Below are 185,894 nucleotides of genomic sequence, written 5' to 3' on the forward strand. Positions count from 1 at the left end.
GTAGAAGTTACTTAACCACAATTGAGCAAACCAAACGCTACGTATTGCTATAGATAACGAAGATTAACAATCATATTAACCAAAAAGCCCCCCAGCGTGTTGCTGGGGGGCTTTTTCTTCTAACAAGGCAGCTTATTCAGCTACTACGTTAAAGCGAACTTGATGCTTAACTTCCTTGTGCAGGTTAATGGTAGCAGTGTATTCACCAACTGCCGTGGGCTCCTGGTCAAAGGAAATACGCTTGCGGTCCACCTCAATACCTTTAGCCTTCAAGGCCTCAGCGAGTTGAAGCGTAGTCACGCGACCGAAAATCTTACCGCTCTCACCTACTTTGGCGCGAATGTCGAATGCTACATCACCAATCTGGTTGGCAACACCCTGAGCTTCGGTTTTGATCTTTTCAGCTTTGTGAGCAGCTTGGCGTACGTTTTCAGCTACAATTTTCTTGTTGCTCTTATCGGCCAGAATAGCCAAACCCTGCGGGAGCAGGAAATTGCGACCATAACCAGGCTTCACCGTCACGATATCGTTCTTGTAGCCCAGGTTCTTTACGTCGTCTTTCAGAATTACTTCCATGATTTCTAAATTGTTGATTGTTAAACGGTTGATTGCTGATTGTTCATAGCTGCAAACAACAACCATTTAACAATCAGCAATTTAACCTTCAACAACTATCTATTTCAAAGAATCGGTTACGTAGGGCATGAGAGCCAAGTGACGGGCTTTGGCCACGGCCTGAGCTACTTTGCGCTGGAATTTGAGGCTAGTACCTGTAATACGGCGAGGCAATACACGACCCTGCTCATTCACAAACTTCAGAAGGAAGTTCGGATCTTTGTAGTCTACGTACTTGATACCGTTCTTCTTGAAGCGGCAATATTTCTTGCGGGTATCCTGCTTGTGGATCTTTTCGTTGGCGAGGCTCATATTCTTATTATTGGGCAACTGCTTCCGATTGCTTCTGTGCTTTCTGCTGATTCATTTCGCCATTGCGGCGGCGCTCGTTGTAGGCTACAGCGTGCTTATCAAGCACCGTAGTCAGAAAACGAATCACCCGCTCGTCGCGGCGAAAAGCTAGCTCAAGCTGGTCAACTATATTACCTGATCCAGTGAACTCAACTAGGTGATAATAACCAGTTGATTTCTTCTGAATTGGGTAAGCAAGCTTCTTGAGGCCCCAGTTTTCAGTGTTGATAATGTCGGCGCCATTTTCCTTAAGCACCTGCGAGAACTTCTCGATCGTCTCTTGCACCTGACCTTCGTTCAGCACGGGCGTCAGGAGAAAGACCGTCTCGTAATTTCTTACTTCCATTAGACGGGATGAAAAAATTAAAGTGAAAAACTAAATTAGGGGGCAAAGGTAGGCAAAAGTTGCCATATAAGTGCAGGTTAGTACCTAATTTTTAGCTGATGCATGAATAGTAATTTCTTTCCATACAGCTATATAGGAGTGCTATTCAAGTATTTTTGCATAAACTATACTTACTATAAAGTAACTAAAACCTTTCCTACGGAGTAGGGGTTGGGAAATAGGTATCAGTCGCCGCAGCATAAGTCCCCAGTTACTTAAGTACTTTCTCTGGTCGGCTGAGCACTAACACCTTATTAGTATAATGAGGTCATGGAGTGGGTTTTTGATGGGTTTTGCTGTGTTTTCCTTTCCCAAAAATTAGAAGTGTCGCTTTTGTTTCCTGCGATTCCCGACCTACATTTGTGGCCTTAAGGCACCCCTGCGTTTCTTTTCCCCAGTGATTTTGTGCTATGGATAGCATCCGACTTCGTTCCCTCCCCCATTTCTTTCTAGCTCTGTTTCTGACGTTTGCCTCCGTTGGCCGTGCTTCGGCACAAGACGTTGGCGATGCCCCAGCCGTGAGCCAAGAAGGCGTGGCTCCAGGAGCTGCTGCTCAAGCGGCACCTGCCGCCGCCGCCGGCTCCACCACTGGCGACCCTGCTGCTATTGCCGCCGGTGATGCTCTATACAAAGGTAACTGTGCGCAGTGCCACGCTATCAATGAAGTGGTCGTAGGGCCAGCATTGAAGGATGTACACAAGCGCCGGCCTATTTCGTGGTTGATTCCGTGGATTCGGAACTCCAGTAAAATGGTAGCTAGCGGCGATGAGTACGCTGTCAAAATCTTCAACCAATACCAAAAGCAGCAAATGCCCAGCTTCGCGCTGACGGATGCTGAAATCACCTCAATCGTTTCCTATATCGCTGCCGAGAGTGAGCGCCCATCACAGGCACTCGCTGGTGGAGTCACTGCTGAAAATGCTGGTCAGGTAGATGGTCAAGCCGGTGGAGACGGTACCGGTACAGGGGCTGGTCAATACGTAGACTTACTGCTGATCGTATTAGTAGTAGTGCTCATCGTCTTGGTTGTAACCCTAGTAATCATCGCCAACATTATGGGTGATGTTTTGAAGGGACGCAAAGACCTAGACGGTCGAGATGTAGAACTTCTGGAGCAGAAGTTTGACTTCAGCAAAATCTATAAGTCAAATTTAGTACGCGGGCTAGCTGTTGGGCTTTTCGTACTCGTAGTATTGTATGAGTCAGTGCAAGGAGTAATGGCTATCGGCTTGGATCAAGGTTATCAGCCAACCCAGCCTATCGCCTTCTCTCATAAGTTGCACGCTGGCGAAAACCAGATCAACTGTGCATACTGCCACACTAGCGTGTATAAAAGCAAGAGCGCTAATATTCCTTCGGCCAACATCTGTATGAACTGCCACTCGCAGATTAAAACAGAGTCGCCAGAAATTAAAAAAATATACCGTGCGATTGAGCGCAAGCAGCCCATTCAATGGGTGCGGGTGCACAACCTGCCAGACTTGGCTTACTTCAACCACGCTCAGCACACGCAAGTAGGCGGAATTGAATGCCAGACCTGCCATGGTCCAATTCAGAACATGGAGGTTGTATATCAGTACTCTCCGCTTACTATGGGATGGTGCATCAACTGCCACCGCGAGCAGCCGCTTAATACCAAAGGCAACGGCTACTATGATAACCTAGTGAAGTTGCATGAAGCTGGCAATCAAGGTGCCGCCTTCACAGTGTCTTCGAATGGTGGTACTGAGTGCTCAAAGTGTCATTACTAAGCCGCTAGCACATACAGAGTGTTAGAGCAATATTTCTAACACTCTACGAATTCAGTTCAAGACCTAACAATAAGCCTTACTTAGAGACTGTGCTGAGCCTCACTCAGATATCTAGTTCTCCGAGAATATAAGTCAAACAAAATGCAAGAGTCGCCTAAGTACTGGAAAGGAATCGAGGAACTGGAAAACTCGCCTGAGTTTGCAAAAAATGCATTCAGCGAATTCGCCGATTTCCTGCCGGTGAGCGAAAAAAATAGCTCGTCCGATGCTACTGTTACTCCGCGTCGTGATTTTTTGAAGTTAATGGGCTTTAGCCTCGCGGCAGCAACTTTAGCTAGCTGTGAAGCTCCTATTCACAAAGCCATACCTTATCTGAACAAACCTGAAGAAGTTGATCCAGGCATCGCCAATTTTTATGCCTCAACTTACTTCACTGGTTCAGACTATAACAGCGTTCTAGTAAAGACCCGTGATGGTCGTCCAATCAAGCTAGAGGGTAACCCTGAGTCGCCAGTGACGCGTGGTGGTCTGTCTGCTCGTGCGCAGGCCTCTGTTCTCAGTCTTTACGATAGCGCTCGTCTACAGCACTTTGCTATCAAAGGTCAACGGGCTGAAAAGGATCTTGTCGACCAAGAGATTCGCAGTAAGCTGGCAACTACGCGTGGCAAAATCGCTATCGTGTCGCCTACTATCATTAGCCCATCTACTAAGAGAGCTATTGCTGAATTTACGACGCGGTATCCTACCACGGAGCACGTGATGTACGATGCTCACTCACAATCTGCTCTGCTGCAAGCTAACGGAGGCATGCTTCCTGCTTTCGATTTTAGCCGCGCTAATGTGATTGTAAGCTTAGGAGCTGATTTCCTAGGAACTTGGATCTCGCCGGTAGAATATGCTCACCAGTATATTACTAACCGCAAAGTGTCAAGCGATAAGCGGACTATGTCGCGCCATTTTCAGTTTGAGCCCTACTTGTCGCTTACTGGCTCTAATGCCGACGTGAGAGTGCCGCTCAAACCCTCTGAGATGGGGCTTGCTGCTCTCGCACTTTATAATGAGGTAGTGGGTGGAGGAGCTGCTTCTTCTTACAATAACGCCCAATTAAAGAAAGCTGCGGCCGAGCTAAAAGCTAATCGCGGGAGCAGCTTGGTGGTGTCTGGTTCTAATGATGTCGCAGTTCAAACACTTGTAGCTGCCATTAACCAAGCACTTGGCAACGTAGGTACCACCGTAGATGTTGCAAATCCTTCCTTGCTCCGCCAAGGGGATGATGCTCGTATGATTCGGTTGGTAAATGACATGAACGCGGGTACTGTAGGTGCTGTGATATTCTATCATGCCAACCCCATTTATGATCATCCTTTAGCAGCTAAAGTAAAATCAGGTGTTGCCAAAGTTCCGCTGAGCATTTCGCTTAATGATCGGCTTGACGAAACAGGCAGCCTCTGTTATTACGCGGCTCCTGATCATCATTACCTGGAGTCTTGGAATGACTACGAGCCTAAGCGTGGCTCATTGAGCTTGGCTCAGCCTACAATTTCTCCATTGTTTGCTACTCGTCAGGCACAAGACAGTCTGCTGACTTGGGCCGGTAACCCTCAGAGCTATTACAATTTCCTGCGCGCCAACTGGCGTAGCATTCTAGGGGGCAATTTTCAACAAGGTTGGGATAAGGCTGTCCACGATGGTGTAGCTACCGGTACACTTTCACCAGCACCTCTTACCCCAGTGTCCGCCCCGATTGACGTTAACCAAGCCATTAACTCTATAACCCAATCACCAAAAGGAACTGGGATAGAGTTCTCTCTCTATGAGAAGGTAGGTATCGGTAATGGCTATGAAGCTAATAACCCTTGGCTGCAGGAACTACCTGATCCAGTATCGAAAGCTACTTGGGGCAACTATATAGCTGTGCCACGTGATATGGCTGTAGAGAATAAGTGGGAGCAAGGTGATGTACTAAAAGTTACGGCTAACGGTACATCAATTGAACTACCTATTCTTGTTCAGCCTGGTCAAGCTAAAGGGACAATCAGTGTTGCCGTTGGTTATGGTCGTGAGTTAGCTGGCAAGGTTGGTAGCAAGGTTGGAGCAAATGCTTACCCCTTAGCAACCGTTCGTGGTAATGCACTGCAATACAGCGGGACAGCTACCTTAGAGCAAACTGGGACTAAGTCACCCATTGCCCAAACACAGACTCACCATACGGTCATGGACCGTAAACCAGTTGTACAAGAGGCTACACTAGCACAGTATATCAAGAATCCGAAGGAGGTCACTGAGTACGATAAGATCGCAACCCCCGATGGTCTTGAGAAGCCTAACAAGGTTTCGTTATGGCAGGACTATGAGTATAAAAACCACCATTGGGGTATGGTCATTGACCTTAACTCATGTATTGGTTGCGGCTCATGCGTTATCGGATGTCAAGTAGAAAATAACGTAGCCGTAGTAGGTAAGCAGGAGGTAATCAACCGTCGCGAGATGCACTGGCTGCGTATTGACCGCTACTATAGTTCAGATACTACAAAAGAAGACTTTGCCGAAAAGGGTAAGCTAGATACCTATGCAGATATGGAAGATCCATCGGAAAACCCGAGTGTGATCTTCGAGCCTATGTTGTGTCAGCACTGTAACCACGCACCTTGTGAGACGGTTTGCCCAGTACTGGCTACTACTCACAGCAGTGAGGGGCTAAACCAAATGACATACAACCGTTGTGTAGGTACCCGTTATTGCGCTAATAACTGCCCATATAAGGTTCGTCGCTTCAACTGGTTCTCTTATTACAGCAACGAGAAGTTTGAGGACGTAAACAGCCATATGTTCACGGACCTTGGCCGCATGGTGCTCAACCCAGATGTAACTGTACGTGCCCGTGGGGTAATGGAAAAATGTAGCTTCTGTGTTCAGCGCATTCAATTGGCCAAATTGGAAGCCAAAAAGGAGGGACGGCGTCCGATTGATGGTGAAGTGGTAACGGCATGCGCCCAATCTTGCCCTACTCAAGCTATCATTTTTGGTGACCTACGAGATCCAAACTCACGAGTTTCTCAAGTCACTCGGCGAGAAGATGGTGAGCGCGGCTTCCATGTACTTGAAGCTATCAACGTACAGCCTAACATCACGTATCTAACTAAGATCCGCAATGTTGAGCCAGGTAAGAAATTAGTAGTTTAGAACAGCGAACGGAAAGGCTATTTGTTACTTGTAAATAGCCTCCAGCCACTCTTTTACATTTAAAATTATGCAGCACGTATCGCCAGTAAGAGAGCCGCTCGTAACGGGGGGCAAAACTTACCACGACATCACGCAAGACGTGTGCCGCCAGGTAGAGGCTAAGCCCAACATTCGGTGGATGGCAGCCCTGAGCGTAGCGCTCTTTTTCTTAGGCATTTTCTTCTATTCCGTATACCGTACCCTATGGTATGGCATCGGTGAGTGGGGCCTAAATAAAACAGTTGGCTGGGCTTGGGACATTACCAACTTCGTATGGTGGGTAGGTATCGGCCACGCTGGCACCCTTATTTCAGCTGTATTGCTGCTGTTTCGCCAGAAATGGCGTAGCTCCATCAACAGAGCTGCCGAGGCAATGACCATCTTCGCTGTAATATGCGCGGCTATGTTTCCTGTGTTACACATGGGCCGACCTTGGTTAGCTTATTGGGTTTTTCCTTTCCAGAACACATTCGGTTCGTTGTGGGTGAATTTTAACTCCCCTTTGTTATGGGACGTGTTTGCCATTTCAACTTACTTCTCTGTTTCGCTGGTATTTTGGTACATAGGTCTGATTCCTGATTTTGCAACTATTCGCGACCGAGCTAAAGGGCCAATTGCTAAGCGTGCTTATGCCCTATTGAGCTTTGGTTGGAAAGGTTCGGCGAAAGCTTGGTCACGTTATGAAACTGTATCGTTGATCCTAGCTGGCGTTGCCACCCCACTGGTACTTTCGGTGCATACCATTGTATCAATGGACTTTGCTACCTCTGTTGTTCCAGGTTGGCATACTACTATCTTCCCGCCATACTTCGTTGCAGGAGCTATTTTCTCTGGCTTCGCGATGGTATTGACTTTGATGCTCATCACTAGAGTAGTATTCAAGCTTGAGGATTACATTACATTAGAGCACATTGCTCTGATGAATAAGATCATGATGATTACCGGCTCCATTGTGGGTGTGGCATACATCACAGAGTTCTTTATCGCATGGTATTCTCAGGTTGAATTCGAACAATATGCGTTCATCAACCGCGCTACTGGACCTTACTGGTGGGCTTACGCTTCGATGATGACTTGCAACGTTATCACTCCTCAATTGGTGTGGATTCGTCGAATTCGCTACAGTATTCCAGCTACGTTCATCCTTTCAATAATTGTGAACATTGGTATGTGGTTCGAGCGCTTTGTAATCATCGTTACGTCCTTGCACCGCGATTATTTGCCCTCTAGCTGGGTAATGTTCTCTCCCTCCTGGATTGATATTGGGGTATATGTAGGAACACTTGGCTTGTTCTTTACCTTGTTCCTGCTCTTTGCCAAGTTCTTCCCCGTTGTGAACATGGCAGAGGTGAAGACTATCCTTAAGTATGGAGTTGACAATGGTCCTACCTATACTGGTCACCATGGCCACCAAGTGGTAGCACCAAGCCATCAGCCCGCTGCACCTGCCGTACCTGCTTCCGCTCCCGTAAACTATAATAAGCATGACTAAGCGCTTCGCCCTCGGCATCTTTGACGACGAGGACGTGCTATTGCACGCCATCGAAAACATCCGTGCCGCTGGGGTTAAGATTCACGATGTGTTCTCGCCCTATCCTGTACACGGCATTGATGATGCACTCGGTATCGAGCGCTCTCGCTTACCAATAGCAGCCTTCTTCTTTGGCTTGACTGGTCTTTCCTTCGCCCTTTGGATGCAGATCTATATGCTAGGCTTTGATTGGCCAATGATAATCGGTGGTAAGCCTCACATCGCATTACCAGCTTTTATTCCGGTAAGCTTTGAGATGACCGTATTATTCTGTGCCCATGGTATGGTAATCACATTCTTTACGATTAGCAAACTCTATCCAAGATGGAGAGTGCCTGTAATGGATGTACGAGCCACAGACGACAAATTTGTCATGGCTATTGAGCTAAAAGACGATGCTTCTGAACTGAGCCGTTTGACTCAGCTGCTGCGTGAAAACGGCGCTTCAGAAGTAAACGAAAAAGAAATGAGTCAGAAATAATGACGCACCTACTGAGAAAAAGTCTTCAGGCGTCGGCAACACTATTTGTAGCGGTACTCGCTATAAGCTGCGACCGCAAAGAGGTTCCTGCTATACAGTATGCCCCTGAAATGTATGAGCCTATACCGTATGAGGCCCTCAAGCAGAAGAACGTAAACTTAGTCAATCCAATGGGCACCAACCAGCGAGTTCCAGTAGTTGGAACGGTACCATTGGGCAAGCTTGACTACTACACACATATTCCAAAGGATAGTGTAGGCATTGCAGAACGTACTTTGCGTAATCCATATCCCTATACCAAAGCGAATCTTGAAGAGGGGAAAGCACTTTACACACGTGTTTGTGCTCACTGCCATGGAGAGGACGGAGGTGGTCAAGGCCCCGTTGGAGTTAAGTTTAAGGGTGTTCCTAACTATTCAGCCGGTGCTTACAAGACCATGAATGACGGCCATATCTATCACGTTATTCAATGGGGACGCAATAGAATGATGCCTCATGGATCCATTGTGAATCCAGAAGAGCGTTGGAAGATAGCGATGTATGTTCGCGTACTTCAGCGTGGTGAAGGTCCAGATGGTTTAGCTAAGCTGGTTGACATCAGTCAGGATTCATCACAAATGACGGATCGTACCAATCAAAGTCCGATACTCAAAGCTCAATCACGTAAAGCATCGGTAACTCCAGGTCAAGGCGGTACGGAGGCAAGAAACGGAACGGCGAACTAATATATATGGCAACTCTGACACATCAAGACAGTGTTACGGCTGAGAATCTTACAATTACGCCGAGCACTCGTAAGAAATTCTTTGCAATAATCGCGGCTGGGGTAGTTCTGTTAATAATCGGACTGGTCTTAGCAGCCTTAGGTATAGGATCGGAGCACCATGCTGCTGGTGGTCATGAGGCAGCTGGAACAGGTGCTGGTGCGTCAGCGGAGCATCATGAAGGAAGCCCAGTTTGGCTTAAGCGCGTGTTTGTGAGCTTGTGGCATAGCAATGTGTATTTTATCGGTATTGCAGTCATTGGTACCTTCTTCGTAGCTCTACAATATGTAGCTTATGCAGGTTGGTCAGTACTGATTAAGCGAATTGCCGAGGCTTTGAGCGCGTGGCTCCTCCCAGGGTCCATTATTATGGTTGTTGTGTTCTTTTTAGGTCGCCATGACCTTTTCCATTGGACACATGATGGCATTATGACTCCTGGTCATGAAAATTACGATGCAATAGTTGCCGGCAAGAGTGGCTTCTTAAATATGCCTTTTTACGTGATCCGTATGGTCGTGTATCTGGCCATATGGTGGTTCTTTTCTGAACGGCTTCGTAAACTATCACTTGAGGAAGATTTAAATGGTGGAACAGGATACTTTCATAAGAGTATCAATGTAGGAGCACTATTTCTCGTGCTATTTGCTGTTTCATCATCTATGGCTGCATGGGACTGGGTTATGTCAATTGACGTCCACTGGTTCAGCACTATGTTCGGATGGTATGTATTCGCTAGCTGGTGGGTGTCAGGCCTTGCAGCTGTGACGCTCGCAGCTATCTTCTTAAAGCAAGCCGGCTATCTGCGTTTTCTAAACTCAAATCACTTACATGATCTAGGTAAGTTCATGTTTGGCTTTAGTATTTTTTGGACCTATATCTGGTTTTCTCAGTTCATGCTGATATGGTATGCAAATCTTCCCGAAGAAGCGGTTTACTACAACCAGCGCTTAGGTGGCTTTAACAACCAATACACATGGATATTCTTCTTTAATCTGATCATCAACTTCGCATTTCCATTTCTAGTGCTGATGACGCGCGATGCGAAGCGTCAAATGATTATGCTGAAGATTGTTTGTATAGCCATTTTGATTGGTCATTGGTTTGACTTTTACTTAATGATTATGCCTGCAACTATGCAGGCAGAAAGCGGGTTTATCATAGAAATAGGTATTGCACTTATCTTCTTAGGCTCTTTCCTAATTCTATTCACAAAACGTCTGGCTCAAGCTTCTTTAGTGCCTGTACATCACCCGTTCTTGGACGAAAGCGTACACCACACGACTTAATTTGGATTTGAGTAAAGAGAGGGAAGGCTTTTAATTGTTTCCTCTTTGTCGCTCACATCTCTGTACTCACATCTACTCTTAAGTAATGATTGCTCTTGGTATTCTGCTGGTGTTAGTGTTACTGCTCGTCGTATTTGGCTTGCTGTTTCGCCTCCAGATTCTTACTTCTATTTTCTCTGGTAGCCTGACCCGTGAGATCGGTATGAGCAACCGTGTCAACGCTATCCTCATGATTGTTTTCATGGTGGTTGGTGGGGCTGCGTTTGCTTGGTCTTTCATCGATAGCTATCCTAAGATGAATCCTCCTATTGCATCGGTTCATGGCTATGCAATGGAAAGCTTGTTTTGGACCACCATGATTATTTTGGGTGTAGCATTTGTGCTCACTCACCTGATGTTGTTTATTTTCTCGTTTCGTTATCAGCATAAGGATGGCCGTCGGGCGTTTTTCTTTTCACATAACAACAAAATCGAGATTATTTGGACATTGATTCCAGCTATCGTGATGGCTAGTTTGGTATTCGCTGGCTGGAAAGAGTGGACTAAGATTACTGGCCCAGCTCCTAAGGATGCTATAGTATTGGAGGTAATGGGTAAGCAGTTCAACTGGTTGGTGCGTTATCCCGGTCGTGATCAGAAGCTAGGTGTTGTTAACTATCGTTTAATCGACGCCACTAATGAGTTTGGGTTCGATTTGAATGACCAGAACGCAATGGATGACTTTACAGTCAATGAAATCCACGTGCCTAAAGGGCATCCGGTTTTGTTGAAAATACGGTCACGTGATGTATTGCATGGTGTGTATATGCCAAACTTTCGGGTACAGATGTATGCGGTTCCTGGTATGCCCACTAAATTCTGGTTCACACCTACAAAGACAACTGATGAGATGCGTGCTCAGCTAGGTAATCCTAAATTCAACTATGAATTGGCTTGCTCGCAAATCTGTGGACGTGGACACTTTGCTATGAAAGCGACAATCGTTGTCGATGAGCCAGAGGATTATGTGGCTTGGTTTGCCCAGCAAAAATCTTTTTCAGAGCAGAACCCGGATGTCTTAGCTAGCTTCAAACAGAAGTCGGATAAACTGGTTAAAGATAAAGCTGCAGATGCCGCTGCTGTCTTGACACAGACTACCAAAGCTTCGCTCTAACTTACATCTTAACGCACGCTCCCCTGTATGGCTGCTAATATTCCTACGAACGCTCCAGTGCATGGAACGCCCACAGTGCCTCATATAGAGCACGATGAGCATCATGATGAGCATCACGATCAAAGTTTCTTGACAAAATATATTTTCAGTCAGGATCACAAGGTCATAGCTAAGCAATTTTTGATAACTGGTATTTTTTGGGCCATCATGGGTGGCGCATTATCCAGTTTGTTCCGAATTCAGTTAGGCTGGCCAGAATCAACCATGGCATGGTTGACTCCAGTGTTGGGCAAATGGGTAGAAGCCGGTAAACTGAATCCAGAATTCTACTTGGCTCTAGTAACTATGCACGGAACCATCATGGTATTCTTCGTGCTAACAGCTGGACTTAGTGGTACTTTCTCTAACTTTCTGATTCCCCTACAAGTCGGTGCCCGTGATATGGCATCAGGCTTTATGAACATGTTATCATACTGGTTCTTCTTTATCTCCAGTATAATCATGTTCACCTCAATTTTCATTGAGACTGGTCCCGCCTCCGCTGGGTGGACAATTTATCCTCCGTTGAGCGCATTGCCTCAGGCAATTCCTGGCTCTGGTGCTGGTATGACGCTATGGTTGGTAAGCATGGCTTTGTTCATTGTTTCCCAACTGTTGGGTGGTGTTAACTATATCACGACGGTTATTAACCTCAGAACGCGTGGTATGTCAATGGGCAAGCTACCACTGACAATTTGGTCGTTTTTCTTGACCGCTATACTCGGTCTTTTGGCATTTCCTGTGCTATTTTCTGCTGCTCTGCTGCTCATTTTTGATCGCAGCTTTGGCACGAGTTTCTTCTTGTCAGATATCTACATTGCCGGACAAGCTTTGAACAACACGGGTGGTAGCCCAATCTTGTTCCAGCACTTGTTCTGGTTCCTAGGTCACCCAGAGGTTTACATAGTTATCATGCCAGCGATGGGTATGGTATCTGAAATTCTTGCCACTAATTCACGTAAGCCAATTTTTGGTTACCGTGCGATGATTGGTTCACTGTTGGGTATCTCTTTGCTTTCCTTCGTGGTATGGGCGCACCATATGTTCGTGACGGGTATGAACCCATTCCTGGGGTCTGTCTTCATGTTCCTTACGCTTATTATTGCTGTTCCTTCCGGGGTAAAAGTATTTAACTGGCTAGCTACACTGTGGCGAGGTAATATTCGCTTCACTACAGCTATGCTCTTTTCTATCGGTTTTGTATCGCTGTTCATCTCTGGTGGTCTAACAGGTATTATCTTGGGTAATGCTGCTCTGGACATTCAGATGCACAATACATACTTTGTAGTTGCTCACTTTCACTTAGTAATGGGTAGCTCAGCTTTCTTCGGTCTATTTGCTGGTGTCTATCACTGGTTCCCAAAGATGTTTGGCCGCATGATGGATGAGAAGTTAGGTTATGTACACTTCTGGTTGACATTCATTGGTGTTTACCTAGTGTTCATGCCAATGCACTACATTGGCATTGCAGGCTTTCCACGTCGCTATTACGCTTGGACCGGTTTCGATAGCTTTAGCCAGTTTGCTGACCTGAATAAGTTTATTTCAGCCGCCGCAATTTTTGCTTTCTTCGGCCAATTCATATTCATTTTCAACTTCTTCTACAGTATCTGGCGTGGTCGTCGGGCTACCGAGAATCCTTGGAATTCGAATACACTGGAATGGACTACCCCAGTTGTCCCTGGTCATGGCAACTGGCCTGGCGCTATACCAGCAGTACACCGCTGGCCATATGATTACAGTAAGCCCGGTGCCGAGCAGGACTTCATTCCTCAAAATGTGCCTTATTCGCAAACTCAGTCATCAAACTTGCCTAACGAGCGTGAGATGGCGGAATAATTGCCCCCCAGCTTAAAAACGAAAACGAGCCGCTGTATTTACGGCGGCTCTTTTTTGTATAAAGGGAAATTCGCTGTCGCTCAGCCGACCCGAATTTCCCTTATTTATTTGGGCAAAAGCTGAGTTTTGTTTGTTATATAAACGAAGCACCTCACCATTTCAATAGTATCATGATTCCTGCTTTTGTGCGCCGTTTTCGCTTTGTTGGTATTCTAACGGTCGCTTCCGTTTATCTACTGATTTTGGTGGGGGGCATTGTAAGAAGTACAGGTTCAGGTATGGGATGTCCTGACTGGCCCAAGTGTTTTGGAACGTGGATACCACCTACCCATATCAGTCAATTGCCTGCTGACTACAAAGAAATATATACTGCACAGCGAGTTGCCAAAAATCAAAGATTAGCCGCCACACTTGAGCGCTTGGGCTTTAAGCAAGTGGCAGGCGATATCTTCGCTCATCCCACGCAGTATATAGAAACAGATTTCAATGTTACAAAGACTTGGATTGAGTACCTAAACAGGCTTCTGGGAGCTTTAATCGGTGTCTTTGTCTTTCTAACAGTTGTTTTCTCCTTTTCCTATTGGCACCGAGATCGAGCAGTTTTTTGGCTTGCTTTTGGGAGTTTCATATTGGTCGGAGTACAGGGATGGCTAGGCTCGTTGGTAGTATCAACTAACTTACTACCTGTGATGGTAACCATCCATATGGGGTTAGCACTAGTGATAGTTGGTATGCTACTTTATGCTGTTGATCGTTCTCAGCAATCAACTATAAGTGAGGAAAAGGTCGTTTTTTCGCCAATCATAGTCATATGGCTCTGGGCAACGGTGCTGCTCACCTTTAGCCAGATTGTCTTAGGTACCCAGGTACGCGAAGAAGTGGATATCGTGGCTTCTTCATTAAACTATGGGGAGCGGGGCAATTGGGTAGACCAACTGGGTAATGTTTTCAAAGTGCACCGAACGTTCTCCATTGTATTGCTGGTAGTTAACCTCTACGTGGCTTACAAACTGTACCAGTTGCCTTCAAGGAGGCTCCACCGATTGACCTCCATTGTACTTGGATTTCTTGGTTTGGAAATCCTAGCGGGAATTGTACTTGCCTATCTAGCAATACCAGCTGCTATACAACCAGTACACCTGACGATAGCAACATTACTGTTTGGGGGGCAATTTTTAGTCGTGGTTGCTTACCAGCGAATGGCAAAATCAGTAGCGCAGCCCACTTATCCGCGTGTTGTTGCGTAACTTTGCGGCCCCGTTTGACAAGGCTCAATCGGGTGTTTTGTAACCTTCTTTGATGACCAAGCTAAAAGCTTATTTTCAGTTACTTAAATTCCGGCTCTCAATTACAGTCGCTTTCTCTAGCGCCATTGGGTTTTTGCTGGGAGTACAAGAGCTAGACTGGGGTCGGGCTTTACTAGTAATGCTTGGTGGGCTGGCTGTTACCGGTTCGGCCAACACCATCAACCAGATTCATGAGCGTGACCTCGACAAGTTGATGAAGCGCACGGCGAAGCGCCCTTTACCAATGGGGATTCTGAGTATCTCAGAGGCTTGGGTGTTCGCGATTATTTTGGGTGGGGCAGGGTTAGGCCTATTAGCTTACTACTTTAATCCTCTAACAGCCGCACTTTCGTTCACCTCGTTGGTGCTGTATGGCTTCATTTATACACCGCTTAAAACAATTTCACCCATCTGTGTTTTTGTCGGAGCTATACCCGGTGGAATGCCTCCGCTGATTGGTTGGGTAGCTGCAACGGGCGTTTTGGGAGTAGAAGCCTGGGTGCTTTTTGGTATCCAGTTTATGTGGCAGTTTCCGCACTTTTGGGCCATTGCATGGGTTTTAGATGAGGACTATAAGCGGGCTGGTTTTAAGATGCTACCTACCCCAGGTGGCAAGGATTTGCGCACTGCTTTCCAGATAATGACCTACACATTGCTATTGATCCCGCTGAGCTTACTGCCTTTGCAGTTTGGTATGGCTGGCAAAGTATCGGCTATGATAGCGGTGGTGTGTGGGGTGTTATTCCTGATGCAGACTTTCTACCTCATGCGCACCTGCTCGAAAAAAGCCGCTATGAACATCATGTTCGGGTCTTTTTTATACCTGCCAATCGTTCAGATTGCGCTGGTGTTTGACAAACTATAACTGCTTTTGCTGTATGCACCCTTCTGAAACGCTTACCGACAAACAGACTGGTACTGGTCTGCACCCTTTAAGATTATTGCTTATTCTGCTTATCATCAGCATCCTGATGATGTTTGCGGGTTTTACCAGCGGCTACATTGTGCGCCGCGAAGAGGGCAACTGGCTAGAGTTCGACTTGCCTGCTGGCCTACTTTTCAATACCATAATTATTGCCATTAGCTCTGCAACTATGCAGTGGGCATGGTTTTCAGCACGCAAGGACAATCTGCGGCAGGTTAAAATTGGGATGCTTGTCACTCTAACCCTCGGAATTTTATTCCTAATTGGACAGTGGCAAGTATGGGCAGAGTTGGTGCAAAATAGAGTGTTCTTTGGGGGAGCAGATTCCAATCCTTCGGGTTCATTTACGTATGTACTAACTGGGGTTCATGGCTTTCACTTAATCACGGGATTGGTTTTCCTCGTAATAGTATTAGCTAAGAGCCTGCGCTATCAAGTGCATTCACGTCAAATGCTCGCCATCACGAACGGTACTATCTACTGGCACTTCTTGGGCGCGCTTTGGTTGTACTTGTATTTGTTCCTACTTTTGAACCACTGATTTCGTCCTTACCCGCTTTTTATGTCTACCACTTCCACGACGCAGACTCTATCTTCGCCAACCGGCACCGATCAGCCCCGCACTGGTACTTGGGATGGCGGTAATGAGCCCTTTAAGGCTAGCTACGGCAAGCTGATGATGTGGTTCTTCCTGCTATCGGATGCTTTTACCTTTGCTGCCTTTCTGACCACTTATGGTCTGATGCGCCATCGGCATTTGGCTTATACCGGCACTAGCGAGGCATTTGAGTTTTCGACTGCCTATTGGCCTATCCCGGATAAAGTATTCAATGCTTTCCCAGGTTTACATGGAGTTGATTTGCCACTAGGTTTCGTGGCTTTGATGACTATGATTCTCATTTTTAGCTCCGTAACAATGGTGCTAGCAGTTGAGGCAGGGCATCGAATGGACAAAAACGATGTGCAGAAGTGGTTACTATGGACAATTCTATTCGGCACCATCTTCGTGAGCTGCCAAGCTTGGGAATGGTCCCACTTTATTGCAGGTACCGACGAAGGCACCCTAATGGAGGATGGCACGCGCTTCTATGGTGCTAACCTGCAGCGCAACCAGTATGGACCAGTACTATTTGCTGACCTATTCTTTTTCATTACTGGCTTCCACGGTACGCACGTGTTCAGTGGCATTTGCTTACTTATCTGGTCTTTCATTGCTACAACCAATGGGACCTTCGAGAAGAGAGGCCATTATGAGATGGTAGAGAAGATTGGTCTGTACTGGCACTTTGTAGATTTGGTATGGGTGTTTGTATTTACCTTCTTCTACCTCGTTTAATAATTAAGGAGCAAAAAGCTCTCATAAAAACGATCTGCATTTGATCGTTGAGTTAAGATTTAAATTCAAAAGTTATGGCTCAACATAGCAACAACCAGCCACCACAGTTAGGTGAAATTCCAAAACCTAATACAGGTTGGATTTGGAAGACATTTTGGGTACTTGTAGGCATTACGGCACTTGAATTCGTATTCGTGTTCCTTATGGATGCGGGCACTTTGCGTAATACGATTTTTATCGTGCTCACTATTTTTAAGGCCTTTTTCATTGTGGCTGAGTTTATGCACCTAAAGCACGAAACTAAAGGCCTAATATGGTGCATCCTGATACCTATGGGGTTACTTATTTGGCTTCTAGTAGCCTTAGTTAGCGAAGGATCTTACTTAGGCGAAGCAGTACTGAACGCTCTTAATTAGCAAATGAGGCCCAAACAAACACTGTTTCTGGGCCTCATTCTATTGATGCCAGTACTGGCATTCCTATTCCTTAAGTCTTTCGGTAAAAACAGCTACGCGCTGCCTACTTACTTGCCTGACCGCGTTGACTCAACGCTGATAGGAGGAAAGTGGCAGCGCGATACTGTTTTTCATCAGTTACGCAATTACAGTTTCCCATCACAAGCCGGTCGCGCTATTAGCCATGCTGACCTAAAAGATGGCATGTACGTGGCTAGCTTTTTTCACACAACTTGCTCGGAAGGTTGTGCTCAAATGAACAACCAGTTGAAGCGCGTGCAGGAGAAATTTCGTAGTGATCCTCGTGTACGACTTGTATCATATACTGTAAATCCTACGCAAGATTCAGTTTCAGTATTAGAGTGCTACGCCGAACTATATGGAGCTATTGCGGGCAAATGGTTTTTCCTTACCGGTGACAAAATGCAGCTCAACCGGTTAATAACGGAAGAGTACCGTCTCCCCGCTCCCGTAGGCGAGGCACCAGCCATACAGCATAGTCAGCAGCTATTTTTAGTGGATCGTGAGCAGCGGGTACGGGGAATCTACGATGGTACAAAGGCGCGAGAGATCGACCGCCTGATTACTGAAATAACCGTGTTGCTTTACACCTATGACCACAACAACCAACCCCGTACTTGAGCCGGGCAGTTTCACTAAGTACAAGATCATTCTAGGAATATTAGCGGCGGTAGTGCCACTGTTGGTCGCTATCCTGTACTACTTCCCAGAGGCATTCCGAATTCCAGGTGCTGAGGTAAAATTCTTGCCAGCGCTCAATGCTGTACTCAATTCACTGACCGCCGTTTGCCTAGTATTGGGCTACTACTTCATTCGGCAGAAGCAAGTGGCTCGCCATCGGGCTATGATGGTCAGCGCTTTTGCGTTGGGGGCCATTTTTTTGGTTTCTTATGTCATTTACCATTCGCAACAAGCGTCCACACCGTTTGGCGGTGTAGGTACAATCCGTTATGTATACTTCTTCCTTTTGCTCAGCCACATTGCGCTGGCAATAGTGACGGTAGGCTTGGTATTGTTCACCCTATACTTTGCATTAACTGAGCAGTTCACGAAACACCGTAAAATAGCGCGTTGGACCTTTCCTGTCTGGCTTTACGTGTCCGTTACCGGTGTTATCGTTTACTTTATGATTTCGCCGTATTATACCTAGGCTAGAGAAACTTTGCTTTCTTAAAAGTGTTGAAATAGTATGAAAAAGGCAGCTGTTACTGGTTTATTTACCTTCCTCTTGGGTCTGTTACTGAGCGTTGCTCCCATATCGGCGCAAGCGCAGTGCTCTATGTGTAAAACCCAAGTAGAGTCGGCGCGCGGGGATAAGGAGGAGTACGACGCTTCTGGTCTGAATAAAGGCATTCTTATGCTTATGACAGTTCCATATGTACTGATGGGGATTGTTGGATTCATCTGGTATAGACACAGTCAGGCAAAGAGTAAGTAGGTTTGACTATTACAATTCCCTCACTATTCGTTGAAGTCCTTGCTTTCCAGTTTAATAGGAAATGCCGCCGAATGGCGGCATTTTTGTTAAACCCCTACTTCAAACCGTAGTGGTGCTTCGGCGCCCGTATTGTCTTTGAAATTATTTCGCTCCACCCCACTGGTTTTGCTTTTGGTCGCCACCTTATGCTTCGTGGGGGCCTACTTCAGCAATCGTTATGGTCAGGTACCAGAGGTATTACTGCGTGCCGAAACGGCGCGTCTGCAAAGCCTGGTTATCGAGGCCCAGCGCAAAGCCGAGCGTGAAGCCGATGAAGTAGCGGAGTATCTACAAGCCCAAGAGTTGAACTTCAGCAACTTAGTTGGCTTAACTTCTTATCCGTGCTTTGTATTCAAGGGCGAGAAGCTACTCTATTGGTCTGACCATGCTACGCGGCCAGAGGTAGCCAATGTGGGACAGAATTTCCGCGAAAAGCTCGTGGACATGCGCTTCGGTCAGTATCTGGCCTTACGGCGGCTCGTAGGGCCTTACACTCTTCTGACGTATATACCACTTGAAAAGCGCTATGGCATAAGTAACCGCTATTTGCGCGAAGGTTCGGAACAGGCTTTGTTTCGGGGGGCAAATGTGCGCTTGGTAGTGAATAATACCAATCCCCGGTTGCCGCGTTTATTCTCGGAAGAAGGTGATTATCTTTTTTCTATAGAAAGCTCCGCTCCAGACCCAATTACGGGTAAGTATCTGCCCGTTGCTTTATTGCTGCTGGGTGTGGGCTTTTATTTGGCCGGATGGCTGCAGTTAGCATTGCATCTCTTTTCGACGGGGCGCGTGTGGGCAGGAGTAGGGGCAGTTGTCATTCCGCTGGTGGCGCTCAGAGCAATGCTATTGTTTCTTGGGTTGCCATTCTCTTTAGTAGAGTTGCCCCTTTTCGACCCTCGTTTATACGCCGCTTCTTGGTTGTCACCATCACTGGGTGATTTGCTGATTAACGCCTGCCTGTTTGTTGCATTAGCATATTACGCCCTGCTCTTGTTCCGGCGGTTTGGAATAGTGCGTCGGGTGCGGCGCCTTCGTAGCATACCGTCCATGGTCATAGTGGGAACCGCGGTAGTATTCAGCTTTTATGGACTGTTACAGCTTCTATTCAATTTCTATTCGAATAGCTTCAACAACTCCCAGCTGGTTCTTGACGTGACCCAAAGCATCCAGGTGTCGGTGTTTAAGGCCTTATTATGTTTGGCCATAATACTACATACTGGCAGCTACTTAGTGGGCTTCTATATGCTGTCTCAGCTGTTTATGGCTGCGGTACGCCCGGCCACGCGTGGGGTTGGTATTGTGCTGCTCGGACTGGCAACTTTAGTGATTTTACCCCTTGGGCTCTCGCTTAGCCTCACAAACGGCACCTTACTCGGGCTCACGCTTTTCTTTTTCTTCCTCGTCCGACTTACAGGCTTACGGCAGGTATCATCCGTGGTACCCTATCAAATCTATTTGTTTGTTTTCTTAATGCTGGGGGTTAGCTCAGCAGTAGGTGCTTTGGCGCTATACGAGCATTTCGATCGGCAACTGGTATTGAACAAGCAGCGCATCGCTAGCAACTTGCTTGTGGACAATGATTTGCAGGGCGAATACTTACTGGCTGAGCGGTCGCGTCAGATGGCGGCCGACCCCTTGATTCAAACAATGCTGGCCCGGCCTTTTGCTAACCAAGATGTGGTGCGCCAGAAAATCATCAAGTATTACCTGCGTGACTATTTCGACAAATACGAAATCGCAGTTACGCTTTTTGATCCGGCCGGTCGCTCCCTCGATGGCAATGAGGATACGCTAACCCTGCCTCAACTGCGGAGACGACTATTGCGAACGGCCTTGTCAACGGATCACCCTGATCTCTACCTAATCCACAACAGCAACTCATTCAGCTCGCGGCGTTATGTAGCTTTTGTACCGGTTACTACCTCGGCGGGGGGCAATAGTACCGTGCTGCTAGAGCTTTCATTGAAAAAGCTAACGGCTTATAGCGTAGTACCCGAGCTCTTAGTCGATCAGAAGTTTTTTCAGCCAGGGTTAGGGTCAGATTTGAGCTATGCAGGTTATGAGAATGGCCGGCTGGTCTACAAGGAAGGCGATTTTGATTACGTCAACCATCTTACACCGGCTCAACGCCAGGATACGCGCTTATATAGCGTGGGTTTATCAGTTGATGGTTTCCATCATTTGGCGGTGCGTGGTGCCCAGCGCCGTACAGTAGTAGTGACCACGGCCACATATTCCTTCGATGATTGGCTGGCTAATTTTTCTTTTCTCTTCCTACTGCACACCTTCTTCGGGCTGTTGGTTCTTGCTGGCTACATGCTGTTTAAGGGCCAGTATTTCCAGGTGTTCCGGACAACGTTTAGCACCAAGATTCAGCTGTTTCTAAACTTTGGAATTTTGGTGCCCTTGCTTATCGTCAGTATTGCGACGGCTAGCCAGGTCACTTCTTCTTACCAGCGCGATTTGCGGCGCACCTACGAGCGGCGCGGCAAAACGGTGCAAGAGAACATCTTGAAAAATCGCGCTCTGCTAGCCGACTCATCGGGCACCACGGCACTAATCGATTTGGCCGAAAACGTCTCCGACCTGACAGAAACGGACCTGAACCTGTACGGGGCTGATGGGAATCTGCAAGTCAGTAGTCAGCCTTTGATTTTTGAGTCCGGGCTGCTGAGCAAGTTGATGAACCCGCGCGCCGTGGCCGAGCTATATGAAAATGGCCAGCCGCAGGTACTGCTCACCGAAACTGCTGGCTCCCTGTCCTTTAATACCTTGTACTTGCCGCTACGCGCAGCAGTGAGACCGGGGAGGCCGGATGTGGTAGTCGGCTACGTGGGTATTCCATTCTTTGATTCCGAAAAAGAGCTCGACAATAAGCTTATAGAGCTGGTTTGTACTATCCTGAACATCTTCACCGTGATGTTTATCATCTTCTTGGTGCTGACGTTTATAGCGTCGCGCATTCTGACGGCCCCGCTTAAAATCATCACGGAGAAGCTGAAGCAAACAACCCTCACCGGCCAGAATGAAATGCTGGCATATGATTCATTGGATGAAATTGGTCTGCTGGTGCGCGAATACAATGGGATGTTGCTTAAGCTGGAAGAAAGCAAGCAGGAGCTAGCCACTCAGGAAAAAGAAGCCGCTTGGCGCGAGATGGCGCGGCAGGTAGCCCACGAGATTAAGAATCCGCTTACGCCCATGAAGCTTTCATTGCAGTACCTGCAGAAAGCAATTGCTGAGCGCCGGCCGAACACAGAGGAATTGATTGGCAAGATCTCCCAAACGCTTATCACTCAGATTGATGTATTGAGCGATATTGCCACCTCGTTTTCTACCTTTACCAACCTGCCTGCCATGCGGCCGGAGCGACTCGATGTGTTGCCCATCTTGCGGCGGTGTGTGAGCTTGCACAAGGGCGGGGTAGGAGGAGGCAGCATTCGGTTGAAAGTGCCCCCCGATGTTAAATACGGAGGCTACGCCGTTTTTGCCGACGAAAACTTGCTAGTGCGTACCTTTAATAATCTGCTTATCAACGCGCTACAGTCGGTGCCGGAAGGCCGCAAACCCGACATCAACGTTACGATGGAGCGGGTCAGCGCTGACCGCATTGAGATTTGCATAGCAGATAACGGGGCCGGTATTCCGGAGGAAGTGCAGGATAAAGTGTTCGTACCCAACTTTACCACCAAAACGTCTGGATCGGGTATTGGCTTAGCAGTTGCTAGGAGAGGAATTGAAAGCGCTGGGGGGCAAATTTGGTTTGAAACCGAGGAAAACGTGGGTACAAAGTTTTGTATTGAATTGCCGCTGGCGCCGAAGTAGGGCCGGAGAGACCAAAACACCCACGCCCACGGAGCACCACCTCCACTAGAGCGGCACGAATCTGGCGCCGCCGCTCGTTGTGGTGCGAAAAAGCCCCCAGCCTGAAAAATAAGTAGCATGAGTAGCAGCTTTACGCAAATTCTTCCGCGTTTCAGCCTGCTGCTCACATTGTTGCTGCTGGCTCAGAGCGTTGCGGCGCAGCAAGCCGGCCCGCCCAGTACGCGCCGCTGCCGCTGGGTGAAGCTGGCGCCAACCCGCGACACTATTATCTTCACCCTCCCTGATACCCTGACTGTGGTGCCCTCCTCGGTGACAGCCGATGGTCGCTCAGTCAGCTACGATGCGCGTACCGATCAGTATCGCATCATCAGGCCCATGCGCCGCTTTCCCGCGCCTGACCCCGACCAGCCCGATATCGTGTTTCTGCCCACTGGCCCCGACTCGGTATTGGTGTGCTATCGGGTCTTGCCGCTCCGGCTGGCTGCGCCCAGCTACCGCCGGCCGCGCACGCTTATCGATAGCCTCAATTTTGCCCCCCGGTCGTTTAGCTACAATGACTTTGCGGTAAAAGAGCAGATCTTGGCTACGCCGGGTATCAACAAAACGGGCAGCCTAGCGCGCGGCATCTCCTTTGGCAATACGCAGAATGTGTTTGTTAATTCTGCCTTGAATTTGCAGCTCGAAGGCAAGCTTACCGATCAGATAAACCTAACAGCAGCTATTTCGGATCAGAACGTACCATTCCAACCGGAAGGGAATACCCAGCAACTCCAGGAGTTTGACCGCATTTACGTGACGCTCACTCACCCACGTTGGAGCCTGACGGCTGGCGACGTAGTACTCCGCAACCGTCCCGATTATTTTCTGCGCTTTTACAAAAATGTGCAGGGTGCGGCCGTGGAAGCCAAGCTAAGCCAGGGAGCAGGGCGGCGCAGCGTAACTACAGCCGCCGCCGGTGTGGCCAAAGGCAAGTTTGCCTCCATCGAGCTACCGCCCCTAGAAAACGTGCAGGGCCCTTATCGTTTGCGGGGCCCGAATGGCGAGCAGTTTATCATTGTGCTGGCCAATTCCGAGCGGGTGTACCTCGATGGTCGGCTAATGACGCGGGGGTTCGATTTTGATTATGTCATCGATTATAATCAGGCGGAAGTTACCTTTTCGCCCCAGCACCTGATCACCCGCAACTCCCGCATCCGGGTCGATTTTGAGTATTCGGATTTTAACTATGCTCGCTCGCTTTTTGACCTGAGTCATTACCAGGAATTGGGCCGGCTGAGTGTGCACCTGAACTATTACCGCGAATCCGATAACCCAGACAACTCGCCTAATCTGGTGTTGAACGAGACTGACCGCGAGCTGCTGCGGACCATTGGGGATAATGTGAGTCTCGCTACTACGCCCGGTGCCGACTCGGCCGCTTATGACCGCCGCCAGGTGCAATACCGCCGGGAGGTGCTCACCTTGCCCGACGGCACCCGCGTGCCCACCTTCGTATATACCACCGACTCCACGCGCGGCGTGTATAATGTGCGCTTTACTAGCGTGGGGCAGAGCGAAGGCGACTACATTCTGAGCACGAGCGCCGACAATATCAACGCCAATGGCCGCGTATTTCAGTACGTGGGAGGCGGACGGGGGAACTACCGGGCCGAGCGTCGCTTACCCACGCCTCTGCAAAAACAACTCGTGACGGCCGGAGCCAGCTACCGCCTCGACTCCACGGCTACGGTGTTCATAGATTTAGCTTCGTCGCAGTTGGATCTGAACCGTTTTTCGCCCCAGGCGGACCAGGGACGCACTTTTCGGGTGGGCTACGCTGTGCTGAATCGGCCCGTGAATGTGCCCTTTATGAAGCAGTATAAGTTGCGTAGTACTCTGGACTATGAGTACAGCAGTCAGCAGTTTGCCCCCATCGACCGCTACCGCGACATTGAGTTTGACCGCAACTGGAGTACCACCAGTACCGTGCAGGGCAATGCCGCCTTCCGGCCAGCCCGCGAGGACAATATTCTGAATTTCTCGGCTGGCTTAGTGAAGGATGATAAAAATGCATTTGCCTACCGTCTCAGTCGCCGTTACCGGGCGGGTGAAGTAAGCGGCTTGCAACACTGGCTGGATGGCGCTCAAAAGATTGGGGATGTGGAGTTGCGTGGGGGGCTTTTTTTGCTGAACTCCGAAGCCGGGTCGCGCCAGTCTAACTGGGCGCGGGGCGAAGTGACCGGCCGCTACGCGCGGGGGGCAATTATTCCGGGCTACGCGTATCGCTTTGATAAAAACCAGGTGTCGTTGCCGGATGGCACTGCACTTACTTCGGCCAATTACTTTGATGAGCATTCCGTGTTTGTGCAGAGCCGCGACAGTGCCACCACCCGCTTCCGTCTCGACTACACCTACCGCCGCGACCAAGCGCCCCTCGACGACGAGTTGCGCACCCGCGGCCGTGCCCAAACCTGGCAGGGCCTATTTGCGAGTCGCCTGGGTAAAAATCAGGACATCTCGCTGCTGCTCACCTACCGCGATCTGGCCGCCCGCGACAGTGCCCGCCAGCACACAGTGCTCGGCAAGCTCGACTGGAATGCTTCGTTTTTCAATAACCTGTTACGCTCGGAGCTGAGCTATAACGTGGCCACCGGCCGTGAGCTACGCCGCGATTATTCCTTTCTGCCGGTTCCCAATGGGCAGGGCACTCACTTCTATGCTGGCGATGCCAACGCTAACAACCGCCAAGACAAAGAGGAGTTCTTTGAAGCGCAAACGCCTGATGCCCAGTACCGCACGCACATCAAGGTGTTCCTGCCCACCGACGATTACATCATCGCCTTCACCAACCGCTTCAGTTACCGCCTCACCAGCGGCCTGCCCCGGCAGTGGCGCGATCAGCCGGGCCTCAAGGGCTTTGCGGCTCGCTTTACCAGTATCAGCACGGTGTCGTTGGACCGGCGCACCACCGAGCGCGACCTTAGCTCCCGCCTCAATCCATTTGCTTTCCAAACCGAAGATCAGTTCTTGCTTTCGCTAAATAAGCTGCTGCGCAATACGCTGTATTTCAATCGGTCTAATCCCATTTTTGGGGCTGAGTTTACGGTGCAGCAAACCCAGCAAAAGGCGTTGCTCACCCAGGGTACCGATATTCGCAATCTAGCGAGCCAGTCGGTGCTGCTGCGCCGCACGCTGGCTCAGTCATTTACGGGGCGGGTTAGTACTACGCGCAGCATTCGTGAAAACACGTCTAACTATCTGCAAACCCGTAATTTTCGAGTGCTGCTCTATGAGGTAGCTCCCGAAGTTAGTTACCAGCCCAGCCCGGCGCTGCGGTTTACTGGTACCTATTTGCGCTCCTCCAAGCGCAACACCTTCGCCGGCCCCGACGAAAACACGCGCGGTGTGTTCGACGAGTTGGGCGTAGAAACGCGTTTGAGCCAAGTGAGCAAGCGTACGCTCACAGCCGCCACGCGCTACGTACGTATCGGCTTTGAGGGCAACCAATCATCGCTGGTAGCGCTAGAAATCCTTAATGCACTGCGTCCGGGCAACAATATGACCTGGAACCTGAATGTGGAGCAGCGTCTGAGCAATGGCCTAAACGTGACAGTGGCCTACGACGGCCGCAAGCCCAACGGTCTGAGCGCCGTACATACCGGCCGAATGCAGGTGTCAGTGCTGTTTTAAGCATAAATTGGCTGCTTATTTACTTTCAATCAGCTTCCGAATACTAGCCACAACAGCTAACTCCGCTTGCCCGGCCGGTGCTTTCGCCATATCAAGCTGTTTGAGGGCCGCCGTTTGCCAAGCCGCAGACGGCGCTTGTCCCTTTTCGAATAGTCGCAAGCGCTCTAGCGCCAGCGCCGCGATAGCGCTGAGTTGGGCCGAAAGCGGGGCGTATTCTTGTAGGCTTGACTGGGCCATGAGCAAGGGCCGCACCAGTGCATCGTTGAGCTGCCACTGGCGCAGCGGCGTAGCCACGGCAACGGCGGCTACTTTGGCCTCAGCGGTTAGGCTAGGTGTTCCCTGGGGGACTTTTTGGCGCAGCCGCAATAGGTTTTCGACTGCCACACCAAATTCGCGAGCAGCGTCTGACTCAGCGGGGGCGGCATCTACCAAACGGTTTAGGGGCGTTTGGGTAGTGTAGGTCATGCCTTGAAAGTGCCGCTTATATTCCTTCACTGGCTCTAGCACACTGGCAAATGTACGCAGCGGTGCCACGTCGCGGCCGCCTGCCAGCTGTGTCAGAAGCTGCTCCGGCACCCGGCGATGCCGTAGGCCCAGCGTTTCCAAGAGCGTAGAAATGCCCCCCAGACGCCGGTACATATCCGGCACATCCGTAACCGTAATAGGTGACCAGAAGCGCTCGGCAATAGCTGCCGTGCGCGGCCAGATGCGGCTGTCAACAATAACTGAATCGGCGAACTCAGCCCACATGGTAGCCTCGCCACCCAGAATGCGCTGCTTTTCGGTGGCCGTGAGTGGCGCATCGGCGGGCAGTGGGTCGTTCAGGTAGTGAGAAGCGGCGCTGTAGTTTAGGTCGATATAGTAGCCGTTGGAAAGTATAGTGTTGTGGCCAGCTTTGGCGGCTTCGTAGAGGCCTTTACGACCGCGCCAGCTTTGGATGAGAGCATCAGTAGGCAAACCGGGACCAAGAATCTCGTCCCAGCCAATCATCTTCTTACCCCGCGCCGTTACCATTTGCAGAATGCGACGGTTGAAATATGTCTGGAGCGCGTGTTTGTCGGGCTGGCCTTTAGCGGTCATGAAGCCTTTTTCCTTCATAAATGCCACAATACGCGGATTGCGCCGCCACTGCCGTCCATCGTTTTCATCCCCGCCAATATGGAAATAAGGGTCCGGAAACAGAGCAGTCATTTCCCCGATTAAGGTATTGAGTAGCTCGTAGGTAGTTTCCCTTGTTGGGTCCATTGCAATGTTCAACACGCCCCAGCGTTGCGCAACGCCGTAGGTCGAGTCGTTGCTGGCCAGCACTGGGTAGGCAGCCAGCCAACTGGTGGCGTGGCCGGGCATATCAAACTCTGGAATAACGCGGATACCACGGGCGGCAGCATAGCGCAGCACTTCTCGCACCTGCGCTTGGGTATAATATTGACCCTCAGAACCAACTTCGTGAAGCCGAGGCAGCGTTTTGCTTTCCACTCGAAAGCCCTGATCATCAGATAAATGCCAATGAAACACGTTGAGCTTCACGGCGGCCATACCGTCGAGGTTGCGCTTGATGACGGCTACGGGCATAAAGTGTCGAGCCGCATCCATGAGCAAGCCGCGCCACACGAAGCGAGGCTGATCGGTGATGTCGACTTCTGGGAAATAGAAGTTCTTTTTTTCCTTGGTCAACAGTTGACGCAGGGTTTCGAGGCCGCGCAGGGCGCCTAGGCTAGTGGGGGCATCCAGGGCAATACCGGCCGGAGTTACGCGTAAGCTGTAGCGCTCCGCGTCGCCGGCCTCCATACGGCCTGTACGCCCGTAGCGAATGGTAAGGTCGGCGGCGCCGGAAGTGGTAAACTCGGGTGTCAGACGCTTATCACCAGTATGTTGTACCAGCCAAGTGCCTAACCGCTCGGCCGCAGTTCGCACCACTGAATCGGGTGTAGTCGGAGCATTCAGTTGAACGCGCCAGGTGTTTTTCAACGCAAAACGGCTAGCACCCCACTTGGCCTGGGCAGGCACAGGCATTAGATTACGCGTCTCCGTAATTGCTTGGGCGTAGCCGCTGTGGCTGAAAATAAGCAGGAAGAATAAGACGAGCGGGGGAAGAAAACGCTGAGGACGAAGCATAATGGGGCAGGGGCGAGTTGCCTCAAAATTACCAGGTTATTTCGTAGTCGGGTTGAGTGCCGTCCCAGATTATTGAGCCTAGGCAAGCAGCATAAGAACCAATTGACTGTTCCTGGGGGACAAATTCGTTTGAATAAACTTCTGCAAAATAGCTTATTGGCCGAAGTTGTCTAACTGAAAAAGCACGCTTTCCTCAACGGCTTCAGGACTAAAAGCACGATATCACAAGAGCCTTATATCAACCCTCGCGCCTTGAATTCTAGGTAGCGGTTCAAGGTATTTACTGTTAATTGATCAGGCGGCGTGAGTAGGGCGTGAATACCATAGCGCTGCAACTCCCGCACGATTTGGCGCTTTTCCTGAGCAAACTTCTCAGCAATGGTTTGATTGTAGACGTCCTCGGTCGTGGCAGCTGGTGTATCCAGAAACTGCCGTAGCTCGGTGTTTTCGAAGAAAATGACCAGCAGCAAATGATCTTTGGCCAAGCGCCGTAGGTAAGGCAACTGGCGCTGTAAGCCGCTCAGGGTTTCGAAATTAGTAAACAGTAGCAGCAGGCTACGCTGTCGAATGCGCGTCTTGACGTTGGTATAAAGCAACTCAAAGTCCGTTTCAAGGTACTTGGTGCGCTGCTTATACAGCACCTCTAGCAGCTTTAATAAATGCCCCCCACGCCGGTCGGCGGGCACAATGGCTCCAAGGCGGTCGGAAAACGTGACGAGGCCAGCCTTGTCGTGCTTGAGCATGGCAATGTTGCTCACTACTAGCGTGGCGTTAATGGCATAATCTAGCAGACTCAGGCCTTCGAAAGGCATCCGCATCACCCGGCCTTTATCAATCAGGCAGTACACCTGCTGGGCGCGCTCATCCTGAAAGTGGTTGACTACTAATGTATCGGGGCCGCCGGTAGCGCGGCGGGCTGAGGCTTTCCAGTTGATGCTGCGCGGGTCGTCGCCGGGCACGTAGGGCCGGATTTGCTCGAACTCCAAGCTGTGACCTACCCGCCGGATACGCTTCACGCCCACCTCACTGAGACGGTTGCTTAAAGCCAGAAGTTCGTACTGGCGCATCTGCAAAAACGACGGGTACACCGGCACTACCTGGTCCTGCCCGTAGCGAAATCGCCGCCTTACCAATCCCAGCGCCGAAGCCACAAACACGTTTACGGCCCCAAAATGATATTCTCCGCGCTTTACTGGTCGCAGCTGGTAGCGAATCACCTGGGTTTCACCCAAACGCAGCTTCACCCGAAACAGCACGTCGCGCCGCTGAAACTGGTGAGGTATCTCGTCAATCGTCTCGGTTCGTACAGTGAAGCGGTAGTGGTTTTCGAGGTAGATGGCTACCTCGTTGTCGCTGCCATTGGCCAGCTTGTCGCCCAGCACCCGCCGCCCGAATACATGGCCGCTGCCCATAGCTCCCGGCGCGTACAGCAACAGGCCATCGAGCAGCACTAAAGCTGTGAGGACAGACAGTGTCGCCTGAACCGGCAACAGCAGCACCGGAAGGAAAAACGCCACCACAAACCCAGTTATAATAACTGTTAGAGCTAAGAAGAAGCGCCGGGTGAGGTAGAGGTTTTTCAAGAATAAAGAACTAATAGTAAGTGAAATGTCATGCAGAGCGGAGCATCTCGCGTGTTTAGGGAGGTTAGTAATCCAGTGTCAGCACGCGAGATGCTTCGCTCCGCTCTGCATGACGGTTAATGATTAATTCTACCGTGGCACTTCAATTTGCTGCATAATCTGCTTAACTACTTCATCAGGCGTGCCGCCTTCCATTTCGCGTTCGGGGGTGAGCTGGATGCGGTGACGCAGGACGGGGGCAGCTAAAAACTGCACGTCTTCGGGCGTGATAAAGTCGCGGCCGCGTAGGGCAGCTAGGGCTTTTGCACCGTTGAGCAAAGCCAGGGAGGCGCGGGGCGAGGCGCCGAGATAAAGCGCTTTGTGGGCGCGGGTCTGGCCTACGAGGTGGGCAATATAGTCGAGCAGCTTGGGCTCCACGTGCTGCTGACGCACCTGCGCACGCAACTCGGCAATGTCGGCGGCGGTGAGAACGGGCTGCACTGCCTCTAGTGGCGTACCACCGAAGCCAGCATGGTGCCCCTGCAGAATGGCTATTTCCTCTTCTAGGCTAGGGTAGCCAACGCTCACTTTAAACAGAAAACGGTCGAGCTGAGCTTCGGGCAGGCGATAGGTGCCTTCCTGCTCGATGGGGTTTTGAGTGGCTAGCACCAAAAACGGCTCCTGCATAGGGTAGGTCACACCATCTTGGGTGATGTGGTGTTCTTCCATCACCTCAAACAGGGCCGCCTGCGTTTTGGCCGGGGCACGGTTTATTTCATCGATGAGCACGATGCTGGCGAAAATAGGACCGGGCCGAAACTCAAACTCAGCCTTATTGGGCCGAAAAACCGAAGTGCCCAGCACATCCGAGGGCATGAGGTCAGGGGTGAACTGGAGGCGGCTGAAGGGCACGTCGAGCGTGCGGGCCAGAAGCTTGGCCGTGAGGGTTTTGGCTACTCCTGGCATGCCTTCCAGCAACACGTGGCCATCAGCCAGCAAAGCCGTTAGCAGGAGCTCCACTACCGCGTGTTGCCCCACAATGACTTTGCTAAGCTCCCGCTTGACCGCCTCGGCGCTGGTACTCAGGTGGCTGAAGTCGCGACGGGGAGCAAAAACGGACGTCGGCTCAACTGGTGCAATAACCTCGGGGGGCAAATTGCCGGCCGGTGCGGCATCTGAGGTAGGCGTGGGAGCGAAGGATCCTGATTCCATGGTAAGAGAGGATAGAAACGGCTTTATACTAAAGCTATCTGGGTTCTGTGAAGGATAAGCAAATGACAAGTGATGAACTGTCTTGCAGTGTGGTAGCGAAGCATCTGGCGTGCAGCCGTTGCCAAACTAAACAGCGAAGCGAGCGAGTTGCTTTGCTGTGCTCTGCATGACGGTCTTTTGCTAGCTATCTACTCATTCGGCGAAAAGCACTGATTGCGTGGCTAAGCTGAAGAAGTTGTTGATCTGTGACTTGCGGGGCAGTGCGGGTAAAATTGATGAGGCGCAGAAGCTTGTTCAGTTCCTCGCGCGATACTCCCGATTTTTGGCTTAGCCGCTCCCGCAGCTGTTCATCGTTCATATCAAGCTCGGGCTCGTGAAAGCGGGTGCGCAGGTACTCCAAAAACAGGTTTATTTTCTTGTTAGCTAACCGCGTATGGTCGTTGCCTTGGCGATAAAGCCTTGCTACGGTGCGGGTAAAAAGCAGGGTAGTGTTCGGTAACGGCTTGAGTATGGGAATGATGCGCTGCCGACGCTTGGCTTCAAAGAAGATAAATAGCAGAGCCCCGATACAAGTCAAGTAGAAGGCTGCGCGTAGTGCTGGATACCGCAGTAGCACCTGCACCAGCGAATTGCCCCCCAGCCGACCTTGCTTCTGGTATTCATCCCACCAAGCCGGCCGCGACGCGGGCAAATACGAGAGGCTGGCAAAAGCAAAGTCGCTGGTCTGGGGCCGGAGCACATACACGTTGGAAAAAGCCACGGGCACCGAGCACAAGTAAAAATGCCCCCCGCCGTGCGGCAGGCGGACCAGCACCGGCCGCCGCTGCATGTCGGTAGCCAGCACCGTAGCCAACGGCGACAGACTATCAGCCAGAAAGCGCGTGGAAGCCAGCGCAGCCGGGTAGCGAAAGCGGCGGCTTGGTAGCGTGCCCGATGTTCGGAAGCGCAGCGTTACGGAGTCTGGCCGGAAGGCAACAGAGTCGGTGGTTGTGCCGCTGGCTTGGCTAAATCTAGGGCGAAAGTTCAGGGGCTCGAAGGTGTCGAAGTGGAGCGTGTCGCGCAGATCGCGGTCAAATTCTTCGGCAGCGATAAATACGTCGTTGCCGCGGGCAACAAAGCGTAACAGCGCGCTACAGTCTAGCGAGTCGAGTCGAAAATTTGGTTGGATGAAAAGATAAGAGCGCGCCGATTGGCTGGTGGTACTTAGCTCTGCTGAGTCTGCCTCGGCATCATAAAAGCGCTCCTCCCAAGCTTCTACTTGGTTTAGGATTGGTGTACGTATCGTTCGTATTGAGTCGTTGAGCAACTCCGGTAGCAGGTTGTAGAGAGCGTAGGTGCCGTAAGGGATCTTGTCGCGGTTAATAAAGGTGGGCGTGCGGTCGATGGGCTTGGGGCGGTAATAATCCACGACCACGTAGACCCCAAACAGCGCCACCAAACTTGCCAGATACAGTTGAAATCGGCGGTTTTTCATCAGGCGGCGCGCTGGCTGATCTGCGTGATTAAGGCTAGTTGGGCAGCGCGTACCTCGGTGTAGTGGGCCGGTGTGAGCGTCCACTCGCCGTACCAGGCGTACTCAAATTGGCTGGCCACAGTGGCAAATGCCGAGTGGAGTGGGCTGGGAGGCATTTCGGCCAAGTAGTCGGCGTTCGTTTTTTCGGGACGCCAATTCATCAGGCCGCGGTCGGTGAGGTGTTTGAGGACGCTTAGAAAACCCAGCCGCACGGCTAGGCGGTAATTGCCATTAGCTTCGGCGGCCGCCAAACGGGCCGCGAAATCTGGGGCGTGAATATTGTCAGGCTCGCTGGTATAAGCGAGACTCGCTTGGCGCGGCGCCCGCCCAAAGGCACCCGTCAGCTCTATTTGCAATAAGCGCAGCACCACTACAACAAAAGCCGCCAGGAAGCCACCATAGATAATATAGCGCCAGCCGTTGCGATAAGCGGGGGTCTTGAACCAACTGTCAAACCAACGCATCAAGCGCCGTATCCACGATTGACTAGTGCTCCTAACTGGAGCTTCCTCTTCGTACTGCAGCTCGCGTTGCCGGCGCAAGGCGCGCAAATGACTGGCCGCCGGCCGCCGCACAACTACGCCGCTGGAGGTCGTGTCGGGGGGCAAAACCTGGCTGGGTGCCGCCGACAGTGGCTCCAGGAGCAGCAGGCTCAGCAGCAACAAGAGAACACGAAGCGACAAGCGGTAGAAAGTAAGAGTAGCAAAACAAAAGCGCGGCAAAATTTGCCCCTCGGCCTAATATTCGCCTTCGTCGTCGGCGCGGTAGCGGTCGGGGGCGTATGGCTGAGTGGCCACGGAAGGCTGCCCGATGCGGCCAACCAACGTGCGTAAGCCTTCGCCTTCCTTGCGCTCTACGAGGTTAAAATATTGGAAAGCTAAAGCCAGGAACAGGAGCGGATACAGCATGATTAACGCCATAGAGCTCAGGGTGTTTGTCGCTACTACGAGTAAACTATTGGGTGGCGTCGAGTTAGGAGTAAGTAAAGTGGAAACGTTCAGGAAGGATTGGGGAATAAAAAATACAATTGACATCATCCCGATGATTATTCCCATCACCAAAATAAGCCCAAACGTAGACCACCATTTGCCCCAGATCAGATAAAAGCAGCGGCGCAGCGTGGCGAAAAAACCGAGCTCTTCCCGCACCCAAATGATGTGGAACAAGCTCAGCGCAAACATTACGTAGAAGAGACCTAGGTAGAATACAGGTGCCAGTACCGCAATGATAGGTCCCGTTATTTGCATCAAAAAGAATGAGCCTATCAGCGGCACACATGTGGCCACTAGCACAACTCCAAGGCCAAAAGTGGCTAATAGCGTACCCACAAAACGCCGCCGCACTACCGCCCAAACTTCCGAAACTTCTATCTCGGCAGACTGGTCAGTTCTGTTTAAGCAGAGTAATAAGTAGCCGTAGGTAGTGAGAATGAGCAACGTGAGAGTAAAAAAGCCCCCTACAAATGCCAGCAGGTATTCTGGACTACTCACAAAATCAGTTAACGGCCCTAAAGCGGAATTGCCTGACTGTTGGCTGGTCGTTATCTCACGCATGTAAAGCTGCATTCGCGATTGCATGAGGCCCGCACCAATTCCGCTGAGCAAGGCTGCTGGCAGCACGATATATAATAAGCACTTGCCAAATGGCCGGAAATGAACCCGTACAAAGTCAAAGGAGGCCTCGATTTTTTGGCCGAAGTCGCGCTCTTTCAGGAAATCGGCTGGCTGGGTAAAGGAAAGGCGGGGCATAATCGAAAAGATAAGAGTTAGCTAACACGGCCTGCTTGCCGATGCAACCACCACGGATACACCACAAAATAGCCCAGAATAAAGAAAAGAGAACCACCAATAATAAGTAGGCTTAGCGCCAAGGGCATCTCGGTATGACGCGTCACAAAGCCTTCCAAAAAACCGGCCACTACAAAAATCGGCACCAGGCCAATCGCCAGTTTCAGGCCGGTGCGGGCGCCGCGGCGGAAGGAGTCGGAGCGGGAATAGGTGCCCGGAAACAGCAGGCTGTTGCCCATCACAAAACCCGCGCCCCCAGCCAGCACAATGGCCGAAATTTCCAACGTACCGTGAATCCAGATAGTAAGCACAGACTGCGCGCCTACGCCCTGGGCAAAGAAAAAATACTGAAAAGCGCCCAGCATCACGCCATTGGCAAACAATGACCACGCCGCGCCAAAGGACAGCAAGGCACCCATAGCGAAGGTGCGCAGGGCCACGTAAATATTATTGATTGTGATGCCGATAAACATTTCCGTTTGGCCAGCACTCTTATACACCGCCATCGGGTCGCCGCGCCGGATGTTGTTAAGTGTTTGGTTAACGTATTGGTCACCCAAAATCACGCGCACAAATGTGTCGTCGTACGCCGCTGATAATGCCCCAACGGCTGAAGCAAGGCAAAAGAAAGCCAACGCCCACAGCAGCGGCCGGTACGACTGCGCTACCAATAAAGGCAGCTCGCGTAACCAGAAACGGCCAAAGCGGCCCGTATTCTCCCTTTTGTTTTTATATACGGCTTGGTGTAGCTTGCCCGTCAGCTCATTCAAGTACTGCGTGGTGGTAGAATCGGGGTAGAAGGTGCGAGCGTATGACAGGTCATCGGTCAGCTCCACGAAGCGGGCCGCTAGCTCGTCGGGGTCAGCGGCCGGCTGGGTGGCGTAGCGCTTCCACTTTTCGGTATTTTGCCGCAGAAAAACAGCTTCGCGCATACGGGATGGGGGGCAAAATAAGGGAACGATGAACCCGGCAGAAGGCGCCTGCGGGCGGCAGCGGGCACTCTGGCAAATATATTGATTATCACGCGGGAGCCGCGTTGGCTTACCCTTTTGTTTTGCACTTTAGTAGTATGCGCACCATTCAGATTCAAACACCCCAAAACGTGACGGTCGAGTACGAACTCGCCAGCGTCGGTGACCGCATCATCGCGACTATTCTTGATTATCTCGTGCTTTTTGTGTGGGGCGTAGTCTGGCTAGGTGTAGGGGCAATCTGGCTAAGGACAGCATCTATTTCGAAAGCTAACAGCAGCGTGGTGGTATTGTTAGTTGCTTTTCTAGTCGGGGTTCCGTGGGTCTTTTATCACTTACTGAGCGAGATATTCTTTAACGGGCAGAGCCTGGGCAAGCGAGCCCGCGACCTGAAGGTAATTCGGCTTGATGGCACCCAACCCAGCATCGGAGATTACCTGCTGCGCTGGCTTCTGCGTCTGATTGATTTTAGCCTGATGTCGGGAGCCGTAGCCGTTATTACCATTCTGATAAACGGTAAAGGCCAGCGTCTCGGCGATATAGCAGCCGGTACTACCGTCGTGCGCATTCGGCCCAGCACCAGCCTCGACGACACCATCATGCTGCCCGATGCACACTACCAAGTGGTATTTCCACAGGCTGCTAATCTGACCACCGAGGACGTGAAGCTTATTCGCCAGCTTTTTCAGCAAGGCGTGCGTCTCCAAAATTATCTGCTGATCAATGAAGTAGCTAACAAAGTGAAGGAGCTAACCGGCATCCAAACCGATTTGCAGGATGAGCCATTCCTGCGCACCCTGTTGCGCGATTATGCTCATGTGCAGAGTCAGGGAGGGTAAGGAGCAACAGCGTTGCTAACACTAGGGTCCCTGGACCCCACGCTTTGATTAACGGTTTTTAGCCAATACTCCTATACTAATCACTTGTTAGGAAAACCGTTTCCAGCAAATAGCATGTACTAGCATCGATTGCGAAATTGCCATAGACACAGTACTTCTAACTAAAAAAGCCCCCCAAACATATCTGGGGGGCTTTTTTAGTTAAGGAATATGAATGTTTTTACCCAGCCGCAATAGCTTTGCGCTTGCCCGTGCGAGGCGCACGCTCTTCTCCTTGGCTCAGCAAATCATCATCACGCTCGGACTTTTTGACTACCCAGCTAACTGAATACAAATCTTTGCGACGGTCGCGGAGGTTACGCACAGCACCGCTAGTATTCAGGTCCTTAAGTAAGTCTAGGTCGAGGTCAGCAATGAGGGTCATCTCCGTATTGGGAGTGGCCTCAGCTACGATGGCATCGTGAGGGAACGCAAAGTCGGAGGGACTGAATACAGCCGACTGCGAGTACTGAATGTCCATGTTCTCAACGCGGGGCAAGTTGCCTACCGAGCCGGTGATGGCCACGTAGCATTCGTTCTCGATGGCACGGGCCTGGGAGCAGAGCCGCACGCGCTGGTAGGCGTTCTTAGTGTCGGTCCAGAACGGCACGAAAAGGATTTTCATGCCTTCATCGGACAGCATGCGTGCTAGCTCGGGAAACTCGACGTCATAGCACACCAGGATACCGATTTTACCAAAGTCAGTATCAAAGCACTTGAGCTTGTCGCCGCCGCGCATACCCCAATAGCTAGCCTCGTCGGGGGTCACGTGCAGCTTGTACTGCTCGTCCATAGTGCCGTCGCGGCGGCAGAGGAAGGCCACGTTGTGTAGCTTGCCATCCTCATATACTGGCATGGAGCCCGCCACAATGTTGATGTTATAGCTTACCGCCAGCTCCATCATTTTGGCTTTGATAGGCTCGGTGAACGCTGCCATAGCGCGGATAGCTACTGAAGGTGAGTCCTCGTTAGTGAGAGCCATCAATGGAGCGTTGAAGAACTCCGGAAACATCACGCAGTCTGACTTGTAGCCGCTGACCGTGTCCACGAAGAACTCAATTTGCTGCAATAGATCTTCCAGACTGCGAGTGGCGCGCATTTGCCACTGTACAATGCCAATGCGCACGTTGCTCTTCTGATTACCGATGAGCTTTTCTTCCTCCTCGTAATACACATTTAACCATTCCAGCAGCGTAGCAAAGGCCTTCGACTCGGAATCGTAGGGCAAGTAGCCGCGGATGATTTTGCGAACGTGAAACTCGTTGGAAAGCTGGAAGGTCAGGATGGGGTCGGTGATTTCCTTGTTGCGCACCATTTCCACGTACTTAGCCGGCGTCATCTCGTCGGCATAGGCCGCGTAGCCCGGAATTCGCCCCCCAGCCACCATAGCACGAAGGTTCAGGTTCTCGCATAGCTCCTTGCGGGCATCGTACAAGCGACGGCCCAGGCGCAGAGAGCGATACTCAGGATCTACGAACACATCGACGCCGTAGAGTGTGTCGCCATCAGGGTTATGCGTGTCGAACTTACCGTTGCCCGTGATTTTGGCGTAGGTATGACGGTCGCCAAAGTCGCTGTACTGCACGATGATAGCTAGCGCTGCCGCTACCAAGGTGCCATTGTCCTCAATGCCAATTTGCCCCTCGGGGAATTTACGGATCAGAGCCGCGTACTCGTCCGCCGACCAAGCGCCTTCCATATTGGAATACACCTTGTCCATGATGCCTTTCACGGCTTTAAAGTCGGAGCGACGCAGCGTACGTAGTACCAGTTTATGGGCTGGTACGGCCGTAGGCGTCAGCAACTCCGCGATGGGAGTAGTGGGCTTATCGGATACTTTTTTGGCGTGACTACCACTTGTCTTGCCGTTTGAACTTGTTGCCATATGTACTAAGTCGTTTTAAACGAAATTTAAAGCAGAAGCATCGTCCAAGCCATTAACCTATTGGCAGAATGAAGCTTCCGTACTATATAAAGGTACTCCGCTTTACGATGCAAGGTTTATACAAACATCAGCTGAAGTGTAGAGACGACCTTTTACTACTTCCTGTAAGGACAGATAAAACGGCGCCTGCTCGCTACCCTGACGGCTTTTAAACCTGGTAAGCGGACGAAAGAGGAGTGTGGCAGGACCAAGCCGTCCTGAGCGTGATAACTCCTGAGGAAAAAGATTCGTTTCGGGGAATGAACATTCACCCTTAGCACTTCCGCCTTATGAACGCTGCCCGTCTTCTCTCTTTGTTGCTGCTGTCTGCGTCCTTCGCGGCGTGCACTTCCGACCCCTCTTCCTCCGACGCGCCCACTACGGCTCCCGACATATCAGCTAATGCTATTGATACAACCATGAACTCTCCCGTCAAAGCTCGAGTCGATTCGGCTAAGCCGGTGCGTCCTATCCCCGAGAATGTGCGCTCCCAGGAGTATTCTGCTCCCGCTCGTAAAACAGAAGGCAACCAATAAAAAAAGCCCCCCAGCAAGTGGCTTCTCCTTTTGGGAGGGCACTGCTGGGGGGCTTTTTTTACATACCTATAGCTTCATCTCCGGCACGTCGCCTTCGGGCACGACCAGCTTGCCAGCCGTGGCCGCCTGAATCTGCTCCACGCTCACGCCGGGCGCCCGCTCGCGCAGCACGAAGCCGTCGGGCGTAACGTCGATTACGGCCAGCTCCGTCACGATTTTCTTTACGCACCGCAGGCCCGTGATGGGCAGCGTGCAGTCAGTCAGTAATTTGCTGCTGCCATCCTTGGCTACGTGTTGCATGGCTACGATGATGTTCTTGGCCGAGGCCACCAAATCCATGGCGCCGCCCATGCCTTTCACCATCTTGCCCGGAATTTTCCAGTTGGCAATGTCGCCGCGCTCCGATACTTCCATGGCACCCAGAATGGTCAGGTCTACGTGCTCACCGCGAATCATGCCGAAGCTGTCGGCCGAGCTGAACAGGCTGGAGCCGGGCAGCGTGGTGACCGTTTGCTTGCCCGCGTTGATAAGGTCGGGGTCAACTTGGTCTTCGGTAGGAAAGGGGCCCATGCCGAGCAAGCCGTTTTCGGACTGCAATTCCACGTTGATGCCGGCCGGGATGTAATTGGCAACCAGGGTGGGAATACCAATGCCGAGGTTCACGTAGGAGCCGTCTTTTACTTCCTGGGCGATTCTTTTGGCGATGCCGTGTTTGTCAAGCATGATTGTCGGAACCACGAATGCGACGGGAGAAGTCGGATTACGCGGCTTATGTGGGTGGGAAATAGAAGAGTGGGATGCTTATTTAGCGCCGGCCGGAACCGACACCGCCGAGGATTTCTGGGTTTGGGTCAACGATTGGTAAACGGCAGCTTTGAATTTGTCGGCTAGGTCTCGGGCCGTGCCGCTGGGGTACTTTTGAGTATAAATCATGGCCACCAACTTCTGCTTGGGGTCAACCCAATACGTAGTGCCAAAAATGCCCCCCCATTCGTAGGAGCCTTCCGATGGACCAGGCTGCCTGGCCGCCGCGCCCTCGGCCGTGGTGATGCTGAAGCCCAGCCCGAACTTGTTGTTGCCTTGGCTTACCTCGCCCATCTGGTTTTGGGTGATGAGGGCCACCGTGGCGGGCTTGAGCAGGCGGCGGCCGTTGTAGGTGCCACCGTTCAGCACCATTTGCAGGAAAGCAGCATAATCATCGACGGTCGACGATAGGCCCGCCCCGCCCGAAAAGTAGGTGCCTGCTGCCTTAGGGTAATCTGGCGTCATACCGCCCTGGGCAGGCATAGGCACAGTTTTCTTATCGGCGTTCTCAGTATAGAGCTTGGCTAAGCGCGCTTGCTTTGCGGCTGGCAGATAGAAATATGTGTCGCGCATGCCCAACGGCTCAAAAAGGCGTGTACGCAGGTACTGGTCGAGCGACTGACCCGACAGCACCTCAATCAAGCGGCCCAGCACATCGATGCTTAGCCCGTAAGTGAACCGCTCGCCGGGCTGGTGCATGAGCGGCAGGGGCCCCAACGCATCCATGGACTTCGCCAAATTACCCCCCGGCGTACCGATGCCGCTAGGAATGCCCGCCTTAGCATAAATAGCCTTGGCCTCCTTACTGCCAATCACCGGGTAGCTGATGCCCGACGTGTGGGTAAACAACTGCCGGATAGTGATTTCGCTCTTCGCCGGCACCGTAGTGTACGTGGAATCCTTTTCATTAAAAGTTGCCAGCACTTTGGGGTTGGCGAAGGCCGGCAGATACTTCGAAATAGGGTCGTCGAGTTGAAACTTGCCTTCGTCATAAAGCAACATCAGGCCTACGCTGGCTATGGCTTTCGTTTGGGAAGCAATGCGCATAATGGCATCGGGCCGGAGCGGGGTTTTAGCCGCCATATCATCCATTCCAAAAGCCTTACGGTAAACAACTTTACCATCGCGCATCACCAAGGCAATAGTGCCAGGCACGCGGTTATCGGCCGTGTAATCCTGCAATAATTGGTCGATGCGCTGGAAGTTGGCGGGCTTCGGCGCCACCATCGCCTTGCTCGGGCGGGTGGTCCTTTTGGCCGGTGCCGCAACCTGAGCAAACGTGCCGAAGCTGCCCAGTGCCAACAACAGGATAAGCGAAGTCTTTTTCATAATACCGTTTAAAACTTCTGTCAAACGCTGATCAGCTGAGCTGAATCAGGACTTACGCACACTGCCAACTAAGCACGAGTACTAGCTGCGCACCGTACGCTGCTCAATGCGCTTTTCGTAATTCTTGCCTTCGAATATGCGCTGCACGAAGATGCCGGGCGTGTGAATTTGGTTGGGGTCAAGCTCGCCAGCGGGCACTAGCTCCTCTACTTCGGCTACGGTAATTTTTCCGGCCGTCGCCATCATGGGGTTGAAGTTGCGGGCCGTACCTTTGTAGATGAGGTTGCCGGCCGTATCGCCGCGCCAGGCTTTCACGAAGGCGTAATCGGCGGTGAGGCCGGTTTCGAGCAGGTACATCTTGCTTTTAAACTCCCGGCTTTCCTTGCCTTCGCCTACTTCGGTTCCGTAGCCGGCGGGCGTGTAAAATGCCGGAATACCAGCCCCGCCTGCCCGAATACGCTCGGCCAAGGTGCCCTGTGGAATCAGCTCTACCTCCAGCTCGCCCGACAACAGCTGACGCTCAAACTCAGCATTCTCCCCTACGTAGCTCGAAATCATCTTGCGCACCTGCTTGGTTTGCAACAGTAGCCCAATGCCGAAATCATCGACGCCGGCATTGTTGCTGATGCACGTAAGGTTTTTTACGCCGAGGCGGAGCAGCTCTTGAATAGAGTTTTCGGGGATGCCGCAAAGGCCGAAGCCGCCGAGCATAAGCGTCATGCCGTCGGTGATGCCGTGCAGGGCGGCTTGAGCGTCGGCTACAACTTTGTTTATCATGGTGTAGGGTGGGGTGGTTTGGGCCGGGAAGTTAAAACGATAATGCCTTTCCGCCTAAAGTGGCCGCCAATTAGCCCCCCACCAAATGCTGACGAGCGGCGTCGGCGTCCTTAGCTAGCTGCGCCTTGAGCTCGTCTAGGCTGCCAAACTTCTGCTCGTCGCGCAGGCGAGCTACCAGCTGTAAGGTCAATGGTTGATCATACAAATCGCCCGAAAAATCGAGGAGGTGCACTTCAATAGTTTGGGCTAAATCGCCCCCCACGGTGGGACGGACGCCAATATTAAGCATGCCTTCTTCCACGGCGCCGTCGGCGGTGGTGGCCAGCACGGCGTACACGCCGCGAGCCGGCACCAGCTTGGATGGCTCGGCCATCTGAAGGTTGGCGGTAGGAAAGCCCAGGGTGCGGCCGAGCTGCTGCCCGCGCATCACGGTGCCGGTGAGCGTGTACGGATAACCTAAATGGCGACTGGCTGTGGCAATATCGCCACTGAGCAAAGCGCGCCGAATGCGGGTGCTGCTTACGCCTACGGCGTCTACGTCTTCGCGCGGGATTTCTTCTACTTCAAGTCCATAGCGGTCGGCGTGCTGCCTTAAATACTCAAAGCCACCCTCCCGGTTTTTACCAAAACGATGATCGTAGCCAATGACTAGTTTCTTAGTGCCTACTGTTTTCAGCAATAGCTGCTGAATGTATTCCTCAGAAGTTAGTTGGGCGAATTCACGGGTGAAGGGCACGATGAGCAGGTAGTCAACGCCAAACTGCTCGAGGCGCTCAATGCGCTCTTCCAGGGTGGAAAGCAGCTGTAAATCGAGTGGCTCGGGGTGCGTGGGCGGCGGGTCCAGCACCATGCGAGGGTGAGGCCAGTATGTAATTACTACGGCCGGGCCACCGCTTTGCCGCGCTACTTCCAGCAGGCGATGCAGGATTTTCTGGTGCCCGACGTGTACGCCATCGAAGGTGCCGCTGGTCACGACGGCTTGACCTAGAAAAGGGAATTGCGCCGGGTCGCGAAAAACTTGCATCTGCTTGGGTGGCTAAATGAAGATAGATTTACTCCTGGGGGGCATTTTCGTCGGCTGCTTGAGCAGCGGCCGCGGTAGAGGCATCGTAGAAAGCTAAGCCGTGGCGCACGGGCCGGCGGCGCTCCGCGTCGGAGCGGGTGCGCGTTGGGCGCGCCGGGGAGCCTTCGGGGCGGGGTGGGGCTAGCGCTTGCACGGCCTCCATAGTCAGCGCATCGGCTAAGCTGTACTCTCCGATGCGCGTGCGGGTGAGCTGGGTAAGGTGGGCACCGCAGCTTAGGGCCGCGCCAAAATCGCGGGCGAGGCTGCGGACGTAGGTGCCTTTTGAGCACGTAATTCGAAAATCCACGTCGGGCAGGGCGATGCGCGTTATCTCAAACTCCCGGATAGTTACCTGCTTGCTCTTTATCTCGGCGGTGTCGCCGCGGCGGGCTACTTCGTAGGCGCGCTCCCCGTTGATTTTGACGGCCGAGAACAGCGGCGGAGTTTGCTCGATTAAGCCAACGAAAGGCACGGTGGCCGCTTGAATATCGGCTTCGGTCAGGTGAGTGAAAGAAAGCTCGGCATCGACGGCCGTTTCCAGGTCGAAGCTGGGCGTGGTTTGGCCGAGCCGAAAGGTGCCTGTGTACTCTTTTTCCTGGGCTTGAATGGAGTCAATCTCCTTGGTTTTCTTACCTGTGCAGAGAATAAGCAGGCCCGTAGCCAGTGGGTCGAGGGTGCCCGCGTGGCCAATTTTCTTGATGCGCAGCGTGTTTTTGACCTTGCGGACCACGTCAAACGAAGTCCAGGTCAGGGGCTTGTCAAGCAGCAAGACCTCGCCGGCCTCAAAATCAAATGCCTCTTGCTTCATATCAGTTGCAGATCAATGCCCAAGCCAATCATCAGCAGGATAATAATGCCTATGCCAATACGATAAAACCCAAACGAGCGAAACCCGAAGCGTGCCACGAACTTGACAAACGAGTTTACGGCCAGTAAGGCGACAATAAACGCTACCACGTTGCCAAAAGCTAGCACTTGTAAATCGCCGGACTGAATGGGGGTGATTTTGTAGGATTTATAGAGTTGATACGCGGTAATAACAAACATGGTAGGCACAGCCAGCAAAAAAGAGAAGTCGGCCGCTGAGCGTCGGTCGAAGCCCTGGGAAAGCCCCCCAATGATAGTAGCCGCTGAGCGCGACACGCCCGGAATGAGGGCAATGCACTGGAATAAGCCGATTTTGAATGCCTGCTTGATATTAGGCGTGGTTACCTGCTTGCGCGGGCCGTCAAACCATTTGTCGACAAAAACCAGAATAATGCCCCCCACGACCAGGGAAATGGCCACTACGGTTACGCTTTTCAGCAATTCCGTGATGACATCTTTTAATACGAAGCCCAGAATGCCGAAGGGAATAAAGGCAACGGCCAGCTTGACGTAAAAATCAAAGCTTTGCAGAAACCGCCGCCAGTATAATACTACGACCGACAGAATAGCCCCGAATTGGATGGAGGTGATATAAATCTCAGTGAATGGTGCCTGGCCTATGCCCAACAGATTGGCCACAATAATCATGTGGCCGGTGCTGGACACTGGCAAAAACTCCGTCAGACCCTCCACAACGGCGAGGATCAGCGCATGCCAATAATTCATCTACGAACGCTTGTAAGTGGGACGCTCTGCCAGGGTAGGGGCGGCAGGCGTAGGAGTAGCTGGGGTGGGCGTGCTGGTGGCTGATGTAGCCGTTTGCGTATCGGCCGGCGCCGAAATTTGCCCCCCAGGCTTTGCCATAATGGCAAAAAACTCGATAATGAAGCCAATAACCAGCAAGATTGGCCCAAGCGTAATTCCCAAAAATCCTAGGCCGTAATCGGCGGAGTCGAGGGTCATGGTGATAAAACCGGCCACTAATACGGCCAGCCCAATAAACATGAGCCGATAGTTGCGCGGCCCGAAGGCGAAGTGGGACGAAGAACGTTGTTCCATAGTTGAATGGCTAAATAAGCAGCTTTCCTAGCGAAGGAAGGCAAATGTAGGGTTCTAATACAAGTCGTCGAGCGACATGCCAAGATACTTACGTACGGCGCGGTAGGAGCTGAAGAAGCCGATAACGCAACCGAGCAGCACCATAAACACCATAAGAGCACCAATTAAGCGCTCATCGAGCAGTAAACGCAGTTCATCGACTTCCAGATAAGCGTACTGCTGCAAGGCCAGCAAAATCAGGGCCGCTAAGGTGCCGCTGACAAACCCCTGCCAAGTAGCGCGTCGCAGAAAGGGGCGTTGGATAAAGAAGGATGTGGCCCCTACCAACTGCATGCTGCGAATAAGAAAGCGTTGGGAAAATAGGGCCAGCTTAATGGTGTTATTGATAAGAACTGTAACAACCAGCGTAAGCACGACTGCAAAGCCCAGCAGGACCAGACTAAGCTTTCGTACATTCTGGTTGATGCTGGTAATCAGGCTTTGCACGTATTGCACCTCGTGCACCCCCGATTCGGCGCGCAATTCTTGTTCAATCTTGCGCAGGTTAAGCGAGTCGGCGTACTCCGAATTGATGCGAATGATATAAGCGTCGCGAAGGGGATTGTCGCCCAGAAACTGCTGAAAATCTTCGCCGGTTTGCTCAATGAACTGGCGGGCGCCTTCTTCCTTCGAGAGAAAGCGCACTTGAGGTTGGCGGTCTTTGTAGGCAATGTATGGCTTGCGCGAAAAGTCTTGCTGCAAGCGTAGGAGCTGAGCTTCGGGCAGGTCGCGGTCGAGGTAAACCTGCATTTCCAGGTTTTCCTTCACTAGGTTGGAGAGCTTGTGCGCGTGAATCAGCAGCAGCCCAAACAGCCCGATTACCAGCAGTGCCAGCGTGATACTAAACACGACCATCGTGTGCGGGTAACTACCCAGCTTTTTCTTACGAGTGGGCGAACGAGAAGGGGAAGCCATGCCGCAAAGGTAGGGTTAGCAATTAGCAATGAACACAAATAGCCGATTTGAATTCGAAAAAAGCCCCCCAAAGCATTGCTGGGGGGCTTTTTTCATAAGAACACAAAACGGCGGCGCGGGGCCTGTTTACGCATTTACATAATCGTCCTTGGATCATCGTCAACAATGAGTGATTCGCGCGCTTTACGGGCGGCATCGTCGCGGCGACGGACGCGCTTGCGGGCAAAAAGCTCCTGCAAGGAGTCGAACTGCTCAGTGTGCAATAAGCTGACGGCGGCGCGGGGCTGGTTGATGGTTTCCAGGTCGCGCGGGGAAGTCTGATAGCGCAAACGAGCCCGAAAACGACCGTCGGGCTGGAGATAATACTCCAGGCTGAGGTCGCCGAGCAGAGACGTTTGGGCCGTAGCATCAATATCGGAGCCGGGAACCGTGCCGAGGTTAGTAGTATTGCTAAAGCCACCCTCCCTAGTCACGCGCAGCCGGCCGTTTAGGAAGCTATAGCTCAAGCGCACCTGTAAGGCCCGCAACTGATCTTCGGAAAGGCCATTCAGGTTGAAGTCGATTTCCAGGTTCTGGTCGATCTGGGAGGTAAGCAAGCCGAGCTGAGTCGAGATAACCTGGCCTAAGCTGTTGCCTACCGTGTTATTGTTGCCACTCAACGAAAGCTGAGCGAAAGAACCGGGGGGCGAAAGCTGCTTGAAGACCAGCAGACTGAATACTTGGCGGTTAAGCTCCTGTTCGTCGTTGCGAAGTGAGTTGGTAAACGAAGCCAAGTCGCCCTCCAAAGCCGACGGCGCATCATTAAATTCCAACCCAAGACGAATAGCCGGCAACAACAACGGACCCGTCAGGTCCATAACGGCCGTAACGGGCACCACGGCACCGGCGCTGGGGGTAGAGGCACCCAGAACGGGGGCCAAGGAGGTGCGCTGAGTGTACGCGGCCGTCACATTCATTTGCCCATTAAGTGGGTCGCCATTCCAAGAGATAGTGCCACCGGGCCGTACCACAAACTCTTTGTTAATCAAGCCTTGGAGGGTGAAATTGTAGGCCCCACGCACAATTTCGATCTGGCCGTACATATTGAATTCGCCGCGGGTATCCACGTTCAGGCGCAGCTGCCCCACGGCCGTACCACGGATAACATCGCCGGTGCTTTCGTCAAGAATAATCTCGACGTAGGCATCTTCGGTCACCGTCAGGTTGAAGTTGAGCTGCAAACCCGACAAATCTACCCGGCCCGCCGCGGCCGCCACAATGGGCACGGTAGAAGTAGTATCGGTGGGCAGATTGCGGTTTACGAACTGAATGTAGCCGGCTTGTTGGGCTTTTGCCGCATTATCCAAGGGCAGCGATACGCGGGTGCCTGCCTCGCTCTTGGCTGTTACATTAACAGTCAGGTTGTTGGCAGGGCCAAAGACGCGTGCCTCGCCCGTACCATAAGCTCGGCCAAAGTACAGCTCGTTTTCTTTGCGCGTGGTATTAAGCAACTGCAACTTACGGAAGTCGGCACTGAGGTTTAGCACCATATCCTGAAACCCTTTATGCCTTATCTCTCCGTCGAGCGTGCCCGTATTGCCAAACACGTCGCGCAGGGTTACATCGCGGAGCATAATGCGGTCCTCGCGGAAGGAAATGCGGTCGGTGAAACGGTACGTGGTGCCCAGGTAAATAAACTTGAAACGGCCGTTACTCACGTCCACATCGCCCACCAGATTAGGGGCCGACAATGGGCCAGTTAGGCGCAAACGGCCCACGGCGGTACCGCGCATATTATCGAAAAGAGTAGCTAGCAGAGGCTCCGCAATTTTCACAGGAGCGCTGTCGAGTACTGCCGTCAAATCGAGCTGGCGCTCGGGCTCGCGGGGGGCTATTGTGCCGGTTACGGTGAGCACCCGCTGCTGGCTATTCATCACGTCGAGGTTCACGCCTAGGCGGCTCTTGGTGTTATCCCAGTCGCTGCTGCCGGTTACGTTGCCAATCAGGATGTTATCGAACTTGAGCGAGTCAACGGCCAGGGAGCTATTCACTACTAGCGCACCAAACACGCCGCTCACGGTGCCCTGCGCGTTGACCACGCCGGTTATGTTCTGCTTGGTAAGGGAGCTAAGCGTGGCTAACTCCATGTTTTGCACGCCAAGCTGCAAGATTTTAGCCGGGTCGGCCGATATAAAGCCTTGCGCGCTTACCTGCTGATTGCCGTTGGCCAAAGTCAAGCTGCGGATATCAATCTCTTTGCCTGCATTGGAAATAAGCACTACGTTTTCGGGCGCAATTGTCCAGTCTTGACCCAATAAATTAACTCCTGACTGCCGAAATACGATTTGGACAGCCTGGGGCAGAAAGGCCAAAGAGCCATTAATGGCCGCCCGATTAGTGCTGCCCGTTTGAGCCAGGAAAGTGGAAAAATTTATTTTATCCTGATCCCAAACTCCTTCCACGTAGAAGTTTTCGGTGGCGCCCAGGCCGGGCAACACTTGTTTTTCGGAAGTAATATTGGCTTGCGCCAGTACCTGCGGCTGATACGGGAGCTTAGAGGTATTCAACTCCAAAGCGGTATTTACCGCCCGGATGCTATCATAGCGCAAGCTATCAAACTGCCCGGCTAGCGTGAAAATAGAGGTGGAGCCGTTGCGAAAAGAGCCTTCCAGACGGGAAAAGTTTGATACCGTGAGTTTCGGCACAAACAACTGGAGTACCGGGTTAGCGTGCTTGAGATAGAGGTCCAAAGCAATGGCATACTCTGAAATTGCCCCCTGGCGCTTGCGCCGATAGTAGTCAGCAATGGCCGCATCGTTGCTTTCAAAGTTGAGCCGATACTCCGTAATCAGCGTTTCCACATCGCGGGCAACGGTAGTAAATTCGAAGTTGCCGTTAGCCGTCAAGTTTAGTACTTCGGAGCGCACAGCCAGGCGATGCTGCCCATTGGGCCGCTCACTCACCACGTCGAAAGTATCGATGGGGACGGTGCGGCCCGCGTAGGTCAGCTGGGTTTTGCGCAGGTTGATGCGGCCAATTAGGTCGTCGAGGCGCAGGCCCTGAAAGCGCAGATCGGCGGTGGTAGCGATAGTAATGGGCTGCTCTGTGAGGCCGAGGGCCCGGAGGTCGGCTCGGCGCACCACGGCCCGCAGGTCGAAGGCTTGGCGGCTTTTATTTAAGTCCACGCGTCCATCGGCCGAAACTTGCAGGGCGCGGTCGTTTACGGCCAGCTTGCCTTCGAAGGTTTCGCGGCTGAACTGCCCGTTGGTAGTGATGTTGCGGAAGCGGTAGCCGTTCAGCCAAATGCTCTGCACGGTGGCGTTGGCTCGCAAGCGTGCGCCGGTTGGGGTGAAACCGACGCCTTCTACCCGGCCGCTGAAAGCAATATCGCGCACGGTGCGTTGGTCGCCCAGAAACTTACCTAATTCAAAGCCCGTGGTTTTTACCTGCCCTTCATAAGTGGAGTAGCGCGGGTCGGTTTTGAACTTGATGTTTACATCTGATACCACGTTGCCGAGGGCCGTTTGGAATGCGCCGTTGGCTACGAAGTCATTATAAAAACCCAAAAATTGCCCCCTGAGCCTGACCGTGCCTAAGCGCTGCACGTAGGCCCAACCCTTAGCGGGCACGTACTTGCGGATATCGCGCCCGTCAATCACGGAGGGTTGCAGACGCATTTCCACGAAGCTTTCCTTCAGGTTAGGCAGCCCTTCCACGTTGATGTTGCCCACAATATGAGTGTTGCTACCGTAACGCACATCCAGATTGCGGGTCGTGAAGTTCTTGACGTAGCCCTTGGCTTCGCCCGAAAACACGACTGTTTCGTTCAGGTCGCGAAGCTGGGGGGCAAAATGGGCAATGTCGTCGGAGGTAAGCTTGGTGGTGCCCAGCCGCGCCGTAACGCGCACCGAATCATTGAAGTGCGTGAAGTTGAGAAAGCGCTTGTAGTCGAAGCGCACGTAATCTTTCAGATAGCTCTGGCCCACGCGCAGATCGGTGTTGGCAAACTCCCAAAACGTGGGCGTAAACGTCATGTTGGTATCAAGACGCTGCACACGGGTCTTAGATGGAGTTTCTACAGCGCGCAGGTCGCGGATGCGGGTGATGATGGTATCACCATGCATCTGAATACCCGAAAAATCAGCATAGATGCTATCGACCTGCATGTGGGCGTAGTCAATGCCGTATTTGACGCGGGGCTGGTTTTGGCGGTCGAGCACAAAGCGACCGTTGCGTAGGCCTAGGCTTTCAATTTGAAAATCAAAGGGCTGCTTCACTTTGGTAGTGTCGGTGGGGCCGACGAGGCGGCGCACCGCTGCCAAAAACTGACTTAGATTAGTAGAGTCGGGTGCACCAGCATACGTGACGAGGGCAAAACGCGGCTCATTGAGCACCAATTGACCTACGTGCAGGTGACGCGGATTCAGCAGCGAAAATAACTTGATATCGGCCTCTGCCCGCCCGATGTTAAATAACTCGCCCCCGCGCCGGTCCAGTACCTGCACATCCTGAAGTAGCACCCGCGAAAAGGGCCGAATATCGACTCGCCCTATGCTCACGCGCTGCCCGAGCTTATCGGTCAACATGATGGCCGCCCGCTGCGCTACCCGCGTCTGTACAGTCGGTATCCGCAAGGCCACCAGTACTATGCCCACGGCCAGCACCACGAGCAGGACCAGGCCTAGCAGAATTCGGAGCAGTACGGAGATAAAGCGAGGCACGGAGCGCTAACAGAAAGGATTGTAACAACGAAGATGCTGCTTTTCAGGCAACCGTTGGCTGGCGCCGAATATCATCTAGCAGAGGGCAAAAAATGCATCACCCACGCTAAAAACGCAACGATTAGGAAAAGCTGAACTAGAGTACGCGTCAGACCATTTGACGAGCTGAAGGTTTAGTCATTTAAACGACCTTTGTCAGGAAATATGCGACAGGGAGCAAAAGTAATACCCCTGGCCGGTTCATCTTGTAACGCTTGTACTTCCAGCCAACCGGCGTGAGCTGTTTGACAATCTGAAACTTATGGCATATCCTATTATTCTAGCCATCGAGTCATCCTGCGACGATACCTCGGCGGCCGTGCTGGCTGGGGGGCAAATTCGCTCCAACGTGGTGGCCACTCAGCGCGTGCACGAACAATACGGCGGCGTGGTGCCGGAGTTGGCCTCGCGCGCCCACCAGCAGCACCTGATTCCGGTGGTGCAAGAGGCGTTGCGCCAAGCCGGCGTCACCAAAGCGGAGCTCGACGCCGTGGCTTTCACCCAAGGGCCGGGCTTGCTGGGGTCGTTGCTGGTGGGCAGTATGTTCGCCAAAACATTTGCGCTGGCGCTGGGCAAGCCCCTGCTGGCCGTAAACCACATGCGGGCGCATATCCTGGCGCACTTTATCAATGAGCCGCGGCCTACGTTCCCCTTCCTCTGCCTGACGGTAAGCGGCGGCCACACGCAATTGGTGGTCGTAAAAAGCCCCTTAGACATGCAGGTAATCGGTCAAACCATCGACGACGCGGCCGGCGAAGCCTTCGACAAAACCGGCAAGCTGCTCGGTCTGCCGTATCCGGCCGGTCCGCACCTCGATAAGCTGGCCAGCACCGGCAATCCTACGCGTTTCCCGTTTCCAGTCGGCGCCATGCCCGGCTATGACTTTTCGTTCAGCGGCCTCAAAACGGCTGTGATGTACTTTCTGCGCCAGCAAACAGCTAAGAACCCCGAATTTATTCAGGAAAACTTGTCGGACCTGTGCGCCAGCATTCAATACACCATTATTCAAACCCTGCTCCGTCAGCTTCAGCGCGCCGCCGCCGATTTGGGCCTAACGCAAATAGCTTTGGCTGGCGGCGTGGCCGCCAACTCTGGTCTGCGCACCGCCTTACAGGATTTGGCCGTTGAAAAAGGCTGGGCCGTATTCATTCCCGAGTTTCAGTACTGCACCGACAACGCCGCCATGGTCGCTATGACGGCTCATTTTCAGTTTGAGGCCGGTGATTTTGCCCCCCAACTCGTCAGCCCGGACCCACGGCTGAAGCTGGGGTAATTAAGAAGGCGAAGCTATCCGTAGATACTGAATCTTGACTTCAATCAGGCGGTCATGCAGAGCGGAGCGAAGCATCTCGCGTATTTAGTAAGAGTAGTAATCCTGCGTCAGCGAGCAAAATGCTTCGCTGCACTCTGCATGACGTTCTGTTTTTATAAGGTCATTTTCATAAATACGCCGTTCTCTAATACCCAATGAAAAACCCTTTTCAACCAGGCGACACCAAAACGTACTCCTTCATCGTCACGGCCGCTGACTTCGCAACGATGGAAGGGCATACGGTGCACGAAGTGCTGAGCACGTTTGCGCTGGGGCGGGGAATGGAGTGGGCGGGGCGGCTATTTGTGCTGGAAATGCTGGAAGAAGGGGAGGAGGGCATCGGGACTATGCTGCACGTGGAGCACCACGCGCCAGCCTTCACGGGCGAAGCCGTCGAATTTCGCGCTACTTTTGCCGCCTTGGAAAATCGCGAATTGACTTGCGCCGTAGAAGTGCGGGTGGGCGAGCGGCTGGTTGCTACCGGCCGCACCGGGCAGCGCATCGTACGTAGCGAAAAGCTGGCGGCTCGTTTTGCCGCTATGCGTTCCACCCCAACATCTGCTTAATCGGCGCCTCACCGCGCTTTCTATTTATATGGCCAAAGAAAAAGACGCTCCGCGCAAAGTCAACATCGTCAACCGCCGGGCCAGCCACGAGTACGCTTTCCTGACCAAGTACGACGCGGGCATGATGCTACAAGGCACCGAAATAAAAAGCATCCGCGACGGCAACGTGAACATGCAGGATGGCTTCTGCATTTTCCACCCCGATGGCAGCCTTTGGGTGCACAACCTCTCCATTTCCAAGTACACCGAGGGCACCTACAACAACCACGAGCCCACCCGCGAGCGGAAGCTGCTGCTCACTAAGCGCGAATTGCGTCAGCTTGCCGATAAAAGCCAGGAGCAGGGCCTCACCATTATTCCCATCCGCTTATTTGTGAGCGACCGGGGTTTTGCCAAGCTCGAAATTGCGCTGGCCAAAGGCAAAAAGCTCTACGACAAGCGCGAAGACATCAAAGCCAAGGACCAGAAACGCGAGATGGACCGAGCGCGAGACTACTAGGTGAAATTGTGACGTATAGCTTGGTAGCTTCAACTGAAAGGCAGAGCTTCGCAGCATGAATAGGTAAGCACGTCAGAGTGAAAGCTGTTCATATTTCACCACTTCACAACTTCGCCATTTTGGAATATGGAATTTGCCCCCTGAGCGTGGTGCCAGTGCGGGCTGAGCCGAATGATCGGGCCGAAATTGTCACCCAACTCATCTTCGGCGAGTGTTATACCCTGCTGCTTATTCAAGGCAACTGGTGTCAGATCCGTATCGCCGCCGACCAGTATGTGGGCTGGATGGATGTGAAGCAGCACCAGCCCGTCACTAGTGCTTATTTTACTGAGTGGAGCGCGCACGCCCACCCGCGCAGCCTTGACGTGGTACAGATGGTAAGCGATGCTGATTCGCGCCAGCCGATTTCCTTGGGTGCTCGCCTGCCTTTTTTTGATGGCATGACGCTGCGCCTGGGCGAGCGTCAACTATTCTACAATGGCGCGGCCACCAACCCCACCACCAACGGTGACCCTGGCCGTAAGGCCGCGTTGCTCCAGAAGATGGGCCAAGTCTTTCTGAAAGCGCCTTACCTGTGGGGCGGTAAAACGCTGTTCGGTGTTGACTGCTCGGGCCTCATGCAGCAGCTCTATGGCTTAGTAGATATCCAACTGCCCCGCGATGCCCGCCAGCAGATCGACCACGGCCGTACCGTGCACTTCGTATCCCAAACTCAGCCCGGCGACTTGGCCTTTTTTGATAATGCCGAGGGAAATATCGTGCACGTGGGCATGCTTCTGGAAGACCAACAAATCCTCCACGCCAGCGGCGAAGTCCGCATCGACCCGCTTGACCATAACGGTATCTACAATCGTCAGCGCCAAAAATACTCTCACAAATTGCGTCTGATCAAGCGGTTACTGCCAGACTAAGCCGCCTTGTGATATAAAAAGGCCGTCATGCAGAGCACAGCGAAGCATCTTGCGTGCTGATGCTGGGTAACTAACCCTACTACCGCGAGCGAGATGCTTCGCTGTGCTCTGCATGACGGCCTACGATTTAAGATATACTAAGCAATTAAGTTGCTTGCACTCAGCTCAGAACGCGTCATTGCCTTGTAAGTCCAAAAAAAGCCTCCCACGGCCCTGAGCTAAAGGAAACTTAACTTCCCGGCTGTTGTTAATGCGCTTAGAATCACCTAGCTTTCGCTAACCCGATTCTCCCTGAGCGTATGGATCAAAAAGTGCTTGTCTTGAACGGTGACTACACCGCAATCACGCTGTGCAGCGTGCAAAAGGCTTTCGTGTTGCTTTTTTTGGATAAAGCAGAGATGATTGCGAAGTCCGATGGAACGTTGCGTTCCATCAGCCAAGCTTTCCCCAAGCCCAGCATTATCCGCTTGCAGCGTTACGTGCGCGTGCCTTACAAAGGCATTGCCCTGAGCCGCCATAACATTATGAAGCGCGACCATTTTGAGTGTCAATACTGCGGTTCGACCAAAAACCTGACCCTGGACCACGTGCTGCCCCGCTCCCGCGGCGGCGACTCGTCGTGGACTAACCTGCTTACGGCCTGCGCCCGCTGCAACCACGCTAAAGGCCACCGCACGCCCCACGAAGCGGGCTTCACAGTGCGGCAGCAGCCTAAGAAGCCGACCCTGGCCGGCTTCCTAAAACTCTCGGCCGGTACTATCGATCAGAACTGGCACGACTACCTGAATTAAGAAACCAAAGGGCGACAGATTCCAATCTGTCGCCCTTTTCTTTTGCTGCATGCGAGGAATTACCGCTCAGCTTTAAACTAACCATCGCTGGTTGAGGTTAGAGGCATACCTTTGCCCCCCGTTTCCACCCAACCTGCGTTCATGTCAGTTCCCAAGTTTGCGGCTTCCCGCTCTTTCCACACCGAGTTGAAGTCTCGGATCAACGCCTACTTCGAGGAAGCTGGCAAATCACAAACCGGCAACTCCGGGCTGTTCGTCAAGGCGATTGTTCTGACCACGGCTTTTGTGCTGGTGTATCTGCACCTGGTTTTTTTCACGCCCAGTGCCTTTCTCGGCATTCTGGAGTGTATTCTGCTGGGTGGTATCGGCGCGGCCATTGGCTTCAATGTCATGCACGACGGCGCCCATGGCAGCTTCAGTAAGTCGAAGTGGCTTAATCAGTTCGCGGCTTTCACGCTGAACGTGTTGGGGGGCAATAGCTTCATGTGGAATATGAAGCACAACCTCATTCACCACATGTACACCAACGTGGACGGCGTCGACGATGACCTCGACGTGCAGCCCTGGATGCGCATGAGTAGCACCCAGCCCCGCCGCAAGCTTCACCGCTTTCAGCATCTCTACTTCTGGTTTCTCTACGCCCTGCTCTACATCGCCTGGATTTTCTTCATGGACTACCAGAAGTATTTTAAAGGCAAAATCGGTGGCATGCCCATTAAGAAAATGACGGCCACTGACCAGTCGGTTTTCTGGGGCTTCAAGGTAATTCACCTCTTGTTATTCGTGGCCTTGCCTATTTACACCGCCGGCTTTGTGGCCTGGTTGGTAGGTTTTGTGGTGTTCGCGGCCGTAGCCGGCTTCACGCTCAGCTTGGTGTTCCAGTTGGCGCACACCGTAGAGCACGCCGCCTTCCCCATGCCCGACGAAATCACGAATAAGCTGGAAGATGAGTGGGCCATTCACCAGATTAAAACCACCGCCAACTTCGCTACCCATAATAAAGTTATCAGCTGGCTTGTGGGCGGCTTGAACTTCCAGGTAGAGCATCACTTGTTCCCGAAGATTTCGCACGTGCACTATCCCGCCATCAGCAAGATCATCAAGCAGATGTGCGAGGAGTTCGACATCACTTACAACGAGTACCCCAAGATGCGCTACGCCGTAGCCTCGCACGTATCGTACCTGCGGGAAATGGGCCGTAAGTAGAGTAGCAATTACATAAAAAAGCCCCCCAGAAACTTTCTGGGGGGCTTTTTTATGCTCTATCCAAACTCTAATAAGTTGTTTGGCTCTGGGCAGCAGCGCTGGATACCTGTCCTTGACCTTGGCCAATGAACTCCAGCAAGTCGCGGTTCAGCTTATCCTTTTCGGTGATAAATACGCCGTGCGGGCCGCCGCTGTATTCAATGTAGGAGGCGTGGGGCAGATATTGCTGCATCCGGGCGCCGCTGTTTTTGATTGGGACCGTCTGGTCGTCCTCGCCGTGAATAACTAGCGCGGGCACTTGTATAGTCTGCAAATCCTGGCGGAAATCGGTGCCGCCGAAAGCACGCACGCACTGCTCCGTAGCGCGGGGTGAGCCAAACTGCGCCAAGGCTTGTGTCCAATCAAGAGTAGCCTGGCTGACGGGGTGGCTTATGACGCCCACACCATAGAACTTCTTGCCAAACAAAGACAGGAAGTCAAAACGGTCTTTGTTGATATTCTCAATCATCTCATCGAACACCGACTTATCCACGCCGTCCGGGTTATCGTCAGTCTTAAGTAGATAAGGCGTCACGGCCGATACAAAAACGACCTTGCTCACACGAGCCCCACCGTGCCGGCTCATGTAGCGGGCCACCTCGCCGCCTCCCATCGAGAAGCCGACTAGCGTCACGTTATCCAGGTTTAACTCGTCGAGTACAGCCTTCAAGTCATCGGCGAAGGTGTCATAGTCGTAGCCGTCCCAAGGCTTATCAGAGTTGCCGAAGCCGCGGCGGCTGTAGGCAATTACGCGCAGGCCTTGCTTGGGCAGCTCGTTCAGCTGATATTCCCATGACTCGTAGCTCAATGGCCAGCCATGAATAAGCACCACGGGCGCGCCCTGGCCCAAATCAGTGTAGTGCAATTTGACAGGGTTGCCCTGAGTATCTGGTCCGGCTTTTATGTAACTCATGTTAGGAGGGGTTTTGGTGGTAGATATAGATGTGTTTCCGGTATCTACTCACTCCTTCTTTTCGGGGTTACAGGTAAGGATAGAGGGCTTTTTCTTGGTTTTGAGAGTTTAGGCTATGAAGTAGAAAAAGCGCCCGGTGAATAGGTCAGAATGATAGATAAAGAAATATTAATTAAAGCTCATTGCCATAGGTCTAGCCAATGGGAACTTATCGTTCGCGCACTGATATTGCTTAAGTATTAAGCCTGAACTTACCTCCTAATAGAAACAAATTCTATCAATAGGTTCTATTAAGCAACAACCTATATCTAATGGCTTTACACAAGGACTTATTTTCGAATAGATCAGAGGTGCAAAACGAGATAGAGCGAATACAGACGCTCTATGACCAAATGCAAGAGAGATTTGCCGTTCATTGCGCCGAAGTCAGACCTAATTCCTCATTCTGGAATAGAATTACATCTAGTAAAAGAGCTAAAGAGATTCCTCCCATCTGGTTAGAGGCAAAAACAGCTGTGGTAAGCGCAATTCAGAGTAGTAATCACGTTGAGTTGGCTTCTTTGTTAAACTTGCACGCCTTAAATAGTGCTATTGAAGCTGCCCGCCATGACGACCGTATTCTGGCTGGCCTTGCCGAAGAAGTTCGCACATTAGCGGAGGAGGCCCGAAGATTCGCCAGCGGGCAATAATATCTTCCTTTCTTCCTGTCAAATCCGTACCTTTGCCGCCCCGCCAGGGTGGCGGGTCTGGAGCCTCAGCTTCAGGGAGTTACTCATAACGCGTTCCGGTAGGTGGCCCTGAGCCGGACGTGTAGATAAGGGCCAAGCAAGTATTATGGCAGAAGTAGCAGATAACTTCGACTGGGACAACGTCGGAGCGACCGGCTTTGGTGGCAATTATAGCCCCGAGCAGCGCGCCGAGATGGAGAAAATGTACGGCGACACGCTGACCACCGTCCAGGAGGAAGAGGTAGTGAAGGGCACCGTAGTCGGCATCACCGACCGCGACGTGATCCTGAACATTGGCTTCAAATCCGACGGCCTCGTGCCCCTGTCCGAATTCCGTGACATGGTTGACCTGAAAATTGGTGACCAAGTAGAGGTATTCATCGAAGACCAGGAAGATTTGAACGGCCAGCTGATCCTTTCGCGCAAGAAGGCGAAGATCAAGCAGGCTTGGAAGTCGATTTACGACGCTCTGGAGTTCGATAACATCCTGGAGGGCGTAGTAAAGCGTCGGACCAAAGGTGGTCTGATCATGGAACTGGACGGCGTAGAAGCTTTCCTGCCCGGCTCGCAGATTGACGTGAAGCCCATCCGTGACTTCGACATTTATGTTGGTCGCCGCATGGAAGTGAAAGTGGTAAAAATCAACGCCGCTTTCGACAACGTAGTTGTTTCGCACAAAGTCCTGATTGAAAAGGACCTGGAGAAGCAGCGCGAAGCCATCCTGAACAACCTCGAAAAAGGTCAGATTCTGGAAGGTGTTATCAAGAACATGACAAACTTCGGTGTGTTCATCGACCTCGGCGGTGTCGACGGTCTGTTGCACATCACTGATATTTCGTGGGGCCGCATCGCTCATCCGAGCGAAGTATTGCAGCTTGATCAGAAACTCAACGTGGTTGTTCTTGACTTCGACGAAGCTAAGAAGCGTATCTCGTTGGGCCTGAAGCAGCTGACTCCTCACCCATGGGATTCGCTGCCCGCCGACATGGGCGTAGGCTCGAAAGTGAAAGGCCGTATCGTGAACGTAGCCGACTATGGCGCATTCATGGAAATCGTGCCCGGCGTAGAAGGCCTGATCCACGTTTCGGAGATGAGCTGGAGCCAGCACCTGCGCAACCCGCAGGACTTCATCAAGCAGGGCGACGTGGTAGAAGCACAGATTCTGACGCTAGACCGCGAAGACCGCAAGATGAGCTTGGGTATCAAGCAATTGAGCGAAGACCCATGGACTCGTGGCGACTTCGGCACCAAGTACGCAGTAGGTACCTCGCACAACGGTTTGGTGCGTAACCTGACTAACTTCGGCCTGTTCGTAGAACTGGAAGAGGGTGTTGACGGCCTAGTGCACGTGTCTGACTTGTCATGGACCAAGAAGATCAAGCACCCATCCGAAGTGGTGAAGGTAGGCGACCGTCTGGACGTACTGGTGTTGGAACTGGACGTTGCTAACCGTCGTTTGGCCCTTGGTCACAAGCAGTTGGAGGAAAACCCCTGGGATACGTTCCAGACGGTATTTACCCCCGGCTCGGTGCACAAAGCCACTATCACGGAGAAAAACGACCGTGGCGCGGTACTCGAGTTGCCTTACGGTATCGAAGGTTTCGCTTACCCCAAGTCGTTGGTGAAAGAAGATGGTTCGAACGCCGAGAACGGCGAGTCGCTCGACTTCCGCGTAGTTGAGTTCTCGAAGGATGATCGTCGTATCGTACTGTCGCACACTGCCGTCTTCAATCAGGCGCAGCAGGAAGAGGATAGCCGTGCTTCGAAGTTCGCGAAGAAGAAGCCAACTACTGGCCAAGCTGCCGGTGCCGCTCAAGGCGAAGGCAAACTAAGCGACCTCAAGAAGCCCGCAACGGCCGACAAGTCGACTCTTGGTGACCTAGATGCTCTGTCCGCTCTGCGTGACAAGATGATGGGCAACGAGCGCGACGCTGGTGTGCAAAAGCTGGAAGCTCAAGCTCCTAAGGCTCAAAAAGCCAAGGCTGACGAAGCCCCTGAAGCTGATGCCGCCGACGAAGCTCCTGCTGCTGGAGGTGGAATCCTGGCTGCCGTAACTGGTGCCGCTTCCGCTGCCATCGACAAAGTAACTGAAGTAGCTGGCGACGTAGTTGACACTGTAGCTGATTCGGCTGCTTTCGCAAAAGCGAAAGAAGTAGCTGGTGATGTTGTAGACAAAGCAAAAGACCTGCTGCCCGGCAACGATGATGCCGACAACGAGAACGAAGAGAAAGCCTAGATTTCCCTAGCTTCTGCATAAGAAAAGGCCCTGACGATAGTCAGGGCCTTTTTTGTGGGTGTTTGTTGGTAACTTAACCGTAACACTGCTACAAATCTACCGTGCACGCAACCAAGAGCTTAGACTAAGTGGCATCGAAAAAAGCCCCCCAGGTTTGGCGAAGGTCAGATAATGGCGTAAGTTTGCACCCTCATTACCCGGTGACGTGACCGAGTGGCTAGGTAGAGGTCTGCAAAACCTCCTACGGCGGTTCGAATCCGCCCGTCACCTCTTTTCCTGTTCCTGTTTTCTTTTGCTTATTGCCCCGGTTGATTAGCCCCAACCGGGGTTTTTGCTTTATACTCTAATCGAGTATTGATAACAATCACAAACTATTTTCACTATGCAATCTGAGCAAGTCATCGCGGTAGATAGTTTTAAGTGAACGTGTTGGCTGCAAGCTCGTCTGCAACGTTTTTATGCAAGCTTATCAGTGGCATTAGGGGCTTATTATCCCTACATTTCGTTTGTGCGTACAACTGTTTGCTTACGACTTCTTCTCTCCACTTCTTATGAAAATTACTGACCTCCGCACCATGCGCGGCCCGAGCTACTGGTCTGTCAAGCACCTGAAGCTTATTGTGATGAAAGTTGACCTGGAGGACCTGGCAGAGAAATGGTCCAACGCAGTTCCAGGCTTAGCAGGTCGCCTTACGAAGCTATTACCTGGTTTAGGACAGCCGTGCCCAGCCCCCGATGCATCAAAACAAGCATCAAAATATCCTCCGCTGACACTGGAGCAGCTTACCGATGGCGAGCCAATGTGCCATGTCATCCAGCACGTAGCGTTGGAGTTACAGCGTTTGGCGGGCATGCCGGTGTATTGGGGTAAATCATATCCTTCAGAGCACGAAGAAGGAGTTGAATACGTTGTGTTTTCTTATCAGGAGGAGCGTGCTGGCCGCGTAGCCGCTCGTGCCGCGGTGGAGATAGTGGACGCCTTATGTCGGAAAGAAAAGGTCGATATTAAGCCCATTATTACAGAGCTGCACAATATTCGGGAGGAAGAGTTCTTTGGGCCTAGCACATACAGTATAATTGCGGAAGCTGTTGCGCGCAATATCCCTTATATCCGCCTCAAGAATACGTCCGTTATTCAATTGGGCTACGGTGTAAACCAGAAGCGAATTCAAGCTACTACTTCTACCAACACCACGTTTTTTGCAGTAGACATTGCGGGTAATAAAAACCGCACAAAAGCAATGCTTGCCGATGCGGGTATTCCCGTACCCCGTGGTACAACGGTGTATTCACTCGATGAACTACGCACAGCCATTGAGGAGCTAGGGTTTCCTATCGTGACGAAGCCCTTAGACGGGAATCATGGCAAAGGGGCCAGTATTAACATCACAGATTGGAAGACAGCTCAAACTGGCTTTAAAGAGGCCCAAATATACTCCCGGGCTGTCATCGTGGAGCAATTCATAGAGGGCTTTGATCATCGCCTGCTAGTTGTAAATGGCCAGCTTGTGGCAGCAGCCAAACGCAAGCCCGCTTCTGTGCTAGGTGATGGAAAGAGCACAATTCAGGAGCTTATTGACCGGGTTAACCAGGACTCACGCCGCGGTGAAGGCCACGAAAAGGTTCTAACCAAAATAAGGGCCGATAAGCACACAATGGCCATTCTCAAAGCTCGCGACCTGACGTTGAAATCGGTGTTGCCGGAAGGAGAAGAGCTGTTTTTGAAAAGCACTGCCAACATCAGCACGGGTGGCACAGCTACTGATGTAACCGATATGGTACATCCTTACAATGTGCTACTAGCGGAGCGTGCCGCCGGTATTATTGGCCTCGACATATGCGGCATCGACCTGCTCACCTCCGATATTGCTATTCCGCTTAATGAATCCCGCGGGGCCGTAATTGAGGTGAACGCCGCGCCTGGATTCCGCATGCATATTTCACCTACTGAGGGCCTGCCCCGGAACGTAGCGGCTCCTGTGGTAGATATGTTGTTTCCACGGGGCACTCCTTCGCGTATTCCTATTATGGCCGTTACAGGTACTAATGGCAAAACTACCACTACCCGCATGTTAGCCCACATGGTAGCTGCGCAAGGCTACAAAGTAGGCTTTACGACTACCGATGGTATTTATATTCAGGGCAACCAGCTAGAGCAAGGCGACTGCACTGGGGGGCAAAGTACCGAGTTTGTGCTGCGCGACCCTACTGTAAATTATGCTGTGCTAGAAGTAGCACGGGGCGGTATGCTCCGCTCAGGCCTGGGATTTGACGTCTGTGATATCGCTATTGTGACCAACGTAGCCGCCGACCACTTAGGCATGCGCGATATCTATACGGTAGAAGAAATGGCAGCCGTAAAGGGTGTGTTGCCGCGCACGGTATGCAAAAGCGGCTGGGCTATTCTCAACGCCGATGACGACTTGGTGTATGCAATGGCTGAACGACTGCACTGCCGCGTAGCTTTCTTCAGCATGAATGAAAAGAATCCACGCATTCTCGACCACGTTGAATCTGGTGGCGTAGCCGCTGTGTACGAGGAAGGATACGTGACTATTTATCAAAATAGCTACAAGCTGCGTATCGATCGGGCCGTTGAATTTCCTATCACATTGGGCGGTCGTGCTACTTTCAACATTGAAAACAGCTTAGCGGTAGCGCTGGCAGGTTACGTAGCTGGCTTTTCGCGCGATTCTATCAAAACTTCTTTGCGCACCTTCATTCCCTCCGCTGCCAAGACTCCCGGCCGCATGAACGTGTTCAAGTTTCCGGAATTTGAGGTGATTGTAGATTATGCCCATAATACGGCAGGCCTGACCAAGTACGCTGAGTTTTTGGATAATACACCAGCAACGCACAAGGTAGGTATCGTATCGGGATTAGGAGACCGGCGTGATGAGGATACCATAAGCTTCGCGCGCGTAGCAGGTAGAATTTTCGACGAAGTTATTCTTCGCCAAGACAAAGACCTGCGAGGTAAAACGGGAGAGGAAATATATGCCTTGATGACCCAAGGCCTCCGTATGGACAAGCCTGACCTACAGATTACCTATATCGAAGACGAAACAGAAGCCATCAACCACGCCCTCCATACTGCTCAGCCAGGTTCGGTGATTAGTATTTTCACGGAGAAAATCCCCGCTACTTTAAAGCAGCTAGAAGAGTTCGAAGCACAAGTTGTGCAGGCGTAAGAGCCACTATTTCAGCTACAAAAAAGCCCCCCAGATTTTGTCTGGGGGGCTTTTTTGTAGCTGAAACGAACTGGATTCTACTTCAGCGTGAAAGTTGATTTGCCAATCATCACGCCGCCTTCATACAGTTCAACGGTGTGAAGGCCAGTTTTGTAAGCCGCACCTTTTGCGTACACAAACTGCACAGGTTGACGGGTGTTATCGTACACGATGTCCTGCTTAGCGGTGTAGAAGGCTTCTGAGCCATCAATCATGAAAGTGCCCCCACCGGTGCTCAGGTTATATAGTGCCGAGCCATCAGGCTCCACAAGACGCATCATAATCTGCTTGGTTTCTTTCGGCGACACGTCGTTGCGGGCAAGGTTGAAAGTTACCTTGATTTTCTCCACACGCTTAGCCTTGAACTCGTTGTCGTCGTCGTCCTTCTCTTTATTGCGAGCGTTAATCACATTCACGCGAATGTTGTCGGCCTGAAGGCGAGAAGCTACGGCTACCTTCTCCGAAAGCTCTTGGTTGGTGCGAGCAATAGTCGAAATCGTGTCGGTCAGCTTGTTCTGACGCTCTTTTAGCGTGGTCGTTTCGGTGTACAATACCTCATTGTCAGCTTTTAACTGGGCAATTTCTTCGTCCTTTTTGCGTAGCTGCTGCTCCAGATTGGTAGCGCGGTTGCGGAAGCGGGCCTGCTCAGCCAGCGAGAAGCTGCCTTTGCGGAAAGAACGGAGCTTGAGCAAATCAGAGTTGATAGCGGCTATGCGCGCCTCCAATGAGTCATTGGCCAAGCCCATGGCTTGTACTTCCTGGCTTTGCCGCTCAAAATCGGCTTTGAGTGTCTCGTACTGTTTAATTTGTTCTTCCAGCCGCACATCCTTGGCTTTTACCTCGGCTGTGAGCTGCTCGTTTTGCTTGCCTTTCTGGTTGTTCATGTAGAAAAGCAAGGCATTAATACCGGCCAGAACCAGAAATAGAGCCACTATCAGCAGAAGACGGCTCTTGTTTTTAGGCTCCGTGTTTTCGTTTTGTTCCATTGAGGAAGGGGGATTGGTTGACTGATACGATAGCGGTCGGCTAGTTAAGCGGGTACACTACCTTTACGCACAAAAATAAAGGACTTACCCACGTGGGCAAGTGCCGGCCCTAAATACTCCATCTGAACGAATATGGATTTGCTGCTCGACGAAACCTATTGGCGAACTCGCTATACCACCGGTCAAACGGGTTGGGATGTGGGAGCCATAACGACTCCATTGCTAGATTATTTTAGTCAGCTAGGCCCACCCGACGACCGGCGAATCCTTATTCCAGGTGCCGGACGTGGTTATGAAGCCGAATATCTGCACAAGCAAGGTTTTACCAATGTTGTGGTAGCTGATCTGGCGCCTGAGGCATTAGAGGCTCTGCGGGAGCGCGTACCTAGCTTTCCTAAAGAGCATTTAGTGCAAGCTGATTTCTTTAACCTGCCCGCCGAGCCACCTTATGATCTGATTGTGGAGCAAACATTTTTTTGCGCCCTACCTCGCGCTTTGCGCCCAGAGTACGCTCGTCAATGCGCGCATTTGCTGCGGCCGGGGGGCAAATTAGTGGGCTTGCTGTTTGAAACAGACTTTGGCGCATCAGCTGAGCCTCCGTTTGGTGGCACCCGCAACGAGTATCGCACGTACTTTGAGCCGTACTTTGAGTTTATACATTTCGATACTGCCTTCAACTCTATTCGGCCTCGCCAGGGGAGAGAGTTGTTTATTTGCCTGCAAAAGAAGTAATACCAAGCTCTGACGCAATCAGTCATGGACCGGCGTCGACCTTGCTGTTCTCATGGTTATCACTAATTAGTTTGCCAAGCTCTAAGTTGGCTTCTCTATCTCCTTGCTTATGTTCAGCTCCCTCGAAAAAGCCCTGCCTCACTTTCGTAATACCAATTCCGGCCAATTTTTTCTCATGGCTGGCCCCTGCGTGATTGAGGGCGAAGACATGGCCCTACGCATTGCCGAGCGCGTGCGTCACATCACTGACAAGCTGCAAATCCCCTACATCTTCAAAGGCTCTTACCGCAAAGCAAATCGTTCGCGCCTCGATTCCTATACCGGTATCGGCGACGAAACGGCCCTGCGCATTCTGCAAAAAGTAGGTCGCGAAATCGGCGTGCCCACCGTCACCGATATTCATGAGTCTGAGGAAGCTGCCATGGCCGCCGAGTATGTGGATGTGCTCCAGATTCCAGCCTTCCTGTGTCGCCAAACCGATTTGCTGTTAGCTGCTGCTAAAACTGGCAAAGTGGTTAACATCAAGAAAGGCCAGTTCCTATCAGGCGAGGCTATGCAGTTTGCCGTTGATAAAGTGCGTCAGTCGGGCAATGAGCACGTAGTTCTTACCGACCGCGGCAACTCCTTTGGCTACGCCGACTTGGTGGTTGACTTCCGTAATCTGCCCGTGATGCAGCGCTTCGATGTGCCCGTCGTGATGGATGTAACGCACTCTTTGCAGCAGCCCAACCAAGCCAGCGGCGTGACCGGTGGCCAGCCTGCTCTCATCGAAACCATTGCGAAAGCCGCCATTGCTGTCGGGGCCGATGGATTGTTTATCGAAACGCACCCAACGCCTGCCACCGCGAAGTCAGACGGGGCTAATATGCTGCCGCTGGATCAGTTGGAAGCATTAATGGTGAAGCTCACGCGGGTTCGGGAAGCAATACGATAAGCCAGGGAAGGCTATACTTTCAACAGATTAAGCGGACAGCCGCCGAACTCGGTCCAGGATGTTATCCAGCGCATTATCGAAGCGTAAGGAGAAATGCTGCTTTGGCTGATTTTTGCGAAAGAAGACCAAGCCCATATAAAACAAATCAATCGTTAGGGCTACCTCTGGGTGCACTTTAATGGCCTCCCAAGCACGATTCATCTCAGATGACCAATGGATGTCGTCGAACACGAATACGCTTTGGTCGGTGCGATGAGTGAGGCAGTGCTCAAAGTAACGAAGGGTAGGTTCGTAGCGGTGGTTGCCATCGAAAAAAGCAAAATCGATAGATCCAGGCAGCGCAGCTAGGGCAGGCGCAAGGGTATCGTCGAGGTTGCCTTCGATGAGCTTCACATTGTTCAAGTTCAAGGCGTCAAACGTCGTGCGTGCCACTGTAGCAGTAGCGGGACAGCCTTCGAAGGTGATAACGCGGCTGTGGCTCGAAGGAGTTGCTAGGTAAGCCGTAGTCAAGCCCAAGGAGGTGCCCAGTTCCAGCACGGTGCGCGGCTGGAAATGATTCACTAGCCGAAATAGCAACTGTCCAAGCTGCCGAGGCTTAGCGGCAGTGCGGGCAATATCGCTGACGCGGCGCTGCTGGCCGGCGCCGGTGTGCGAACCGGCCCCGAAGTCGCGTATTGTTATGGTTTCCTTGCTGGCTAACAATTCGGCCCGGCGTTGCTCTACAGCTGCGTAGGGGGCGAAAAAACCGGTGTGGCGCACCACGGTGGTATACAGTGCAAAAACGAACGGGGAATGCAAGCCATGTGCATTCCCCGAGCGGAGCAAAAATCGAATGTAACTGAGTGCTTGGTAAAGCAAGTACTTGGGATTGCGGGTTGAAAAGGCGTGAGCTTGAAAGTCAAACTCACCACTCGCCGCTAATTTAGTCGATACGGTACAACCAGCGTAAACTCAGGAATTACAACCGTGAATTCGCGGCCATCGGCGAGGCGCTCCATTTGGTAGGTGCCGCGCATCTTGCCAAGGCCGGTTTTGAGGTTGCAACCCGATACATACTGGTGCGATTCGCTAGGCTCGAGCACTGGTTGCTGGCCCACTACGCCTTCGCCTTCCACTTCCCGCACCACACCGTTGGCATCGTAGATGTGCCAATGACGTCGCAGAAGCTTCACTGTATATTCGCTGTCGTTGCGAATATCAATTTTGTAAGCAAACACGTAATGCTCCTGGCCAGGGCTGGAGTAATCGGGTAAATAGTTGGTCGTAACACTTACAGTTACTCCTTGCGTGGTCGTAGTATTCATAGCGCCTGGACGGGTTCGGTGGATAACTAACAGCCGTTTCTAGAATTTGGTTTATCTACGCAAGCAGCTACTGGAAAGGCTTGCTGAACCCATAAAAAACTTTTCCCTATGTCCATAAAGATAGAAGAAAGCTGGCGCAAAGTACTACAGGACGAGTTTGAAAAACCCTATTTTCAACATCTTACCGCCTTTGTCCGGGGCGAGTATGCCACCACCACCGTGTATCCGCCTGGGGGACAAATCTTTCACGCCTTCGATGCCTGTCCTTTTGATAAAACCAAGGTCGTGATCTTGGGCCAGGACCCCTACCACGGCCGGGGCCAAGCGCATGGCTTGGCTTTCTCCGTAGCCGAGGGAGTACGCACCCCACCATCCCTGCAAAACGTTTTCAAGGAGCTGCAAGCCGATTTGCCCGACACGCCGCCCGCACCCAACGGCAACCTTGACCGCTGGGCTGAGCAAGGGGTACTTCTGCTCAATGCTACGCTCACCGTGCGCGCTGCCGAGCCCGCCTCGCACCAGAAGAAAGGCTGGGAGCAGTTCACGGATACCGTTATTCAGCGGGTTTCGGACCAGAAAGAGCACGTAGTGTTTATCCTTTGGGGGGCATCTGCTCAGAAAAAAATAGAGCTGATAGATGAGAAAAAGCACCTGGTGCTTAAAGCCGCGCACCCCTCGCCTTACGCCGCCGATAAAGGCTTCTTTGGCTCCCGGCCTTTCAGCAAAACCAACGAGTACTTACGCCAGCACGGCCTAGAGCCCATTAAGTGGTAATAGGTGCACTATAAGTTTCTTCATTAACAAAAAGCCCCCCAGCAATGCGCTGGGGGGCTTTTTGTTAATGAAGAAACTATAGAGGATAACTCTAAGATGCGATTTATCGGATGACGTTGAACAAGCGGCTCCAGCGAATTTTGTTGAAGAAGTCGGCGTATGGGTCAACAGAAAGCCAGATGAGAACAGCTTTGCCAACGATATGGTCTTCGGGTACAAAGCCCCAATAGCGGGAGTCGAGCGAGTTGTGGCGGTTGTCGCCCATCATGAAGTAGTAATTCTGCTTAAAAGTGTAGCTCGTCAGCGGCTGACCATTTTGCTGGATCACGCCATTGGTGAACGTGATGCCTTCGTTGCGCTCGTAGCGCATGATGATTTTTTGATAAATAGCCGAATTCTCAGCAGTTAGCTGCACCGTCTGGCCCTTCTTCGGTATTTCTAAGGGGCCATAGTTATCCCGATTCCAAGGGAAAGCAGACGTTGGCAAGCTGTGCGGATAATCTGGGTTATTAGGAAATACCTCGGATTCACCCTGACCGGGCTGAGCCACTTCCTCTACCACTCCCTTGATAAAGGGCTGCTGCTTGAAATAAGCAGCAATGGTGGAGGTAGTATTTACCACGTAGGCGGGGCCCATGGCCGTAGTCTGGGGCTGAGGCACACCATTGGGCATGTTGGAGTCCGTTACGGCCAAGTCCTGAAACACCTTGTCGCGCACCTGCTCGGTTACCTGCAAGTAGTAGCTCGACTGCATCTGCGGTGGGTTCTCCGATGGCTGACCATTGATATACACCTGCGTTTTCTTGATTTCCAACACGTCGCCGGCTACAGCCACGCAGCGCTTGATGTAGTTGGTGCGTAGGTCGGCGGGGTGCTGGCTCTCGAAGGGAATGTTGAACACCACCACGTCGCCGCGCTTTACCTCTGAGAAACCCGGCAGGCGATAAGACGGCAGTTGAATAGCATCCGAATAGCTCTTGATGTCGGTGCCCCAAATAGTCTGGTGGGTAAGCGGCACTTGCAGCGGCGTTTGGGGTGTGCGTGGGCCGTAGTGCAGCTTGCTCACAAACAGGTAGTCGCCGACCAGTAGGGAGCTTTCCATGGAAGGCGTAGGAATGGTATACGCTTCAAACGTGGCCCAGCGGATGAGCGAGGCAACCACCACGGCGAAGAGAATGGCGTCGCCCCACTCCCGCAAAAAACCTTTAGGCTTTCTTGGTGCTGTTTCGGTAGCGGAGGTTTTCTCCCAGAATTTTACGGCCATAAAGCAATACGAAAACGGGCAGCACGCTGCCCAAGCAAAGCAAGGATACTATTGAGAGATTAAATATCCGAATTAATGCAGGAATATGATCCAGTGCAGATTGCACCCAAACTGCGCTTAGCGCATTTGTCGTTACGGCTCTAAGCCCCAACGCCGAATGCGACGTGACGCGTTCCTATAGTCCTAGTAACTCGTTCATGCCAAATACGCCCTTACGACCCGGCAGCCATTCAGCGGCTAATAACGCTCCCTGCACAAACCCATCGCGAGTATGCGCCTCGTGCTTTAGCTCAATGGTGTCGGCGGGCGAAGAATAGGTAACAATATGCGTCCCAACCACTTCACCTGTGCGCTCCGATAGTACGGCCAACTCCTGCGGAGCGGTAGTAGGCTCGTTACGCCAGATAGTCTTGGTAGGGAAGTGACGAATGATGGCCTGCGCGGCAGTAAGAGCGGTGCCACTGGGCTGATCTACCTTCTGGGTGTGATGAATCTCGCGCACTTGCACATCGTAACCACCGAAGTGGTGCATTTTGGTGGCGATGTACTCGTTGAAATGAAAGAAGAGGTTTACGCCTACGCTATAGTTGGAAGCGTAAAAAAGCCCCCCACCCAGCTGCTTGCACAGGTCGCGGGCCTCTTCAAAGTGATGCAGCCAACCGGTAGAGCCACACACCACGGGCAAGCCTTGGCGCAGAGCCGCGCTCACGTTGGCAAAGGCGGCATCGGGGTGGGTAAACTCAATGGCCACATCAACAGTGGAAGAGTCAAAGTCGGAGATGCGCACATCGGGCCGCGAGGGATCCACAATGCCAGCAATCTGGTGGCCTCGGGCAATAGCCTGGGCCTCAATGGCCTGGCCCATCTTGCCGTAGCCAATCAGCAGCAATTTCATTTCGTTGGGCGGGAAGTAGACTTCAAATTTAAACTAAGTGCAACGCCAGCTGTGGGTTGCGCTGTGGGCATATAGAGCAAGGTCGGCTCCACCCGTAGGCTTAGGTCGTCACTTACGTCGAAGTCGCGCAAATGCGCATCAACTAACGCATCGACCACCCCAATTGCGTAGGCCACAGCCGAGTAAGCAATCCATAGGTCGCGCTTACGGCGGAAGATAATTACGCCGCGTTGCACATTGGCATCCAGCTCGATTAGGCTGGAACGCGGGCCCGTATCGATGGTAGCGGGGTCGCCATCGGTGCGAGCCGCATAGCCTAACCGAAACTCCCGGAATAGGTCTTGGTAATAAAACTCCACGGTAAGGGCAGTGCCTAGGGCTCCGTATACCAGCGGCAACTTCCAGTATTTGCGATTATAAATCTGGCCGGCACCGGGCACCATGGCCGACAGCATAGCCGCTTTAGCGGGCCGCGTAAGGTGCAGGCCAAATAGCCGTTCTGTCCGGCGCGTGGTATCGGCAACGGCGGGCGTACTAACCTGCACTGAATCGGGGCCAGTGGTTACGACCTGGGCTTGCGCCGATTGCGCCAACGGTATGCCCACGAGCGCAGATAAAATCGCCGCTTTCCAGTACCCGGTCACGTATTGCTGCTGATTAAGACGGTTGAAGAATGTGAAGTATGCGCTGCATATCTTCTACCGAGTCAAACGCAATTCTGATCTCTCCATTGCCCTGGGGACTGGGCTTCACCTGCACGCGGCTGCCAAAGCGGTCGGAGAGGTGACGCTCGGTGCGGCGCAGTTCGGCTACGGGCACGGGCTGGGGGGCATTTTCGGGCGCTTTCTGACCAGCAGCGGCAGGTTGAGCGGCCGCCGTGCCACCGCGCACAATTTGTTCAACGCGTCGCACCGAAAGATCTTCGTTTACGATACGGCGGTACAGCAACAGCTGCTGCTCAGCATCCTCAATATTGATGAGCGCACGGGCGTGACCCATGGATATTTCCGCGTCGCGCAGCCCGATTTGAATATCGGGGGGCAATTTGAGCAGGCGCAGGTAGTTAGTCACCGTCGAGCGGTTCTTGCCTACTCGGTCGCCTAGCTCCTCCTGCTTCAGGTTGCACTCGCTCACCAGACGCTGGTAGCTGAGAGCAATTTCAATAGCGTTAAGATTTTCGCGCTGAATATTCTCAATAAGTGCCATTTCCAGCATCTGCTGGTCGTCGGCCTTGCGGATGTACGCCGGAATCGTATCCAATCCGGCCAGTTTGGAAGCCTGCAAGCGCCGCTCCCCACTGATCAGCTGATAGGAGTTGGTGCCCATCTGCCGTACGGTCACGGGCTGGATGATACCCTGAATCTTGATCGATTCGGCCAGCTCCTGTAGTGCTGCTTGGTCGAAGTGGGTGCGAGGCTGATATGGGTTGGCCTCAATATGAGCCACCGAAATAAAGCCCACCGAATTAACCGGATGCGACACAAGCCGCTCGCTTTTCTTCTCGTAGCTGCCTTCAATGAGGGCGTTGAGCCCGCGACCTAAGCCACCAATTTTGCGCTTTGGGACCGACGCGGGGGTCTTTTCTTCGTTCTTCTCTGACATACCTACTAACAGCCTGAGCCCAGTACCGGACCAAAGCGGGATTCAAAAATACACAAACGCCCGGGAAGGACCCGAAATTTTACTGTTACTCTTTGCAACGCCCGAAAACAAAAGACGGCGGGTGGATGCCACCTGCCGTCTTTTGTTTACTCGCCGCCCAATGGGAGCTTAAGCTGCTTCATCTTCGGCCGCTTCGGGGTCGGCTTCTACCGAGTTCTTCTCCACAATCTCGCGGGCCAGATTCAGGTAGCTAATGGCTCCTTTGCTGTCCGCGTCGTGCAGAATAACCGGAATGCCGAAGCTCGGCGACTCGCTCAGCTTCACGTTCCGAGGAATGATGGTGTCAAATACTAACTGCTGAAAGTGCAGCTTTACTTCTTCCACCACTTGGTTGGAGAGGCGCAGGCGCACATCGTACATGGTGAGCAGAATGCCTTCAATTTCCAGCTCGGGGTTAAGTCGGCTCTGAATGATTTTGATGGTGTTCAGCAATTTACCCAAACCTTCCAGCGCGAAGTATTCGCACTGGACCGGAATAATTACCGAATGCGCCGCAGTGAGAGCATTAACTGTAATCAAGCCTAAGCTCGGCGAGCAGTCGATAATAATGAAGTCGTACTGCTCGGCTAAGGGGCGGAGCGCTTCCTTCATTTTCTCCTCCCGGTTGGGCAGGTTAATCATCTCTACTTCGGCACCTACCAAGTCAATATGGGAGGGCATGAGGTCGAGGTGAGGCAGAATGTTGGTTTGCAGAACAATATCCTGAGCATTGATGCCATCCACCATGCACTCGTAGATACTGTTCTGAATGTCTTTGGGGTCAAAGCCCACGCCGGAAGTAGCGTTGGCCTGCGGATCGGCATCTACGAGTAGGGTACGGTATTCCAAAGCCGCCAAGCTAGCCGCAAGGTTGATGGAGGAAGTAGTTTTGCCCACCCCGCCCTTCTGATTGGCTACCGCGATAATTTTTCCCATGTGGGTTACTTCTTACTTGTTTATGATGAGCGAATGAGTGGATGAATGCTTAATTATCTACTATCACACATTCACTGATTCACCCATTCACTCATTGTTATTTACAACTCCATGGTCGACCCGATGGCCATCAACACTAATTCTTTGCCGGCCTCCGTGGCCTGCTTCCGGGCCGCGTCGTGGTTTATCTTAATAGGGGGGAAGGTATCGTAGTGCATGCCAATAAATTGACGTACGCCTACCCAGTTGGCTGCTTCAATGGCGTCATCTACGCCCATGGTGAAGTTATCACCAACCGGGAGAATAGCAAAATCCAGCTCGTGCCGCTCGCCGATGAGCTTCATGTCGTAACTGAGCGCAGTGTCGCCGGCGAAGTAAAAGTTTTTCTCGGCGGTTTCAATCACGAAGCCCGCTGCTAGGCCAGCGTAGGAACCGTCGGGCATGGAGCTGGAGTGCGCCGCGGCTACCAGCTTCACAGTGCCAAAGGGCAGCTTAACTTTGCCCCCCAGGTTCATTTTGTAATTGGCCTTCAGGCCTTTCGCTTCAAACCAGCTGAGCACTTCAAACATGCCTACTAACTCTGCTCCGGTGCGCTTGCCAATTTCCTCAGCATCGGCTACATGGTCGCCATGTCCGTGACTTAGGAGAATAAAATCAGCCTCAATTTTTTCCACTTCAATGTCCTTAGCCAACTCGTTGGGGCGGATAAATGGGTCGAAGAGCACCTTGATGCCTCCAATTTCAGCCAAGAAGCAAGAGTGGCCGTAGTAGGTCAGTTTCATAAATAAAGCGAAGCGGAAAGGAGCGGTGAGACGCCGATTTAGCGTTACACTTGCACCGAACTTAGCACAAATATACACTGTTTCGCCTTTCCCATGTTTTCGTTTTCGCGTCGTTTTGCTGGTTTTGTCCTCCCGTTGCTCACGGCATTAGTTGGATGTGGCAGCCCGAGCAGCCCCACTGATGAGCGCCGCGTTTTTCGCTACAATCAGCCCGAGGCCCTTACTTCCCTCGACCCAGCCTTTGCCCGCAACCAAGCTAATACCTGGGCCACGACCCAGCTATACAATGGCTTAGTAGAGTTGGACGACCAATTAAAGCCCGGCCCGGCTCTAGCCAGTAGCTACGATATTTCACCCGACGGGCGGCGCTATACCTTCAAGCTACGGCCTGATGTATTCTTTCACGACAGCGAAGTATTTCCGGGGGGCAAAGGCCGACGCGTCACGGCTCAGGATTTCGTCTACAGCTTCCGCCGCCTCCTCGACCCAGTGACGGCTAGCACCGGCGGCTGGATTTTTCGGGGTAAGGTGCTGGAAAACAAGGCCGGTGAGCCGTCGGATACGGCTTTCGTGGCGGTGAATGACAGCACTGTGCGCATTTATTTACAGGAGCCGTTTATTCCCTTCCTGAGCATCCTGACTATGCCGTATGCCTACGTGGTGCCGCGCGAGGCGGTGCAGCGCTACGGCAAGGACTTCCGGGAGCATCCGGTGGGCACAGGGCCGTTTCGGTTTCACGATTGGGACGAAGGCAACGCTATTGTGTACCACCGCAATCCGCGCTACTGGCGCAAAGATGCCCAAGGCCAGCAACTGCCCTACTTAGATGCCGTGCAGATCTCCTTTATTCAGGATCGTAAAACTGAGTTTCTAACGTTTCAGCAGGGCAAGCTTGACTTTGTGAGCGGTATCCGCGCCGGTTCGCGTGACTTGATTCTGCACCCCGATGGCACGGTGCGCGAAGACTTCCAAGGTAAGTTTCGCTTTGAGAAAGTGCCGTATCTGAACACCGAGTATCTAGGTATTCAGCAAGATCCAACCAATTTGCGCGGTGATGCGGCCAACCCGGCCTTGCGCGACAAGCGGGTGCGGCAGGCCTTAAGTTATGCTCTTAATAAGCCGGAGCTGATTGCTTATTTCCTGAATAATGTGGGCCGACCTGGCAACTCGGGCTTTGTGCCTGCCTCTCTGCCCTCATTTAGTGAAAAGCTGGTTCCCGGCTACGCTTATCAGCCCGAAAAAGCCCGCGAATTGCTCACCGCGGCCGGTTATGGCGCCGGCAAACCTTTGCGGCTGCGCTTGGGTACCGTAGCTGAAACCAAGGAGATAACGGAGTATTTGCAGAAGAAATGGGCCGAAGTAGGTGTGCAGGTAACAATTGATGTGAGCCAGGGCGCCGCCCATCAGGAAAACGTGGACAACGGCCGCGCCGCCTTCTTCACCAAGTCTTGGCTAGGCGATTACCCCGACGCGGAAAACTATCTGGCGCTGTTTTACAGCAAGAACTTCTCGCCCGCTGGCCCTAATAAGACGCATTTCAAAAACGCCGCCTACGACCGCCTTTATGAGCAGGCTCAACTAGAACAAGACACCGAAAAGCGCTACGACCTCTACCGGCAGATGGACCGCATCATTGTGGAGGAATGCCCCGTTATTCCGATGTATTATGATGAGGTAGTGCGGCTTACTCAGAACAATGTGCAGGGTCTGAAACCGAACCCAATGAACCAACTAGTGCTGGAGCGTGTGCAGAAATTGTAGCGCGAACTAAGGGTTCGCGTTACAGCCTGTCAGGTCTCAAACATACATAAAAAAGCCCCCCAGAGTAGTTCTGGGGGGCTTTTTTATAACGTAAAAGCCTTACTTATTCTTCGATTTGGCGGGACCTTGCTTGCGGGCTTCAGCTTCGCGCTCCTGAGCCGTTTTCATGGCTTCGGCGAGGCGGGCTTGGAAGCCGCCGGGCTTCTTGTCCTTGTTCTTTACTTTGTTGGCTTCGAGCTGAGCGCGGAGCTTGGTCTCATCTACGAAGCGGCGGGTAAGTGCCTGCTGACCGAAGGTGATAACGTTAGAAACGAAGTAGTACCAAGTGAGGCCGGCGGCGAAGCTGTTCAGCACAAACAGGAAAATCAGCGGCATCAGATAGCTGTAGAACTTCATCGGGCCTTGCATGGCCGTGTTGAGTTGGTTGCTCTGCCAAGTCATCAGCAGGGTGGAGGCCGTCATGAGCAAGGTGAACATACTGACGTGACTGCCATAGTAAGGAATAGTGAAAGGTAACTTTGCGAATACGTCGTAGCTGCTGAGGTCTTTAGCCCACAAAAATGCCTCCTGCCGCAGCTCAATAGAGTTAGGGAAGAAGTTGAACATGGCAAACAGAATTGGGAGCGTGAGCAGCGTGGGTACGCAGCCACTAAGCGGACTCACGCCCATGGAGGTGTAGAGCTTCATGGTCTCGCTCTGCACTTTAGTCTGGTCGTCGCCGTACTTCTCTTTTATCTCATCCAACTCCGGCTTTAGCACCTTCATGCGTGCCTGTGACACGTAGGTTTTGTAAGTCAAAGGCCAGGTAACCAGTTTAATAAGCAGTACAAGTAGGGCAATGATGATACCGTAGCTGCTAATGAATTGCTCCAAAAAGTGGAATACTGGAATTACGATGAAGCGGTTCATCCAGCGGAAGATGCCCCAGCCCAGGTACACGTTGCGGTCGAAGCCGGGCGTCACTTCCTTTAGGGTTTGGAAGGAGTTGGGCCCGAAATAATAACGGAACTGGCCTTTACCCCCCAGCACATCGGCGGCTGGAACGGTGAGCGTGGAGCTCAGCGTTTTGATAAATTTATTGGTAGTATCTGTGGCGGCGGGCACGTTGGAGTTGAACTTGCCCGTGCTAAACTGGTTCTGCGCAATCAGGCCGGCCACGAAAAAGTCGTGCTTGTGCGCGGCCCATTTTACTGGCTCGTTGATGACAATTTCCTCGGGGTCTTCGCTGGCTTCGGCTAAAGAACCATCGTCATCATTAGCCAAATAGTGGTTAATGGTGGTGTGGTTGCGGTTCTGAGCACGGTCTTGCTCCGTCTGACGCACGCGGTCCAAGAAGGTGATGGTGATGGGCTCCTGAGCAATAGTGTTGCCCAGGCCGGTCATACGCAAGTCGTACCCAAGCTCGTAGGAGTCGTTGTAGAGCGTGTATACCTGTTCAATTTGCCCCCCAGCCACAGCAGCGGTGAAGGCGAGGCGCTGGCCCTGGCGGTTGCCCTCCGAAACCGGTTGCGCAGCGCTAGGCTGAAAATACAGGTCCGAAAAGCGAACAGTACGCCCGTCGGTGGTGCGGAAACGGGTGTCGAGCTTGGCGCTTTCCTTGTCTAGCAGGTCGAAAGGCTGACCAAAGAAGGTTTTGTACTTGTTCAGGCGGACGGCCTGCACCTGACCACCTTTGGTCGAGAACGTAACAACGAGGTTGTCATTGCTTAGCTGCACATCTTGAGCCGTGCCTTGGGCGGCAGTAGCAAAAGCGCCAAGCGTCTGCGCTGCTGCGGCCGAATCAAGGGGAGCGGGCGTAGCGGCCACTGCTGTGTCTGCCGACTGAACTGGGGTGGTAGCAGCAGTAGTGGTGGGCTTGGCGGGGGCTTTTTCTGGCGCTTCTTTCGGCGCGAAGAAAAACAGATAGATGAGGAGCAAGGCCGAAATCAAAAACAGGCCGGTTGCTGAGTTCTTGTCCATGAAGGGAAAATAAATGCGAAGGTGTTCGGTACTAAGGAAATAGCTGGAAAAAAGCCCCCCCAGCGCGTGCTTGCTGCCAGCAAAAATTCGGCAAAGCTGCTGCAAAGGTCGTTAGTGGCAGCTTATTTTATGCAGAAGCTTAAAATTCGGACGAGCTGACAGGTAAATACCTGCGGTTTTAAGCCAAAGAGGAACTTGACTGAGTGGTGAACACGAACTCAGTCAAATTCCTCTCCTTGTTCTTAATCAATTAGTTACACCTCATTCTTATGGTGCTGAATAGCGGCCCGTACGAAGCGCACAAATAACGGATGTGGATTCTCCACGGTGCTTTTCAGCTCAGGGTGAAACTGCCCGGCCACAAACCACGGATGGCCATTTAACTCCACTACTTCCACAAGGCCCGTACCCGGATTGGTGCCCGAAGCCACCATACCCGCCGCCTCAAATTCCTTTAAGTACTCGTTGTTGAACTCGTAGCGGTGGCGGTGCCGCTCGCTGATGTGGTTGCGGCCGTACGCCTTGGCCGCTTTGGAGCCACGGCGCAGGTCGCAGTCGTAGGCGCCCAGGCGCATGGTACCGCCTTTTTGAGTGATGTTTTTTTGCTCCTCCATCATGGCAATGACGGGCGTAGGCGTGAGCGGGTCCATTTCAGTGGAGTTGGCGTTGTTTAGCTGCAACACGTTTCGTGCAAACTCCACCACGGCCACCTGCATGCCTAAGCAAATTCCGAAGAAGGGAATGTTGTTTTCGCGGACGTAGCGCACGGCGGCCACTTTGCCCTCGAAGCCCCGCTCGCCGAAGCCGGGCGCTACGAGCACGCCATTTACACCTTGTAGCAGCTGGGCCACGTTTTCGGGGGTGATGTGCTCCGATTGAATACTACGTAGCGTGACTTTGCATTCGTTATGCGCCCCGGCGTGCACGAAAGATTCGTTGATAGACTTGTAGGCGTCGGGTAACTCCACGTACTTGCCCACTAGGGCAATGGTCACTTCCTCGGTCGGGTTTTTCAACCGGCCCAAGAAGTCCTTCCAAACTTCCAGGTCCGGCTGTTGGGCGCCGCCCGTAAGCTTCAAGCGTTTAATCACCCGATCGTCGAGCTGCTCCTTGAGCATGAGCAGCGGCACGGAGTAAATGCTGTCGGCATCGAGGCTTTCGATAACCGAGTTGATTTTGACATTGCAGAAAAGCGCGATTTTACGGCGCATTTCCGCCGGAATCGGGTGCTCGGAGCGGCACACCAGAATGTCAGGCTGCAAGCCCGCCTCGCGCAAGTCACGCACCGAGTGTTGGGTGGGCTTCGTTTTTAGCTCACCGGCCGCCTTCAAATAGGGGAGCAGGGTGAGGTGAATCACCAGCGAATCGTTAGGGGGCAATTCCCAGCGCAACTGGCGCACGGCTTCGACAAAGGGTAGACTTTCGATGTCGCCGATGCAGCCGCCGATTTCCGTGATGATAACGTCGAACTCGTCGCCCTGGCCTAGCAGCAGCATGCGCCGCTTGATTTCGTCGGTGATGTGGGGCACTACTTGCACGGTTTTGCCGAGGTAGGCGCCTTCGCGCTCCTTGCTAATCACGTGGTTGTAGATGCGGCCCGTGGTTACATTGTTGGCCTGGGAGGTGGGCGTGTTTAGGAAACGCTCGTAGTGGCCCAGGTCGAGGTCGGTTTCGGCCCCGTCGTCGGTCACGAAGCATTCGCCGTGCTCATAGGGGTTGAGCGTGCCGGGGTCGATGTTGATGTAGGGGTCGAACTTCTGGATGGTGACCCGAAAGCCGCGAGCTTGTAGGAGCTTGGCTAGGGAGGCAGAAATAATGCCCTTGCCTAGGGAGGAGGTCACCCCGCCGGTGACGAAGATGTACTTGGCCGTTGCAGTCGGGGAGGAGGTATTTCGGTCTGGCATAACGGGAAACAAAGTTAGACGGAATATCTCGGGCGGCGAAGTTTTCGGATGGGGAATGCCAATTTTAGGTTCATTGGCTCGCAATTCGCTGATTACTCACTTTGGCTTCCATTTTAGTTGCACTTATCGGCCGCGCGGGTCACTCCACAAGCGAAGACACAGTAAAGAGGAGCTTTGCTACCACAAAAAAGCCCCCCAGTGCTTTATTTTGGGCTTTATTCTGTGCATATTGCAATAATAACTACTCAGCAATGTCACCCTACTTCCGCTTTTTCGCTTTCTTGATTTTGCTGTTGCTGCCGCTTAGCGCCGCCGCGCCGCGCTATGGCTCTTTCAGCAGCGATGACGAGGAGGAAGAAATGAGCGTTAACCGGGGGAAAGGACCGCGCTGGTTGAACAAAATGGTGTCGGAATCGGCCGTGCTACGTCAGCATCAGGTTGGAATTAGCATTACGGAGGTAGAAACTGGCGAGAAACTATACGAGCTGAACGCCGACCGCTACTTCACGCCCGCCAGCAACATGAAGCTGTTTAGCTTCTACGCCGGCCTGCATCTGCTCGGCGATTCGCTGCCCAGTCTGCGCTACGTGGTGCGCGGCGATTCGCTGCTGTTCTGGGGTACCGGTGACCCCACGCTGCTGCACGGCGACGTGCCCTCGCGCCGGGCCTTCGACTTCTTGGCAAAACGGTCTGAAAAGCTTTTCTACCGCGAAATTCCGATGACGGAACCCTCCTTTGGGCCGGGCTGGGGCTGGGACGACTACAATTACTACTATCAGCCCGAGCGCTCGTCTTTCCCCGTCTATGGCAATGTCATTCGCTTCTACGCCGGGCCAAACAAGCGCCCGGCCGTACGTCCGCGCTTCTTCAACTCCGTTGTAAAAGAGGCACCCGCCGGCTTTCCGCACCCCGCCGACGACCACGTGCGCCGCGAGCTAACCGACAACCGCTTTGTGTACTTTGTGTCGCCTAAAAAGTGGATTGACGAAACGCCTTTCCGGCCTAGCTCTCAGCTGGTGCTTCAGCTACTACAAGACACGCTGCGCCGGCCCGTTATAAATGCCCCCTGGCGGCCCGTGCGTCCGCAGGAAACGGTGCGCACCCTGGCTGGCTTGCCCGCCGATTCGTTGTACCGGCGCATGCTGCAAGTGAGCGACAACCTACTGGCCGAGCAGCTGCTGCTGATGTGTTCCGCCCGCCTCCGCTCCGATTCGCTGAGCACCCAAACTGTTATTCGGGCTGTGCGGTCACAGTATTTACAAGACCTGCCCGATGCGCCGCGCTGGGTTGATGGCTCGGGCTTGTCGCGCAAAAATTTGGTGACGCCCCGCACCATGTCGGCCTTGCTGCTCAAGCTGCACCAGGAAGTGCCGGAGCCGCGCCTGCTGAGCTTGCTGGCCGCTGGTGGCGGGCACGGCACTTTGCGCCGCGTGTATCGCGATGCCTCGGGCCCGTGGTTCTGGGGTAAAACCGGTACGCTCAGCAACAACCACAACGTATGCGGCTACCTGCGCACCCGCAGGGGGCATTTGTTAGCTGTAACTTTCATGAACAACAACCACGTGGTGGAGACTACCGTGGTGCGCCATGAAATGGAGCGGGTGCTGAAAGAAGTGCGCGAGCGGATGTGATTCGCGACTTTGCGTATATGATTCTTATCGTTGATAAATTTCTTAGCTATACAGCCCGTTATTAGAACTCAGAATTAAGCGGAAGCTGAGGAAGTGCAGCGCCACTATTTCTGGTCTCTGACGTCCTACGAGCGGATTGCGCTGGCCTTGAAGCTGAATCGGTAAGCAAGAGCCATCTACCCTAGCAAGTCTGGTGAATCCAGATGTACTTCTTGCCGTTCCAGTAAATCATACCTCCGCCCGTTTCCTCCCTTCCTATTTCAATAGCTGGGTGCTTGAGTCGAACGGTTCGGGCGCCAGATGTGTCGCCCGACTTATCAAACAAGGTTTCAAGTGTGCTGGCTTTGGTAAATAGATTCCAATAATCAACCCACTCAAAATTGCTTTGAAGCATATCGGTACTGGTACCAGACCCTGTACCCACAACATAATGTGTAGACTGGCCCTGATGAAATATTAAGATACCGCGGCTACCAGTAGCCCGGCGCGTGATAAGAACGGCGACGTCTAATTTGCCGTCTCCGTTAAAGTCGGCTCGTAAATAGGTAGGCTTCGCGTAGGCCGCAAAACTAAAAGACTTACTAAGTTCGGCTTGAGTCCAACGAGCTTCTGCCCAAGCCGGGAGAACCGCAGGTACAGTAGTTGGGCGAGCAAAAATCAGTAGGCTGGTGAGTACTACTTTCAGCATGATAAGTTCTAATACAACACCCGAAACTTAATCGTGTGCTCCACCTTGCGCAGGGCACCAATTACCTCAGGAGCGTATTCCTTATCAATATCAGTAATCACGTAGCCAATGTGCTCGTTGGTTTTGAGGTATTGGCCGAGGATGTTGACGTGATGATCGGCTAGCACGTTGTTGATGCTGGCTAGCACGCCGGGTACGTTGGCGTGGAGGTGAATGAGGCGGTGGGCCTGCTGCACGGGCAGCTGAATGTTGGGCAGATTCACGCTTTGCTGGGTGTTGCCGGTGTTCACGTAGCCCATGATGCGCTCAGGCACGAATTCGGCGATGTTGCGCTGGGCCTCGGCCGTGCTGCCGCCGATGTGGGGCGTGAGCAGCACGTTGGGCAAGCCCCGTAGCTCGTTCTCGAACGATTCGTTGTTGGTTTTGGGCTCGTAGGGGAACACATCGACGCTGGCGCCGCCCAGGTGGCCGCTACGGATGACGGCGGCCAGCGCGGGAATATCCACAATGTGGCCACGGCTGAGGTTGAGGAAAATGGCCCCCGGCTTCATCAAGGCGAATTCTTCGGCTCCGATAAGGTTTTTGTTGTCGGCGCGGCCGTCTACGTGTAGGGTCACGATGTCGGCTTGCTGAAGTAGCTCCTGCATGGTGCGGCACTTGACGGCGTTGCCAAGCTGGAGCTTTTCGGCTACATCATAATAAATCACCTGCATGCCAACGGCTTCGGCCACCACTGAGAGCTGGCTGCCAATGTTGCCGTAGCCTATGATGCCCAGCTTTTTGCCCCGAATCTCGAATGAGCCTTTCGCCGACTTGTCCCACTCGCCGCGGTGCATTTTGGGGTTTTTGTCGGGGATGCGGCGGGCTAGTACGATGATTTCGCCTAAGGCTAATTCTACCACCGAGCGAGTGTTGGAAAATGGCGCGTTGAACACGGCTACGCCTTTTTTCATACAGCCTACCAAGTCAATCTGGTTGGTGCCGATGCAAAAGGCCCCCACAGCAATCAGGCGGTTGGCGGCTTCGAGCACGCGAGGTGTAACCTGGGTTTTGGAGCGAATTCCCAGAATGCTCACGCCCGCAATACGTTCTACTAATTCGTCTTCATCGAGGCCGCCGGGCACGCTTTCTACCTGGTAGCCCTCCTGCCGAAACAGCTCGGCGGCGCGGGCGTCGGGGTTTTCGAGGAGGAGTACGCTGATGCGGTTTTTGGGGTAGCTGAGCGTCATGGGAAGCTTATTTTGATAGAGAAACTCGTCGAAAGAAGGAATGACCTCGTCGGCCTGGGCCACAACGGAAGCGCGGGCCACGTTTTCGGTGAAGGCGTAGAAGCGGTTGGCCAGGCCGGCTTCGCGCATCTGGTAGTCGGTGTAGCCGTCGCCCATCACGTACACGTCGCCGGCTAGGTCGAGCTGGCGGAGCTGCTCAATTTTGCCCCCGTCGCGGCTGAGCACGTTGTCGGCGTCGAAGCCGGTAATTTGCCCCCCAGCGTCGTAGGTAAAGGTATTGGCCAGCACGTGGTCGGCATCTATGTCGAAATCAGCCACTACAGGCTCGATAAATTCGCGGAAGCCGCTGCTCACGATATACACCCGCCCCCGAAACCGCTCGAAGAAGCTGCGGTTGCGCACGATGCTATCCGAAACCTTGGTTTTGAGCTGAGCCACCAGCAGCGGCAGATGCTCGCGTCGGGCCTGCAACAGCGCCAGCCGCTGCTTCAGCGACTCCGAGAAGTTAAGCTCCCCACTCATACCCCGATCCGTTAGGGCCCGGATTTGCCCCACGATTTTTTCGCGGTCGGGGTGGTGCTGGAGGGCAATATCGGCTAGCTCATCGAGGCCTTCTACTTGGGTGAAGGTGCTGTCGAAATCGATGATGAGGTAGGGGAGAGACTGGACTGAGGGAGACATATTGAAGCAAATGCGCGCTGATTGCAGTGAAAGCAGCTCGTGCAGCAGTAACTATTGTTGTGGAGACCGTTGATCAGCAGGACATAGGTGTGCGCTACTCCCATTCACTGAGAAAGCGCAATAATACCACATGAAGTAGGTGTAACCGCAAAAACTTCTTACCCAATCCGCAGCGTGGCGCAGGCGGGCACCCAGGCTTCGTTCTCGCACACAGCACACTTAGCCGCTTCGCCGCGGGCTAGCTCCTGTACTTTACCGCAGCGGGCGCAGGCGTGGAGTCCGGCTTCCTGGGCACAGTGGTGGGTATCGGCTATGCGCTCGGGCCAGATAGGCAGGCCGGGGCGCACATCTTTATCCTCACAAAAGAACAAACTCACGTCGCCGGTGGCTTCGATGTAGGCGCGGCGTACTTGGCCGAGGTGTTCTACTTGGAGCTGGCGCATCTCGCCAAATACTTCCTTTTGGGTGAGATTCTGTTTGTCGAAGTTCTTCAGGTTGATTTGGCCGTCTTCTACCAGCAACAGTGGTTTGCCCTCCAGCCAGTCGCTGAACTTAGGCACCCGCTCGGTGAGGCGGTTGAAGAGCAAGTACATGAGGGCCACCACGGCAAACACCACCAAGGCGTGCAGAATGGGCACATCGTCGTAGAACATGACGTCGCCGGCGGCTGAGCCCAGGGCCAGAATGATGCTCAGCTCGAAGATGGACAGCTGCCGTACGCCGCGGCGGCCTGTGGCGCGCAAGGTGCCAATCAGCAGCAGATATGTAAGAACGCAGCGGAAAGCTATTTCCAGCAGAAACAGCGGGGGCGCGTCCTCCGAAAGGAAGATGCGGTGCCAGTCGAAAGGCTCGATGGGAGCGGCAAGGAGAAGCATGGAAGCGCGTTAAAGATTGCCTGTCCTAACGCGTTTTCAGCGGCTACTGTTGTTGAGCTACTAGGCTCCTAGTAGATGAGCTTCGTCGTGCTGCTTTTACTCCCGCACCGCCGCCAGCACCCGCTTGATCAGCTCGTCGGGCTTGCCGTCATGCCAGCGCCACACAATGACGATGTCGTGCTCGGGGTCAATCCAGATGGTGTTGGAGCCGGCCCCGAGGGCGGCGTAGCTGGTAGCGGGGGCGCTGGGCCAGGCTTTCTGCTCAGTGTTTAGCCACCAGAGGTAGCCGTAGTCAGGACCGACGGGGCCACGGGTGGTGGCTTGCTTCATCCAACTGGCCGATACGAGTTGTTTTGCCCCCCAGCGGCCCTGGCGCAGCATAAGATAGCCAAAGCGGGCCTCGTCGCGGGCGCTGATCCAGAGGCCACCGCCCCAGCGCGTGCCGCCGCTCACCGAGGGCATGGGCTTGCCATCGATCTGCACCGTAGAGTTGCGGTAAGGTACCCACTGCCAGGTATTAGACGCCCCGATGGGGTTCATGATTTCATCCCGAAATACCTCGGGCAACGGTTTGCGCCAGAGCTGCAACAACGACAGCGCCATACGGTTGATGCGCACGTCGTTGTACTCGTAGTAGGTGCCGGGTACCTGGAGCTGGCGGGGCTTACGCTCGCCCTGGCCGAAGGCTTCCTTGCCGATAAAGTTGACGTTTTTGCCCCACAACTCACCGGCCCACTCGCTGGTCTGGCGCAGGTGGTGCTCCCAGGTAATAGATTGGTTTTGGGCCGAGGCGTAGCTCCCATCTGAAATGTAATTGGCCACGGGGTCCTTCACATCCTTAATAATTCCTTTCTCCACGCTAAGCCCCACGATAGTTGACAGCACGCTTTTGGCCACGCTGTACGTTGGGTCGGCGGCTTTGGTATCGCCCCACTCGGCCACGATGTAGCCGTGGCGCAGAATGAGGCCATTGGTGGCGGCGCGGGTGGCAGGCAGCGGGCCGAGGGGTTCGCCGAAAATCTCTTTTTGGGTGGAGAAATCGGGCTTCATTTGGGTAGTTTCCTGCTGCTTGGCAAATGCTACGGCTTGCTCTAACAGAGCAGCATCCATGCCTACCTGCGTAGGTTCTTTGCGCTGCCAAGTGTCGCCGGCGCCGGGGTAATAATGAGTTGTCTGGGCCTGCGTAGTTTGCTGGCGACTGGACGAGGGCTGTTTAGCGCAGCCCAAAAAAGCGAGAACAAGGAGAAAATAGTACGGTGTGTGGCGCATGGGGGGCATTTTCAAGACGGCCAAAGATGCTTAAAATCCTTCACCATCCCGTGGTCCTCCGCCATGCTTTGCACTCACAGGGGTGAACTGCGAGCGAAGCATTCGACCCCTGTGAGTGCAACATTAGTATCAGTCGTCTTGCTTTTTGACTACACTGATGGTACCACTGCGCTCTAGCCACACTGTGTCCGCCTGATCGGCCGAGGCTATACTGGCGCCTTCGCGTATTCCCTCGAGCATATCTTCTTCCGTAATATCGGAATGGCGCATAGAATCGCGGTGCAGCTGGCCCTGCTGAGCCAGAATAACGGGCTTGCCTTTGATAATTCGACCCACTACGTCGAAACGGTAAGCGGCGATGGCCAGTAGGTGGTGTAGGCCCACAAACACGGTGCACGCCAGCAGGGTTGCCCCAAAGGGAGAAGCGGCTACCACGGCCCGACTCAGCATGGACCCAATCGTGAATTTTAGTACCAAGTCAAATGCCGTATCGCGGCCGAAAGACCGGGAGCCCACTACACGGAGCATAGCTAGTGCAGCCATGAACACAATAACTGCCCGCACTGCCATTTGATATGATTTGATAGAATCGGTATCGGCATACCAGCCCACTAAATCCTTGAAAAATTCTGTATCCATTATCCTAATTCTGAAAAAATAAACGCCTTTCATAAGTTACTATGCTGAAGTGAAGCAGCTTATGGAGCAAGGCAAAAAGAGAAGTAATAGCCATTGATAAGCTACGGCCAGCAAACAGCCAAGCTGTGGTCATACGACCATGAGAAGTGCTGGTTTTAGGAATTAGCCAAGCTGCAGACGCAAGCTGAACAGGACCGTCGGGCGCAGTAGTAGGCAACAGATGAGCTTGCTATACCTGGCCCGACTGCTTGCAAAAGATTGATTGGGCTAGGGAAAGTCGACTCCTTAAGCAACACTTACGCGCTAGTATTTCTTTATCTTCCACGGCCACTTTGTGCTCGGCAAGTGGGTGAAAAGTTTTGCCAGATTTGCCCCCCAGCCGAGTAGTCCTGTGTTTCGCACAAACAGGTTGATTATAAGCTACTAGCTGAGCCAGAGTAATAATTCAGTGTCGATTAAGAAGCCCGATAAGTACCCGGTAAGCCTTTAAGCGCCGAAACCCGATTTTTCCATGCAGCTCACGATTACCCCAGAGATTGTTCTACTTTTTGCGGTGCTGGCCCAGGCCATTTTTGCCGCAGGATTGCTCTGGTTTGCCCCCCACAATCAATTCCCAAACCGCTTTTTGGCCTTGCTGCTGCTAGCTATGGCCCTCTGGATGCTGGACGGCTTGTGGCGGGCGTCGGGGCTATATGGGCAAAATGCCGAATGGTACTTTACGCCCATCTACTATTCCCTCGCCTTCGGGCCGCTGCTGTACTTCTATGTGCAAAGCCTCGTGAACCAGCCTTTTCAGTGGCGGGCGCGGTACTGGTGGCATTTTGGGCCGGTACTGTTGCAGGCCGCGCTGTACTGGTGGCTGCGGTTTGAGCCTTATTCGGTGCGGCTCTGGTTTTGGGAACATGTGCATCAGCCCTACACCTACCGAATAGAGTTTATCGGTACCTGGGTTTCTCTGATGGTGTATTTGGCCCTAAGTCTGCGCCTGCTGCGTCGCTACCGTCGCTGGCTGCCCGACAACTTCTCCGAAATGTCGCAGCTGCGCTTGCAGTGGCTGCGGGTGCTTTTGCTGGTGCTCGGGCTGGTGAGCGTGCAGTGGCTGGTAGAAGTAGTGCTGCGCGAGTTCTTCCAGATGTACTACACCTACGATTATTCTACGTGGCTGCTGGGCGGCGTAGTCTTGCTAATTGGTGTAGTTGGCCTGCGCCAAGCCGACATGCGCGCTGTGCATTTCGCTCCCGCCGAAGTTGCCGAAAATGCCCCCCAGCCTTCGGAAACGACGGCCCAGTCGGAGGCGGAATCCCTTGGGGGGCATTTTTCGGGAGAAACTGCGGAGAATACCGTTTCTGTGGCCCCGGTGGCGGTGCGAGCTGCTGCCGCGACGGTAGATGCGGCTGTGCAGGAGCGAATTCGGCGGGCGCTGGAAGACGAGCAGCTATACCTGAACCCCACACTTACGCTGGCCGAGCTGTCGGCGCACACGGGACTGGCGCCGCGGCTTATTTCGTTTACTGTTAATAATGGTTTCGGCCAGTCCTTTAACGACTTAGTGAATGGCTACCGGGTAGAAGCTGTGAAGCGCCGCCTCGCCAACCCCGCCGACGTGGCCCGACTTACGCTGCTGGGTATCGCCTTCGAGTGCGGCTTCAACTCCAAAACAACTTTCAACCGCATCTTCAAGCAGTTTACCGGCGTGGCGCCCAGCGATTTTAGCGCTTAGTTGTTGGCGCTTAGTGCTTGGTATTTAGAAAACAAAAGCCGGTCATGCAGAGCACAGCGAAGCATCTCGCGTGCTGATGCTGGGGTACTATTACAACGAAGCGGGCGAGATGCTTCGCTGTGCTCTGCATGACGAACAAGCTTCTGGTACTTCCTGAGTTGCCTGGCTATCTACTAAAGGGCAAATAGCGAAGAATAAAGCCCCACATCATGATGTGGTACGTTCCAATGCTGTATTTGGGGCGTTTGGTGCTATTTGAGCCCCCACTTTTGGACCGTACTCACTTCACTGAACTACGGTCATGAAAACCCTCCTTGTAGCGCTGGCCTTGCTGGTCAGTAGCACCCAGCTTGCCGCCCAAACCGCTTGGACCGACCACACCCGCGCCCTGCCCGGCAAGCTCCGCCAAGTGCCCGTAGGCCTCACGCTTTGGCACACGCCCAACCCCAATTACCCCGAGGCCGACCCCAGCAAACCGGGCCAATACGTGTGGAAACATAGCACCCTCGTGCGCGCCGACGTAGCCGATCTGGAGATAGTGGAATGTGGCAGCTTTATCTGGTACAGCCCCGAGGGGTGGAAGGCCAATATGCGCGAAACACCCGCCGAGTTTGCGGAGCTGTTCAACTGTCCCCAAGGTCAGCTGCGCCAAGGCACCATCTACACCTTCGCCAAAAACTATCGCTACGCCGCTAGCGCCCAGCAGCTCTACGGCGGCGACGCGCTCTGGTACATTCTGGCCAAAGACAAGAACGGCAAGCTCTACAAAGGCATGGGCCTAATCGAGACGGAAGCTACGGTCCGTTAGCTGCTTAACTCCCTGTAAGGCTGTCTGGGGGGCTTTTCTATACACTTAACAACTCTCACGTTAACTTATCTCATTCATCATGAAAACGCTCTTGTTTACCCTGCTCGCCGGCCTGCTTTTGTCCTTTCGGCCTGCCTCTACTTCTACTTATCAAGCCTTGCCTACTGCCAGCCAGCTTACCTGGATGGGCTACGCCGAAGTCGGCGACTGGGCACCCAGCGGCACGCTGCAGCTCCGGCGCGGCACCTTCGTGTATGAAGGCAATACGCTGCGCCAAGGCCGCTTTGAGTTTGAGATGAAGACCATCACGCATACCGACGCTCAATTGCAGAAGCACCTGCGCGGCGCTGATTTTTTCGATGTGGAGCGCTTTCCGGTCGCTGTATTTGTGTTGCGTGAGGTAATAGATGGGCAGGCCGCTGGGGAGCTTACCCTGAAAGGGATTACCAAACCAGTACGCTTTCCGATCACCATCACGCCACAGCTCGAAGGTCTGCGAATAAAAGGCACCGCCACCGTTGACCGCACGCAATTCGGAGTGAACTACAACTCCAGCAGCTTCTTCCAGAACTTGGGCAGCTACGCCATCCGTAACGAGTTCACCCTGGCATTTGATGTAGTGGCAAAAGCCGGTAAATAGCTGATAGACAATCAATATGCTATATTAGCAAAGTGATTTATAGATGAATTACATCACATTTAGTCGGTATGCGAATAACCACTCAGGCATTGAAGCTACTGTTCGCTTTCGGATTGCTTATGCTTAGAGCACCAGTCAGCCAAGCTCAAAAAGCAGCTTTTCAGCGCCTTGATGGCAGTCGTATATCAGTGCAGGAGATAGAGCGGCTGGTGCCCGCGCTTATGGATTCAGCTAAGGTTCCGGGCTTGGCGCTGGCTATTCTCGACAATAACAAAGTGCGCTATGTAAAGGCTTTTGGCTACCGCAACGTGGAGCAAAAAAGCCCCCTGGAACCTCAAACGGCTATGTATGCGGCCTCATTCAGCAAAGCCGTATTCGCTTACCTCGTAATGCAGCTAGCGCAGGATGGCCTGCTCGACTTAGATAAGCCCCTGTACCAATACCTGGGCAAGCCACTGCCGGAAGTGGCAGGCTACGAGGATCTGGCGGCTGATGACCAGTGGAAACAGCTCACTGCCCGCATGGCCCTCACCCATACTACCGGCCTGCCCAACTGGCGCTGGCTGGAATCCGACGAAAAGCTGCGGTTCAAGTTTGCGCCTGGCGCTCAGTACTGGTACTCGGGCGAGGGGCTGCAACTGCTGCAGCTAGTAATAGAACATATTACCCAAAAAGGACTACAACAGCTAAGCGAGGAGCGCGTGTTTAAGCCCCTGGGCATGGCGCGTACCAGCTACGTATGGCAGCCCGCCTTTGAGGAAAACCACGCGGTAGGTTACCTGGAAGATGGCAAGGCACTTCCCAAGAAAAAACGCAAAAAAGCCGGTGCCGCGGGCTCCATGGAAACCACCATTGCCGATTATGCCACGTTCGTGGCCGCCGTGATGCAAGGCCAAGGCCTAACGGCGAAGGCCAAGCAGGAAATGATCCGCGCCCAGGTGGCTATTCCCTTCAAGGCTCAGTTTGGCCCCCTGGCCACCGTACCGACTGACGATAATAAGTCCATCAAGCTGTCGTATGGGCTGGGCTGGGGGACGTTTGAGTCACCATACGGCCACGCTTACTTCAAGGAAGGGCACGACGACGGCTGGGAAAACCATAGCGTGGTATTTGGCGACCAGAAGAAAGGGTTGATCCTAATGAGCAACAGTTCGAATGCCGATAAGCTGTTTAAAGAGCTGTTGGAAAAGCTGCTCGGCGACACCTTCACGCCCTGGCAGTGGGAAAACTATGTGCCGTATAATTACTCGGCAAACTAAGCCCTGACTTCACATAAAAAGCCCCACAGCGCCTCTCTATCATAGGTATAGCTCACATCATTGACAGGTGTGTAGTCGTAAACTCTTTTGGCTCAGCCAACTAGAATCTAAGTACAACCGCATCGTCAGATGCGTCTAATGCTGTATAAAAAGGCCGCCGGAAGGTAGAGAAGCATAACCTTGCCGTGCACCAAAGTCGTGAAAGGAGCCCTGTGCTTCGGGGTAGTAACTCAAGGGAACTTACCAGCCGCGAATCATGTGGCAGTACGTGCGGATTATTCCTCAGCTCCCTTGAAATCAGGCAGATCGTTCGCTGGTTAACTTGTGCGAGGGCTCAACCAAGGCTGCTGCTGTCAAAGGCAAGGTGATGATAAACCTAGTCCAGCCATTCGGCTCCGACTCAACAGCTATATTGCCCTTATGGGTCTTGATAATATCCTGGCTGATAAACAGCCCTAACCCAGTTCCCTTAGATGTAGGCTTGGTCGTGAAAAATGGAGAAAACAGCTGCGCTTTATCCACTGCGGAAATTCCCTGACCATTGTCCTGGACGCTAATCTCCACGAATTCCGGGAAGAATGACGTGGTCACCACTACCTTGGGTCCGAAGTGCTCGCCCAGTAACAATTTCTCTTGGAGAGAATAGACTGAGTTATTGAGCAGGTTCACGAGCACCAAAGTCATTTCAGCTGGCAGGATGCTCACGTGGGAGGGGCGCGTCACTGGGTCCTTTATGAATTCTAGGGAGATACCCATATTGGTCACCGGACTTTCCTTAGAAAATGTAAGCAGCTGAGCCTCAATAAAAGAGTTAATATTGGTTTCGATAAATACGTCGGACTTGGCTTGCAACAGCTTATCCATGCTTCTCACTATTCGGGTTAAGCTGAAGCCGTGCTCCTCGATCTTTCCGGTGTTATGTTCAATCATGGTAAGCAAGGGTACTACCTCGGTCTGCACGTGGGCGTCGGCGGTATAGGGCGGGCGGGTCAGCAACTCTTTGCTTTCTTGCAGAAACTCAGTGGATAAGGCGGCGAAGTTGCTCACATAGTTCAAGGGATTCAGAAGCCGATCCACCAGCCCTTTGGTTAGCTGACCAATGGAGGCAAGTTTCTCTTGGCGAATGAGTTGCTCCTGGGTTTCCTCGAGGTCGGTCAACGTCTTGCGTAGGTCGACCAACAGCTCGTCTGACTTTTTCTTTTCCAGCAGCAACTCGCGGGTGCGGTCTTCCACTTCCTGCCGGGCTAGGGACAGATCGGTGACCATTTTGTTGAAGGCTACTCCAAGCTCGCCAATCTCATCGCGCGACTTGCTATACACCCGCTGGGTGAGGTCCCCCCGGCCCACGCGCGTGGCCGCGTCGCGCAGCTCCAATACAGGCACGGATATGTTACGGGCCAAGCCAAAGCCAATAACGATGCCGATGCTAAACACTAGAGAGCTGAAAAGCAGAGAGGTAAGTCGAATTTGCTTGCGGCTTTGAATGATTTCTCGGGTGGAAGAGGCCAAGAGAATTTCGCCGTTCATCATGGGTGTGCTGAAAGGCGCCCGCTTGAGTACCGTGGTATCATTGGAGGTCGCCTCTACCTCAACCGCATGGCCCGCCGGGTAGGTTTTAAATACCGTGCGCTTGATTTCATACGCCGAGTGCTCGTTGTTCCACAGGGTATCGGTTTGTAGCAAGCTCACAAACTGCAAGAGGGGGTCTTGCTTAACGAAATCCATGGCCGTCTGCACGCCCTCGAAATTCTGCTCGGTCATGGCAATTTTCACCCCTAACGCGACTGTGTTAGCGTGGTTCTGCACTTCTTTGTTGAAGTTATTCAGCAGATACCGCTCCTGAATCACGGGCAGGTAAAACAGCACGAAGAAGGAAAACAGCAGGACGATGCTGGTCACCGTCAACCAGATCTTAGTCTTGACCGTCAGCCGCAAGAGCCGTAATTTAGAAAAGAGCAGGGACCGGTGCAGACGGGGAAGCATAAGTGGAGAGCAGCAACAGGGTAGAGCAAAGCGTGCTTATAGCGACTTTTTTCCGTCGATGAGGACGGTTTTGCCGCTGCTGGGAGGCTGGTTCACCACGCCAATAGCCCCCGTAGTCTGAGCGATAAACTCTTCTAGCTCGGCCTCGGAATTAAAGAAGTTCGGCGGATCAGCTTTGCCTTGGAAGACGAGCGCTAGCCAGTACTTATTCAATTCATTGGCACTCATGTTATAAATCTTCTGGCCGGTATAAGTGCCGATAGGTGTGCTGCTTTTCATCAAGGCAATCACGACTTTGCTCCCATCAGGCCAGCGCAAACGCTCGCCCCGCATAACGGCTTTCAGCTGGCTGAGCTTCATTTCCGCGGGTGCGCCTTTGCCATTCGCAATGACCACCAAGGGCAAGTCTTGGGCCCGGGCGGACAAGCTGCCGCCAGTACTAAGTAATAATAACAAAAAAAGAAATCGACAATGCCACGCCATAAGTTGTTAATTAAAAGCCTACGGCTAGCTGAAACGATACTTTATCTACCGCCGCGGTCCGATAGCTTTTTGTCCGCTGGTACTCCACTTTCACTACCGCCAGGTAATTGAACTCATAGCGTATCCCGCCCACAAATGATTGCACATTGCGGTCTGAGAAATACACTTCCTCCTGGCGGTACTGAATGTCATCCACTCGGATATAAGGAATAATTTTATCAGTCAGCCTAATGCCCGCGTACGCGTAGGAGGCAATAGTATTTTGCCTCCCCAGGCTGTCGGACTGGTTTAGGGCCATGCTGCTCTCCGCCAAGAGTTCGTATTTTTTTGAGAACAAAGAGTCGTTGTAGGCGAAGGAAGCGGTCAAGATGTTTTGATTTATCTTGGTCAGGGCCCGAGTGTTGATACCGCCCGAGTGATTGTGCAGCATGCTCCCTTTGGAAATGACATCATGGTAGAGGGAGGCCCCCATGCGCCACCCGTCCTTAGGTTTTACGTGCACGGCCATGGTCAGGGACTTGAAACTATTGTTGTCTATTAGTTCTCCGGCTCCTAACCCGTTGCCCACCATAACGTCGTAGCCGAAGCGAAGGGCCCCCAGATTCTGGCCTTGTAAGCTAACCCCAGTCGTGTGCAGGGGAATGATTCCCTGGGCAAACAGTAAGGGTCGGTCAATGGTGGGAAAGAATACCCGGCCGTGGTGGTAGGTATCATTCCAGTAATTGACGGGGGTGTGGTGTTTGCCTATTAAAAAGCTGTGGTTGCCCGCGTAATTGTACTTGAGAATGATGCGCTCAATACTGACGGCAAAGTCCGTTGGGGAGGCCAGAGAAAACCTAAACACTGTCTCGCCCAGAAAGGATAAGCGCGGCGTTATCTCGGAAGTGATAAACAAGTCCTGCTCGCCCAGGCCAAAGTTCACTTTCCCGTGCTGGTAGTAAGCGTAAGTATCGACGAAGCCCCGGATTTGGGTGCGTTGGGCCGCCAAAGGTTGAGCCCAACCCAGTAGTAAACCCAAGACTAATAAGGTAATTAGGGTAAAGTTTTGCTTCATACTTATGGTTTAAAGGTATACTGAATGCCACGGCCTGCCGTCGGCACTGAATCTTAGCGCGCAGCCGGGCTAATCCACTTTATCGCTGTTCACTAGGAGGAAAAGGGGGCATTATGCACGGCCGCGTAAATTGATCAACCCGCCAACCGGAAGTAGGCAAAATCAGTCCTTTAACCTTGGGCATGTTCAAAGGAGTATGCAGCTTCATTGTACAATGACAGGTAGTCAAACTAGACTGGATATACGTTAGCCGCTAGAGAATGTAAAAACTCCGAAATTTGAATAAATAAGTATAAGAAAACTCTTAAAGTTACTTTATTTCTTCATGTTTTTACGGGAAATGGGTCAACCACTACAATAAAAGCAAAAGGAGGTATCTATCTATTTGTTATAATGAGCGGACAACGGAGTACAATAGGTGTAAGAAGCTACGCTAGTTATTTTGTAAGACACTGTTAATCAGATGTATAAGATATTTTTCCCATAAGTTGATTGCCAGTTTTTGGGAGGAAGGTTTGAGTACGCCAACAATGAAATCAAAAGCATGAAATTTCCTCATGCAGCTTACTATCAACAAGATAATGCTCTTCTTTTTGTCGTATTGACTTATCTGGTAGTCACAGTGGGGCTTCTGTATTATGTACTCTTAAATCAGTGCTAACCGTTTTTGGTGTTACTGCTTCCTTTAAAGATGATCAAGACTGGAAGTGAGAAAACTACGATGTTGAGGTTGGACGCTAGAATAACTTAACTATAGTTAGTAGCATATATAAAGCGGCGAAATTCAGCTGAAAAGTCCCCTGGCGCATCGGTGTCCTTTATTGAAAGACTACTTATACGCAAAGGAGGCCCTTATCAGAATAGCAGCTCTTGAACTCAAGAGCCGCTATTCTGATAAGGGCCTCCTTTGCGTTTTTGCGGCCGCTTAGAAAACTAAGTTTAGACGACTACACTTGCGCCTTCGAGCTGCTCCAGTGCCTCGGCATCTAGCTGTAGATTGGTGGCTTTCAGGAGTTCTTCTACCTGTTCGGCGCTGGTGGCGCTGGCAATAGAAGCAGTTAGGCCGGGCTGCGCCATAATCCAGGCCAGGGCCACTTGAGCGGGCGTGGCGTTGAGGCGCTCACTCACGGCGTCGAGGGCGGAGAGGATAGCCAGGCCTTTATCGTTCAAGTATTTTTGGCCGACGCCACCGCCGCGGGCGCTTTTCTTTAGGTCGGCTTCTGAGCGGTATTTGCCCGTCAGGAAGCCGGCGGCTAGGCCGTAGTAGGGAATCACACCGATGTTATGTTCCTGGCATAAGGGCAGAAGCTCCTGCTCAAACTCGGTGCGGTCGTAGAGATTGTAGAGCGGCTGCAGTGACTCGTAGCGCGGGAAGCCGTGCTGCTCGCTGACTTGCAAGGATTCACGCAGGCGCTCGGCCGAGAAGTTGGAAGCCCCGATAACGCGCACTTTGCCCTCCTTCACCAACTGGGCGTAGGCTTCGAGGGTTTCCTCCACGGGCACCGTCGGGTCGTCTTTGTGCGATTGGTACAAGTCGATGTAGTCGGTTTGGAGGCGCTTGAGTGAGCCTTCCACAGCCCGCAGAATGTAGTTTTTGGCTAAGCCCTTATTCTCGGCATTCACTTCCCAGCCTACTTTGGTGGCAATCACCACGTCGTCGCGGCGGCTGCGCTGCTTCAGCCACTTGCCGATGATAGTTTCGGACTCGCCGCCCTTATGGCCCGGCACCCACACAGAGTAGCCGTCGGCGGTGTCGATGGCATTACCGCCCCCGGCCACAAAGGCATCGAGTACGGCGAAAGAAGTGGCTTCGTCGGCGGTCCAGCCGAACACGTTGCCGCCCAAAACGAGGGGAGCTATGGAAAGAGAAGAGTTACCTAATTGACGCTTATTCATGGGGTTCTGGTTGTGTTGGGATTTAATAGATCAGGATAAAACGGAATTGCAGTTTACGGCAGAAAACAGGCAGAAGTCGGCAGAAAGCAGTGCGTTTAAACCTATACAATCAGATAATCATCTGCCGAGCCTGAATCGGAGACGGCGCAGCACGCCTGTAATGCTGCTTAACTGGGTTCGCAATAATGCGCCGACAAGCTGACTGAAATGAGGCAAAAGACAGCGTAAAAAGCAGTCCGAAGCACGCTAGCTCATATAACCTAAGGGTATAATAAGGACAACCATTAAAGATTTTTAATAAACATTTCCCTTATCTGAAGGGTAAGCTAAACTATACCCGAAGCCGCTAAGGCCTCTTTCATTCTATTGCCGTCTACTATTTCTTATTTCGCCAACACCTGTTAATGAGCTGCTTATGGAAAACATGGAAAACCACTTCGCTTATACTTCGGCCCAGTTCGACATTATTACGCATGTCCTGACGCTCGGGGTAGGTGCGCAGATTGCCGGTCTGCTTTATTTCGTGCTGACCCGCAAGAATTCTGCGCCGCGCTACCAGCTTTCCTCGGTGCTGTCGGCGGTGGTGATGGTGTCGGCGGCGCTTATTCTGCTGAATCAGCAAATCAACTGGACCAGCGCTTTTACCTGGGATGGGCAAATGTGGCAGCGCAGCGACAGTACGTTTTCCAATGGTTACCGCTACGTCAACTGGTCGATCGACGTGCCCGTGCTGCTGACCCAGCTACTTATCGTGCTCGGCATTACGGGGGCTAAATTCAAGAAAATATGGCTCGGCTTTACTCTAGGCGGTCTGGCCATGATTTATACGGGCTACGTGGGGCAATTCTACGAGACTACCAGCATTCCGAATTTGCTGATCTGGGGTGCCATCAGCTCGGTATTTATGGTGTACATCTGCTACCTGGTGGGTACTACTATTTTTCGTACCATTCCCACGTTGCCCGGCACGACTGGTAGCCTGATGCGCAACATTTTCTGGCTGCTAATTTTCTCCTGGACGCTGTACCCAATTGCCTACCTCGTACCGTGGTTTATGCCCACCGAGTGGGGCATGGTGCTGCGTCAAGTGTTGTACACCGTGGCCGACATTACTTCTAAAGTCATTTATGGTGTAATGCTCAGCCGCGTTGCTGATGAGCGTAGCGCCCATGAAGGCTATATGCCCGCGCTGGAGTCGTTGGGTTGGGACTCGGAGTCAACGCAGATTCAGGAGCAACAGGCGCGTCACCCCGAGGTACAAAAATTGTAGGCCGCCTAACCTACTAATAAGCTAGGGCCGGTTCTGCTTGGAAATTGCCCCCCAGCTTACAGCAAAATGCCATCTACCGGCTGAATGCGTTCAGGAAGGTTGGTTTCGCCTATTATTTGCCGCAGATCAATCTCAATGTTGCGGCAGATGGCCGTCATGGGAATGTCGTTGATGGCGTTTTCGAAAGGGTTTTCGCTGGCGTCACCAATGGATTCCATCGAAAAGAAAACCCAGGAAATAAGCACGCTGAAGGGAATGGTAAGCCACACAGCGTACTCGCCGAACTTAGCCATTTCGCCCACCAAAGAGAAGGGTAGGAGCAGGGTGAATAGATTGACGAAGATGGTGCTGAAGTGAGCGTATTGGCGCGGAAACGGGAAACTCTTGATTCGCTCAGCCCCACCTTGTTGGGCAAAGCATTCTACAATCTGATTAGCCAGTAAGGCCTGTTCGAAGCCATCGAGTAGGCCTTGATTTTTTAGCTCCGCAAGCTGGGCCGAGTGGGCGTGCAGCAGCTGATTGGTAACAGAGACGGCGCCGCAGTCGGTGCAGCCTAGCTCCAGCGGGAGCAGGAAGGGCTGAAGCGTGCTGTGCATTTCCTCGGCCTGCCGGTGCTGCTGCTGTACTAGCTCCCGGCTGAGGGAGCGCACGTGCGGATCCTCCTGCCACAGGGCGCGTCGGCGCAGCTGCAGGGCATTGCACCAGCCTATTTGCCGCAGTATCAGCTGCCGCCGCAGGGCCGTGATGGCGTCGGGATTATCAAATAATTGGGCGTGGCCCACCAGCGTATTTACCAGCGTAGCCCACGACCGACTGACGTTGGTAATTGCCCCCCAGATGCGCCGCGCCTCCCACAGGCGTTCGTAAGAAGAGTTATTTTTGAAGCCCACGTAAAAAGCCACCGCCGTACCGATGGTAGCCACCGGCAAAAACGGGATGGCAATAAACGTCCAGTCTAATCCCTTATACAAACCCAGCACCAGCGAGCTGAGCAGGGTGTACCACACAATCTTGCGCCAGCTAAAGAACAGAATGACTCGGAGCGGAAAGCTTTTCTGAGTGTACATAAAGAGCTGATGGGCGATTCGTTATCAGGCTGGCTTGAGGATGTCAACATTATAATTCGGGGCGCAATAGCACCAGGCGCTGGTGCTGGCCTAGCATCTGGGCCGTGTACACGCCGTTGGGTAAAGGCTGGCCGTTTTGGTCCTTGGTATTCCACACTTGCGAATGTTCACCGGGAGTTGAGGCCGTAGTAAGCGTGCGTACCACTTGGCCGCGGGCGTCGCGGATGGTTAGCGGGTACTGACCGGGCGTGTGCACCGTGTAGTTGAGCGTAGTTTGGTCGTTAAAAACCCGGTCGCTGGGGGCACCTAATGTCAACAGCTCGGGCGCGGCGGCGGAAGCCGTATTGGGTAGGCGTAGACCCTGAATGGAAATGGTAAGGGGCTGATGCTGCCAGCGCATTCGCACGTGCAGCGTTTGGCTAGCGGCGTCGTAGCGCCAGGCATCGGCGGCGGCGGGCTGGCCGGCTAGTAGCACGGCTGTAGGCGCAGCCAGGACGCGCGGAATCAGCAACTCGATAATGCGGCTGGGGGGCATTTTGGGATAGCCCTGACCGCTGGCAGTTAAGCGAATATCAGTTTGGGTAGCAGCGGTAGTGCCTGCGAAGGTTAGTAGCTGAAATTGCCCCCTAGCCAAAGCTTGAGCCGATTTGCCGTCGTCTTCATATAAGGTAAAGCTGGACTGAGGTACGCTATAGTCGGCGTAGAAGCGCACGCGCAACGTATCGGTGTGGTAGCGGGCGGTGGTGTTGACGTAGGGTACTAGTGGCAGAAACGCGCCGGCACGTACCAGCAGCGGCACGTGCTCCAAGGGCGCATTTCTGCCCACATTTTGCCCCCCAGCCAAGGTTTCGTGGGAGTAAAAGTCAATCCAGGTGCCGGCAGGTAACAGCACGTTGCGGCGGCGCTGGGCGGGCTGCACTACGGGCGCTACCAGCAGGTTCGGGCCGAGTAAATATTGGTCGTTCACGTTGCCAAGTTGCTCGTTGGCTGTGCCGGTAGCTTCAAAGTTCATGGGGCGAACCAGGGGCGCGCCGCTTTGACTGTTTTCCCAGGCCAGGGTATATAAGTAAGGCAGCAACTCGTAGCGCTGACGCGCGGCGTTGCGCACGATGCTTTTGTAAGGCTCAGGGTAATAGTAGGGCTCGGGCGGCACGCCTTCGCCGTGAGGCCGCATAATGGGGCAAAGCGCCGCCATCTGGAGCCAGCGCGTATACAGTTCCGGGTCGATGGGACCCACGCAGAAGCCGCCGGCATCGGAGTGCATGTAGCCCACGCCCCCCATGCTCACGCCCAGCATAATGGGAATCTGCGCCTGAAAGCCCGACCACGATCGGTTGATATCCCCCGACCAGGGAAATACGCTATTGCGCTGCATACCCGCCCAGCCTGAGCGAGCGAGGTTGAACAGGCGCTCCTGCGGGTATTCCCGAGCGTAGTTTTCGGCAAAAATGCTGGCCCAAGCCTGTCCGTAAGCGTTGTGCACTTGGCGAGTGGGGCCGAGTACGTGGTGCATCTGCTCGGGGTGATTTTCGGGCTCGCCCAAGTCGCTCCACCAGCCGCCTACGCCTTCGGTTTTACGTTTTTTGTAGTAACTCCACAGCCACTGGCGGGCGCTGGGCTTAAACATATCGAGCAGGGAAGCCGGCCCGGCCCAGAAAGAAGCTACCGTGAAAGGTCGCCCCACGGAATCAGTCCCGATAAGGCCCTGGGTGCGTACGGTGGAGTCGTTGCGGGAGGCGCGCATCACGTAGGGCTCCGAAATCAGAATGGTTTTGACGCCGCTGGAATCCAAGCCGCGCATCATGGCGGCGGGCTTGGGAAATTTCTGGTAATCCCAATCAAGGTTGCCTTGGTCTTTGGTGGTGCCAAACCAGTACAAGTCCAGCACCAGCGCATCTAGCGGAAATCCCTCGCGGCGCATGCGGGCGGCTACGGCTTCCGTTTCGGCCTGAGACCGGTAGCCAAAACGACTCTGAATTAGGCCCAGCGCCCAGCGAGGCGGCAAGGGCTGACGCCCAGTAAGAGCTGTGTAGCGGTCCATAATGGTAGCGTACGAGTCGCCTGCCACCAGAAAATAGCCCAAGCTGCGCAACTCCTCGCCTCCATATTCCAGAACGTTTTTAGTCGTCGCGCCCAGATCGAGGTAACCGGCCGTGTGGTTGTCGAAAAATACGGCGTAGCCCCGGCTCGATACCACCACGGGCAGGGTCAGATTAAGGTTGTCAGTGCCGTTTTGATACCCATAGCGGGCTTGATTGTACAACTCCAGCCGTCGCCCCCGCCGATCAAGCGGCAGAGCGCGTGCGCCAGTGCCGTAAAGTTGTTCACCGGATTGCAGGTGCAAGCCCACACCCACGCTGCCCGGCCCTGAACCACCCGCAGCTACCCGCCGAAATGCCCCCCATGCCTCCGAAGCCAGCGTGTCGAGGCCGCGGAGCAAGTGTACGCGTAACGGATTTTTAATAACCACCACCTGCAAATTTTCGCTTAAAGCAAGCGTCAAGGCTTGGCTGCTTGCGCGCACGCCGCTAGTTAGATTCGCGGCCGGGGTGGCCACTACGCTCACCGACGAATCGGACCGTACGGGGCTGTCGGCGGGAAAATACTCGATGCGCACCACGCCCGTGGCCCAAGGGCGCACTCGCAGCGTAGCCCCATCAGTAGCTCGAATGCTGAGCAGGCCGGCGCTATACTGGTGCGAGCGGTAGGCAGCAATCGGTTGGGCAGGAGCCGCGGGGCGCGGAAACGGATCCTGCGAGGGCGGGCCTTCACTTTCGCGCTGCCCGTAGGCGGGCAGGCTGAGCACAGCCAAAAGCGGAAGGATGCTGGGGCGGAAAAAAGAGTGCATAGGGTAGGGCTTGGCAAAGCAAGATACAGAATGCCATCAGGTTCAAAATACCTCTAACCTCAGCCCATAAGTCAGCTAGCTAACTTGCCAGCGGCCGAATACGGCGGTGGGCACACTGCATCCCCGACGGTATCAACGCGGTGAAAGCAAGCATTCTGGATAGCTGATTACTATTGTCCACCTTCACAAAGAGCGGCCGGTACTTTTTATTTCAAAGGGTTGGTGCTGGTTGTCGCCACCCATTCTTTGCCTGAGGGCATCGGGGGCAGATTTACCTGTATTAAACACTCTGAAGTCACTGCTTTGCCGCTAAACAGTCAATGTTTTGATTTGTTTTAAGTATCTGATAGTGAATATGTTGGACATAATTCTATACAGTCATAAACTCAACCGCACGTAAGCTGGCGCGTAAGCTCAACATCTACCAACCAAAACCCACTACCATTATGCAAGATTCAGGCAATCCATCCGGCACCGCTCAACTAGACGCTACTATTCAGGCCCTGCAAGGCGGCAATCTCGCCGGATTAGCCCCCCAGGCGGGCGCCAACATTCAAAGCTGGATCAGTACGCTTCAGAACTCCAATAACGGGCAGCTTTCGGGCATTGCTTCCGAGTTGGAGCGCCTCAATGATGCCCTGTCGGGCGGCTCGCCCGATACCATGCAGGTGCAGCAGTCTTTGAAAACGTTGGGCGAGCATACCATGCGCGCCGCTGAGTCGGCCGATCCAGGCGCTCAAGACAAAGTACGTCAGCTAGGCCAGGCGCTGAGCTCAGCTGCTAGCCAGATTCGCTAACGGCGAAAGTTGTTTCCAAATCGGACTGGTGCTATAAGGCGCTGGTCCGATTTCGTTTGCCCTCATTTTACCGTTTCTATTCTTTCTACAGCCTTTCTAAGCTATGTCAACATCAGCCAATAACCTCGCCCACCTCGATTCCACCCTCAATTCGCTCAATGGCGGCCTGCATGAAGCTCGCCACGGCGCCACTCGCAGCATCAACAGCTGGATCGATACGCTGAAAGTAAGTGCCGATACCAAGCTCAATGGTGTGGCTCAGGAACTAGAGCATCTGAAAGAGCTGCTCGACTCGCCCATGCCCGATACTTCTCAGCTTAGCCAGTCGCTCAATAAGCTTGGGGAGCACACGACCAAAGCCGCTGCCGGTGCCGATGGCGCCACCGCCGATAAGCTCCAGCAGCTGGGCCAAATGCTCAGCAGCGCTGCTGGTCAGCTGAAGTAGTTACCAAACCACCCAAAGAAAAAGCCCCCCGCTAACCTAGCAGGGGGCTTTTTCTTTGGGTAGTCGAAATTGTCTTAATAACCCATTGCCTTATCGTCGCCGCGCGGGTCGGCGCCGCCTTCTAGGTGGCCATCAGGTAATACCAGGATAGCATCGACGCGGCCCCAGGGCTTGCGAGGGTTAATTTTGTAGCCTCGCCGCTGCAACGTGTCGCGGGCGGCAGGGAGGAGGGCGTTTTCCTCGGCATCAATCTGATCGGGAAGCCACTGGTGATGCAGGCGCGGCGCGCTTACGGCCTGCTGCATACTCATGCCGTAGTCGAGTACATTCAAAATAGTTTGGAGCACGCTAGTGATGATGGTGCTGCCACCGGGCGTACCCACCACCATGCGCAGCTTGTTATCTTGCGTGACGATAGTCGGCGTCATGGAAGAAAGCATGCGCTTACCGGGCTCAATGGCATTGGCCGTGCCGCCTACCAATCCATAATAGTTAGGCGCGCCCGTTTTCACTGAGAAGTCGTCCATCTCATTGTTCAGCAGAAAGCCCGCGCCCGCTACTACCACCTTGCTGCCGTAGCTGCCATTGAGCGTGGTAGTGCACGATACGGCGTTGCCGGCGGCATCTATGATGCTATAGTGCGTAGTCTGGTCGCTCTCATATACGGGTAAGCCCACTCCGGCCTGCACCAGCGACGATGGTGTGGCCCGGCCTTTTGGCTCTAGGGCGCTCATACGCCGCTTCAAGTAAGCTGGGTCAGTGAGTTGGGCCACCGGTACTTTGCCAAAATCTGGGTCGCCGAGGTAGGTAGCCCGGTCGGCGTACACGCGGCGCTCGGCCTCGGTGATAAAATGCACCGCTAGGGGCGAATGCCAGCCGGCGCTCCGCAAGTCGTAGGGCTCCAGCATTTGCAGCATTTGCGCTAAGGCCACCCCACCACTGCTAGGCGGCGGCATTAATAACAAATCGTAGCCCCGATAACGTACTTTCAACGGCGTGCGCCATTTGGGTTGATATTTCAGCAGATCCTGCTCCGTAATAATTCCGCCGCCCCGCCGCATTTCGGCTACTAGAAGGGCGGCCGTTTGACCCTGATAAAATCCAGCGCGGCCTTGGTCGCGGATGCGCTCGAGGGTGCGGGTCAGTTCAGGGTATCGAATAGTGTCGCCGGCCTGCCAGGGACGAGTGGCGCCATCGGCGCGCACGTAGGCGGGCCTATTCTTGGGGTTGTGCTTAATAAAGTCTTCGCGCGTGCTGTTCAGGCCGGTGGCTTCTTTGGTGGTTAGCTGCACGCCCCGACGAGCCAGCTCTACGGCCGGCTGCACTAGCTCGGCCCAAGATAGTTTACCTAGTTTTTGATGCACTGCTACCATGCCAGCCACCGTGCCTGGCACGCCCGCCGCCAAGTGGCCTGCTGTGCTCAGGTCGGTAATGGGGTTGCCTTGCTTATCCAGGTACATGTCGCGGGAGGCGGCGCTGGGGGCCGTTTCGCGAAAGTCTAGGGCGCCCACATTGCCCTCGTAGCCGCGATACAGAAAAAAGCCCCCCCCGCCAATATTACCCGCCGTAGGCAGGGCCACTGCCAACGCAAACTGCACGGCAACGGCCGCGTCGTAAGCATTACCACCTTTCTGCAAGACCTCCAGGCCAATACGTGACGCGTCTGGGTGAGCCGATACCACCATGGCCTGCGCCGTGATAAGGCCAGGCTCAACGGACGGCAACGGGGCAGCCAGATTAGTCTCGGGCGTGACGGACGCAGTTTGCGTGGAGTAGGTGGTGCAGGCCAGAAGCGCCAATAGCGCTAGTGAGTAGAATCGGGACTTCATGGGGGGAAGATAAGACATGGAGCCGTTACCAAGCTTTATGCCCGTTTTTAGAATATAGAGTCTGTTGGATATATTTTTTAAACCTGGAAAAAAGCCCCCAGCGAGCGAATGCTGGCCCTACATGAAAAGTTAAGACAGCTTTCAGTAGCTTATGAGGCGAATCGTCCGCGGCGCTACCTCCCAAAGTAGGGCAGGTATATAGTCCGGCGGTAATAGTAGTTTTGCCCAAACCTCTTTCCCTATGAAAACACCTGACCTCACCGCTGCTTCCACTTCCTCACTGGCTCTCGTACAGCAAGACCCCTGGCTTGAGCCGTATGAGCCCGTACTGCTTGCCCGCCAAGAGCGCCTGCACCAGCGCCTTGCCGAAATTACGCAAACCCACGGCTCGCTAAGCAAGTTTGCCACAGCCCACCAGCACCTGGGCCTCAACTACGACTCCCGACGTCGCGGCTATTGGTACCGAGAGTGGGCGCCGGCCGCTGAGGGTCTGTTTCTGGTTGGTGACTTTAACGGCTGGGACCGCGCCGCCACGCCTCTAACCAAAGGTGCTAACGGCGTGTGGGAAGTATTTTTGTCCGACAAAGAGTATAAAGACCGGCTTACGCACCACAGCCGCTACAAAGTGCACGTCGTGACCAGTCGGGGGGCAAAAGACCGCCTGCCAGCCACCCTGCGCCGCGCCGTGCAAGACGAGGAAACCAAAGATTTTACCGGCCAGGTGTGGCGCCCCGAAACGCCCTTCACCTGGACCGATCAGAAGTTCCGCATCAACAACTACGTGCGGGAGCCTTTCATCTATGAGTGCCACGTGGGCATGGCTACTGAGGAAGGCAAGGTGGGCAGCTACCTCGAATTTGCGGAGAAAATACTGCCCCGCGTGCAGGCTCTAGGCTACAACTGCCTACAGCTCATGGCCGTGATGGAGCACCCGTACTACGGCTCGTTTGGCTACCACGTGGCCAACTTCTTCGCCGTATCATCGCGGTTCGGAACGCCTGAGGAATTAAAGCACCTGATAAATGAAGCGCACAATCGGGGCATTGCGGTGCTGCTGGACGTGGTACACTCGCACGCTGTGAAGAACGAGGCCGAAGGTTTGGCTGACTTTGATGGCTCTGGGGGGCAATATTTCCATGCCGGCCCCCGCGGCAACCATCCAGGTTGGGACTCCAAGCTATTCAACTACGGCCAACCCGAAGTGCAGCAGTTTCTGCTGTCTAACCTACGCTACTGGCTGGAGGAGTTTCACTTCGACGGCTTCCGCTTCGATGGGGTAACGTCTATGCTCTATCATCACCACGGCGAGGGCGTAGCCTTTAGCAGTTATGACCAATACTTTGGACCTGAGGCCGATGAAGATGCTATTCTTTACCTCCAACTGGCGGCTACGCTGGTGCAAGAGCTAAAGCGCGGCGCTCTGCTCATCGCCGAAGATATGAGCGGTCTGCCTGGCCTGTGTCGGCCCATCAGCGAAGGCGGCGTGGGCTTCAACTACCGCTTGGGCATGGGCATTCCCGATTACTGGATTAAGCTGCTCAAGCACCGTCGCGACGAAGACTGGAACCTAGGCGACCTGTGGTACACGCTCACCAACCGCCGCGTGGGTGAAAAAACCGTAGCCTACGCCGAGTCGCACGACCAGGCTTTAGTCGGCGACAAAACGCTGGCTCACTGGCTTATGGATGCGGCCATCTACACGCACATGAGCAAGAATGACCCCAACCCGGCAGTGGCTCGTGGCATTGCCCTGCACAAGATGATTCGCCTCGTGACTCTGGCCTTGGGCGGCGAAGCGTATCTTACCTTTATAGGCAACGAGTTTGGCCACCCCGAATGGGTTGATTTTCCGCGTCAGGGCAATGAGTGGAGCTACCACTATGCCCGGCGGCAGTGGTCCTTGGCCGACAACCCCGACCTCAAGTACCACTACCTGCTGGCCTTCGATAAAGCCATGATCGGTATGGCTAAATCGCGCCGCCTGCTGGGGGCCGCGCATGCTCAGCTGCTCAACAACGATTCCGAAAACCAAGTCCTCATCTTCGAGCGGGCGGGGCTGATATTTATCTTCAACTTCCACGTAGACCGCAGCATTTTCGACTATCGCTTCTTCGTGCCGAAGCCCGGCCGCTACCGCGTTATCCTGACTTCGGACTCGCCCCAATTCGATGGCTTCAACCGCGTAGACGACTCGCTGGTTTACGAAACTTTTCAGGAGGATGAGGTAGACAAATTGAGTCTATACATCACGAGCCGTACTGCTCTGGTGCTGGCCCGAGTGTAGCAATCTGGGGGGCAATTACTGGTGCTTTTTAGTCGGCAGAAATACCCGATAGAAAGGTGTCGTAATTGCCCCCTACTATTGTCGTATTCACACAGTTTCCGCTTTTAAGGTAGCCTATACCTTTGTCATATAAGTTTCAAATCACTTAAAAAAGACACTATTATGGCTACTCAAATCTTCGTCAACCTGCCCGTAAAGGACCTTAACAAATCAGTGGAGTTCTTTACCAAAATTGGCTACAAGTTCAACGCGCAATTCACGGATGAAAATGCTACCTGCATGATCATCAGCGACACGATCTACGTCATGCTCTTGGTGGAACCCTTCTTCCAAACCTTTACCAAGAAGCAGATCGTGGATGCCACCACCAGCACTGAAGCTATTATCTGCCTCTCGGCCGACAGCCGAGAGCAGGTGGATGAGCTAATCAGCAAAGCTGTGGCTGCCGGTGCCACCACGCCCCGCGACCCTGAAGACCATGGCTACATGTACGGCCACGGCTATCAGGACCTCGATGGTCACTTGTGGGAAGTAATGTACATGGACCCGGCCGCTGTTCAGCAGGAGCAACCCACCGCCGAAACAAGCGCGGCATAGGTAGACGAGCAGCCATTATACACGCCAACCAGCCGTAGGAAGCAGGCTATTGCTACTCCCTGCGGCTGGTTGGCGTGTATAATGGCTGCTTTGTTACTGTGAAAGCTTCTCTCGAATAACATCTACCTGATTCTCGTAGGAAACACCAATTGGGATGGGCGTGCCAGCTACTGTAATCTCCGTGCGGGCTATCTTTTCTACTTTATCGAGGGAAATAATAAAGGAGCGATGCACGCGCACGAACCGCTGAGCCGGTAACTGACGAACGATATCGGCCATGGTCTGCCGCGTGAGCAGGCGCCGGTTCGTGAGCACGAAAGTGAGGTAATTCCCGTCTGCTTCGATGTATAAAATATCCTCCAGCAGTAGCTTTTCTTCCTCATAGCCCGTCTTGATGAAGATATAGGCTCTGGCTTCCGTGCTTTGCTTGGTTATGTTTCCGAGGGCCTTGGTGCAGGCTTTGGTAAAACGAGCCAAGGAAAACGGCTTAAGCAGATAGTCTACGGCGTCGAGCTCAAAGCCCTGCACCGCATAAGTAGAGTAGGCCGTGGTAAAGATTATCATAGGAGCTTTGGCTAGCCCCTGCACAAACTCGATACCGGTGATATCCGGCATCTGAACATCTATGAAGAGCACATCTACTGGGTGCACTTGCAGGTAAGCCAGCGCGTCGAAGGCATTCGTAAAGCTAGCTTGTAAGTCCAGAAAAGATACTTTAGCGGCCAGTAGGTGCACAACCCGCAGGGCTTGCGGCTCGTCGTCAAGAGCAATGGCCGTGAGTGTCCTCATTGTATTTGTGGCGAGCTATGGGCGAGAACGAGTTACTTGTGACTGGCCTGCAACTGGAGTAATGACTGCTTGCTGCCTTCGCTGTTGGGGTTCAACGTGAGTGCCCGCTGATACATCAACATGGCTTCCGTTCGGCGGCCTAATTGTCGGAAGGCGTCGCCGTAGCTATCATACACGTTGAAGCTGGTTGGGAAGAGTAAGGTATTGATTTTAAAAGCCTCCAACGATTGGGTAGTGTACCCATTAAAGAGAAATTCATAGCCGAGAATATTTATTTCTCTTTCAGAAATATAATAGCGCAACGTATCAGTCCGCATAGAATTGAACTGCAGCAAAGCACGCTCCGGGCCGTCGTTAAGTAAAGCCACTCCATACAAGCGGGCCACAGACTTTTTAATAACAAGTGGCAGGGGCGGTTTATCGTTGAGGATATTGACCACGGAAGCTACTTTTTCGCGGAACTGTATGCCCACCGTGTTGTCAAACATAACGACCGTCTGATTTTTGGTCACGTTGCGGTACAGCATCGTTGCAATGCCCCCCGTATAGCCGTCGTGGCCTACTATGTTGCCTACTTCCGCGTCTCGGTATAAGACCCAGCCTAGGCCATACGAAGTGTTGCCGCCATAGTCTACTTCCATTCCACAAGAAGCAATGGTGCCGTCGTTTAAGGTGGTGGGGGTGGCGGCCAAAGCCATGGTGCGCTTACTGATCAGCTTACTTGAGTACAGCGCCTGGTCGAATTGGAGCAAGTCGTAAGCGGTGCTGATAACATTGCCATCACCGACTGTGCCGACTACGTTAGTTTGCTCAAACCGTAGCTTCCACATCCCGACGCTGTCCTGCACCTGCGCCTTCTCCGCAGCTACTGGAACAGCTGTGTACAAGGTGGGAAACAAATGGTTTGTTACCAGCTTCGAATCATTAAGTTGATTACCAATGGTTTTTACATATGTATCCCGCATACGGGCTGGTTGGAAAATATTGCGCTTGAGATAAAGAGGGAAAGGTAGCCCACTTACTTTTTCTACCAAGAGAGCCAGCAATACATAGTTGGTGTTGCAATACTTCCACTGCGCGCCGGGCTGGAAATACAAGTCTCTTTTCCAGTTTTGTAGGGCTGGAATCGTCGTTTTATTTGTAATGATAAGCTGGGGATGTTGGCGCACCAGCGGCTCGTACAACTCCAGGCCTGGCAACCCCGACGTATGGGAAAGCAGGTGTTTCAACGTAATGGTTGGGTAAGGAAATTCGGGGAAGTACTTCACAAACGGGTCGCTCAGCTGGAGCTGGCCTTTTTCCAGCAGTTGTAAAACGGCCGTGGCCGTAAAGGGCTTGGAGATGGAGGCCGTCTGAAACCTAGCAGATGGCGTATTCAGTGTCTGCTGGCTGATGTTCGCATAGCCAAAAGACTGATGATACAGCACTTTCCCCTTTTCGGCTACCAGAATAGTGCCGTTGAAATTGCCTTCCCTGCTTAAGCGGCAGAAAAGAGAGTCTATTTTCTGGACTTTGCTCTGAGCGTGCCCTGGGCAACCCATTAGCCAGCCGAAAAGGAAAACGAGGAGCTTCTTAGTCATAAGTGACACATAAGTTAAGATGAATGATTGCTCGTGCATGGTCACACCGGCTCACTACGCCATAGTTAGTCAGCGCGGCAGGAGAGAAATGATAGCGGGAATAACCTCTACCAGAGGTGTAGGGTGAGGGCTACAAAGTAGTCTTGATCGGAGCGCTGAATGTCGAGCTGGTGGCGGTTAGGATAGAGTAGCTCCAGGCGCTTGCGAACATTATCGAGGCCTACGCGCGAGGTGTGAGCGGCTGGCTCGTTGCTGGCGCGCGGGTGCAGGGAGTTGTGAACTTTGAAATACAGCTTGGTGGAGTCCAGCGTCAGGGTTACATAAATCCAGGATGGTAGCTGGAAGCTAATGCCGTGATTGAAAGCGTTCTCTACAAACGGCGTCAGCAACATGGGAGCGAGGTACACATCCTGACTTGGAGTTTGAATGTTGACTCGAATGTCGATTCCCTGCGTTTCATCTAAACGCAGGCGTTGAAGTAGAATGTAGTTATGCAGGTACTCCACTTCTTTGTGCAGCAGAATACGGTCGAGGTTATTCTCTTCGAGCAGAAAGCGCATCATATCGCCTAGTTGCTGAATGCCTTCGGCCGTCTTCTCACTGTCGCCTTGTAGAGCCGTAGAATACAGGCTGTTGAGTGCATTAAAGAGAAAGTGTGGGTGAATTTGGGCGCGTAGGCTCGAGAGTTCGGCGGCACTGTGGGATGCTTGGGCTTGGAGTTGAATTCTTTCGCCGGCCACTACATGGCGCAACGCCACAACCGTTGTGGCCGCCGCCGCTGAAAGGAAAAAAAAGCCCCCCAACGGCCGCAATGCCAGACTAGAATCATGGCTGTAAGCGACCCAAAGCAGAGCTGAGCCTGCAAGCCCTAGGCCGATCCAAAGTCCCAAGTAGCCAAGCCAGCGGACCGATTGCGGTGCGGTACGAAAGGCGATTAAACCAGGATAAGCCAAGCGGTACAACCCATATACTTGGACCCCAAGGCCAAGTACCAGTAGCCAAGGCCCGGTTTGAGAATTCCAAAGAGCGGGGGGCAATTGTCCGGCCCAGGTTAAGGCGAAAATTGCTCCAACGGTCCCAAGTAGTAGTCCGTAGTGACCATAGCGAAGGGTTGGGCTCGTGGCCAGTGGTAACTTCCGTCGCAGATACCGATACAGATGGGCAAGTAGCTCATACAGTGCCAGCAGGATACCTGCAGCTACTGCATCGGCAAACACGGTTTTTTTACGATAAAGAGAGTAAGCAAGCAGCCCGATGATTTTCCCGTCGCCGGAATGCTGAAGTCGCAGGTAAAGCCGGAAGTAATGGTAAACCCACACGCCAGCAGTTAGCAGCGTTATGCTTAGCGCCAAATAAAAAAAGCCCCCCAGAAGTGGTTTTGGCGCATTTAGCCGTGGCAGAGCCAAATAATGTAGGCTACCCCAAGCCACCAATAGTAAAGCAGCGCCACCAATAACAGGGAGAACAATAGCTCGCTGTTGCTGATAAATAGCGAGGCTTCGATCAATAAGCTCCCTGGACACTCCACCGCGCAAGGCCTGATTCATCAGTTCCTCCGCAGCCTGTGTTTCTTGCAGCAAGCAACGCACAACGAAGATGATAACTACCGTCGCCACAAAACCCAGTTCCCACCATTGAATGCGTACTGCCGGCTGCATAGTCGTTTGCGTTTGAAACAAAGCTAGGTAGGCAGGAAAGGCAAAGGGGGAAAATGGGATGAAGGAGCAAGAAAATGGGGTGAACTAAACGGCTCAGTGCTAAAAGCAATCTGTACAGTAAATTGAGGAAGCGCAAACGCCCTGGCTGCATGCCAAGGATGGCATGTGACCAGGGCGTTCATGATACGGCTAGTAAGTTACTCTCTTCACGCAAGAATCAGCTTTGCTTACCGAAACCGCCGCCCAATCTTAATCCGCTCGATGGCTTCGCTCACGCGCTCGGCGCGAGTTTCGTACTTCTTGGCGCGGGTTATCCACTGTGCGTATTCTTTGCGCTGGGCGTAGGAAAGTTGCTCAAATTTGGCGCGCAGCCCATTTAAATCCAGGGCCCGTGTAAGCTCCTCGGGAATATCTAGGGGGCTTTCTTCGGTGTCGGGGGCGAGGGTAACGTGCACCTCCTGGCCCCAAGTTTTGTCAATGGCGTTGCGAATTTGCTTGTGCACGGTCAGCGTGTGCGTGCCATCGGAAGCAGGTTGCAGGGGCAGGCGAAACGGAAACCCATCGATGGTGCCGCGCACGTGTAGGGTACCGCGCTGGCCGTACACTTCCTCTACGCTGAAAGGTACGGTCAGAAATACGCCTCCGTCAGAGCCGTGTAGCTCTAAGGAGGCGTCAAAGGTTTGCTCGGGAGCAGTAGGGGAGGGAGTCGTCATCAGTCAATTTTTTGACAAAGTAACAACGCTGCCAGCTACTAGGCGGTCGTCGTGGCGAAACGTAGGGCTGCCGTCAAGGCATCTTCGTCGTGGGCAGCAACTACTTGAATGCGGTTAGCGGCTACATCGTAGGCACTTTGCAAGCGCTGGGATAGCTCCTCGGTGGCCGCCAAAATCAGCGTAGCTCGACGCAGCGCCAGGCGCTCCAACTCCAGCACCCAGCCTCTATCGTCGGCGGTATCGCGGTCGAGGGCCAAGGAATGCACGTGCAACACCAAGGGCTTGCTGGTCATCTGCCGGATCTCCATTCCCGCCAGCCACACAGGCCATTCAGGGGCATAGATAACCCCAAATTCCTCCCGCAGGGCCAAATGCGTTGCGAAGCGCGTGTACTGAATTATCTGAAAATTGAGGTCGCCGGGCGCGTCGGGCAACACATCCAACAAGCTGCGCAGCGTAGCACGGTCGGCCGAAAATTCGATGGGCGATACTCTAAAAGTGGGCGTCGGCGCGTTGGGCGACAAATCGTTGGCGGGCTGATCGAGGTCATGGGCCTCGTCGGCGCCCGGCTCAGTGGCTTGTGCAGCCTGCTCATCCGTCTGAAGCAGGTCTGGGGGGCTATTTTGCAACGACTGTTCTTGCGTGGCAGAATCGGCAGTTTCGTTGCTAAAATCCGCTTGAGTCTGACTAGTAGTTGACCCAGGTGCCGGCACGCTGGCTCCTACGTACGGCGCGGCGGGTGCCTGCCACTCACCGGCAATCCGGGAGGTGGTGAGGGCTTGCAAAGCCTCCGGCGTGAGGGTGTCGAGCCCCACAATATGAGCCAGAGCAAGCTGGTCGGCTTCCGGAAGATGAGGCAGGATAGCGGTTAAATCGGTCTGGGACGCTAAGGTCTGGAGCAGCGACTGAGCTTCTGCTGGGCCCAAGTCGGAACCCTGCATCGTCTCATCCCAGCCTAATAGTAACACCTTGAGATTGGGATTTTCCATGGGCAAAGGATAAAGACGAGAAAAAGATGGTCAGCAAAAAAGCGCAAAACAGCTCTACAGTCCTGTTTTACGGAATCTGAGCCTAAGGTTAGATAATTTTCGCGTTAATCAGTTTTACCTTGCACACTTATGTTAAAAAAACATGCCGACGGTGTCGGTATTTTTTTAGCTCAACGCAATTGCTGCCTCCCCCCATGGCTGATATCATTCAGGAAAACAATTACATGATTAATGACCTGGCTACCAGGGGAAAACAAGAGTTTTCTCCCGGCCAGATTGTCTCATGCAAGCAAACCAATCAAGATTTTCTCTTTACCTGCGATAATGGCGTACAGCTTCTGCTTCAGGTAATTACCGATAAGATCCTGCGTTTCCGCTACGCCACCGAAGTTGGCTTCGCGCCCGACTTCAGCTACGCCGTGCCGGCCGACCTACCACGCGCCGCGCTAGAATTCCTGGAGTTTCGGGAAAAGCCCGACCACTACCGCATCACCACCGACCGGTTGATTTGCACTATCGCCAAGGAAAACCTGGCCACCCGCGTGCTCGACCGCTCCGGTACGGTGCTGTCGGCCGATGAGAAGGGCTTCCACTGGGAGCACGACGACGATACCGGCAACGACATCGTGAAGATGAGCAAGCAGGTACAGGGCGGCGTACATTACTACGGCCTCGGCGACAAGCCCGACAACATGAACCTGCGCGGCAAGCGCTACACCAACTGGGGGACCGATACCTACGGCTATGTAAAAGGCTCGGACCCGCTTTACAAAAACATTCCGTTTTACCTAGAGCTACACCAGAAAATTGCCCACGGCATTTTCTTCGACAATACCTTCAAAGCCAGCTTCGACTTTGCCGCCGAGCGCGCCGACGTGACCAGCTTCTGGGCTCAGGGTGGGGAGATGAACTACTACTTCCTCTACGGTCCCACGCTCACCGAAGTCACCGAAGAGTACACTCGCCTCACCTGTCCGCCCGAAATGCCCCCCATGTGGGCCCTGGGCTACCACCAGTGCAAGTGGAGCTACTATCCCGAGAGCAACTTCCGGGCTATTGCGGCCGGTTTCCGGGAGCGACAGATTCCCTGCGACGCGCTCTACCTAGATATCGACTACATGGACGGCTACCGGTGCTTTACCTGGAGCCCCACCCACTTTCCCGACCCCAAAACCATGGTGCGGGAGTTAGCGGCCGATGGCTTCAAAACCATTGTCATCATTGACCCCGGCATCAAGATAGATCCAGACTATTCGGTGTACACCGAGGGCCTAGCCAACGATTACTTCTGCCGCCGCGCCGATGGTCCGCTTATGCGCGGCTCGGTGTGGCCGGGCCTCTGCAACTTCCCGGACTTCACCCGCCCCGACGTGCGCGAGTGGTGGGCCGGTTTGTTTAAGGGCTTGATCGAAGAAGACGGCGTGCGCGGCGTATGGAACGACATGAACGAGCCAGCCGTGTTCGAGAAAGGCACTTTCCCCGACGACGTGCGCTTCAACTACGACGGCCACCCGGCCTCGCACAAGAAGGCCCACAACATCTACGGCATGCAGATGGCGCGGGCCACGGCCGCGGGCGTGAAGAAGTTTACGTATCCCAACCGGCCCTTCACCATCACGCGCAGCACCTACGCTGGCGGGCAGCGCTATTCGTCTGCCTGGACCGGCGATAATATTGCTTCCTGGGAACACCTCTGGCTGGCCAATATTCAGTGCCAGCGACTGAGTATCAGCGGGTTTTCTTTCGTGGGATCCGATGTGGGGGGCTTTGTAGAGACACCCGACGGTGAACTGTACGCCCGCTGGATTGCGCTAGCCGCGTTTCATCCTTTCTTCCGCACCCACTCCAGTGGCGACCACGGTGACCAAGAGCCTTGGTCCTTTGGCGAAGAAGTAGCCGATCTGGCACGCAAGTTTATTAGCCTGCGCTATCAGCTGTTGCCCTACATCTACACCACGTTCTGGCAGTACGTGCAGCAAGGCACTCCCATGCTGCGCCCCCTGGCTTTCCTTGACCAGAACGACACGGATACTTACCTGCGCATGGCCGAGTTCAGCCTCGGCGACCACTTGCTGGTGTGCCCCATCACGACGGCCGGCGCCGATGGCCGCTGGATGTATCTGCCCAAAGGTCAGTGGTATTACTGGTGGACCGATGAAGCGCGCACTGGCGGGGCCGAAGTGTGGGCCACCGCTGCCCTCGACCGAATTCCGCTCTTCGTGAAGGCTGGCGCCGTGCTTCCGTTGTACCCCGTAATGCAGTACGTAGGTGAAAAGGTGGTAGAGGAAATCACTCTGCACGTGTACTACAAAAACGGCACAGAGAACAGCGTACTCTACGACGACGGCGGCGAAGGCTACGGCTATCAGGAAGGCCACAGCACCACGCGCCGCTTTACGGTAATCGGCACCGAAACCACGCTTACGCTCCGCCAGGAGATTGAAGGAGACTATCAGCCCAGCTTCGCTACCTATCGGGTGGTGTTGCACGGCTTACCCTTCGCTCCCCTAAAGGGCACTGCTGATGCTAAGTCAACCCCTTTGATGGAAGCCGCAGCCGATACGGGCGCTACGCTGCCCCAGGTAATTGTGAGTGCGGGATTTGTAGAAGTAGTTATTAAGTAAAAATTCAGAGCCTATAAAAAAGCCCGCCAGAACTACTTCTGGCGGGCTTTTTTATAGGCTCTGAATAGCGAAGCAGAGCACTGTTTTTTCAGGCGAGTAACGTCATTGCAGTCGAAGTATTTGCGTATACTTATACTGCTGGTTACTTATTCTGAGGTAATGAACCTACGTCGTGCTACGCCTGTCGATGTTCCGGCGCTATTCGATATTCGTTGCTCGGTCCGTGAAAATTACCAATCGCGCGAGGAGCTGGCGGCGCTGGGGGTGACAGATGCTGCTGTTGCTGAAATGCTGCAAGATGACGGCCCAGGCTGGATCGTTGAAATAAACGGCCAGCCAGTGGGTTTCGCAATGATAATTCTCTCGGAACGCACTGTATTTGCGTGCTTTGTGCGGCCGGGATACGAAGGTCAGGGCATTGGCAAGCGCCTCATGGAAGCGGCCGAAGCCGGGCTACAGCGTCACAATATTCAAGAAGCCTGGCTCACCACGGGCGCTGACCCATCCATTCGCGCTAACGGCTTCTATCGAGCCTTAGGTTGGCAACCTGACGGCTACGAACCCGATGGATTCGGTACGTGAAGCGCCTGACCGGTGCGTGAGGCCTTGACAAAGGCGTACCCCACCGGCTACGAGCTAAGAGTAACACGTTGCGTTTTACGCAAGTAAAATCTGGTTTCAGCTCTCTTACACGTGCGCCCGCAGATACTCGTACACCTGCGGGTTGCTGAGCAGGCCGATATGGCTTTGCTGGGAAAAGACGGTAGTAGTAACCACCGAGCCTGCTGGCAAGGCTGGGTCGCCGAAGGTGCGACCGATGGCGCTGCCGCCACCCACTAAGCCGTCGCCGAAGTAATGGTCAAGAGCCGAGCCTAGGGTTTTGAGCAAAGAGCCGACCAGTACATGATAGTGCACGCCTGGCAGGGGCGGAACCACAGTGCGGGGGGCAAAAATGTCGTTGGCGCGTGGGTTTTGCCAATCCTCATCTATTAGCCAAGCGTGGCGCAGGTCCTTGATGCCATTGCTGCGTTGGTCCATGGCTTTGCTCAGAAAGCGTGTAGGCGCGACATTGATCTTGCGCAGCAGCACCGAAGTCAGGTGGCTGTTTTGTTCCAGAAAAGACCCATCATTCGGTACGCCCAGCAGAAAAACGGACCGCAGGCGCTCTACCCAGGGCGCTTGGGGCTGTCCCTTGCGGGTGCCATAATAGCCTGCGCTACGAATTACAAGGCCACCCATAGAGTGGCCTACCAGCACTAGCTCGCCAATGGCGTCAGCGTGCACCGTCAGCAGTTCTGTTAGCAACGCGTTCAGCAGCTGGCCATTCTGGGAAATATGCAGACCACTATTATAGCGTACGTACAAGCTGCGCACGCCCGCTTCCGCCTGTAGCAAGGGCCCGTAGCGAGGCGTATCGGCCGCTCCCGACTGCCAGATCATCTCGTCGCCCATCAGGCCGTGCAGAAACACCACGGTTTTTTGCTGCTCGCTGGTTAGGCGCAGGTCGGGCACGGCTACGTCGGTTCCGTGCTGACGTAAGCTCATCTGAATGGCGCGGCGGTCCTGGCGCTCAGCTAGCTGGTCACCAATGGCCCCGTTGAGCACCGGCAGTGTAAAATGGCGATACGCTTGGCCCGTCCGATACAAATAGTCCAGCCCGTTGACGGGTAAGGCCGCCGCCCGGCGCATAGCTGCCCGGGCGCGTTGCCACCGAGATGATGGCTCTGCGCTTGGGTCCGTATGCTCGGGCTCCGGTTCTGGTAATGAGTCCGTGGGGGGCTTTTCTTCGGTCACTGAATCAACAATTTGCGGGTCACGGTGCCTTCCCGGGTATCCAGGCGAAGCAGATAAACGCCAGCTGGCTGCCCGTGTAGGCTGATAAGCCGACCACTAGCGGCGCTAGCGGGTGCGGCGCCTTGCCGCTGTACTACCCGGCCAGCAGCATCCGTAATGGTAAAGGGCGCTGTCGCGACGCCAGGTTTTTGCAAAGAAGCCAACGAGAAATCCCCGTTAGAGCTTGGATTGGGGTAAAGCACCAAGGCTGCATCTAGCTGCGGGTTGCGGCTGGAGGTAACCGTGAGGGGCAGCGTTATATCATCAACAAACAAAGAGGCCGTAGTGGAGGGCGACGCGCCAGTGCCAGCCACAAAATAAATGCGTAGTGCATCTGGTACTTCCGTGGAGGTGTAGGTGATAGGCAGGTTGATACGAGTATAGGTTGGCACGCCGCCGGTGAGCATCATGGAAGTTTGTCCAATAATCTGGTCGCCTTTGGTTAGGAGCAAACCCACTTGTCCTGTTTCGGTGCTAGCGCCGGTGTACTTAAACCAAAATTGCATTGCCACTGGCCGGGCAGTGAAGGGAACGCCCCCCGGCCGCAATCGCAGAATATCTGCTTCGGTGCGAGGCAGCGTAGCGATGGTGACATTCGGAACCTCGGTGCCAAGCAGAAGCACTGCGGGGGCGGCAATAGTGCCTATTAATGGATTGGTGATGCTTCTGAAGGTAAGGCGGGCGGCAAGCTGTCCGGCCTGAGCTTCTGTTGAGCGGACTACGGTACTCAGGCCCAGCCCAATGATGTTCTCCGCAATCTGATCAGAGGTAATCCATTGTGTAGGAGCGTCTACGCCTATGCCGCTCCCGGTAGTCCAGGTTTCGAAGGAGCCGTTTGCTATTGTACTTTGGGCAACGGCTGTGCCCGAGTACCAGATGCTGCTGAGTAATAAAAGAGAGAGTAAGGGAGCCTTCATATAGATGTGGGGTTGAAAATAGGTGCGGCAAAAACGCAACGGCTCAGCCTGCTTAGCTGGTACGGGTACACTACGTTGCTAAACAGCTATTTGGTTGTTTGTTCGAGGCGAATTTGAACAAGTTGGTCGCAATACCCGCGCTTTCGCAAATAAAAATATTCGTCAACCGCTATTCTTCGCCTTTTGCAGGCGGCCACGGCCTAGTAGTACGCCTACTAGCACCCCCGTTATTAACCCGCCTACATGGGCCGCGTGGTCGATATTGCCCCCCAAACTCCCAACCAGCCCGCTTATCATTAAGTAGAACACAAACCACAGCATAGTGCGGCGCTGCGTCCGATCGAAGGGCACAGCTCTCGTAAACAGTAAGGCCAACAACAAGCCATACAAACCAAAAATGGCCCCCGAGGCGCCTACCGAATTTACGCCTGTCATGTTCCACCACAGGCTCGCGAGGCTGCCGCCTACACCACACACCAAAAAGCCCCCCAGCAACCGCACCCGGCCCAGCAGTGGCTCCAGCATGGCCCCCAGAAACAGAAGCCCCAACCCATTGAGCAGCAGATGAGCCACACCCCCGTGCAGAAAGCAGCTCGTAAGCAAGCGCCAAGGCTGCCCGTGTAGTGTGAGAGGTGAAAAGTTAGAGCCCCAGGCCACCAGTTCCTGCCCGCTGGGCGCAAGCGGATCAGCCGCCGAAAAAGCCAACAGGGCATACACCAGCAAGTTCAGGTCAAGCAGTAGCGGGGTGATAAAAAACGAGCCTGCGGGCCACAGCATGGCTCGCAGGCTCCGCACTACTAAGCGGCCGGTGCTTTCATCGGGCAGGGGCGAGGGGGCCGGGCTAGGGGGCGTGGGTACCTCATCAGGCACTAAGCCACGACGTTGGAGCTCGCGCACGGCTGCCTGCACTACCGGGGGCGGAAAGCGCTGGGCTTGCCGTGCCAGATAAAATAACTCAGCGTCGGTTTTGTGGGTGAATAAGTCGTCGGAGTCCATCAGGACAGTAAGGTGAAACTCACCGCGCTGCCGTTAGGTCGATGTGGCGAGTGGGAGTTTTGCCGCCGCGCAGTTCGTGTAGCATATCCTTTATGGGGGCCAGGGTGCTGCGCACTTCTTTGTCGATAAGCGGCTTGCCCAATACGTAATTATCACGCATTTGCTGCAAAGATTGCATGCGGCGGTTGGCCACGTCGTGCATCATGTTCACGCGGGCTTGCATAGAAGGGCGAAGGTTATGGTTGTACACCAACACGCGGGTGAGCTCCCGCCATTGGTCGTACACCAGCGTGGCTTTACCAGGGAAAGTAGAGTCTATTTTGGCGGCGGCTACTTGGTTGGCCAAAAAGTCTGCCTGGTGTTCAGCCTTCCAGAAGCGACCGGCCAGAATCAGGTACTTGCCCAGGGGTTTCTTGTCGGTACGCTCGCGGGCGGGCAGACGGCTAGGCTCTTCCTTCACCTGCGCGGCCGTTTCCGCATCGAAAGTCGGCAGCACATTCAGCTCTACCGATTCTAGCACCGTGGAAGTATTGACCTTGGGAGCCACGGCAAAAGCGGGCGCCGGCTTATAAAACTGACTATAAAAAAGCCCCCCAGCCACTAACAGCGCCGCGCCGATACCCGGAATCAGCCAGCGACGCTCGTTGGGCTCCGCGTCGAAGTCGGTTATAACTGTCTCGTCGTAAATGATAAAAGAACTGGTGGCTACGCCGCGGCGCTGCAATTCCTGGCGGGCTGCCGTCACTACATCGGGGTGGTAAAGCTCGGGGTGTTGGAGAAAATAGAGGAGTTCAGGATTTGCTTTCTGGGAGAATAAATCGGGCGCGTTAACTGGAGATGAAGACATGCCGAAGGCAGATAGAAGTGAAGGAATAGTCAGAATATATAACTCCCCAAGTTGGTAAAAAAACGTGCCATTACCACCCATTTGCCCCCCAACCCGCGTATAGTTTAGTCAATACTTTTTCGACCCAACTACTACGCTATGGCAAACGACCAAAAACAACCCGATCAAGAACCCACCGATGGCCGCGCCATTCAGCAGGGCACTGTTTCGCAATCAGACCAGCGCCAGCCCGAAGGCCGCCAGGCAGCAGGAGCCGGCAACGAAGCTTTGTATGGCCTCAACGCGGACGACAACTCCGGTAGTGGCGGAACCGAAGGCGGCAAAGCAATTGAAGGCCAAAACGTGAGCGACGGCCCAGAGTATGATGCGCCTGGCAATGCCGCCGATGGTCACGTGGGCGGCAGCACAACCAGCAGTGGTACCGGCGCCTCGGGCGGTGGCAGCGAAGTAGGCCAAGTAAATCTCGGATAATTCGCTCTTCTCGTACTTCTTCACCCTTATCACCCCCGATTATGGCAGATAACCAAAATAATCAGTCGGCAGCTAATGATGGCTCCAACACCCCACGCCCCGAAAACCAACACGGCGTAGGAGCACAGCAGCAAGGCCAAAAGCAGCAGACCGGCGCTGATACCACCGATAACGACGGCAACCACGGCGGCAACCGCGGCGGCAATCAGGATAGCAATCCCGGCGGCGCTAAAGGCAGCAGCAACCGCGGCGACCAACCCAGCGCCGACCAGCGCAACCAAGGCGGCGGCCAGGACAACGAAAAAGCCAACCAAACCAAGAATACCACGTCTGATAAGTCGGATTATGGAACCGGCAACGCGGCCCCCAGCGCGGCCAACGACGGCGGTACCATCGACGACGAGAACAACAGCTAATTCAACTTACCCACCCTTAACTCAAACCATTCTATCATGTCAAATCACCCCCAAAATACCGACAGCACTTCCGAGGACAGCGGCGCAGGACGCGTGAGCACTACCAATAGCGGCCAGGACGGTACTTCTATTAACGAGGCTCTATCGGCCGCTCAAAAGCACGATCAAAAGCAGGCCCAGCCGCAAGGCGGCCAGAACCCAAATACTACCAGCACCCAGGGCAACATGGGTGACGGCGCCGGTATCCGCGGCGACTACGGCGACAGCGACCAAACCAATGGCATGGAAGGTGAAGACGGCGCTGACATGCGCCGCGCCGCAGAGGCCGGTGGCGAAAGCGAAAACTCTGGTAAATAAATAAGTAAGCGCCTTGCGGGCGTGATCAAGCAGTGGTCCGATGGCTTCAAAGCCGTCGGACCATTGTCGTTTTAAGGCAAAGCTGAAATCGGAAGTCGAAGCTGAGACAAATTTGCACCCTAGCAGCTTTGTTTTGCCCCTATAATCCGCCTGTTAGCCCAAGAAGGCGCTCCGGTGTATCTTCCCCGCTATGAAAACGAACGAACGGTACCAGCGCAAGCGGTGGGGGGCTTTTTTGGGGTTGCTGATCGGATTAGGAATGCTAAGCATTACCAAAGCTGAAGCGCAGGCGGACAACCCTTTGCGCCGCCTGTTGCACGCTGATACCGCGCGCTTTGGCCGGCTACTGCGCCACCCCGAGCAGTACCGCATTCAGATTATCTATACCCAAATAAACCGCGACACCCAGAACCGGCCGCACTTCCGCACCTACACCTATGGGGGGCAAAATCTGCGGCGCTACTACTACCCAGCCAGCACCGTGAAGCTGCCCGCCGCCGCCGTAGCCCTCGAAAAGCTGCGTGCCCTCCGCGCCAAGCACCCCGGCCTAACGCCCGAGTCGCCCATGCGTATCGACTCGGCTTTTGCTGGCCAAACCCGCGTCGACTGGGATTCTACCAACACCACGCTCCGGCCTAGCATTGCGAACTACATCCGAAAGGTGCTACTAGTGAGCGACAACGACGCCTACAATCGGCTGTATGAGTTTGTGAGACCTGGCCCGCTAAATGCAGCCTTGCAGGCGCGAGGCTACCGGCAAGTGCGGCTCATGCATCGGTTGTCGGTGGGGGATAAGGAGCCAGGCTCGCGCTACACCAATCCAATCACGTTTTTTGCCGATTCGGCGCAGCAAATAGCCATTTATCGAGAGCATGCGGCTTCCTTTGTGGGCGCTTGGCCGCAGCTAGGCCTGGAAGGGGAGAAGATCGGCCAGGGCTACATGCAAGGTGATAAGCTGGTGCAAGAGCCCCTCGATTTCAGTACCAAAAACTACATTTCCCTTGCCGATTTGCACGGAGTGCTGAGGGCCATCATGTTTCCCGAAAGCCTACCTAAGAAACGCCGGTTTCAGCTTGCAAAGGACGACTATCAGTTTCTGCGGCGCTACATGTCCATGCTGCCCCGCGAAAGCAGCGCCCCACGCTACGACTCGCTGGAATACCCGGATAACTACGCCAAGTTCCTCCTTGCGGGCGGGCCAGCCGGTCCCTTGCCGCCGGGAGTGCGCATTTTCAACAAGATTGGGCAGGCCTACGGGTTCCTGATCGATAATGCCTACATCATGGACGCAGAGCGGGGTGTGGAGTTCTTGCTGTCGGCCGTGATTTATGTGAATGCAGACGGAATTCTCAACGACGACCGCTACGAGTATGACGCAATTGGCTTCCCATTTATGCGCGACTTAGGCCAAGCGGTGTACCAATATGAGTTGAACCGTAATCGCCGCCACCGACCCGATTTAAGCCAATTCTGAGCTCAAATGTTAGTAGTGTTTTGCCGGTTTATGTAACCTTTTTGAAAGAATTAAACAGTTGATGGATAACTGGTTAATGATAAACATAGTAGTTTTATTATATAATTGATAAAAACTTTCTTTTCTAACTGGGTTATAGAAACAACTAATGTTTGAAATAAGAGTAAGCTCTCATACTTTACCCTAAGAGCGGCTGCTAGACCTCATCTGGCAAACCGAGTTCTAGGGATAAAGTGGCCGCTATATTGCATGAGTACTAAGTCTGCCTTTACTACCTAAGCAGGCCACTGAGAACAAAAAATGCCCCCCAGCGAGCTCAGCTTTCTTAATGCGCACGGTTTGCGCGTAATCACGACACCAGACGACTATCGAAGTCAGGTGCAAAAGACTCCGGACAGCGAGTTAGTAAACCTTGCGGATTTTATTCCCGGCATCATGCTGGATATTCGGTATGCTACGACCGCCAATGTACTGGGTCGGGCACTGTATCAGCAGCCGGCTGCTTACCTGCGGCGGCCGGTGGCCACCGCGTTGCGCGCTGTTCAGCTGGAGCTAGCTGCTGTTGGAATTGGCTTGAAGGTATTTGATGCATACCGGCCGTACAGCGTCACAGTTGCCTTTTACGACCATGTGGGCGACGAAACCTACGCGGCTCCGCCTTGGCGCGGCTCCCGCCATAATCGGGGTTGCTCCGTGGATGTGACTTTGGTAAGCCTAAGCACCGGTCAGGCTCTGCTAATGCCTACCGACTTCGACGATCTGTCGCCCGCCGCCCACGCTGATTTCGATCAACTGCCCACGTTGGCGGTGCTCAATCGGGCAGTGCTCCGGGCCGTGATGAGTCGCCACTGCTTTCAGCAGTACCCCGGCGAGTGGTGGCATTTTGATCATAGCTGCTGGGCCGATTATGATTTGATGGACCTAGAATTTGGGGCCTTGCAGGCTTAAAATAGCTTCGGGAGAAAGCAGTTGGAGACGGTAGAAGTTGGATAAATACCGGCAAATGTGCGTTTTGTGTCGAGTCTAAGTGCTGAGCTGCGTAATTTGCGGGCGTCTTACCCGTTTGCACTCTATGCCCTATTCGCTTACCGCTGCGTTTCGTCCTCTCTTTGTTATATTACTGCTGGCTGGATTGTTAAGCAGTCCGCTCGCTCGCGCCCAAAATGCCCCCCCGAAGCGGGAGATGCGCGGCGTCTGGATTGCCAGCGTCGAGAACATCGATTGGCCCAGTCGTCGCTCGCTCACGCCCGAGCAGCAGCGCCGCGAGTACACCCAGATGCTCGACACGCAGAAAAAGAATGGCATCAACGCAGTGTTTGTGCAGATTCGACCCGCCGCCGACGCCTTTTACCAAAGCGAACTGGAGCCGTGGAGCAAGTGGCTTACCGGGCAGCAAGGCAAAGCCCCCAGCCCGGCTTACGATCCGCTTCCTTTCCTGATTGATGAGGCTCATGCCCGTGGCATGGAGTTTCACGCTTGGTTCAATCCCTATCGCGCCTCCCTCGACTCGGTGACGAGCAAGCTGGCCGCCAACCATCCGTATCGGCAGCACCCCGAGTGGTTTTTGCGCTACTCCGGCAAGCTGCTTTTTAACCCCGGCTTGCCCGAGGTGCGCAGCTATATCAATAAGGTGATTCTAGACGTGGTGCGCCGCTACGACATTGATGGGGTACATTTCGACGATTATTTCTACCCATATCCTGAAGCCGGTCAGGTTATTCGCGACGAAGCAGCTTTCCAGCAATACAACCCCGACCAACTGAAGCTGTCCGACTGGCGTCGTCAGAACGTCAATACACTCGTGCGGGATTTGCACACCAACATTCAAAGCACGAAGCGCTGGGTGAAGTTCGGTATTTCACCCTTTGGCGTCTGGATGAACCAGACCAGCAACCCCGAAGGCTCCGGCACCGCCGCTTTCGAAGGCTACTCCGGTCTGTATGCCGATGCCCGCTTGTGGATGCAGCAGGGCTGGGTCGATTATATTCTGCCTCAGCTTTATTGGAGCACTACCTTTAAAGTAGCGGCCTACCCGGTGCTGCTGGAGTGGTGGGCGCGCAACCGCTTCGACCGTCACTTGTATATCGGGCAGGGCGCCTACCGCATCTTCGAAACCAGCAAGCGCGACCCATCCTGGCGCGACCCCACCGAACTGCCCCGTCAGATTCGCCTCAACCGCTCCTATCCCACACAGGTAGGCGGCAGCGTGTTTTTTAGTTCCAAGTCATTGGTGGCTAACCCGCTGCATATCGCCGATTCGCTGCGCCAAGACTTGTTTCGCTACCCGGCCTTGGTGCCTACTATGCCCTGGCTGGATGCCATGCCGCCCCGCCCAGCCCAAAACCTGGTGCTCACGCGTACCGGCTCGGCTGTAACGCTGTTCTGGCAGTCCGGCCCCGCGGCTTCCGACGGCGATGTAGCTCGCTACTTTGTAGTTTACCGCTTCGGCCCCGGCGAAACGCCCGCCCCCGACGACCCACGCCGGATAGTGGCCCTGGTGCCAAGGCCCGCCAACAACCAGCCCGCGCTAGTAGATACCACCGCCCGCCCCGGCGTAGAGTACGCTTACTACGTCACCGCCGTCGACCGTCTGCACAACGAAAGCTCGCCAATACGGGCCACCACGGCCGCTGGCTCACCAGTATTAGTAGCTCAAGCCCCGCGGACGGCGCCTTCTACTACCTCCGTACCCGTCACGCCCCCAGATGCTACGCCTGCTCCGGCGCGGCCTGCACCGCCCGTCACGCCCCGGCCCACCATCAGCCGACCAGCCCCCAGCACTGTTACTAAGACCAAGGTGAAAATGAAAAAGCGTAAGCGTGGCGGCTTATTAGAACGCGTATTTGGCAGACGGTAAGCGGTCTGCACCGTTCACATGTCTAAGCCCACAAAAAAGCCCCTCAGCAATCCTGGGGGGCTTTTTTGTGGGCGTTTGAGTGGTAACAAACAGCTCAATGATTGAGTTGAGCGCAAATTATAAGCAGGAACTAGCTACGGCAAGCCGCCTAAAGACAAGTCACTACGTCTTTGGTAAGTATAGTTTTATTTAAACTGGTATTTATACCATATATTGATGGTGCTGAGCTTCTTCCCACTCTTCTTTTTTTCACTTTAATCTCTCCTTTTATGCGTAAAACTTACCCGTTGAGGCTAGTCTTGGCATTAGGCTGGCTTCTCATGTGCGTGCTCTTGACTACGCGGCTTGCGGCGCAGCCTGGAGGCGGCACACGCGAGTCATTCACTCTGCAGGGCCGTGTGATAGATGAGCGAGGGCAGGGTCTGCCTGGTACCACCGTCTTGCTGACGGGTACCACGCTCGGCACAGCCACCGACGCCGATGGTTCTTATAGCCTATCAGTGCAAGTTACGCCTGGCACGTACACCCTCGCGTTTTCTACTATCGGTTACCGACCCCAGTCTCGATCTATCAGCCTAGGCGGCACCCCGACCGTAACCACCAATGTCACCCTCACCGAAGCCCTGCAAACTTTGGATGACGTGGTAGTGATAGGCTCGACAATAAGCGTGAACAAGCGGGAACTCGGCAATGCCATTAGTACAATTCAGGGTAGCCAGCTGACCCAGAGCGGCACGGGCGGGACACTCACGGCCTTGCAGGGTAAGCTACCCGGCGCGCAAATCGTACAGAACTCCGGCGACCCTTCGGGCTCTATGTCGGTGCGACTGCGGGGTATTCACTCGTTGCGTGGCTCTTCCGATCCGCTTTACGTAATCGACGGCGTTATTGTGAGTAACAGCAGCACGAACGTGTCGCAGCTAGCCGCCAGCCCTGACATTGGGACGGCCAATGCTGGACAGAACCGATTAGCCGACCTCAACCCCAACGACATCGCTAGTATCAACGTCATCAATGGAGCTGCCGCCGCGGCTATATATGGCTCGAGGGCTTCCAATGGAGTTGTGCTCATCACGACTAAGCGCGGTAAGACGGGCGCGGCCCGGGTATCGGCATACGCTAGCTTTAGTATTAACGAGCTGCGCAAATCCGTGCCGGTGAATACTTTCGGCCAACAGTTTGGGTTTGAGGGCCTACGCCTGTACACCATCGGCGCCCCCACCGCTGCCCAGCTCGCCGCCAATCCCGGCGTCACAACCATTGGTATTAACCGGGCTGGTGCAACCACCCAATTGGCTACCAATTTAGTACCCACGCCGCGTTACAATTACTTCGACGAAATCTTTCAGACGGGCTACGGCACCGACAATGGTGCATCTATTTCTGGTGGGACTGAGGGAACACAATATCTTGTATCGATAGGTTACCTCAAAAATCAAGGTATCATCAAAGGCACCGATTTTACGCGCTACAATGTGCGAGCCCGCGTCGATCAGCGTCTAGCTCCCTGGATTAAAGCTTCAGCGGGAGTAGCTTATAACAACAGCTTTGCCAACGAAAAAGCAAACGGTAACGTGTTTTATAGCCCTATCAATTCTATTAACATCACTAATAACATCTACGACATCAACCAACGCGACCCCAATGGCAATCTGCTTGCCGTCGAGCCCACTCGCGTTAACCCTTTGTCTACGATTGAGGACATGAAGTTCACACAGCGTATCAACCGTACCATTACCGACTTACAAGTAAATCTGACCCCATTTAAAGGGTTTTCAGCAGACTATATTCTGGGGGTAGATACATACTCGCAGGTGGGCGAAAACTATATCCGTCCTTACCCATACCAAGCCGTTGCTGGTTTGCCGCTCCAGCGCTATCCAGCTGGTTTCGCGGCCAATGCTAACAATAACGTGCTGCTACTCAATTCTGATCTGAACCTGGGCTATGATCGGCAGCTGACCGAAGACTTTAAGGTGACGATACTGGCTGGCTACGGCTATCAATACTCTCGTATGCAATTAGTGCGCACGCAGGGGCAAAACCTGGCGCCCTTTATCACAACGGTAAGTGGGGCGGCTAGCAACACCATTGCATCCAATGCCGAACTGGACCAGTTTAATTTAATGGGTATTTATGGGCAAGCGACCTTTGGCTTCCGGAATCTGGCTTTCCTGACGGGCGCTATCCGCCGCGACCTTTCATCGAAGTTCTCCCCCTCTGAAACCAATCAGTACTATCCCAAGGTGAGCACTTCGCTGGTATTATCAGACTTAGACTTATGGAAGAATGCGGCATTTGCCAAGACATTCAATTCACTGAAGCTGCGCGCCAGCTACGGTGATGCTGGTAATTTGGGTGGTACAGGCTCCTATGACCGCTTTTATCAGTTTATACCCACTGCTTTTCAGGGACGCAACACCTTCGTCCCCAGCGCGCGACTAGCAGACAGACGATTAAGACCGGAGCGCGTGACCGAACTGGAAGCTGGAGCTGATTTAGGTTTCTTCAACGACCGGATTGGCCTGGGTGTAAGTGTGTACAATCAAAAAACCACCGATCTGGTGGTAGACCGACCACTGGCGCCGTCGCGGGGCGGATCCTCAATCATTCAGAACATAGCCCGACTTAGCAACAAGGGTGTAGAAGTACAGTTGAATGCCGTACCGGTGCGGACTGCTGACTTTAGCTGGGATTTTACGGCCATCTTCAGCCGCAACCGCAATAGGATCGTGGATCTGGTGGGTTCGTCGGCCATACTTGTCGATAATGTGGCGGGCGCGCCGGTTTATCTGATTAATGGGCAGCCAGCGGGCGTGTTTTACGGCTCGGCTTATGCTCGCAACCCCGATGGCTCTTTGTTGCTGACTCCGCAAGGTTTTCCCCAGGATGAGCGCACTACGGGCCAAGCTGTCGGCTCAATTGACTTTGTGCCGGCCCGCACCGCGGAGGGGCAGCCCAGCTACGCACCAGGTACCAGCATTGCCAACGTCGTCATCGGTAACCCAAATCCGGACTGGACAGGCTCTTTCAGCACTAGCTTCACCTACAAGAAACTTTCCTTGCGGGTGCTACTCGATGCTGTGCAGGGCGTGGACGTGTTCAATGCTGACTATCGGACCCGCCAGGGCGTGGGTCTGGGCGAATTGGCCGAGCAGGAGCTACGGGGTGAGCTGCCGCGTGGCTACATCTTCGCCGTGTACAATACGCAGGAATTCCGCATCGACAATGGCTCATTTGTCAAGCTCCGCGAGACGGCCCTGACGTACACCCTGCCTCCCATTAGCAAGTTTATCAGCGACCTGAATATATCGCTCATTGGCCGAAATCTGTACTCGTGGGATGACTACAAGGGCTTTGACCCCGAAACCAGTGCGGGCGGTGCTTCCGATTTGTTCCGGGCAGTAGACTTTGGAAACGTGCCGATTCCGCGCACTTATCAACTCCGGTTGTCGGCCACGTTCTAATAAGGTCCCTCCTTCAAACTCGTCATTCCATGAAAAAGATAATGATCCTGCTGGCTGTGCTGTCGATGGCGACAAGCAGCTGCGACAAAGAATATCTGAACCCCAGCACCGCCAGCGACGTGCAGGTGCTAACGAACGCCGACGGCTTGATTACGGTGTGCAACGGCTTGCAGGCACGCTTCACGACGGGCGGGGCGCTAAGTCCGCTCTATAATACCGTAGCGGCTGGTGGCCTAAGTACCCGTGAGCTAGCAATCCTGAACGTTGGTAACATCGAAGAATTTAACATCAGCCTCGGGGCCGGCAACGTGATTAACCTCAACGGCGTAGTGCGCAACCTCTGGACTCAGTCGCAGCTAGTGCGGGCCAACGCCGACCTCGTGCTGGCTAATGCTAACAACGCGGCCGATCCGGGCACCCGTAGCGGCATCATTGCCTATGCCAGCATCTTTCGGGCCCTGGCCATTGGTACTTTGGCGCAATACTTTGAGCAGGTGCCCATTGTGACGCAAGCCAACGCGCCTTTCGTGAGCCGCGTGCAGGCATTGCAGTCGGCCGTAGAGCAGTTGGAAGCGGCCGCCGCCCAGCTGAATACGGCGGCAGTATCGGCTGATTTCAATAGCAAAATTATTCCGGGGATCAACTTGCCTAATACCGTGCAAGCCCTCATTGCCCGCTATAGCCTAATGGCCGGCGACTATGATAAGGCCATAGCGGCCGCAGGTCGGGTGGATCTGGCAAGCCGCTCCGTGTTCACCTTCGATGAGCTAGCCCGTAATCCAATCTTTGAAGTTGCCTTTGGTAATCGCAACGTATTTGAGCCAACCAACGTGAATCTGGGCCTGACCGGGGCCCTGACTCCTGAGGCTGGCGACCGGCGCATCCCGTTCTATACCCGCGCCAACCCCACCGCTACGCAAAACCGGGGCACAGGCTTTTATAGCGCCAGCGCGGCGCCTATTCCGGTATATGTGCCCGGCGAGATGCTGCTAATTCGGGCCGAAGCTTACGCCCGCAAAAATGACCTGACCAACGCGGTACTGGAGCTGAATAAGGTGCGGACCAGTACGGCGGCCGCCACTACCACGGGTGGTACTACAGCCCTACCTACGGCGCCTCCCGGGGCAGGACTGGCGCCTTACAATGGTCCGCTCACGCAAGAGGCTGTGCTATTGGATATTCTTCGCAATCGCTTGGTAGAGCTGGCCTTCCAAGGCTTCCGGCTCGAGGACAGCCGGCGCTTCAACCGACCCGGCCCGGGCGCTGCTGGCTCAGAGCGCAACCGCAACTTCTACCCGTACCCCCGCACTGAGCGTGAGAATAACCCCGTCACGCCTGACGACCCTACGATTTAGTAAAGAGTCATGCGTGCATTAAAAAAGCCCCCCAGAAATCCTGGGGGGCTTTTTTGTGGATAAAGAACTTAAGGCTACAGCGCCTTCATACCTAGCGTTACGGCTACATCGGTAGCCGAGGTACGGTTAATGCCCATGACGGTAAAGATAGCGTACTGATCGAGGCCGCGCACCCGGGCTATGACTACGTCACCTACCACGACGTTATCGAGCGTCGTGACCTGATTGGCCGCTACCGCAGTTAGAAAAGCCTGTCGGATGCTGTTGAGCGTGGCACTGGTGTAGGCCGCTGCTGCGCCCGTAGTCAGACGCACAAAGCGGGTGGGCGTAGGGGCAGGCGTTCCGGTAGTCGGGTTCAGCGCTTGCAGACGTACAGCGTTGCTGGCCGTGCTGGTAATTGCTACATCCTTGCTGGCGGCCGGGCCGGCTGCGGCTACTGGCGTAAACGTAGTCAAGTCCAGAGCAGCTAAGTCGCCGCCGGTGGTGCCCGTGTACGTGAGCGTGATGTTACGCGCGGCGGCTAGTGCGGTAGGCGTCGCCGGCGTAATGACGGCCGAGCTAACCGACGCCGCGCGGGCCGGCGTGCGCACTTTGGCCTCGAAGCGGAACGTAACCGCCTGACCAGCTGAGTTGGCTGGAACAGTAGCATCTACATTCAGCGTGGTGGCCGCGCCAGTTTGAGTACCTACGGCGGGTAGGCGCTGCCGTAGGAGGCGGCGCTCAGCAGCCGTACCCACGCGAACGTAAGTAATCAGGCTGTCGACGTCTTTATATAAAATGTTCGCTGCGGGCGTGGTTGCCGTGGCAGTCGTCACGCCATTCACGTTCAGCGTTAGGTTGTAACGCACCACGTCGCCGGGGGCTACGGGGCCGGCGGTGGGTGCCGTTACGTTGGCTACGCTGTTGATGCGAATGGTCGGCGTGGCCTCAGCTACCCGAAAAGAAGCAGAACGAGTTCTGGCTTGGCCATTTTGGCTAACCACACGCACATCTACCCGAATTAGTGCTTTGTTGGCCGCCTCTGGCACAACGTAGCGAACCACCAGTGTATCGGCCCGCTTGATGCGGGAATAAGCTGGTTGGTAAGGAATGGTTTGCACCACCACGGAGTCGCGGCTGGGCTCTACTTTTTGCAGCACCAGTATTTCCCGAATTGGGTCGGTCTGGGCGGCAAAGTTCAGCTCTAGCGGTACCACCTCACCCACGGCGTACTTGGTATCAGGAGTAAAGTTGGCATTAGTCAGAACGGTCGGAAACTGGGGTCCGACCTCGGTGTAAAGTTCGTCCTGCTCCTCGTCGCAACTGGTGGTGAGGCCAGCGAGCGTCAGCAGCAGGAGGGGAGCGAAACGTTTCAGAATATGCTTCATATGCAGAATGGCAGAAGTAAGTCAATGAAAAGCGAGCTAGGGGCAAATTCGGCCTTACGGCTGGTCCCACCACACGGGCAGGGCGACATAATCGGGATTATTGCCTCCCAAGCGGGCGATTTCGTTCGGGTTGTAAAGCACTTCCGTAGCGCCGGGCAGCAGGCGACGCGGATAGCGCACGCCGGCAGGGGTAGTAGGAGTAGCCGGAACCACCAAGGCGGAATTCACTCCCGTTGGCACCCGGAAATTCACGTAGATGGATGGATTCACATCAAAGCGGCGCAGGTCAGACCACGATTCTGGATTCAGGAACATAGCAATGTACTTCTGCTCCATAATGCTGCGCAGGGTCAGGTCGGTGGCATTCTGGGGCACAGCTGAGCTGGTTAGATAAGCCGTAATCTGAGCTTCGCTGATAGTTGGATAAGTAAGTGCGGGCGTGCTGGAACTGGTGCCGCCCACGCCGATTTTGCGCATGTGGGCCCTAATACCTTCCTGGAAAGCCGTGAAAGCCCGAGCACGGTTGTTGGCCCGGAAAGCAGCTTCGGCCTCAATAAACTTCAATTCATGGTAAGTAATCAACTCGAAGTAGCCCAACTCACGAGCATACCAGCTAGCGTAGAAGTCGGTTTGCACGGTGCTAGGCTGGGGGCCGCCACCTACGCCGGGGTCAGCGCCGGTGCTGGTAGTTGTAGCCATAATAGGGTAGCGAGGATCGACAACACCGAAGGTGCGACCATCCAAATACTTAATAAAATTGGCCGAAAAAGTTGAGGTCGCGAAGTTGTTGCGGGTTGTACCAAAGATGTTGGTAGTACTTACCAAAGGAGCCACCGCTACCTGAAACTGAAGCTGAGCATCGTCGGCAGTCGCCTTGAAACCCTGATCGACCAGCGCCAGAATAGCGTTCGGGTCGTAGGAGGCTTTTTTAGTGAGATGATGATTTTGCCGCGCCTTCAGGGAGTAAGCGAGCTTAATCCACTTGCTCACGTCGCCCCGGTACAGAATGTCGCCGCTGATACTGGGGGTAGTCACGTAGAGGGGACGGAAATTAGCCGTGGCTGGCTTACTCATCTCCACAATGCCTTCATCCAACAGCTTGTTGATGTTGGCATAAATCTCTTCTTGGGGATCATATTTGGGCGTATAGTTCTGCGCACCCAAAAAGGCCTCCGAGTACGGAATGTCGCCAAACATATCGGTGGCGTGACTTAGGATGAGCGCCATCATTATTTTGCCCGCGCCCACGTAATACACCGAACCTTCAGCCTCGGCAGCCGCTATCATCGGCGGAATATTGCCCCCCGAGTAGAAGTACGTGTAGTTGAAGGAGTTGGTATTCTGAGCGTTGGTGTAGAAGAAATTATCAACCGCATTATTTGCCGTGCGGCTCACCAAATACTGGGTGATAAACGGCGTCCGGAGGGCCGTGAACATCTGGGTTTGCGCCCCGTTGGAAATAATGTTGGGGAGCAGGAAGTTAGGCGTAGCCGTAGTAGGGTTGTTCGGATCGGTGTTCACGTCGAGAAAATCGTCGCAGGAAGTGAACATGCCGCCGCCCAGCACTAGGCCCAGCAGGAGAATGAGTTTTTTCATAAAAGTAAAGACGGAAAGGCCAAAAAGCCCCCCAGCGGAGGCATGGCCGAATAAGATTTAGAAAGTAACACGCACGCCCATATCCACGCCGCGCGTGCCCGGAACACTACCGAAGTCGAAGCCATTGGAGCCGCCACCGCGCACACCAGCACCCGCCGCCGAAGTCTCGGGATCAGCGCCGCTGTAGTTGGTGAACAGGAGCAGGTTGCGGCCCGTAACGCTCAACTCTACTCCCTTGATAAACGACTGACCGAAGACCGTCGAGGGAATGTTGTAGCTCAGCGTAGCATAGCGCAGGCGCGTCCAGGAGCCATCCTCAATAAATTCCGAACCGACAGCGCCCAACAAGTTCTGATAGTAGTTCTGGGTGAGTTCTACGGGGCGGGTATTCTGAGTATAGGTGGTCGAGCCATCAGTGTTAGGCGTCGCAATTACGCCGTCGAATACCACTTCCTTGTAGCGGTCGAGGGTGCGCTCGCTCAGGCCGCTGGTGCGGACCATAAACCACTCGTTGCCGTTGACCACTTTGCCTCCCTTGCGGAAGTCAACCAGGAAGGTAAACTGCAAGCCCTTGTATGTAAACGTGTTGGTTACCTGCGTGGTAAAGTCGGGAGCACGGTCACCTTGGTAAGTGAAGTTTGCATCAACCAAAGGATAGCCGGTAGTGGGGCTGATCAGTACACGTCCCTCTGGGTCCCGCTGCCAGTCGCTGGCGCCGATGCCCGTTAGTGGTTTGCCAGGGTAAGCGCCACCCTGAGCAAAGTCAATGATGAAGGCGTCGGACTGGTTTACTACCGTCAGTACGCTGGGTAGCTCTACCGTTCTATTTTCGTTGCGGTAGAAATTGGCGTTGATGTCCCAGATAAAGTTGTCTGTCTTGATTGGCGAGCCATTCAAGGAAATTTCAATGCCCTTATTCTCTACTGTGCCGCCATTGATGTATTGCAGAATAAAGCCTGTGGCCTGGCTTACGCGTGGAGCAATAAGCTGGTCGGTGGTGCGGGTGCGGTACACGTTGGCATCGAGACCCAAGCGGTTTTGCAGAAAGCGCATTTCAATGCCTAACTCATAGGAGCGGGTGCGCTCGGGAATAAGCAGACGATTGGAGCCGAAGAAGCCGTTGCGGAAGCCACCCCCAATATAGGTGTTGGCCGCCAAGGGCGACTCAACGCGGTAAGGGCCTGTGTCTTTACCCACTTCGGCGATGGAACCCCGAAGCTTGCCGTAGTTCAGAATCGGGTTCTGCTCGAGGCCCAGCGTACGAGTAAACTCGTAGCCCGCGCCAATGGAGCCGTAGCCAAAGCCTTTGCCGTAAATCTTGTTCTGGTCAGGGCGGGGTAGGGTTGACGAAATGTCGTAGCGACCACTCAGTTCCAGGAATAGCTGGTCGAGAAATACAAGGCTTAACTGACCGAAATTGCCCACCAGCCGCCGTTTTACGTTGCTGGTCAAGGCGTTGCGGTTTACAGTGTTGTTGATGCTGATAAAGTCCGGGTTCTGGAAAATCAGACCGATGACATCCGTTCTCTCGTTCTGGTTTTGCTCTATCGTGTTGCCTACCGTTAGCGTACCGCTGAAGTTTTCGCTGAACTGGTGGTTGAAAGTAGCCAGGAAGTTGGAGTTCAGAATACGGTTAGCGTTAGTGCTTTCAGCAATGCCGCCATTCTGGTTATTCACCAGCGAAGTACCCACGGCCCGTACCGAGCGCACGCGCTCCTGGTAGAAGTCGGTGCCTAGGGTATAGCTGAGGTTTAGCCACTTATAGGCGGCAAAGTTCAGCGTCGCGTTGCCGATAAAGCGGTTGGTGCGGTCGGTTTGGGGGTTGCGGTTGACAGTGAAGTATGGGTTGTCGGCGTCGTTGGCGCTGGTAGAGGCCCCCGTGAGGCGACGGCGGCTGCCGTCAGGGTTCAGGTAATTGCGGGCATCGTCGTTGCGGGGCCAGTTGAGCAAGCTGATCAGATAGCCCCCCGAGCCACCAAATAAGCCGGGGCCTTGCACTGGTCGCTCACCACCCGAGTTCAGGTAGTTGGCCGAGGCATTAACGCTAAACTTTGGCGAAATCTGTGCGGTGCCTGCTAGGCGCACTGAGGCTTTGTCGTACTCACTCTGAGGCGTGACGCCTTTCGAGTCGAGGTGCTGAACTGATAGCAGGAAGCTGGCTTTTTCCGAGCCGCCGGTCATTGTTAAGTAGTTCTGAAAGGAGGTGCCTTTCTGGTAGAAGTCTTCCAGGTTGTTGAAGATCTCTTCGCCCGGCGCGAAGCGGGGACCCCACGACTGGCGGGTGCCCGGATCAAGAACGCCGGCGCTGCCCTGCTTGTATTGATTCTGTAGTTTAGGCAGACGGTTCACCTCATCCACGGAGAATTGCGTGCGATAGTTGAGCGTGGTACGACCAGCGCTGCCACTTTTAGTCTTGATAATTACGGCACCGTTGGCGGCGCGCAGGCCGTAGAGTACGGCGGCGGCGGGGCCTTTCAGCACCGTCATGCTCTCGATATCCTCGGGGTTAATATCGGAAGCACGGTTGGTAGAACCCACCGAGCGACCCAGAATACCATTGAAGGCCGAGCCGCCACCTGGTGCTGTCGATTCGACAAAAGAGGAGTTGTCCATAATAACTCCGTCGATAACGAACAAAGGCTGGTTGTCGCCATCAAGCGAGGTGCCGCCGCGAATTACGATAGCTGCGCCCTCGCCGGGACCACCACCTGAGCTAGTAATGTTTACGCCCGCGATTTTGCCCTGCAAGGCATTCACGATATTGGGCTGGCGTGAGTCAATCAATTCTTTGCCTTGTACTTGCTGGGCGCCGGTTACTAGTGTGCGCTTGTCTCTCTCAATGCCAAAGGCCGTCACAACTACCTCATTCAAATTGCTACTCGTTGAGGCGAGTGCCACATCAATGGTAGCGCTGGTAGCTGGTCGCTCCTGGGCAGTGTAGCCAATAAAGCTAAATACCAAGGTGCTACCCTCCGCTACGTTATCAAGGGAGTAGCGGCCTTCGGCGTTGGTGGAGGTACCATTGGTGGTGCCTTTTACAATCACGTTCACGCCCGGCAAGGGCGAGCGGTCATCGGCGGCCGTCACGACGCCGGTTACGGTGCGGGCGGTTTGGGCAAGGGCCGGAGGGGCGAGTAGCCACCCCAGCGCCAAGAAAAACCATAGAAGTTTTTTCATAGAAGGGAAAGAATGGTGGAGGGAAAAGAAAGGGCAGGAAAAGCAAACGGCCGGAATCCGGTCGCGCGAGGCAGTTGGATTCCGGCCGTAAGAACGTCCGTAATTATAAGGGAACCAGACACAAACAAGGACAGGTGTCCATAGGGTGGGGGCAGGTTAGACTGCAAAGTATACACTGCTTAGCAGTAAGAAGGCTATTCTGCGAACGTGTAATACCGAAAAGAGGAGTTAAAACTAAAGCAGCGGCATAAGCCGCACAACTATATATTGAATTTTATTTAGCGGAGCTTATACCTTGGATGGAGTACCGAAATACAAAGTATGGTTTCCCAGTGGGTCTTTTTACCTTAGAGAGTTCTTAAAAAGCCCCCCATATGCAAACCACGACGCAGGCCGCTATCGACACCACGCACACCGTGCCGCTGGCCGAAGCTTCCGGGCCGGGCCGGCTCGTCTCGCTCGATGTGTTTCGGGGTATCACTGTTATGGCTATGATATTGGTGAACAATCCAGGAAGTTGGGGCCACATCTATGGGCCGCTGGAGCACGCCAAATGGCACGGCTGTACGCCTACCGACTTGATTTTTCCTTTCTTTCTCTTCATTGTAGGAGTCAGCATTGTGTACGCCCTGGATTCGGCCCGTCAAGATACCAGCCGCCATCCGCAGTTGCTGCTGCGCATTCTGCGGCGCTCAGCTATTCTGTTTGGGTTGGGGCTGTTCTCAGCCTTGTTTCCCAGTTTCGTGTTCGAGACGGTTCGGATTCCGGGGGTGCTGGCGCGCATTGCTGTGGTATTTCTGGTGTGCGGTACCATCTTCGTCAAAACTGGCTGGCGCACTCATGCGTGGCTGCTGGGGGGCATTTTGGTGCTGTATAATGTGCTGTTGCAAGTAGTGCCGGTTCCGGGCTTTGGGCCCGCCAATCTGGAGCCCGCTACCAACCTCGGCGCCTGGCTCGACCGCCTTATACTAGGAGAAAATCACTTATGGAAGTCCAGCAAAACCTGGGACCCGGAAGGCCTGCTAAGCACGTTGCCGGCCATTGGCACGGGCCTGCTGGGTATGCTGGCTGGGCAGTGGCTGCGGCGCCGCAGCACTGAGCCGGCGACCAAAGTTGCGTGGCTATTCGTGGGCGGTGGCGCGGCTATCGTGCTGGGTATGATTTGGAATGGCTGGTTTCCGATTAATAAAAGCCTTTGGACCAGTTCCTATGTGCTTTATACGGGCGGCATTGCGGTGGCCACGCTGGCTGCTCTGTACTGGCTCTGCGACGTGCACGGCTACCGTGCCTGGACCAAGCCGTTTCTGGTGTACGGGGTAAACGCCATCACCGTGTTTTTCCTGTCGGGCCTAGTACCGCGCATTCTGCAAATGATTAAGATTCCGGTTGCAGGCGGCGAATCTGTGGGCCTGCGCACCTGGCTTTACGATACGTTTTTCGTGCCCTATTTCAGTCCTATCAATGCCTCGTTGGCAGGTGCCATTGTGTGCGTGTTGATCTGGCTGGGAATTTTGTGGGTGATGTACAATCGGCGGATAATCATCAAGGTCTGAATCGCAAAGTGTGCAGATTTTGTGTGCTATCTCTCTAACCCGTCATGCAGAGCGGAGCGAAGCATCTCGCTCGCGGTAGCTAAGATTAGTAATCTAGCGTCAGCACACGAGATGCTTCGCTCCGCTCTGCATGACGGGCTAAGTTTTTCTATTTTAGAAAGTATAGCCCGCAAAATCCTCGCGGAGCTTGGTTTTGAGCAGCTTTCCGGTGGCCGTATGCGGCAATTGATCCACAAATTCCACGGCTTCGGGCGTCCACCAGCGGGCAATCTTGCCTTCGAAGAATTGTAATAGCTCTTCCTTGCTTACTTCGGCGCCCGGCTTGAGCACTACTACCAGCAATGGGCGCTCGCTCCATTTGGGGTGAGGCACGCCAATCACGGCTGCTTCAGCCACGGCCGGGTGGGCAATGGCGTGATTTTCCAGATCAATCGACGAAATCCATTCTCCGCCCGACTTGATGACGTCCTTGGAGCGGTCGGTGATTTGCATGAATCCGTCGGGGTCGATAGTGGCTACGTCACCGGTTTTAAACCAGCCACTTTGGGTTAGCTTACCCGTCTCACCGGCTCGGAAATAATTGCCTACGATGAAGGGGCCGCGCACGAGCAGGTCGCCGAAGGCCACGCCGTCGTGGGGCAACTCCTGGCCGGTATCGTCCACGATTTTCATATCTACCCCGAAAATGGCCCGGCCCTGCTTGGTCTGGATGGCGAATTGCTCGTCGGGAGAAAGGAGCAAGTGCTTGGCCTTGAGCGTGCAGGCTGTGCCCAGGGGGCTGGTTTCGGTCATGCCCCAGGCATGTCGAATTTCGATGTGCAGCTCTTCGTCAAATGCTTTTAGTAAGGCGGGCGGGCAAGATGCACCGCCTACTATCATGCGCTTGAGGGTAGTGAATTGCAGTTGTTTTTCCCGCATGAAAGTCAGCAAGCCAAACCAAATAGTGGGCACACCGGCCGTGAAGGTGACCTTCTCCTGCTCATACAACTCATAGAGACTGGCCGCGTCGAGGCCGGGGCCGGGCAGCACCAGCTTGCAGCCGTTCATGGGTGCCACGTAGGGAATTCCCCAGGCATTGACGTGAAACATGGGCACCACGGGCAACACTACGTCGCGGGCGGAGGAGCTGAAGCAATCGGGCAGGGAGGCAGCGTAGCTATGCAGCAGGGTAGAGCGGTGGGAGTAAAGCACGCCCTTAGGCTCGTCGGTGGTGCCGGAGGTATAGCAGAGAGAGGAAGCAGTATTTTCGTCGAAAACAGGCCATTCAAAGTCCGCGGACTGCACCTCTAGTAGTTCTTCGTAGCAAAGCAGGTCGCCGGGCAAGCTAGAGTCGGCGGGCATGTGGGCGCGGTCGGTGAGCAGGACCCAACCGGCAACTTTTTGGCAGTGGGGGGCTAATTTCTCAGCCAGGGGTAGAAAAGTGAGGTCCAGGAAAATATAGCTGTCCTCGGCGTGATTGATAATGAAAACCAACTGCTCGGCAAACAGGCGCGGATTGATGGTGTGACAAATGGCCCCCAGTCCCGACACGCCATAATACAGCTCGAAGTGGCGGTGGTTGTTCCAAGCCAGTGTCCCGATTCTGTCGCCCATCCCGATGCCTAGGCTTTTGAGAGCATTGGCCAGCTGCTTACTGCGCCGGTGCGCGTCGGCGTAGGTGTAGCGGTGGATGCCGCCCTCGGTGAGGCGCGACACAATTTCTGTGTCGGCGTGCCACTTAGCCGCGTGTTCGATAAGCCCCGCGATACGCAGGGGCTGGTTCATCATTAAGCCGAGCATAGATAGTAGGTTGGGTGGGAAAAGCGCGCTTCACTATTGTTCAAGCTAAGAAAAAACCGCCAGCCCAAGCTGGTAGTTAAGTGTCTATTTGCAAACGGTCTAGGTAAGCCGTAGTCAGTAGCTAATCCATTTTCCTACGGTTGAGTTTAAACTTTACCGGGCTAATTTTTTACTTTAGCATTTGCCCAAGCTATTGATGCTTACTCGCAAATTGATGCTTCTTCCTAGCGTCTGGTCGGAGCTGGCTACTGAGCTATTCTATCGTTATTTATCATTGTTGGTATATTAAGTAAATGTTGATAACTCGTTCTGCGACAGTATATTGTTCTGGTACAGGCACAGCTGGCCACGGTAGTATCAGCACCGATAGCACCGTATTAAATCAGGCACAATACTCCTACCTCACCCGTTTTGCGGAAGGAGTTCCGAGCTTACCGCAAGCCCAGTTTCGAACTTTAATAGAGGACGCGCGCGAGAATTGTCTGGTCTCGAAGTTGGTCACGGTGCCCATTACCTGCTCCGCTGCATTACGCGTGAGTGATGAGCAGGCATTGTAGTAGGCCAAACGAGAAGTGAACTAAGCTACTCGATTCAAGACAAGAACTCGCAACTATGCATTAAAGCACAGAGCCAACGACTTTATAGTCGTTGGCTCTGTGCTTTAATGCATAGTTGCGAGTTCGAATGTACCAATAGATAAGCCGGCGGGCCAGGTACCCGGTAGTTTAATTTTCCTTCGGAACTGTTGATTCTACAGTGGCCCGGTTGCCTTGCTTCACAGCCTCGATGGCCACCTGCAATAAGTGGCTGCGCACGCTTAGCTCGCTGATTTTATTATTGTTGCGGGTTGGGTTGACGCGGTTGGAAAGGAAAATTACTGTGAGGTCATACTGTGGATCAACCCAGAAGTAAGTGCCGGTGTAGCCGGTGTGGCCGTAGCTGCTGGGACTGGCGTTTTTGGCCGAATTTACAGAAGGGTCGGTAGCGGGGCGGTCGAAGCCGAGGGCGCGGCGGTTATCGGGGCAGAACTGGCAGCGGGTGTACTCGGCTATGGTTTCGGGCTTGATGAGCTGCTGACCGCCGTATTTGCCGTTCCAAGCGTACATCTGCACCACTTTTGCCAGGTCGTTGGCGTTGCCAAAGAGGCCCGCGTGACCAGAAATGCCCCCCAGCAGAGCTGCGCCTTCGTCGTGCACGGTGCCGTGAAGCTGGCTGTGGCGGAACAGGGAATCGTACTCGGTGGGCGCAATGCGGTTGAGCGGGAAACGGCGCGTAGGGTTGTACCCCATGGTTGTGGCACCCAACGGCTTATAAATTTCATCCACTACAAACTGGTTAAGCGGCTTCCCCGACGCTGACTGCACGAACCACGGCGACATGATGAATGATAAGTCGGAGTACACGTAGCCTGGCTTCTCATTTAGCGGCGACTCGGCAATGGCCTCACGAATACGCTTGGGAAAGTCCTTGCGGGCCCACAGGTTAGTGGCCGCCTGGTAGGGGAAACGAGCCGATGAATCGGCGCGGAAGAAGCGGCGGTTCAGCTCCGATGGCTTGGTAGCGGATACTTTAGAGGCGTCGGGGCTTTTGCCAAACAGGCTGTTGAACAGGCCGCGGGGCTTGGTGTAGTCTTTCCAAAAGGGAATCCAGGCTTTGAGGCGGGCCTGGTGCGTGAGGACATCGCGCAGTTTTAGGTCCTGCTTGTTGGTGCCCACAAACTCGGGATAAAGTTGCCCCATGGTCATATCGGGGTTGAACTTGCCTTGGTCCTGAAGAAGCATCAGGGCCGGCAGCGCCGCTGATACTTTCGTTACCGATGCTAAGTCATAGATGTCGGTGTTTTGCACCGGGCGCGGCTTTTTGCCCCCCAAACGCGGGTTGTCGGCGTAGTCATGGGTACCGTAGCTTTTGCGTAGCACCACGGTGCCTTTGCGGGCAATCAGCACCTCGCCGCCGGGGAATGCCTTGGCTGTCAGCGCCTGCTGCATCATCGAATCCACGCGGGCTTCGAGGTTGTTGTTCATGCCCACGGCTTCGGGGTAGCCGTAGCTCAGGCGCATACCGCCCTGGGTGCTCAGGCCGAAGCCGCGCGGAAACTGGTCGGAGATGGTAACGGGCAGCTTGCCTCGAGCACCAATGCCGCCAAAAATCATCTGGGCGGTAAGGTCCTGGGCATTTTTGCTTTCCTGATAAGCCAATACTACGGCGTCGGCGCGGGCCAGGTCGCGGACTTTGGCCACGGCGTAGGCATTGCCAAACACGCTTACCACAATGCGCTGCTTGGCCGTGGCCAGCTCCCGCAGCAGCACGTTGGTTTCGGGCGTCACGCCGAAGTTGGTGGCTGGCAGCCGGCCCAAATTATTCAAGCCTACTAGTAGCGTATTGTAACCTTTCAAAGCCTCGCGCAGCTTTACCAGCTCATCCAGCGTCGGTGTAGCCGACAGCCAGAAGTGGTCGGTGGGGGCGTAGTCGGTCACCATGCGCTGAAAATCGGTAGTGTCTTTAGTACCGATGGTCACGGTAGCGATGCGCAGGGTGTCGAGGCGCTGCAAGGGGAGCAGATTTTTCTCGTTGCGCAGCAAGGTCAACGACAACTCGCTCAGGCGCTGACTTAGGTAGTTGGCGTGGGGCGTGTTCAGGTCTTGATACAGATTCTTAAGGTCGATGGGCTGATACTTATTCAAGCCCGACCACTCCTTCAGAGCCAGCACTTTGCGGCAGCGACGGTCAATTTCTTCCTGGGTTATTTCCCCCCGATTAATGGCTTCGCGCACCATAGTCAGCGCCAGCGGAATGTTTTTGGAGAACTCCAGAATGTCGTTGCCGGCCAGCAGGGCGCGTACGTCGGCCTCGCCGGGCGCGAACATATTGGTGAGGCCCTTCATGTTCATGGCATCAGTGAAAATGACGCCTTCAAAACCCATCTTTTCCTTCACCATCCCCGTCACGATGGGTTTGGATAGGGTGGAGGGAATGCCCGTGCTGTCGAGGGCCGGAATATTGAGGTGGGCAATCATAATGCCCCCCAGACCCCGCCGCATCAGGCTGCGGAAGGGAAACAGCTCTAGCGTATCGATGCGGCGCTGGTCTACCCGAATCAGGGGCAAGTCGAAGTGAGAATCGGTGTCGGTGTCGCCGTGGCCGGGAAAATGCTTGGCTACGGCCAGAATGCCATTGTCCTGCATGCCACGCATATACTGGTAGCTTTTGGCGGTTACTTCCTCGCGGTTGTCGCCCCAGGAGCGGAAGCCGATAACGGGGTTGGCGGCATTATTATTTACATCTACGACCGGCGCAAAGTTGACGTGCATGCCCGTACGCTTAAACTGGCGTGCAATCTCGGCGCCCATCTCATACAACAAGGCTGTATCCTTCACCCCGCCTATGCTCATTTGGTAAGGAAAGCGCGTGGTGCTATCCAAGCGCATGCCGATGCCCCATTCCGCGTCCATGGCCACCAGCAGTGGCACCTTAGCCTGGGCCTGGTACCGATTCAGCAGCTTGCTCTGCCGCACTGGCCCGCCCTGGAAGAAAATAAGACCCCCAACGCCGTACTGCTGCACCAATTGCGACACGGAGTCTTCATCGATGCGCTTGCGGTTGGAGTAAGCCGCCACCATAAACAGCTGAGCTACCCGCTGATCAGGCGTAAGCGTCGCCATTACCGAATCGACCCACCGCGACTTTGCAGCCTGGGGGGCAAAAGGCACCGGCGCGTTCATCAGCCGCGGCTTGGCAGCAGTGGTTCTAGACTTGGCTGATTTCGTGCGACGCTGCTGGGCCGAGGAGGCGAAAGGCAACAGAAACAAAATCAGCAGAAAGAGCGGGAAATTTCGGGGCGTGAGCAAGGGCGCAGAGTTCAGTGAGGGAACCGCGAAAATACGGGATGCTGGGAAGTTATTTGTGAATTGCTGCTTAAACTGGCTTTGGCTTAATTAAGCAGGCATAAAGCAGCAGTGTGAGTTCTTCCTTTATGCGGTCATGCAGAACGTAGTGAAACATCTCGCGTGCTGATGCGGGAGTACTAATCTGACGGCGCGAGCGAGATGCTTCGCTCCGCTCTGCATGACGGTCTTTTAGATTTTCTCACAATAAAAAAGAGCTGAGGACACCTCAGCTCTTTTCTCACTCACGCAAAAAAGCTTATTACTGAATCGTGATTTCCTCGGTGTGAAACACGTTGCTTTGCTCGCCTTTCAGCTGCACCGTTGTTACTAGCTTTTTGCCTTTCTGCTGAAAGCGAAACACGCCGTAGTGCTTCTGATTAACCAAAGGGCCGATGCGGTATTGGTTCGGTTCGCCCGTGTTATTGGTAGCTGAGTGCGTCAGGCCGCTGGAGGTGATTTCGTAGACTGGAGATGCGACGCCCGGCAGGGTTATTTTGGCCATTTCGCCGATGTGCCGGTCGCCACTAATAAGTAGGACGCCTTTGGCTTTGGTACTGGCTAGTAGACCGAATAAGCGTTGGCGCGCGGCTGGGAAATTAGCCCACTTTTCGTAGGGATGTTCTTCGGCTAAAAACTGAATACCGGAGCCAATAATGTGGGCGTCGGCGTCGCTGGTGGCTAGCTGCTGCTGAAGCCACTGCCACTGCGCCTCGCCCAGAATGTCGCCCGTGGTGTTGGGGATGTAAGCTCTGGCAGAATCTTTTTGCAGAGCATCCTGATGATAACGATCGTCGAGCAAAATTACCTTGATTTTCTTGCGGCCCACTTTATAGTCGTAGGCGGCATAAATGCCTTCCTGCTGGCGGCGCGGACTGTTGGCGGGCTCTTGCAAAAAGTCGAGGGCGAGCTGCTGACTTTCCTTGCGCGGACCAAAGGATTTGTCGCCGTCGTTGCGGCCGTAGTCGTGGTCGTCCCAGGTGCCGATGATGGACGTTTGGGTGCGGAAGGCTTTGTAGTCGGGCTGCTCCAGCTGGAGGTCATATTTGGCTTTGAGCACAGCCATATCGTCGGAGTCGCCGTAAATATTATCACCCAACCAAATCCAGAGGTCGGGCTTTTCCTGCATAATAGGCTTCCACATAGGCTGGGGCAGGTTCTGCCGATTGCAGGAACCGAAGGCTATAGTTAGCTCTTTTTTGCGCTGAGCCATTGCCATTGGGCTTCCCAGGTGCAGGAGCAGGCCCAAAATCAGAAAGTATTTCTTCATGCTGCAAAGATGTGAGGTGAGGCAACACCAACTACGTGGGTTCGTGTAAAGCAACTGTTAAGAAATGCCCCCTAGCGTACCACACCTTCGCCCGCCGGTCTAATTTTTGTGCGTTGGGCACACGCCACGACCCGAATAGGCGTTATTTGTACTGATACTCTTGAAAACTAAACGCTTTCAGCTCTTGAATAACTTACTTGCTCTCCTGGTTTCTCTTCGTTTCCGCTTTGCCAGCGGCATGCTACCCGCCTCATTGGGCCTTGTACTCGTGTTGGTGGGGGGCATTAGTCAGACCGCTCTAGCCCAGCAAGTACGCGGCATCGTGCGGGATAAAGAAACCAAAGAGCCGCTGCCTTTCGTGGGTATCGGGGTGAAAGGCACCACTATGGGTACGGCCAGCAACGAGAATGGGGAATTTACCTTAAACCTGCCATCGCTGCCTCAAACCCTGGTTTTCTCGGAGCTGGCCCACGTGAAGGACACCGTGCGGGTGACCACGCCAGGTCAGTCGCTGGAGGTGCTGATGGCCCCGGCCTCGGTGGTGCTCTCGGAGGTGAAAGTGGGCAGCTATGCGTATCAGCTGGTTGACCGAGCTTATCAGCATTTGAGGAAAAACTACGGCCGTAAGTTTTACGGTAAGGCCTATTACCGTCAGATCACGCGCATCGACAACGACCCCACCGAACTACTGGAAATGGTGTGGAATGCTAAGTCCAATAACGCCCGCATTGAGGGTACGACTATGGCGCAGGGGCGCTACGCCGCTAAGCAAGCCCTGATCAGCGATAAGAACTTTTCGCTTTATACTAAAGCCTTCGGTCTTTATGATGACAAGGCCGACACCACCACGTCACTGGGCTTATTCAGCCCCAATGTGGTAGACAATTACCTGCTAGAAATAAAAGGCGTGCTGGATAAAGGTGAGACGGGCGGCGTAGCCGAAATCACGTTTGAAACCCGCCCCGAGAAAAACAAATATCAATCGAAAGGCACCGTCTGGATTGACGTAGATACCTACCAGGTAATACGTTATAAGATGACCACGCCCCAGCTCACGCGCAAGGCCAATAACCCCACTTTCTCGTTCAAAAATTCGGAGTTGGAGCTGGATATGGTGTTTCAGAGTGACACAACGGCCGTGAGTCCGCTCGAGTACATCCGCACCAACATGACCTATGATCTGGTGCGGCCGGGCTTGCCAGCGGCTAAGATGAGCGTGGCGGCTTTCACCTTCTTTTACGATACCAGCCGGAAGCCTACCAACTTGCCCTACAGCAAAGTAAGCAGCAGCGAGCGAGACTTAGAAGCCATCAAAAAAACCAAGTACGATCCCGCTTTCTGGGCTAACAATCCGGTGGTAAAACGTACGCCGCTGGAAGACGAAGTAGCCCGCTCATTCGAGCAAAAAGGCGCCTTTGGTACGATGGTGAAAAAGCCGGAACCCAAGGCCGACGTACGCATCCGCAACGGGCGAATAGAGTAAGCTTTCAGAAAGCATCCGAAGAAGGGAGCGAGAAATAAGCAGGCAACCAACGGCTGTGCGGCGTGTCATAAAACGCAGTACATTTCCGTTCTCAAATCCTCCTTATATCTCACTCCCTTCTTCATGAAAAAACTAGCCCTTACCGGGTTGCTGGTTGGCGCCTTGCTAACTGCTTGTAATCAGCAGAAAACCACCGCCGATGGCGGCGCGGCTACTGGTACTGCCGAGGTAAAAGATCTGTCGACGCTCTTTGCCAATTATTGGGAAGAAAACCTCAAGCTCAATCCCTTGGATGCCACTGCCCAGGGCGACAACCGTTACAATAACCGGCTGCCCAACGATCAGACCCGGGCCTTCCGCGACACGCTCCAGACAACCTATCAGAACTACCTCGGCCAGCTGCAAAAGTTCGACCGCGAAAAGCTATCGGATAACGACAAAATCAGCTACGACATCTTCAAGTACGACCTAGAGAACAGGCTTGCGGGCTTGAAGCTGAACACGTGGATGATACCGTTTCAGCAGTTTTGGGGCCTGCCCATCACGCTGGGCCAATATGGCTCGGGCACGGGTATTCAGCCCTTCAAAACGGTAAAGGACTACGAGGACTGGCTGGGCCGCGCTAAGGGCTTTGCCGCCTGGGGCGACTCGGCTATCGGCAACTTCCGCAAAGGCATGGCCGCGGGCGTGGTGCTACCCCGGCCGTTGGTAGAAAAAATGATTCCACAGATGCAGGACTTGGTGGTGACGGATCCTACTAAGAGCTTGTTTTATGGCCCCGTGACGAAGTTTCCGGATGGTGTTTCCGACGCTGATAAGCAGCGCCTGACTGCCGCCTACAAGGATGCTATTCTGAACGATCTGGCACCAACGTACAAGAAGCTGGGGGCCTTTTTGAAGAACGAATACCTGCCCAAAGCCCGCACCACGACCGGCATTTCGGCTATTCCGGGCGGCCCAGAAATTTACCGCTACTACGTAAAGAACTGGACTACTACCGACAAGACGCCCGAAGAAATCTACCAGACCGGGCAGGCTGAGGTAAAGCGGATTCGCTCGGAAATGGAGCGCGTGAAAAACGAAGTTGGCTTTAAAGGCGACCTGCCGGCTTTCTTTACTTATCTCAAGACGGATAAGAAATTCATGCCTTATCAGACGCCGGAAGACGTACTGGGAGCTTTCCGCGCCATTCAGACCAAGATTGATTCGAACCTGAAAAAGATGTTTGGCCGCACGCCCAAAACGCCATTCGAGATTCGTCAGACCGAAGCTTTCCGCGCCGCCTCCGCCTCCGCTGAGTACAACCAGGGCAACCCCGACGGCTCGCGGCCAGGCGTATTCTACGTGCCGATTCTGAACGCCAAGGAGTTCAACACGACCTCAGGTATGGAGTCACTGTTTCTGCATGAAGCCATTCCGGGCCACCACTACCAGATTTCCTTGCAGCAGGAAAATGAGAATCTGCCGAAATTCCGGCGCTTTGCCTGGTACGGCGCCATGGGCGAAGGCTGGGCTCTCTACACCGAAAGTCTGGGCAAAGAGTTGGGCTTGTACACCGACCCGTATCAATATATGGGAGCCCTCGGCGACGAGATTCACCGCGCCATTCGCTTAGTGGTAGACGTGGGTATGCACACCAAAAGCATGACCCGCGAAGAGGCCATCAAGTATATGATGGACAACGAAGCCATTAGCGAGCAGGGCGCCACCGCCGAGATTGAGCGCTACATGGCCATTCCGGCGCAGGCGCTGAGCTACAAAATCGGAGCGCTGAAGATTCGGGAGCTGCGCCAGAAGTACGAGAAGCAACTGGGGGGCAAATTCAACCTCAGCAACTTCCACGACGAGCTACTGAAAGACGGCGTGATGCCGCTGGCAGTGCTGGAGCGCAAAATGGACGCCTGGGCTGCTACACAGAAGTAGCCTTGCTTCTCTCTCTTTGGCTGAGGTCAAATTGACTTCAATAGTAAAAGCCCCCCAACTTTATTTGGGGGGCTTTTTTTATGCTTAGTCAGGTGGACCGAGAAACGTATATATTTGATGAATTCTACTTTTTCTAAATTTTATGAAATCACCCTTCCTCACTGCTTTATTGGGTTTGGCGCTGATAAGCCCGGCAATAGCGCAAAAAGCGAAGCCAGTTACACCCAAAGACGCAGCTAATTCCAGTGCTGCTCCGGCCACTCAACCCGGTGCTTCGGCGCCGCTGGCGGCGTTGTTTGAGGCCTACTGGGAAGAACAGGCCCGCCTGAACCCGCTCACTGCTACTGCCCGAGGTGACAACCGCTACAACGACCAGCTGTATAACTTCCAGACCCAGGTATCGCGCAACGAATCCGTTGCTTTCGCCCAGCGGTACCTGACGGCACTCCAGCAATTGGACCGGGCCAAGCTCTCGGCCAACGACCGCCTGAGCTACGACGTATTTAAGTACCAGTTGGAAATAAGTTTAGAGGGCGCCAAACACAATTTTTGGATGATGCCCTTCAACCAATTCATATTTTCCTTCTCCAACACGTTTCCCCTGCTCGGCTCGGGCAAGGGCGGGCAGCCGTTCAAGACGGCGCAGGACTACGACAACTGGCTGCGCCGCCTGCGTCAGTTCCCGCCCCTGATCGACTCGGCCATCAGCAACTACCGCCGGGGCATGCGCGCCGGCGTGGTGCTGCCTAAGGCCGCGGTGGTGAAGATGCTGCCCCAGCTGCGCGCGCTGGCGCCCGCCGACCCCACCCAGAGCGTGTTCTACGGGCCGGTGGCGGCGTTTCCGGCCGCCGTGTCGGCCGCCGACCGGGCCCGCCTCACGCCGCTTTACCTGGAGGCCATCGGCCGCGACGCTACGGCCCCGTACCGCAAGCTGGCCGACTTCCTCGAAACCGAGTATCTGCCTAAGGCCCGCAGCAGCGCGGGCATCGGCGCCCTGCCGGGAGGCCAGGAGATGTATGCGTTTTGGGTGCGCGTCTACACCACTACGCTGACACCGCCGGCGGACATTGCTCGCACCGGGGAGCGTGAGGTGAAGCGCCTGCGTGCCGAGATGGAGCGGGTCAAGCAGCAAGTGGGTTTCAAGGGCGACCTGCAAGCTTTCTTCACGCACCTGAACGCCGATCCGCAGTTCCGCCCCTTCAAAACGCCTGAGGAGGTGCTAGCCGCGTACAGCGGGGTGCATGCCAAGATTGAGCCCAACCTGCAAACGATGTTCGGCCAAGTGCCCAAAACCGGGTTCGAAGTGCGCCGCACCGAGGCGTTTCGGGAAGCCTCCGCCGCGGCCCAGTACAGCCAGGGCCTGCCCGACGGCTCGCGCCCGGGCATCTTTTATGTACCCATCCCCGACGTGACGCAGTACAACGTGACCCGCGGCCTGGAGTCGTTGTTTCTGCACGAGGCCATTCCGGGCCACCACTACCAAATTTCGCTGATGCAGGAAAACACCGCCCTGCCCAAGTTCCGCCGCTTCGGCGGGAGCCCGGCCTACGTCGAAGGCTGGGCCCTTTACACAGAGTCCTTGGGCAAGGAGCTCGGCCTGTACACCGACCCCTACCAGTACCTGGGCATGCTCAAATCAGAAATGCACCGCGCCATGCGCCTCGTCGTCGACGTGCACCTGCACACGGGCCAGATGACGCGCGAGCAGGCCATTCAGTACATGATGGCAACCGGGGGCATTGCGGAGGCCGAGGCCACGGCCGAGGTCGAGCGTTACATGGTCATTCCCGGCAATGCCCTGAGCTACAAAGTAGGCGCGCTCAAGATCCAGGAGCTGCGCGCCCGCTACGAAAAGCAGTTGGGCCAGAAGTTCAGCCTACGCGCTTTCCACGATGAGCTGCTCAAGGACGGCTCGCTGCCCTTGCTGGTGCTGGAGCGCAAAATGGACGAGTGGGCAGCCAGCGTAAAATAACGCGGACCTGCCGGCCCGCGAGGGTGCCGTTTCGCCGGTGCACGCGCGGGCTGGCCGGGCTGCTTCTGCATTTGCCGTGAAATAACCTTCATCCTGCATAGGGTCTTCTTCTGCATCCCCCATCAACAGCACTTACAAAGCGCATCCTAAAAGCGACAACACATGAAAGTAAAATTTATCATCCCGTTGTTCTTCTTGGCACAACTTGCCCTTGGACAAAGCAGAACGCAAAAAATAGACAGCCTGCTCGATTCTTTGTATACCAACCACAAGTTGAATGGCAATGTGCTCGTGGCAGAAAAGGGGAAAGTGATATACAGCCGCAGCTTTGGCTACGCCAACGAGGAGACCAAAGAGAAACTGATAGAAGGGTCGGTATTCGAATTAGCCTCCTGTTCCAAACAGTTCACGGCTATGGCCATCGTGCTCCTGCGGGAGCAGAAAAAGTTAGCCTTGGATGATGAACTAAAAAAGTACTTCCCGGAACTCGCCGGTTACCCGGGCGTGACCATCCGGCACTTGCTGACCCACACCAGCGGGCTGCCGGACTACATGGAACTGATGGACGGCGTGTTTGATAAATCCACCATTGCGACCAATCGGGACATCATTACGCTATTGAGCAAGCACCAACCGAAGGCCTTGTTTGAACCCAACACCAAGTACGAGTACTCCAATACCGGCTATGCCTTGCTCGCCTCGGTGATTGAAAAAACGTCCAGTCTTACCTACGCCGAGTATTTGCAAAAAAACATTTTCACCCCGTTGAAAATGAAGCACACCTTCGTGTACACGCGCCGGCTTGCGCCCAAAACCATCGCGCATTATGCGTTCGGTTACGTGCCCGACAGTACCAAAAAGTACGTGTTGCCGGACCAATTGAAAGCCACAAACATGGTGGTGTGGCTCGACGGCATCGTGGGGGACGGAACCGTGAACTCCACCGTCCAGGATTTGCTGAAATGGGACCGGGCCTTATACGGCAACAAATTGCTGGCGCAGTCTACCCTGCGCGAAGTGTTCCAAGCAGCCACATTGAAGGACGGGTCCACCATGACGTGGAAGGACCGGCCCACAATTAAATACGGCTTTGGCTGGATGCTAGAGAACCATCCGATTTATGGCCAACTGGTGGGGCACGGTGGGAGCTGGCCCGGGTACCGCACCTACATCGACCGGCACACGACCCACGACAAAACCATCATCATCTTGCAAAACCACAACGACGTTTCTACTCCACTCGCCTCGATTAGGGCCATTTTATACAACCAGCCGCTGCCGAGGCCCAAAACAGTAACTAGTGGTAGCGGTGGTAAATAGAGTGTTCTAATCCTTCTTACCACAGAGTGGGTCTCGCTTACCCCTTTTCATAGGCTCCATTTCTGTTTCGCAGAACCGAGCCGCACAAAAGGCTGCGCAGACAGCGCGATGGCCGTGTGGCAGAAATTGGCAGCCCTCAAAAAGCCGAACTACGCGGCCTACGTGGGCCGCTACCACGACGCCTGGCTCGGCGACGTGAACGTCGTGGCCCAGGGCAACCAGCTCTGGCTCAAAGCCAGCCGCTCGCCGCGTCTGACGGGCCAACTACTGTCCTACCAAGGCAACACTTACGTGGTGCGATGGCGCAACCGGAGCGTCAACGCTGATGCCTTCGCGGCCTTTACCCTCGACGAGCAGGACCGAGCCAGTAGCCTCACGATGAAGTCCGTCTCGGCCGCCACTGACTTTAGCTACGACTTCCAGGACCTAGACTTGCAGCGAGTACAATAGCCGCGGGCGGTATTGTGGCGACTTACGTTGGTCGCTGAGCTACAAGATTGGTCAACTCTAAATCTGGGAGCTGCGCGCCAAGTATGAAAAGCAACTGAGGGGCAAATTCAACCTCAGCAACTTCCACGACGAGCTGCTTAAGGACGGCTCGCTGCCCGTACTGGTGCTGGAGCGCAAAATGGACGAGTGGGCAGCTACCCAGAAGTAGGCTTGCTTTTCTTTTGCTGAAGCTAAATTGTCTTTACTAAAAAGCCCCCTAACTCTAGTTGGAGAGGCTTTTTAGTGCCTGACTTAGGGCACTAAAAAAGGTCTATATTTGATGAATTACACTTTTTCTAAATTTGATGAAATCACCTTTCCTCACTGCTTTAGTGGCCTTGGCGCTGGTAAGCCCGGCCGTGGCGCAAAAAGCGAAGCCGACTGCAACAAAGGTCACAGCCAATTCCCGAGCCGCATCGTCATCTGCTTCAGCTCCACTGGCAGCTTTGTTTGAGGCTTATTGGGAGGACCAAGCCCGCCTGGACCCACTCAACGCCACTGCTCAGGGCGATAACCGCTACAACAACCGCCTGCCCAACGACCAGACTCGGGCCTTCCGCGACACGCTCCGGACAACCTACCAAAACTACCTCAGCCAGCTGCAAAAGTTCGACCGCGAAAAGTTGTCGGATAATGACAAGATCAGTTACGACATTTTTCAGTATGATCTGAAGCAGCGCGTAGAATGGCTGAAGTTCAATTTATGGATGATGCCGTTTCAGCAGTTTTGGGGTCTGCCTATCAACATGGGCCTGTACGGCGCGGGCGTGGGCAATCAGCCGTTCAAGACCGTGAAGGACTACGAGAACTGGCTGGGCCGGGTGCAGGGCTTCACGGTGTGGGCCGATTCGGCCATTGGCAACTTTCGCCGCGGCATGAAGGCCGACGTGGTTCTACCCAAAGCTTTGGTAGTGAAAATGCTGCCACAGATGCGAGCGCCTGACATGGTGCCGACCGACCCAACCAAGTCGCTGTTCTACGGCCCCATCAACAACTTTCCTAAAGACTTTTCCGACGCCGACAAGCAGCGCTTGACTGAAGCCTACAAGAAGGCCATTAAGACGCAGGTGGTGCCCACGTACAAGAAGCTGGGCGACTTCCTCGCCAACGAGTACTTGCCCAAAGCACGGATTACTACGGGTCTTAACGCCGTGCCGGGCGGCTCCGAGATGTACCGCTTCCTAGCCAGCTACTCGACCACTACTGAGAAAACACCCGCCGAGATCAACGCCATTGGGCTGCGCGAAGTGGCCCGCCTCCGTGCCGAGATGGAGCGTATGAAAACTCAGCTGGGCTTTAAAGGCACGTTGCGCGAGTTCTTCGAGCAGGTGAAACACGAACCCAAAGCCCAACCCTTCAAAACTGCCGAGGAGGTGCTGGCTGGCTTCCATAAAATCCACTCCACCATTGAGCCCAACTTGAAAAAGATGTTTGGGCGCACGCCTAAAACCCCGTTTGAGATCCGCCGCACCGAGGCCTTTCGCGAAGCTTCTGCTTCTGCTGAGTACAACCCGGGCTCACCGGATGGCAACCGGCCAGGCATTTTCTACGTGCCTCTACCCAAGCCTGCCGAGTACAACGTGACGCAGGGCATGGAGTCGCTGTTCTTGCACGAAGCCATTCCGGGTCACCACTACCAGATTTCGCTGCAGCAGGAAAATACCAGCTTGCCTAAGTTTCGGCAGTTTGGTGGCTACGGCGCCATGACCGAAGGTTGGGCCCTGTATACCGAAAGCCTAGGCAAGGAGCTAGGCCTCTACAAAGACCCGTACCAATACATTGGTGCCTTGAATGATGAAATGCTGCGCGCTGTGCGTTTGGTAGTGGACACCGGTATGCACACTGGCAAAATGACCCGCGAGCAAGCTATTACCTACATGTTAGACAACATGCCTGCTAGCGAGGAAGACGACATATCGGCCGTGGAGCGCTACATGGCCATTCCGGGCCAGGCGCTGAGCTACAAGATTGGCCAACTCAAAATCCGGGAATTGCGAGCCCGATACGAAAAGCAACTGGGCAGCAAATTCAACCTCAGCAACTTCCACGACGAGCTGTTGAAAGATGGCGCCATGCCACTGGCCGTGCTGGAGCGCAAAATGGACGCTTGGGCAGCTACCCAGAAGTAGCCTAATGGCTGGTTGCCTAAAGCTCGATTATCTCTACTGAAAAAGCCCCCCGACTTGAGTTGGGGGCTTTTTTCGCGCCTATTTGAAGACACTGGAAAAGGTATACATTTGATGGATTCTACTTTTTCTAAATTTTATGAAATCACCTTTCCTCACAACTTTACTGGGTCTGGCGCTGATGAGCCCGGCGGTGGCGCAAAAAGCGAAGCCGGTTACAACTAAGCCCGCAGCCAATTCCCGAGCCGCTTCGTCATCTGCTTCAGCGCCGCTGGCAGCTTTGTTTGAGGCTTACTCGGAAGAGGAGGCCCAACTGGATCCTTTTCTTGCTACCTCCCGGGGCGACAATCGCTACAACGACCAGTTTCCCAACTTCCAGACCCAGGCGCGGCGCCAAGAAGAACGCGACTTTTACCAGCGCTACCGTACGCAGTTGCAGAAGCTCGACCGCGCCCGCCTCAACCCTACCGACCAAGTAAGCTATGATATGTTTGCTTACTCGCTGGACCAGCGGCTGGCGAGTTTTGCGTTCAACAACTGGATGATGCCCTTCAACCAGTTTGGCGGCTTACCTAGTTTCCTGGTTCAATTTGGGACGGGTACCGGCGCGCAGCCCTTCAAGACGGTGCAGGACTATGACAAATGGCTAAGCCGGCTGCAAAGCTTCCCAGTCTGGGCTGATTCGGCTATCGGTAACTTCCGGCGCGGAATGCGGGCCGGGGTAGTGTTGCCCAAGGCTCTCGTGCCCAAAATGGTGAGCCAGCTGCGCGCCGTGGCCGTAGCCGACCCGGCTAAAAACTTATTCTATGGCCCGGTAAAGAACTTCCCGGCCAGCTTCTCGGCAGCCGATAAAGCTCGCCTTACGCCCCTGTTTGAGCAGGCCATCCGCCGCGACGTGGTAGCACCTTACCAGAAGCTGGCCGACTTCCTCGAAACCGAGTATCTGCCCCAGGCCCGCGCCAGCAGCGGCATCGGAGCACTGCCGCAGGGTGCCGCCCGCTACGCCTATGCCGTGCAGTTAAGCACCACTACCAACAGTACCCCGGAGCAAATTTATCAGACTGGCCTTAGCGAAGTAGCGCGCATCACGGCCGAGATGGAACGTGTGAAAGCCAAAACTGGCTTCACGGGCGACCTGAAAGGCTACTTCGCCTTTGTCAATACTGATCCCAAGTTTCGGCCTTTCAAGACCGAACAGGAAGTAATAGCAGCGTTCGAGGCCATACAGGCACGCATCGCTCCATCATTGCCTAAGCTGTTCAGCCGCACCCCCAAAACCGCGTTCGAGGTGCGGGCCACCGAAGCGTTCCGAGCGGCTTCGGCTTCGGCCCAGTACAACCGCGGCACCCCCGACGGCTCGCGGCCGGGCATTTTTTACGTCCCGATTCTCGACCCGCTCAAGTACAATACCGTCGCCAACCCAGCAATGGAAACCTTGTTTCTGCACGAGGCAATTCCGGGCCATCACTATCAGATTTCGTTGCAGCAGGAGAATACTGCCCTGCCCCGGTTCCGCCGCTTCGGTGGCTACGGCGTTTTCAGTGAAGGCTGGGCTTTATACACCGAGAGCCTAGGGCCAGAGCTTGGCGTGTTCCAAGATTCTAACCAACTCATGGGCCACTTGGGTGCCGAAATTCACCGGGCCATACGCCTAGTGGTCGATGTGGGCCTGCACACCGGCAAGCTCACTCGCGAGCAGGCCATTGCCTACATGCAAGCCAACGAGGCCATTACTGAACAGGGTGCCACGGCCGAAGTAGAACGCTACATGGCCGCGCCCGGCCAAGCGTTGAGCTACAAAACCGGCCAGTTAAAAATCAGCGAGTTGCGTGCCCGCTACGAGAAGCAACTGGGCTCGAAGTTCGACTTGCGCGCCTTCCACGACGAGATTTTGGCGGGGGGTTCTATGCCGCTGGCCGTGCTGGAAAAAACAATGGACGCCTGGGCCGCCCGGCAGCGCTAGGCAGTAAACCGGCACCTTTTCCTGAATCGAAAGACTACATCAAGACAACCGTTCAAGCTGCATACATGCGTTTATTTTCTTTGCGCTGCTGGGCATTGGCCCTCTTCGTGTCGGGACCGGCCCTGGCTCAAACCGCCCCGCCCGTCACGGCCCCGCTCGACGTGGCGGCTGTAGACGCTGTGGTAGCCCGCACCCTGAAGGCCTTTGATGTGCCCGGCATCGCCGTAGCCGTGGTCAAAGACGGGCAAATTGTGCTGAGCAAAGGCTACGGCGTCAGCTCCCTCAAAACTAAAGCGACGATGGACGCCAATACCTTGGTTGGCATTGCCTCCAACACGAAGGCCTTTACCACGGCCGCGCTAGGCTTGCTCGTAGACGAGGGCAAGCTGGGCTGGGACGATAAGGTGACGAAATACATCCCCGAGTTCAAAATGTACGACCCCTACGTGACGGCCGAGTTCACCGTGCGCGACCTGCTCTGCCATCGGAGCGGTCTGGGCCTGGGCGCCGGCGACCTGATGCAGTTTCCCGATTCGACGGACTTCACTGTCCAGGATATCATTCACAACCTGCGCTACTTCAAGCCAGTGTCGTCGTTTCGCAGCAAGTACGATTACGACAACAATCTCTACATCGTGGCCGGCGAAGTGGTGGCGCGCATTTCGGGCCAACCCTGGGCCGAGTTTGTGGAAGCCCGCCTACTGAAGCCGTTGGGTATGAGCCGCAGCGCCACTAGCTTTGCCCGCCTGCCCGATCCGACCAACATTATCGACGCGCACGCGTCGGTGGATGGCCGGGTGCAGGTCATTCGCCGCGACCAGAACAGCGTGAAGGGAGCGGCCGCCGGCATTTACAGCAGTGTGACTGATATGAGCCAGTGGGCCTTGATGCTGCTGGGCGGCCCCGGCGCGCCCGCGCCCCTGCTGCAGCCCGCCACGCAGTGGGAAATTTGGAGCCCACAAACCATCGTGCGAGTGGGGCCTCGACCTTCGCCCTACAACACGCACTTTGCCGCCTACGGCCTGGGCTGGAGTTTGAACGACTCGCGAGGCTACAAGGTAGTGTCACACACGGGCGACTTGCCGGGGATGGTGACCAAAGTGCAACTGGTGCCGGAACTGCATCTGGGTATTATTGTACTCACCAACCAGCAAAGCGCCCTGGCATTCAACGCGGTTTCTGCCACTATTCTGGACCACTACCTTGGCGTGACAGGCGAAGACCGGGTGCAGGAAATGACCGACATCAACAAGAAGAGGACAGCCAGCAACACGCAAGCCGACGAGGCCGTGTGGAAGCAGGTAGCCGCCGCCCAAAAGGCCGCGCCCAAAAAGCCGAAATACGCGGCTTATGTCGGCCGCTACCACGATGTCTGGTTGGGCGATGTGAACATCGTTGCCCAGGGCAACCAACTCTGGCTCAAAGCCAAGCGTTCACCCCGCCTGACGGGGCAGCTACTGCCCTACCAAGGCAACACTTACGTGGTGCGCTGGCGCGACCGCAGCTTCAATGCTGACGCCTTCGCCGCTTTCACCCTCGATGCGCAAGGCCAGGCCACAAGCGTTAAAATGAAGCCCATTTCGCCCGCCACCGACTTTAGCTTCGACTTCCAGGATTTAGACTTGCAGCGGGTAGAGTAGCGGCGGGAGGCAACCTGCCTGCTTACTCTGGCCGCTGAGCAGAGGTAGATTTCCGCACTTCGGGTTTAAATTGAATAAAAAAGGCAGCCTACTAAGGCTGCCTTTTTTATGGCTAATAATATCAGGGGCATTTTTCAAAGCTTACCCTACTCTCGCACAACCACAAAAGACTATACCTTTTTAAGCTGGGCAGTCGGCTATCTGCCAACGCCGTCCGTTTAAGACACTATTCATTATTATATTAAAATCAATCAGATGTCTCAGCAACTTCGTCAAACTCTCGCCTTAGGCGCTATGGCCGGCATGCGCAGCATGACGGCTCCTGCCACCATCAGTCACGCATTGGCCAAAAATAATTCGCATGCGCTGGCCAGCTCGCCCCTGCGGTTTCTGCAGTCGCCCACGGTTGCTAAGGTGCTGAAAGGATTAGCGGTAAGCGAAATGGCCGCCGACAAGATGCCTGGCATGCCCGACCGCACGTCTCCGCCCATTTTGGGTGGGCGCATCTTGGCTGGCGCGCTAGTAGGAGCTGCGGCTTACAAAGCTAAGAATGATAATATGCTCGCCGGCGCCCTGATTGGGGGCAGCATGGCGGTAGCTGCCACCTATGGCGCTTTGTATCTGCGCAAGGCGCTGGGGCGCACCACCGGTCTTCCCGACACAATTTGGGCAGTGCTGGAAGATAGCTTGGTATTGAAAAGTGCTGTAGCCGTGGCAAATGACGCCCGCCGCAGCACCTCCAATCAGCTGTAGCAGTTGTTGTTAATACAAAAAGCCCCCAAGCTATGCCTGGGGGGCTTTTTTATGCTTACTGTATAAAAGGTCGTTAGCTGCTTTGTTCTAAGCAATGCCGTAAGCGCGGCAGGCTAGCGCTGAGTTGTAGAGCCGCCACCGCCGCCCATACCGCCACCGCCGGTGCTACCACCACCTGAGGTGGTACCATTGCCGCTCTGGTCGGTGCCCGAGGCCTGAGAAGGGGCTTGCGATGCGTTGCGGCTGTTGCCATCCTGGGTTTTCCCTTGGGCGGGCTCTCCCGAAGCCGTCTGGGGCGAGCTGGCATTGCTGCCACCGGGCGCCGAGTTCATTGCATTGTCAGTCGACATCTGCTGGTCAGCGGCCGAGCCTTCGCCTAGCGGCGGCTGCACGTTTTGCACGCGGTTTACGCTGTCACGAGCTACTTCATTGCTGGTAGGGGGCTTGGCAGCTTCCAGATTGAAGTTTTCTACGTACTGGGGGTCCTTGCCAGGTCCTTTTTCGTACTCACAGGAGGCCAGCGGAGCCATTGCAACCAGCAATAAGGCCAGTGCATAACGCTGTTGAAATTTCATAAAGAGGTTGTTTTGGAGTGAAATACAGGTTCGGAAAGCTTGTATACGATAAGCTGGCTTCAATAGCCGAAGCCAATTGCTCAGATGTTAGGGCGCGTGGAAATTTTGAGCGACGCGCTACTTCCGGCGCTGGCCAATACCTTTGTTTCATGCCCGTTTCAGCCCTTATGAACTGGAGCGGGGGCAAAGATTCCGCCCTCGCTCTCTATCACGCCCTGCGCGACCCCAACCACCAGGTTACGCATCTGCTTACCAGTATTAACGCCCACTACCAGCGCGTATCCATGCACGGCGTGCGGGTAGCGCTGCTCGAAGCGCAAGCTCAGCGCATCGGTCTGCCACTTACGACGCTCGCCTTACCCGAATCGCCTGGCATGGACGAGTACGAACAACTTATGCAAGCAGCCTTGGCGCCCTTGCAGGCGCAGGGCGTAAGCCAGGCCATTTTTGGAGACATTTATCTGGAAGATTTACGGGTTTACCGCGAACAGCAGCTTGCCCGCGTGGGGCTGGGGGGCATTTTTCCACTCTGGCAGCGCCCTACCGACGACTTGCTGCGCGAGTACCTCGATCTGGGCTTTCAGGCCGTAGTGGTGTGCGTAAATGAGCAGCACCTCGACGCCAGCTTCTGCGGCCGCCTCCTCGACGCCGACTTTCTGCGCGATTTGCCCCCCAGCGTCGATGCGTGCGGCGAGAACGGAGAGTACCACAGCTTCGTGTTTGATGCGCCGTACTTCAGCAGTCCTATTCTCTTTGAGCGGGGCGAAATAGTGCGTCGCACGTATCCAGCGCCGGTACCTGGCGCCCCAGAAGCTGCTTTCTGGTATTGCGACCTTACCTGAGCCGTAGCTTAGAATTAGAAACGGTAGTGAGCATGGGCTTCGTGAGTTGCTCTGCAATGTTGTTATCGCTTTACAGTCTGTTTGCGTAAGGTCATTAGAGTCCTTCTCAACGTCCACGAAACCAGTAGCTCTGACACCGATGAGCCAGCCATACGTCATTCCTCCTGAAACCCGCATTGGGCACGTACACCTGAAAGTGGCCGACTTGGATCGTGCACTTAGTTTTTACTGTGGCGTGCTCGGCTTTCAGCTCATGCAGCGCTTTGGCACCCAGGCCGCTTTCATTTCGGCCGGCGGCTACCATCATCATATTGGCTTGAATACCTGGCATAGCCTGGGCGGTCCGCCGGCGCCGCGCCAAGCGGCAGGCCTTTATCATCTGGCCATTCTCTACGCCACCCGCCCCGAGCTGGCCGTAGCCTTGCAGCGCCTCCTCGACGCCGATTATCCCATTACCGGCGCCGCTGATCATGGCGTATCGGAAGCTATTTATCTGAACGACCCAGATGGTAACGGCGTGGAACTGTACTACGACCGGCCCCGCGAAGAGTGGCCCCATACAGCTTCTGGCGAGCTGGCTATGGTCACGGAGCCGCTAAATATTCCGGCATTGCTGGCCTTGGCCACTAGCTGATCAGGTAAATAAATACAGTAGCTAAAAAAGCCCCCAGAGCAGTTCTGGGGGCTTTTTTAGTTGTTTGGAATACAATGCTCTTTACTGTCAGCGCCTTCGCGCAGAATCCAGTTACCGGATCTGTCAAGCCATTCCAGCTTTTCACCGGGCGCCACGCCGCGGGCAAAGTTGAGCGAGCATACGTCAATGGTTTCCGTCTCTACCCGATTCACGGACAGGTATTCCACGTACTGAAGCACGAGTTTTTGCTCATCAATGCAGCGCGGGTGCAAGGCCAGGTTGTGAGAGGGGCTTGGCATTGCCGCCGATGGGTACAGAAGCCCATCAAACTGCTCACCCAGCTGAAAAGCCTCAGTCAGGGCAATAGACAAGCGGTACTTGTACTCCTCGCCGGGCCCAACAGGCTGCGTGAAACAGCCAATCAGGAATTCGGCCAGGCTTCGCTCGGCTTTGGGCAGGTACTCTAATGCTTTGTGTAAGGATTCTTCGCGGTCGGAGTGTGGGTCATCGGCGCAGGAATCGGCGTAGCTAAAGCCCGCAATGCGCAGTGGCTTCTGAGTGCGCCAGCGGCTAATAATCACCTCGTCGCCGGGCTTCACATGCGACTCAAAAAAAGGCGGGTGCCAGGTAGCGCTGCAATAAAACATAGGCACCCCGGCCCGGTTGGCGCGCTGATCCTTAGTTACCTTCTCAGGGGGCGGATACGACACATCAGCGAAGCGCTTGGGCAACTGGTCGCAGGGCGTTCCGCGGTAAAGCAACAGCCCCGGCTCGAAGTCCAAGCAGCGCAAGGCCGTGCCGCTGAGCAACTCCCGCATCTTCGGTACCAGGTCGTCGATGGCTTCCTTGCGCAAGTCGAGTTGTTGGATGGCGGCTATCTTTTGGCTGATTTCCTTCGCAGCCGTTTGTCGGGTGTCGGTTTGGGAGGAATGCATGAGTGAGAGAGGAGGGAAGGCACAGTTGAGTTTGGGTGGTACATTACCTAATGAGACCTCGCCCTATCCCTTCTGAAGAAGGCAAGAGCGAGGTCTCATTAGTGAATCTGAGTACGTTTACGGCGAAAATCAGTACCGGGTAGACTTTTTGCCTTTTTTGTTGGCCAATAGCACTAAAGCCACAGTACCAGCTACCCCAAGGCCCAGGGCCCAGGTTGATACGCCAGGCCCTACGGCCGGGGGCACCGAGGTAACGCCTGTTTCGTCGGCAGTAGCGGGCTGAGGCACATAGCGGCCATGCTTGGGAATGGCTACTTCATCAAAATGCTCTACTAGCTCCTTCAATTGCTGCAAAAGCTGGGTGCCATGCATCGGAATGCCGTGGCCAGTAGCAGCAATGTGCGGCTTCAGGTCGGCCAGCAACGCTACCGATTGCCGAGCCTGAGGCCAGTTGGGCGTGAAGTAAGCAGGCGGGCCGTGCACCTCCTGGCGCTGCTCCCACACCGCCGTGCCCGATTCCTGCTTCACCGTCACGAAGGCGTCGCCGGCAATCAAGAGGCGGTCTTCTTCCCGGAAAAACGACACGTGGCCGGGCGTGTGACCGGGCGTGTGGTACCAGCGCCAACCGGGCAGGTGCGGCACCGAGCCATCGGTGGGCAGGGCCTGCACGCGGCTGCCCAGGTCGAGGGGCTGCTTTGGATATAAGAACGACATGGCCGCCATCGCGCCACCGCCAACCGTTGGATCTGGTGGGGGATAGGCCGAGCGACCAGTGAGGTAGGGAAGCTCTAGGGTGTGAGCGTACACGGGTACATCCCACTCATTGGCTAAAGTAACCAGCGCGCCCACGTGGTCGAAGTGACCGTGGGTGAGGATAATGGCCGATGGCCGATTAAGTGAGCCAAAGATTTCGGCCGCGTGCCGGCGAATGGTGCCCGCCGAGCCGGGTAGGCCGGCATCTACCAGCACCCACGGACTCATGGGCGCTTCTGCCTCGCGGATGTAATACAGATTGGTAAAAACATTGCGCAGGCCCCACACACCCGGCGCCACGGCCTGCAAAGCAGGAGTATTCGATCGATTAGCCATAGAGAAAGCTTTAAGGTTAGTAAACATGGAAATAATACGCTGGGGAGCTTTTTTGTAGCCGCCCCAGCTAGCAGCAATTGCAGCAAAGCTGGTGATATGACTGGCTGCTGGAAGAGCAGTTAAAAGCGGAGTAAGAATGCACTACCGACAGCAGGGCAACTCCCTAATATTCATAAGTTATTTAACGGGCAAGGCTATCTCGCAGCTACAGAGCACCTCGCGGCTGGGTGTTACCGGTTGGTAGTTAGGCTGCGTTACCTCTTTCATATAAATAACGTCGAGGCGCTGAACAGGTTCGTTGCTCGAATCTTCATTCCATACCCGCAATAGATAATTGCAGTAGTACGGGCGCAGATACATGTTGTTGATGAACAGGTAATTCTCGGAGTACTTCCGCCAACGGTCATTTTTGAACAACGACACCACCGACTTGGGCTTCCTCAAGGTCGTGGGCCTGCCTTTACGGTTTAGATCAATGTGCGCGCCCTCGGGGGTAGTGCCGTCTAGTATGTACCAGCCATCATCTTTGAATACGGCCGGCGCAAACATTCCCCAGTGCTGATCGGTGCGGAAGAGGTAGCCAAACCAGCGCAACGGCTCCGACATAGTCAGCGACGGATTGGCAATCGAGTCGAGGTTCCACCAGCATACGTAGGCCAGCAACAGCGTCACCACGGCGTTGCGTATGCCGTGCAAGGTCCGAATAGCTCTGGGGGGCAAATCCAGGCTCGATTCGACCCGGAGCCGCACCGGGCTGCGCCAGCCATCGAGGCGCGGCCGCCAACGAGCTACATACGGCGCCAGGCGCTGGGCCCGCGTGCGGATATGTCGGTCAATCCAATTCATGGCTGGTGTCGGCAGTAAGCCTAGCACCGAGGCCATATTTATGAGGAAGAATAACCCCACAAACAAGGTTAGGCTGATGCCGAAGTGAAAGCCGTACATCACTACCACAAACAACATCCGCCAAAACGGAACCCCAAACGGAATAAATAGCACAAAGGGCAGCAACATCTCCGTGTAGTAAGTCGCAAACGTGAGAAAGCGCATTACCTCCGGAAACTGGTACAAGATCCGTCCGCCCGGCATCAGCACTTGGTCGAGGCTGAGGGCGTAGTAGATGGCAGTGCCCTCGGTGGTCCATTCGGGCGCGTTTTTGAGCAGCGCCGTGCACCAGTACACCAGCGCCAGCTGCACGATATACGCTACCGTGGCCGCGCTGAAATACGCGTAGGAGGCCGGCTGCGGCTCCCTCCGGCCTGCATCGAGGGAGTACATACGACCCCAAGGGAGAAAAATGCCCCAAAACAGCAACATGCGCAGCAAGTCGTCGCCACCCTGCCCAATAACCGGGTTGCGGTTCTGCAGCGACACCAGCAGCAGCCACGATACCACCGTGGCTACGCGAGTTCGATACCCCAATAATAACGCTACTGCCGTACCCGCCGCCAGCAAAAACAGTAGGGCCTGTATTTGCCACAACCCGCTGATGTTATGCAGGCTGAACTGATACGCATTCCAGTTGCGCTCATACAGCACGTGCAGGGGCAAAATGCCCATATTGGCATAATGCGCTTCCAAGTCGGTGCTGCGAATGGCGAGGTCGGTGAGCACAACCGCCGCCGTGGCAATGCGCAGTAAGGCTAGTGCTCGGAGGTCGAGAACAAACGGACTTCGTAGAAACTCAAGAACACGGGTCATAGAGCCGCGCTGGGGGGCAAATTGTGAGAAAAAAGAAGGCGAAAAGGTGCGCCACCTGTCTGGATGGTTTGCCTTTTCGCCTTCAAAAAGAGCAACCGACTATTTAAGGCCGGAAAGAGAAATTAGCGCGTAGTGCCGCCCGATGTAGTACCGCTGGTAGTGCTACCTGAAGTGCTACGCGTGGTGCTGCCCGATGTGGTGCCCGAGGTAGTACCGGTAGTGGTACGGCCTGAGGTAGTGCGCGTATTGGTACGGCCCGAAGTAGTACCTGTGGTACGGGTAGAGGAAGAAGTAGTGGTACGGCCGCTGGTGGTACCTACTGTAGTACCAGCCGTAGTGCCGGCCGTCATGGTGCCGGCAGTAGTACCGGCGGTCGAGCCAGCCGTCATAGTGCCAGCGGTTGTGCCCGCAGTGGTTCCCATGGTAGTGCCAGCAGTGGTCCCGGCTGTGGTGCCAGCGGTAGTACCGCTGGTCATGGTGCCGCTAGTGGTGGTTCCGGCAGTCATAGTGCCTGTGGTGGAGCCAGTAGTCATGGTGCCCGCAGTGGTGCCGGCCGTTGTACCCCTTGTGGTACCAGCCGTAGTGCCCATCGTTGTGCCGGCGGTCGTGCCTGCCGTGGTTCCCATGGTAGTGCCAGTGGTAGCACCGCTAGTTACACCAGTTGTTGATCCTGCAGTTGTGCCAGTGGTAGCGCCACCGGTGGTAGAGCCCATAGTGGTTTGAGCAGAAGCTCCAGCAGACATAAATACGGCGGCCAGCAAGGCGGCAAATGATACGAATGATGACTTTTTCATAGCTGTTAAGAAAGATACTAGGGTAGAAAATGAATGATCCGGTAACAGAAACCGACAATGGATGATGGCAGTCAGTAGCAGATTGCTACCAACACTGGCTTCTGTACGGATAAATAAGCACGGAGTACATACCCCTATCTGCAGCAAGAGGGATAATTACCGAATAGTAATTATCCCTCTTGTCGTAGATTATATGCTATTGTTGATACACCAACCTAGCGAGTGGTAGTACCACCCGTGGTACCGCTAGTAGTGCTGCCTGAGGTAGTACCTGAGGTGGTCGAGCCTGAAGTGCTGCCCGAGGTAGTACCCATTGTGGTCGAACCTGAAGTGCTGCCACTAGTAGTGCCCATCGTGGTTGAACCTGAAGTGCTACCGCTGGTGGTGCCCATTGTAGTGGAGCCTGAAGTGCTACCCGAAGTAGTACCAGTCGTGGTTGAACCTGAGGTAGAGCCGTAGGTAGTTGAACCAGTCGAAGTAGTTGAACCCGAGGTAGAGCCAGAAGTGCTACCTGATGTGCTGCCGCTAGTGCTACCTGAAGTACTACCGCTAGTGCTGCCCGAAGTGCTACCGCTCGTTGTAGCTCCATCAGTGCCCGTAGAGGCACAAGAAGACATCAAATTAGCTGATGCGAATAAGCCAGCAAGTGCGAGGGTCGAGATGAAAATCCGTGATTTTTTCATTGGAAGGATTAGTTGGTGAATGGGTTAAACCAGAGCGGGTAGAGTATTGAAAGAGCCTCTTGTACGTGCAAACCAGAGAAAATAGTTACTAATACATGTATATATTTTTTTGGCCTAGTAGCTCTAATGCTCTTTTATTCAATGATTTAATCATTGATTACTGCTCTGTAAGTAAGTGTTTATAAGGTAAAAAAGAGGGTAATAACCAGTTAGCTATTACCCTCTTTTGAGTTGTTGGCTACCTAATAAACACCTTAAAATCTTGGTGTTAGTTAGCGTGTTGTTGAGCCACCTGTGCCGCCACCCGCGGTTGAGCCGGTACCCGCCGTCGAGCCCGTGCCACCTGCAGTAGAAGAACCTGATGTTGAGCCGGTGCCAGACGTAGAGCCCGTACCCGTACCGCCTGCTGTTGAACCCGTGCCACCGGCAGTAGAACCTGTGCCACCAGCAGTAGAGCCAGTTGTAGCACCTGTGCTGCCAGTTGTGGTGCCAGCTGTAGAGCCAGTGCCACCAGCCGTAGAGCCACTACCTGCAGTAGAACCCATGCCGCCAGTTGTGGTACCTCCAGTAGAACCTTCCATAGTACCGCCGGCTGAGTCGGTGGCCATCATATCAGTGTCCGTGCCGGTACCCATGTCACCTGATGAAGTGCCCTCACCTGCGCCAGTCGAGTTTGTCTTGCTTTCACAGCCGACGAATGTGAGCGAAGCTCCTATCAAAGCAGCCGTCAGGATATTAAACCGTAATTTTTTCATGGTGAAGTAAATGAAGGGAGTTGGTTGTGGATTGTAGCAAAAAGTGAATAGAGTTGAGCACCTATACGCCATTCGTTAATACGAGAGCTAAAAAATGTGCAAAGAAGAAATACTTGTTTTTTGGAAAAAACCACAGGTATAAAATACGGACTAGTAAGATCAGTCCGTATTTTATACCTGTTTGGTCCCCAGTCAGTAAGACTAAAACAGCCTCCTAACTGCACTTTAAGAAAGGCTAACTTTTGTATGTATTAGGTAGTAGAGCCACCCGTTGTTCCACCCCCACTTGTGGTACCTGTTGTGCCACCACCAGTCGTCGTGCCTGTGGTACCAGTTGTTGTACCAGTTGTACCGGTAGTGCCTGTGGTTGTGCCGGTAGTACCTGTTGTGCCCGTGGTTGTGCCGGTCGTGCCTGTGGTCGTACCGGTAGTAGTACCCGTCGTGCCGGTCGTGGTACCAGTTGTACCCGTGGTACCAGTTGTTGTACCAGTTGTACCGGTAGTGCCTGTGGTTGTGCCGGTAGTACCTGTTGTGCCCGTGGTTGTGCCGGTCGTGCCTGTGGTCGTACCGGTAGTAGTACCCGTCGTGCCGGTCGTGGTACCAGTCGTACCAGTCGTTCCGGTAGTTGTACCCGTGGTACCAGTTGTTGTACCAGTTGTACCGGTAGTGCCTGTGGTACCAGTTGTTGTACCTGTGGTGGTACCTGTTGTGCCCGTGGTTGTGCCGGTCGTGCCTGTGGTCGTACCGGTTGTGGTGCCAGTCGTTCCAGTGGTTGTGCCAGTAGTACCCGTTGTGCCGGTAGTCCCGGTAGTAGTACCCGTAGTGCCCGTAGTCGTACCAGTAGTTCCGGTCGTTGTGCCAGTAGTACCTGTTGTGCCCGTGGTACCGGTCGTCGTACCTGTTGTTGTACCCGAGGTAGTAGTGCCAGTCGGTGGTGGCTCTGGGAACGTTTCGTCGTCATCGCAGGCCACAAGACCTATTGATAAGCTCATAAGACCAGCGGCCGCAGCCGACAACCATACCTTTTTCATAAGAAATAGAATGAAGGTTAAACAAATAGTTTTCGAGGGCTATACGTTTATCGTAAAGGGTAAAAGGAGATTTATTGAATGAATAAATACCCATTTTATTGCATAAATACGTAGAACATAAAAAGCTGTAACACGTTGATATATAATTAATTAAAGCATATAAATTGAGTAATATTTGGTATAATAGGTTATATATTTACGTTGAGTTATAACATGAGTAATTACAAATAATACCTCGTGTTTATTGCTGCGCTATAGTATTTGATTAACCGCTTTCTAAGCATTGCGTACTCATACTTCATTGCTTTAAGCTGCATTAAAGCTGTTCGAGAAGTCCACTTTTGCTTATGGCACCTCAGCCCGCTATTATCCTGTTTGATGGAGTTTGTAATCTATGTAATGGCTTTGTGCAGTTCATTATTCGGCACGATTCAGCGGGATATTTTCAATTTACTTCCTTGCAGTCGGAAGTAGGGCAGAGGCTATTGGCGCAGTACGGCACGACTGTAGCCACCACACCCGAAACCGTAGTACTTATCAAGCAAGGACGCTTGTATACCCACTCTACCGCCGTGCTGCACATTCTGCGCAGTTTGGGGGGCACCTGGCAACTGTTTTACGCTGGCCTGCTCTTACCGCGTGTGGTGCGCGATGCAGTGTACCGGTTTGTTGCCCGGCACCGCTACCGGTGGTTTGGGCAGCAAGATGCCTGCATGCTGCCTACTCCCGATCTGGCCCAGCGCTTTTTATAAGCCTTTAGTTTATCTCCTTAGAAGCGGGCAATTCTTCCCCAACGACGGGCGGCAGCAAGGTTTTGAGTTGCTGCAGCAAGGCGGTATCTGCGGGTAGGGACGCAAAGAATTTCGTTTCAAATTCTTCTACTGCCCAAGCTGCCTGCACCGCCAGGCGTACGCCAACCGAGGTAAGGCTGATGGATTTGGCGCGTGTGTCAGTAGCGTCTTCTATGCGTTGCAAATAGCCTTTGCTTTCAAGTGTGCGCAGTAGTTTACTGGTCATCATTTTGTCGGTGCGGGCATGAGCGGCTAAAGTCGTTTGAGTGACATTGCCTTGCTGCCCCAGCCAGTAAGCCGACGCTAGTACCACAAACTGCGCGTGCGTAAGTCCGAACTGATCCAGGGCTTTCTTGATCTCGCGCTGCCAATGGTTGCTTACCTGCCAAAGCATAAATCCAAGGCTATCATCGGGACTTTCGAAGGAGAAGAGAGATTGAGCAGCCATAGCTAGTACACAGAATAGAAAAAAGCCCCCCGGCAATAGAAAAGGTAGCCGAAGTGTCGGTTGAATCCTTACTTTCGAAGCCTCTTCCTTGGCTTGCAGCGCCGCCTTACATACGCGACTTGATCATGAGGAGGCATTGCTTCTTTACTTGAAGCACTAGAGCAGCACGATAGTAGGCTGTCTCGCTGCGGCAAAGCGCTCTAATAAAGCAACATACAAAAGCAATAATTGTAAGTCTGTAGATAATAATTAAGGTTATAGTAATCATGATTACTATAACCTTGTATGGTCTATTTACTTTGTCTGTCGTATTCCAAACCACTTTCTCACTTAATCCATTTTCATGCAGGCCCTACAATTAGACGGAGTCAATCAGCCGCTTACCATTCAAGAAGTACCCACGCCTACACCTGCCGCTGGGGAGGTGCTCATCGAGCTACACGCTGCAGCATTCAACCACCGCGATGTGTGGATTAAGAAGGGACAGTACGGTGGCTTGAAGTTTCCCTGCATCTTGGGCTCCGATGGAGCCGGCGTAGTGAGTGCCGTAGGGGAAGGCGTAGATAGCTCGGTGGTTGGAAACGCCGTTCTAATAAATCCCGGGCACAATTGGGGCGACAATCCTAAAGCTCAAGCAAAAGCTTTCAAGATTCTGGGCTTGCCCGACCAAGGCACCTTCGCTGAATACATAAGCGTACCCGAGCAGTATGTGCGTCCGCTGCCAGCCCACCTAAGCTTTGAGCAAGCTGCTGCCCTGCCGCTTGGCGGCCTTACCGCTTACCGCGCTGCCTTCACCCGTGCCGGTTTGCAGGCTGGCGAGCGGGTACTGATTTCTGGTATAGGGGGCGGCGTAGCGGTGCTGGCCTTGCAAATGGCCGTGGCCTGTGGCGCCGACGTGTGGGTTACTTCCAGCTCGGCCGACAAGCTGGCCCGGGCCCAGGAGCTCGGAGCCAAAGGAGGCGCCAACTACAACGACGAAAATTGGGTTACCGACCTCACAAAGCAAGCTGGGGGGCATTTTGACGTCATTATTGATAGCGCCGCTGGTCCCGGCTTCAACGCCCTGCTCGATGCCGCTACGCCTGGTGGCCGTATCGTGTTTTATGGGGGCACGCAGGGAGCTATTCCCCAAGTACCACCGGCGAAAGTGTTCTGGAAACAGCTCAGTATTCTGGGCTCAACTATGGGCACTGAGCAGGACTTTGCCGAAATGGTGCGCTTAGTTGAGGAAAAGCAAATAGTGCCCGTTGTGGACAAGGTGTTTCCAATAGTGGAAGGGGATGCCGCAATCCAGTACCTAGCCGACGGTGCGCAGTTCGGAAAAGTAGTACTCACTATCAAGTAGCTGCAACCCCTGATTTTGGGCAGGTTTATACCTTTCGTGAGTGTATAAATTAGGCCTAGAAGAGCAAGTTTTCAAGGGTGCTATTTCGGTAAAAATACAAGTTTTTTACAGCGAAAAAAGGAATGAAACATGACTGTCAGCTGTTGTCTTTTCGACTGCTTTTCTGACATACCTCATATACTTCGCTACCTATGAAATCACCTGCTGAATACCTCACTGGTCCGGTTTTTCAACTTACTTACCCTACTGGCGAAGTAGCTGAATCAGTGCCAGTCGTTACCTACGATGACGCCCTGCGCGCATTGGAGGAGGCTTTGGCCGACGCCGAAGAGTACAAATATTTGCTGCTGCGTGCCATTCGCCGCACTGCTACCGAAACAGAAGCTACAACCATCTCGCCTGAGACCGTAGTACTGCCTTTTTACGCTGCTGCGGCCTAGGCTTCTTATCTTACAATATGCAAAGAAAGGGCACCGATTACGGTGCCCTTTCTTGTTTCTTCAAACGGCAGATGAGCGGGCGAAGCAATCAGATGAGAATCTGAAATTCCGAGCAGAAAACAACGTCTGCGAAGGCTGCTCCAACAACGTTTGTCTTACATACCTCGCAAGAGGTGGTGCGCCATAGCTACCGCCTGCTCGCGCAGTTCAGGTACAGCCGTCGATTCGAAGTAAGCGGGTCGGCGGCTTGGGCCGAGCGTATAGAAAAGGGGCGAGGCCTTACCCGCCGCATCTAGCAAAGCGCCGCGCTCATCCGTTTGGATGCCCAGCCGCAGTGGGTCGGGGAGGAGATGACCCGCTCCACGTAGGCTGCGTACCAGCGGGTCTTGTATGCGAGTGTAATCGAGTAAAGGTCCCGTGCAGGCTATCACATGGCGGGCCGTCAGGTATTCTTGCTGGCCGCCGTACAGTATTTCTATCCGTATGTCTTCGCCCTGGGGGGCAATTTGGCGCACCCGACCATGCTTGGTACGAAGCTGCCCCGTGCTACGAAGCTGTTCTAGCACCGCTACATTCTGCGCTGGGCTTCGGTGGCGCAACACTGACCAGAGTGCGCCTACATGCCGTCCAAACCGCTCTTGCTCGTCCAAGGGCCAATTGGACCAAATATGCCCCAAATCGGGCCGTAAGGAATCAATTACATCGCGCCAATCGGTACCGCGCGCGGCCGCCGCATGCACATGTTGGCGCACGGTATGCAGCACGGTCTTTACTTCAGTCAGAGAGGCTAATTCGGTGGCATAAAAGCTAGGATACTGCGGGTGCTGGGCTGGCCCATGCACGGTAGGCCACCATCCGTGCCGCGAGACGGCCGTAATTGGGCCTTGGTGCCCATCGGCGTGCAAACCCATGAGCACATCCACGGATGTCAGGCCTGTGCCAATGAGCACAACAGAATCGTGGGGGGCAATTTTGGCAAGTGCACCAGGTGCCCACGGATTGGGGTGGTAATTGGGATGAAAGCTGCCTTCTGCGACAAAGCTGGCCGGCCCTGATGGGGGAAAGTTACCCAGCGCCAGCACTACTTGCTGACTTCGGACAATTTGACCATCAGCTAGTTCTACTTCTGCTGCTTTGCCATCGGCCGCAAGTCGCGCATCTACTGCTGCCTGCTGATGCCAATGGACCCGCATCCCGTTGGGCGCTTCTCCCAGAATTGTTTGCACACAGTCATTTATATACTGCCCATACACTTGACGCGGGCAAAAATCCGCTTCGTCGGCCGACAGCCCGTGCGCCCGTAGCCACTCTACAAAATGCAGGGGCTGATCGGGGAAGGCACTGATGCGACCAGCCCGCACGTTCAGCAAATACTCCGCTCGGGGCGCTGAGTACGCTAAGCCCGGTCCCGGCACCGCCCGAGGATCTACTAAGTGTACATCACAAGGGTAAGAGCCACTTGCGCGGGCTAACTGCACGGCCAGCATTGACCCTGAAAATCCGGCGCCTATAATCGTAATGGTGCGTCGTGGGGGCATACTGGGGCTACGGGGAGGCAGCAGTAAGATGAATTATTGCGAAAATTGAAGTCGAAAGTCAGCCATTAAAACGCACAGCCCGACCAAGAGTTTACCAAGGCCGGGCTGCGTGTAAAATCTGAGTTTTAACAATAGCTAAGACTGAGTAAAACGGCTTACCTACTGAAGGTGCTGGACAAGCTTACAAATACGTGCCGCTCACCAAATAATTTTGCACGTAATCTTTGATACCATCTTCTAAACGAGTGAAAGGCTGCTCGTAGCCAATGCTGCGCAGCTTCTGCATTTCGGCCTGCGTAAAGTATTGGTAGGTGTCGCGGATATCTTCCGGGGTGTCTTTGAAATGAATATCTGCGGTTTGACCGAGGGCTGCGAAGGTATTGAGAGCCAAGTCGAGAAAAGTGCGCGCCTCGCCGCTACCCAGGTTATAAATACCGGAGTTTTTGCGGTGGTGCATCAGGAAGTAGCATACCTCACATACGTCCTTCACATACACGAAGTCGCGCTTTTGCTCGCCGTCGGCATATTCAGGGTTGTGGGAGCGAAACAGCTGCATGGAGCCCGTACGCCGAATCTGGTCGAAGGCGTGAAAAATGACGGAAGCCATGCGGCCCTTGTGGTACTCATTTGGCCCGTACACGTTGAAAAACTTCAAGCCAGCCCAAAAAAACGGCTTTACCTCCTGCGCCACCGCCCAGTTGTCAAAGTCGTTTTTCGACTCACCATACGGGTTGAGAGGGCGCAACAACGGCAATAATGCATCATCGTCAGTGTAACCCAGCGTGCCCGAGCCATAGGTAGCCGCCGATGAGGCGTACACTAGCGGCAGTTGATATTGGCAGCAGGCCTGCCACATCTTCTTGGAGTACTCTAGGTTGAGCAAATCCAAAACTTCGCGGCTTTTCTCGGTAGTATCGGTGCGGGCGCCGAGGTGAAAGATGAACTCCACTTGCTCGTGGTTGGTGTCGAGCCACTCGAAGAACTCGTTGCGGTCCACGTACTCACGCAGGCGTTTGCCCTTCAGGTTGGCAAGCTTGCGCTCCACAGTGAAATTATCGACCACCACGATATCATTGAAGTTGGCGGCATTCAGGCGGGTGACAAGGCAGCTAGCAATAAAGCCAGCCGCCCCAGTGACAACGATCATAGAGCTGAGTTTTGCCCCAAAAGTAGGCAAAAGCCGCGGAGTGGGCTTCGACTTATGCTATCGTATTAAAACGTCAGGCAGAGCAAAGCGAAGCATCTCGCGGGCGGTCGTCTGATTACTAATCAAGCGAGATGCTTCGGCTCCGCCTCTGCCTGACGTTCTATCAATTTGGATGATGTACTCTCCAATAGCCAGGAGGCAAGCTAAATCACCATCTTTGCACCATGCTTCGTTTTCTGCGCCAATCCCTGACTTTTCTCTCGCTCAGCACCTTAGTTGCAGCATGTAACTCCGATCAAAAACCTCCCCAGACGGCTACTTTCGCGGAAAATGCCCCCCAGCAGCTTCGCGACGACCTTGGGCGCTCCGTAACTGTACCGGCTCATCCGCGGCGCGTTATGGCCTTGGCCCCATCCATGACCGAAATGCTATATGCCGTGGCTGATACCGCCACCATTATAGGCCGTACCCAGGTGTGTGACTACCCGAAAGCCGTGTTGAACAAGCCCGTCGTTAGTAGCTACCCGCTGGATATGGAAGGTCTGGTAGCCTTGCAGCCCGACGTTGTTTTTACCGTGGAGGGCATCACCTCGCTTGATGATGCTACCCGCCTGCAACAGCTCGGCGTGCAAGTGTATTACCAGCGCTACACCACCGTGCCCGACGTACTGCGCGGCCTGCGCGACCTAGGCCGCATCCTGCACCGCGAGCCCCTGGCCCGCCGCGTCACCGATTCTTTAGCCGCTGAGCTGAAGCAGTTGGAGCAGCAAACGCCTATCAATCCGCGGCCGAAAGTGCTGGCTATTACTTGGCAGGACCCCATCTATGTGTATGGGCAGAATACGCTGTTCACGGACAAAATTCGGCGCGCTGGGGGGCAAAATGCCGTCGTCGAGAAGTTTCCCCAGCCTTATCCGGCCCTCACCCGCGAGTACATTCTGCAGCTCAACCCCGATGTGTTGCTGGGAGGCAATTTTGGCAAGCTCGATAGTACGTTTTTCAAAAATTACCCCGAACTGCGGCGCATTCAAGCCTACCAGACGCGGCAGGTATACGGCATCAACGGCAACCTGATGGAGCGCCCCGGCCCACGGGTAGTGGAGTCGGTGCGGGAACTGCAACGGCTGCTGCGCCAAAGCCCGGCGCAACTATGAGCCGGCGCGTTGGTCCCTGGCTGCTGGCTAGCATTGTGCTCACCTTCGTGCTGCTGACTTTGGGCCTGCGCGTAGGCAGTTTCGAGACAGATTACGCTATTATCTGGCGCGCCCTTACTCACTACGACCCCACTGATCCGGTGCAGTTGGTGCTGGTGCAGCTGCGGCTGCCACGGCTGCTGCTTGCCCTGCTGGCCGGCGCCGGACTTGCTTTTAGTGGTTACCTGATGCAGGCCATGGTCAATAACGCCCTAGCCGATCCTTACTTGCTTGGTACCGCCTCGGGAGCATCACTGGGGGCCATTTTGTGCTTTGCTTTTCTGGATACGCTGGTGCTGGGGGGCTTTTATCTGCCGCCGCTGGCGGCGCTGGCGGGGGCGTTGCTTGTTACCATAGTAGTGGTGGGATTGGGCACCCAACAAGGCCAGCTGCGGCCGGCCCAATTGCTGCTGGCGGGCGTGGCCGTGGGCGCCCTCACCGCGGCCGTTGGCAGTCTGGTCACGTTTCTGGCGGCTACGGAAGCCAAGCTGAGCACCGTTATTTTCTGGGCTATGGGCAGCTTTGAGCGGGCCGGCTGGAACCTGCTGCCTTACCCGGCTGTGGCTGTGGGTGGAGCACTACTGCTGTTTACTTTTCTGCAAAAAGATCTGAATGTATTGCTGCTAGGGGAGGAGCGAGCCCAGGCCCTAGGCCTGAATGTGACTCGCCTGCGCTGGATTCTCATCGTTACCGCCTCTGGGCTTACGGGCTGTGTGGTAGCGCTTTGTGGCCCCATTGGCTTCGTAGGGCTGATGATTCCGCACCTCACACGCTGGCTGCTGGGCGTCACGGGACGGGCCAATTTGCTGTTTTGCGCTTTGCTAGGGGGTAATTTTCTGCTCGCCTGCGACCTGTTGGCCCGCTTACTCTACCCGCCGGCCGGCTTGCCAGTGGGGTTAGTCACGGCCCTTTTTGGCGTACCGTTCTTCGTATATTTGCTGCGGAAAAAGCGCGTAGCGCTTTAATGAGCTGTCGAGTTGATGTACTACCGTGCTGATTGGTTGAAAAGCTAATGTGCCGCGTTCCTTAGCTACTTCATCCCCTACTGCCTCAGCCCGTTACCGCATCCGCACATCCCTTACTAGCACCGCAACAAATGATTTACGTCAGCCGCCAGGAGCATTTCAATGCCGCGCACAAGCTGCACAACCCCAACTGGTCCGACGAGCGCAACCGCGAAGTATTTGGCCCATGCGCCAACACCAATTGGCACGGCCACAATTACGACCTCATTGTGACTGTCAGAGGTCAGCCCGATCCTGAAACTGGCTTCGTCATCGACCTCAAACAGCTCAGCAACCTCATTCGCCAGCATATCACCGACCAGGTAGACCACAAAAACCTCAACCTCGACGTGCCCTTTATGCAAGGCAAAATGGCCAGTACCGAGAACTTGGTAGTCGCCTTCTGGGAAATTCTGACGCGCGAGCTAAACTCTATTTCTTCCGCCCAGTTGCACTGCATCAAGCTCTACGAAACGCCCCGAAATTTCGTGGAGTACTACGGCGAATAGAAGCAGTTTTGGCGCGGCCTTACCAGAGCATTCAACCATTCAATTCCTCACCCATTGAAATATTACCTGATTGCCGGCGAGCGTTCCGGAGATTTTCACGCTGCTAACCTGATGCGCGCCCTGCGCACAGAAGATGAGGCGGCCGAATTTCGGTGCTGGGGTGGCGACATGATGGAAGCAGCGGGAGGCAAATTGGTGCATCACTACAAGGAAATGGCCATTATGGGTTTCCTCGAAGCAGCCACCAGCATCCTTAAGTTTCGCGGTTTCCTGAAAGAATGTCAGCGTGATTTGCTCGCTTATAAGCCCGATGTGCTCATTCTAGTTGATTACGCAGGTTTTAATCTGCGCATCGCTAAGTTTGCCAAGCAGCATGGTATCAAGGTGTTTTACTACATCTCGCCCAAAATCTGGGCCTGGAACCAAGGCCGCGTGCATACCGTGAAGGCCGTGGTTGATAAGATGTTTGTCATTCTGCCCTTCGAGCAGGAATTCTACCAGCGTTTTGGCTACGATGTCGACTACATCGGCAACCCCACCGTCGATGCTGTAGCCGAGCACGAAACCGCCACCGACTTCCGCGAGCGAAACCAGATTCCGGTCAACAAGCCCATAATTGCTGTGCTGCCCGGCTCACGTAAGCAGGAAATCGAGAGTATGCTCTACGTCATGCTCTCCGTGCTGCCACCTTTCCTGAACTACCAGTTCGTCATTGCCGCCGTCTCCAACCTCGACCGCAGCTACTACGAGAATTTCCAGCGCGGCAAGAACATCACCATCGTCACCGACCAAACCTATGACCTGCTCCGCCATGCCGACGGCGCCATGGTGACTTCCGGCACCGCCACCCTCGAAACTGCCCTCTTCGACGTGCCCCAGGTTGTCTGCTACAGCACCAGTATCATTTCTTACACCATCGCGAAGGCCTTGATCAAAGTGCCTTACATTTCCTTAGTAAACCTAGTAGCTGGCAAAGAAGTAGTGAAAGAGCTTATTCAAGGTGAATTCAACTCCCGCAATCTGGTGCAGGAGCTGAAAAACATCCTAGAGAACCCCGAGTACATCGCCCGCCAAAAAGCCGATTACGCCGAACTGCGGGAAAAACTTGGCCGTAGCAACGCTGCGCAGAAAGCCGCTAAGCTGATGGTGGGGTATTTACAGCAATAATTTAAGTATCGTACGCTAGTCCTACGTCGGAGCAAATAGCCAAAAAGGAAAAGGCCCGAAGTGAATTCACTTCGGGCCTTTTCTATACATGACGTTCTAAGTTACTAGGCTGCTCGCAGCTGTTTCAATGGCGACTTCTCAAACTTGCTCTGCGCGTAATCTAGGTCAATAACAAGCTCCTGAACGTCCGTCTCCGAAGGCATATCGAACATAGCATCCGTCATGATGCTTTCGCAGATAGAGCGCAAGCCCCTAGCTCCTAAACGGTATTCATCAGCCTTCACGACAATATATTCCATCGCGGACTCAGAAAAAGTCAGCTTGATGTTCTCCATCTCGAATAATCGCTGATACTGCTTCACGATAGAGTTCTTAGGCTCCGTTAGAATCTTGCGCAGTGTAGCGTGGTCAAGTGGATTGAGGTGAGTCAGCACAGGCAGGCGACCAATTAGCTCGGGAATAAGCCCAAACTGCTTCAAATCCACGGCCGTCACATAGCGCAGGAAATTCTGTGTGTCGATCTTTTCCTCCAGCATTGTTTTGGAGAAGCCCATAGGCTTAGTATTCAGACGGCTTTTGATGATACGGTCGATACCCACAAATGCCCCCCCGCAGATGAAGAGGATATTTTCGGTGTTCACCGTAATCATCTTTTGCTCCGGGTGCTTGCGGCCACCGTGGGGCGGTACGTTTACCGTAGTGCCTTCCAGCAGCTTCAGCATGGCCTGCTGCACACCCTCGCCACTCACGTCGCGCGTGATGCTAGGGTTATCGCTCTTACGGGCAATTTTGTCAATCTCGTCGATGTAAACGATGCCACGCTCGGCCGCTTCTACGTTGTAGTCAGCCGACTGCAGCAGGCGGGTTAAGATGCTTTCTACATCTTCGCCCACATATCCAGCTTCAGTCAGCACGGTAGCATCAGCAATACAGAACGGTACTTGCAGAATGTTAGCCAGCATGCGTGCCAGGAAGGTCTTACCTGTTCCGGTTTCACCCACCATGATGATGTTCGACTTCTCAATCACCACATCATCTTTGGTGCTAGGCTTCTGCATGAGGCGCTTATAGTGGTTATAAACCGCCACCGACATCACCTTCTTCGCCTCATCCTGGCCTACTACATACTGGTCCAGGTACTCCTTCATCTCGCGCGGCTTCACGAGGTTAAACTTCGGCGTCTTGCTGTTTGAGCGAATCTTGTTCTCTTCGTTCAAAATTTGCTGGGCCTGACCTACGCATCGCTCACAAATGTGCGCATTGATGCCGGAGATCATCACCGAGACGTCTTTTTTGCTCTTGCCGCAGAAGGAGCACGTAATATCTGCCATTGCCTGGATTCTCAGAATAGGATAGTAAACTCCACTCGCGTCGGAGTGGCATCAAAGGTACAAAAAGGCTAACGCCCTCTGTATTAAAAAAAGTTGCCCTACTGTGGGGCTTCTACTTAAAAGAAAAAAGCCCACTCCCAGTTTTAAGGCTGGAAATAGGCTTTTCTATAAAATCATGAGTGCAAGCTTGCCAAAGTATTGTAGTTGATTAACTACTATTTAGTAGAACTCAACAAGCAACCTAAGTCGTAAGCTCAACCCTATGATAGGTGCAGTGAAGCTTAGGTTACTTTACGCTCTAGTACTTCATCAATCAGGCCATATTCTTTAGCCTCGTCAGCACGCATCCAGTAGTCACGGTCAGAGTTGTCGTGAATTTCCTGGTAAGTCTTGCCTGTATGCTGCGCCAGAATGTCGTAAAGCTCTTTTTTCAACTTCAGAATCTCACGAGCGGTGATTTCGATGTCCGACGATTGACCCTGCGCACCACCGGAAGGCTGGTGAATCATCACGCGAGCGTGGGGCAGAGCTGAACGCTTGTCCTTGGCACCACCGGCCAGCAATACCGCGCCCATCGAAGCTGCCAAACCTGTGCAGATAGTAGCTACATCGGGGCCCACATATTGCATGGTATCATAGATACCCAAGCCAGCATACACCGAGCCACCGGGCGAGTTGATGTAAAGCAGAATGTCCTTCTTGGCATCAGCCGATTCCAGGAACAGCAATTGGGCAGTGATGATGTTAGCAATATAATCGTCTACTGCGGTGCCCAGGAACACAATGCGGTCCATGATCAGGCGGGAGAACACGTCAATTTCAGCGAAGCGCGTCGGGCGTTCCTCAATCACCGAGCGGGTCATGCCCGTTACGGAGTGGCGCATCTGGCCTTCCACGTGTTGTAAGTACTGGTCGACACCCAAGCCGCTTAGGCCTTGACCTTTAACAGCAAACTTGCGGAATTCTTGTTTATTCAGCATGGCAAATAATAGTGGGAGAAGAAGTGTAAAAGCGAAGCCGCCGGGCAACAAAAAAGCCCTAACGGCAAGTAAGGGCTTTTTTGTGGGTTAAATAACCGGGAGACTAGCGTTGGCTAGCCGCCTGATTCCGGAAGTCCTCGGCCGAAATCGGCTTCTCATTAACAACAACTTTGCCGCGCAGGTTTTCAAGTACTTTCTCTGCCAGAATGGCCTCATACTCGTCAACGTAGTTTTTGCCGTTCTCCTGCTTGAGGTAATTGTCAGCAAAGCTGCGGATAGAATCTTGCAACTCGGGTGTCATTTCCATATTGAATTGACCCAAGATTTTCTGCATGGTGCGCTCCACGATTTCGTCGTTCGACACCTTTAGGCCTTGCTCCTCAACTACTTTGTTGCGGATCATCGACCACTTCAGCTCACGCTCGTAGTCGTCGTAGTGCTCTTCAACCTGCTCTTCACTGAGCTTACCTTTGTTAGCGCGCACCAGCCACTTCTTGAAGAATTCCTTTGGTACCTCAATGGTAGTGTTGCTTACCATCTGATCTACGATCTGACGGTTTAGCAAGCCATCGGCCTCACGGTCATAGTTCTCCTGTACCGTGGTGCGCACTTTCTCGTCAAACTCCTCGCGGGAAGTGATTATGTCCTTGCCGAATACTTTATCGAACAACTCTTGGTCCAGCTCGGGCTTAGTAGTGCGGTTAATTTTCTCAACGTTCAGCACGTACTCACCGCTCACATCGGCAGCCTCGTCCTTCGACAAGCCTGAGAAGTTAGCAATGGCCGAAGCATCACCGTCGAAAGCATCCTTCAGGTCGAAAGTCACTGAGTCGTTAGGTTTAACACCAATGAACTTCTCAACGCCGTTCTTTACCTTATTAATAGGTAGCAATACCACGCGTCCTTCGCCTTCGTCGTCGGCCTTCTTCAGCTTACCGTAGAGGTAGTCGTCAGCCTCAGAAGCTTCTGGGTTGGTGCTTTCGCCATATTGGCGAGAAATCTGGTCGTAGGTCTCCTGTAGCGTGCTCTCGTCAACGCTTATCTGGTGACGGTCAACATTCAGGGTCTGGTCAGCAGGCAACTCGAAATCAGGCAGCAAGCCTAATTCAAACTTGAAATCGAAGTCTTTCTGGGTATCAAAGTCAATGTCGCTGGCCACGGGCAGGGGCTCGCCCAGAATGCGCACGTTGTTTTCTTTGATGTAGCCATCAACCGCTTTGCCGAGCATGCCGTTGATTTCTTCTACCAGAATGCTCTTGCCGTACATCTTACGCACCAGCCCAACGGGTACTTTACCCGGCCGGAACCCTTTGATTTGAGCTTTCTTGCTGTAGTCCTTGAGCTTGTTCTCAACCGTGGCGGCATAATCGGCCTCAGTCAGGTGTACTGTCAGGATGGCACTAAGCTGGTCGTCGTTTTTATCGAGGGTAATATCCAAAACGGGTCGTCGGTTAAAGGGTAACGGAAATGAAACGAGCCGGCAGCCGGCGAAAAAGAAACCCCCAACGTTTTTGGGTTGAGGGTTTGGGTACTCTTTAAAAAATTAAGTGCGGATGGAGGGACTCGAACCCACACGCCTTGCGGCACCAGATCCTAAGTCTGGCACGTCTACCAATTTCGCCACATCCGCCGCAAGACCTACTGTCTCGGGGCCGCAAAGCTACGCAAGGAGTCTGGAAATCCAAACCAACTCCGCAATGAGTAATAAATGATTATCAAGAAGCCGCTAATTTGCCCCCCAGCGGCCATTTTTGCCCCCTAATTATTGTCGCGCACCTTTTTCCAGGCCAGCATTGTTATAAAATACTCGCCGCTATTGGTTGGCTGAGTTCGTACTTTCGCAGATAACCACGGGGCTTATGCTCCGCCCGCGTACCATGGCAACCCTGATTGACCCCGAAGTAGAGCGCAACGAGATTCTGCGGCATTATCGCCGCTTACTCCGTACGGCCAAGCCTTATCTGCACGGCAACGACGCCAAGCTCATTAAAAAGGCTTTCAACACCTCATTGGAAGCTCATAAGAATATGCGCCGTAAGTCCGGCGAGCCATATATTCTGCACCCGCTGGCCGTAGCCCAGATTGCCGTAGAAGAAATAGGCTTAGGTACTACCAGTATTGTGTCGGCGCTGCTGCACGATGTGGTAGAGGATACACCCATGGAGATTTCGGACGTTGAGCGGGAATTCGGGCCCAAAGTAGCCCGCATTATCGATGGCCTGACCAAGATTTCCGGCGTCTTCGACTATGGTACAAGCGAGCAGGCCGAAAACTTTCGCAAAATGCTGCTCACGCTCTCCGAAGATGTGCGCGTCATTCTGATCAAGCTGGCCGATCGTCTGCATAACATGCGCACGCTGGAGTCGATGCCCCGGCACAAACAGCTCAAAATTGCGTCGGAGACTATTTATCTATACGCTCCGCTCGCGCACCGCCTTGGTTTGTATGCCATCAAAACGGAGCTGGAGGACCTATATCTAAAGTATACCGATACCGAGGTCTATAATGACTTGGTGACGAAAGTGCGCCAAAGCCGTAGCGCCCGCAACCGTTTTATCAAGGAGTTTGTCACACCGATTGATGAAGAACTGAAGACGCAAGGCTTCGATTTCGAGATAAAAGGGCGCCCAAAATCAATCTATTCCATCCTGCGCAAGATGCGCAAGCAGAACGTGACCTTCGATGAGGTGTATGATCTGTTTGCAATACGAGTTATCCTTGATGTGCCCCAGGAGCAGGAAAAAGCCGCCTGTTGGCAGGTGTACTCCATCGTTACCGACTTCTATCAACCCAACCCCGACCGACTACGCGACTGGGTAAGCACGCCCAAAGCCAACGGTTACGAGAGCCTGCATACCACCGTTATGTCGCGCACGGGCCAGTGGGTAGAGGTGCAGATCCGCTCCAAACGTATGGACGATATTGCCGAAAAAGGCTACGCCGCGCATTGGAAGTACAAGGACACCGGCGTCGCGCAGCCTGAGTCAACCCTGGAAGCGTGGATTGCTAAGGTGCGCGAAATGCTCGAAACCAATAACTCCAGCGCTTTGGAGTTCATGGACGAGTTTCGTCAGAATCTATTCGTAAAGGAAGTTTATGCCTTTACACCTAAGGGTAAGCTAGTCATCCTACCAGACAAGGCTACAGCGCTTGATTTTGCCTTTGATATTCACTCGCAAATAGGTTTGCAATGTTTGGGGGCCAAAGTCAACCAGAAGTTGCAGCCCTTGAGCTACGAGCTTCGGAACGGCGACCAAGTAGAAATTCTGACCTCTCAGAAACAGCGCCCCACTGAGGAATGGCTGCAGTATGTGATTACCTCTAAAGCGCGCTCTAAAATAAAGGAGTACCTGCGCGACGATAAGCGTACGAAAGCGGAGGATGGCCGCTACCTAGTTGAAAAGAGGTTAGAACTGTTGGGCATTGAATACACCCAGGACAACTTAAATCGACTGCTGGCGCATTTCAATGTTCATAACCCACAGGACTTCTTCTATCGTCTCGCCATCGGCCAACTCGACGGCCGCGAAATCAAGGTTGAGCTATTCGACCCTGCTATTGAACCGCTTCGACAGGCCTCGCGCTTAGAACCTAAAGCTTTTGATCAGGAAGTGCAGAAGATACGCGGGGTAAATGCCAACATGCTTGTTATTGGCGAGCACACGGATAAGTTTGATTATCATATTGCCCCTTGCTGCAATCCGATTCCGGGCGATGATGTGTTTGGCTTTGAAACCGAAACCGATGGTATTATCATTCATCGCACTTCCTGCCCGCAAGCTGTCAAACTCATGTCGAACTACGGCAGCCGCATCGTGCGAGCTAAGTGGACCGATCAGTTGGAGTTGGCTTTCCTAGCCGGTATCCGCATCAAAGGCTCTGATAGGGTGGGGCTAGTGAACGATGTTACCCGCATCATTTCCAATAGCCTCAAGGTTAATATGCGTTCTATCACCATCGATTCAATCGACGGAATGTTTGAAGGGCAGATTATGGTTTTTGTCAATGACACTGATCATCTACACAAAATGATTCAACGCTTGAGCAAAGTGAGTGGAGTGCTGTTAGTGGAGCGCTTTGCTGCCTAGGGTTTCTGGAAGTTCTAGGAGGTCCTAGAGAGTATATAAATGCGGTGGTGGAGTGACCTGGGGGCATCTTGGTAAATCTGATAGCAACTCTGAAAGAAATTACCCTCAATTGGTAAAACCAAGTTGCTAGCTCGTCTTCACACGTGAGTGAACCAATCTTGCAACCGCCAACTCACTTTACCCACCTACCTTTGTTACTCCTTATATATAAGGTTACAAAATGCTTGATAAAGATAAATTCGAGGAAGTAAAGAAAATCTTCACTGCCTACTTAGAAAATAAAGGGCTTCGCAAGACCTCCGAGCGGTATGCTATTCTTGAGGAGATTTATTCTCGTACCGGTCACTTCGATGTAGAAGAACTTTATGCCGGTATGAAAACGCAAGGCTTACAGGTGAGCCGGGCTACAGTGTATAATACGCTTGATCTGCTGGTAGAACATGGGTTGGTAAGTAAGCACCAATTTGGGCGCAACCTGGCCCAGTACGAGAAGTCTTACGGCTACCGCCAACACGACCACGTTATCTGTACGGAGTGTCATAAAGTGGTCGAATTCTGCGATCCGCGCATCCATGGTATTCAAACGATGGTCGGCGAGCTTTTGAATTTCCATATCTTGCACCACTCTTTGAACCTATATGGCGTGTGCGGCGACTGCCGTGCCAAGGCCGCCCGCTTACTTTCTGAATGAAGACTGAATCCGCTGTCCAAGACGGCATCCTCTACGTGCGCCTCACCGGCGACCTCATCGGTAGCCCCGATTCTCAACCCCTTCTGCAAACCATAAATACTCACTTGGGTGAAGCCGTGGTTTACTGTGCCCTCGATTTGACCAACGTGCGGTTTATCAATAGCACCGGTATCGGCGTGCTAGTTTCCATCCTGACTAAGTTTCGCAACCAAGGGGGTGAGTTAGTACTCATTAATCCTTCGGACCTCGTGCGTAAGCTATTGGCTATAACCAAGCTTGACGCCATTTTTATTATTGCAGCCAATGACGAATCGGCTGCTGAACAATTGAAAGCCACAACCTAATGCCAGTTGACGTACTTGTTGGATTACAGTGGGGAGATGAAGGAAAGGGGAAGATTGTCGATGTTCTTGCCCCCACTTACGATGTAGTGGCCCGGTTTCAAGGTGGCCCAAATGCTGGTCATACGCTCACCTTTGATGGTCGTAAGCATGTGCTACACCAGGTGCCTTCCGGTATTTTTCACCCGCACATCATCAACGTAGTCGGAAATGGTGTTGTCCTAGACCCTGTAGTATTTCGCAGTGAGCTACAAAAGTTAACCGACCGTGGTGTTGAATGGGGCTCTAATCTCTACATCTCCAAAAAGGCCCAGCTTATTCTTCCTTCTCACCGGGCTCTCGACCGCATCTCGGAAGAGATGCGCGGGGGGGGCAAAATTGGCTCAACCCTAAAAGGCATCGGGCCTACGTATCAGGATAAGATCGGGCGTACAGGTCTGCGAGTAGGTGATATATTACTGCCCAGCTTTCAAGAGCGCTATGCGGAGGCTGTAGCCCGACACGCCCAGTTTGCTTCATTCCACGGTAAAGACTTAGAGATTGAAGCGCTAGAAGCGGATTTCTTTTCTGCTATCGATTTCTTACGTACGCTTCAACTCACGGATACTGAGTACTTACTCAATGATCTATTGCGTCAAGGAAAGCGTATTCTCGCTGAGGGAGCGCAAGGCTCCTTGCTAGATATTGACTTCGGCACCTATCCATTTGTCACTTCATCTAGCACCGTCGTTGCGGGTGCTTGCACTGGCTTAGGAATTGCCCCCCGTCACATCGATCGGGTATATGGTATCAGCAAAGCTTATTGTACTCGTGTTGGCAGTGGCCCATTCCCAACGGAGTTGCACGATGAAGTAGGAGAAAAGATCCGCCAAGCTGGGCGTGAGTTTGGCTCTACCACCGGTAGGCCCCGGCGTTGCGGTTGGATTGACCTGCCCTCTTTGCGCTACAGCATCATGCTTAATGGCGTCACAGAGCTTCATCTTATGAAGGCAGATGTGCTCGACGACTTTGCCGAAATACAGGTGTGCACGCACTACCGTACACCCGATGGACAAGACACTGACCTGCTTCCTGACCACGAGGCACTGCAATCGTTGACCCCAGTATATACTGCACTACCAGGTTGGCAAACAGATTTGCAAAATATTTCGGAAGTAGAAAATCTGCCTGTTGAGCTGCAATCTTATCTGCAATTCCTTGAGCGCCACTTAGAAGTACCCATTCGTATTGTAAGCGTTGGCCCCGATCGAGTAAGTACTATTCATTTGAACTAGATAAAAAGATAAGGCGAGTCTTGACTTCTTCAAAACTCGCCTTATCTTTGTCATCCTGTTTGAGCAATCGGCCAACAGGCAGTCATCTTTCAAAAGTTTTTTTCGCTTTTGACTTGACAAATTAGAAAGGGTAT

At 53.8% G+C, this 185,894-nt stretch carries 149 protein-coding genes and 2 tRNA genes; 78 read left to right on the top strand and 73 right to left on the bottom strand.

The genetic code is table 11. The features are described from left to right. Nucleotides 1-132 precede the first annotated feature (132 nt). From rplI to rpsF, 3 genes are all read right to left on the bottom strand, one after another. On the bottom strand, nucleotides 133-576 hold the full coding sequence (rplI, locus tag ACW9KT_RS05735; RefSeq protein WP_457078410.1) for a 50S ribosomal protein L9: 444 nt from the start codon (nucleotides 574-576) through the stop codon (nucleotides 133-135). A gap of 99 nt (nucleotides 577-675) precedes the next feature. After that, complete coding sequence (rpsR, locus tag ACW9KT_RS05740) at nucleotides 676-927, bottom strand: 30S ribosomal protein S18 (RefSeq protein ID WP_086593116.1); 252 nt, start codon at nucleotides 925-927, stop codon at nucleotides 676-678. A 7-nt stretch (nucleotides 928-934) separates the two neighbouring features. Then, complete coding sequence (gene rpsF / locus ACW9KT_RS05745) at nucleotides 935-1,312, bottom strand: 30S ribosomal protein S6 (protein ID WP_457078411.1); 378 nt, start codon at nucleotides 1,310-1,312, stop codon at nucleotides 935-937. A gap of 449 nt (nucleotides 1,313-1,761) precedes the next feature. On the opposite strand from rpsF, the gene ACW9KT_RS05750 reads away from it, so the two are divergent. From ACW9KT_RS05750 to ACW9KT_RS05830, 17 genes are all read left to right on the top strand, one after another. Further along, nucleotides 1,762-3,102: a cytochrome c3 family protein gene (locus tag ACW9KT_RS05750; protein WP_457078412.1), complete on the top strand. Its 1,341-nt coding sequence runs from the start codon at nucleotides 1,762-1,764 to the stop codon at nucleotides 3,100-3,102. A gap of 141 nt (nucleotides 3,103-3,243) precedes the next feature. Then, entirely contained in the window at nucleotides 3,244-6,285 is a 3,042-nt protein-coding gene (locus ACW9KT_RS05755) for a TAT-variant-translocated molybdopterin oxidoreductase (protein WP_457078413.1), read from the top strand. Between the two features lie 67 nt (nucleotides 6,286-6,352). Continuing rightward, a complete protein-coding gene (gene nrfD, locus ACW9KT_RS05760) occupies nucleotides 6,353-7,816 on the top strand; it encodes an NrfD/PsrC family molybdoenzyme membrane anchor subunit (RefSeq protein WP_457078414.1) in 1,464 nt (487 codons plus the stop codon). Further along, a complete protein-coding gene (locus tag ACW9KT_RS05765; RefSeq protein ID WP_457078415.1) occupies nucleotides 7,809-8,336 on the top strand; it encodes a DUF3341 domain-containing protein in 528 nt (175 codons plus the stop codon). The genes nrfD and ACW9KT_RS05765 overlap by 8 nt, the downstream gene beginning before the upstream one ends. Beyond that, nucleotides 8,336-9,061, top strand: coding sequence for a c-type cytochrome (locus ACW9KT_RS05770; RefSeq protein WP_457078416.1), 726 nt, complete (start codon nucleotides 8,336-8,338; stop codon nucleotides 9,059-9,061). The genes ACW9KT_RS05765 and ACW9KT_RS05770 overlap by 1 nt, the downstream gene beginning before the upstream one ends. Before the next feature lie 5 nt (nucleotides 9,062-9,066). Further along, nucleotides 9,067-10,386 carry a quinol:cytochrome C oxidoreductase gene (locus tag ACW9KT_RS05775; RefSeq protein ID WP_457078417.1) on the top strand — a complete coding sequence of 440 codons (1,320 nt, stop codon included), beginning with the start codon at nucleotides 9,067-9,069 and terminating at the stop codon, nucleotides 10,384-10,386. An 85-nt stretch (nucleotides 10,387-10,471) separates the two neighbouring features. Then, nucleotides 10,472-11,539: a cytochrome c oxidase subunit II gene (locus tag ACW9KT_RS05780; RefSeq protein ID WP_457078418.1), complete on the top strand. Its 1,068-nt coding sequence runs from the start codon at nucleotides 10,472-10,474 to the stop codon at nucleotides 11,537-11,539. A 27-nt stretch (nucleotides 11,540-11,566) separates the two neighbouring features. Further along, complete coding sequence (locus tag ACW9KT_RS05785; RefSeq protein WP_457078419.1) at nucleotides 11,567-13,417, top strand: cytochrome c oxidase subunit I; 1,851 nt, start codon at nucleotides 11,567-11,569, stop codon at nucleotides 13,415-13,417. Between the two features lie 170 nt (nucleotides 13,418-13,587). Further along, on the top strand, nucleotides 13,588-14,664 hold the full coding sequence (locus tag ACW9KT_RS05790; protein ID WP_457078420.1) for a COX15/CtaA family protein: 1,077 nt from the start codon (nucleotides 13,588-13,590) through the stop codon (nucleotides 14,662-14,664). Between the two features lie 52 nt (nucleotides 14,665-14,716). Continuing rightward, a complete protein-coding gene (cyoE, locus tag ACW9KT_RS05795) occupies nucleotides 14,717-15,568 on the top strand; it encodes a heme o synthase (RefSeq protein ID WP_457078421.1) in 852 nt (283 codons plus the stop codon). A gap of 13 nt (nucleotides 15,569-15,581) precedes the next feature. After that, on the top strand, nucleotides 15,582-16,169 hold the full coding sequence (locus ACW9KT_RS05800; RefSeq protein WP_457078422.1) for a cytochrome c oxidase subunit 3: 588 nt from the start codon (nucleotides 15,582-15,584) through the stop codon (nucleotides 16,167-16,169). A gap of 21 nt (nucleotides 16,170-16,190) precedes the next feature. Then, nucleotides 16,191-16,964: a cytochrome c oxidase subunit 3 gene (locus ACW9KT_RS05805; protein ID WP_457078423.1), complete on the top strand. Its 774-nt coding sequence runs from the start codon at nucleotides 16,191-16,193 to the stop codon at nucleotides 16,962-16,964. 74 nt (nucleotides 16,965-17,038) lie between these two features. Further along, entirely contained in the window at nucleotides 17,039-17,380 is a 342-nt protein-coding gene (locus tag ACW9KT_RS05810) for a cytochrome C oxidase subunit IV family protein (RefSeq protein WP_457078424.1), read from the top strand. A gap of 3 nt (nucleotides 17,381-17,383) precedes the next feature. Beyond that, nucleotides 17,384-18,061 (top strand): SCO family protein, encoded by a 678-nt coding sequence (locus ACW9KT_RS05815; protein ID WP_457078425.1) that lies wholly within the window; start codon nucleotides 17,384-17,386, stop codon nucleotides 18,059-18,061. Next, a complete protein-coding gene (locus ACW9KT_RS05820) occupies nucleotides 18,033-18,590 on the top strand; it encodes a DUF420 domain-containing protein (RefSeq protein WP_457078426.1) in 558 nt (185 codons plus the stop codon). Before ACW9KT_RS05815 ends, ACW9KT_RS05820 begins: the two co-directional genes overlap by 29 nt. A 423-nt stretch (nucleotides 18,591-19,013) precedes the next feature. Next, nucleotides 19,014-22,742, top strand: coding sequence for an ATP-binding protein (locus tag ACW9KT_RS05825; protein ID WP_457078427.1), 3,729 nt, complete (start codon nucleotides 19,014-19,016; stop codon nucleotides 22,740-22,742). A gap of 117 nt (nucleotides 22,743-22,859) precedes the next feature. After that, entirely contained in the window at nucleotides 22,860-26,411 is a 3,552-nt protein-coding gene (locus ACW9KT_RS05830; RefSeq protein WP_457078428.1) for a hypothetical protein, read from the top strand. Nucleotides 26,412-26,426: 15 nt separating this feature from the next. Here the strand turns inward: ACW9KT_RS05830 and ACW9KT_RS05835 are convergent, their stop codons facing one another. From ACW9KT_RS05835 to ACW9KT_RS05865, 7 genes are all read right to left on the bottom strand, one after another. Next, nucleotides 26,427-28,526 carry a beta-N-acetylhexosaminidase gene (locus ACW9KT_RS05835; protein ID WP_457078429.1) on the bottom strand — a complete coding sequence of 700 codons (2,100 nt, stop codon included), beginning with the start codon at nucleotides 28,524-28,526 and terminating at the stop codon, nucleotides 26,427-26,429. 233 nt (nucleotides 28,527-28,759) lie between these two features. Then, nucleotides 28,760-30,109 (bottom strand): DUF58 domain-containing protein, encoded by a 1,350-nt coding sequence (locus ACW9KT_RS05840; RefSeq protein ID WP_457078430.1) that lies wholly within the window; start codon nucleotides 30,107-30,109, stop codon nucleotides 28,760-28,762. Nucleotides 30,110-30,238: 129 nt separating this feature from the next. Further along, on the bottom strand, nucleotides 30,239-31,300 hold the full coding sequence (locus ACW9KT_RS05845) for an AAA family ATPase (RefSeq protein WP_457078431.1): 1,062 nt from the start codon (nucleotides 31,298-31,300) through the stop codon (nucleotides 30,239-30,241). A 184-nt stretch (nucleotides 31,301-31,484) separates the two neighbouring features. Then, nucleotides 31,485-32,774, bottom strand: coding sequence for a DUF4350 domain-containing protein (locus ACW9KT_RS05850; protein ID WP_457078432.1), 1,290 nt, complete (start codon nucleotides 32,772-32,774; stop codon nucleotides 31,485-31,487). Then, complete coding sequence (locus ACW9KT_RS05855; RefSeq protein ID WP_457078433.1) at nucleotides 32,774-33,496, bottom strand: DUF4129 domain-containing protein; 723 nt, start codon at nucleotides 33,494-33,496, stop codon at nucleotides 32,774-32,776. Before ACW9KT_RS05855 ends, ACW9KT_RS05850 begins: the two co-directional genes overlap by 1 nt. Before the next feature lie 54 nt (nucleotides 33,497-33,550). Continuing rightward, on the bottom strand, nucleotides 33,551-34,561 hold the full coding sequence (locus ACW9KT_RS05860) for a hypothetical protein (RefSeq protein WP_457078434.1): 1,011 nt from the start codon (nucleotides 34,559-34,561) through the stop codon (nucleotides 33,551-33,553). A gap of 17 nt (nucleotides 34,562-34,578) precedes the next feature. Further along, nucleotides 34,579-35,532, bottom strand: a complete 954-nt coding sequence (locus ACW9KT_RS05865; RefSeq protein ID WP_457078435.1) for a stage II sporulation protein M — start codon at nucleotides 35,530-35,532, stop codon at nucleotides 34,579-34,581. 137 nt (nucleotides 35,533-35,669) lie between these two features. Here ACW9KT_RS05865 and ACW9KT_RS05870 point away from each other — a divergent pair, with 137 nt between their 5' ends. After that, complete coding sequence (locus ACW9KT_RS05870; protein WP_457078436.1) at nucleotides 35,670-36,410, top strand: RDD family protein; 741 nt, start codon at nucleotides 35,670-35,672, stop codon at nucleotides 36,408-36,410. 220 nt (nucleotides 36,411-36,630) lie between these two features. Here ACW9KT_RS05870 and ACW9KT_RS05875 read toward each other — a convergent pair whose 3' ends face one another. Further along, on the bottom strand, nucleotides 36,631-38,169 hold the full coding sequence (locus tag ACW9KT_RS05875) for a GNAT family N-acetyltransferase (protein ID WP_457078569.1): 1,539 nt from the start codon (nucleotides 38,167-38,169) through the stop codon (nucleotides 36,631-36,633). A 494-nt stretch (nucleotides 38,170-38,663) separates the two neighbouring features. Here ACW9KT_RS05875 and ACW9KT_RS05880 point away from each other — a divergent pair, with 494 nt between their 5' ends. Then, nucleotides 38,664-38,909 carry a hypothetical protein gene (locus tag ACW9KT_RS05880; RefSeq protein WP_457078437.1) on the top strand — a complete coding sequence of 82 codons (246 nt, stop codon included), beginning with the start codon at nucleotides 38,664-38,666 and terminating at the stop codon, nucleotides 38,907-38,909. A 66-nt stretch (nucleotides 38,910-38,975) separates the two neighbouring features. Here the strand turns inward: ACW9KT_RS05880 and ACW9KT_RS05885 are convergent, their stop codons facing one another. The 9 genes from ACW9KT_RS05885 to ACW9KT_RS05925 all read right to left on the bottom strand — a co-directional run bounded on the left by ACW9KT_RS05885 (nucleotide 38,976) and on the right by ACW9KT_RS05925 (nucleotide 50,462). Then, entirely contained in the window at nucleotides 38,976-39,632 is a 657-nt protein-coding gene (locus tag ACW9KT_RS05885) for a CoA transferase subunit B (protein WP_457078438.1), read from the bottom strand. Between the two features lie 78 nt (nucleotides 39,633-39,710). Then, nucleotides 39,711-41,042: a serine hydrolase domain-containing protein gene (locus ACW9KT_RS05890; protein WP_457078439.1), complete on the bottom strand. Its 1,332-nt coding sequence runs from the start codon at nucleotides 41,040-41,042 to the stop codon at nucleotides 39,711-39,713. A gap of 81 nt (nucleotides 41,043-41,123) precedes the next feature. Continuing rightward, nucleotides 41,124-41,819: a CoA transferase subunit A gene (locus ACW9KT_RS05895; protein ID WP_457078440.1), complete on the bottom strand. Its 696-nt coding sequence runs from the start codon at nucleotides 41,817-41,819 to the stop codon at nucleotides 41,124-41,126. A gap of 70 nt (nucleotides 41,820-41,889) precedes the next feature. Further along, nucleotides 41,890-42,843 carry a bifunctional riboflavin kinase/FAD synthetase gene (locus tag ACW9KT_RS05900; protein WP_457078441.1) on the bottom strand — a complete coding sequence of 318 codons (954 nt, stop codon included), beginning with the start codon at nucleotides 42,841-42,843 and terminating at the stop codon, nucleotides 41,890-41,892. A 28-nt stretch (nucleotides 42,844-42,871) separates the two neighbouring features. Beyond that, on the bottom strand, nucleotides 42,872-43,690 hold the full coding sequence (gene truB, locus ACW9KT_RS05905; protein ID WP_457078442.1) for a tRNA pseudouridine(55) synthase TruB: 819 nt from the start codon (nucleotides 43,688-43,690) through the stop codon (nucleotides 42,872-42,874). After that, a complete protein-coding gene (locus ACW9KT_RS05910; RefSeq protein WP_457078443.1) occupies nucleotides 43,687-44,475 on the bottom strand; it encodes an undecaprenyl-diphosphate phosphatase in 789 nt (262 codons plus the stop codon). Before ACW9KT_RS05910 ends, truB begins: the two co-directional genes overlap by 4 nt. After that, entirely contained in the window at nucleotides 44,476-44,808 is a 333-nt protein-coding gene (locus ACW9KT_RS05915; RefSeq protein WP_457078444.1) for a DUF3098 domain-containing protein, read from the bottom strand. A 54-nt stretch (nucleotides 44,809-44,862) separates the two neighbouring features. After that, nucleotides 44,863-45,762 carry a cell division protein FtsX gene (locus ACW9KT_RS05920; RefSeq protein ID WP_457078445.1) on the bottom strand — a complete coding sequence of 300 codons (900 nt, stop codon included), beginning with the start codon at nucleotides 45,760-45,762 and terminating at the stop codon, nucleotides 44,863-44,865. A gap of 134 nt (nucleotides 45,763-45,896) precedes the next feature. Further along, nucleotides 45,897-50,462, bottom strand: a complete 4,566-nt coding sequence (locus tag ACW9KT_RS05925; RefSeq protein ID WP_457078446.1) for a translocation/assembly module TamB domain-containing protein — start codon at nucleotides 50,460-50,462, stop codon at nucleotides 45,897-45,899. A 301-nt stretch (nucleotides 50,463-50,763) separates the two neighbouring features. On the opposite strand from ACW9KT_RS05925, the gene tsaD reads away from it, so the two are divergent. The 6 genes from tsaD to ACW9KT_RS05955 all read left to right on the top strand — a co-directional run bounded on the left by tsaD (nucleotide 50,764) and on the right by ACW9KT_RS05955 (nucleotide 55,786). Next, entirely contained in the window at nucleotides 50,764-51,774 is a 1,011-nt protein-coding gene (gene tsaD / locus ACW9KT_RS05930; RefSeq protein WP_457078447.1) for a tRNA (adenosine(37)-N6)-threonylcarbamoyltransferase complex transferase subunit TsaD, read from the top strand. 194 nt (nucleotides 51,775-51,968) lie between these two features. Continuing rightward, the gene (locus ACW9KT_RS05935; RefSeq protein WP_457078448.1) at nucleotides 51,969-52,379 is read left to right on the top strand and encodes a thioesterase family protein; all 411 of its coding nucleotides are present in this window, start codon (nucleotides 51,969-51,971) and stop codon (nucleotides 52,377-52,379) included. Between the two features lie 28 nt (nucleotides 52,380-52,407). Next, nucleotides 52,408-52,878, top strand: coding sequence for an SsrA-binding protein SmpB (gene smpB / locus ACW9KT_RS05940; RefSeq protein WP_457078449.1), 471 nt, complete (start codon nucleotides 52,408-52,410; stop codon nucleotides 52,876-52,878). 119 nt (nucleotides 52,879-52,997) lie between these two features. After that, nucleotides 52,998-53,789 (top strand): C40 family peptidase, encoded by a 792-nt coding sequence (locus ACW9KT_RS05945; protein ID WP_457078450.1) that lies wholly within the window; start codon nucleotides 52,998-53,000, stop codon nucleotides 53,787-53,789. Between the two features lie 299 nt (nucleotides 53,790-54,088). Then, nucleotides 54,089-54,580, top strand: coding sequence for an HNH endonuclease (locus tag ACW9KT_RS05950; protein ID WP_457078451.1), 492 nt, complete (start codon nucleotides 54,089-54,091; stop codon nucleotides 54,578-54,580). A 141-nt stretch (nucleotides 54,581-54,721) separates the two neighbouring features. Beyond that, nucleotides 54,722-55,786 (top strand): fatty acid desaturase family protein, encoded by a 1,065-nt coding sequence (locus tag ACW9KT_RS05955; protein ID WP_457078452.1) that lies wholly within the window; start codon nucleotides 54,722-54,724, stop codon nucleotides 55,784-55,786. A 67-nt stretch (nucleotides 55,787-55,853) separates the two neighbouring features. Here the strand turns inward: ACW9KT_RS05955 and ACW9KT_RS05960 are convergent, their stop codons facing one another. Beyond that, entirely contained in the window at nucleotides 55,854-56,738 is an 885-nt protein-coding gene (locus tag ACW9KT_RS05960; protein ID WP_457078453.1) for an alpha/beta fold hydrolase, read from the bottom strand. Between the two features lie 311 nt (nucleotides 56,739-57,049). Here ACW9KT_RS05960 and ACW9KT_RS05965 point away from each other — a divergent pair, with 311 nt between their 5' ends. The 4 genes from ACW9KT_RS05965 to cphA all read left to right on the top strand — a co-directional run bounded on the left by ACW9KT_RS05965 (nucleotide 57,050) and on the right by cphA (nucleotide 62,893). After that, entirely contained in the window at nucleotides 57,050-57,427 is a 378-nt protein-coding gene (locus ACW9KT_RS05965) for a hypothetical protein (protein WP_457078454.1), read from the top strand. A 145-nt stretch (nucleotides 57,428-57,572) separates the two neighbouring features. Beyond that, nucleotides 57,573-59,702, top strand: coding sequence for a 30S ribosomal protein S1 (gene rpsA / locus ACW9KT_RS05970; RefSeq protein ID WP_457078455.1), 2,130 nt, complete (start codon nucleotides 57,573-57,575; stop codon nucleotides 59,700-59,702). 199 nt (nucleotides 59,703-59,901) lie between these two features. Beyond that, nucleotides 59,902-59,972: transfer RNA gene (locus ACW9KT_RS05975), tRNA-Cys, on the top strand. A 281-nt stretch (nucleotides 59,973-60,253) separates the two neighbouring features. Then, nucleotides 60,254-62,893 carry a cyanophycin synthetase gene (cphA, locus tag ACW9KT_RS05980; protein WP_457078456.1) on the top strand — a complete coding sequence of 880 codons (2,640 nt, stop codon included), beginning with the start codon at nucleotides 60,254-60,256 and terminating at the stop codon, nucleotides 62,891-62,893. A gap of 77 nt (nucleotides 62,894-62,970) precedes the next feature. Here cphA and ACW9KT_RS05985 read toward each other — a convergent pair whose 3' ends face one another. Further along, on the bottom strand, nucleotides 62,971-63,918 hold the full coding sequence (locus tag ACW9KT_RS05985) for a hypothetical protein (protein WP_457078457.1): 948 nt from the start codon (nucleotides 63,916-63,918) through the stop codon (nucleotides 62,971-62,973). A 132-nt stretch (nucleotides 63,919-64,050) separates the two neighbouring features. Between ACW9KT_RS05985 and ACW9KT_RS05990 the strand changes: the two genes are divergently transcribed. Next, on the top strand, nucleotides 64,051-64,650 hold the full coding sequence (locus tag ACW9KT_RS05990; protein WP_457078458.1) for a methyltransferase domain-containing protein: 600 nt from the start codon (nucleotides 64,051-64,053) through the stop codon (nucleotides 64,648-64,650). A gap of 109 nt (nucleotides 64,651-64,759) precedes the next feature. Beyond that, nucleotides 64,760-65,584 (top strand): 3-deoxy-8-phosphooctulonate synthase, encoded by an 825-nt coding sequence (gene kdsA, locus ACW9KT_RS05995; RefSeq protein ID WP_457078459.1) that lies wholly within the window; start codon nucleotides 64,760-64,762, stop codon nucleotides 65,582-65,584. Nucleotides 65,585-65,611: 27 nt separating this feature from the next. Here kdsA and ACW9KT_RS06000 read toward each other — a convergent pair whose 3' ends face one another. Together ACW9KT_RS06000 and apaG are read right to left on the bottom strand one after the other, a co-directional pair. Continuing rightward, complete coding sequence (locus ACW9KT_RS06000; RefSeq protein WP_457078460.1) at nucleotides 65,612-66,409, bottom strand: O-methyltransferase; 798 nt, start codon at nucleotides 66,407-66,409, stop codon at nucleotides 65,612-65,614. Nucleotides 66,410-66,501: 92 nt separating this feature from the next. Next, a complete protein-coding gene (gene apaG, locus ACW9KT_RS06005) occupies nucleotides 66,502-66,888 on the bottom strand; it encodes a Co2+/Mg2+ efflux protein ApaG (protein ID WP_457078461.1) in 387 nt (128 codons plus the stop codon). A gap of 108 nt (nucleotides 66,889-66,996) precedes the next feature. Here apaG and ACW9KT_RS06010 point away from each other — a divergent pair, with 108 nt between their 5' ends. Further along, on the top strand, nucleotides 66,997-67,662 hold the full coding sequence (locus tag ACW9KT_RS06010) for a uracil-DNA glycosylase (protein ID WP_457078462.1): 666 nt from the start codon (nucleotides 66,997-66,999) through the stop codon (nucleotides 67,660-67,662). Between the two features lie 103 nt (nucleotides 67,663-67,765). Here the strand turns inward: ACW9KT_RS06010 and lepB are convergent, their stop codons facing one another. The 6 genes from lepB to ACW9KT_RS06040 all read right to left on the bottom strand — a co-directional run bounded on the left by lepB (nucleotide 67,766) and on the right by ACW9KT_RS06040 (nucleotide 73,180). Beyond that, nucleotides 67,766-68,926: a signal peptidase I gene (gene lepB, locus ACW9KT_RS06015; protein ID WP_457078463.1), complete on the bottom strand. Its 1,161-nt coding sequence runs from the start codon at nucleotides 68,924-68,926 to the stop codon at nucleotides 67,766-67,768. A 175-nt stretch (nucleotides 68,927-69,101) separates the two neighbouring features. Further along, on the bottom strand, nucleotides 69,102-69,821 hold the full coding sequence (dapB, locus tag ACW9KT_RS06020) for a 4-hydroxy-tetrahydrodipicolinate reductase (RefSeq protein ID WP_457078464.1): 720 nt from the start codon (nucleotides 69,819-69,821) through the stop codon (nucleotides 69,102-69,104). Beyond that, a complete protein-coding gene (locus ACW9KT_RS06025; RefSeq protein WP_457078465.1) occupies nucleotides 69,818-70,426 on the bottom strand; it encodes a DUF5683 domain-containing protein in 609 nt (202 codons plus the stop codon). Before ACW9KT_RS06025 ends, dapB begins: the two co-directional genes overlap by 4 nt. Before the next feature lie 52 nt (nucleotides 70,427-70,478). Next, nucleotides 70,479-71,423 carry a ParB/RepB/Spo0J family partition protein gene (locus tag ACW9KT_RS06030; protein ID WP_457078466.1) on the bottom strand — a complete coding sequence of 315 codons (945 nt, stop codon included), beginning with the start codon at nucleotides 71,421-71,423 and terminating at the stop codon, nucleotides 70,479-70,481. Nucleotides 71,424-71,591: 168 nt separating this feature from the next. Then, nucleotides 71,592-72,398 carry a ParA family protein gene (locus ACW9KT_RS06035; protein WP_457078467.1) on the bottom strand — a complete coding sequence of 269 codons (807 nt, stop codon included), beginning with the start codon at nucleotides 72,396-72,398 and terminating at the stop codon, nucleotides 71,592-71,594. Nucleotides 72,399-72,499: 101 nt separating this feature from the next. Continuing rightward, complete coding sequence (locus tag ACW9KT_RS06040) at nucleotides 72,500-73,180, bottom strand: metal-dependent hydrolase (RefSeq protein WP_457078468.1); 681 nt, start codon at nucleotides 73,178-73,180, stop codon at nucleotides 72,500-72,502. A gap of 93 nt (nucleotides 73,181-73,273) precedes the next feature. On the opposite strand from ACW9KT_RS06040, the gene ACW9KT_RS06045 reads away from it, so the two are divergent. Next, nucleotides 73,274-74,941, top strand: coding sequence for an ABC transporter substrate-binding protein (locus ACW9KT_RS06045; RefSeq protein ID WP_457078469.1), 1,668 nt, complete (start codon nucleotides 73,274-73,276; stop codon nucleotides 74,939-74,941). Between the two features lie 99 nt (nucleotides 74,942-75,040). Here ACW9KT_RS06045 and yidC read toward each other — a convergent pair whose 3' ends face one another. Beyond that, entirely contained in the window at nucleotides 75,041-76,900 is a 1,860-nt protein-coding gene (gene yidC / locus ACW9KT_RS06050) for a membrane protein insertase YidC (protein ID WP_457078470.1), read from the bottom strand. A 254-nt stretch (nucleotides 76,901-77,154) separates the two neighbouring features. Next, a complete protein-coding gene (locus ACW9KT_RS06055) occupies nucleotides 77,155-78,804 on the bottom strand; it encodes a CTP synthase (RefSeq protein ID WP_457078471.1) in 1,650 nt (549 codons plus the stop codon). Between the two features lie 251 nt (nucleotides 78,805-79,055). On the opposite strand from ACW9KT_RS06055, the gene ACW9KT_RS06060 reads away from it, so the two are divergent. Next, a complete protein-coding gene (locus ACW9KT_RS06060) occupies nucleotides 79,056-80,435 on the top strand; it encodes a D-alanyl-D-alanine carboxypeptidase/D-alanyl-D-alanine-endopeptidase (protein ID WP_457078472.1) in 1,380 nt (459 codons plus the stop codon). Nucleotides 80,436-80,616: 181 nt separating this feature from the next. On the opposite strand, the gene ACW9KT_RS06065 is transcribed toward ACW9KT_RS06060, so the two are convergent. The 5 genes from ACW9KT_RS06065 to ACW9KT_RS06085 form a co-directional block, all read right to left on the bottom strand. Further along, nucleotides 80,617-80,829 carry a hypothetical protein gene (locus tag ACW9KT_RS06065; RefSeq protein ID WP_457078473.1) on the bottom strand — a complete coding sequence of 71 codons (213 nt, stop codon included), beginning with the start codon at nucleotides 80,827-80,829 and terminating at the stop codon, nucleotides 80,617-80,619. 302 nt (nucleotides 80,830-81,131) lie between these two features. Then, nucleotides 81,132-83,033 (bottom strand): phosphoglycerate dehydrogenase, encoded by a 1,902-nt coding sequence (gene serA, locus ACW9KT_RS06070; RefSeq protein WP_457078474.1) that lies wholly within the window; start codon nucleotides 83,031-83,033, stop codon nucleotides 81,132-81,134. A 158-nt stretch (nucleotides 83,034-83,191) separates the two neighbouring features. Further along, nucleotides 83,192-83,908: a DUF421 domain-containing protein gene (locus ACW9KT_RS06075; protein WP_457078475.1), complete on the bottom strand. Its 717-nt coding sequence runs from the start codon at nucleotides 83,906-83,908 to the stop codon at nucleotides 83,192-83,194. 96 nt (nucleotides 83,909-84,004) lie between these two features. Next, nucleotides 84,005-85,135 (bottom strand): serine hydrolase domain-containing protein, encoded by a 1,131-nt coding sequence (locus ACW9KT_RS06080; protein WP_457078476.1) that lies wholly within the window; start codon nucleotides 85,133-85,135, stop codon nucleotides 84,005-84,007. A 171-nt stretch (nucleotides 85,136-85,306) separates the two neighbouring features. Then, nucleotides 85,307-85,816: a DUF421 domain-containing protein gene (locus tag ACW9KT_RS06085; protein ID WP_457078477.1), complete on the bottom strand. Its 510-nt coding sequence runs from the start codon at nucleotides 85,814-85,816 to the stop codon at nucleotides 85,307-85,309. 511 nt (nucleotides 85,817-86,327) lie between these two features. Between ACW9KT_RS06085 and ACW9KT_RS06090 the strand changes: the two genes are divergently transcribed. The 4 genes from ACW9KT_RS06090 (at nucleotide 86,328) to ACW9KT_RS06105 (ending at nucleotide 90,243) form a co-directional block, all read left to right on the top strand. Further along, on the top strand, nucleotides 86,328-87,536 hold the full coding sequence (locus tag ACW9KT_RS06090; RefSeq protein WP_457078478.1) for a helix-turn-helix domain-containing protein: 1,209 nt from the start codon (nucleotides 86,328-86,330) through the stop codon (nucleotides 87,534-87,536). Between the two features lie 301 nt (nucleotides 87,537-87,837). Then, a complete protein-coding gene (locus ACW9KT_RS06095) occupies nucleotides 87,838-88,344 on the top strand; it encodes a hypothetical protein (RefSeq protein ID WP_457078479.1) in 507 nt (168 codons plus the stop codon). 79 nt (nucleotides 88,345-88,423) lie between these two features. Beyond that, nucleotides 88,424-88,984 (top strand): YceI family protein, encoded by a 561-nt coding sequence (locus ACW9KT_RS06100; protein WP_457078480.1) that lies wholly within the window; start codon nucleotides 88,424-88,426, stop codon nucleotides 88,982-88,984. A gap of 119 nt (nucleotides 88,985-89,103) precedes the next feature. Continuing rightward, nucleotides 89,104-90,243 carry a serine hydrolase domain-containing protein gene (locus ACW9KT_RS06105; protein WP_457078481.1) on the top strand — a complete coding sequence of 380 codons (1,140 nt, stop codon included), beginning with the start codon at nucleotides 89,104-89,106 and terminating at the stop codon, nucleotides 90,241-90,243. A 297-nt stretch (nucleotides 90,244-90,540) separates the two neighbouring features. On the opposite strand, the gene ACW9KT_RS06110 is transcribed toward ACW9KT_RS06105, so the two are convergent. The 4 genes from ACW9KT_RS06110 to ACW9KT_RS06125 form a co-directional block, all read right to left on the bottom strand. Further along, the gene (locus tag ACW9KT_RS06110) at nucleotides 90,541-92,226 is read right to left on the bottom strand and encodes an ATP-binding protein (RefSeq protein ID WP_457078482.1); all 1,686 of its coding nucleotides are present in this window, start codon (nucleotides 92,224-92,226) and stop codon (nucleotides 90,541-90,543) included. A gap of 36 nt (nucleotides 92,227-92,262) precedes the next feature. Beyond that, a complete protein-coding gene (locus ACW9KT_RS06115; RefSeq protein WP_457078483.1) occupies nucleotides 92,263-92,682 on the bottom strand; it encodes a hypothetical protein in 420 nt (139 codons plus the stop codon). Nucleotides 92,683-92,719: 37 nt separating this feature from the next. Then, nucleotides 92,720-93,763: a hypothetical protein gene (locus tag ACW9KT_RS06120; protein WP_457078484.1), complete on the bottom strand. Its 1,044-nt coding sequence runs from the start codon at nucleotides 93,761-93,763 to the stop codon at nucleotides 92,720-92,722. A gap of 939 nt (nucleotides 93,764-94,702) precedes the next feature. Continuing rightward, on the bottom strand, nucleotides 94,703-95,659 hold the full coding sequence (locus ACW9KT_RS06125; RefSeq protein ID WP_457078485.1) for an aldo/keto reductase: 957 nt from the start codon (nucleotides 95,657-95,659) through the stop codon (nucleotides 94,703-94,705). Between the two features lie 415 nt (nucleotides 95,660-96,074). On the opposite strand from ACW9KT_RS06125, the gene ACW9KT_RS06130 reads away from it, so the two are divergent. Then, the gene (locus tag ACW9KT_RS06130) at nucleotides 96,075-96,929 is read left to right on the top strand and encodes a bacteriorhodopsin (protein ID WP_457078486.1); all 855 of its coding nucleotides are present in this window, start codon (nucleotides 96,075-96,077) and stop codon (nucleotides 96,927-96,929) included. A gap of 56 nt (nucleotides 96,930-96,985) precedes the next feature. Here the strand turns inward: ACW9KT_RS06130 and ACW9KT_RS06135 are convergent, their stop codons facing one another. Next, nucleotides 96,986-97,996 carry a bestrophin family protein gene (locus tag ACW9KT_RS06135; RefSeq protein WP_457078487.1) on the bottom strand — a complete coding sequence of 337 codons (1,011 nt, stop codon included), beginning with the start codon at nucleotides 97,994-97,996 and terminating at the stop codon, nucleotides 96,986-96,988. A gap of 49 nt (nucleotides 97,997-98,045) precedes the next feature. Further along, the gene (locus ACW9KT_RS06140) at nucleotides 98,046-100,844 is read right to left on the bottom strand and encodes a TIM-barrel domain-containing protein (protein ID WP_457078488.1); all 2,799 of its coding nucleotides are present in this window, start codon (nucleotides 100,842-100,844) and stop codon (nucleotides 98,046-98,048) included. 446 nt (nucleotides 100,845-101,290) lie between these two features. Here ACW9KT_RS06140 and ACW9KT_RS06145 point away from each other — a divergent pair, with 446 nt between their 5' ends. Beyond that, a complete protein-coding gene (locus ACW9KT_RS06145) occupies nucleotides 101,291-101,641 on the top strand; it encodes a hypothetical protein (protein WP_457078489.1) in 351 nt (116 codons plus the stop codon). A gap of 103 nt (nucleotides 101,642-101,744) precedes the next feature. Beyond that, a complete protein-coding gene (locus ACW9KT_RS06150; protein ID WP_457078490.1) occupies nucleotides 101,745-102,086 on the top strand; it encodes a hypothetical protein in 342 nt (113 codons plus the stop codon). 74 nt (nucleotides 102,087-102,160) lie between these two features. On the opposite strand, the gene ggt is transcribed toward ACW9KT_RS06150, so the two are convergent. Continuing rightward, nucleotides 102,161-103,915 (bottom strand): gamma-glutamyltransferase, encoded by a 1,755-nt coding sequence (gene ggt / locus ACW9KT_RS06155; protein ID WP_457078491.1) that lies wholly within the window; start codon nucleotides 103,913-103,915, stop codon nucleotides 102,161-102,163. Between the two features lie 241 nt (nucleotides 103,916-104,156). Here ggt and ACW9KT_RS06160 point away from each other — a divergent pair, with 241 nt between their 5' ends. Next, a complete protein-coding gene (locus tag ACW9KT_RS06160) occupies nucleotides 104,157-106,199 on the top strand; it encodes an alpha-amylase family glycosyl hydrolase (RefSeq protein ID WP_457078492.1) in 2,043 nt (680 codons plus the stop codon). A gap of 162 nt (nucleotides 106,200-106,361) precedes the next feature. Next, nucleotides 106,362-106,796, top strand: coding sequence for a VOC family protein (locus ACW9KT_RS06165; protein WP_457078493.1), 435 nt, complete (start codon nucleotides 106,362-106,364; stop codon nucleotides 106,794-106,796). 93 nt (nucleotides 106,797-106,889) lie between these two features. Here ACW9KT_RS06165 and ACW9KT_RS06170 read toward each other — a convergent pair whose 3' ends face one another. From ACW9KT_RS06170 to ACW9KT_RS06190, 5 genes are all read right to left on the bottom strand, one after another. Next, nucleotides 106,890-107,585 (bottom strand): LytR/AlgR family response regulator transcription factor, encoded by a 696-nt coding sequence (locus ACW9KT_RS06170; protein WP_457078494.1) that lies wholly within the window; start codon nucleotides 107,583-107,585, stop codon nucleotides 106,890-106,892. Nucleotides 107,586-107,617: 32 nt separating this feature from the next. Then, entirely contained in the window at nucleotides 107,618-109,165 is a 1,548-nt protein-coding gene (locus ACW9KT_RS06175; RefSeq protein WP_457078495.1) for a serine hydrolase, read from the bottom strand. A 107-nt stretch (nucleotides 109,166-109,272) separates the two neighbouring features. Continuing rightward, on the bottom strand, nucleotides 109,273-110,823 hold the full coding sequence (locus ACW9KT_RS06180) for a sensor histidine kinase (RefSeq protein WP_457078496.1): 1,551 nt from the start codon (nucleotides 110,821-110,823) through the stop codon (nucleotides 109,273-109,275). 227 nt (nucleotides 110,824-111,050) lie between these two features. Further along, complete coding sequence (locus ACW9KT_RS06185; protein ID WP_457078497.1) at nucleotides 111,051-111,536, bottom strand: YdeI/OmpD-associated family protein; 486 nt, start codon at nucleotides 111,534-111,536, stop codon at nucleotides 111,051-111,053. A 38-nt stretch (nucleotides 111,537-111,574) separates the two neighbouring features. Beyond that, nucleotides 111,575-112,525, bottom strand: a complete 951-nt coding sequence (locus ACW9KT_RS06190; RefSeq protein ID WP_457078498.1) for a glycosyltransferase — start codon at nucleotides 112,523-112,525, stop codon at nucleotides 111,575-111,577. Nucleotides 112,526-112,719: 194 nt separating this feature from the next. On the opposite strand from ACW9KT_RS06190, the gene ACW9KT_RS06195 reads away from it, so the two are divergent. Beyond that, complete coding sequence (locus ACW9KT_RS06195; protein WP_457078499.1) at nucleotides 112,720-115,149, top strand: glycoside hydrolase family 31 protein; 2,430 nt, start codon at nucleotides 112,720-112,722, stop codon at nucleotides 115,147-115,149. 159 nt (nucleotides 115,150-115,308) lie between these two features. Continuing rightward, entirely contained in the window at nucleotides 115,309-115,731 is a 423-nt protein-coding gene (locus ACW9KT_RS06200; protein WP_457078500.1) for an N-acetyltransferase family protein, read from the top strand. 105 nt (nucleotides 115,732-115,836) lie between these two features. On the opposite strand, the gene ACW9KT_RS06205 is transcribed toward ACW9KT_RS06200, so the two are convergent. From ACW9KT_RS06205 to ACW9KT_RS06220, 4 genes are all read right to left on the bottom strand, one after another. Continuing rightward, nucleotides 115,837-116,943, bottom strand: coding sequence for a lipase family alpha/beta hydrolase (locus ACW9KT_RS06205; RefSeq protein ID WP_457078501.1), 1,107 nt, complete (start codon nucleotides 116,941-116,943; stop codon nucleotides 115,837-115,839). After that, on the bottom strand, nucleotides 116,940-117,899 hold the full coding sequence (locus tag ACW9KT_RS06210) for a T9SS type A sorting domain-containing protein (RefSeq protein WP_457078502.1): 960 nt from the start codon (nucleotides 117,897-117,899) through the stop codon (nucleotides 116,940-116,942). Before ACW9KT_RS06210 ends, ACW9KT_RS06205 begins: the two co-directional genes overlap by 4 nt. Nucleotides 117,900-118,061: 162 nt before the next feature. Continuing rightward, nucleotides 118,062-118,895 carry a rhomboid family intramembrane serine protease gene (locus ACW9KT_RS06215; RefSeq protein WP_457078503.1) on the bottom strand — a complete coding sequence of 278 codons (834 nt, stop codon included), beginning with the start codon at nucleotides 118,893-118,895 and terminating at the stop codon, nucleotides 118,062-118,064. Between the two features lie 19 nt (nucleotides 118,896-118,914). Beyond that, on the bottom strand, nucleotides 118,915-119,742 hold the full coding sequence (locus tag ACW9KT_RS06220; protein WP_457078504.1) for a hypothetical protein: 828 nt from the start codon (nucleotides 119,740-119,742) through the stop codon (nucleotides 118,915-118,917). Nucleotides 119,743-119,880: 138 nt separating this feature from the next. Here ACW9KT_RS06220 and ACW9KT_RS06225 point away from each other — a divergent pair, with 138 nt between their 5' ends. The 8 genes from ACW9KT_RS06225 (at nucleotide 119,881) to ACW9KT_RS06260 (ending at nucleotide 130,139) form a co-directional block, all read left to right on the top strand. Beyond that, entirely contained in the window at nucleotides 119,881-120,213 is a 333-nt protein-coding gene (locus ACW9KT_RS06225; RefSeq protein ID WP_457078505.1) for a hypothetical protein, read from the top strand. A gap of 41 nt (nucleotides 120,214-120,254) precedes the next feature. After that, the gene (locus ACW9KT_RS06230) at nucleotides 120,255-120,629 is read left to right on the top strand and encodes a hypothetical protein (RefSeq protein ID WP_457078506.1); all 375 of its coding nucleotides are present in this window, start codon (nucleotides 120,255-120,257) and stop codon (nucleotides 120,627-120,629) included. 36 nt (nucleotides 120,630-120,665) lie between these two features. Further along, the gene (locus ACW9KT_RS06235; RefSeq protein WP_457078507.1) at nucleotides 120,666-120,986 is read left to right on the top strand and encodes a hypothetical protein; all 321 of its coding nucleotides are present in this window, start codon (nucleotides 120,666-120,668) and stop codon (nucleotides 120,984-120,986) included. Nucleotides 120,987-121,176: 190 nt separating this feature from the next. Continuing rightward, on the top strand, nucleotides 121,177-122,460 hold the full coding sequence (locus tag ACW9KT_RS06240; RefSeq protein ID WP_457078508.1) for a serine hydrolase: 1,284 nt from the start codon (nucleotides 121,177-121,179) through the stop codon (nucleotides 122,458-122,460). A gap of 300 nt (nucleotides 122,461-122,760) precedes the next feature. After that, nucleotides 122,761-123,408, top strand: coding sequence for a M15 family metallopeptidase (locus ACW9KT_RS06245; RefSeq protein ID WP_457078509.1), 648 nt, complete (start codon nucleotides 122,761-122,763; stop codon nucleotides 123,406-123,408). 124 nt (nucleotides 123,409-123,532) lie between these two features. Beyond that, complete coding sequence (locus ACW9KT_RS06250) at nucleotides 123,533-125,317, top strand: glycoside hydrolase family 10 protein (RefSeq protein WP_457078510.1); 1,785 nt, start codon at nucleotides 123,533-123,535, stop codon at nucleotides 125,315-125,317. A 269-nt stretch (nucleotides 125,318-125,586) separates the two neighbouring features. After that, the gene (locus ACW9KT_RS06255; RefSeq protein WP_457078511.1) at nucleotides 125,587-128,784 is read left to right on the top strand and encodes a SusC/RagA family TonB-linked outer membrane protein; all 3,198 of its coding nucleotides are present in this window, start codon (nucleotides 125,587-125,589) and stop codon (nucleotides 128,782-128,784) included. Nucleotides 128,785-128,813: 29 nt separating this feature from the next. Then, entirely contained in the window at nucleotides 128,814-130,139 is a 1,326-nt protein-coding gene (locus tag ACW9KT_RS06260) for a RagB/SusD family nutrient uptake outer membrane protein (protein ID WP_457078512.1), read from the top strand. 74 nt (nucleotides 130,140-130,213) lie between these two features. Here ACW9KT_RS06260 and ACW9KT_RS06265 read toward each other — a convergent pair whose 3' ends face one another. The 3 genes from ACW9KT_RS06265 to ACW9KT_RS06275 are packed head-to-tail and all read right to left on the bottom strand — an operon-like array spanning nucleotide 130,214 to nucleotide 136,279. Then, the gene (locus ACW9KT_RS06265) at nucleotides 130,214-131,506 is read right to left on the bottom strand and encodes a hypothetical protein (protein WP_457078513.1); all 1,293 of its coding nucleotides are present in this window, start codon (nucleotides 131,504-131,506) and stop codon (nucleotides 130,214-130,216) included. 54 nt (nucleotides 131,507-131,560) lie between these two features. Beyond that, nucleotides 131,561-133,102: a SusD/RagB family nutrient-binding outer membrane lipoprotein gene (locus ACW9KT_RS06270; protein ID WP_457078514.1), complete on the bottom strand. Its 1,542-nt coding sequence runs from the start codon at nucleotides 133,100-133,102 to the stop codon at nucleotides 131,561-131,563. Nucleotides 133,103-133,159: 57 nt separating this feature from the next. Beyond that, a complete protein-coding gene (locus ACW9KT_RS06275; protein WP_457078515.1) occupies nucleotides 133,160-136,279 on the bottom strand; it encodes a SusC/RagA family TonB-linked outer membrane protein in 3,120 nt (1,039 codons plus the stop codon). A gap of 374 nt (nucleotides 136,280-136,653) precedes the next feature. On the opposite strand from ACW9KT_RS06275, the gene ACW9KT_RS06280 reads away from it, so the two are divergent. Further along, complete coding sequence (locus ACW9KT_RS06280) at nucleotides 136,654-137,832, top strand: acyltransferase family protein (RefSeq protein ID WP_457078516.1); 1,179 nt, start codon at nucleotides 136,654-136,656, stop codon at nucleotides 137,830-137,832. Nucleotides 137,833-137,985: 153 nt separating this feature from the next. Here the strand turns inward: ACW9KT_RS06280 and ACW9KT_RS06285 are convergent, their stop codons facing one another. The 3 genes from ACW9KT_RS06285 to ACW9KT_RS06295 all read right to left on the bottom strand — a co-directional run bounded on the left by ACW9KT_RS06285 (nucleotide 137,986) and on the right by ACW9KT_RS06295 (nucleotide 144,765). Beyond that, nucleotides 137,986-139,611: a 3-(methylthio)propionyl-CoA ligase gene (locus ACW9KT_RS06285; protein ID WP_457078517.1), complete on the bottom strand. Its 1,626-nt coding sequence runs from the start codon at nucleotides 139,609-139,611 to the stop codon at nucleotides 137,986-137,988. A 725-nt stretch (nucleotides 139,612-140,336) separates the two neighbouring features. Beyond that, entirely contained in the window at nucleotides 140,337-143,459 is a 3,123-nt protein-coding gene (locus ACW9KT_RS06290; RefSeq protein WP_457078518.1) for a glycoside hydrolase family 3 N-terminal domain-containing protein, read from the bottom strand. Between the two features lie 298 nt (nucleotides 143,460-143,757). Next, nucleotides 143,758-144,765 (bottom strand): alkaline phosphatase D family protein, encoded by a 1,008-nt coding sequence (locus tag ACW9KT_RS06295; RefSeq protein ID WP_457078519.1) that lies wholly within the window; start codon nucleotides 144,763-144,765, stop codon nucleotides 143,758-143,760. Between the two features lie 184 nt (nucleotides 144,766-144,949). On the opposite strand from ACW9KT_RS06295, the gene ACW9KT_RS06300 reads away from it, so the two are divergent. The 10 genes from ACW9KT_RS06300 (at nucleotide 144,950) to ACW9KT_RS06345 (ending at nucleotide 158,434) form a co-directional block, all read left to right on the top strand. Then, nucleotides 144,950-146,248, top strand: coding sequence for a carboxypeptidase-like regulatory domain-containing protein (locus ACW9KT_RS06300; protein ID WP_457078520.1), 1,299 nt, complete (start codon nucleotides 144,950-144,952; stop codon nucleotides 146,246-146,248). A 123-nt stretch (nucleotides 146,249-146,371) separates the two neighbouring features. Beyond that, nucleotides 146,372-148,171 (top strand): DUF885 domain-containing protein, encoded by a 1,800-nt coding sequence (locus ACW9KT_RS06305; RefSeq protein ID WP_457078521.1) that lies wholly within the window; start codon nucleotides 146,372-146,374, stop codon nucleotides 148,169-148,171. A gap of 142 nt (nucleotides 148,172-148,313) precedes the next feature. Further along, nucleotides 148,314-150,143 (top strand): DUF885 domain-containing protein, encoded by a 1,830-nt coding sequence (locus ACW9KT_RS06310; RefSeq protein ID WP_457078522.1) that lies wholly within the window; start codon nucleotides 148,314-148,316, stop codon nucleotides 150,141-150,143. A gap of 162 nt (nucleotides 150,144-150,305) precedes the next feature. After that, complete coding sequence (locus ACW9KT_RS06315; protein ID WP_457078523.1) at nucleotides 150,306-151,463, top strand: serine hydrolase domain-containing protein; 1,158 nt, start codon at nucleotides 150,306-150,308, stop codon at nucleotides 151,461-151,463. 114 nt (nucleotides 151,464-151,577) lie between these two features. Further along, a complete protein-coding gene (locus tag ACW9KT_RS06320) occupies nucleotides 151,578-151,913 on the top strand; it encodes a DUF3471 domain-containing protein (RefSeq protein ID WP_457078524.1) in 336 nt (111 codons plus the stop codon). Between the two features lie 70 nt (nucleotides 151,914-151,983). Then, nucleotides 151,984-152,121, top strand: a complete 138-nt coding sequence (locus ACW9KT_RS06325) for a DUF885 family protein (protein ID WP_457078570.1) — start codon at nucleotides 151,984-151,986, stop codon at nucleotides 152,119-152,121. Nucleotides 152,122-152,257: 136 nt separating this feature from the next. Next, nucleotides 152,258-154,081, top strand: a complete 1,824-nt coding sequence (locus ACW9KT_RS06330) for a DUF885 domain-containing protein (protein ID WP_457078525.1) — start codon at nucleotides 152,258-152,260, stop codon at nucleotides 154,079-154,081. A gap of 136 nt (nucleotides 154,082-154,217) precedes the next feature. Next, nucleotides 154,218-156,041, top strand: a complete 1,824-nt coding sequence (locus ACW9KT_RS06335) for a DUF885 domain-containing protein (RefSeq protein ID WP_457078526.1) — start codon at nucleotides 154,218-154,220, stop codon at nucleotides 156,039-156,041. A gap of 65 nt (nucleotides 156,042-156,106) precedes the next feature. Continuing rightward, complete coding sequence (locus ACW9KT_RS06340; RefSeq protein ID WP_457078527.1) at nucleotides 156,107-157,681, top strand: serine hydrolase; 1,575 nt, start codon at nucleotides 156,107-156,109, stop codon at nucleotides 157,679-157,681. A 255-nt stretch (nucleotides 157,682-157,936) separates the two neighbouring features. Beyond that, on the top strand, nucleotides 157,937-158,434 hold the full coding sequence (locus ACW9KT_RS06345; protein WP_457078528.1) for a DUF4126 family protein: 498 nt from the start codon (nucleotides 157,937-157,939) through the stop codon (nucleotides 158,432-158,434). Between the two features lie 113 nt (nucleotides 158,435-158,547). On the opposite strand, the gene ACW9KT_RS06350 is transcribed toward ACW9KT_RS06345, so the two are convergent. After that, nucleotides 158,548-159,009, bottom strand: a complete 462-nt coding sequence (locus ACW9KT_RS06350; protein ID WP_457078529.1) for a hypothetical protein — start codon at nucleotides 159,007-159,009, stop codon at nucleotides 158,548-158,550. A gap of 149 nt (nucleotides 159,010-159,158) precedes the next feature. Between ACW9KT_RS06350 and ACW9KT_RS06355 the strand changes: the two genes are divergently transcribed. Then, entirely contained in the window at nucleotides 159,159-159,851 is a 693-nt protein-coding gene (locus ACW9KT_RS06355; RefSeq protein WP_457078530.1) for a Dph6-related ATP pyrophosphatase, read from the top strand. A gap of 139 nt (nucleotides 159,852-159,990) precedes the next feature. Next, nucleotides 159,991-160,485 (top strand): VOC family protein, encoded by a 495-nt coding sequence (locus ACW9KT_RS06360; protein ID WP_457078531.1) that lies wholly within the window; start codon nucleotides 159,991-159,993, stop codon nucleotides 160,483-160,485. Between the two features lie 56 nt (nucleotides 160,486-160,541). Here the strand turns inward: ACW9KT_RS06360 and ACW9KT_RS06365 are convergent, their stop codons facing one another. From ACW9KT_RS06365 to ACW9KT_RS06380, 4 genes are all read right to left on the bottom strand, one after another. Beyond that, the gene (locus ACW9KT_RS06365) at nucleotides 160,542-161,420 is read right to left on the bottom strand and encodes an RES domain-containing protein (protein ID WP_457078532.1); all 879 of its coding nucleotides are present in this window, start codon (nucleotides 161,418-161,420) and stop codon (nucleotides 160,542-160,544) included. 129 nt (nucleotides 161,421-161,549) lie between these two features. Continuing rightward, nucleotides 161,550-162,509 (bottom strand): MBL fold metallo-hydrolase, encoded by a 960-nt coding sequence (locus ACW9KT_RS06370; RefSeq protein ID WP_457078533.1) that lies wholly within the window; start codon nucleotides 162,507-162,509, stop codon nucleotides 161,550-161,552. Nucleotides 162,510-162,686: 177 nt separating this feature from the next. After that, nucleotides 162,687-164,210, bottom strand: coding sequence for a hypothetical protein (locus tag ACW9KT_RS06375; protein ID WP_457078534.1), 1,524 nt, complete (start codon nucleotides 164,208-164,210; stop codon nucleotides 162,687-162,689). A gap of 122 nt (nucleotides 164,211-164,332) precedes the next feature. Further along, nucleotides 164,333-165,004, bottom strand: coding sequence for a hypothetical protein (locus tag ACW9KT_RS06380; RefSeq protein WP_457078535.1), 672 nt, complete (start codon nucleotides 165,002-165,004; stop codon nucleotides 164,333-164,335). Between the two features lie 222 nt (nucleotides 165,005-165,226). Between ACW9KT_RS06380 and ACW9KT_RS06385 the strand changes: the two genes are divergently transcribed. Then, nucleotides 165,227-165,463: a hypothetical protein gene (locus tag ACW9KT_RS06385; protein WP_457078536.1), complete on the top strand. Its 237-nt coding sequence runs from the start codon at nucleotides 165,227-165,229 to the stop codon at nucleotides 165,461-165,463. A 496-nt stretch (nucleotides 165,464-165,959) separates the two neighbouring features. Here ACW9KT_RS06385 and ACW9KT_RS06390 read toward each other — a convergent pair whose 3' ends face one another. Both ACW9KT_RS06390 and ACW9KT_RS06395 read right to left on the bottom strand, forming a co-directional pair. Continuing rightward, nucleotides 165,960-166,442 carry a hypothetical protein gene (locus ACW9KT_RS06390; protein ID WP_457078537.1) on the bottom strand — a complete coding sequence of 161 codons (483 nt, stop codon included), beginning with the start codon at nucleotides 166,440-166,442 and terminating at the stop codon, nucleotides 165,960-165,962. Between the two features lie 251 nt (nucleotides 166,443-166,693). Next, nucleotides 166,694-167,473, bottom strand: a complete 780-nt coding sequence (locus ACW9KT_RS06395) for a hypothetical protein (protein WP_457078538.1) — start codon at nucleotides 167,471-167,473, stop codon at nucleotides 166,694-166,696. A gap of 347 nt (nucleotides 167,474-167,820) precedes the next feature. On the opposite strand from ACW9KT_RS06395, the gene ACW9KT_RS06400 reads away from it, so the two are divergent. Then, entirely contained in the window at nucleotides 167,821-168,225 is a 405-nt protein-coding gene (locus tag ACW9KT_RS06400; protein WP_457078539.1) for a thiol-disulfide oxidoreductase DCC family protein, read from the top strand. Nucleotides 168,226-168,229: 4 nt separating this feature from the next. On the opposite strand, the gene ACW9KT_RS06405 is transcribed toward ACW9KT_RS06400, so the two are convergent. Then, entirely contained in the window at nucleotides 168,230-168,712 is a 483-nt protein-coding gene (locus tag ACW9KT_RS06405) for a MarR family winged helix-turn-helix transcriptional regulator (protein ID WP_457078540.1), read from the bottom strand. A 343-nt stretch (nucleotides 168,713-169,055) separates the two neighbouring features. Here ACW9KT_RS06405 and ACW9KT_RS06410 point away from each other — a divergent pair, with 343 nt between their 5' ends. Continuing rightward, entirely contained in the window at nucleotides 169,056-170,057 is a 1,002-nt protein-coding gene (locus ACW9KT_RS06410) for a zinc-binding dehydrogenase (RefSeq protein WP_457078541.1), read from the top strand. A gap of 191 nt (nucleotides 170,058-170,248) precedes the next feature. Then, entirely contained in the window at nucleotides 170,249-170,497 is a 249-nt protein-coding gene (locus tag ACW9KT_RS06415) for a hypothetical protein (RefSeq protein WP_457078542.1), read from the top strand. Nucleotides 170,498-170,652: 155 nt separating this feature from the next. On the opposite strand, the gene ACW9KT_RS06420 is transcribed toward ACW9KT_RS06415, so the two are convergent. Together ACW9KT_RS06420 and rfaD are read right to left on the bottom strand one after the other, a co-directional pair. Beyond that, nucleotides 170,653-172,035, bottom strand: a complete 1,383-nt coding sequence (locus tag ACW9KT_RS06420; protein ID WP_457078543.1) for an FAD/NAD(P)-binding protein — start codon at nucleotides 172,033-172,035, stop codon at nucleotides 170,653-170,655. A 181-nt stretch (nucleotides 172,036-172,216) separates the two neighbouring features. Continuing rightward, nucleotides 172,217-173,182, bottom strand: coding sequence for an ADP-glyceromanno-heptose 6-epimerase (gene rfaD, locus ACW9KT_RS06425; RefSeq protein WP_457078544.1), 966 nt, complete (start codon nucleotides 173,180-173,182; stop codon nucleotides 172,217-172,219). 224 nt (nucleotides 173,183-173,406) lie between these two features. Between rfaD and ACW9KT_RS06430 the strand changes: the two genes are divergently transcribed. The 4 genes from ACW9KT_RS06430 (at nucleotide 173,407) to lpxB (ending at nucleotide 177,055) form a co-directional block, all read left to right on the top strand. Next, nucleotides 173,407-174,336, top strand: a complete 930-nt coding sequence (locus tag ACW9KT_RS06430) for an ABC transporter substrate-binding protein (protein ID WP_457078545.1) — start codon at nucleotides 173,407-173,409, stop codon at nucleotides 174,334-174,336. Beyond that, nucleotides 174,333-175,340 carry a FecCD family ABC transporter permease gene (locus ACW9KT_RS06435; RefSeq protein ID WP_457078546.1) on the top strand — a complete coding sequence of 336 codons (1,008 nt, stop codon included), beginning with the start codon at nucleotides 174,333-174,335 and terminating at the stop codon, nucleotides 175,338-175,340. The genes ACW9KT_RS06430 and ACW9KT_RS06435 overlap by 4 nt, the downstream gene beginning before the upstream one ends. 131 nt (nucleotides 175,341-175,471) lie before the next feature. Further along, nucleotides 175,472-175,888: a 6-pyruvoyl trahydropterin synthase family protein gene (locus tag ACW9KT_RS06440; protein ID WP_457078547.1), complete on the top strand. Its 417-nt coding sequence runs from the start codon at nucleotides 175,472-175,474 to the stop codon at nucleotides 175,886-175,888. A gap of 54 nt (nucleotides 175,889-175,942) precedes the next feature. After that, nucleotides 175,943-177,055: a lipid-A-disaccharide synthase gene (gene lpxB / locus ACW9KT_RS06445; protein ID WP_457078548.1), complete on the top strand. Its 1,113-nt coding sequence runs from the start codon at nucleotides 175,943-175,945 to the stop codon at nucleotides 177,053-177,055. Between the two features lie 104 nt (nucleotides 177,056-177,159). On the opposite strand, the gene clpX is transcribed toward lpxB, so the two are convergent. The 4 genes from clpX to ACW9KT_RS06465 form a co-directional block, all read right to left on the bottom strand. Continuing rightward, entirely contained in the window at nucleotides 177,160-178,386 is a 1,227-nt protein-coding gene (clpX, locus tag ACW9KT_RS06450) for an ATP-dependent Clp protease ATP-binding subunit ClpX (RefSeq protein ID WP_457078549.1), read from the bottom strand. Between the two features lie 281 nt (nucleotides 178,387-178,667). Next, nucleotides 178,668-179,366, bottom strand: a complete 699-nt coding sequence (locus tag ACW9KT_RS06455; protein ID WP_457078550.1) for a ClpP family protease — start codon at nucleotides 179,364-179,366, stop codon at nucleotides 178,668-178,670. A gap of 103 nt (nucleotides 179,367-179,469) precedes the next feature. After that, nucleotides 179,470-180,804 (bottom strand): trigger factor, encoded by a 1,335-nt coding sequence (gene tig, locus ACW9KT_RS06460; RefSeq protein ID WP_457078551.1) that lies wholly within the window; start codon nucleotides 180,802-180,804, stop codon nucleotides 179,470-179,472. A gap of 110 nt (nucleotides 180,805-180,914) precedes the next feature. Continuing rightward, nucleotides 180,915-180,996 (bottom strand) — tRNA-Leu (locus ACW9KT_RS06465). A gap of 229 nt (nucleotides 180,997-181,225) precedes the next feature. Here ACW9KT_RS06465 and ACW9KT_RS06470 point away from each other — a divergent pair. From ACW9KT_RS06470 to ACW9KT_RS06485, 4 genes are all read left to right on the top strand, one after another. Then, a complete protein-coding gene (locus ACW9KT_RS06470; protein WP_457078552.1) occupies nucleotides 181,226-183,454 on the top strand; it encodes a RelA/SpoT family protein in 2,229 nt (742 codons plus the stop codon). A gap of 220 nt (nucleotides 183,455-183,674) precedes the next feature. Further along, complete coding sequence (locus ACW9KT_RS06475) at nucleotides 183,675-184,145, top strand: Fur family transcriptional regulator (protein WP_457078553.1); 471 nt, start codon at nucleotides 183,675-183,677, stop codon at nucleotides 184,143-184,145. After that, nucleotides 184,142-184,489: an STAS domain-containing protein gene (locus tag ACW9KT_RS06480; protein WP_457078554.1), complete on the top strand. Its 348-nt coding sequence runs from the start codon at nucleotides 184,142-184,144 to the stop codon at nucleotides 184,487-184,489. Before ACW9KT_RS06475 ends, ACW9KT_RS06480 begins: the two co-directional genes overlap by 4 nt. Then, nucleotides 184,489-185,760, top strand: coding sequence for an adenylosuccinate synthase (locus tag ACW9KT_RS06485; RefSeq protein WP_457078555.1), 1,272 nt, complete (start codon nucleotides 184,489-184,491; stop codon nucleotides 185,758-185,760). The genes ACW9KT_RS06480 and ACW9KT_RS06485 overlap by 1 nt, the downstream gene beginning before the upstream one ends. Nucleotides 185,761-185,894 lie beyond the last annotated feature (134 nt).

The organism is Hymenobacter sp. HD11105, assembly GCF_054051685.1.

Coding starts and splice junctions, on each gene's coding strand:
- ACW9KT_RS06405 (WP_457078540.1), bottom strand. CDS start 168,712: ATGGCTGCTCAATCTCTCTTCTCCTTCGAAAGTCCCGATGATAGCCTT.
- ACW9KT_RS05955 (WP_457078452.1), top strand. CDS start 54,722: ATGTCAGTTCCCAAGTTTGCGGCTTCCCGCTCTTTCCACACCGAGTTG.
- ACW9KT_RS05835 (WP_457078429.1), bottom strand. CDS start 28,526: ATGCTTCGTCCTCAGCGTTTTCTTCCCCCGCTCGTCTTATTCTTCCTG.
- ACW9KT_RS06295 (WP_457078519.1), bottom strand. CDS start 144,765: ATGAAGAAATACTTTCTGATTTTGGGCCTGCTCCTGCACCTGGGAAGC.
- ACW9KT_RS06310 (WP_457078522.1), top strand. CDS start 148,314: ATGAAATCACCCTTCCTCACTGCTTTATTGGGTTTGGCGCTGATAAGC.
- ACW9KT_RS06260 (WP_457078512.1), top strand. CDS start 128,814: ATGAAAAAGATAATGATCCTGCTGGCTGTGCTGTCGATGGCGACAAGC.
- ACW9KT_RS06060 (WP_457078472.1), top strand. CDS start 79,056: ATGTCACCCTACTTCCGCTTTTTCGCTTTCTTGATTTTGCTGTTGCTG.
- ACW9KT_RS06440 (WP_457078547.1), top strand. CDS start 175,472: ATGATTTACGTCAGCCGCCAGGAGCATTTCAATGCCGCGCACAAGCTG.
- ACW9KT_RS06355 (WP_457078530.1), top strand. CDS start 159,159: ATGCCCGTTTCAGCCCTTATGAACTGGAGCGGGGGCAAAGATTCCGCC.
- ACW9KT_RS06140 (WP_457078488.1), bottom strand. CDS start 100,844: ATGCACTCTTTTTTCCGCCCCAGCATCCTTCCGCTTTTGGCTGTGCTC.
- ACW9KT_RS06415 (WP_457078542.1), top strand. CDS start 170,249: ATGAAATCACCTGCTGAATACCTCACTGGTCCGGTTTTTCAACTTACT.
- ACW9KT_RS06270 (WP_457078514.1), bottom strand. CDS start 133,102: ATGAAAAAACTCATTCTCCTGCTGGGCCTAGTGCTGGGCGGCGGCATG.
- ACW9KT_RS06475 (WP_457078553.1), top strand. CDS start 183,675: ATGCTTGATAAAGATAAATTCGAGGAAGTAAAGAAAATCTTCACTGCC.
- ACW9KT_RS06245 (WP_457078509.1), top strand. CDS start 122,761: ATGCCCCCCAGCGAGCTCAGCTTTCTTAATGCGCACGGTTTGCGCGTA.
- ACW9KT_RS06150 (WP_457078490.1), top strand. CDS start 101,745: ATGTCAACATCAGCCAATAACCTCGCCCACCTCGATTCCACCCTCAAT.
- ACW9KT_RS05965 (WP_457078454.1), top strand. CDS start 57,050: ATGGCTTTACACAAGGACTTATTTTCGAATAGATCAGAGGTGCAAAAC.
- ACW9KT_RS06085 (WP_457078477.1), bottom strand. CDS start 85,816: ATGGATACAGAATTTTTCAAGGATTTAGTGGGCTGGTATGCCGATACC.
- yidC (WP_457078470.1), bottom strand. CDS start 76,900: ATGGACAAGAACTCAGCAACCGGCCTGTTTTTGATTTCGGCCTTGCTC.
- serA (WP_457078474.1), bottom strand. CDS start 83,033: ATGTCTCCCTCAGTCCAGTCTCTCCCCTACCTCATCATCGATTTCGAC.
- ACW9KT_RS06045 (WP_457078469.1), top strand. CDS start 73,274: ATGTTTTCGTTTTCGCGTCGTTTTGCTGGTTTTGTCCTCCCGTTGCTC.
- ACW9KT_RS06315 (WP_457078523.1), top strand. CDS start 150,306: ATGAAAGTAAAATTTATCATCCCGTTGTTCTTCTTGGCACAACTTGCC.
- ACW9KT_RS06055 (WP_457078471.1), bottom strand. CDS start 78,804: ATGCCAGACCGAAATACCTCCTCCCCGACTGCAACGGCCAAGTACATC.
- ACW9KT_RS06095 (WP_457078479.1), top strand. CDS start 87,838: ATGAAAACCCTCCTTGTAGCGCTGGCCTTGCTGGTCAGTAGCACCCAG.
- ACW9KT_RS05755 (WP_457078413.1), top strand. CDS start 3,244: ATGCAAGAGTCGCCTAAGTACTGGAAAGGAATCGAGGAACTGGAAAAC.
- lepB (WP_457078463.1), bottom strand. CDS start 68,926: ATGGCCGTAAAATTCTGGGAGAAAACCTCCGCTACCGAAACAGCACCA.
- ACW9KT_RS06170 (WP_457078494.1), bottom strand. CDS start 107,585: ATGAGGACACTCACGGCCATTGCTCTTGACGACGAGCCGCAAGCCCTG.
- ACW9KT_RS05985 (WP_457078457.1), bottom strand. CDS start 63,918: ATGGAACAAAACGAAAACACGGAGCCTAAAAACAAGAGCCGTCTTCTG.
- ACW9KT_RS05750 (WP_457078412.1), top strand. CDS start 1,762: ATGGATAGCATCCGACTTCGTTCCCTCCCCCATTTCTTTCTAGCTCTG.
- cphA (WP_457078456.1), top strand. CDS start 60,254: ATGAAAATTACTGACCTCCGCACCATGCGCGGCCCGAGCTACTGGTCT.
- ACW9KT_RS05800 (WP_457078422.1), top strand. CDS start 15,582: ATGCACCCTTCTGAAACGCTTACCGACAAACAGACTGGTACTGGTCTG.
- ACW9KT_RS05780 (WP_457078418.1), top strand. CDS start 10,472: ATGATTGCTCTTGGTATTCTGCTGGTGTTAGTGTTACTGCTCGTCGTA.
- ACW9KT_RS06365 (WP_457078532.1), bottom strand. CDS start 161,420: ATGCATTCCTCCCAAACCGACACCCGACAAACGGCTGCGAAGGAAATC.
- ACW9KT_RS06220 (WP_457078504.1), bottom strand. CDS start 119,742: ATGTCTTCATCTCCAGTTAACGCGCCCGATTTATTCTCCCAGAAAGCA.
- ACW9KT_RS06185 (WP_457078497.1), bottom strand. CDS start 111,536: ATGACGACTCCCTCCCCTACTGCTCCCGAGCAAACCTTTGACGCCTCC.
- ACW9KT_RS06190 (WP_457078498.1), bottom strand. CDS start 112,525: ATGGAAAATCCCAATCTCAAGGTGTTACTATTAGGCTGGGATGAGACG.
- ACW9KT_RS06350 (WP_457078529.1), bottom strand. CDS start 159,009: ATGAAATTTCAACAGCGTTATGCACTGGCCTTATTGCTGGTTGCAATG.
- ACW9KT_RS06105 (WP_457078481.1), top strand. CDS start 89,104: ATGCTTAGAGCACCAGTCAGCCAAGCTCAAAAAGCAGCTTTTCAGCGC.
- ACW9KT_RS06010 (WP_457078462.1), top strand. CDS start 66,997: ATGTCCATAAAGATAGAAGAAAGCTGGCGCAAAGTACTACAGGACGAG.
- ACW9KT_RS06400 (WP_457078539.1), top strand. CDS start 167,821: ATGGCACCTCAGCCCGCTATTATCCTGTTTGATGGAGTTTGTAATCTA.
- ACW9KT_RS05790 (WP_457078420.1), top strand. CDS start 13,588: ATGATTCCTGCTTTTGTGCGCCGTTTTCGCTTTGTTGGTATTCTAACG.
- clpX (WP_457078549.1), bottom strand. CDS start 178,386: ATGGCAGATATTACGTGCTCCTTCTGCGGCAAGAGCAAAAAAGACGTC.
- ACW9KT_RS05990 (WP_457078458.1), top strand. CDS start 64,051: ATGGATTTGCTGCTCGACGAAACCTATTGGCGAACTCGCTATACCACC.
- ACW9KT_RS05845 (WP_457078431.1), bottom strand. CDS start 31,300: ATGGAATCAGGATCCTTCGCTCCCACGCCTACCTCAGATGCCGCACCG.
- ACW9KT_RS06210 (WP_457078502.1), bottom strand. CDS start 117,899: ATGAAGGCTCCCTTACTCTCTCTTTTATTACTCAGCAGCATCTGGTAC.
- ACW9KT_RS05850 (WP_457078432.1), bottom strand. CDS start 32,774: ATGAAAAACCGCCGATTTCAACTGTATCTGGCAAGTTTGGTGGCGCTG.
- ACW9KT_RS06280 (WP_457078516.1), top strand. CDS start 136,654: ATGCAAACCACGACGCAGGCCGCTATCGACACCACGCACACCGTGCCG.
- ACW9KT_RS06110 (WP_457078482.1), bottom strand. CDS start 92,226: ATGCTTCCCCGTCTGCACCGGTCCCTGCTCTTTTCTAAATTACGGCTC.
- ACW9KT_RS06035 (WP_457078467.1), bottom strand. CDS start 72,398: ATGGGAAAAATTATCGCGGTAGCCAATCAGAAGGGCGGGGTGGGCAAA.
- ACW9KT_RS05830 (WP_457078428.1), top strand. CDS start 22,860: ATGAGTAGCAGCTTTACGCAAATTCTTCCGCGTTTCAGCCTGCTGCTC.
- rfaD (WP_457078544.1), bottom strand. CDS start 173,182: ATGATCGTTGTCACTGGGGCGGCTGGCTTTATTGCTAGCTGCCTTGTC.
- rpsA (WP_457078455.1), top strand. CDS start 57,573: ATGGCAGAAGTAGCAGATAACTTCGACTGGGACAACGTCGGAGCGACC.
- ACW9KT_RS05820 (WP_457078426.1), top strand. CDS start 18,033: ATGACCACAACAACCAACCCCGTACTTGAGCCGGGCAGTTTCACTAAG.
- ACW9KT_RS05910 (WP_457078443.1), bottom strand. CDS start 44,475: ATGAATTATTGGCATGCGCTGATCCTCGCCGTTGTGGAGGGTCTGACG.
- tsaD (WP_457078447.1), top strand. CDS start 50,764: ATGGCATATCCTATTATTCTAGCCATCGAGTCATCCTGCGACGATACC.
- ACW9KT_RS06420 (WP_457078543.1), bottom strand. CDS start 172,035: ATGCCCCCACGACGCACCATTACGATTATAGGCGCCGGATTTTCAGGG.
- ACW9KT_RS06250 (WP_457078510.1), top strand. CDS start 123,533: ATGCCCTATTCGCTTACCGCTGCGTTTCGTCCTCTCTTTGTTATATTA.
- ACW9KT_RS06225 (WP_457078505.1), top strand. CDS start 119,881: ATGGCAAACGACCAAAAACAACCCGATCAAGAACCCACCGATGGCCGC.
- ACW9KT_RS06265 (WP_457078513.1), bottom strand. CDS start 131,506: ATGAAGCATATTCTGAAACGTTTCGCTCCCCTCCTGCTGCTGACGCTC.
- ACW9KT_RS06285 (WP_457078517.1), bottom strand. CDS start 139,611: ATGCTCGGCTTAATGATGAACCAGCCCCTGCGTATCGCGGGGCTTATC.
- truB (WP_457078442.1), bottom strand. CDS start 43,690: ATGAAGCAAGAGGCATTTGATTTTGAGGCCGGCGAGGTCTTGCTGCTT.
- ACW9KT_RS05785 (WP_457078419.1), top strand. CDS start 11,567: ATGGCTGCTAATATTCCTACGAACGCTCCAGTGCATGGAACGCCCACA.
- ACW9KT_RS06335 (WP_457078526.1), top strand. CDS start 154,218: ATGAAATCACCTTTCCTCACAACTTTACTGGGTCTGGCGCTGATGAGC.
- kdsA (WP_457078459.1), top strand. CDS start 64,760: ATGTTCAGCTCCCTCGAAAAAGCCCTGCCTCACTTTCGTAATACCAAT.
- ACW9KT_RS05890 (WP_457078439.1), bottom strand. CDS start 41,042: ATGAAAAAGACTTCGCTTATCCTGTTGTTGGCACTGGGCAGCTTCGGC.
- rpsF (WP_457078411.1), bottom strand. CDS start 1,312: ATGGAAGTAAGAAATTACGAGACGGTCTTTCTCCTGACGCCCGTGCTG.
- ACW9KT_RS06255 (WP_457078511.1), top strand. CDS start 125,587: ATGCGTAAAACTTACCCGTTGAGGCTAGTCTTGGCATTAGGCTGGCTT.
- ACW9KT_RS06435 (WP_457078546.1), top strand. CDS start 174,333: ATGAGCCGGCGCGTTGGTCCCTGGCTGCTGGCTAGCATTGTGCTCACC.
- ACW9KT_RS06230 (WP_457078506.1), top strand. CDS start 120,255: ATGGCAGATAACCAAAATAATCAGTCGGCAGCTAATGATGGCTCCAAC.
- ACW9KT_RS06200 (WP_457078500.1), top strand. CDS start 115,309: ATGAACCTACGTCGTGCTACGCCTGTCGATGTTCCGGCGCTATTCGAT.
- ACW9KT_RS05960 (WP_457078453.1), bottom strand. CDS start 56,738: ATGAGTTACATAAAAGCCGGACCAGATACTCAGGGCAACCCTGTCAAA.
- apaG (WP_457078461.1), bottom strand. CDS start 66,888: ATGAATACTACGACCACGCAAGGAGTAACTGTAAGTGTTACGACCAAC.
- ACW9KT_RS06485 (WP_457078555.1), top strand. CDS start 184,489: ATGCCAGTTGACGTACTTGTTGGATTACAGTGGGGAGATGAAGGAAAG.
- smpB (WP_457078449.1), top strand. CDS start 52,408: ATGGCCAAAGAAAAAGACGCTCCGCGCAAAGTCAACATCGTCAACCGC.
- ACW9KT_RS06410 (WP_457078541.1), top strand. CDS start 169,056: ATGCAGGCCCTACAATTAGACGGAGTCAATCAGCCGCTTACCATTCAA.
- ACW9KT_RS06390 (WP_457078537.1), bottom strand. CDS start 166,442: ATGAAAAAATTACGGTTTAATATCCTGACGGCTGCTTTGATAGGAGCT.
- ACW9KT_RS06370 (WP_457078533.1), bottom strand. CDS start 162,509: ATGGCTAATCGATCGAATACTCCTGCTTTGCAGGCCGTGGCGCCGGGT.
- ACW9KT_RS06360 (WP_457078531.1), top strand. CDS start 159,991: ATGAGCCAGCCATACGTCATTCCTCCTGAAACCCGCATTGGGCACGTA.
- ggt (WP_457078491.1), bottom strand. CDS start 103,915: ATGAAGTCCCGATTCTACTCACTAGCGCTATTGGCGCTTCTGGCCTGC.
- cyoE (WP_457078421.1), top strand. CDS start 14,717: ATGACCAAGCTAAAAGCTTATTTTCAGTTACTTAAATTCCGGCTCTCA.
- ACW9KT_RS06145 (WP_457078489.1), top strand. CDS start 101,291: ATGCAAGATTCAGGCAATCCATCCGGCACCGCTCAACTAGACGCTACT.
- ACW9KT_RS06125 (WP_457078485.1), bottom strand. CDS start 95,659: ATGAATAAGCGTCAATTAGGTAACTCTTCTCTTTCCATAGCTCCCCTC.
- ACW9KT_RS06330 (WP_457078525.1), top strand. CDS start 152,258: ATGAAATCACCTTTCCTCACTGCTTTAGTGGCCTTGGCGCTGGTAAGC.
- ACW9KT_RS06340 (WP_457078527.1), top strand. CDS start 156,107: ATGCGTTTATTTTCTTTGCGCTGCTGGGCATTGGCCCTCTTCGTGTCG.
- rplI (WP_457078410.1), bottom strand. CDS start 576: ATGGAAGTAATTCTGAAAGACGACGTAAAGAACCTGGGCTACAAGAAC.
- ACW9KT_RS05770 (WP_457078416.1), top strand. CDS start 8,336: ATGACGCACCTACTGAGAAAAAGTCTTCAGGCGTCGGCAACACTATTT.
- ACW9KT_RS05875 (WP_457078569.1), bottom strand. CDS start 38,169: ATGGACAAGGTGTATTCCAATATGGAAGGCGCTTGGTCGGCGGACGAG.
- ACW9KT_RS05885 (WP_457078438.1), bottom strand. CDS start 39,632: ATGCTTGACAAACACGGCATCGCCAAAAGAATCGCCCAGGAAGTAAAA.
- ACW9KT_RS06375 (WP_457078534.1), bottom strand. CDS start 164,210: ATGACCCGTGTTCTTGAGTTTCTACGAAGTCCGTTTGTTCTCGACCTC.
- ACW9KT_RS05810 (WP_457078424.1), top strand. CDS start 17,039: ATGGCTCAACATAGCAACAACCAGCCACCACAGTTAGGTGAAATTCCA.
- ACW9KT_RS05880 (WP_457078437.1), top strand. CDS start 38,664: ATGAACGCTGCCCGTCTTCTCTCTTTGTTGCTGCTGTCTGCGTCCTTC.
- ACW9KT_RS05765 (WP_457078415.1), top strand. CDS start 7,809: ATGACTAAGCGCTTCGCCCTCGGCATCTTTGACGACGAGGACGTGCTA.
- ACW9KT_RS05935 (WP_457078448.1), top strand. CDS start 51,969: ATGAAAAACCCTTTTCAACCAGGCGACACCAAAACGTACTCCTTCATC.
- ACW9KT_RS06075 (WP_457078475.1), bottom strand. CDS start 83,908: ATGCTTCTCCTTGCCGCTCCCATCGAGCCTTTCGACTGGCACCGCATC.
- ACW9KT_RS05865 (WP_457078435.1), bottom strand. CDS start 35,532: ATGCGCGAAGCTGTTTTTCTGCGGCAAAATACCGAAAAGTGGAAGCGC.
- ACW9KT_RS05815 (WP_457078425.1), top strand. CDS start 17,384: ATGAGGCCCAAACAAACACTGTTTCTGGGCCTCATTCTATTGATGCCA.
- ACW9KT_RS06120 (WP_457078484.1), bottom strand. CDS start 93,763: ATGAAGCAAAACTTTACCCTAATTACCTTATTAGTCTTGGGTTTACTA.
- ACW9KT_RS06305 (WP_457078521.1), top strand. CDS start 146,372: ATGAAAAAACTAGCCCTTACCGGGTTGCTGGTTGGCGCCTTGCTAACT.
- ACW9KT_RS06175 (WP_457078495.1), bottom strand. CDS start 109,165: ATGACTAAGAAGCTCCTCGTTTTCCTTTTCGGCTGGCTAATGGGTTGC.
- ACW9KT_RS06470 (WP_457078552.1), top strand. CDS start 181,226: ATGCTCCGCCCGCGTACCATGGCAACCCTGATTGACCCCGAAGTAGAG.
- ACW9KT_RS06195 (WP_457078499.1), top strand. CDS start 112,720: ATGGCTGATATCATTCAGGAAAACAATTACATGATTAATGACCTGGCT.
- ACW9KT_RS06345 (WP_457078528.1), top strand. CDS start 157,937: ATGTCTCAGCAACTTCGTCAAACTCTCGCCTTAGGCGCTATGGCCGGC.
- rpsR (WP_086593116.1), bottom strand. CDS start 927: ATGAGCCTCGCCAACGAAAAGATCCACAAGCAGGATACCCGCAAGAAA.
- dapB (WP_457078464.1), bottom strand. CDS start 69,821: ATGAAATTGCTGCTGATTGGCTACGGCAAGATGGGCCAGGCCATTGAG.
- ACW9KT_RS05915 (WP_457078444.1), bottom strand. CDS start 44,808: ATGGAACAACGTTCTTCGTCCCACTTCGCCTTCGGGCCGCGCAACTAT.
- ACW9KT_RS06135 (WP_457078487.1), bottom strand. CDS start 97,996: ATGTACACTCAGAAAAGCTTTCCGCTCCGAGTCATTCTGTTCTTTAGC.
- ACW9KT_RS05895 (WP_457078440.1), bottom strand. CDS start 41,819: ATGATAAACAAAGTTGTAGCCGACGCTCAAGCCGCCCTGCACGGCATC.
- ACW9KT_RS06030 (WP_457078466.1), bottom strand. CDS start 71,423: ATGTCAGAGAAGAACGAAGAAAAGACCCCCGCGTCGGTCCCAAAGCGC.
- ACW9KT_RS06455 (WP_457078550.1), bottom strand. CDS start 179,366: ATGCTGAATAAACAAGAATTCCGCAAGTTTGCTGTTAAAGGTCAAGGC.
- ACW9KT_RS06090 (WP_457078478.1), top strand. CDS start 86,328: ATGCAGCTCACGATTACCCCAGAGATTGTTCTACTTTTTGCGGTGCTG.
- ACW9KT_RS06395 (WP_457078538.1), bottom strand. CDS start 167,473: ATGAAAAAGGTATGGTTGTCGGCTGCGGCCGCTGGTCTTATGAGCTTA.
- ACW9KT_RS06165 (WP_457078493.1), top strand. CDS start 106,362: ATGGCTACTCAAATCTTCGTCAACCTGCCCGTAAAGGACCTTAACAAA.
- ACW9KT_RS06430 (WP_457078545.1), top strand. CDS start 173,407: ATGCTTCGTTTTCTGCGCCAATCCCTGACTTTTCTCTCGCTCAGCACC.
- ACW9KT_RS06275 (WP_457078515.1), bottom strand. CDS start 136,279: ATGAAAAAACTTCTATGGTTTTTCTTGGCGCTGGGGTGGCTACTCGCC.
- ACW9KT_RS05870 (WP_457078436.1), top strand. CDS start 35,670: ATGCGCACCATTCAGATTCAAACACCCCAAAACGTGACGGTCGAGTAC.
- ACW9KT_RS06100 (WP_457078480.1), top strand. CDS start 88,424: ATGAAAACGCTCTTGTTTACCCTGCTCGCCGGCCTGCTTTTGTCCTTT.
- ACW9KT_RS05920 (WP_457078445.1), bottom strand. CDS start 45,762: ATGGCTTCCCCTTCTCGTTCGCCCACTCGTAAGAAAAAGCTGGGTAGT.
- ACW9KT_RS06040 (WP_457078468.1), bottom strand. CDS start 73,180: ATGAAACTGACCTACTACGGCCACTCTTGCTTCTTGGCTGAAATTGGA.
- ACW9KT_RS06160 (WP_457078492.1), top strand. CDS start 104,157: ATGAAAACACCTGACCTCACCGCTGCTTCCACTTCCTCACTGGCTCTC.
- ACW9KT_RS06235 (WP_457078507.1), top strand. CDS start 120,666: ATGTCAAATCACCCCCAAAATACCGACAGCACTTCCGAGGACAGCGGC.
- ACW9KT_RS05805 (WP_457078423.1), top strand. CDS start 16,191: ATGTCTACCACTTCCACGACGCAGACTCTATCTTCGCCAACCGGCACC.
- ACW9KT_RS06130 (WP_457078486.1), top strand. CDS start 96,075: ATGGAAAACATGGAAAACCACTTCGCTTATACTTCGGCCCAGTTCGAC.
- ACW9KT_RS06180 (WP_457078496.1), bottom strand. CDS start 110,823: ATGCAGCCGGCAGTACGCATTCAATGGTGGGAACTGGGTTTTGTGGCG.
- ACW9KT_RS06240 (WP_457078508.1), top strand. CDS start 121,177: ATGAAAACGAACGAACGGTACCAGCGCAAGCGGTGGGGGGCTTTTTTG.
- ACW9KT_RS06380 (WP_457078535.1), bottom strand. CDS start 165,004: ATGAAAAAGTCATCATTCGTATCATTTGCCGCCTTGCTGGCCGCCGTA.
- ACW9KT_RS05900 (WP_457078441.1), bottom strand. CDS start 42,843: ATGCAAGTTTTTCGCGACCCGGCGCAATTCCCTTTTCTAGGTCAAGCC.
- nrfD (WP_457078414.1), top strand. CDS start 6,353: ATGCAGCACGTATCGCCAGTAAGAGAGCCGCTCGTAACGGGGGGCAAA.
- ACW9KT_RS06215 (WP_457078503.1), bottom strand. CDS start 118,895: ATGGACTCCGACGACTTATTCACCCACAAAACCGACGCTGAGTTATTT.
- ACW9KT_RS06065 (WP_457078473.1), bottom strand. CDS start 80,829: ATGCTTCAAAGCAATTTTGAGTGGGTTGATTATTGGAATCTATTTACC.
- ACW9KT_RS06480 (WP_457078554.1), top strand. CDS start 184,142: ATGAAGACTGAATCCGCTGTCCAAGACGGCATCCTCTACGTGCGCCTC.
- ACW9KT_RS05950 (WP_457078451.1), top strand. CDS start 54,089: ATGGATCAAAAAGTGCTTGTCTTGAACGGTGACTACACCGCAATCACG.
- ACW9KT_RS05775 (WP_457078417.1), top strand. CDS start 9,067: ATGGCAACTCTGACACATCAAGACAGTGTTACGGCTGAGAATCTTACA.
- ACW9KT_RS05860 (WP_457078434.1), bottom strand. CDS start 34,561: ATGCCCCGCCTTTCCTTTACCCAGCCAGCCGATTTCCTGAAAGAGCGC.